The organism is Kitasatospora sp. CB02891 (assembly GCF_002803145.1).
GTDB lineage: Bacteria > Actinomycetota > Actinomycetes > Streptomycetales > Streptomycetaceae > Kitasatospora > Kitasatospora griseola.
This window is the reverse complement of sequence record NZ_NNBO01000008.1, coordinates 112,398-337,623: the sequence shown is the minus strand read 5'-3', so window position 1 is coordinate 337,623 and position 225,226 is coordinate 112,398. Positions and strand designations below refer to the sequence as shown.

At 72.7% G+C, this 225,226-nt stretch carries 225 protein-coding genes, 1 tRNA gene and 1 riboswitch (2 of these 227 only partly in view); of the genes, 118 read left to right on the top strand and 108 right to left on the bottom strand.

The genetic code is table 11. The annotated features are described in order from the left end of the window. On the bottom strand, positions 1-259 hold the beginning of the coding sequence (locus CG736_RS20385) for a bifunctional lytic transglycosylase/C40 family peptidase (RefSeq protein WP_100587605.1). Its footprint begins 794 nt before the window's first position; the window shows 259 of its 1,053 coding nt (coding positions 1-259); the start codon lies at positions 257-259; the stop codon falls past the left edge of the window. Between the two features lie 248 nt (positions 260-507). Here CG736_RS20385 and CG736_RS20380 point away from each other — a divergent pair, with 248 nt between their 5' ends. The 6 genes from CG736_RS20380 (at position 508) to CG736_RS20355 (ending at position 8,019) form a co-directional block, all read left to right on the top strand. After that, entirely contained in the window at positions 508-855 is a 348-nt protein-coding gene (locus CG736_RS20380; RefSeq protein WP_043915564.1) for a hypothetical protein, read from the top strand. A 181-nt stretch (positions 856-1,036) separates the two neighbouring features. Next, positions 1,037-1,792 (top strand): hypothetical protein, encoded by a 756-nt coding sequence (locus tag CG736_RS20375; RefSeq protein WP_157815662.1) that lies wholly within the window; start codon positions 1,037-1,039, stop codon positions 1,790-1,792. Beyond that, a complete protein-coding gene (locus tag CG736_RS20370; RefSeq protein ID WP_232734083.1) occupies positions 1,782-3,050 on the top strand; it encodes a hypothetical protein in 1,269 nt (422 codons plus the stop codon). The genes CG736_RS20375 and CG736_RS20370 overlap by 11 nt, the downstream gene beginning before the upstream one ends. 7 nt (positions 3,051-3,057) lie before the next feature. After that, positions 3,058-4,644: an SCO6880 family protein gene (locus tag CG736_RS20365; protein ID WP_100587603.1), complete on the top strand. Its 1,587-nt coding sequence runs from the start codon at positions 3,058-3,060 to the stop codon at positions 4,642-4,644. A gap of 19 nt (positions 4,645-4,663) precedes the next feature. Continuing rightward, a complete protein-coding gene (locus CG736_RS20360; protein WP_100587602.1) occupies positions 4,664-6,010 on the top strand; it encodes an ATP-binding protein in 1,347 nt (448 codons plus the stop codon). A gap of 200 nt (positions 6,011-6,210) precedes the next feature. Beyond that, on the top strand, positions 6,211-8,019 hold the full coding sequence (locus CG736_RS20355; RefSeq protein ID WP_100587601.1) for a bifunctional UDP-sugar hydrolase/5'-nucleotidase: 1,809 nt from the start codon (positions 6,211-6,213) through the stop codon (positions 8,017-8,019). A gap of 54 nt (positions 8,020-8,073) precedes the next feature. Here the strand turns inward: CG736_RS20355 and CG736_RS20350 are convergent, their stop codons facing one another. The 5 genes from CG736_RS20350 to CG736_RS20330 form a co-directional block, all read right to left on the bottom strand. Further along, positions 8,074-9,474, bottom strand: coding sequence for a cell wall metabolism sensor histidine kinase WalK (locus CG736_RS20350; RefSeq protein ID WP_100587600.1), 1,401 nt, complete (start codon positions 9,472-9,474; stop codon positions 8,074-8,076). Positions 9,475-9,533: 59 nt separating this feature from the next. Further along, complete coding sequence (locus CG736_RS20345; protein ID WP_100587599.1) at positions 9,534-10,310, bottom strand: response regulator transcription factor; 777 nt, start codon at positions 10,308-10,310, stop codon at positions 9,534-9,536. A 73-nt stretch (positions 10,311-10,383) separates the two neighbouring features. Further along, complete coding sequence (locus CG736_RS20340) at positions 10,384-11,463, bottom strand: S1C family serine protease (protein ID WP_100587598.1); 1,080 nt, start codon at positions 11,461-11,463, stop codon at positions 10,384-10,386. An 89-nt stretch (positions 11,464-11,552) separates the two neighbouring features. Continuing rightward, positions 11,553-12,605 carry a LacI family DNA-binding transcriptional regulator gene (locus CG736_RS20335; RefSeq protein WP_100587597.1) on the bottom strand — a complete coding sequence of 351 codons (1,053 nt, stop codon included), beginning with the start codon at positions 12,603-12,605 and terminating at the stop codon, positions 11,553-11,555. Between the two features lie 136 nt (positions 12,606-12,741). Further along, the gene (locus tag CG736_RS20330; protein WP_100587596.1) at positions 12,742-13,473 is read right to left on the bottom strand and encodes a response regulator transcription factor; all 732 of its coding nucleotides are present in this window, start codon (positions 13,471-13,473) and stop codon (positions 12,742-12,744) included. Between the two features lie 587 nt (positions 13,474-14,060). Between CG736_RS20330 and CG736_RS20325 the strand changes: the two genes are divergently transcribed. From CG736_RS20325 to CG736_RS38980, 5 genes are all read left to right on the top strand, one after another. Then, complete coding sequence (locus CG736_RS20325) at positions 14,061-14,318, top strand: MoaD/ThiS family protein (protein WP_369880225.1); 258 nt, start codon at positions 14,061-14,063, stop codon at positions 14,316-14,318. Positions 14,319-14,442: 124 nt separating this feature from the next. After that, a complete protein-coding gene (locus CG736_RS20320; protein WP_052509739.1) occupies positions 14,443-15,102 on the top strand; it encodes a DUF2993 domain-containing protein in 660 nt (219 codons plus the stop codon). A 508-nt stretch (positions 15,103-15,610) separates the two neighbouring features. Beyond that, the gene (locus CG736_RS20315; RefSeq protein ID WP_100587594.1) at positions 15,611-16,444 is read left to right on the top strand and encodes a sulfurtransferase; all 834 of its coding nucleotides are present in this window, start codon (positions 15,611-15,613) and stop codon (positions 16,442-16,444) included. A gap of 40 nt (positions 16,445-16,484) precedes the next feature. Then, positions 16,485-16,775 carry a DUF1416 domain-containing protein gene (locus CG736_RS20310; protein ID WP_035864892.1) on the top strand — a complete coding sequence of 97 codons (291 nt, stop codon included), beginning with the start codon at positions 16,485-16,487 and terminating at the stop codon, positions 16,773-16,775. 74 nt (positions 16,776-16,849) lie between these two features. After that, positions 16,850-17,245: a DUF3099 domain-containing protein gene (locus tag CG736_RS38980; RefSeq protein ID WP_100587593.1), complete on the top strand. Its 396-nt coding sequence runs from the start codon at positions 16,850-16,852 to the stop codon at positions 17,243-17,245. Positions 17,246-17,249: 4 nt separating this feature from the next. On the opposite strand, the gene CG736_RS20300 is transcribed toward CG736_RS38980, so the two are convergent. Continuing rightward, positions 17,250-17,612 carry a DsrE family protein gene (locus tag CG736_RS20300; protein WP_100587592.1) on the bottom strand — a complete coding sequence of 121 codons (363 nt, stop codon included), beginning with the start codon at positions 17,610-17,612 and terminating at the stop codon, positions 17,250-17,252. Positions 17,613-17,866: 254 nt separating this feature from the next. On the opposite strand from CG736_RS20300, the gene CG736_RS20295 reads away from it, so the two are divergent. The 3 genes from CG736_RS20295 to CG736_RS20285 all read left to right on the top strand — a co-directional run bounded on the left by CG736_RS20295 (position 17,867) and on the right by CG736_RS20285 (position 19,984). After that, on the top strand, positions 17,867-18,451 hold the full coding sequence (locus CG736_RS20295) for an FABP family protein (RefSeq protein ID WP_043915577.1): 585 nt from the start codon (positions 17,867-17,869) through the stop codon (positions 18,449-18,451). Positions 18,452-18,536: 85 nt separating this feature from the next. Beyond that, positions 18,537-18,983 (top strand): Fur family transcriptional regulator, encoded by a 447-nt coding sequence (locus CG736_RS20290; protein ID WP_043915578.1) that lies wholly within the window; start codon positions 18,537-18,539, stop codon positions 18,981-18,983. A gap of 44 nt (positions 18,984-19,027) precedes the next feature. Further along, complete coding sequence (locus CG736_RS20285; RefSeq protein WP_100587591.1) at positions 19,028-19,984, top strand: folate-binding protein YgfZ; 957 nt, start codon at positions 19,028-19,030, stop codon at positions 19,982-19,984. 7 nt (positions 19,985-19,991) lie between these two features. Here the strand turns inward: CG736_RS20285 and dtd are convergent, their stop codons facing one another. Beyond that, a complete protein-coding gene (gene dtd, locus CG736_RS20280; RefSeq protein ID WP_100587650.1) occupies positions 19,992-20,423 on the bottom strand; it encodes a D-aminoacyl-tRNA deacylase in 432 nt (143 codons plus the stop codon). Positions 20,424-20,770: 347 nt separating this feature from the next. Between dtd and CG736_RS20275 the strand changes: the two genes are divergently transcribed. From CG736_RS20275 to CG736_RS20265, 3 genes are all read left to right on the top strand, one after another. Further along, positions 20,771-21,289, top strand: coding sequence for an ABC transporter substrate-binding protein (locus CG736_RS20275; RefSeq protein ID WP_100587590.1), 519 nt, complete (start codon positions 20,771-20,773; stop codon positions 21,287-21,289). Between the two features lie 52 nt (positions 21,290-21,341). Then, entirely contained in the window at positions 21,342-22,292 is a 951-nt protein-coding gene (locus CG736_RS20270) for an asparaginase (protein WP_232734082.1), read from the top strand. Between the two features lie 98 nt (positions 22,293-22,390). After that, positions 22,391-22,606: a dodecin gene (locus tag CG736_RS20265; RefSeq protein ID WP_043915581.1), complete on the top strand. Its 216-nt coding sequence runs from the start codon at positions 22,391-22,393 to the stop codon at positions 22,604-22,606. 89 nt (positions 22,607-22,695) lie between these two features. On the opposite strand, the gene CG736_RS20260 is transcribed toward CG736_RS20265, so the two are convergent. After that, positions 22,696-23,187 carry an inorganic diphosphatase gene (locus CG736_RS20260; protein WP_100587648.1) on the bottom strand — a complete coding sequence of 164 codons (492 nt, stop codon included), beginning with the start codon at positions 23,185-23,187 and terminating at the stop codon, positions 22,696-22,698. A gap of 77 nt (positions 23,188-23,264) precedes the next feature. On the opposite strand from CG736_RS20260, the gene dacB reads away from it, so the two are divergent. The 6 genes from dacB to folE all read left to right on the top strand — a co-directional run bounded on the left by dacB (position 23,265) and on the right by folE (position 30,992). Further along, on the top strand, positions 23,265-24,773 hold the full coding sequence (gene dacB / locus CG736_RS20255; protein ID WP_157815661.1) for a D-alanyl-D-alanine carboxypeptidase/D-alanyl-D-alanine-endopeptidase: 1,509 nt from the start codon (positions 23,265-23,267) through the stop codon (positions 24,771-24,773). 114 nt (positions 24,774-24,887) lie between these two features. Continuing rightward, positions 24,888-26,015 carry a zinc-dependent metalloprotease gene (locus CG736_RS20250; protein WP_198520559.1) on the top strand — a complete coding sequence of 376 codons (1,128 nt, stop codon included), beginning with the start codon at positions 24,888-24,890 and terminating at the stop codon, positions 26,013-26,015. Positions 26,016-26,248: 233 nt separating this feature from the next. Continuing rightward, positions 26,249-27,391, top strand: a complete 1,143-nt coding sequence (gene tilS, locus CG736_RS20245) for a tRNA lysidine(34) synthetase TilS (RefSeq protein ID WP_043915584.1) — start codon at positions 26,249-26,251, stop codon at positions 27,389-27,391. Positions 27,392-27,454: 63 nt separating this feature from the next. Then, positions 27,455-28,009 carry a hypoxanthine phosphoribosyltransferase gene (hpt, locus tag CG736_RS20240; protein WP_043915585.1) on the top strand — a complete coding sequence of 185 codons (555 nt, stop codon included), beginning with the start codon at positions 27,455-27,457 and terminating at the stop codon, positions 28,007-28,009. A 221-nt stretch (positions 28,010-28,230) separates the two neighbouring features. Next, complete coding sequence (ftsH, locus tag CG736_RS20235; RefSeq protein ID WP_100587587.1) at positions 28,231-30,273, top strand: ATP-dependent zinc metalloprotease FtsH; 2,043 nt, start codon at positions 28,231-28,233, stop codon at positions 30,271-30,273. Between the two features lie 113 nt (positions 30,274-30,386). Then, complete coding sequence (gene folE, locus CG736_RS20230; RefSeq protein WP_043915587.1) at positions 30,387-30,992, top strand: GTP cyclohydrolase I FolE; 606 nt, start codon at positions 30,387-30,389, stop codon at positions 30,990-30,992. Positions 30,993-31,015: 23 nt separating this feature from the next. Here folE and CG736_RS20225 read toward each other — a convergent pair whose 3' ends face one another. Continuing rightward, positions 31,016-32,200, bottom strand: a complete 1,185-nt coding sequence (locus CG736_RS20225) for an alpha/beta hydrolase family protein (RefSeq protein WP_100587586.1) — start codon at positions 32,198-32,200, stop codon at positions 31,016-31,018. Positions 32,201-32,592: 392 nt separating this feature from the next. Here CG736_RS20225 and CG736_RS20220 point away from each other — a divergent pair, with 392 nt between their 5' ends. The 7 genes from CG736_RS20220 to CG736_RS20190 all read left to right on the top strand — a co-directional run bounded on the left by CG736_RS20220 (position 32,593) and on the right by CG736_RS20190 (position 38,986). Beyond that, positions 32,593-34,425 (top strand): phosphatidylglycerol lysyltransferase domain-containing protein, encoded by a 1,833-nt coding sequence (locus CG736_RS20220; RefSeq protein ID WP_232734081.1) that lies wholly within the window; start codon positions 32,593-32,595, stop codon positions 34,423-34,425. Between the two features lie 244 nt (positions 34,426-34,669). Further along, complete coding sequence (folP, locus tag CG736_RS20215; RefSeq protein ID WP_198520554.1) at positions 34,670-35,536, top strand: dihydropteroate synthase; 867 nt, start codon at positions 34,670-34,672, stop codon at positions 35,534-35,536. Positions 35,537-35,538: 2 nt separating this feature from the next. Further along, complete coding sequence (locus CG736_RS20210) at positions 35,539-36,036, top strand: nuclear transport factor 2 family protein (protein WP_232734080.1); 498 nt, start codon at positions 35,539-35,541, stop codon at positions 36,034-36,036. A 164-nt stretch (positions 36,037-36,200) separates the two neighbouring features. Then, positions 36,201-36,560, top strand: a complete 360-nt coding sequence (gene folB / locus CG736_RS20205; RefSeq protein WP_043916702.1) for a dihydroneopterin aldolase — start codon at positions 36,201-36,203, stop codon at positions 36,558-36,560. A gap of 35 nt (positions 36,561-36,595) precedes the next feature. Further along, on the top strand, positions 36,596-37,195 hold the full coding sequence (folK, locus tag CG736_RS20200) for a 2-amino-4-hydroxy-6-hydroxymethyldihydropteridine diphosphokinase (protein ID WP_100587583.1): 600 nt from the start codon (positions 36,596-36,598) through the stop codon (positions 37,193-37,195). 138 nt (positions 37,196-37,333) lie between these two features. Next, positions 37,334-37,831, top strand: a complete 498-nt coding sequence (locus CG736_RS20195) for a DUF3180 domain-containing protein (RefSeq protein ID WP_100587582.1) — start codon at positions 37,334-37,336, stop codon at positions 37,829-37,831. 126 nt (positions 37,832-37,957) lie between these two features. Further along, positions 37,958-38,986 carry a hypothetical protein gene (locus CG736_RS20190; protein WP_157815660.1) on the top strand — a complete coding sequence of 343 codons (1,029 nt, stop codon included), beginning with the start codon at positions 37,958-37,960 and terminating at the stop codon, positions 38,984-38,986. A 61-nt stretch (positions 38,987-39,047) separates the two neighbouring features. Here the strand turns inward: CG736_RS20190 and CG736_RS20185 are convergent, their stop codons facing one another. Further along, positions 39,048-39,623, bottom strand: a complete 576-nt coding sequence (locus tag CG736_RS20185) for a TerD family protein (RefSeq protein WP_100587580.1) — start codon at positions 39,621-39,623, stop codon at positions 39,048-39,050. Positions 39,624-39,737: 114 nt separating this feature from the next. Beyond that, positions 39,738-40,229, bottom strand: coding sequence for a hypothetical protein (locus tag CG736_RS20180; protein ID WP_100587646.1), 492 nt, complete (start codon positions 40,227-40,229; stop codon positions 39,738-39,740). Between the two features lie 63 nt (positions 40,230-40,292). Here CG736_RS20180 and arfB point away from each other — a divergent pair, with 63 nt between their 5' ends. Then, positions 40,293-40,721, top strand: a complete 429-nt coding sequence (gene arfB, locus CG736_RS20175; protein ID WP_043916704.1) for an alternative ribosome rescue aminoacyl-tRNA hydrolase ArfB — start codon at positions 40,293-40,295, stop codon at positions 40,719-40,721. A 7-nt stretch (positions 40,722-40,728) separates the two neighbouring features. Here the strand turns inward: arfB and CG736_RS20170 are convergent, their stop codons facing one another. Beyond that, positions 40,729-41,283 (bottom strand): flavin reductase family protein, encoded by a 555-nt coding sequence (locus CG736_RS20170; RefSeq protein WP_100587645.1) that lies wholly within the window; start codon positions 41,281-41,283, stop codon positions 40,729-40,731. A 295-nt stretch (positions 41,284-41,578) separates the two neighbouring features. Here CG736_RS20170 and CG736_RS20165 point away from each other — a divergent pair, with 295 nt between their 5' ends. Continuing rightward, a complete protein-coding gene (locus CG736_RS20165; RefSeq protein WP_100587579.1) occupies positions 41,579-43,366 on the top strand; it encodes a diguanylate cyclase in 1,788 nt (595 codons plus the stop codon). 75 nt (positions 43,367-43,441) lie between these two features. Then, positions 43,442-44,386 carry a hypothetical protein gene (locus CG736_RS20160; protein WP_100587578.1) on the top strand — a complete coding sequence of 315 codons (945 nt, stop codon included), beginning with the start codon at positions 43,442-43,444 and terminating at the stop codon, positions 44,384-44,386. A gap of 52 nt (positions 44,387-44,438) precedes the next feature. On the opposite strand, the gene CG736_RS20155 is transcribed toward CG736_RS20160, so the two are convergent. From CG736_RS20155 to CG736_RS20140, 4 genes are all read right to left on the bottom strand, one after another. Continuing rightward, positions 44,439-45,308 (bottom strand): class II fructose-bisphosphate aldolase, encoded by an 870-nt coding sequence (locus CG736_RS20155; RefSeq protein WP_100587577.1) that lies wholly within the window; start codon positions 45,306-45,308, stop codon positions 44,439-44,441. Positions 45,309-45,394: 86 nt separating this feature from the next. Next, positions 45,395-46,573, bottom strand: a complete 1,179-nt coding sequence (gene nagA / locus CG736_RS20150) for an N-acetylglucosamine-6-phosphate deacetylase (RefSeq protein ID WP_100587576.1) — start codon at positions 46,571-46,573, stop codon at positions 45,395-45,397. Then, positions 46,570-47,502: an ROK family protein gene (locus CG736_RS20145; RefSeq protein ID WP_100587575.1), complete on the bottom strand. Its 933-nt coding sequence runs from the start codon at positions 47,500-47,502 to the stop codon at positions 46,570-46,572. The genes nagA and CG736_RS20145 overlap by 4 nt, the downstream gene beginning before the upstream one ends. 126 nt (positions 47,503-47,628) lie before the next feature. Then, positions 47,629-48,552 carry an SIS domain-containing protein gene (locus tag CG736_RS20140; protein WP_100587574.1) on the bottom strand — a complete coding sequence of 308 codons (924 nt, stop codon included), beginning with the start codon at positions 48,550-48,552 and terminating at the stop codon, positions 47,629-47,631. Between the two features lie 176 nt (positions 48,553-48,728). Here CG736_RS20140 and CG736_RS20135 point away from each other — a divergent pair, with 176 nt between their 5' ends. The 4 genes from CG736_RS20135 to otsB all read left to right on the top strand — a co-directional run bounded on the left by CG736_RS20135 (position 48,729) and on the right by otsB (position 52,079). Further along, positions 48,729-49,517 (top strand): DeoR/GlpR family DNA-binding transcription regulator, encoded by a 789-nt coding sequence (locus CG736_RS20135; RefSeq protein ID WP_100587573.1) that lies wholly within the window; start codon positions 48,729-48,731, stop codon positions 49,515-49,517. A 148-nt stretch (positions 49,518-49,665) separates the two neighbouring features. Beyond that, positions 49,666-50,928, top strand: a complete 1,263-nt coding sequence (locus CG736_RS20130; protein WP_232734079.1) for an extracellular solute-binding protein — start codon at positions 49,666-49,668, stop codon at positions 50,926-50,928. Positions 50,929-50,953: 25 nt separating this feature from the next. Beyond that, positions 50,954-51,184 (top strand): DUF3263 domain-containing protein, encoded by a 231-nt coding sequence (locus tag CG736_RS20125; RefSeq protein WP_100587572.1) that lies wholly within the window; start codon positions 50,954-50,956, stop codon positions 51,182-51,184. A 46-nt stretch (positions 51,185-51,230) separates the two neighbouring features. Then, a complete protein-coding gene (otsB, locus tag CG736_RS20120; protein WP_100587571.1) occupies positions 51,231-52,079 on the top strand; it encodes a trehalose-phosphatase in 849 nt (282 codons plus the stop codon). Positions 52,080-52,158: 79 nt separating this feature from the next. On the opposite strand, the gene CG736_RS20115 is transcribed toward otsB, so the two are convergent. Both CG736_RS20115 and CG736_RS20110 read right to left on the bottom strand, forming a co-directional pair. Beyond that, positions 52,159-53,625 carry a trehalose-6-phosphate synthase gene (locus tag CG736_RS20115; RefSeq protein ID WP_100587570.1) on the bottom strand — a complete coding sequence of 489 codons (1,467 nt, stop codon included), beginning with the start codon at positions 53,623-53,625 and terminating at the stop codon, positions 52,159-52,161. 101 nt (positions 53,626-53,726) lie between these two features. Continuing rightward, positions 53,727-54,725, bottom strand: a complete 999-nt coding sequence (locus CG736_RS20110; RefSeq protein ID WP_100587569.1) for a glucosyl-3-phosphoglycerate synthase — start codon at positions 54,723-54,725, stop codon at positions 53,727-53,729. Positions 54,726-54,864: 139 nt separating this feature from the next. Further along, positions 54,865-54,993: riboswitch (SAM riboswitch) on the top strand. 17 nt (positions 54,994-55,010) lie between these two features. Here CG736_RS20110 and thrC point away from each other — a divergent pair. The 5 genes from thrC (at position 55,011) to CG736_RS20085 (ending at position 59,784) form a co-directional block, all read left to right on the top strand. Then, positions 55,011-56,291, top strand: coding sequence for a threonine synthase (gene thrC, locus CG736_RS20105; RefSeq protein WP_100587568.1), 1,281 nt, complete (start codon positions 55,011-55,013; stop codon positions 56,289-56,291). A gap of 32 nt (positions 56,292-56,323) precedes the next feature. Next, entirely contained in the window at positions 56,324-56,602 is a 279-nt protein-coding gene (locus CG736_RS20100; protein ID WP_043915607.1) for a MoaD/ThiS family protein, read from the top strand. 561 nt (positions 56,603-57,163) lie between these two features. Further along, positions 57,164-57,370, top strand: a complete 207-nt coding sequence (locus CG736_RS20095; RefSeq protein ID WP_014137493.1) for a cold-shock protein — start codon at positions 57,164-57,166, stop codon at positions 57,368-57,370. A 320-nt stretch (positions 57,371-57,690) separates the two neighbouring features. Then, positions 57,691-59,313: a chaperonin GroEL gene (groL, locus tag CG736_RS20090; RefSeq protein WP_043915608.1), complete on the top strand. Its 1,623-nt coding sequence runs from the start codon at positions 57,691-57,693 to the stop codon at positions 59,311-59,313. Between the two features lie 111 nt (positions 59,314-59,424). Continuing rightward, a complete protein-coding gene (locus CG736_RS20085; RefSeq protein ID WP_100587567.1) occupies positions 59,425-59,784 on the top strand; it encodes a hypothetical protein in 360 nt (119 codons plus the stop codon). Between the two features lie 22 nt (positions 59,785-59,806). On the opposite strand, the gene CG736_RS20080 is transcribed toward CG736_RS20085, so the two are convergent. Further along, a complete protein-coding gene (locus tag CG736_RS20080; protein ID WP_100587643.1) occupies positions 59,807-60,436 on the bottom strand; it encodes a hypothetical protein in 630 nt (209 codons plus the stop codon). 138 nt (positions 60,437-60,574) lie between these two features. Here CG736_RS20080 and CG736_RS20075 point away from each other — a divergent pair, with 138 nt between their 5' ends. The 5 genes from CG736_RS20075 (at position 60,575) to CG736_RS20055 (ending at position 66,114) form a co-directional block, all read left to right on the top strand. Beyond that, positions 60,575-61,291 (top strand): ABC transporter ATP-binding protein, encoded by a 717-nt coding sequence (locus tag CG736_RS20075; protein WP_043915610.1) that lies wholly within the window; start codon positions 60,575-60,577, stop codon positions 61,289-61,291. Continuing rightward, a complete protein-coding gene (locus tag CG736_RS20070; RefSeq protein ID WP_100587566.1) occupies positions 61,288-63,987 on the top strand; it encodes an FtsX-like permease family protein in 2,700 nt (899 codons plus the stop codon). Before CG736_RS20075 ends, CG736_RS20070 begins: the two co-directional genes overlap by 4 nt. 25 nt (positions 63,988-64,012) lie before the next feature. Then, the gene (locus CG736_RS20065) at positions 64,013-64,357 is read left to right on the top strand and encodes a PadR family transcriptional regulator (RefSeq protein ID WP_100587565.1); all 345 of its coding nucleotides are present in this window, start codon (positions 64,013-64,015) and stop codon (positions 64,355-64,357) included. Continuing rightward, positions 64,354-65,313, top strand: a complete 960-nt coding sequence (locus CG736_RS20060) for a hypothetical protein (protein WP_100587564.1) — start codon at positions 64,354-64,356, stop codon at positions 65,311-65,313. Before CG736_RS20065 ends, CG736_RS20060 begins: the two co-directional genes overlap by 4 nt. Before the next feature lie 114 nt (positions 65,314-65,427). Beyond that, positions 65,428-66,114, top strand: a complete 687-nt coding sequence (locus tag CG736_RS20055; RefSeq protein WP_100587563.1) for a copper homeostasis protein CutC — start codon at positions 65,428-65,430, stop codon at positions 66,112-66,114. Between the two features lie 18 nt (positions 66,115-66,132). On the opposite strand, the gene CG736_RS20050 is transcribed toward CG736_RS20055, so the two are convergent. Further along, positions 66,133-68,202, bottom strand: coding sequence for an AAA family ATPase (locus tag CG736_RS20050; RefSeq protein ID WP_100587562.1), 2,070 nt, complete (start codon positions 68,200-68,202; stop codon positions 66,133-66,135). Positions 68,203-68,513: 311 nt separating this feature from the next. On the opposite strand from CG736_RS20050, the gene CG736_RS36350 reads away from it, so the two are divergent. Further along, positions 68,514-68,660, top strand: a complete 147-nt coding sequence (locus tag CG736_RS36350) for a hypothetical protein (protein WP_157815659.1) — start codon at positions 68,514-68,516, stop codon at positions 68,658-68,660. A gap of 6 nt (positions 68,661-68,666) precedes the next feature. Here the strand turns inward: CG736_RS36350 and CG736_RS20045 are convergent, their stop codons facing one another. The 3 genes from CG736_RS20045 to CG736_RS20035 all read right to left on the bottom strand — a co-directional run bounded on the left by CG736_RS20045 (position 68,667) and on the right by CG736_RS20035 (position 73,258). After that, positions 68,667-70,298 carry a DNA repair helicase XPB gene (locus CG736_RS20045; protein WP_100587561.1) on the bottom strand — a complete coding sequence of 544 codons (1,632 nt, stop codon included), beginning with the start codon at positions 70,296-70,298 and terminating at the stop codon, positions 68,667-68,669. Between the two features lie 67 nt (positions 70,299-70,365). Beyond that, a complete protein-coding gene (locus CG736_RS20040) occupies positions 70,366-71,541 on the bottom strand; it encodes an acyltransferase (RefSeq protein WP_157815658.1) in 1,176 nt (391 codons plus the stop codon). Positions 71,542-71,656: 115 nt separating this feature from the next. After that, a complete protein-coding gene (locus tag CG736_RS20035) occupies positions 71,657-73,258 on the bottom strand; it encodes a DUF2079 domain-containing protein (RefSeq protein ID WP_232734078.1) in 1,602 nt (533 codons plus the stop codon). A gap of 178 nt (positions 73,259-73,436) precedes the next feature. Between CG736_RS20035 and CG736_RS20030 the strand changes: the two genes are divergently transcribed. Further along, a complete protein-coding gene (locus tag CG736_RS20030) occupies positions 73,437-73,709 on the top strand; it encodes a hypothetical protein (protein WP_157815657.1) in 273 nt (90 codons plus the stop codon). A 176-nt stretch (positions 73,710-73,885) separates the two neighbouring features. On the opposite strand, the gene CG736_RS20025 is transcribed toward CG736_RS20030, so the two are convergent. Next, positions 73,886-76,375 (bottom strand): helicase C-terminal domain-containing protein, encoded by a 2,490-nt coding sequence (locus CG736_RS20025; RefSeq protein WP_100587557.1) that lies wholly within the window; start codon positions 76,373-76,375, stop codon positions 73,886-73,888. 173 nt (positions 76,376-76,548) lie between these two features. Between CG736_RS20025 and CG736_RS36345 the strand changes: the two genes are divergently transcribed. Further along, positions 76,549-77,379: a hypothetical protein gene (locus CG736_RS36345; protein ID WP_157815656.1), complete on the top strand. Its 831-nt coding sequence runs from the start codon at positions 76,549-76,551 to the stop codon at positions 77,377-77,379. 41 nt (positions 77,380-77,420) lie between these two features. On the opposite strand, the gene CG736_RS20015 is transcribed toward CG736_RS36345, so the two are convergent. Continuing rightward, entirely contained in the window at positions 77,421-78,434 is a 1,014-nt protein-coding gene (locus tag CG736_RS20015) for an ABC transporter substrate-binding protein (protein WP_100587556.1), read from the bottom strand. A 109-nt stretch (positions 78,435-78,543) separates the two neighbouring features. Between CG736_RS20015 and CG736_RS20010 the strand changes: the two genes are divergently transcribed. Beyond that, positions 78,544-79,149: an HAD family hydrolase gene (locus CG736_RS20010; protein ID WP_100587555.1), complete on the top strand. Its 606-nt coding sequence runs from the start codon at positions 78,544-78,546 to the stop codon at positions 79,147-79,149. A gap of 7 nt (positions 79,150-79,156) precedes the next feature. On the opposite strand, the gene CG736_RS20005 is transcribed toward CG736_RS20010, so the two are convergent. Then, complete coding sequence (locus tag CG736_RS20005; RefSeq protein WP_100587554.1) at positions 79,157-79,411, bottom strand: hypothetical protein; 255 nt, start codon at positions 79,409-79,411, stop codon at positions 79,157-79,159. Between the two features lie 169 nt (positions 79,412-79,580). On the opposite strand from CG736_RS20005, the gene CG736_RS20000 reads away from it, so the two are divergent. Continuing rightward, positions 79,581-80,714 (top strand): alpha/beta hydrolase family protein, encoded by a 1,134-nt coding sequence (locus tag CG736_RS20000; RefSeq protein ID WP_100587553.1) that lies wholly within the window; start codon positions 79,581-79,583, stop codon positions 80,712-80,714. 328 nt (positions 80,715-81,042) lie between these two features. Continuing rightward, on the top strand, positions 81,043-81,426 hold the full coding sequence (locus CG736_RS38645; RefSeq protein ID WP_043915622.1) for a cold-shock protein: 384 nt from the start codon (positions 81,043-81,045) through the stop codon (positions 81,424-81,426). 7 nt (positions 81,427-81,433) lie between these two features. Here the strand turns inward: CG736_RS38645 and CG736_RS19990 are convergent, their stop codons facing one another. The 4 genes from CG736_RS19990 to CG736_RS19975 all read right to left on the bottom strand — a co-directional run bounded on the left by CG736_RS19990 (position 81,434) and on the right by CG736_RS19975 (position 84,898). Continuing rightward, positions 81,434-82,285 (bottom strand): 1,4-dihydroxy-6-naphthoate synthase, encoded by an 852-nt coding sequence (locus CG736_RS19990; RefSeq protein WP_100587552.1) that lies wholly within the window; start codon positions 82,283-82,285, stop codon positions 81,434-81,436. Between the two features lie 3 nt (positions 82,286-82,288). Then, a complete protein-coding gene (locus CG736_RS19985) occupies positions 82,289-82,966 on the bottom strand; it encodes a futalosine hydrolase (RefSeq protein WP_100587551.1) in 678 nt (225 codons plus the stop codon). Between the two features lie 11 nt (positions 82,967-82,977). Continuing rightward, a complete protein-coding gene (locus CG736_RS19980) occupies positions 82,978-83,496 on the bottom strand; it encodes a DUF2771 family protein (RefSeq protein ID WP_052509746.1) in 519 nt (172 codons plus the stop codon). Between the two features lie 61 nt (positions 83,497-83,557). After that, entirely contained in the window at positions 83,558-84,898 is a 1,341-nt protein-coding gene (locus tag CG736_RS19975; protein WP_100587642.1) for an MFS transporter, read from the bottom strand. Between the two features lie 495 nt (positions 84,899-85,393). On the opposite strand from CG736_RS19975, the gene CG736_RS19970 reads away from it, so the two are divergent. After that, positions 85,394-86,275: a DUF3027 domain-containing protein gene (locus CG736_RS19970; protein ID WP_100587550.1), complete on the top strand. Its 882-nt coding sequence runs from the start codon at positions 85,394-85,396 to the stop codon at positions 86,273-86,275. Between the two features lie 245 nt (positions 86,276-86,520). After that, positions 86,521-89,838, top strand: a complete 3,318-nt coding sequence (locus tag CG736_RS19965) for a sacsin N-terminal ATP-binding-like domain-containing protein (protein ID WP_100587549.1) — start codon at positions 86,521-86,523, stop codon at positions 89,836-89,838. A 19-nt stretch (positions 89,839-89,857) separates the two neighbouring features. Here the strand turns inward: CG736_RS19965 and CG736_RS19960 are convergent, their stop codons facing one another. Further along, a complete protein-coding gene (locus CG736_RS19960) occupies positions 89,858-92,278 on the bottom strand; it encodes an HAD-IC family P-type ATPase (RefSeq protein ID WP_100587548.1) in 2,421 nt (806 codons plus the stop codon). Between the two features lie 95 nt (positions 92,279-92,373). Beyond that, on the bottom strand, positions 92,374-92,649 hold the full coding sequence (locus CG736_RS19955; protein ID WP_043915628.1) for a DUF2530 domain-containing protein: 276 nt from the start codon (positions 92,647-92,649) through the stop codon (positions 92,374-92,376). A 193-nt stretch (positions 92,650-92,842) separates the two neighbouring features. Here CG736_RS19955 and CG736_RS19950 point away from each other — a divergent pair, with 193 nt between their 5' ends. Further along, a complete protein-coding gene (locus CG736_RS19950) occupies positions 92,843-94,303 on the top strand; it encodes an NCS2 family permease (RefSeq protein WP_100587547.1) in 1,461 nt (486 codons plus the stop codon). A 72-nt stretch (positions 94,304-94,375) separates the two neighbouring features. Here CG736_RS19950 and CG736_RS36340 read toward each other — a convergent pair whose 3' ends face one another. The 3 genes from CG736_RS36340 to CG736_RS19940 all read right to left on the bottom strand — a co-directional run bounded on the left by CG736_RS36340 (position 94,376) and on the right by CG736_RS19940 (position 97,789). Continuing rightward, positions 94,376-94,531 carry a hypothetical protein gene (locus tag CG736_RS36340; protein WP_157815655.1) on the bottom strand — a complete coding sequence of 52 codons (156 nt, stop codon included), beginning with the start codon at positions 94,529-94,531 and terminating at the stop codon, positions 94,376-94,378. A 26-nt stretch (positions 94,532-94,557) separates the two neighbouring features. Continuing rightward, positions 94,558-95,868 carry a hypothetical protein gene (locus tag CG736_RS19945; RefSeq protein ID WP_100587546.1) on the bottom strand — a complete coding sequence of 437 codons (1,311 nt, stop codon included), beginning with the start codon at positions 95,866-95,868 and terminating at the stop codon, positions 94,558-94,560. Positions 95,869-96,145: 277 nt separating this feature from the next. Next, on the bottom strand, positions 96,146-97,789 hold the full coding sequence (locus tag CG736_RS19940; RefSeq protein WP_100587545.1) for a helix-turn-helix domain-containing protein: 1,644 nt from the start codon (positions 97,787-97,789) through the stop codon (positions 96,146-96,148). Positions 97,790-98,021: 232 nt separating this feature from the next. Between CG736_RS19940 and aspS the strand changes: the two genes are divergently transcribed. After that, the gene (gene aspS / locus CG736_RS19935) at positions 98,022-99,338 is read left to right on the top strand and encodes an aspartate--tRNA(Asn) ligase (protein ID WP_100587544.1); all 1,317 of its coding nucleotides are present in this window, start codon (positions 98,022-98,024) and stop codon (positions 99,336-99,338) included. A 61-nt stretch (positions 99,339-99,399) separates the two neighbouring features. On the opposite strand, the gene CG736_RS19930 is transcribed toward aspS, so the two are convergent. Then, positions 99,400-99,876, bottom strand: a complete 477-nt coding sequence (locus CG736_RS19930; RefSeq protein WP_100587543.1) for a hypothetical protein — start codon at positions 99,874-99,876, stop codon at positions 99,400-99,402. A 184-nt stretch (positions 99,877-100,060) separates the two neighbouring features. Here CG736_RS19930 and CG736_RS19925 point away from each other — a divergent pair, with 184 nt between their 5' ends. The 3 genes from CG736_RS19925 to CG736_RS19915 all read left to right on the top strand — a co-directional run bounded on the left by CG736_RS19925 (position 100,061) and on the right by CG736_RS19915 (position 102,806). Further along, positions 100,061-100,606 (top strand): DUF1707 and FHA domain-containing protein, encoded by a 546-nt coding sequence (locus tag CG736_RS19925; RefSeq protein WP_100587542.1) that lies wholly within the window; start codon positions 100,061-100,063, stop codon positions 100,604-100,606. Between the two features lie 83 nt (positions 100,607-100,689). After that, a complete protein-coding gene (locus CG736_RS19920; RefSeq protein ID WP_100587541.1) occupies positions 100,690-101,124 on the top strand; it encodes a MarR family winged helix-turn-helix transcriptional regulator in 435 nt (144 codons plus the stop codon). Between the two features lie 119 nt (positions 101,125-101,243). Beyond that, a complete protein-coding gene (locus CG736_RS19915) occupies positions 101,244-102,806 on the top strand; it encodes an MFS transporter (protein WP_100587540.1) in 1,563 nt (520 codons plus the stop codon). Here the strand turns inward: CG736_RS19915 and CG736_RS19910 are convergent. Further along, complete coding sequence (locus CG736_RS19910; protein ID WP_083462620.1) at positions 102,803-103,333, bottom strand: GNAT family N-acetyltransferase; 531 nt, start codon at positions 103,331-103,333, stop codon at positions 102,803-102,805. The two genes, CG736_RS19915 and CG736_RS19910, sit on opposite strands and share 4 nt — an antisense overlap. 52 nt (positions 103,334-103,385) lie before the next feature. Between CG736_RS19910 and thpR the strand changes: the two genes are divergently transcribed. Further along, complete coding sequence (thpR, locus tag CG736_RS19905) at positions 103,386-103,946, top strand: RNA 2',3'-cyclic phosphodiesterase (RefSeq protein WP_157815654.1); 561 nt, start codon at positions 103,386-103,388, stop codon at positions 103,944-103,946. Between the two features lie 107 nt (positions 103,947-104,053). Here the strand turns inward: thpR and CG736_RS19900 are convergent, their stop codons facing one another. Further along, positions 104,054-105,823 carry a beta-galactosidase family protein gene (locus CG736_RS19900; protein ID WP_100587539.1) on the bottom strand — a complete coding sequence of 590 codons (1,770 nt, stop codon included), beginning with the start codon at positions 105,821-105,823 and terminating at the stop codon, positions 104,054-104,056. Positions 105,824-105,918: 95 nt separating this feature from the next. Between CG736_RS19900 and CG736_RS19895 the strand changes: the two genes are divergently transcribed. Next, positions 105,919-106,764 (top strand): AraC family transcriptional regulator, encoded by an 846-nt coding sequence (locus tag CG736_RS19895; protein ID WP_100587538.1) that lies wholly within the window; start codon positions 105,919-105,921, stop codon positions 106,762-106,764. A 226-nt stretch (positions 106,765-106,990) separates the two neighbouring features. Further along, positions 106,991-107,983 carry an aldo/keto reductase gene (locus CG736_RS19890; protein ID WP_100587537.1) on the top strand — a complete coding sequence of 331 codons (993 nt, stop codon included), beginning with the start codon at positions 106,991-106,993 and terminating at the stop codon, positions 107,981-107,983. A gap of 8 nt (positions 107,984-107,991) precedes the next feature. Here the strand turns inward: CG736_RS19890 and CG736_RS19885 are convergent, their stop codons facing one another. After that, a complete protein-coding gene (locus tag CG736_RS19885) occupies positions 107,992-108,429 on the bottom strand; it encodes a MarR family winged helix-turn-helix transcriptional regulator (RefSeq protein WP_100587536.1) in 438 nt (145 codons plus the stop codon). Positions 108,430-108,595: 166 nt separating this feature from the next. Here CG736_RS19885 and CG736_RS19880 point away from each other — a divergent pair, with 166 nt between their 5' ends. Beyond that, the gene (locus CG736_RS19880; protein ID WP_100587535.1) at positions 108,596-109,693 is read left to right on the top strand and encodes an NAD(P)/FAD-dependent oxidoreductase; all 1,098 of its coding nucleotides are present in this window, start codon (positions 108,596-108,598) and stop codon (positions 109,691-109,693) included. A gap of 49 nt (positions 109,694-109,742) precedes the next feature. Here the strand turns inward: CG736_RS19880 and serC are convergent, their stop codons facing one another. Together serC and CG736_RS19870 are read right to left on the bottom strand one after the other, a co-directional pair. Then, positions 109,743-110,867, bottom strand: coding sequence for a phosphoserine transaminase (serC, locus tag CG736_RS19875; protein ID WP_100587534.1), 1,125 nt, complete (start codon positions 110,865-110,867; stop codon positions 109,743-109,745). Positions 110,868-111,048: 181 nt separating this feature from the next. Then, entirely contained in the window at positions 111,049-112,149 is a 1,101-nt protein-coding gene (locus tag CG736_RS19870) for a citrate synthase 2 (RefSeq protein WP_100587533.1), read from the bottom strand. A 403-nt stretch (positions 112,150-112,552) separates the two neighbouring features. Between CG736_RS19870 and pdxH the strand changes: the two genes are divergently transcribed. The 6 genes from pdxH (at position 112,553) to fxsT (ending at position 122,362) form a co-directional block, all read left to right on the top strand. After that, positions 112,553-113,176 (top strand): pyridoxamine 5'-phosphate oxidase, encoded by a 624-nt coding sequence (pdxH, locus tag CG736_RS19865; protein WP_100587640.1) that lies wholly within the window; start codon positions 112,553-112,555, stop codon positions 113,174-113,176. Positions 113,177-113,361: 185 nt separating this feature from the next. Continuing rightward, positions 113,362-113,532: a hypothetical protein gene (locus CG736_RS36335; RefSeq protein ID WP_157815653.1), complete on the top strand. Its 171-nt coding sequence runs from the start codon at positions 113,362-113,364 to the stop codon at positions 113,530-113,532. A 44-nt stretch (positions 113,533-113,576) separates the two neighbouring features. Next, on the top strand, positions 113,577-115,976 hold the full coding sequence (locus tag CG736_RS19860; protein ID WP_255419017.1) for an FxsB family cyclophane-forming radical SAM/SPASM peptide maturase: 2,400 nt from the start codon (positions 113,577-113,579) through the stop codon (positions 115,974-115,976). Between the two features lie 123 nt (positions 115,977-116,099). Continuing rightward, positions 116,100-116,891 (top strand): aminoglycoside N(3)-acetyltransferase, encoded by a 792-nt coding sequence (locus CG736_RS19855; RefSeq protein WP_100587532.1) that lies wholly within the window; start codon positions 116,100-116,102, stop codon positions 116,889-116,891. Between the two features lie 101 nt (positions 116,892-116,992). Further along, positions 116,993-118,243, top strand: a complete 1,251-nt coding sequence (locus CG736_RS19850) for a TIR-like protein FxsC (protein ID WP_157815652.1) — start codon at positions 116,993-116,995, stop codon at positions 118,241-118,243. 117 nt (positions 118,244-118,360) lie between these two features. After that, positions 118,361-122,362 carry an FxSxx-COOH system tetratricopeptide repeat protein gene (fxsT, locus tag CG736_RS19845; RefSeq protein ID WP_100587530.1) on the top strand — a complete coding sequence of 1,334 codons (4,002 nt, stop codon included), beginning with the start codon at positions 118,361-118,363 and terminating at the stop codon, positions 122,360-122,362. Between the two features lie 145 nt (positions 122,363-122,507). Here fxsT and CG736_RS19840 read toward each other — a convergent pair whose 3' ends face one another. The 3 genes from CG736_RS19840 to CG736_RS19830 form a co-directional block, all read right to left on the bottom strand. Further along, entirely contained in the window at positions 122,508-123,377 is an 870-nt protein-coding gene (locus CG736_RS19840) for an alpha/beta fold hydrolase (RefSeq protein WP_232734077.1), read from the bottom strand. Between the two features lie 14 nt (positions 123,378-123,391). Next, positions 123,392-124,354: a DUF4231 domain-containing protein gene (locus tag CG736_RS19835; RefSeq protein ID WP_100587529.1), complete on the bottom strand. Its 963-nt coding sequence runs from the start codon at positions 124,352-124,354 to the stop codon at positions 123,392-123,394. Between the two features lie 130 nt (positions 124,355-124,484). Further along, complete coding sequence (locus tag CG736_RS19830; protein ID WP_100587528.1) at positions 124,485-125,234, bottom strand: sugar isomerase domain-containing protein; 750 nt, start codon at positions 125,232-125,234, stop codon at positions 124,485-124,487. A gap of 216 nt (positions 125,235-125,450) precedes the next feature. Here CG736_RS19830 and CG736_RS19825 point away from each other — a divergent pair, with 216 nt between their 5' ends. Continuing rightward, entirely contained in the window at positions 125,451-126,140 is a 690-nt protein-coding gene (locus tag CG736_RS19825; protein ID WP_100587527.1) for a metal-dependent transcriptional regulator, read from the top strand. Between the two features lie 413 nt (positions 126,141-126,553). Here CG736_RS19825 and CG736_RS19820 read toward each other — a convergent pair whose 3' ends face one another. Further along, a complete protein-coding gene (locus tag CG736_RS19820) occupies positions 126,554-127,258 on the bottom strand; it encodes a bifunctional DNA primase/polymerase (protein ID WP_100587526.1) in 705 nt (234 codons plus the stop codon). Between the two features lie 255 nt (positions 127,259-127,513). Between CG736_RS19820 and CG736_RS19815 the strand changes: the two genes are divergently transcribed. Both CG736_RS19815 and CG736_RS19810 read left to right on the top strand, forming a co-directional pair. Continuing rightward, entirely contained in the window at positions 127,514-128,890 is a 1,377-nt protein-coding gene (locus CG736_RS19815) for a transcriptional regulator (RefSeq protein ID WP_043915647.1), read from the top strand. 204 nt (positions 128,891-129,094) lie between these two features. Further along, on the top strand, positions 129,095-130,234 hold the full coding sequence (locus tag CG736_RS19810) for a hypothetical protein (protein WP_100587525.1): 1,140 nt from the start codon (positions 129,095-129,097) through the stop codon (positions 130,232-130,234). Positions 130,235-130,395: 161 nt separating this feature from the next. Here the strand turns inward: CG736_RS19810 and CG736_RS19805 are convergent, their stop codons facing one another. Then, a complete protein-coding gene (locus tag CG736_RS19805) occupies positions 130,396-131,667 on the bottom strand; it encodes an ABC transporter substrate-binding protein (RefSeq protein ID WP_100587524.1) in 1,272 nt (423 codons plus the stop codon). A 281-nt stretch (positions 131,668-131,948) separates the two neighbouring features. Here CG736_RS19805 and CG736_RS19800 point away from each other — a divergent pair, with 281 nt between their 5' ends. The 7 genes from CG736_RS19800 to CG736_RS19770 all read left to right on the top strand — a co-directional run bounded on the left by CG736_RS19800 (position 131,949) and on the right by CG736_RS19770 (position 138,840). After that, the gene (locus CG736_RS19800; protein ID WP_232734076.1) at positions 131,949-132,392 is read left to right on the top strand and encodes a hypothetical protein; all 444 of its coding nucleotides are present in this window, start codon (positions 131,949-131,951) and stop codon (positions 132,390-132,392) included. A 113-nt stretch (positions 132,393-132,505) separates the two neighbouring features. Continuing rightward, positions 132,506-133,369: a formyltetrahydrofolate deformylase gene (gene purU, locus CG736_RS19795; RefSeq protein ID WP_100587522.1), complete on the top strand. Its 864-nt coding sequence runs from the start codon at positions 132,506-132,508 to the stop codon at positions 133,367-133,369. 364 nt (positions 133,370-133,733) lie between these two features. Then, the gene (locus CG736_RS19790) at positions 133,734-134,186 is read left to right on the top strand and encodes an ATP-binding protein (protein WP_043915651.1); all 453 of its coding nucleotides are present in this window, start codon (positions 133,734-133,736) and stop codon (positions 134,184-134,186) included. A gap of 380 nt (positions 134,187-134,566) precedes the next feature. After that, a complete protein-coding gene (locus tag CG736_RS19785) occupies positions 134,567-135,835 on the top strand; it encodes an MFS transporter (RefSeq protein ID WP_232734075.1) in 1,269 nt (422 codons plus the stop codon). Between the two features lie 75 nt (positions 135,836-135,910). Then, on the top strand, positions 135,911-137,227 hold the full coding sequence (locus CG736_RS19780) for an MFS transporter (protein ID WP_100587521.1): 1,317 nt from the start codon (positions 135,911-135,913) through the stop codon (positions 137,225-137,227). Between the two features lie 268 nt (positions 137,228-137,495). Continuing rightward, positions 137,496-137,825, top strand: a complete 330-nt coding sequence (locus CG736_RS19775) for a DUF4229 domain-containing protein (RefSeq protein ID WP_157815651.1) — start codon at positions 137,496-137,498, stop codon at positions 137,823-137,825. A gap of 4 nt (positions 137,826-137,829) precedes the next feature. After that, positions 137,830-138,840 (top strand): LacI family DNA-binding transcriptional regulator, encoded by a 1,011-nt coding sequence (locus CG736_RS19770; protein WP_100587519.1) that lies wholly within the window; start codon positions 137,830-137,832, stop codon positions 138,838-138,840. 6 nt (positions 138,841-138,846) lie between these two features. Here the strand turns inward: CG736_RS19770 and CG736_RS19765 are convergent, their stop codons facing one another. Both CG736_RS19765 and CG736_RS19760 read right to left on the bottom strand, forming a co-directional pair. After that, the gene (locus CG736_RS19765; protein ID WP_100587518.1) at positions 138,847-139,281 is read right to left on the bottom strand and encodes a GNAT family N-acetyltransferase; all 435 of its coding nucleotides are present in this window, start codon (positions 139,279-139,281) and stop codon (positions 138,847-138,849) included. A gap of 43 nt (positions 139,282-139,324) precedes the next feature. Beyond that, positions 139,325-140,548: an MFS transporter gene (locus CG736_RS19760; RefSeq protein WP_232734074.1), complete on the bottom strand. Its 1,224-nt coding sequence runs from the start codon at positions 140,546-140,548 to the stop codon at positions 139,325-139,327. Between the two features lie 402 nt (positions 140,549-140,950). Here CG736_RS19760 and CG736_RS19755 point away from each other — a divergent pair, with 402 nt between their 5' ends. Then, the gene (locus CG736_RS19755) at positions 140,951-142,267 is read left to right on the top strand and encodes a dicarboxylate/amino acid:cation symporter (RefSeq protein WP_043915658.1); all 1,317 of its coding nucleotides are present in this window, start codon (positions 140,951-140,953) and stop codon (positions 142,265-142,267) included. 122 nt (positions 142,268-142,389) lie between these two features. Next, on the top strand, positions 142,390-142,950 hold the full coding sequence (locus CG736_RS19750; RefSeq protein WP_100587516.1) for a Uma2 family endonuclease: 561 nt from the start codon (positions 142,390-142,392) through the stop codon (positions 142,948-142,950). A 13-nt stretch (positions 142,951-142,963) separates the two neighbouring features. On the opposite strand, the gene CG736_RS19745 is transcribed toward CG736_RS19750, so the two are convergent. The 3 genes from CG736_RS19745 to CG736_RS19735 form a co-directional block, all read right to left on the bottom strand. Beyond that, positions 142,964-143,515: a DUF1707 domain-containing protein gene (locus CG736_RS19745; protein ID WP_100587515.1), complete on the bottom strand. Its 552-nt coding sequence runs from the start codon at positions 143,513-143,515 to the stop codon at positions 142,964-142,966. After that, positions 143,512-144,543 carry a bile acid:sodium symporter family protein gene (locus tag CG736_RS19740; protein ID WP_100587514.1) on the bottom strand — a complete coding sequence of 344 codons (1,032 nt, stop codon included), beginning with the start codon at positions 144,541-144,543 and terminating at the stop codon, positions 143,512-143,514. The genes CG736_RS19745 and CG736_RS19740 overlap by 4 nt, the downstream gene beginning before the upstream one ends. A 221-nt stretch (positions 144,544-144,764) precedes the next feature. Beyond that, complete coding sequence (locus CG736_RS19735) at positions 144,765-144,968, bottom strand: cold-shock protein (RefSeq protein ID WP_043915662.1); 204 nt, start codon at positions 144,966-144,968, stop codon at positions 144,765-144,767. 376 nt (positions 144,969-145,344) lie between these two features. Between CG736_RS19735 and CG736_RS19730 the strand changes: the two genes are divergently transcribed. The 27 genes from CG736_RS19730 to rarD all read left to right on the top strand — a co-directional run bounded on the left by CG736_RS19730 (position 145,345) and on the right by rarD (position 176,301). Continuing rightward, the gene (locus CG736_RS19730; RefSeq protein ID WP_100587513.1) at positions 145,345-146,244 is read left to right on the top strand and encodes a menaquinone biosynthetic enzyme MqnA/MqnD family protein; all 900 of its coding nucleotides are present in this window, start codon (positions 145,345-145,347) and stop codon (positions 146,242-146,244) included. 103 nt (positions 146,245-146,347) lie between these two features. Further along, on the top strand, positions 146,348-147,934 hold the full coding sequence (locus CG736_RS19725; RefSeq protein WP_100587512.1) for a serine/threonine-protein kinase: 1,587 nt from the start codon (positions 146,348-146,350) through the stop codon (positions 147,932-147,934). A gap of 69 nt (positions 147,935-148,003) precedes the next feature. After that, the gene (gene mqnC, locus CG736_RS19720; protein ID WP_100587511.1) at positions 148,004-149,212 is read left to right on the top strand and encodes a cyclic dehypoxanthinyl futalosine synthase; all 1,209 of its coding nucleotides are present in this window, start codon (positions 148,004-148,006) and stop codon (positions 149,210-149,212) included. 7 nt (positions 149,213-149,219) lie between these two features. Then, complete coding sequence (locus tag CG736_RS19715) at positions 149,220-149,819, top strand: hypothetical protein (protein ID WP_100587510.1); 600 nt, start codon at positions 149,220-149,222, stop codon at positions 149,817-149,819. A 285-nt stretch (positions 149,820-150,104) separates the two neighbouring features. Beyond that, complete coding sequence (locus CG736_RS19710; RefSeq protein ID WP_100587509.1) at positions 150,105-150,665, top strand: hypothetical protein; 561 nt, start codon at positions 150,105-150,107, stop codon at positions 150,663-150,665. A 44-nt stretch (positions 150,666-150,709) separates the two neighbouring features. Further along, positions 150,710-151,405, top strand: a complete 696-nt coding sequence (locus CG736_RS19705; RefSeq protein WP_043915667.1) for a demethylmenaquinone methyltransferase — start codon at positions 150,710-150,712, stop codon at positions 151,403-151,405. 90 nt (positions 151,406-151,495) lie between these two features. Beyond that, positions 151,496-152,776 (top strand): geranylgeranyl reductase family protein, encoded by a 1,281-nt coding sequence (locus tag CG736_RS19700; RefSeq protein WP_100587508.1) that lies wholly within the window; start codon positions 151,496-151,498, stop codon positions 152,774-152,776. Between the two features lie 139 nt (positions 152,777-152,915). After that, complete coding sequence (locus tag CG736_RS19695) at positions 152,916-153,824, top strand: DMT family transporter (RefSeq protein ID WP_100587507.1); 909 nt, start codon at positions 152,916-152,918, stop codon at positions 153,822-153,824. Between the two features lie 414 nt (positions 153,825-154,238). After that, positions 154,239-154,598 (top strand): NADH-quinone oxidoreductase subunit A, encoded by a 360-nt coding sequence (locus CG736_RS19690; protein ID WP_014137597.1) that lies wholly within the window; start codon positions 154,239-154,241, stop codon positions 154,596-154,598. A 71-nt stretch (positions 154,599-154,669) separates the two neighbouring features. Continuing rightward, positions 154,670-155,224, top strand: coding sequence for an NADH-quinone oxidoreductase subunit B family protein (locus CG736_RS19685; protein WP_043915670.1), 555 nt, complete (start codon positions 154,670-154,672; stop codon positions 155,222-155,224). Beyond that, on the top strand, positions 155,221-155,946 hold the full coding sequence (locus CG736_RS19680) for an NADH-quinone oxidoreductase subunit C (protein WP_100587506.1): 726 nt from the start codon (positions 155,221-155,223) through the stop codon (positions 155,944-155,946). Before CG736_RS19685 ends, CG736_RS19680 begins: the two co-directional genes overlap by 4 nt. Next, a complete protein-coding gene (locus CG736_RS19675) occupies positions 155,946-157,274 on the top strand; it encodes an NADH-quinone oxidoreductase subunit D (RefSeq protein ID WP_100587505.1) in 1,329 nt (442 codons plus the stop codon). Before CG736_RS19680 ends, CG736_RS19675 begins: the two co-directional genes overlap by 1 nt. Continuing rightward, positions 157,271-158,011 (top strand): NADH-quinone oxidoreductase subunit NuoE, encoded by a 741-nt coding sequence (nuoE, locus tag CG736_RS19670; RefSeq protein WP_232734073.1) that lies wholly within the window; start codon positions 157,271-157,273, stop codon positions 158,009-158,011. The genes CG736_RS19675 and nuoE overlap by 4 nt, the downstream gene beginning before the upstream one ends. Next, positions 158,011-159,369, top strand: a complete 1,359-nt coding sequence (nuoF, locus tag CG736_RS19665) for an NADH-quinone oxidoreductase subunit NuoF (protein ID WP_100587504.1) — start codon at positions 158,011-158,013, stop codon at positions 159,367-159,369. Before nuoE ends, nuoF begins: the two co-directional genes overlap by 1 nt. Next, on the top strand, positions 159,366-161,813 hold the full coding sequence (locus tag CG736_RS19660; protein ID WP_100587503.1) for an NADH-quinone oxidoreductase subunit G: 2,448 nt from the start codon (positions 159,366-159,368) through the stop codon (positions 161,811-161,813). The genes nuoF and CG736_RS19660 overlap by 4 nt, the downstream gene beginning before the upstream one ends. Next, positions 161,813-163,171, top strand: a complete 1,359-nt coding sequence (gene nuoH / locus CG736_RS19655) for an NADH-quinone oxidoreductase subunit NuoH (RefSeq protein ID WP_369880224.1) — start codon at positions 161,813-161,815, stop codon at positions 163,169-163,171. Before CG736_RS19660 ends, nuoH begins: the two co-directional genes overlap by 1 nt. A gap of 8 nt (positions 163,172-163,179) precedes the next feature. Further along, a complete protein-coding gene (gene nuoI / locus CG736_RS19650; RefSeq protein WP_043915676.1) occupies positions 163,180-163,761 on the top strand; it encodes an NADH-quinone oxidoreductase subunit NuoI in 582 nt (193 codons plus the stop codon). Next, positions 163,758-164,609 (top strand): NADH-quinone oxidoreductase subunit J, encoded by an 852-nt coding sequence (locus CG736_RS19645; RefSeq protein ID WP_100587502.1) that lies wholly within the window; start codon positions 163,758-163,760, stop codon positions 164,607-164,609. Before nuoI ends, CG736_RS19645 begins: the two co-directional genes overlap by 4 nt. Beyond that, on the top strand, positions 164,606-164,905 hold the full coding sequence (nuoK, locus tag CG736_RS19640; protein WP_043915678.1) for an NADH-quinone oxidoreductase subunit NuoK: 300 nt from the start codon (positions 164,606-164,608) through the stop codon (positions 164,903-164,905). The genes CG736_RS19645 and nuoK overlap by 4 nt, the downstream gene beginning before the upstream one ends. 15 nt (positions 164,906-164,920) lie before the next feature. Then, a complete protein-coding gene (nuoL, locus tag CG736_RS19635; protein ID WP_100587501.1) occupies positions 164,921-166,816 on the top strand; it encodes an NADH-quinone oxidoreductase subunit L in 1,896 nt (631 codons plus the stop codon). Then, positions 166,816-168,429 (top strand): NADH-quinone oxidoreductase subunit M, encoded by a 1,614-nt coding sequence (locus CG736_RS19630; protein ID WP_100587500.1) that lies wholly within the window; start codon positions 166,816-166,818, stop codon positions 168,427-168,429. Before nuoL ends, CG736_RS19630 begins: the two co-directional genes overlap by 1 nt. After that, positions 168,426-170,063: an NADH-quinone oxidoreductase subunit NuoN gene (nuoN, locus tag CG736_RS19625; protein WP_100587499.1), complete on the top strand. Its 1,638-nt coding sequence runs from the start codon at positions 168,426-168,428 to the stop codon at positions 170,061-170,063. Before CG736_RS19630 ends, nuoN begins: the two co-directional genes overlap by 4 nt. Positions 170,064-170,235: 172 nt before the next feature. Then, on the top strand, positions 170,236-171,249 hold the full coding sequence (locus tag CG736_RS19620) for a polyprenyl synthetase family protein (protein ID WP_100587498.1): 1,014 nt from the start codon (positions 170,236-170,238) through the stop codon (positions 171,247-171,249). Between the two features lie 207 nt (positions 171,250-171,456). Continuing rightward, positions 171,457-172,116 carry a response regulator transcription factor gene (locus CG736_RS19615; RefSeq protein ID WP_100587634.1) on the top strand — a complete coding sequence of 220 codons (660 nt, stop codon included), beginning with the start codon at positions 171,457-171,459 and terminating at the stop codon, positions 172,114-172,116. 142 nt (positions 172,117-172,258) lie between these two features. Then, positions 172,259-174,226: a 2-oxoacid:acceptor oxidoreductase subunit alpha gene (locus tag CG736_RS19610; protein ID WP_100587497.1), complete on the top strand. Its 1,968-nt coding sequence runs from the start codon at positions 172,259-172,261 to the stop codon at positions 174,224-174,226. Continuing rightward, positions 174,223-175,260 (top strand): 2-oxoacid:ferredoxin oxidoreductase subunit beta, encoded by a 1,038-nt coding sequence (locus CG736_RS19605; protein ID WP_100587496.1) that lies wholly within the window; start codon positions 174,223-174,225, stop codon positions 175,258-175,260. The genes CG736_RS19610 and CG736_RS19605 overlap by 4 nt, the downstream gene beginning before the upstream one ends. A 105-nt stretch (positions 175,261-175,365) precedes the next feature. Further along, positions 175,366-176,301 (top strand): EamA family transporter RarD, encoded by a 936-nt coding sequence (rarD, locus tag CG736_RS19600; RefSeq protein ID WP_100587495.1) that lies wholly within the window; start codon positions 175,366-175,368, stop codon positions 176,299-176,301. Here the strand turns inward: rarD and CG736_RS19595 are convergent. Next, positions 176,298-177,542 (bottom strand): ABC transporter substrate-binding protein, encoded by a 1,245-nt coding sequence (locus tag CG736_RS19595; RefSeq protein ID WP_157815650.1) that lies wholly within the window; start codon positions 177,540-177,542, stop codon positions 176,298-176,300. The genes rarD and CG736_RS19595 overlap by 4 nt on opposite strands. Before the next feature lie 164 nt (positions 177,543-177,706). Next, positions 177,707-178,894, bottom strand: coding sequence for a DUF2092 domain-containing protein (locus CG736_RS19590; RefSeq protein ID WP_100587493.1), 1,188 nt, complete (start codon positions 178,892-178,894; stop codon positions 177,707-177,709). Positions 178,895-179,077: 183 nt separating this feature from the next. On the opposite strand from CG736_RS19590, the gene CG736_RS19585 reads away from it, so the two are divergent. Together CG736_RS19585 and CG736_RS19580 are read left to right on the top strand one after the other, a co-directional pair. Further along, positions 179,078-181,666, top strand: coding sequence for a bifunctional FO biosynthesis protein CofGH (locus CG736_RS19585; RefSeq protein ID WP_100587492.1), 2,589 nt, complete (start codon positions 179,078-179,080; stop codon positions 181,664-181,666). 117 nt (positions 181,667-181,783) lie between these two features. Then, positions 181,784-182,884, top strand: coding sequence for an ADP-ribosylglycohydrolase family protein (locus CG736_RS19580; protein ID WP_100587491.1), 1,101 nt, complete (start codon positions 181,784-181,786; stop codon positions 182,882-182,884). An 82-nt stretch (positions 182,885-182,966) separates the two neighbouring features. On the opposite strand, the gene CG736_RS19575 is transcribed toward CG736_RS19580, so the two are convergent. The 3 genes from CG736_RS19575 to CG736_RS19565 form a co-directional block, all read right to left on the bottom strand. After that, positions 182,967-183,173, bottom strand: coding sequence for a DUF397 domain-containing protein (locus tag CG736_RS19575; RefSeq protein ID WP_043915690.1), 207 nt, complete (start codon positions 183,171-183,173; stop codon positions 182,967-182,969). Next, positions 183,170-184,027 (bottom strand): helix-turn-helix transcriptional regulator, encoded by an 858-nt coding sequence (locus CG736_RS19570; protein WP_100587490.1) that lies wholly within the window; start codon positions 184,025-184,027, stop codon positions 183,170-183,172. Before CG736_RS19570 ends, CG736_RS19575 begins: the two co-directional genes overlap by 4 nt. A 322-nt stretch (positions 184,028-184,349) precedes the next feature. Beyond that, positions 184,350-185,072, bottom strand: a complete 723-nt coding sequence (locus tag CG736_RS19565) for a GPP34 family phosphoprotein (RefSeq protein WP_100587489.1) — start codon at positions 185,070-185,072, stop codon at positions 184,350-184,352. Positions 185,073-185,374: 302 nt separating this feature from the next. On the opposite strand from CG736_RS19565, the gene CG736_RS19560 reads away from it, so the two are divergent. Continuing rightward, complete coding sequence (locus tag CG736_RS19560) at positions 185,375-187,729, top strand: D-alanyl-D-alanine carboxypeptidase family protein (RefSeq protein ID WP_100587488.1); 2,355 nt, start codon at positions 185,375-185,377, stop codon at positions 187,727-187,729. Positions 187,730-187,811: 82 nt separating this feature from the next. Here the strand turns inward: CG736_RS19560 and CG736_RS19555 are convergent, their stop codons facing one another. After that, positions 187,812-188,573, bottom strand: a complete 762-nt coding sequence (locus CG736_RS19555) for a polyprenol monophosphomannose synthase (RefSeq protein WP_100587487.1) — start codon at positions 188,571-188,573, stop codon at positions 187,812-187,814. 156 nt (positions 188,574-188,729) lie between these two features. On the opposite strand from CG736_RS19555, the gene CG736_RS19550 reads away from it, so the two are divergent. Both CG736_RS19550 and CG736_RS19545 read left to right on the top strand, forming a co-directional pair. Next, positions 188,730-188,802 (top strand) — tRNA-Arg (locus tag CG736_RS19550). A 711-nt stretch (positions 188,803-189,513) separates the two neighbouring features. Further along, entirely contained in the window at positions 189,514-189,756 is a 243-nt protein-coding gene (locus CG736_RS19545) for a helix-turn-helix transcriptional regulator (RefSeq protein WP_232734072.1), read from the top strand. Here the strand turns inward: CG736_RS19545 and CG736_RS19540 are convergent, their stop codons facing one another. Together CG736_RS19540 and CG736_RS36330 are read right to left on the bottom strand one after the other, a co-directional pair. Next, positions 189,757-189,975 (bottom strand): hypothetical protein, encoded by a 219-nt coding sequence (locus tag CG736_RS19540; RefSeq protein WP_100587485.1) that lies wholly within the window; start codon positions 189,973-189,975, stop codon positions 189,757-189,759. Beyond that, positions 189,972-190,154 (bottom strand): hypothetical protein, encoded by a 183-nt coding sequence (locus CG736_RS36330; protein ID WP_157815649.1) that lies wholly within the window; start codon positions 190,152-190,154, stop codon positions 189,972-189,974. Before CG736_RS36330 ends, CG736_RS19540 begins: the two co-directional genes overlap by 4 nt. A 203-nt stretch (positions 190,155-190,357) precedes the next feature. Between CG736_RS36330 and CG736_RS19530 the strand changes: the two genes are divergently transcribed. Continuing rightward, on the top strand, positions 190,358-191,611 hold the full coding sequence (locus CG736_RS19530) for a transcriptional regulator (protein ID WP_100587483.1): 1,254 nt from the start codon (positions 190,358-190,360) through the stop codon (positions 191,609-191,611). On the opposite strand, the gene CG736_RS19525 is transcribed toward CG736_RS19530, so the two are convergent. Beyond that, a complete protein-coding gene (locus CG736_RS19525) occupies positions 191,592-192,251 on the bottom strand; it encodes an HAD family hydrolase (protein ID WP_100587633.1) in 660 nt (219 codons plus the stop codon). The genes CG736_RS19530 and CG736_RS19525 overlap by 20 nt on opposite strands. A gap of 159 nt (positions 192,252-192,410) precedes the next feature. On the opposite strand from CG736_RS19525, the gene CG736_RS19520 reads away from it, so the two are divergent. Beyond that, the gene (locus CG736_RS19520; protein WP_100587482.1) at positions 192,411-192,689 is read left to right on the top strand and encodes a hypothetical protein; all 279 of its coding nucleotides are present in this window, start codon (positions 192,411-192,413) and stop codon (positions 192,687-192,689) included. Between the two features lie 69 nt (positions 192,690-192,758). Here the strand turns inward: CG736_RS19520 and CG736_RS36325 are convergent, their stop codons facing one another. The 29 genes from CG736_RS36325 to CG736_RS19380 form a co-directional block, all read right to left on the bottom strand. After that, on the bottom strand, positions 192,759-192,944 hold the full coding sequence (locus CG736_RS36325) for a hypothetical protein (protein ID WP_157815648.1): 186 nt from the start codon (positions 192,942-192,944) through the stop codon (positions 192,759-192,761). Between the two features lie 167 nt (positions 192,945-193,111). Continuing rightward, on the bottom strand, positions 193,112-193,375 hold the full coding sequence (locus CG736_RS19515) for a hypothetical protein (RefSeq protein WP_100587481.1): 264 nt from the start codon (positions 193,373-193,375) through the stop codon (positions 193,112-193,114). Then, positions 193,372-193,740: a hypothetical protein gene (locus tag CG736_RS19510; RefSeq protein ID WP_100587480.1), complete on the bottom strand. Its 369-nt coding sequence runs from the start codon at positions 193,738-193,740 to the stop codon at positions 193,372-193,374. Before CG736_RS19510 ends, CG736_RS19515 begins: the two co-directional genes overlap by 4 nt. A gap of 28 nt (positions 193,741-193,768) precedes the next feature. Next, positions 193,769-194,107 (bottom strand): hypothetical protein, encoded by a 339-nt coding sequence (locus tag CG736_RS19505; protein ID WP_100587479.1) that lies wholly within the window; start codon positions 194,105-194,107, stop codon positions 193,769-193,771. A gap of 1 nt (position 194,108) precedes the next feature. Continuing rightward, positions 194,109-194,705, bottom strand: coding sequence for a CHAP domain-containing protein (locus CG736_RS19500; RefSeq protein ID WP_100587478.1), 597 nt, complete (start codon positions 194,703-194,705; stop codon positions 194,109-194,111). Positions 194,706-194,770: 65 nt separating this feature from the next. After that, positions 194,771-195,151: a hypothetical protein gene (locus CG736_RS19495; RefSeq protein WP_100587477.1), complete on the bottom strand. Its 381-nt coding sequence runs from the start codon at positions 195,149-195,151 to the stop codon at positions 194,771-194,773. A gap of 15 nt (positions 195,152-195,166) precedes the next feature. Continuing rightward, the gene (locus tag CG736_RS19490) at positions 195,167-195,628 is read right to left on the bottom strand and encodes a hypothetical protein (RefSeq protein ID WP_100587476.1); all 462 of its coding nucleotides are present in this window, start codon (positions 195,626-195,628) and stop codon (positions 195,167-195,169) included. Beyond that, complete coding sequence (locus CG736_RS19485; protein WP_100587475.1) at positions 195,625-196,707, bottom strand: hypothetical protein; 1,083 nt, start codon at positions 196,705-196,707, stop codon at positions 195,625-195,627. Before CG736_RS19485 ends, CG736_RS19490 begins: the two co-directional genes overlap by 4 nt. Next, positions 196,704-197,759, bottom strand: coding sequence for a hypothetical protein (locus CG736_RS19480; RefSeq protein ID WP_100587474.1), 1,056 nt, complete (start codon positions 197,757-197,759; stop codon positions 196,704-196,706). Before CG736_RS19480 ends, CG736_RS19485 begins: the two co-directional genes overlap by 4 nt. Positions 197,760-197,768: 9 nt before the next feature. Beyond that, positions 197,769-198,638, bottom strand: a complete 870-nt coding sequence (locus CG736_RS19475; RefSeq protein ID WP_100587473.1) for a phage tail domain-containing protein — start codon at positions 198,636-198,638, stop codon at positions 197,769-197,771. 16 nt (positions 198,639-198,654) lie between these two features. Next, entirely contained in the window at positions 198,655-202,020 is a 3,366-nt protein-coding gene (locus tag CG736_RS19470) for a phage tail tape measure protein (protein ID WP_100587472.1), read from the bottom strand. Beyond that, positions 201,990-202,301, bottom strand: coding sequence for a hypothetical protein (locus tag CG736_RS19465; protein WP_100587471.1), 312 nt, complete (start codon positions 202,299-202,301; stop codon positions 201,990-201,992). The genes CG736_RS19470 and CG736_RS19465 overlap by 31 nt, the downstream gene beginning before the upstream one ends. A 32-nt stretch (positions 202,302-202,333) precedes the next feature. Then, the gene (locus CG736_RS19460; RefSeq protein ID WP_100587470.1) at positions 202,334-202,876 is read right to left on the bottom strand and encodes a hypothetical protein; all 543 of its coding nucleotides are present in this window, start codon (positions 202,874-202,876) and stop codon (positions 202,334-202,336) included. After that, entirely contained in the window at positions 202,876-203,364 is a 489-nt protein-coding gene (locus CG736_RS19455; RefSeq protein ID WP_100587469.1) for a hypothetical protein, read from the bottom strand. The genes CG736_RS19460 and CG736_RS19455 overlap by 1 nt, the downstream gene beginning before the upstream one ends. Before the next feature lie 70 nt (positions 203,365-203,434). Then, positions 203,435-203,764, bottom strand: a complete 330-nt coding sequence (locus CG736_RS19450) for a hypothetical protein (RefSeq protein ID WP_232734071.1) — start codon at positions 203,762-203,764, stop codon at positions 203,435-203,437. Between the two features lie 25 nt (positions 203,765-203,789). Beyond that, positions 203,790-204,206, bottom strand: a complete 417-nt coding sequence (locus tag CG736_RS19445) for a hypothetical protein (RefSeq protein WP_100587468.1) — start codon at positions 204,204-204,206, stop codon at positions 203,790-203,792. Then, on the bottom strand, positions 204,203-204,586 hold the full coding sequence (locus CG736_RS19440; protein ID WP_100587467.1) for a hypothetical protein: 384 nt from the start codon (positions 204,584-204,586) through the stop codon (positions 204,203-204,205). The genes CG736_RS19445 and CG736_RS19440 overlap by 4 nt, the downstream gene beginning before the upstream one ends. Beyond that, positions 204,583-204,984 (bottom strand): DUF6093 family protein, encoded by a 402-nt coding sequence (locus tag CG736_RS19435; RefSeq protein ID WP_100587466.1) that lies wholly within the window; start codon positions 204,982-204,984, stop codon positions 204,583-204,585. The genes CG736_RS19440 and CG736_RS19435 overlap by 4 nt, the downstream gene beginning before the upstream one ends. Then, a complete protein-coding gene (locus CG736_RS19430) occupies positions 204,984-205,544 on the bottom strand; it encodes a hypothetical protein (RefSeq protein ID WP_100587465.1) in 561 nt (186 codons plus the stop codon). The genes CG736_RS19435 and CG736_RS19430 overlap by 1 nt, the downstream gene beginning before the upstream one ends. A gap of 15 nt (positions 205,545-205,559) precedes the next feature. Beyond that, a complete protein-coding gene (locus tag CG736_RS19425; RefSeq protein ID WP_100587464.1) occupies positions 205,560-205,856 on the bottom strand; it encodes a hypothetical protein in 297 nt (98 codons plus the stop codon). Continuing rightward, complete coding sequence (locus tag CG736_RS19420) at positions 205,856-206,221, bottom strand: hypothetical protein (RefSeq protein WP_100587463.1); 366 nt, start codon at positions 206,219-206,221, stop codon at positions 205,856-205,858. Before CG736_RS19420 ends, CG736_RS19425 begins: the two co-directional genes overlap by 1 nt. Positions 206,222-206,236: 15 nt before the next feature. Next, positions 206,237-207,100: a P22 phage major capsid protein family protein gene (locus tag CG736_RS19415; RefSeq protein ID WP_100587462.1), complete on the bottom strand. Its 864-nt coding sequence runs from the start codon at positions 207,098-207,100 to the stop codon at positions 206,237-206,239. A gap of 18 nt (positions 207,101-207,118) precedes the next feature. Continuing rightward, positions 207,119-207,877: a hypothetical protein gene (locus CG736_RS19410; RefSeq protein ID WP_100587461.1), complete on the bottom strand. Its 759-nt coding sequence runs from the start codon at positions 207,875-207,877 to the stop codon at positions 207,119-207,121. 50 nt (positions 207,878-207,927) lie between these two features. Beyond that, positions 207,928-208,923, bottom strand: a complete 996-nt coding sequence (locus CG736_RS19405; RefSeq protein ID WP_100587460.1) for a hypothetical protein — start codon at positions 208,921-208,923, stop codon at positions 207,928-207,930. Between the two features lie 3 nt (positions 208,924-208,926). Then, complete coding sequence (locus CG736_RS19400) at positions 208,927-210,399, bottom strand: phage portal protein (protein WP_100587459.1); 1,473 nt, start codon at positions 210,397-210,399, stop codon at positions 208,927-208,929. 13 nt (positions 210,400-210,412) lie between these two features. Continuing rightward, a complete protein-coding gene (locus CG736_RS19395; RefSeq protein ID WP_100587458.1) occupies positions 210,413-212,026 on the bottom strand; it encodes a terminase in 1,614 nt (537 codons plus the stop codon). After that, a complete protein-coding gene (locus CG736_RS19390; protein ID WP_157815647.1) occupies positions 212,007-212,465 on the bottom strand; it encodes a hypothetical protein in 459 nt (152 codons plus the stop codon). The genes CG736_RS19395 and CG736_RS19390 overlap by 20 nt, the downstream gene beginning before the upstream one ends. Before the next feature lie 176 nt (positions 212,466-212,641). Then, positions 212,642-212,890 (bottom strand): hypothetical protein, encoded by a 249-nt coding sequence (locus CG736_RS19385; protein ID WP_100587456.1) that lies wholly within the window; start codon positions 212,888-212,890, stop codon positions 212,642-212,644. Further along, positions 212,887-213,240, bottom strand: coding sequence for a holin (locus CG736_RS19380; protein ID WP_100587455.1), 354 nt, complete (start codon positions 213,238-213,240; stop codon positions 212,887-212,889). The genes CG736_RS19385 and CG736_RS19380 overlap by 4 nt, the downstream gene beginning before the upstream one ends. Positions 213,241-213,285: 45 nt before the next feature. Between CG736_RS19380 and CG736_RS19375 the strand changes: the two genes are divergently transcribed. Both CG736_RS19375 and CG736_RS19370 read left to right on the top strand, forming a co-directional pair. Beyond that, positions 213,286-213,675 (top strand): DUF2511 domain-containing protein, encoded by a 390-nt coding sequence (locus tag CG736_RS19375; RefSeq protein WP_100587454.1) that lies wholly within the window; start codon positions 213,286-213,288, stop codon positions 213,673-213,675. 40 nt (positions 213,676-213,715) lie between these two features. Then, positions 213,716-214,285, top strand: coding sequence for a hypothetical protein (locus CG736_RS19370; RefSeq protein ID WP_100587453.1), 570 nt, complete (start codon positions 213,716-213,718; stop codon positions 214,283-214,285). A gap of 43 nt (positions 214,286-214,328) precedes the next feature. Here the strand turns inward: CG736_RS19370 and CG736_RS19365 are convergent, their stop codons facing one another. From CG736_RS19365 to CG736_RS19285, 18 genes are all read right to left on the bottom strand, one after another. Next, the gene (locus tag CG736_RS19365; RefSeq protein ID WP_100587452.1) at positions 214,329-214,565 is read right to left on the bottom strand and encodes a MerR family transcriptional regulator; all 237 of its coding nucleotides are present in this window, start codon (positions 214,563-214,565) and stop codon (positions 214,329-214,331) included. Positions 214,566-214,692: 127 nt separating this feature from the next. Then, entirely contained in the window at positions 214,693-214,926 is a 234-nt protein-coding gene (locus CG736_RS19360; protein WP_100587451.1) for a hypothetical protein, read from the bottom strand. Positions 214,927-215,290: 364 nt separating this feature from the next. Next, on the bottom strand, positions 215,291-215,896 hold the full coding sequence (locus tag CG736_RS19350; RefSeq protein ID WP_100587449.1) for a hypothetical protein: 606 nt from the start codon (positions 215,894-215,896) through the stop codon (positions 215,291-215,293). A 22-nt stretch (positions 215,897-215,918) separates the two neighbouring features. Next, positions 215,919-216,074, bottom strand: a complete 156-nt coding sequence (locus tag CG736_RS37135; RefSeq protein WP_198520552.1) for a hypothetical protein — start codon at positions 216,072-216,074, stop codon at positions 215,919-215,921. A gap of 91 nt (positions 216,075-216,165) precedes the next feature. Next, on the bottom strand, positions 216,166-216,432 hold the full coding sequence (locus CG736_RS19345; protein ID WP_100587448.1) for a hypothetical protein: 267 nt from the start codon (positions 216,430-216,432) through the stop codon (positions 216,166-216,168). Beyond that, entirely contained in the window at positions 216,432-216,896 is a 465-nt protein-coding gene (locus CG736_RS37130) for a hypothetical protein (protein ID WP_198520551.1), read from the bottom strand. The genes CG736_RS19345 and CG736_RS37130 overlap by 1 nt, the downstream gene beginning before the upstream one ends. A gap of 42 nt (positions 216,897-216,938) precedes the next feature. After that, positions 216,939-217,598, bottom strand: coding sequence for an NUDIX hydrolase (locus CG736_RS38975; RefSeq protein ID WP_100587447.1), 660 nt, complete (start codon positions 217,596-217,598; stop codon positions 216,939-216,941). 100 nt (positions 217,599-217,698) lie between these two features. Then, positions 217,699-217,908, bottom strand: coding sequence for a hypothetical protein (locus tag CG736_RS19330; RefSeq protein WP_100587446.1), 210 nt, complete (start codon positions 217,906-217,908; stop codon positions 217,699-217,701). Between the two features lie 39 nt (positions 217,909-217,947). Further along, positions 217,948-218,256 (bottom strand): hypothetical protein, encoded by a 309-nt coding sequence (locus CG736_RS19325; RefSeq protein WP_100587445.1) that lies wholly within the window; start codon positions 218,254-218,256, stop codon positions 217,948-217,950. A gap of 43 nt (positions 218,257-218,299) precedes the next feature. Further along, complete coding sequence (locus CG736_RS19320; RefSeq protein WP_157815646.1) at positions 218,300-218,899, bottom strand: hypothetical protein; 600 nt, start codon at positions 218,897-218,899, stop codon at positions 218,300-218,302. After that, the gene (locus tag CG736_RS19315) at positions 218,896-219,411 is read right to left on the bottom strand and encodes a Holliday junction endonuclease (RefSeq protein WP_232734070.1); all 516 of its coding nucleotides are present in this window, start codon (positions 219,409-219,411) and stop codon (positions 218,896-218,898) included. Before CG736_RS19315 ends, CG736_RS19320 begins: the two co-directional genes overlap by 4 nt. Then, a complete protein-coding gene (locus CG736_RS19310; protein ID WP_100587443.1) occupies positions 219,408-219,758 on the bottom strand; it encodes a hypothetical protein in 351 nt (116 codons plus the stop codon). The genes CG736_RS19315 and CG736_RS19310 overlap by 4 nt, the downstream gene beginning before the upstream one ends. A gap of 260 nt (positions 219,759-220,018) precedes the next feature. After that, a complete protein-coding gene (locus CG736_RS19305; protein ID WP_157815645.1) occupies positions 220,019-222,586 on the bottom strand; it encodes a phage/plasmid primase, P4 family in 2,568 nt (855 codons plus the stop codon). Positions 222,587-222,736: 150 nt separating this feature from the next. Next, positions 222,737-223,390 (bottom strand): hypothetical protein, encoded by a 654-nt coding sequence (locus CG736_RS19300; protein WP_100587441.1) that lies wholly within the window; start codon positions 223,388-223,390, stop codon positions 222,737-222,739. Positions 223,391-223,539: 149 nt separating this feature from the next. Continuing rightward, positions 223,540-224,325: a hypothetical protein gene (locus tag CG736_RS19295; RefSeq protein WP_100587440.1), complete on the bottom strand. Its 786-nt coding sequence runs from the start codon at positions 224,323-224,325 to the stop codon at positions 223,540-223,542. After that, the gene (locus CG736_RS19290) at positions 224,322-224,660 is read right to left on the bottom strand and encodes a hypothetical protein (protein WP_100587439.1); all 339 of its coding nucleotides are present in this window, start codon (positions 224,658-224,660) and stop codon (positions 224,322-224,324) included. The genes CG736_RS19295 and CG736_RS19290 overlap by 4 nt, the downstream gene beginning before the upstream one ends. After that, complete coding sequence (locus CG736_RS36320; RefSeq protein ID WP_157815644.1) at positions 224,660-224,821, bottom strand: hypothetical protein; 162 nt, start codon at positions 224,819-224,821, stop codon at positions 224,660-224,662. Before CG736_RS36320 ends, CG736_RS19290 begins: the two co-directional genes overlap by 1 nt. Continuing rightward, positions 224,818-225,226: the 3' portion of a hypothetical protein gene (locus CG736_RS19285; protein WP_157815643.1), read on the bottom strand. 56 nt of this gene lie beyond the right edge of the window; 409 of the gene's 465 nt are visible here — the last part of the coding sequence; the start codon falls outside the window, past its right edge; the stop codon is at positions 224,818-224,820. The genes CG736_RS36320 and CG736_RS19285 overlap by 4 nt, the downstream gene beginning before the upstream one ends.

Sequence of the window (225,226 nt, the reverse complement as noted above, 5' to 3'; positions counted from 1 at the left end):
TCTTCGCGTTCGGGTCGAAGCCGCTCTCCTGGTACAGCTGCGCGGCCAGCAGCGGCGCGGAGATCTCCGGGCAGAGCGCGCCCCACTTCTGGATCTGCGGTCGGTACTGCGCCGGCACCGTTCCACTGGACAGCGACAGTTGGCCGGAACGCTCCGGTACCCCACTGGCCGCGTACGTCCCCAGCGTCACCACTCCGACGAACCCGATGGCCACCACCGCGACGGCGGCACCAGCGAGTCGAGCCTTCCCGAGCGCCATCCCGCACCATCCCGACGGATCGTCAGCTGCCCTGCCCTGTTGCGTTATTGCCCGGTGCAATCATCACAGATACCAGGGGCGGGCAGTATCCTCGAACTACCGGACATCCTGGCGGAGGCGTCCGGCCGCCACGAGCAATCCGCGAGAAGCAGCCAAGTCGACGTCAGATCTGGCCAAGAATAGGACCTGCCCCTTCGCTCGACCGTGGTCCGGGGCCTTGAATTTTCCTGATCGGGCGGTGAGATGGGATGAACCTGAACGTGGACAGCAGTGCGATCCGGTACCTGGCGGAGGACCCGCCGAAGAAGGCCAACATCGACACCATCATCGGCGGCATCGCCCCCGACTGGGGCCCGTTCGCCTCGCTCGGCTCCTCGGCCCGCGTGATGGTCCAGGTCGTCATGGCCGTCGCCATCCTGCTCTGCCTGGGCATCGCCATCTGGGGCGCTGCCAAGCAGCGGATCGGCGCCACCGCGATGCGTGACACGTTCAGCGCCGAACAGGGCAAGGGGCTGATCATCGCCGGCCTGACCGGCGTGTTCATCATCGGTTCGCTCGGCACGCTGTTCACCATTGTCTACGGCATGGCCATCTGACGATCGGACAACTTCCGTCCCATCCGCGCTGGTCCACGGTCCGCGCGCCGACACCGAGAACACCCGTCACGCCGCCGCACCCCCCACGCGGAGGCGCCGCACCAGGAGGGCCCCCGTGCCGTTGTCCGACGACCAGCCGCACACCCGTACGCGGCTACCGGTCGCCGAACAGACCGCCCCCGTGACTGGCCGTCAGGCCCGTCCCCTGCGCACCCTCCTGGCCATCCTCGGCGTCGTCACCCTGCTGGTCGTCGCCGTCGCCATCGCCAACCGCGACAAGGCCGTCCCCGGCCGCAACCCCGCCGCGAGCTCCGGCGACCGCGCCCGCAACGGGACCGCCCCCGCCGCCGACCGCACCGCCGCCACCGGCCAACAGCCCGTCACCACCACCGCCAACGGCATCGCCACCGGCTACCCCCACACCGATCAGGGGGCGCAGTCCGCCGCCGCCAACTACGCGGTCGCGCTGGGCTCCACCGACATGTTCCGCCCCGACACCCGCCACACCGTCCTCGCCACCCTCGCCGACCCCACCGTCCTCCCCACCCTCCAGTCCCGACTGGACCAGGCGTTCTCGCCGGAGACGGTGACCCGGTTCGGCCTGGACGCGCAGGGCCGCGCCCCGAAGGGGCAGCTCTTCGTCAGCCGGATCGTCCCGGTCGGCACCCGCACCACCAACAGCGCCGACACCGCCACCAAGGTCGACGTCTGGTGCACCGGCCTCTACGGCCTGGCCGGCGAGGACTCCACCCTCCCGGTCAGCCAGGACTGGTACACCCTGACCATCACCATGCGCTGGACCGGCAGCGACTGGAAGCTCACCGACTACTCCCGCGCCGCGGGCCCCGCCCCCCTGCCGGGCGACAACCAGGCGGCCACCGCGAAAGAGATCGCCGATGCCGTCCAGCAGTTCGGAGGGTTCCGCTATGCCCGCTGACGCGTCCAGACTGCGTTTCCTGGGCCGGGCCGGGGTGCTCGGCGCCGCCCTGAGCAGTCTTCAACTCACGGCGCTGGTGGTCGCGCAGCGGGTCGCTGCCGATCCGTCGCCCTCCCCGTCGTCCACCTGCCAGGCCCAGAACGTGCCGCTGCCCGGCGCCGGGAGCCAGTGCGCTCCCCCCGGGGCGCAGGTGGTCGGAGGGGACACGGTCACCTCGGTGACGGACCCGCTGGGCTCGTTGGCGAAGGGGTGTGCGCAGGCGGCGGCCTGGGTGGTGCGGCAGTTGGCGGGGGCGATCGACGGGACGACGAAGGTCGATTTCACCAATGCGGCGTTCCTGCAGCAGTACGCGGTGGTGTTCGCGGTGTCGACGGTGGTCACGCTGGTGCTGTGGCTGCTGGCGGTGACGAAGCGGGCGGTGCGCGGGGCCCCGTTGGGGCAGGCGTTCGGTGAGGCGGTCGGGTTCCTGTGGTTGACGGTGATCGCCTCGGCGTTCACGCCGTTGATCCTGTTCACGGTGGTGACCGTCACCGACGGGATGACGGATGCGATCGCGGCGGGGACGAAGTCCGACACGGGGACGTACCTGGGCGGGTTCGCGGACACCTTGGACAAGGGCAGCATGGGCGGTGGCCCGCTGATCCTGATCATCGTGTCGCTGGTGGCGGTGCTGGCCGCGGCGGTGCTGTGGATCGAGCTGGTGATCCGGGCGGCGATGCTGTACGTGGGCGCGCTGCTGGGGACGGCGGTGTACGCGGGGCTGGTGGACAAGCAGCTGTGGAAGCACGTGCGCCGGTGGGCCGCGATGATGCTGGCGATCGATCTGGCGAAGCCGATCATCGTGATCATCCTGGGGCTGGCGGGTGCGGTGGCGACCGGCACGGGCGCGGACGACGACTTCGCGCGGGTGCTGAGCGGGCTGGCGATCCTGTTCCTGTCGATTTTCGCGAGTGCCGCGGTGTACCGGTTCGTGCCGGGCTTCGGTGACGAGATGCTGTCGATGCGGCGGGCCCGGGCGAGTGCGGTGCAGGCGGGCAGTGCGATGATCAACGGCCCGGCGAACTTTGTGAAGCAGGGCATTTCGACCCACGGCTCGCGTGGCGGCCCGCAGGCCGGGGGCGGCTCCCCGGGCGCCGGTGGCGGTGGCGGGGTGGCCCCGGGCATCGCCGCGCACGCGTCCCGGCCCGCCGGCCCGGGTCGGCAGGCGGGTCCGCCCGCGCAGTCCCAGGCCCCGGTCAACAACCCGAAGGGAGGGTGACGGGTAGATGAGCAGCGACCAGTTCGGCCAGTACGGCGCCCAGTACGCCCAGCCGTACGCCCAGCCGCGCCGCAGCTACCTGATCGGCAAGGCGCGCCCGAACGCGCCGATCGGGCGCAACCGGGAGACCGGTGAGATCGTGCTGATCATCGCCGGCGCGGGCCTGGGCATGCTGTGGGGTCTGGGGGTGCCGATCCTGCCGCTGCGGCTGGCCGGCCTGGTGGGTTTCCCGCTGCTGGCGATCATGGCGGTGTACGTGCCGTACCGGCGGCGGACGTTCTACAAGTGGGTGGAGATCAACCGGACGTACCGGCGGACGGTGCGCAGCGGCCGGGCGGTGTGGAAGCCGGACGTGCACGAGGCCGGGACGCGGTTGGACGGGCGCGAGGTGGAGGTCGGTCCGCCGCCGGGGGTGGGGCGGCTGCGCTGGCTGACCGCGCCGTTCGGGCCGGACGAGGTCGCGGTGCTGATGCACCTGGAGCGGCGCACGGTGACGGCGGCGATCGAGATCGAGGGCCCGGGCGTGGGCCTGCGCGACTCGGAGGACCAGGAGGCGCTGGTCGACCGGTTCGGCACGCTGCTGAAGCACGTGGCCAACGGCGACGGCTTCGTGACGCGGCTGCAGATCCTGGCCCGGACGCTGCCGGCCGACCCGGACGCGCACGCCAAGGACGTGGAGCGGCGCGGCGACCACTCGGCGCCGCGCTGGCTGCAGGAGAGCTACGACCAGCTGCAGTCGATGGTGTCGACCTCCTCGGAGCAGCACCGGGCGTACCTGGTGGCGTGCATGCAGTACACCCGGGAGCTGGCGTCCGAGGCGCATGCGATGGGGCGGACGGCGTACGGCCGGGACGAGGCCGAGCGGGACCGCGGGGACGACGGTCTGGCGACCGTGATGGCGCGTGAACTGACGGACATCTGCGCCCGGTTGGCGGAGGCGGACATCCGGGTGCGGCAGCCGCTGGGGCAGGCCCGGCTGGCGTCGCTGATCCACTCGATGTACGACCCGGACCACCCGATCGACCACATCCAGGCGATGAGCCGGCGCAACGCCTGGCCGGCCGAGCTGGACGCCACGCACCCGCAGTACCTGATGGCGAAGACCCGGGAGTCGGCGACCCGGGAGCCGTGGTGCCACGCCACCGCGTGGATCAAGGAGTGGCCGCTGACCCCGGTCGGGGTGAACTTCCTGGCGCCGCTGCTGGTGCACACCCCGGACGTGATCCGGACGGTCGCGGTCACCATGGACCTGGAGCCGACCGACGTGGCGATCGAGCGGATGCTCACCGAGAAGACCAACGACGAGGCGGAGGCCAGCCGGGCGGCGAAGATGAACCGCACGGTGGACCCGCGCGACCTGGCGCACACCGGCCGGGTGGACCAGCGCGGCGACGACCTGGCGTCCGGTGCGGCCGGGGTGAACCTGGTGGGCTACCTGACGGTGTCCTCGCGCAGCCCGGAGGCGCTGGCCCGGGACAAGCGGACCATCCGCGCCTCGGCGGGCAAGAGCTACCTGAAGCTGGAGTGGTGCGACCGCGAGCACCACCGGGCGTTCGCCAACACCCTGCCGTTCGCCACCGGCATCCGCCGCTGAACCATCGGAGGCCCCTCAGATGCTCGGAAACCTCACCGACGGCTTCGCCAGCGCCCTGTTCGGCCGGGTGGAGACCACCCGGCTGCCGGTGCGCACCTCCAGCGGCCAGGCGCAGGCGGTGTACCTGCCGACGGCGGCGCCCGGCCTGGGCGACTCCGGGGTGATCATCGGCCGCGAGGTGTACAGCGGCAAGGGCTACGTCTACGACCCGTTCCAGTTGTACGGCCAGCAGCTGCCGGCCCCGCACTGGCTGGTGCTGGGGGAGTCCGGCAACGGCAAGTCGGCGCTGGAGAAGACGTATGTGCTGCGGCAGTTGAGGTTCCGCGACCGCCAGGTGGTGGTGCTGGACGCGCAGGGCGAGGACGGCGTCGGCGAGTGGAACCTGATCGCCAACGCGCTGGGGATAAAGTCCGTCCGGCTGGACCCGCTGGCGGCCCGGGACGGCGGGGTGAAGCTGAACCCGCTGGACCCGGCGATCACCACCACCGGCCAGCTGTCGCTGCTGCGCACCATCATCGAGGTGGCGATGGCCCGCCCGCTGGAGGAGCGGGCCGGCTTCGCGCTGAAGGCGGCGCACGCGTACGTGCACGCCACGGTGAAGGACCGTCAGCCGGTGCTGAACGACATCATCGACACGCTGCGCAACCCCGACCTGTCGGCGGTGGAGTCGCTGGGCGTGGAGGTCGGCGAGGTGCAGTCCTGGGGCCTGGACGTGGCACTGGTGCTGGACCGGCTGGTCGACGGCGACCTGCGCGGCATGTTCGACGGCCCGACCTCGGCGGGCATCGACCTGGACGCGCCGCTGATCGTCTTCGACCTGTCGCACATCGACCGGAACTCGATCGCGATGCCGATCCTGATGGCGATCGTCGGGGTGTGGCTGGAGCACACCTGGCTGCGGCCGGACCGGGTGAAGCGGATCTTCCTGGTCGAGGAGGCCTGGCACATCATCAACAGCCCGTTCGTGGCGCAGCTGTTCCAGCGACTGCTGAAGTTCGGACGCCGGCTGGGCCTGTCCTTCGTGGCCGTGGTGCACCACCTGTCGGACGTGGTGGACGGGGCGGCGGCGAAGGAGGCGTCGGCGATCCTGAAGATGGCCTCCACCCGCACCATCTACATGCAGAAGGCGGAGGAGGCCAGGGCCACCGGCCGGGTGCTGGGTCTGCCGCGCTGGGCGGTGGAGATCATTCCGACGCTGTCGCCGGGCATCGCGGTGTGGGACGTCAACGGCAACGTGCAGGTGGTCAAGCACATCATCACCGAGGCCGAGCGCCCGCTGGTGTACACCGACCGGGCGATGACCGAGGACGCGGTGGCCGAGCGCGAGCGCGCCGAGCAGCAGCTGGCCGCCCAGCCCAGGATCTGACCGCCGCGGCCGGCCGGCCGGCGGGCCGGGCGACGGGTCGGACGACGGGCTGACCGAGGATCAGCCGAGAAGTCGTCAGTCCTCGGATACCAGCTCGTTACCCCAGGGTTCCTGACAGCTACGCGCGTGGACTCTAGGCTGCTCCCCGATACAACGCCAGGCCGCCGTCCGTCGCGGCCCCGACGGTGCAGGGGACCTTCATGCCCATTTCCGGTTCGACCGGCCGCCGCAGGACCGCGCTCGCGGTCGCCGCGGCCGCCGCCCTCATCGGCTCGATGGCCCTGCCGGCCACCGCCGAGGCCCACGGGCACGGCCAGGACAAGCCCAAGTACGAGGACCTGCAGCTCCTCGCCATCAACGACCTGCACGGCAACCTGGAGCCCCCGGCGGGTTCGTCCGGCACCGTCAACGAGATCGACGCGACCACCGGCAAGACCGTCGCCACCCCCGCGGGCGGTGTCGAGTACCTGGCCACCGCGCTGCGCAACGCCCGCGCGGGCCACCCGAACAGCGTGACCGTCGCGGCTGGCGACATCATCGGCGCCAGCCCGCTGATCTCCGGCCTGTTCCACGACGAGCCGACCGTCGAGGCGATGAACCAGATCGGCCTCGACGTCACCTCGGTGGGCAACCACGAGTTCGACGAGGGCTCGGCCGAGCTGAAGCGCATGCAGAACGGCGGCTGCCACCCGACCGACGGCTGCTACGAGGAGGGTCGCACCTTCGAGGGCGCCGAGTTCCCGTACCTGGCGGCCAACGTCACCAACGAGAAGACCGGCAAGCAGCTGCTCAAGCCGTACTGGGTGAAGAACGTCCGCGGCGTCAAGGTCGGCTTCATCGGCGTGACCCTGGAGGGCACCCCGAACATCGTCACCGCCGCCGGCGTGCAGGGCCTCAAGTTCGGCAACGAGGTCGAGACGATCAACAAGTACACCGCGGAGCTGAAGCGCCAGGGCGTCAACTCGGTGGTCGCGCTGATCCACGAGGGCGGCCTGCCGGCCAGCAACGTCTACAACTACGACTGCGGCGCGGGCGGCTCCGGCATCTCCGGCCCGATCGTGGACATCGCCAAGCGCCTCGACCCGGCGGTCGGCGCGATCGTCACCGGCCACACCCACAACTCGTACGCCTGCATGATCCCGGACCCGAACGGCGTGCCCCGCTCGGTCACCAGCGCCGCCTCGTTCGGCCGCCTGTACACCGAGATCGACCTCAAGCTGGACAAGCGGACCGGCTCGATCGTCCGCCCGTCGGTCACCGCGGCCAACCACGTCGTGCGCCGTGACCTGCCCAAGGCGCCGGACATGACCACGCTGATCGGCAAGTACAGCAAGCTGGCCGCCCCGATCGCCAACCGCGCCGTCGGCTACATCAGCGCCGACATCAACGGCCGCGGCTCCAGCGACCTGGAGAAGCCGCTCGGCGACCTGATCGCCGACGCGCAGCTGGCCGGTCTCGCGCCCGCCGACAAGGGCGGCGCGCAGGTGGCCTTCATGAACCCCGGCGGCATCCGCTCGGACCTGGTCTACAAGGCGTCCGGCAGTGAGGGCGACGGCGTGGTGACCTACGGCGAGGCGTTCACCGTCCAGCCGTTCACCAACATGATGCAGGTCAAGACCCTCACCGGCGCCCAGCTGGTCCAGGTCCTGCAGCAGCAGGTCTCCGGCTCCAACGCGGCCGCCCCGAAGATCCTGCAGATCTCCGGCAACCTCGCCTACACGCTGGACCTGAACAAGGCCGGCGCGGACCGCGTGATCGTCGACTCGGTCCGCCTGAACGGCGCCCCCGTCGACCCGAACGCCAAGTACCGGGTCGCCGCCAACGAGTTCCTGGCCGGCGGCGGCGACGGCTTCCCGGCCTTCGCGGCCGGCACCGACAAGCTCGTCGGCGCCTCCGACCTGGACCTCTTCAACGCGTACCTGACGGGCCACAGCACCGCCACCGCCCCGATCGTCCCGCCGGCCCAGAACCGGATCAAGGTCATCGGCGTCGGCCAGTCCATCGGCTGACGAAGCACTGCAAGCAGAGGGCGGGACACTTCGGTGTCCCGCCCTCCGGCGTGCTCAGCGCGGGTCGTCCGGCTGCCCGGGCAGCACCATGACCGCCTGCGTCCCCGGGCCGCCGTCCGTCGCGGGCCCCAGCGAGACCTGTCCGCCGGCGTCCCGCACGCTCTGCGCCACGATCGACAGCCCCAGCCCGGAGCCCGGCAGTTGACGGGAGGACGGGGAGCGCCAGAACCGGTCGAAGACGAACGGGAGTTCGTCGGTCGGGATGCCGGGACCGTGGTCGCGGACCGTCAACCGGCCGGCCCGCAGCCGCACCTCGACCGTCCCGGACGGCGGTGAGTACTTCACCGCGTTGTCCAGCAGGTTGATCACCGCCCGCTCCAGCGCGGCCGGATCGCCGTGCACGTACCAGGGGTTCACCTCGGTGACGAAGGTCAGCGCCGGGCCGCGCAGCCGCCCGCGCTCCAGCGCCCGCGCCACCGTCTCGTGGAACGGCACCACGGTGCGCACCGCCTCCGGGTTCGGGGTGTCCGGGCGGGAGAGTTGCAGCAGGTCGCCGATCAGTACGGTCAGCTCCTGCATCTGCGCCTTCATGTTGCCCAGCATCCGCGCCCGGGTCTCCGGCGGCAGCGCCCGGCCCTGCTGGTCGGACCGGATCAGCAGGTCCACGTTGGTGCGCAGCGAGGTGAGCGGGGTGCGGAGCTCGTGCCCGGCGTCGGCGATCAGCCGGGTCTGCCGCTCCCGGGAGTTGGCGAGCGCGGTGGACATCGAGTTGAACGAGGTGGAGAGCCGGGTGATCTCGTCGCTGCCGTTGACGGGGATGGTTGCGCCGACCTCCTCGGTGCGCGCGATGTGCTCGACGGCGTCGGTGAGCTGGTCGACGGGCTTGAGCGCGGACCGGGCGACGACCCGGCCGGCGATGCCGGCGCCGACGACGCCGAGGCCGGCGACGCCGGTCATCAGCAACGCGAGTGAGCTGAGCGACTTCTGCACCCCGTGGGTGGGCAGCGCGGTGAGGAGAACGGCCTGCTGCGGCATCCCGTTCACCTTCACGGTGATGTTGGTGCGCCGCACCTGTGCGGAGTCGTCGCCGCCGAGGTAGTTCCCGGCGCGGTAGGTCTCCCGCTTGCCGTGGGGCAGCAGGACGTTGTCGCCCGGCACGACCTGGATGGCCCGGGTGGCGTCGCCGAGGAGGCACACCGTGCCGTCGGTCAGTACGAACTGGTAGTCGTACATCTGCGGGCCGAGCCGATTGCCGCCCCCGACGGGGACGTTGGCCAGGGCCTCGGCCGGGGTCGTGCCGCAGTGCAGTTCGGTCTGGTCGGGCGGCGCCAGCGGCGCGCGGGGGGCGGCGGAGAGGCTGTCGTTCAGCTCCTGGTACAGGCGTTCACGGACCAGCAGCCAACTGGCCATGCTCACCACCGTGATCGCCACCGCCACCGCGGCGGCCGTGAGCATGGCCAGTCGGCTCCGCAGCGATCTGCCGCGGAACCACCCCGTGAGCCGGCCGGCGAACTTCACGCCGCGGCGCCGTTGGCGACGGTGCGCAGCGCGTAGCCGACGCCGCGGACGGTCTGGATGATGCGGGGCATGCCGGCCTGCTCGGTCTTGCGGCGCAGGTACATGACGTAGACGTCGAGGGAGTTGGAGGAGGGCTCGAAGTCGAAGCCCCAGACGGCCTTGAGGATCTGTTCGCGGGTCAGCACCTGGCGCGGGTGGGAGAGGAACATCTCCAGCAGCATGAACTCGGTGCGGGTGAGTTCGATGGTGGTGCCGGCCCGGGTGACTTCCCGGGTCGCGGTGTTCATCCGCAGGTCGGCGAAGGCGAGCACCTCGCCGCCGTCCTCGTCGGCGGCGGTGCGGGCGGCGGCCTCCGCGGCGAGCGCGTTGCGGCGGAGCAGGGCGCGGACCCGGGCGAGGAGTTCGTCGAGCTCGAAGGGCTTGGCGAGGTAGTCGTCGGCGCCGACGTCGAGTCCGGTGACGCGGTCGCCGACGGCGTCCCGCGCGGTGAGCATCAGGACGGGCACGGTGTCGCCGCGCGAGCGCATCCGGCGGACGGCGGTGAGGCCGTCCATCCGCGGCATCATGATGTCGAGCAGCACCAGGTCGGGGCGGTCGCGTTCGACGGAGGCGAGGGCCTCGTAGCCGTCGGTGGCGGTGGTGACCTGGTAGCCCTCGAAGGCGAGGCTGGATTCCAGCGCGTCGCGCAGGGCGGGTTCGTCGTCGACCACGAGGACGCGGGCGCCGCCGCCCGGGGCCTCGGCAGGGGTGCGGTCGTCGGCGGGGGGAGTCATCGGCGCTGGGCCCTTTCTGATTCCGGTGCGGTCGTGGCCATTGTCCGTCGCCGGGGGACGGAACCGGCGGGTGTCACAGGTTCTTGCCGGCCTGCATCTGCGGCAGCACCTGCTTGACGCTGTTGATCGGGATGGCGAAGCCGAGGCCGACGCTGCCCGCCTCGGTGCCGCCGGTGGAGCCGGAGCCGCTCGCGGAGTACATCGCCGAGTTGAGGCCGATGACCTGGCCGGAGGCGTTGATCAGCGGGCCGCCGGAGTTGCCGGGGTTGAGCGCGGCGTCGGTCTGCAGCGCCCGGTAGGTGGCGGTGTCGGAGCCGGAGGCGCTGGTGGAGCCGCGCAGGCCGGGCAGGTTGGGGAAGCCGAAGCCGCCGTTGCCGCTGGTGGTGCCCTCGTCGACCTGGACGGAGACGGAGCGGTTCTTGGCGGAGATGATGCCGGAGGTGACGGTGCCGGTGAGGCCCTCGGGGTTGCCGATGGCGACCACCGGGTCGCCGACGGCCGTCGCGTCGGAGTCGCCGAGCACGGCGGTGGTCAGGCCGCTGACGCCGGAGGCGGTGATGACGGCGGTGTCCAGGGACTTGTCGGTGCCGGTGACGGTCGCGGGGGCGGTCCGGCCGTCGTGGAAGGTGACGGTGGCCCGGCCGCCGTTCACCGCGCCGGAGACGACGTGGTAGTTGGTGAGGATCTGTCCGTCGGCGGTGAGGATCACGCCGGTGCCGGTCGCGGTGCCGTTGCCGGTCTGCACGGTGATCTGCACGACGGCGGGGGAGAGCGCGGCGGCGATCGCCGAGACGTTGGCGCTGCCGTTGGCGTTGGCCGCGACCGGGCGGACCAGGGTGCTGCTCGCGGTGGTGGAGCCGTCCCGGTCCTTCACCAGGACGCCGCCGGTGACGCCGCCGAGCAGGGCCGCCATCGCGGCGACGGCGGTGGCCAGGGCGAGGCGGCTCTTCAGCAGTCCGCGGCGGGCGCGGTGGCCGCCGCGGCCGCCGGGCGGCGGCAGCTCGGGGCCGGCGGTGAAGGCGGTGGGCGGCAGGGCCGGGTACCCGGGGTGCTCGGGGTACGGCTGCTGCGGCGCGGCGGGCGGCGTCGGCGGGAGCCAGCCCGCGCCGCCGTCCTGGGGGTGGGGCTCGTGGGTGCTGCGGTGCTCGCTCATGGGAATGACGTTCCGCCCGCTTCATGAACGTTCGATGAGAGGGCGGTACGAGTTCCCCGAGAAGCGCGTCAGCTTCTCATAAAGCCTGGTCAGGCCGGAGATCGGTCCGAGTCGCCGGAGCAGCCGCAGGAACGCCGCACGACCAGCCGGGACGGGAACTTGCGGACCCGTTCGGTGTCGCTGCCGGGCACCATCAGCGAGTCGTCGAGGACCAGGTCGACGGCGGCCCGGGCCATCGCGTCCCGGTCGGAGGCGACGGTGGTGAGCGGCGGGTCGGCGAACCCGGCCTCGGGGATGTCGTCGAAGCCGGCCACCGCGAGGTCCTCGCCGACCTTCAGGCCGAGTTCGCGGGCGGCCCGCAGCACGCCGATGGCCTGGTCGTCGGTGGAGCAGAAGATCGCGGGCGGCCGCCGGTCGGAGGAGAGCAGGTCCAGCGCGACCTGGTAGGCGCCGTAGCGGTGGAACGGGGCGTCGATCAGGTGCGGCTCGGTGGGCAGGCCGTGCGCGGCCATGGCGAGCTCCCAGCCGGCCACGTGGTCGATGACCGGGTCGCCGGGGGCGGGCGACTCGACCGGTCCGCCGAAGCACGCCACGTACGGGTGACCGTGCACTTCGAGAAGGTGACGGACGACCAGTTCGGAGCCGCCGACGTCGTCGGTGACCACGGCGACGTCGTCGATCGCCTCGGGGCGGCGGTGCAGCAGCACCACCTTGGCGCCCTCCATGGCGGCGAACTCCTCGGCGGCGCGCTGCGAGGGGCCCTGGCTGACCAGGATCAGGCCGGAGACCCGCATGCCGAGGAAGGCCCGGACGTAGTGCACCTCGCGGTCGTCGACGTAGTCGGAGTTGCCGATCAGCACGAGCTTGCCGCGCTCGGAGGCGGCGCGTTCCACGGCGTGCGCCATCTCCGCGAAGAAGGGCTGCCGGGCGTCGGGGACGACCATGCCGATCAGGTTGGTGCGCCGGGAGGCCATCGCCTGGGCGACGGAGTTCGGGCGGTAGCCGAGCTGCTCGATCGCGGCCAGCACCTTTTCCCGGGTGGCCGGGGCGACCGGCCGGGGACCGTTGTTGATCACATAGCTGACGACCGCGGTCGAGGTCCCAGCCAGTCGGGCTACATCGTCGCGCGTCACCTTGGCCACGGGGGGAGTCTACGCGGGTGGCTCGGCGCTTCGAGCCCGGGTCGCACCTGGTGGGACGGGGTGCTTTCGGGACCGAACCGGACCGATCCGGGCAAGCCGGGCGAGGGGTGGCGCCGCCCGGCCGTCCGACGGCCGGTCAGCGTTCGCGGTGTGCCGCGGCTCTGTTCGGCTCGGCCCGTTCGCCGCTGCGCTCGGCCCGGTCCGGGACCACGAAGCGGTAGCCGACGTTGCGCACGGTGCCGATCAACTGCTCGTTCTCGACCCCGAGTTTGGCCCGCAGCCGGCGCACGTGGACGTCCACGGTGCGGGTGCCGCCGAAGTAGTCGTAGCCCCACACCTCCTGGAGCAGCTGGGCTCGGGTGAACACCCGGCCGGGGTGCTGGGCCAGGTACTTCAGCAGCTCGAACTCCTTGAAGGTGAGGTCGAGGACGCGGCCCTTGAGCTTCGCGGAGTAGGTGGCCTCGTCGACCGACAGGTCGCCGTTGCGGATCTCCATCGGGGAGTCGTCGACGGCGACCTGGAGCCGGCCGAGGGCGAGCCGCAGCCGGGCCTCGACCTCGGCCGGCCCGGCGGTGTCCAGCAGCACGTCGTCGATGCCCCACTCGGCGGTGACGGCGGCCAGGCCGCCCTCGGTGACCACCAGGATCAGCGGGCTGCCGATGCCGGTGGACCGCAGCAGCTGGCACAGGCTGCGGATCTGCGGCAGGTCGCGGCGCCCGTCGACCAGGATCACGTCGGCGCTCGGGGTGTCGACCAGGGCGGACCCCTCGGCGGGGGCCACCCGGACGCTGTGCAGCAGCAGGCCGAGGGCGGGCAGCACCTCGGCGGAGGGTTGCAGGGCGTTGGTCAGCAGGAGCAGTGAACTCATACCCGGCCAGTCCCCTTTCCGGGTCGTCGCGGTCGCGGCCGCCGGGGGGACGACGGACGCGGTACAGGGTGGGGGAGCGCCGACAGCCCGGAGGGGACGGCGGCGGACGGGGCGGCGGCCGTCCGGGGGTCCCGCAACCCCCGGAGTCCCACTGGTGCCTCGTCCATCGGCGTACCCTCCGCTCTGTCCGCCGACGGCCGGCACGTCGTCGTGCGGTCGGCGGCGGGGCCGGTCCGGCGGCCGGTGCGGGTGGGGCACCGTTCGCAAGAACGTCCTACTGGCGTCCTGAAAGCACAAAAGGATCCGGGGGCGACTCTGCCCGGATCCCTTACGGAATCGAGAATAGCCGACCGCCCGCGCAGTCGGGAGAGGCGCGAGCGGCGCACGGGTCCGCGACCGGCCCCGGGAGGGGTGAGGTACGACACCTTGCGCCCCCGTGATGACCTGGGAGGTTTGCCCGGCGGCGGGGGCCGCGGGCGATGATGGGCCCGCACCGGTCCGGCCGCCGTACCGGGCGAGGACCATCGAGAGGGGTTGCCGTGACCGCTGCCGCCGAAGCCCGTCGCACGCCGGATTCACCTGTGCGGGTGAGCGGAACGGTCCGCTACTGGGCCGCCGCCAAGTCCGCGGCGGGCCGGGCCGAGGAGCCGTACCTGGCCGCCACGCTGGCCGAGGCGCTGGCCGCGGTGCGCGCCGCGCACGCCGGGCGGCCGGAGCTGCTGCGGGTGCTGACCGTCTGCTCGTTCCTGGTGGACGGCGACCCGGTGGGCGGCCGGGAGCACGCCGAGGTGCCGCTGACCGAGGGCGGCACGGTGGAGGTGCTGCCGCCGTTCGCCGGAGGCTGAGCGCGGGTTTGCCCGAGTGCCGCACCGGAACCCGGGCGTCCGTGCGATCGTCCTGTCTTCGGGACCGGTCCGTCGACGAAACGGCCCGGCCGGACCGTTTCAGGGGGAAGCGATGCATGGCGCGGTGAAACTGCTGATCGGCCTCGGAGTGGTGGGCGGCCTGTTGGTCGCCGCCGACCGGGTGGCCGTCGGGGTGGCGGAGGACCAGGCCGCGGACGCGGCGGTCTCCTCCGGCTGGCTGACCAGCAAGCCGACCGTCGAGATCGGCGACGTCCCCTTCCTGACCAGCGCGGTGGCCGGCGAGCTCGACCAGGTCGACCTCTCCTCGGACGGGATGACCGTCACCGACGGCAAGGAGAAGGTGACGGTGCGCTCGTTCCGGGCCAGCCTGTCCCAGGTGAAGTTCACCGACTCGTACCGGGGCGTGACGGTCGGCCGCGGCGACGGCCAGGGCGTGGTCGACTACAAGGACCTCGCCAAGTTCATGCGCGGCGGCGGCCTGCTCAACCTGGAGTACGCCGGCCCCGGCGAAGTGAAGGCCGCGATGCCCGCCGGCGGGATCACCGGAAAGCTGCACAGCGAGGGCAACGACGTGGTCGTCGACAACCTCCAACTGACCGGCACCGCCTCGGCGTTGAAGGGTCTGGCAGGCGACCTGCTGAAGCCCCAGCGGTTCCACCTGACCGGTCTGCCCAAGGGCCTGTCGCTGGCCGAGGCCGCCCCTGAGCAGGGCGGAGTGCGGCTGCGCTTCACGGTCGCCCCCGGCACCACGCTGGGGCATTAGCGCCTGTCCGGTGGGCGAGACACGCTGTCCAGCACCGCCGGGAAAATCTTTCGGCAGCACGGGTCCGCCCGGCCCCCGCGCGGGGTCCGGGCCTGGTGGCGCGCGGTGGAAAGCCGGTAAATCTCAGGATTCGGTCGATCAGGTCTCACCATTCGACACGATGATGACAGCGCCCCTTCGGAGTCCCTAGCATCGTCGTCATGAAGCGACAGGCGGACCTCACGAAGCGGCGGGCGGTAGACCACTGCCGCGTGTCGAGCTGCCTCTGTCGAATGCGCTGACCGGGCGGTCCTGGCCCCAGTCACGGCACGCCCGGCCCCGTTCCGGCGCCGCCAACCGGTAGCAGTTGCGCACCGGTGCGTCGGGAACGACGAGCACCTCTCACGATCCACCCGCCCGGCTCTGCCGCACCTTACGTCGTCCCAATATGCGGACAGTTGTACGGACAACGCGGCCCGGGTGTTTTTCCAGCAGCCTTCCGCCAACCGCCCTCGGATGGAGAACAGCAATGAGCCGCAGCGACGTCCTGGTCGACGCCGACTGGGTCCAGGCACGCCTGGACGACCCGAAGGTCGTCATCGTCGAGGTCGACGAAGACACCGCCGCCTACGACAAGAACCACATCCGCAACGCGGTCCGGATCGACTGGAAGAAGGACCTCCAGGACCCGGTCCGCCGCGACTTCATCGACCAGGCGGGCTTCGAGGCGCTGCTGTCCGCCAAGGGCATCGCCAACGACGACACCGTGGTGCTGTACGGCGGCAACAACAACTGGTTCGCCTCCTACGCCTACTGGTACTTCAAGCTGTACGGCCACGGCGACGTCCGCCTGCTGGACGGCGGCCGCAAGAAGTGGGAGCTGGACTCCCGCGAGCTGGTCGTCGAGCAGCCCGAGCGGGCCGCCACCCAGTACACCGCGCAGCCGGCCGACTCCTCGATCCGCGCCTTCCGCGACGACGTGATCGACGCGATCGGCACCCTGAACCTGGTCGACGTCCGCTCGCCCGACGAGTTCTCCGGCAAGCTGCTCGCCCCGGCCCACCTCCCGCAGGAGCAGTCGCAGCGCCCCGGCCACGTGCCGAGCGCCAAGAACGTCCCGTGGGCGAAGAACGCCAACGACGACGGCACCTTCAAGAGCGACGACGAGCTGAAGGCGCTCTACGAGGCCGAGGGCGTCGACCTGGCCACCGACACCATCGCCTACTGCCGCATCGGCGAGCGCTCCGCGCTCACCTGGTTCGTCCTGCACGAGCTGCTCGACCAGCAGAACGTCAAGAACTACGACGGCTCGTGGACCGAGTACGGCAGCCTGGTCGGCGTGCCGATCGAGCTCGGCAACTGAGCCCCGGCTCGCGCGAAGCAAAGAAGAGGGAGACACAGACATGTGCGGTGCGAAGGCCGGCGGCCCGGACCTGGCAGGAGTTGACGTGGCGAACGAGACGATCATCCAGGGTTCGGTGACCCGCAACGAGGAGCCGGTCAACGGCTACGTGCGGCTGCTGGACGAGAACGGCGAGTTCACCGCCGAGGTCCCGACCTCGGCGACCGGGCAGTTCCGGTTCTTCGCCCGCCCGGGCAAGTGGACCCTGCGGGCCCTGGTGCCCGGCGCCACCGTGGACCGCCAGGTGGTCGCCACCCAGGGTGAGTTCACCGAGGTCGCGATCGCGGTCTGACGACCGCGGACAGGATCGAACCGAGGGCCCCGGCCGTCTTCTGACGGCCGGGGCCCTCGGCCTACCCTGGAAGCGTGCAGGCACACCGGCGGCACGTGCGCTACTTCGTGATGATGGGCGTCTGTCTGGGACTGTTCGTCCTCGCCTGGGGCGTGGTGCGGTTCTTCTCGGTCGGCGCCGCCATCGGCATGTGCGTGGTCGCCATGGCGATCCCGCCGCTGGCCGCCGTCCTCGCCAACCGGCGCGACAAGGACGACGACTGGTGGAACGACCCGCGCTGGGACGACCCCCGCTGGGAGCAGCGCGGCCACGACCCGGACCGGCCGGACCGCGAGCCGCCCACGGACCCGTGGGGCGGCCAGCGCTTCGGCGATCCGGGCTTCGACGACCCGCGCTGGGACGACCCGCACTGGGAGCAGCCCGGCCACGACCCGGACCGGCCGGACCGGGAGCCCCCCGAGGAGCGGTAGTGCGTCAGTAGACGAGCGCCTGCGCGCCGTCCGCCATCACCTCGGCCAGGAACACCTGCGCGCCGGCGATCCGCACGCCCTCGATCACGTCCGCCTGGGCGATGCCCCGGCGCGCCGCGCACTGGGTGCACAGCGTGACGGTGCCGGCGGCGAGGATCGCCTCCAGCAGGTCCGGCAGCGGCGCGGCGTGCGGCAGTTCGAACTCGGCGGCCTTCCCCGGCAGCGCGAACCACGAGGACTCGCCGGTGAGCCAGAGCGAGACCGGGACGCCGCTGGCGACCGCGACGGAGGCGACCGTGAAGGCCTGCGAGCAGCGCTCCGGCGCGTCCGCACCGGCGGTGACCTTGATGACCAGCTTCTTCGACATGCCCCAGAGACTACGGCCGCAAGGGCCGCCCGATAGACTCCCGGCCGTAGTGGAAAGCCCCGTTCCTCCGTCGAACCCGCCCCTGGGAGCACACCGTGTCCGGTCTTGAGATCTTCTTCGAAAGCCTGCTGGTTCTGGTGGCCGTGCTGATCACCTGGTTCGCCATCTTCTCCGTGATGAAGCTCTACCAGGGCCAGCGCTGAGCGCTGCCGTACGGTTGAGCCGGTAACCGTCCGACGACAGCAGCCAGGACCATGATCGAGATTCCTTCCGACCTCCACCGGGACGTCGTCCCGCTCGCCTTCCTCCTCGGTACCTGGGAGGGCGCGGGCGTGCACGACTTCCCCGGCAGCGAGAAGTGCAACTTCGGCCAGGAGATCGTCTTCCGCCACGACGGACGACCCTTCCTGGAGTTCCGCTCCCGTACCTGGGTGCTGGACGAGCAGGGCGAGAAGGTTCGCCCGCTGGAGATGGAGCACGCCTTCTGGCGGGTGACCAGCAACCAGCACGGCACCAGCGGCGAGCGCGAGATCGAGGTCTCCTCGGTGCGCGACGACGGCACTGTGGAGATCTGGTACGGCAAGCTGCACGACGGCAAGCCGCAGATCGACCTGGCCACCGACGCGGTCGCCCGGATCGAGGGCGCGGCCCCGTACAGCGGCGGCAAGCGCCTGTTCGGCCTGGTGAAGGACGAGCTGCTGTGGGTCGGCGAGAAGGCCGCCCCCGAGGTGCCGCTGCGGCCGTACATGTCGGCGCAGCTGAAGAAGGTGCTCAACCCGGCGCAGCTGATCAAGGACGTCAACGACCTCCCGGACGACGGGATCGCGTTCTTCCGCTGATCGGACGAGCGTTGCCGAGTGGGGGACCGACCGGGCGGTCGGTCCCTACACTGGTCGGCACGACCTCTCGACGGGCAGGGACATCGTGGCGAACACCGACACCACCGACTGGAAGGCCGACCTGCGCGAGCGCGGCTACCGGTTGACCCCGCAGCGCCAGCTGGTGCTGGAGGCCGTCGACGTGCTCGACCACGCCACCCCCGACGAGATCCTGGTACAGGTCCGCCGCACCGCCAGCGGCGTCAACATCTCCACCGTGTACCGGACGCTGGAGCTCCTGGAGGAGCTCGGCCTGGTCTCGCACGCCCACCTCGGGCACGGTGCGCCGACCTACCACCTGGCGGGCCGGCACACCCACCTGCACCTGGTCTGCCGGGACTGCGACCAGGTCACCGAGACCGACACCGCGATCGCCGCGCCGCTGATCGACAGCCTGCGCACCGAGCACGGCTTCGACACCGACCTGAAGCACTTCGCCATCTTCGGCCGCTGCGCGGACTGCACCGCCAAGGCGGCGGACGGCCGGTCGTAGGCCGCGGCCCCTGGACCGGTGCCGCCGGTCGTAAGCTGGCCGGTATGAAGAGCCCGCTGCTTGCGCTGCCCGGCGCCGTCGCCGCCGAAGGTCCCGACGAGGGGGTCGCCGCCCACTACGGCGACCTGTTCCGCGAGCAGCGCGAACTCGCCGCCGGTCGCGGTTTCACCGATCTGTCGCACCGCGGCGTGATCACCGTGACCGGCCCGGACCGGCTGAGCTGGCTGCACCTGCTGCTCACCCAGCACGTCAGCGACCTGCCGCCGCAGCAGGCCACCGAGGCGCTGGTGCTCTCCCCGCACGGGCACGTCGAGCACGCGCTCTACCTGGTCGACGACGGCGCCACCACCTGGATCCACGTCGAGCCCGGTACGGCGCCCGCGCTGGTGAAGTACCTGGAGTCGATGAAGTTCTGGAACCGGGCCGAGGTCGCCGACGCCACCGCCGACTGGGCCGTGGTGTTCCTGCCGGCCGGCTCCACCACCCCCGCCGACCGGGCCGCCGCGGTGCGGGAGCTCCCGTGGGGCCGTGACCTGTTCCTGCCGCGCGCCGAACTCGCCGAGGCCGCCGCCGAGTTCGGCCCGGCCGCGGGCGTCTGGGCGTACGAGGCGCTGCGGATCGAGGGGCACCGGCCGCGGCTCGGCTTCGAGACCGACCACCGCACCATTCCGCACGAGGTGGACTGGCTGGGCAGTGCGGTGCACCTGAACAAGGGCTGCTACCGCGGCCAGGAGACCGTCGCCCGGGTGCACAACCTGGGGCGCCCGCCGCGCCGGCTGGTCTTCCTGCACCTGGACGGCACCGAGGAGAAGCTGCCCGCGCACGGCGCCGAGGTCCGGGTCGACGGCCAGGAGCGGCCGGTCGGCTTCGTCACCTCCGCCGCCCGCCACCACGAGCTCGGCCCGGTCGCGCTGGCCCTGGTCAAGCGCAACACCCCGGTCGACGCGGTGCTGCTGGCCGACGGCGTGCCCGGCAGCCAGGACGTGATCGTCCCCGCCTGAGCGGCTCTCAGACCTCCAGCAGGACGGTGAACGGCCCGTCGTTCACCAGCGACACCTTCATGTCGGCGCCGAACCGCCCGGTCTCCACCTTCGCGCCCAGCGCGCGGAGTTCGGCCACCACCGCGTCCACCAGCGGTTCGGCGACCGGGCCGGGGGCGGCGGCGTTCCAGGTGGGGCGGCGGCCCTTGCGGGCGTCGCCGTAGAGGGTGAACTGGCTGATCACCAGCAGCGGGGCGCCGAGCTCCGAGCAGGACTGCTCGGGGCTGCCGGGGAACAGCCGCAGCGTCCACAGCTTGCGGGCCAGTTGGGCGGCCTGCGCCGGGGTGTCCTCGTGGGTGGCGCCGACCAGGACGCACAGGCCGGGCCCCTCGATCGCGCCGACCGTCCCGCCGTCCACCGTCACGGCCGCCTCGGCGACCCGTTGCACCACTGCTCGCATGCCGCCCATTGTGCCCGCACGTCCGCGCCGGGGGCGCACACCTCCGGGTTGCGCGCGGGGGTCGCACATGATGCGCCCCGATCGGTGCAGGTGAACCCGTGGCGGGGATTCTTCGTACTAGCCAGGGGTGTTCGCCAGGGGGCCGTTCGGGTACTCGGGCGTGCGGGGCCGGGGCCCGGGGTGGCACGCTGTCCGACGGCCCGGGGCCATCCGGGCCCCGAGGGGGCGTCCGCCGTCCCGGCGAACCGCGTCACCCGCACGAGTGGCATCGCCCGCCGGGGGGAACCCCGGGAGACGGGCGGCCGTGCCATCGGCGGGCCCAGGTACTACGGCAGGTGGTCGGATTGATGGACGTGAGCGCGGTCGACGAACTGGCCGGCCTGGCCCTGGAAGACCTGCGGGTGCTCCGCCGGGACGCCCTGGAGCAGGAGGCCGACCTGTCGTACCTGCGCCGCCTGCTGCACGGCCGGATGGACATCCTGCGGGCCGAACTGGAGCGCCGGGAGGTCCCGCTGGCCGGCGCCAGCGAGGCGCAGTGCGCGCTGCTCGACCGGCTGCCCGCCATCCTGGCGGACGCCCCGTCCGCCACCCGCCGCCCGGCCCGGCACCTGACCCTCGGCCCGCCGCGCGGCGAGCGCTACCGGCTGGAGGCGGACGCCCTGATGGGCGACGTGCAGCTGGCCGACCTCGGCGCTCACGCCACCGCCGACCTGCTGGCCGCCGTCGAACGGCTGGCCGAGCACGAGCGCGAGGTGTCCGGGCGCCGCCAGACGCTCCAGCGCACCGCGGACGACTGCGGCGCGGAGATCACCCGCAGGTACCGTGAAGGGGAGGCCCGGGTCGAGGACCTGCTCGGCGGGAGCTGAGCGGGCGGACGCGGGCCGCATCCACCCTCACCGCATTCCTGGAGACCCGCCCGTGTCGCAGTCAGCCCTGCCCGCCCTCGCCGAGGTCATACGCTCCGGCTTCGTCGAGGGCCGCCACCGCGGTTCGCTGGTCCTGCTCGACGCCGACGGCACCGTCGCGTACGCGCTGGGAACCCCCGAACAGCCGGTCTACCCGCGCTCCGCCGCCAAGCCGTTCCAGGCGCTCGCCACCCTGCGGGCCGGCCTGGCGCTGCGCGGCGAACAGCTCGCGCTGGCCGCCTCCAGCCACTCCGCGGAGCCCTTCCACCGGGCCGCGGTCCGCCGGATGCTGGCCGACGCCGGCCTCACCGAGGCCGCCCTGCGCACCCCCGCCGAGCTGCCGCTGGACCAGGTCGAGGCCGAGGAGCTGCTGCGCTCCGGCGGGGAGCCGGCGCCGATCCTGATGGACTGCTCCGGCAAGCACGCCGGCTGGCTGGCCGCCTGCGCCGCCAACGGCTGGGACCTGGAGGGCTACCTCGACCCCGAGCACCCGATCCAGCGACTGGCCCGCACCGCCCTGGAGGAGGCCGTCGGCGAGTCGGCCGCGCACACCGGCACCGACGGCTGCGGCGCCCCGCTGCTGGCCGTCCCGCTGACCGGCCTGGCCCGCGCCTACCGGGCCCTGGTGCTGGCCGAGCCGGGCACCGAGCAGCGCCGGGTCGCCGACGCCATGCGCGCCCACCCCGAGTACGTGGCCGGCACCCGCCGGGCCGACACCTGGCTGATGCGGGCGGTGCCCGGCGCGCTGTCCAAGATGGGCGCGGAGGCCGTCCAGGTCGTGGCGCTGGCCGACGGCCGGGCCCTGGCGTTCAAGATCGAGGACGGCGCGGAGCGCGCCCGGGGCCCGGTGCTGGCCGCCGCGCTGCGCCGGCTGGGCGTCCAGGACCCGGTGCTGGAGCGGATCGCGGCCTCCCCGCTGCACGGCGGCGGTCAGGTGGTCGGCGAGGTCCGCGCGGCGTTCTGACGCCCCGTCGGGCGAAGCCGGGATGCCCGGCCCGGCGCCCTGGTGCACGGTGGACGACGGGGGAGCGTCCGCCACCGCCGCACCAGGGAGTACTAGCCATGTCCGACCACACCTACCGGGTCACCGAGATCGTCGGCTCCTCGCACGAGGGCGTGGACGCCGCCATCCGCAACGGCATCGCCCGCGCCGACCGGACCCTGCGCCACCTCGACTGGTTCGAGGTGGTCCAGGTCCGCGGGCACATCGAGAACGGGACGGTGAAGCACTTCCAGGTCGGCCTGAAGGTCGGGTTCCGGCTCGACGACGGCGACTGACCGGCCGGCGCGGAACGTGCGAGGGGCGGGAGTCCGAACCGGACTCCCGCCCCTCGCACGGGTGCTGCCGCCCCGGAGGGCGGGACGGCTCAGTGGCCGCCCTGCTCCTGCAGGCGCTTGATCGAGGCCTCGACCTCGGCCTCGGCCTCGGCCCGGCCGACCCAGTCGGCGCCCTGGACGGACTTGCCGGGCTCCAGGTCCTTGTAGACCTCGAAGAAGTGCTGGATCTCCAGGCGGTCGAACTCCGACACGTCCTGGATGTCCTGCAGGTGCGACCAGCGCGGGTCGGTCGCCGGGACGCACAGCAGCTTGTCGTCGCCGCCGGCCTCGTCGGTCATCTGGAACATGCCGATGGCACGGCACTTGATCAGGCAGCCGGGGAAGGTCGGCTCGTCCAGGATGACCAGCGCGTCCAGCGGGTCGCCGTCGTCCGCGAGGGTGCCCTCGACGTAGCCGTAGTCGGCCGGGTAGCGGGTCGAGGTGAAGAGCATGCGGTCCAGGCGGAGGCGACCGGTCTCATGGTCGACCTCGTACTTGTTGCGCGAGCCCTTCGGGATCTCGATCAGGACGTCGAACTCCAACGGTTCCTCCAAGGGTTGGGACTGACAGAATCCAAGTGTCTCCTACGGCAGGGAGTGCTCGGGAAAGGGGCCGGTCGGTGAGATCAGGGGCAGGGACGGGACGCGGGCGCAGAACGGCGCTCGTCGGGGTTCTGGGGGCGGCGCTGGCCGCGGGGGTGCTGACCGTCGCCGATCCGGCGCTGGCCCAGCCCTCGCCGGGCGCGGGCCGCCCGGACGGGCACAGCAGCAAGCGCGCCGACGACGGGCACCACCAGGGCGGCGGCGGGAACGGCAACGGCCAGCAGGAGCGGCGCGGCAACCGGCACCGGGCGGTGCCGGTCAAGGGGCCGGTGCTGTCCGCGGGGGACGCCAAGGACAGCCACGCGCCGACCGGCACCGGGCTGCGCAGCGCGCTCGGCGCCACCCTGCAGGACAAGTCGCTCGGGACGCTGAACTACGCGGTCGCCGACGCCGCCACCGGAGAGTTCCTGGTCGGCGCGAACGAGAACACCCCGGCGACGCCCGCCTCCACCACCAAGCTGGCCACCGCGGTCGCCGCGCTGTCCCTGCTGCCGGCCGGCCACCGGATCGCCACCACCGTGGTGCAGGGCGCCACCCCCGGCGAGATCACCCTGGTCGGCGGCGGCGACCCCACGGTGACCGCGCTGCCCGTCGACCAGATCCGGATCGGCGGCGCCCCCGTGGACGTGGACAGCGCGCCCGCCTCGATGGCCGACCTGGCCCGCCGCACCGCCGCCGCGCTGAAGGCCGCCGGCACCACGGGCGTCAAGCTGTCCTACGACACCTCGCTGTACAGCGGCCCGCTGCTGCACAAGGAGCACGACGGGACGAACATCGGCGCGGTCACCCCGCTGATGGTCGACGAGGGCCGGATCGACCCGCGCTCGCCCGACGAGGCCCCGGCCCGGGTGTTCGACCCGCCCGGGCAGGCCGCCGAGTCCTTCGCCGGCTTCCTGAAGGCCGAAGGCATCACCGTCCAGAACAAGGCCGCCCAGGCCACCGCCCCCGCCGGGGCGAAGGAGCTGGCCCGGGTGGAGTCGCCGGAGATCGGACGGCTGGTGGAGCGGATGCTCACCACCTCCGACAACCAGCTCGCCGAGGCGGTCGCCCGGCAGGTCGCGCTCGCCGCCAAGCAGCCCGCGAGCTTCGAGGGCGGGGCGGCCGCCGTCACCGCCGAGCTGTCCAAGGTCGGCGTGCCGATGAACGGCGTGGTGCTCACCGACGGCAGCGGCCTGGCGTCGGCCAACCTGATCCCGCCGCTCACCCTGGTGAAGCTGCTCGGCCAGGCGGCCTCCCCGCAGCACCCGGAGCTGCGCCCGGTGATCACCGGCCTGCCGATCGCCGGCTTCACCGGCACCCTGGTCAGCCGGTTCGGCGCGAAGTCCGGGGCCGGCGACGCGGCCGGCATCGTGCGCGCCAAGACCGGCTCGCTGTCGAACGTCAACACGCTGGCCGGCACCGTCGTCGACAGCGACGGGCGGGTGCTGGTGTTCGCCCTGATGACCCGGACCACCAGTCCCGACCCGTTCCCGACCCGCGCCGCGATCGACCGGATCGTCGCGAAGATCGCCGCCTGCGGCTGCTGACGCCCCGTCGGTCCGCCGACCCCGGGTCGGCGGACCGGCCGCCGCCGTTGTCTCCCCCGGGCGGGGGCGAGCACGTACGGTGAGGGCATGACGAGCGCGAACAGCGGTGCGGAGATGGTCGACTGGGATCTCGCGGTGGCGACCGCGGTGCGCCTGGCCCGGCCCGGGCCCCGGGTCGGCCGGGAGGAGGCCCGCACGGTGGTCTCCGAACTGCGCCGGCACGCCGTCGAGGCCGAGCGGCACGTACGCGAGTTCACCCGGATGGGGACGGGTGAGGACACACCCGGGACCCCCGTCCTGGTGGTCGACCGGCCCGGCTGGGTGCGGGCCAACGTGGCGGGCTTCCGCACCGTGGTCCGCCCGCTGACCGACCGGCTGGCGGCCCGCCGCCCGGACGGCACGGGCGTGGCGGCGGCCGGCTCGGTGGGCGCCAAGGCCACCGGCGTGGAGGTCGGCGCGGTGCTGGCGTTCCTGTCGGGGAAGGTGCTCGGCCAGTACGAGACCTTCGCCCCGGCCCAGCTGCCCACCGCCCCGGACAGCCCCGAGGGCCTGTTCGACCAGCCGCGCCGGGGCCTGGCGACGCCGCCCGGGCGGCTGCTGCTGGTGGCGCCGAACATCGTCCAGGTGGAGCGCGAACTCGACGTCGCCCCGCACGACTTCCGGCTCTGGGTGTGCCTGCACGAGGAGACCCACCGCACCCAGTTCACCGCGGTGCCCTGGCTGCGCGACCACATCCAGTCCGAGGTGCAGGAGTTCCTGGCGCAGACCGACGTCGACCCCTCGGCGCTGCTGGACCGGCTGCGCGAGGCGCTCGGCGGCCTGCCGGGCTTCGGCGGCCGCGGCAACGGCTCCACCGCGGCCGGCCTCGCCGACCTGGTGCAGACGCCCGCGCAGCGGGAGATCCTGGCCCGGCTGACCGCCGTGATGTCGCTGCTGGAGGGCCACGCCGACGTGGTGATGGACGGCGTCGGCCCGGCGGTGGTGCCCTCGGTGGCGGAGATCCGGGAGAAGTTTCAGCGCCGCCGCGACCGCGGCAGCGGCCGGCTCGACCTGGTGCTGCGCCGGCTGCTCGGCATGGACGCCAAGCTGCGCCAGTACCAGGACGGCGCGGTGTTCGTGCGCGGCGTGGTGGAGCGGGTCGGGATGGACGGCTTCAACCGGGTGTGGACCTCGCCGAACACGCTGCCCACCAAGGACGAGATCCACGACCCCGCGTCCTGGGTGGCCCGGGTGGTCGGCTGAGCCCGCCGCCCGGGCGGGCGTCGGGTGCGGCCCGCGGTGGACGGTCAACCGGGCGAGTCGTTCACCTGGCGGCAGCCGTAACGTTTCTCCATTCACCCGTACGTGGGACCGTGGATCCGCCGTTGGCGCGGGGGGCGTGGGCGGTGGCCGGATTCTGCGACCATCTGTGAGCGCCTGGTGACCGAGAGCTGACAGGCGGCCGACGTACCTCCCTCCGCCAAGGAGTGCCAACCATGGGTCCACACCCCGCTGTCGCGGCGATACGCCTCGCCGTCCGCCGTACCCTCGCCGAGCTCGCCGCCGAGGCGGGCGTCACCCCGAGTGAGCCGGTGCGCGCCCGCACCGCCCCGCCGGCCCAGGCCGCGCCGCTGCCCGCGCTGGCCACCACCGCGACGGTGCCCGGCACGCTGATCGGCAACGCCCGCCGCCACCCCTCCGGGCTGCCCCGCACCCCGGCCGCGCCCGGCTCCCCGCTGGTGCTGGTCGCGGTCTCCGGCGGCGCGGACTCGATGGCCCTGGCCACCGCCACCGCCTTCGAGGCCCCCAAGCTCGGTCTGCGGGTCGGCGCCGTCACCGTCGACCACGGCCTGCAGGACGGCTCCGCCGAGCGCGCCGAACAGGTCGCCGTCCGGCTGCGCGAGCTCGGCCTGGACCCGGTGGAGGCGGTCGCGGTGCACGTCGGCCGCGAGGGCGGCCCGGAGAACGCCGCCCGGGAGGCCCGCTACGCCGCGCTGGACTCGGCCGCCGAACGCCACGACGCGCTCGCCGTGCTGCTCGGCCACACCCGCGACGACCAGGCGGAGACGGTGCTGCTCGGCCTGGCCCGCGGCTCCGGCGCCCGTTCGCTGGCCGGCATGCCCGCGCAGAAGGGCCGCTACCGCCGCCCGCTGCTGGAGCTCGACCGGGCCGCCACCCGGCAGGCCTGCACCGCGCAGTCCATCCCGGTCTGGGACGACCCGCACAACGCCGACCCGGCCTACACCCGCTCCCGGGTCCGCCACGAGGTGCTGCCGGTGCTGGAGAAGCACCTCGGCGGCGGCGTGGTGGAGGCGCTGGCCCGCACCGCCCGGCTGTTCCGCGACGACGCCGACGCACTGGACCAGTGGGCCGCCCTCGCCGAGCGCGACCTGCACGGCCCGGACGGGGCGCTCGACGTCGGCAAGCTCTCCGAACTGCCGCCCGCGGTGCGCCGCCGGGTGCTGCGCCGGGCCGCGCTGCGCGCGGGCTCCCCGGCCGGCGACCTGTTCGCCCGCCACCTGGAAACCGTGGATCTGCTGGTCACCGGCTGGCGCGGCCAGGGCCCCCTGCACCTACCCGGGGGCGTCGAAGCCGTGCGTCGGTGTGGCACGCTGGTGTTTCGGCGACAGGGCGACTGAGCTGACACGAGTCGTACCGCCGCTGCCGAACCCAGACCCCGAACGTTTGAGGACGTATCCCCGGTGGACCAGAACGACATGGGCGCAGACCTCGCGAAGGTGCTCATCAGCAAGGACGAGATCGACGCCAAGCTGGTGGAGCTGGCCGCGCGGATCGACCAGGACTACGCCGGGAAGGACCTCCTGCTGGTCGGTGTCCTCAAGGGCGCCGTGATGGTGATGGCCGACCTGGCCCGGACCCTGCACAGCCAGGTGACCATGGACTGGATGGCGGTCTCCTCGTACGGCATGGGCACCAAGTCCTCGGGCGTGGTGCGCATCCTGAAGGACCTGGACACCGACATCGCCGGCCGTGACGTGCTGATCGTCGAGGACATCATCGACTCCGGTCTGACGCTGTCCTGGCTGCTCGGCAACCTCGGTTCGCGCGGCCCGGCCTCGCTGAAGGTGTGCACCCTGCTGCGCAAGCCGGACGCCGCCAAGGTGGAGATCGACGTCGAGTACGTCGGTTTCGACATCCCCAACGAGTTCGTGGTCGGTTACGGCCTGGACTACGCGGAGAAGCTGCGCAACCTGCCGTTCATCGGCACCCTGGCCCCGCACGTCTACGGGGGCTGAACCGTTCGGGCGACGGGTGGGAACAGTGCCCTGTTCCCACCCGTTGTGCGGGGGTAGGAAAATAGGCTGCACCGTGGTGTGATCCCGTCGTGAGCGGGGGCCGCTGCGGTACGGTCCAATCAAACGCTCGTCTTACGAGCACATATCGGATGCGCCGCGGCCCACGGCCGACCAGCGCCCGTTGAATGGCAGGAGGGACGGGGCGGTGACGCCCCGCATGGATGGACGTCAAGCGATACTTCCGTGCGCCGATCATGTGGGTCGTGCTGGCCGCCCTCGCCGTGTTCGCGCTGATGGAGCTCGTCTCGGACTCGAGCGGCTACAAGACGGCGGACACCGGTCAGGTCATCAGCGCGATCGACAACAACCAGGTGAAGTCGGCGCAGCTCACCACCGGTGACTCGAACCTCATCAAGATCCAGCTGCAGGACGGCCAGAAGCTGAAGCCGGGCGCCAACGGCAAGGCGCCGTCCGGCACCCGCTTCCAGGCCTCCTACACCGGCGACCAGCAGGCCGCCGATCTGGCCAAGAACCTTCAGACCAAGTACGCCGGCGGGCAGATCCCGGACGGTTACACCGTCAGCCCCGAGAAGCAGTCGACCTTCGTCAGCCTGCTCTTCTCGATGCTGCCGATCGTGATCATCGTCGTGGTCTTCCTGTTCCTGATGAATCAGATGCAGGGCGGCGGCTCCCGGGTCATGCAGTTCGGCAAGTCCAAGGCCAAGCTGCTCACCAAGGACACCCCGAAGACCACCTTCGCGGACGTCGCGGGCGCCGACGAGGCCGTCGAGGAACTCCACGAGATCAAGGAGTTCCTGCAGGAGCCGGCCAAGTTCCAGGCGGTCGGCGCGAAGATCCCCAAGGGCGTGCTGCTGTACGGCCCGCCCGGAACCGGCAAGACCCTGCTGGCCCGCGCCGTCGCGGGCGAGGCGGGCGTCCCGTTCTACTCGATCTCCGGCTCGGACTTCGTCGAGATGTTCGTCGGCGTCGGCGCCAGCCGGGTCCGCGACCTGTTCGAGCAGGCCAAGGCCAACGCCCCGGCGATCATCTTCGTCGACGAGATCGACGCCGTCGGCCGGCACCGCGGTGCGGGCCTCGGCGGCGGCCACGACGAGCGCGAGCAGACCCTCAACCAGCTGCTGGTCGAGATGGACGGCTTCGACGTCAAGGGCGGCGTCATCCTGATCGCCGCCACCAACCGCCCCGACATCCTGGACCCGGCGCTGCTGCGCCCCGGCCGCTTCGACCGGCAGATCGCCGTCGACCGCCCGGACCTCCAGGGCCGACTGGACATCCTCAAGGTGCACCAGAAGGGCAAGCCGATCGCGCCGGACGTCGACCTCTCGGCCGTCGCCAAGCGCACCCCCGGCTTCACCGGCGCCGACCTGTCGAACGTGCTGAACGAGGCCGCGCTGCTCACCGCGCGTTCCGACAAGAAGCTGATCGACAACCTGATGCTGGACGAGGCGATCGACCGCGTCGTGGCCGGTCCGCAGAAGCGCTCGCGGATCATGTCCGACAAGGAGAAGAAGATCACCGCGTACCACGAGGGCGGACACGCCCTGGTCGCGGCGGCCTGCAACTACTCCGACCCGGTGCACAAGATCACCATCCTGTCCCGGGGCCGCGCGCTCGGCTACACCATGGTGCTGCCGGACGAGGACAAGTACTCGACCACCCGCAACGAGATGCTCGACCAGCTCGCCTACATGCTGGGCGGCCGGGCGGCGGAGGAACTGGTCTTCCACGACCCGACCACCGGCGCCTCGAACGACATCGAGAAGGCCACCGCCACCGCGCGGGCCATGGTCACCCAGTACGGCATGAGCGAGCGCCTGGGCGCGATCAAGTTCGGCTCCTCCGACTCCGAGCCCTTCCTGGGCCGCGAGATGGCCCACCAGCGCGACTACTCCGAGGAGGTCGCCGGGCTGGTGGACGAGGAGGTCAAGAACCTGATCGAGACCGCGCACAACGAGGCCTGGGAGATCCTGGTCGAGAACCGCGACGTGCTCGACAACCTGGTCCTCGAACTGCTGGAGAAGGAGACGCTGAACAAGGAGCAGATCGCCGAGGTCTTCGCTCCGGTCATCAAGCGTCCCCCGCGTCCGGCGTGGACCGGCTCGGCCCGCCGCACCCCGTCCACCCGGCCGCCGGTGCAGTCGCCGAAGGAGCTGGCGCTGACCAACGGCGCCGTCTCCGGCACCGACAGCCCGGTCGACACCGTGAAGCTCCCGCCGGCCGACGGCGGCCAGGTCGAGAGCTGACCTGACGAGCACCTGTTCGGAATGGATGCCGCGTTTCCGGGGTTTGTACCCTGGAGGCGCGGCATTCGTGCTGCACGGACACTGTTTCCCCTTTGACGAGCAGCGAGGCACGCATGATCGATCCGGTGACGCTCGACGGTGAGTTCCCCGTCGGCGAGTTCGACCAGAAGCGGGCCGAGAACGCCGTCCGCGAACTGCTCATCGCCGTCGGCGAGGACCCGGACCGCGAGGGCCTGCTGGAGACCCCGGCCCGGGTCGCGCGCGCCTACCGGGAGATATTCGCGGGCCTGTGGCAGCAGCCGGAGGACGTGCTGACCACCACCTTCGACCTCGGCCACGACGAGATGGTGCTGGTCAAGGACATCGAGGTGTTCTCCACCTGCGAGCACCACCTGGTCCCGTTCCGCGGCGTCGCGCACGTCGGCTACATCCCCGCGACGACCGGCAAGATCACCGGCCTGTCCAAGCTGGCCCGGCTGGTCGACGTGTTCGCCCGCCGCCCGCAGGTGCAGGAGCGGCTCACCAGCCAGGTCGCGGACGCGCTGATGCGGATCCTGGAGCCGCGCGGCGCCATCGTGGTGATCGAGTGCGAGCACATGTGCATGTCGATGCGCGGCATCCGCAAGCCCGGCGCCACCACCGTCACCTCGGCGGTCCGCGGCCAGCTGCGCGACCCCGCCACCCGGGCCGAGGCGATGAGCCTCATCATCGGGCGCTGACCGCCCCGGGGGTTGCGCCTCCGTCAGGGCCGCGGTTCGCGGTCCTGCGGGGGCGCGAGGTGGTCGCTGAGCCACTCCAGGGTGGCCGGCAGTTCGCGGCGCCAGGTCTCGAAGGAGTGGCCGCCGTCCGGCAGCAGCAGTGAGTCCACCAGGAACTCGGGGTGGTCGTCGGAGGCCTGCTTGGCGGTGCCGAGGAACTTCTCGGTCGCCGGGTAGTCGTCCTCGGCGTGGGTGGAGACCACCAGCAGGGCCGCGGACGGCGCCGGCAGGTTCTTCAGCCGCCAGTTCAGGTCGGACCGGTGGGCGGCTTCCGCGTCGCCGCCGAACAGGTCGCCGTCGGTCCAGCGGTCGTTCGGCACGGTGTAGTCGGGGTGCATCCCGGCCGCGTTCCGGTACGCCTCGGGGTGGCGCATCGCCAGGCGCAGCGCGCAGGACCCGCCGGTGGAGTAGCCGAACACGCCCCAGGACTCCGCGGTCCGGCCGACCCGGTACGCGGAGCGCAGCGCGGTCGGCACGTCCTTGACGAACCAGGTCTCGGTCTTCGGCCCGCCCGCGACGTCCACGCACTCGGTGTCGCGCGGCGGGGCGACGGTGGGGCGGGCCATCACGATCACGGTGGGGGCCATCTGACCGGTGCGCTGCAGTTCGGCGGCGGTCTGCGGCAGCTCCAGCTCCTCGACCAGGTTCAGCGTCGGACCGGGGTAGCCGGCCAGCGCGACCAGCACCGGGAAGTGCTGGCGGTTGTAGCGGGGATTGAAGTACTCGGGTGGCAGGTAGACGAACATCTGATCGGACAGGCCCGACTCGGGGCCGGTCACCCTCACCGAGTCGACCCGGCCGACCTGTTCGGGCGGGCCGGGCGGCAGCACGTCCTTGACCGTCTCCAGCCCGCCGTCGGTGGTCGGCTGCACCAGCTTGTCGCTCTCCGGGGCGGCGCCGGGCGTGCGCCCGGAGGTGAGCGCCAGCGGGGCGGCCTTGCCGGGGCGCAGCAGGTCGTCCCAGGAGGTGTAGAAGCCGTAGGCGTTGTTCACCGACAGCAACAGCACCGACAGCGCCGCCACCTGAGTGACCGTCAGCAGCCCGAGTCGCCCCAGCACCGGCAGTGGCCGCTGCCGCGACAGCCGCGGCCACAGCCAGAGGGTGGCGACCAGGGCCGCCGCCCCCACGACGATCAGCAGGTACACCAGTGTTCCGCTGGTCAGCTCCATGCGTTCCGGCCCTCCTCGACTCCCGCTCGTTCAACCTTGTCTGACGGACCGTCGGGTGTCAGTGGGGGTAGTCTGACCGAGCGTCGGAAACCAGTACGAACGGACGACTGCGCGAACGGGAACCGTCGCCCTAGAATGCGGCGTCCACGGGTAGGAATCGCGCCGAACCGCCGAGCCGGCGGCCACAGGTGCGGCATCGGTGGTACCCGCGGTGTCCCCCGGTCCGATGAGTGCAGCCGTTCGAGTTGCGCCTCGGGCGGGCCCCTTTCATCCGTCCGGTGGACCCCTCTTGACGTGCGGATTGCCAGAAAAAGGAACAGTCATGAAGGTTCATCACAACCCGGCTCCCGGGGTGCGCGAGCAGCACCCGGGTGCCTCTAGGCTGGGTTCCCATGAGCGCTCCCGTGTCCGCTGAGACGACGTCCGACCAGCCCCGCCGGCGGGGCTTGCAGGCGCTCCGGTCCCAGGCATCCGCCGTGCCGCGGCAGTGGCTGCCGGGCGTGGTCGGGTACGCCTGCCTGGCGATCGGGCTGATCGACATCACCTCGGCGGTCTTCCCCCGCTTCCGGGCCACCCGGATGCACACCTGGGCCGGCCAGCTGCCCGGCGGCACCACCACGCTCGCCGCCGCCGGCACCCTGATGGTCGGCATGCTGCTGGTGCTGCTCGCGCACGCGCTGCGCCGCCGCAAGCGGCGCGCCTGGCGCGCCGTGTGCGTGCTGCTGCCGGTCGGCGCCGCGCTCCACATGCTGCGCTGGCACCAGTTCGTGCAGGCCGCGATCTCGCTGGCGCTGTTCGCGGTGATGCTGATCCACCAGCGCGAGTTCTACGCCAAGGCCGACCCGCGCACCCGCTGGCGCGCGATGCTCAACTTCGTCGTGCTCGCCGTCGTCTCGGTGCTGATCGGCCTGGCCGTCGTCTCCGTCCGGTGGAAGTACGAGGTCGGCGACCCGTCGCTGTACCAGCGGCTGGAGCACGTCGGCTACGGCCTGTTCGGCTTCGAGGGCCCGATCCACTACACCAGCGACCGGATCAGCGACCTGGTCGGCTACTCGCTCGGCGCGCTCGGCCTGGTCACCGCGCTCACCACCGCCTACCTGGCGCTGCGCCCCGAGAAGCCCGAGCCCGAGCTCACCCCCGAGGACGAGCTCAAGGTCCGCGAACTGCTCGCCCGGCACGGCAAGCGCGACTCGCTCGGCTACTTCGCGCTGCGCCGCGACAAGAGCGTGCTGTTCTCGCCCACCGGCAAGGCCGCGATCTCCTACCGGGTGGTCTCCGGCGTGATGCTCGCCTCCGGCGACCCGGTCGGCGACGTCGAGGCCTGGCCCGGCGCGATCAAGGTCTTCATGACCACCGCCCGCGAACACGCCTGGGCGCCCGCCGTCATGGGCTGCTCCGAGGTCGGCGGCGAGGTCTGGACCCGCGAGGCCCACCTGGACGCGCTCGAACTCGGCGACGAGGCCATCGTCGACACCTCCACCTTCTCGCTCTCCGGCCGCGCCATGCGCAACGTCCGCCAGATGGTCAAGCGGATCGAGCGCAACGGCTACTCCTGCAAGGTCCGCCGGGTCGGCGACCTCACCCTGGAGGAGAAGCGCCAGATCGCCGACGCCGCGGCCCGCTGGCGCGGCACCGACACCGAACGCGGCTTCTCGATGGCCCTCGGCCGCTTCGGCGACGTCGGCGACGACGAGTGCGTGGTCGTCACGGCGCACAAGGCCCCCAAGGAGGGCGAGAGCGGCGACGACCTCAAGGCGGTGCTGCACTTCGTCCCCTGGGGCGACGACGGCATCTCGCTGGAACTGATGCGCCGCGACCGGGAGGCCGACCCCGGCCTCAACGAACTGCTGATCGTCGCCGCCCTCCAGGAGGTCGGCGCGATGGGCATCCGGCGGGTCTCGCTCAACTTCGCGATGTTCCGCTCGGCGCTCGCCCGCGGCGAGCGGATCGGCGCCGGACCGGTGCTGCGGGCCTGGCGCGGACTGCTGGTCTTCCTGTCCCGCTGGTTCCAGATCGAGTCGCTGTACAAGTTCAACGCGAAGTTCCAGCCCACCTGGGAGCCGCGCTTCCTGGTCTACCAGCACACCCGCGACCTCCCGCGGATCGGCTTCGCCGCGATGCAGGCCGAGGCGTTCATCACCCTGGGCATGCCGCGCTTCGGCCGCAAGCGCCAGCGCCAGGGGCTCATGCCGGAGGCTCCGGCGCAGCTCAGCAGGGCCGCGTAGCGGAGGAGAGGGCGAGAAGACAGGGGCGCGGGGAGACTCGCGCGAGCGGTTGGGTGCGAGATCAGGGGCGCGGGGAACTGCGCGAGCAAGGAGTGCACGTCCGCAAGGTCGCGATCAAGGGCGAGTCATCGTCCTGCGTCGCGATCTTGCGGGCGGGCGCCTTCCGCTTCGCGCAGTTCCCCGCGCCCCTGGTCGTGCTCTCGCTGGTGGTGCTCTCCCCGGGTGCCCCCCCTCAGCGTCGATAATGGGTCGTATGAGCGAAAACCTCCCTGGCCTGCCCGTCCTCGACCGTTGTGCGGTGATGGGGGTGGTGAACGTCACGCCGGACTCGTTCTCGGACGGTGGGATGTGGCTGGATCCGGCGAAGGCGATCGCGCACGGGCTGGAGCTGGTGGCGCAGGGGGCGGACCTGGTCGACGTGGGCGGGGAGTCGACGCGGCCGGGGGCGTTGCGGGTGACGGAGGAGGAGGAGCTGCGCCGAGTGGTGCCGGTGGTGACGGAGCTGGCCCGGGCGGGGGTGGTGGTCTCGGTGGACACCATGCGGGCGGCCGTGGCCCGGGCCGCCGTGCAGGCCGGCGCGAAGATCGTCAACGACGTGTCCGGAGGACTCGCGGACGCGGGGATGGCGAAGGTGGTCGCCGACACCGGCGCGCCGTTCGTGGTGATGCACTGGCGCGGGCAGTCGGCGGACATGTACGCGCAGGCGGTGTACGACGACGTGGTCGCGGACGTGGTGCGGGAGCTGTCCGACCGGGTGGAGGACCTGCTCGCGGCGGGGGTGAAGGAGGATCAGCTGATCCTGGACCCGGGCCTGGGCTTCGCAAAGACCAGCGCGCACAACTGGGCGCTGCTGGGCCGGCTGGACGCGCTGACGGCGCTCGGGCGGCCGGTGCTGGTCGCGGCTTCGCGCAAGCGCTTCCTGGGTACGCTGCTGGCCAACCCGGAAACCGGGGAGCTGCGCCCGGCGCGGCAGCGGGACGACGCCACGGCGGCGGTCTCGGTGCTGTCGGCGAAGGCGGGCGCCTGGGCGGTCCGGGTCCATGACGTGTCGGGCACGGCTGACGCCGTACGAGTCGTCGCGGCCTGGGAGCAGGCGGAGCAGAGGGGGTAGGCGTGGCGGAGGCAGTGAGCGGCAACGACCGGGCGGCGGCACTGGAGCCGGACGAGGAGGCCGTGCTGGCGGCCAATCAGGCCCTGTACGAGGCTCTGGAGCGCGGAGACCTGGACGCCGTCGAGTCGATCTGGCTGGGGCCGGGCGAGGCGGACGACAAGGGCGGGGTGTTCTGCGTGCACCCGGGCTGGCCGGCGCTGGTGGGCCGGGCCCAGGTGACCCGCTCGTACATGTTGATCATGGCGAACACCGAGTACATCCAGTTCTTCCTGACGGATGTGGAGGTGGACGTGCAGGGCGATGTGGCGCTGGTCACCTGCACGGAGAACATTCTGTCCGGCGGGGAGCCCGAGGAGGAGGGCGAGCTGGGGCCGCTGGTCGGCGGGAAGGTCGTCTCGACGAACCTGTTCCGGCGCACCGCGGACGGCTGGAAGCTGTGGTCGCACCACGGTTCGCCGGTGCTCACCAGTGGCGACGACGAGGACGACGAGGAGGACTGAGCGGCGTCCGTCAAGGGCCGCGGTGGCCGGTCCGATCGGGTGGGCGGCCGGGGAGGCGGTCCGGGGCGGTCGGCACTCGAAGGTAGATTCGAGGGGCGGCGGGCGACGGTGCCCGCCGGTCCCCGCCCCGGCGGGGCCGTCAGCTGGGAGCAGTGATTCTTGTGCTGGACCGCGTCACCCTGCGTGGGCTACGTGCCCGCGGCCATCACGGCGTCTTCGAGCGGGAGCGGATCGAGGGGCAGACCTTCGTCGTCGATCTCACGCTGTTCCTGGACACCCGTCCGGCCGCCGCGAGTGACGACCTGACCCGCACCGCGCACTACGGCGTGATCGCGGAGGAGGTCACCGCGGTGATCGCGGGCGACCCGGTCGACCTGATCGAGACGCTGGCCCAGCGGATCGCCGACCAGTGCCTGCGGCACGAGGTGGTCGAGGAGGTCGAGGTCGTCGTGCACAAGCCCGACGCCCCGATCACCGTCCCGTTCGACGACGTCACCATCACGATCCGCCGGGGCCGCGCCTGATGGCGCCCGGTGGAGCCCGAGTGGAGGGAACTCCCATGGCCACCACAGACCCGACCGCCACGCGGACCACGTTCGACCTGCAGGGCAAGGTGGACCGCGTGGAATCCACCCTGCACGAGTCGCGGACCGCCGCGGTCGCGCTCGGCAGCAACCTGGGCAACCGCCTGGAGACCCTGCAGGGCGCGGTCGACGCGCTGGAGGACACCCCCGGCGTGCGGGTGACCTCGCTGTCCGCGGTGTACGAGACGGACGCCGTCGGCGGGCCCGGCGACCAGCCCAACTACCTCAACGCCGTCGCGGTGCTGCGCACCTCGCTGCCGCCGCGGGACCTGCTGGAGCGGGCCAACGCGGTGGAGGACGCGTTCGGGCGGGTGCGCACCGTCCGCTGGGGCGCCCGCACGCTGGACGTCGACATCCTCACCTACGAGGGCGTGCGCAGCGACGACCCGCAGCTGACGCTGCCGCACCCGCGGGCCCACGAGCGGGCGTTCGTGCTGGCGCCCTGGCAGGACGCCGACCCGCAGGCCGAGGTGCCCGGGCACGGGCCGGTCGCGGAGCTGCTGGCGGGCCTCGGCGGGGTCGAGGGCCAGGGCGTGCGGCTGCGTGCGGACCTGCAGCTGCGACTGCCGGAGTGAGTGCTCCGGGAACTTCCGGCAGGGGGTGGGCGTAGCTCCCTGCGGGTGCGGCCCGGCCGGTACGGTGGGCTGGTCGCCCGCCGAACCCCCGGGCCGTGCAGGGCCGGGGTCGAACCACTGGGAAGGAAGCCCGTCCGCGTGAAGCCGCTCCGTCTCCGCCTGCTGCTCGGCATCGCCGCCGTCACGGGGCTGCTCTCCTGGGGCGGCGCCCGGCTGTGGGACTCGCTGGGCACGCTGCCCGGGGTGCCCTCGTACGCGCCGTTCGTGCTGGCGGCGATCGCCGTGGTGCTGCTGGCCGTGGCGATCTCGCTGCGGTCCCGGCTGAAGGCGATCCGGGAGCGGCGGCCGGACGCGAAGCGGGTCGATCCGCTGCACGCGGCGCGGGCGCTGGTGCTGGGGCAGGCCAGTGCGCTGGTGTCGGCGGTGGTGACCGGGGTGTACGCGGGCGTCGGGGTGTTCCTGCTCGGCTCGCTGGAGGTCCCGGCCCGCCGGGCGCAGGCCGGGACGGCGCTGTTCGCCGTGCTGGCCGGCGCGGCGGTGATCGCGGTGGCGCTGTGGCTGCAGCACATCTGCAAGCTCCCCGAGGACCACGACGACCCGGAGCACCCGCGCGGAACGGCCGCTTCGTCGCGCTGAACGCCCCTGCCGGATCCGCTCGCGCTGCGTGACGGTTCGGGTGCGGCCCGTGTTTCTGTCGGCGTGTCAAGGGCGGAATGGGGTGCGAGGCTGACAGGGCCTCGATTCGCACGCTAGTTTCTAGCCATGCCTCGCGGACGCCACCGTCATTCCTCCGTCCTGGGCCGGTCGCTGCCACCGGTCGCCTCCGGTGTGCTCGTGCTCGCGGCGGTGGCCGCGCTGGTGGCCAGTCCGGATCAGATCGTGGCCCGCTCGGTCGGGGTCGCCGCGATGGTCGCGGTGGTCGGCCTGGCGCTGGTGCTGCGGCAGCGCGACCGGGCCGCCCGGGCCGCCGCCGAGGTCGCCATGGAGCGCCGGCTGCGCGCCGAGGAGCGCTACGAGGAGCAGATCGCCGAGGCCGAGTACGCGGCCGAGGTCGCCGAGGAGCGGGCCACCCGCTTCGGGCGGCGGCTGACCGCGGAGAAGTCCCGGCTGGCGAAGGCGGAGACGGAAATCGCCCGGCTGCTGCGCGAGCGCGCCGTGATGGTCGCCGAGCAGGCGCTGAAGGAGGCCGAGGCGGCCCGCCTGGCGGTGGAGGCGACCCGGCCGGCGCACCCGGTCACCCCGGCCGCGTACGTCCGCGCACAGGCCGCGGTGCGGCACCTGGAGCGGCAGGCGGCGGCCGCCGAGGCGCGCCGCGCGGTCGACGAGCGGGCCCAGGTCGAGCTGCGGCCGAAGATGCCGGAGCCGGTGCCGGCCACCGGCTCGGCGGCGCTGCGCCCGGTCGGCCCGGCGCTGCCCGGTCCGCGCCCGCAGGACGGCGAGCAGGCGGCCCAGGCGGCCCCGCAGCGGCCGCGGGCGACGGCGTTCAGCTTCTTCGGCCGGCCGGGCAGTGCCCGGGCCGCGCTGCGGGCGGCCGCGCCGGCCCCGGCGGTCGGCGACCTGGCGGACGTGGTGGGCGACGAGGCGGTGGCCGACAACGAGCGCTACACCGTGGTGGGCGGCGCGCCGGTGGACGCCGTGCAGCCCGCGCACCGCGCGGTGGAGCAGGCGCCGAGCCACCAGCACGCGGAGTCCGACACCGAGCCCGCCGAGCCCGCCGACGTGGTCGACCTGACCCCGCACGACGAGACCGAGCTGCTGGAGCTGCCCGAGCTGCGGGCCGGCCGGCCCTGACGACGTGGGAAGGGCCCCCGCTCCTGGTGGAGCGGGGGCCCTTCCCGTGCCCGGCGGACGGTCAGACGTTGACGCCGAAGTCCTGGGCGATGCCGGCCAGGCCGGAGGCGTATCCCTGGCCGATGGCGCGGAACTTCCACTCGGCGCCGTTGCGGTACAGCTCGCCGAAGATCATCGCCGTCTCGGTGGCGGCGTCCTCGGACAGGTCGTAGCGGGCGATCTCGGCGCCGCCGGCCTGGTTGAGCACCCGGATGTAGGCGTTGCGGACCTGGCCGAAGCTCTGGCCGCGGTTGTTGCCGTCGTAGATCGAGACCGGGAAGGTCACCCGGGTGACGTCTGCGGGCAGGGCGGCCAGGTTGACGTTGATCGACTCGTCGTCGCCGGCGCCCTCGCCGGTGCGGTTGTCGCCGGTGTGGACGACGGTGCTGTCCGGGGTGCTGGTGTTGTTGAAGAAGACGAAGTGGCGGTCGGAGTAGACCCGGCCGTCGCCGTTCAGCACGATCGCGCTGGCGTCCAGGTCGAACTCGGTGCCGGTGGTGGTGCGCACGTCCCAGCCGAGGCCGACGGTGACCGCGGTCAGGCCGGGGGCCTCCTTGGTCAGCGAGACGTTGCCACCCTTGGAGAGGCTCACGGGCATGTCTGTGGTGTCCCTTCGGTCGGTTTTGAGCGGAGAACGCCGGACGGGCGGCCGTTGGTTCCAGCACTTGGTGGACGGACGGATTTCTCCCCCGATCGGCCGCCCGACGCCGGGTCAGATTCTCGGGTACCGGCCCTGCACGGTCCAGATGTTCGGATTGTCGGCCAGGTCCTCGTGCAGCTCGGTCAGGTCGGCCAGCACGTCCTGCAGGAAGTCCCGGGCCTCCCGGCGCAGCTCGACGTGCCGGACGACCAGCGGCTCGTCGTCCGGCCGCCAGGTGGCGGTGATCTCCACCCAGCCGAACCGGCGGGCGAAGCGCAGCAGTTCGGTGTTCTGGGTGAAGTCGAGGTCCTCGGTGCGGACCCTGGCCTCGCGGCTGCCGCGCGGGTCCTCGTCGAGGCGTTCGACGATGTCGCACAGCGCCCAGGCGAAGTCCAGCACCGGCACCCAGCCCCAGCGGGTCTCCACGCCGGCGCCGTCGTCGGTCTCCAGGTAGACGTCCCCCGCGAACAGGTCGTGCCGCAGGGCGCGGACGGGCGCGCTGCGGTAGTCGGTCTGCGGGGGGTCGGGGAAGCGGTTGGACAGGGAGTAGCCGAGCTCGATCACGCCCGCCATTGTGCCGGGTTAACCAGGTGACGGGGGCCGCGCCCGGACGGGATGATGGGCGGCATGACTGAGCCCGTGCGCGTACGGGGTTCGGTGGTCGTCCCCGACGCCGAGCTCGTCTGGCGCTTCTCCCGTTCCTCCGGCCCCGGCGGCCAGCACGTCAACACCTCGGACAGCAAGGTCGAGCTCCGCTGGGACCTGGCGGCCTCCGACGTGCTGCCCCCGGTGTGGAAGGAGCGCGCCCTGGAGCGGCTGGCCTCCCGGCTGGTCGACGGGGTGCTGGTCGTGCGCGCCTCCGAGCACCGCTCGCAGTGGCGCAACCGCGAGGTCGCGGCGGCCCGGCTGGCCTCGCTGCTCGGCGAGGCCACCGCGCCGCCGCCGAAGACCCGGCGGGCCACCAAGCCCAGCCGCGGCATGGTCGAGCGCCGGCTGGAGAACAAGCGGCACCGCGCCTCGCTGAAGCAGGGGCGCGGGCGGATCAAGCCGGAGTGACGGGCCCTCAGCCCAGCTGGCGGTAGCCGGCCCGGAAGTACACCAGCGGCCGGGCGGCCGGGGCGGGCGTCCGGGCGGCCAGGACGCGGCCGAGCACCAGGGTGTGGTCGCCGGCCGGGATGCGCTGCTCGGTGCGGCACTCGACGGTGGCGAGCGCGCCGTCGATCAGCGGGGCGCCGGAGTGCGGGCCGCGCTGCCAGGCGGCGTCGGCGAACAGCAGGCGGTCGCTGAGCCGGCCCTTCATGGCGAACCGGGACGCCAGCGTGCGGTGCTCCTCGCCGAGCAGCGACACCGCCCAGGTGTCGGCCCGGGTGAGCAGGTCGTCCATCCGGGAGTCCTCGCGCACCGAGATCAGCACCAGCGGCGGCTCCAGCGACACCGACAGGAACGAGGTGGCGGTCATGCCGGCGTCCTCGTCCTCCTCGGCGTCGTGCACGGTCACCAGCGAGACGCCCGCCGCCAGTTGGCCGAGGGCGGCGCGGAACTCCTCGGGAGTGGCGCCGGCCTCCGCCAGGGGCGTGGGGGCGTTGGGTGTGGTGGGGGATTGCGGGGAGCTGTACACGTACCGCACGGTAGTCGTCGGTCGGGCGTGCCGGTATCGGGCCCTGGTCGTAGGTCCGGTAGGTCGCTGGGCCGAGCGCACGGGCGGCGCGCCGTCGGATGTCGCCTGGCGGGTGTCCTGGCGTTCCCTGCCGTTTCCGAATACGATCATCACTTAGTCATTATGTGATTTGAGTCACACTCTCAACCTATTGCTGACCGAGCGTGCCTATCGGAGTGCTCGCTGTGATTCAGTTCTTCTGGCAATCGGACGACAACCTTTCAAGAACTATCCGAAGCAGCCGGGGAGCCCCCGCATGGAAGCCGAGTCGGAGCCCTACGTCCGCCTCGCGACCCTCCGCACCTTGCACCGGGTCGTGGCGGACCTCAACGCTGCCCGGAGCCTGGCGGGAACCCTGCAGGCGGTCGTCGAGGGAGCGGTCCACGGGCTCGGATTCGACGCCGCCGCGGTCAGCCTGGTCCGACCCGACGGCGACCTGGTGATCGCCGCCGTCTGGGAGATCGAGGAGACCGCCTTCGGCGGCCCGTCCGTGCTGCTCGGCCAGGTCGGCTCCCGCGAGTCCTGGGACCGGATGCTCCAGGTCGCCGACCACTGGGGCACCCTGCGCTTCCTCCCGCACGACCGCGGCTGGGCCATCGGCACCGACATCCCCACCTGGACCGGCGACGGCCCGCTGCCCGTCTACGACAACGACTGGCACCCCGCCGACGTCCTGCTCGCCCCCATGTACAGCGCCGGCGGCGACCTGCTCGGCATCCTCTCGGTGGACCGCCCACGGAGCGGCAAACGCCCGGGCGCGTGGACCCGCGAAGCCCTGGAGATGTTCTCCCTGCAGGCCTCCATAGCCATCGGCAACGCCCGGCTGCGGGCCGAGATGCAGCGCGCCCTGGCCCGCCTGGAGAAGGAGCAGCAGGCCCTGCGGGCCAGCGAGGAGTCCTTCCGGCAGGCCTTCGAGTACGCCCCCAGCGGGATGGCCATCACCGAACTGCACGGCGACGGCACCGGCCAGCTCACCCGCGTCAACGACGCCCTGTGCCGGCTGCTCGGCCGCCCCCGGGCCACCCTGCGCCAGCAGCGCTTCGTCGACCTGGTCCACCCCGAGGACCTGGAGCTGCTGCTGCGCACCAGCGCCGAGGGCGGCCGGGCCGAGCTGAGGCTGTCCCGCCGCGACGGCGGCTACCAGTGGGTGTGCCTGCGCAACTCCGTGGTCGCCGACGCCACCGAGGGCCCGAGCTTCCTGCTCACCCACGTCGAGGACATCGAGGACCGCAAGCGGCACGAGCTCCAGCTCGCCCACCGGGCCAGCCACGACGCCCTCACCGGCCTGCCCAACGGCGCCGAGCTGCGGGCCCGCCTCGCCCGCCGGCTCTGTTCCCGCCCCTCGCTGCCCGCCGCCGGCCTCCCCGGCCAGGCACTGCCGCCCGGCGCCGCCCCGCCGCCCCACGCCGTCCAGGACGGCTCGTCGGCGGCCGAGGGCCCCGTCACCCTCGCGCACGGCTACGCGCCCCCCGACAGCGCCCTGGAACGCGACCGGGAGGCCTTCGCGGCCGGCGAGGTGCTCCGCCACGACGGCGCCGCCGCCCACCACGTGCACGCCGTCGTCCCCGTCGACCCGCCCCCCGGCGAGCTCTGGCACGGCCACCGCCGCCCCGGCCCGGACAAGGGCCTCGCCGTCCTCTACTGCGACCTCGACGGCTTCAAGCTGGTCAACGACCGCTACGGCCACAACGCCGGCGACGCGGTGCTGATCGAGATCGCCCGCCGGCTCCAGCAGGTCGTCCGGGAGGGCGACACGGTGGCTCGGATGAGCGGCGACGAGTTCGTGGTGCTGGCCGACGGCATCGGCCGCGAGGAGGCCAAGGAACTCGCCGGGCGGCTGCGCAGCGCCATCCTGCCGCCGATGCGGATCGACAACCGGGCCGTCCGGGTCGGCGTCAGCCTGGGCATCGGCTGGGCCGGCTGCGGCATGAGCATCGACGAGGTGCTGCACTCCGCCGACGAGCGGATGTACGACGAGAAGCGCACCCGCGGCGGCGCGGCCCGGGGCGCGCGCGGCGAGCGCTCGCACCGCCGGGCGGGCTGAACCGCTTACGCCGTGTTCGAGTACGACAGGTAGGGTGCCCTGGGTACGAGAGCATCCAGTCCTGGGGAGTTGACCGTGACGACGGCCGGCAGCAACGGCGGCGCGCCCGACGGCGCGGACGAGGACGACCCGTTCGCGTACCTCTACCGTCCCGCCGAGGGCGAGCAGCCCGCGCCCGAGCGGCCCCGCACCGGCTACAGCCGCCCGATGGAGGTCGGCCGCGCCACCTACGGCGAGCGGCCCGTGCACCCGCAGGCCCCGCCGCCCGGCGGCCCCGGCCACCCGCCGGCCGCGCCCGGGCAGGAGACCACCGCGCTGCCGCAGCAGTCGCGCTACGCCGAGCGCTCCCGGCCCCGTCCCGGCGAGGACCGGCCGGCCGGCCGCGGCAAGGCCGCCGTGATCGGCGCCGTCGCGGTGGTCGCCGCGATCGCCGTCGGCGCGGGCGTGGCGCTGTCCACCGGCGACCCGGACGGCGGCAAGAACAACCAGGCCGCGACCAACACGCACAGCCCGACCGCCCCCGCCGACCCCGGCACGGCGGCCCCCTCCAGCGCGGCGCCCAGCCCGAGCACGCTCTCCGGCGGCACGGACGTCGCCGACGCCGCCGGCCTGAAGCTCGGCGGCGGCAGCGTGGCCGCGAGCCAGGTGCCGGGCGCGAAGGGGGCCGGCGGCAAGTACGTCGACGGCCTCGGCACGGTCGGCGCGTCGGTCTCCTGGGACGTCGACATGCCGGCGGCCGGCTCGTTCCAGATCTGGCTGCGCTTCAACAACAGCGGCCCGAACGCCACCGCGACGGTCTCGGTGGACGGCAAGCCCACCTACACCCCCATAAAGCTGAACAACTACAGCCCCGGCCTGGCGCCGGAGAGCTCCTGGTACTCGTCCTGGGTCAGCGGAACGGTCGCCCAGCCCGGCCACCACACCATCTCGGTGGCCTGCCAGGCCGACAACCAGTGCGGCTTCCTGCTCGACCAGATCGCCGTCACCCCGAACGGCACCTCCAAGGTCCAGGGCTGGTGATCCGGCCCGGGCCTCCGCGGAGGCCCGGGCCGCTGGGGCACTGCGGGTGCCGTCAGGCCGAGGCGTCGGTGCGGCCGGTGACCACCCGGGCCAGCTGTTCGACGGTGCGGGCCATCGCGTCGCGGCCCGCGGCGAGGTACTTGCGCGGGTCGGTGGCGGCGGGGTGGGCGGCCAGGTGGTCGCGGACGGCGGCGGTGCAGGACAGGTTGAGCGCCGTGCCGATGTTGATCTTCACCATGCCGGCCGCGACCGCCGCGGCGAGCTGCTCGTCCGGGACGCCGGAGCTGCCGTGCAGGACCAGCGGGACGGGGACGGCGGCGGCCAGTTCGCCGATCAGGGCGAGGTCGAGGGCGGCGGTGCGCGAGGTCATCGCGTGCGAGGAGCCGACGGCGACGGCCAGGGCGTCGACGCCGGTGTCGGCGACGTAGCGGGCGGCCTCCGCCGGGTCGGTGCGGGCGCCGGGGGCGTGCGCGGACAGCGGCGGCTCGCCGTCCTTGCCGCCGACCCGGCCGAGTTCGGCCTCCAGGTGCAGGCCGTGGCGGTGCGCCCAGGCGGCGGCCTCGGCGGTGGCCTTGACGTTCTCGTCGTGCGGCAGCGCGGAGGCGTCGAACATCGCGGAGGAGAACCCGGCGGCGGGGGCCGCGCGCAGCAGGTCGAAGTCCTCGCAGTGGTCGAGGTGGAGCGAGACGGGCACGCGGGCGGCGGCGGCGATCTCCGCGCAGGCCCGGGCGATCGGCAGCAGGCGGCCGCCGCGGTAGGCGATCGCGTTCTGGCTGAGCTGGAGCACGACGGGGGTCCCCGCGGCTTCGGCGCCGGCGGCGATGGCCTCGGCGTGCTCCAGGGTGATCACGTTGAAGGCGGGCAGTCCGCGCCGGTCGGCGGCGGCGGAGGCGAGCAGGTCGTGGGTAGGGGCGAGCGGCAAGGGGGTCTCCCGGGTGGGGTGAGCAACGAGGCGCAGGTTCCGCTGCTCACCCCCCGTGCAGACCCGCCCCTGCGGGCGGTGCCGGGTCAGGCCGGGTCGCCGGTCCTGGTGAAGCGGTCCGCGCCGACGATCCACTCGCCGCGGCGCATCACCGCGGCGAGCTCGTAGGTGTCGGAGTCGAGGACGACCAGGTCGGCGTTCTTGCCTGCCTCCAGGGAGCCGAGGGTGTCGGCCAGGCCCATCAGCCGGGCCGGGACGGTGGACAGCGAGGTGACGGCCTGGTTCAGCGACAGGCCGAGCACGGTGACGGCGCGCCGGAACGCGACGTCCAGGGTGAGGGTGGAGCCGGCGATGGAGCCGCCCTCGACGAGCCGGGCGACGCCGTTCTCGACCCGGACCTGGAGCGGGCCGAGCGGGTACATGCCGTCGCCCATGCCGGCCGCGCCCATCGCGTCGGTGATCAGCGCGACGCGCCCGGCGCCGGCCGTGCCGTAGGCGAGTTCGAGCACCGACGGGTGCAGGTGGATGCCGTCGTTGATCAGCTCGACGGTGACCCGCTCGTCCTCCAGCAGCGCGACGATCGGGCCGGGCGTGCGGTGCTGGATGCCCGGCATCGCGTTGAACAGGTGGGTGGCGACGGTGGCTCCGGCGTCGATCGCCTCCAGGGTGACCGCGTAGTCGGAGTCGGTGTGGCCGACGGCGGCGATGATGCCCTGGTCGGCGAGCATCCGGACGGACTCCAGGCCGCCGGGCAGCTCGGGGGCGAGGGTGAACATCTTCGCGTGGCCGCGGGCGGCGTCGGCGAGCTTGCGCACCAGCGCCGGGTCGGGGTCGCGCAGCAGGTCGGGGCGGTGGGCGCCGCACCGGTTGTGCGAGATGAACGGGCCCTCGAAGTGGATGCCGGCCAGGACGCCGTCCTCGACGAGTTCGGAGAGCACGGCCGCCTGGCGGCAGACCTCGTCGATCTCGCCGGTGACGGTGGAGGCCATCGTCGTGGTGGTGCCGTGTTCCAGGTGCGTGCGGGCGGCGGTGAGCGCCTCCTCGGCGATGCCGGAGGCGTACGAGGCGCCGCCGCCGCCGTGCACGTGCAGGTCGACGAAGCCGGGGACGACGGTGTACCCGGTCAGGTCGAGGTCGCCGGGCGCGGCCGGGCCGGCGCCGAGGTCCGTGATGCGGGCCCCTTCGACCGTGAGCCGGCCGTCCTCGATCACCCCGTCGGGCAGGACCAGTCGGGCTCCGGCCAGTGCAGTTCGGTCCGCGGTCACGCGGTCACCTCCATGGAGAGCAGATCCCAGGCGAGCAAGCCGGCGCCCAGGGACGCTGCGGTGTCTTTGAGCATGGCCGGAACGACCTTCGGGGGCATCTGGAAGGTCAGGCGCTCGGTCACCGCGGCGCGCAACGGCGTGAAGAGGGTGTCACCGGCCTCGGCCAGCCCACCGCCGACGATCACCGTCGACGGGTCGAGCAGACTCTGGGCCAGCACGATGCCGTCGGCGAGCGCGTCCACCGCGTTCTGCCAGACCGCGAGCGCCGCCGGGTCGCCGGACTCGACGGCCAGCGCGCAGGCGGCGGCGTCGGCGTCCGGGTCGCCGGTGGCCTCGGCCCAGGCCCGGGACACCGCGGAGGCGGAGGCCAGGGTCTCCAGGCAGCCGCGGGCGCCGCAGCCGCACTGCGGGCCGCCGGGACGGACCACCACGTGTCCGATCTCGCCGCCGTAGCCGTGGGCGCCGGCCTCGATGCCGCCGTGGATCCCGATCGCGCCGGCGATGCCGGTGCCGAGCGCGATGAACAGGAAGCGGTCGACTCCGCGGCCGGCCCCGATCCGGCCCTCGGCGAGCCCGCCGGAGCGGACGTCGTGGCCGAGGGCGACGGGGATGTTGCCGAGGCGCTCGCCGAGCAGCTTGCGCATCGGCAGGTCCCGCCAGCCGAGGTTGGCGGAGAAGACCGCGATCCCGTTCCTCTCGTCGATCGTTCCCGGCACGGCGACGCCTGCCGCGAGGGGGGCGGCACCGAATCGGGTGCGGCCCTCCTGCGCCAGGTCGGCGGCGAAGTCGAGGATGGTGGCGACGACGGCGTCGGTGCCGTGCTCCCGCCCGGTCGGTCGGCGTGCTTCGTACAGCACGGAGCCGTCCTGGGCGACCAGCGCGGCTTTCATGCCGGTGCCGCCTACATCGAGTGCGATGACGTGCTTCACGGGGGACAGTTTCCCTTGGCCAGGTCGAAGAGGTCTAGTCCAGTTGCTCGATTGGTCTGGTCCTGAGAGGTGAGGTTTGTCGCTCTTTGCAGTCTCCTGGGGGTTTTTCCGGTTCGTGGCGGGTGATCAGGCCAGGATGATCGAGCGGGTCAGGTTGCGCGGCTCGTCCGGGTTCAGGCCGCGGTGCGCGGCCAGCGCGACCGCCAGCCGGTGCACCCGGACCAGGTCCGCCAGCGGGTCCAGGCCGCCCTCGCCGGAGTCGGCCACCAGCCGGCCGCCGACCGCCGCCACGTCGTCCGCCAGGCCGACCGGCAGCGCGCCGAACGCCCAGGCGGCGCGGCCCGGGGCGGTGATCGAGATCGGGCCGTGCCGGTACTCCATCGCCGGGTACGCCTCGGTCCAGGCCAGCGCCGCCTCGCGCATCTTCAGCCCGGCCTCCTGGGCCAGGCCGTTGGTCCAGCCCGTGCCGAGGAAGGAGATCTGCTCCAGCTCGACCAGCTCCTGCGGCACCTGCCAGGCGACGGCGCGCTCGGCGTCCGCGGCGGCCTCGGCGACGGTGGCGACGCCCGCCGGGCGGGCCTCCTCCAGCTCCAGGTGGGCGCGGAGCAGGGCCAGCACGGTGGTGGCGAAGCGGGTCTGCACCACCGAGCGCTCGTCGGCGAAGCCCAGGTCGATCAGGTGGCCGGCGTCCTCGGCCACCGGCTGCTCGGGGCAGGCGGTGATCGCGGTGCTCGGCAGGTCGGTGTCGGCGAGCAGCCGCAGCACCTCGGTGGTGGTGCCGGAGCGGGTGATCGCCAGCACCCGGTCGTAGCGGCGCCCGTGCGGGAACTCGGAGGCGGCGAAGGCGTCGGTCTCGCCGTGGCCGCCGGACTCGCGCAGCGCGGCGTAGGCCTGCGCCATGAACCACGAGGTGCCGCAGCCGACCACGGCCACGCGCTCGCCGCGCTGCGGCAGGCCGGCCGGGCCGCTCGCCGCCAGCGCCGCGGCGGTGCGCCAGTTCTCGGGCTGGGTGGCGATCTCCTCGCCGGTCAGGGACGGGTGCTGCGACATGGGGGGCGGCTCCTTCGGCGGTCTCCGGACGGCGGCAATCCAGCGTATGCGCAAATCTGATTGTTTTATAGCTGTTTCGCGCAGCATTGCGCAATGCATTGGCGTCGACCGGGTTGTGCGAAGCTGTCCCGACCGGCCGCGGGGCGCGCGGTGGCGAGCGCGGAAGGAGCGGAACGGTGTCCAGGTACGAGCGGTGGAATGCGCTACTGGAACTGCTGGCCGAGCACGGCAAGTTGGACGTCGAGGAGGCGGCCGGCGCGCTGGACGTCTCGGCGGCCACCATCCGACGCGACCTCGACCAGCTGGCCCGCCAGCAGATGGTCACCCGCACCCGGGGCGGCGCGGTGGCGCACAGCGTCTCCTACGACCTGCCGCTGCGCTACAAGACCGCCCGCAACGCCGACGCCAAGCAGCGCATCGGCGCCCTGGTGGCCGGCCTGATCTCCCCCGGCGAGGTGGTCGGCCTGAACGGCGGCACCACCACCACCGAGGTGGCCCGCGCCCTCGCGGTCCGCCCCGACCTGGCCGAGCACCCCGAGCACGGGCCGAGCCTCACCGTGGTCACCAACGCCCTCAACATCGCCAACGAGCTGACGGTCCGCCCGCAGGTGAAGATCGTGGTCACCGGAGGCGTCGCCCGCCCGCAGTCCTACGAGCTGATCGGCCCGCTGGCCGCCCAGGTGCTCGGCGAACTCACCCTCGACACCACGGTGCTCGGCGTGGACGCGATCGACGCCGAACAGGGCGCCACCGCCCACCACGAGGGCGAGGCGGCGGTCAACCGGCTGCTCGCCGAGCGGGCCCGCCGGGTGGTGGTGGCCGCCGACTCCTCCAAGCTGGGACACCGCGCCTTCGCCCGGATCTGCGGCCTGGAGCGGGTGGACACCCTGGTCACCGACAACCAGGTCGCCGACCGGGTGGCGGCCGCTTTCGGCGACGCGGGGGTCACCGTTCTCACAGCGTGAACGTCCCATTACCGGACACTTTCTGACGGGCAGTCACGCTGAGCGCAACGGGATCTGACACTTCGATAACTCCGCCCCTGCCGGTATGGACCACCGGCCAAAACGCCTGTCAGGGTCACGCTGTAACCCATTTGAAGGCGGTCCATTCGTGAAGCGATCAGCGCTGCTCCCCCTGCCCATCGTCGGGTCCCTGCTGCTCACCGGCTGCGGTGCCCTGGACATGTCGGGGGGTGTCACGCTCAACCTGGTCGCAGCCGACTACGGCGACAACGAGACCAACTCCAGCTCGATCTACTGGAACAACCTGGCCCGCCGCTTCGAGGCCAACAACCCCGACATCAAGGTCCATGTCGACGTGGTCAGTTGGACCGACATCGACAAGCACCTCGCCGACCTGATCGCCAAGGGCAGGACCCCCGACATCGCGCAGACCGGCGGCTACGCCGACCAGGTCGCCGCCGACCGCCTCTACCCGGCCGGCGACGTGCTCTCCAACAGCACCCAGGTCAACCTGCTCGACTCCTTCGCCAAGGCCGGCCAGGTGCTCGGCAGCCAGTACGGCATCCCGTTCATCTCCTCCAGCCGGGTCTTCTTCTACAACAAGGAGATCTTCGCCAAGGCCGGCATCACCGCCCCGCCCACCACCTGGGACGAACTGCGCCGCGACGCCGAGCTGATCAAGTCCAAGGTCCCCGGCGTCATCCCGTACGCGCTGCCGCTCGGCCCCGAGGAGGCCCAGGGCGAGGCGATGATCTGGACCATGAGCGGCGGCGGCGGACTCTCCGACAACGCCGGCAACTACACCATCGACAGCCAGGCCAACCGCGCCACCTTCACCTGGCTGCGCAGCAACCTGGTCGACAAGCGCCTCACCTACGACGACCCGTCCAAGGTCGACCGCAAGACCGCGTTCAACGACTTCGCCTCCGGCAAGGTCGCCATGCTCAACGGCCACCCCGGGCTGGTCAGCAAGGCCGTCGCGGGGAACATCCAGTACGGCACCGCCGCGATCCCCCGCAAGGACGCGGGCATCAAGCCCTCGACCCTCGGCGTCGCCGACTGGGTGATGGCGTTCAAGGCGCCCGGGCACAAGGCGGAGGTCAAGAAGTTCCTCAACTTCGTGTACGCGAAGGAGAACACCCTCAAGTTCGACGAGCAGTACAACATGCTGCCCGTCACCCAGGACACCCTTGAGGACATGTCCGCCAACCCCGCCCACAAGGACCTCACCGAGTTCCTCAACGCCCTGCCCAACGCCAACTTCTACCCGCTCGGCGACCCCTCCTGGGACAAGGTCTCCAGCATGCTCAAGCAGCGCATAGGCGAGGCCGTGCGGCCCGGCTCGACGGACGTGCTCGGCGACCTCCAGGCCGCCGCCTCGGCGGAGGCCTCCCGGGCCCGCAAGGGCTGACAGCCCCAGTCCGTAGCCTGGAAGCATGGCCGAACTGACCGACCGCGACCGGGCGGTACTCGAACTGGAATCCCGCGGGTGGCGGACCGCCGGCGCCAAGGAGCAGGCGATCCGGCAGGAGCTCGGCATCTCCGCCACCCGCTACTACCAGCTGCTGGGCGCCCTGCTCGACCGGCCGGAGGCACTCGCCCACGCCCCCGTCCTGGTCAACCGGCTGCGCCGGGTCCGGCAGAATCGGCGCGACGCCCGGCAGTGAACCGATCGGCGCCCGCCGGCGGCCGCCGCCGGGTAGCGTCGACGCCATGGGAATTGCTGAGCAGATCACGTCCCAGGCAGGACGGGCCGGACTGGCGGGCCTGCTCGCCGACCCGCGCTCCGCGGTCGTGGGACTCGACTTCGACGGCACGCTCGCCCCGATCGTCGCCGACCCCGCACAGGCCCGCGCCCACCCCGGCGTCGTCCCCGCCCTGACCGCACTCGCCCCGCTGGTCGGCTCGGTCGTCATCGTCACCGGCCGACCCGCCGCGACCGCCGCCGCCCACGGCGGCTTCGCCGCCACCCCCGGCCTGGAGCACCTCACTGTCCTCGGCCACTACGGCGCCGAACGCTGGGACGCGAGGACGGGCGCCGTCACCGCCGCGCCGCCACCCCCGGGAGTGGCCGCCGTACGGGCCGAACTGCCCCTGCTGCTAGACGACTTGAAGGCCCCGGCCGGCATCTTCGTGGAGGACAAGGAACGGGCGCTGGCCGTGCACACCCGGCGCACCGACGACCCCGACGGCACGCTGGCGCGGCTGCGCGCCCCGCTCACCGAGCTGGCCGGCCGGCACGGCCTGGTGGTCGAACCCGGCCGGATGGTCCTCGAACTGCGCCCGCCGGGGGTCGACAAGGGCGTCGCCCTCCGCAAGTTCCTGGCGGAACGGGACGCCGGGCCGGTGCTGTTCGCCGGCGACGACCTCGGCGACCTCGCCGCCTACGAGGAGGTCTCCCAGCGGCGCAAGCACGGCCACCCCGGCCTCCTCGTCTGCAGCGGCCCCGTCACCGGCGAGGCCCCCGTCCGCGAACTCGCCGACCGCGCAGACCTGGTGGTGGCGGGGCCGGCGGGGGTGGTGGACCTGCTGAACGAGTTGGCGTCGCGGTTGAGGGCGTGACGGCAGTCGCGCGCGAGACGCCGGGAGAGCACCACCAGGGGTACCCCCGGCGCCCCTGGTCGCTCTCCCCGGTTGTGCTCTAGAGCGCGTTCAGTTGGTCGAGGAACCACTGCTGCGGCGGCAGCGCCGTCGCCGCGGCGGCCAGTCGCCCGGTGCGGTCGGCGCGGTCGGCCGGGGGCATGGCGAGGGCCCGGGCCAGGGCGTCCGCGGTGGCGATGACGTCGAAGGGGTTGACGGTGATCGCGTCGTCGGCGAGTTCCTCGTGGGCGCCGGCCTCGCGGGAGAGCACCAGGGCGCAGCCGTGGTCGGAGACGACGGGGACTTCCTTGGCGACCAGGTTCATGCCGTCGCGGACGGGGTTGACCAGGGCGACGTCGGCGAGCCGGTACGCGGCGAGGGAGCGCGGGAAGTCGTCGTCGACGTGCAGGATGAGCGGCTGCCAGTCGGCGGTGGCGAATTCGGCGTTGATCTCGGCGGCGAGCCGTTGCACCTCGGCGGTGTACTCCCGGTATTCGGCGAGGTCGGTGCGCGAGGGGTAGGCGAAGGCGATGTGGACGACCCGGTCGAGCCATTCGGGGCGGGTGCGCAGCAGGTGCCGGTAGGCGAGCAGGCCGCGGACGATGTTCTTGCTGAGCTCGGTGCGGTCGACCCGGACGACGGTGCGCCGGTCGCCGACGGCTTCGCGGAGGGCGGCGAGGCGTTCGTCGACGTCGGGCCGGTGGGCGCGCTCGCGCAGGAACGCGGCGTCGGCGCCGAGGCCGTGGACGCCGAGCCGGGTGGTGCGGCCTGCGTGGCTTACGGTGAGGGCGTCGCGGTCGACGCTCGCGCCGAGGACGCGCTCGCAGCAGTCGGCGAAGGCGAGGGCCCAGCGGCGGGTGAGGAAGGCGGCGCGGTCGGCGCCGAGGATGCCTTCGAGGACTTCGGCGGCGACGTCGTCGGGCAGCAGCCGGTAGTACTCGGGCGGGGCCCAGGGGGTGTGCGAGAAGTGGCCGATGCGCAGGTCGGGGCGGAGGGCGCGGAGCAGCGCGGGGGCCAGCGAGAGGTGGTAGTCCTGCACCAGGACGGCGGCGCCGGGGGCGGCTTCGGCGGCGAGGGCTTCGGCGAACGCGGTGTTGTAGGCCCGGTAGGCGGCCCATTCGGTGCGGAAGTCGGCGTCGAAGGCGGGCTTGGTGGGGATGTCGTACAGCAGGTGGTGGACGAACCACAGGGTGGAGTTGGCGACGCCGTTGTAGGCGCGGGCGAAGGTCTCCGGGTCGATGTCGAGCATGCGGACGGCCTGTCCGCCGACGTCGTGGCCGGCCCGGTCGAGGCGGCCTTCGGGGGCCTGCCGGGCGGCGGTGCGGTCGGCGTCGGAGAGGGCGGCGCAGACCCAGACGGCGTTCGGGTCATCGATCGCGGAGAGCCCGGAGACCAGGCCGCCGCCGCCTCTGCGGAGGCTCAGCGTGCCGTCGTCCTCCGTGCGGAAGGACACCGGGCCGCGGTTGGAGGCCACCAGGATCGGGGCGGCTCCGGACTGCGTGGGGCGTTCGGACGCGTGATCGGCCATACAGCCAACCTTGCCGTGTGATCAGCCGACCAAACCACCCGGCGCGGCCCGGGCCGGGTGAACAGTGCGGGGCGGCAGGCGGGCAACGCGCGGGCCGGCGGTCAGCGGTCGCGGTACTCGGGGACGGTGATCATCGGGGGGCGTTCGGTGGCGGGCACCGGGTGGGTGCGGGGGGTGAAGCCGGCGGTGGTGCGGGTGTACTGGGTGAGCAGCGGCCGGACCAGGTCGGCGTCGGCCTTGAGCCGGTGGGTGCGGTCGAGGCGTTCCAGGGCGGTGCGGTAGATGGTGGCGGCCATCCGGCCGAGGGCCTGGCCGTCCTGGTGGCGGTGGTGCCGGACGCCGACGTCGACCTGGGCCAGCGCGTCCAGCCCGACCAGTTCCAACGCGTCGACCAGCAGGCCGAGTTCGACGCCGTAGCCGGTCGGGAAGGGCAGTCGCTCCAGCAGGCCGCGGCGGGCCGCGTACTCGCCGCCGAGCGGCTGGACGAAGCCGGCCAGCTGCGGCCAGTGCAGGTTGAGCAGCGGGCGGGCGACCAGTTCGGTGACCCGGCCGCCGCCGGCCGGGACGACGGCCCCGTCGGCCTCGAACGGGCGGTCGTACATCGCCTTGACCAGGTGCACGGCGGGGTCGGTGAGCAGCGGGCCGACGATGCCGGAGACGAACGCCGGGTCGAATTCGCGCAGGTCGGCGTCGATGTAGCAGACGATCGCGCCGCTGCTGGCGAGCAGCGAGCGCCACAGCACCTCGCCCTTGCCGGGGGCGGCGGGCAGCCGGGGCAGGATGGCGTCCCGGTGGACCACCCGGGCGCCGGCGGCGGCCGCCGCGGCGGCGGTGCCGTCGACCGAGCCGGAGTCGACCACCAGCAGTTCGTCGACCAGCGGGACGCGTTCCATCAGTTCGGTGCGGATCAGGGTGACGATCTCGCCGACGGTCGGCTCCTCGTCCAGGGCGGGCAGCACCACGCTGACGGTGCCGGCCGGCCCGGCGGCGCGCTTGGCGGCGAGCAGCCGGTCGAGCGGTCGGTCGGCGGCCGCCCAGGACCGGCGGCGCAGCCAGTCGGCCACTTCCGGCAGGACCCCGGGCTCGGGCTGCTCGGGCAAGATCTCGCTCCCTGTCTCGGTCCGTCTCGGTTTTCGGACGGTGGGGTTGGACGGCACGGGCCTTCGGTTACAGTCTTCGTACTGCGCCCGGACCTTCGCACGTCGGGGTCGTTCGCAGCGTACGACCACAACTTCACATTGCTCATCCAGAGGGACTGAGGGAACGGCCCGTTGAAGTCCCGGCAACCCTCCCGCGCGGCCTTGCAGGCCCGGCGGGACAGGTGCCAATTCCGGCCCGGGCGCGACCGCGTCCCGGGGAAGATGAGGAGAAAGGGCCTCGCCACCATGGCTGTTGACACCCCCGCACCTGCCGCCGTCGACCTCGGTCCGGCCACCGCGCTGTCCTGTCGCGAGTGCGGCACCCGCTTCCCGCTCGGCCCGAGCTTCGCCTGCCTGGAGTGCTTCGGCCCGCTGGAGATCGCCTACGACTACGCCGGCTACGACGCCGAGGAGCTGCGCAAGCGGATCGAGGCCGGGCCGGCGTCCGTCTGGCGCTACGCCCCGCTGCTGCCCGTCCCCGCCGACGTCGCGGACAAGCCGAACCTGAACCCGGGCTGGACCCCGCTGGTGAAGGCCGACAACCTGGGCCGCGAGCTGGGCTTCACCGCGCAGCTGCACATCAAGGACGACTCCGGCAACCCCACCCACTCGTTCAAGGACCGGGTGGTGGCCTGCGCGATCGAGGCCGCCCGCGCCTTCGACTTCACCACGCTGTCCTGCTCGTCCACCGGCAACCTGGCGGGCGCGGTGGGCGCCGCCGCGGCCCGGGCCGGCTTCAAGTCCTGCGTGTTCATCCCGCACGACCTGGAGCAGGGCAAGGTCGTGATGGCCGGGGTGTACGGCGGCGAGCTGGTCGGCATCGACGGCAACTACGACGACGTGAACCGGTTCTGCTCGGAGCTGATCGGCGACCCGGCCGGCGAGGGCTGGGGCTTCGTCAACGTCAACCTGCGTCCGTACTACGGCGAGGGCTCCAAGACCCTGGCGTTCGAGATCTGCGAGCAGCTCGGCTGGCGGCTGCCCGAGCAGATCGTCATCCCGATCGCCTCCGGCTCCCAGCTCACCAAGATCGACAAGGGCCTGCAGGAGCTGATCAAGCTCGGCCTGGTCGAGGACCGCCCGTACAAGATCTTCGGCGCCCAGGCCGAGGGCTGCTCCCCGGTCTCCGCCGCCTTCAAGGCCGGCCGCGACGTGATCAAGCCGGTCAAGCCGGACACCATCGCCAAGTCGCTGGCGATCGGCAACCCGGCCGACGGCCCCTACGTGCTCGACATCGCCCGCCGCACCGGCGGCGCCGTCGAGGACGTCACCGACGCCCAGGTGGTCGAGGCGATCAAGCTGCTGGCCCGCACCGAGGGCATCTTCGCCGAGACGGCCGGCGGCGTCACCGTCGGCGTGCTGAAGAAGCTGGTCGAGACCGGGCAGCTCGACCCGAGCAAGGAGACCGTCGCGATCAACACCGGCGACGGCCTGAAGACCCTCGACGCGGTCGCCGACTCCGGCATGACCGCCGTGATCCGCCCGACGCTGGAGTCCTTCCGCGCCGCCGGTCTCGTCTCCGCCTGATCCGTCCCCCACGTCTTCCTAGGAGTGCCCCCATGAGCGCCACCGTCCGCATCCCCACCATCCTCCGCACCTACACCGGCGGCGCCGCCGAGGTGACCGCCGAGGGCGCCACCCTGGCCGCCGTCGTCGCGGACCTGGAGGCCAACCACGCCGGCATCGCCGCCCGCCTGCTGGACGACACCGGCAAGCTGCGCCGCTTCGTGAACGTGTACGTCAACGACGACGACGTGCGCTTCGCCGACGGCCTGGAGACCGAGATCAAGGACGGCGCCTCGGTGTCGATCATTCCGGCGGTGGCCGGCGGCTGCTGACGCCGCCCCGGGTATTCGCCCTGCCGCCGTCAGGCCTCGGAATTCGATTTCCGAGCTGCCTGGCGGCGGCTCGGCACATCGGCCGAAGACGTTCGGGCAGCCGTGTTTACGGCCCGGTGGGTCGCTGGAATTCGGGGACCGGCGAAGGAGTAGAGTGCCGGGAGAGCCGTTCCCCGTCACGGCCCGTTCCAATCCTCGTTTTTCCCCGTTCGGCACCTCGCGCCGGCCCCGTCCCGTCCCGCGCTCTGAGACATGCGCCGGACCGTTCGCCGCTCGACCTGTCAGGCCGCCGTCATAATTCTTTCGGCGATTTGCGGTGACACGTCCGTTATGTCCGGTGGCTATTGTCGCGCCGTACACCTTTCGCCCCGTCATATCCCCTGCGGCGTACGCGATTTCCGTGAAATTAGGGCCTGTTGCAGAGGGCGCATATCCGGATACATTCAGCCGCGACAGAGGCTGCGCCGTGCGGGGGGGAGTCCCCACAGGCCGGTCTTCCAGACCTCCGGGTCCGCGTCCGCGGATCTCTGAAGGGCCAGCACAGCACAAGGGGAGTTCGGAATGGCTCAGGGCACCGTCAAGTGGTTCAACGCCGAGAAGGGCTACGGCTTCATCGCGGTCGACGGTGGAGCGGACGTGTTCGTCCACTACAGCGCGATCCAGATGGACGGCTACCGCACCCTGGAAGAGGGCCAGCGGGTCGAGTTCGAGATCTCGCAGGGTCAGAAGGGTCCGCAGGCCGACATGGTCCGCGCCGCCGGCGCCTGACGGCTCGGCAGACCGCACCCACGACAGTACGACCGGCAGGTCCGGCCCCGGCGCGACGCGTCCCGGGCCGGGCCTGTCGGCGTTCTCCGGCCCGGCCTGCGGGTTTCCCGGGAGGGCGGTCGGAGCACGCCGAATGGGCTTGCACTCGACACCCCCGAGTGCTAATCATTGGCGTTAGCACTCACAGCGTGAGAGTGACAACGGACCGGGCCGGTGAGGCCCCGGAAGCGGCGGGGACAGGACCCGCACCCTCCTGGGCCGTCCGTCGCGGGCACCCCCTTGGTCCGAGCAGTCGACCGTGTCCCGGAGGACCACTTCTAATGGCCAAGATCATTGCCTTTGACGAGGAAGCCCGCCGCGGCCTTGAGCGTGGCATGAACCAGCTTGCCGACGCCGTGAAGGTCACGCTCGGCCCCAAGGGTCGCAACGTCGTTCTGGAGAAGAAGTGGGGCGCCCCCACCATCACCAACGACGGTGTCTCCATCGCCAAGGAGATCGAGCTCGAGGACCCGTACGAGAAGATCGGCGCCGAGCTCGTCAAGGAGGTCGCCAAGAAGACCGACGACGTCGCGGGTGACGGCACCACCACCGCCACCGTGCTGGCCCAGGCGCTCGTCCGCGAGGGTCTGCGCAACGTCGCCGCCGGCGCCAACCCGATGGCCCTGAAGCGCGGCATCGAGAAGGCCGTCGTCGCCGTCTCCGACCAGCTGCTGGCCCAGGCCAAGGACGTGGAGACCAAGGAGCAGATCGCCTCCACCGCCTCCATCTCCGCTGCCGACACCCAGATCGGCGAGCTCATCGCCGAGGCCATGGACAAGGTCGGCAAGGAAGGCGTCATCACCGTCGAGGAGAGCAACACCTTCGGCCTGGAGCTCGAGCTCACCGAGGGCATGCGCTTCGACAAGGGCTACATCTCCGCCTACTTCGCCACCGACCTGGAGCGCATGGAGGCGAGCTTCGAGGACCCGTACATCCTCATCGCCAACTCCAAGATCTCCTCGGTCAAGGACCTCCTCCCGCTGCTGGAGAAGGTCATGCAGAGCGGCAAGCCGCTCGTCATCATCGCCGAGGACGTCGAGGGCGAGGCCCTCTCGACCCTGGTCGTGAACAAGATCCGCGGCACCTTCAAGTCCGTCGCCGTCAAGGCCCCGGGCTTCGGCGACCGCCGCAAGGCCATGCTGGGCGACATCGCCATCCTGACCGGCGGCACCGTGATCTCCGAGGAGGTCGGCCTCAAGCTCGAGAACGCCGGCGTCGACCTGCTGGGCACCGCCCGCAAGGTCGTCATCACCAAGGACGAGACCACCATCGTCGACGGCGGCGGCGACAGCGACCAGGTCGCCGGTCGGGTCAACCAGATCCGCGCCGAGATCGAGAACTCCGACTCGGACTACGACCGCGAGAAGCTCCAGGAGCGCCTCGCCAAGCTGGCCGGCGGCGTGGCCGTCATCAAGGCCGGCGCGGCCACCGAGGTCGAGCTCAAGGAGCGCAAGCACCGCATCGAGGACGCGGTGCGCAACGCCAAGGCCGCCGTCGAGGAGGGCATCGTCGCCGGTGGTGGCGTCGCCCTGCTGCAGGCCGGTGTCGCGTTCGAGAAGCTGGAGCTGGACGGCGACGAGGCCACCGGCGCCAACATCGTCCGCGTGGCCCTGGAGGCCCCGATCAAGCAGATCGCCACCAACGCCGGTCTTGAGGGCGGCGTCGTGGTCGAGAAGGTCCGCAACCTGCCCGCCGGCCACGGCCTGAACGCCGCGACCAACGAGTACGTCGACCTGATCGCCTCCGGCATCATCGACCCCGCCAAGGTCACCCGCTCCGCCCTGCAGAACGCCGCCTCCATCGCGGCGCTGTTCCTCACCACCGAGGCCGTCATCGCCGACAAGCCGGAGAAGGCCGCCGCGGCCGCCGGCGGCGGCATGCCGGGCGGTGACATGGACTTCTGATCCGACCCCTCCGGTTGGTTCAGCCAGTCTCACGCCGTGAGGGCGGTCTCCTTCGGGAGGCCGCCCTCACGGCGTTTCCGGCTCCCGGCGGTGCTTTGGGACAATGGGCGGATGGCCGCTCCCGAGATCGAATCCGCCCTGCACAGTGCCCGCGCGCTGATCCTCGCCGACCTCACCGCACGGGACGTCGCCGACGCCGCGATCGTCTCGCTGGTCGAGGACGCCGTCACCCACCGCCGCTGGTGGCTCGAACAGTGGCCCGACGGCCGCGAGTTCGTCCTCGGCCTGATCGCCCAGGACGTCCAGGACGCGCTGCTGGAGTCGTACGGGCGGTGGCCGCTCTGTTCCGCGTGCGCGGCGGAGGACGACGACCCGCACGCGCTGAGCGTCGAACCGGAACTGGGGGCGGACCCGCACTGGGTGTGCGGCAAGAAGGGCGTCGTCGTCGCGGCGGTCGGCGAGCTCGCCTGAGGACCGGCCGGGGAGAGCACCGCTATGGCGCCAGCGCCCTGAGTTCCGCCTGCATGTTCGCCCGGGCCTGGGTGTCGTAGCGTTCGTGGGCCTCGGCGGTGCGGTAGAGGGCGGGGAGGGCGAGGAGGTGGTGGAGGATCTCGGTGCGGCCCTCGCGGAAGGCGTCCGGGGGGACGAAGGCGTATTCGTCGCGGATGGCGGCGGTGTAGGCCGCGTAGTGGTCGGGGGGTGAGCCGAGGACGGCGAGGTCGGCGTCGCAGAGGACTTCGCCGTTGTGGTCGCCGGGCGCCGGGTGGTGGGTGACGGTGAGTCGGATCAGGCGGGCGACCTCGTGGACCAGGGGTTCGGGCAGGCCCGCCTCGCGGAGGGCGCGGCAGGCGAGGGCGGCGCTGCGCTCCTCGTTCTCGGAGCGGTCGGGCCGGTAGACGGCGTCGTGGAACCAGGCGGCCAGTCGGACGGCGTCCGGGTCCTCGGCGTGGCCGGCGAGTTCGTCGATCCGGTCGAGGACGGCCCGCAGGTGGTCGGTGGTGTGGTAGCGGCGCTGCGGTTCGGCCCAGCGGGCGAGCAGGTCGCGGGCGTACGGCTCCGGGTCGACGGTGGCGCCGCAGCGGGTGAGCAGGGCGTGCCAGCGCTCGGACAGCGATGCGGTCATGACGGTCATTCTGCTCCCTGGCGGATGTGATCCACACTATATGTAGTTCACCGACTTATGACGCAGACTTGAGTAGTCGTCGTGCGGAGGCTATACATACTCGGTATGCAAGACGTTCCGCTGTTCCGAGGGGGAGCCATGACCGGATCGAGTGCGCAGGCCGTGCTGCGCCTGGAGGGAGTCGGCCGGGTGCACGGCCGGGGCGAGGCCGAGGTGCACGCCCTTCACCCGATCGACCTGGAGGTGCGGGCCGGGGAGTTCCTGGCCGTGATGGGGCCGTCCGGCTCGGGGAAGTCCACGCTGCTCGCGCTGGCCGGGGGCCTGGACCGCCCGTCGGTCGGCCGGGTGCTGGTCGAGGGCGCCCCGCTGGAGGGCCTGAGCCGGGCGCGGCTGGCCGATGTGCGGCGCCGGTCGGTCGGCTACGTGTTCCAGTCGTACAACCTGATCCCGTCCCTGACGGCGGCGGAGAACATCGCGCTGCCGCGGGAGTTGGACGGCGTGCCGGCCCGCAAGGCCCGCGCGGAGGCGCTCGTCGCGCTGGAGGAGATGGGCATCGCCCACCTCGCCGACCGCTTCCCGGAGGACATGTCCGGCGGCCAGCAGCAGCGGGTCGCCATCGGCCGGGCGCTGGCGGGCGAGCGCCGGCTGGTGCTCGCCGACGAGCCGACCGGCGCGCTCGACTCTGCGACCGGCGAAGCCGTGCTGCAGGTACTGCGTGCGCGCTGCGACGCCGGGGCCGCCGCCATGATGGTCACGCACGACGCCACCCATGCGGCCTGGGCGGACCGGGTGGTGTTCCTCCGGGACGGCCGGATCGTCCGCGAGGCGGCGCAGCGCACCGGGGCCGGCCGATGAGCGCCTGGCGGGCGGTGCTGCGGATGGCGCGCCGCGACGCCCTGCGGGCCAAGGGCCGCAGCGCCCTGGTGGTCGCGATGATCGCGTTGCCGGTGCTGGGCGCGACCGGCGTGGACGTGGTGCACCGCAGCGGTCAACTCACCGCCGTCGAACGCGCGGACCGGCTGATGGGCCGCGCCGACGCGCTGGTCGGCGCCTACGATCCGGGCCGGAGCGTCGAGCAGTCGGTGTTCCCGGCCGACGGCGTCCGCACCCTGCCGCAGCGCCCGGGCTCCGAGACGCCCGAGCAGAAGCGCGCCGCCACCACCGAACCGGCCGCGCTGCTCGGTGAGTTGCTCCCGAAAGGCAGCACTCTGACGCCCGCCCGCACCGGCCCGGTCGCGGCCGTGCAGACCCGCGACGGCCTGGCCCCCGTCGACACCTTCGAGGCCGACCTGGCCGGCGACCTCTGGCAGGGCCGGCTGAACCTGGTCTCCGGCCGGGCCCCCGCCGCCGCCCACGAGGCCGCCGCCACCCGGGCGTTCCTGGCCGACACCGGCCTGCGGATCGGCGACCGGGTCACCGTCCGCGGCCTGGAGTCGACCCCGTTCACACTGACCGGCGCCGTGGAGAGTCCCGGCGAGCTGAACAAGTCCGAACTGATCGCCCGACCCGGCGAGTTGTACCAGCAGCTGGACGCCGCCCAGGTGGTCGCCGGGCTCGCCCCGCAGAGCCCGGGCGCCGAGCAGGCCGCCGCGAAGAAGGCCGCCTGGCTGGTCCGACTGCCCGCGGGGGCGAGCCTCGGCTGGGACCAGGTCCGCGAACTCAACCGCTACGGCTACACGCTGGCGAGCCGCCAGGTCGCCGCCCACCCGCCCGCCGACGCGCTGGCCCGGCAGGAGGAGGTCGGCGCCGAGGACGCCCGCGAACGCCGCATGATGACGGTCGCCACCACCGCCGCGATGGCCCTGCTGGAGGTCGCGCTGCTGGCCGGCCCCGCCTTCGCGGTCGGCGCCCGGCGGGCCCGCCGCCAGCTCGCCCTGCTCGGCGCGGCCGGCGGCCGCCCCGGACACGTCCGGGCCGTGGTGCTCGGCGGCGGCCTGGTGCTCGGCGCGGCCGGCGCGGTGCTCGGCGCCGTGGTCGGCGCCGCCCTGGTCGCCGTGCTGCGCACCCGGATCGAGGAGTGGGGCGGCAGCCGGTTCGGCCAGCTCGCCCTGCGCCCGTCCGACCTCGCGGCGATCGCCGCCGTCGGCATGCTCACCGCCCTGCTGGCGGCGCTGCTGCCCGCCCTGCAGGCCGGCCGCCGCGAGGTGCTCGACGGCCTGACGGACCGTGACCCGGTGCGCCGCTCCGCCCGCTGGACGCCGCTGCTCGGCCTGGCCGCCGTGCTGGTCGGCGCCGCGCTCGCGCTGTACGGCGCGGTGGTCGCCCCGACCGGCGGGATGCCGGTGCTCGCCGGACTGTCGACCCGCACCCTGTCGGTGCTGACCGGCGCGACGCTCGCCGAACTCGGCCTGCTGCTGTTCACCCCGCTGCTGCTCGCCCTGCTCGGCCGACTCGCCCGCCTGCTGCCGGTCGGCCCGCGGCTCGCGCTGCGCGACGCCGCCCGGCACCGCTCCCGCACCGGCCCCGCGGTCGCCGCCGTGCTCGCCGCCGTCGCCGGCGCCGTCGCGGTCGGCGTGCACACCGCCGGCGCCGAGGCCCAGGACCGCGCCTCCTACCGGCTGGAACAGCCCGTCGGCGCCGTCCGGATCACCCTGCACGGCGACGCCGACGTCATGCCCCAGCTGCGCACCGCCGTGGTCCAGGACCTGCCGGACCTCGGCGAGCGGGCCGACCTGTACGAGGCGCAGTACGTCTTCTGCGAGGGCTGCTCCAGCGTGGTGTCCGCGGAGGGCGGGCCGCGCTACGGCCAGACCGTGACCGGGCCGGCCGTGGTCGGCGACACCCAGGTGCTGCACAACCTGCTGGCGCTGCGCGACCGCACCGCCGAGGAGGCGCTGCTCGCCGGGAAGGCCGTGGTCACCGACCCGTCCTACCTGCACGACGGCAAGGCGGTGCTGCGGATGCAGGGCAACGGCATGGAGGTCAGGAAGGTCACGGTCGACGCCGTCCTGGTCGACCGGCCCGTCGGGCAGCGCTACGCGCCGGTGGTGGTCGCCCCCGCGACGATCCGCGGCCTCGGCCTGCAGGTCGTGCCGGCCGGGGCGGTCTGGCTGCCCACCGCGCCGGTCGCCGACCGGGCCGAGCAGCGGGCCGCGGCCACCGTCGCCCGGCTCGCCCCGCACTCGGAGTTCGGGGTGGAGCGCGGGTACCGGCCGCAGGACAGCGTGGTGCAGGTCGCGCTCAGCGGCTTCGCCGCCCTGGTGGTGCTCGGCGCGGCCGTGGTCTCCACCGCGCTGGCCGCCGCCGACGCCCGCCGCGAACGCGTCCTGCTGTCCGCGATCGGCGCCCGGCCGCGCACCCGGCGCACCGTCGCCGGCCTGCAGGCCGGACTGATCGCCCTGCTCGGCGGTCTGCTCGGCACCGTCAGCGGCTTCGTCCCCGCGTACGCCCTGCTGCGCTCCCGGGTGGCCGGGATGACAGGCGCGCCCGCCGTGCTGAATCCTGCCGACATCCCGTGGGCCACCATCGCCCTGCTCGCCCTGGCGCTGCCGGTGGTGGCGGGCCTGCTCGGCGCGCTGCGCCGGGACGACCCCGCGGGATGGCGCGGATAAGCAGGTCGGCGATATATGTAGTCGTATGACTGAACGCGCCATGCAGGAACCCACCCTGCTGCTGCTCACCGCCCTCGCGGACGCCCCCCGGCACGGATACGCGCTGATCCAGGAGGTCGACGCGATCTCCGGGGGGCGGGTGAAGCTCCGCACCGGAACCCTGTACGGCGCACTCGACCGGCTGCTCCAGCAGGGCCTGATCGAGGTCGCCGCCGAGGAGATCGTCGACGGCCGGGCCCGCCGCACCTACGCCCTCACCGGCGCCGGCCGGGACGTCCTGGCCACCGAGGCCGAACGGCTGCGCGCCGTCGCCGCCGAGGCGCAGCGCCGCCTCGGCGGCGCCGTCCGTCCCCGGGGGGCCACCGCATGAACGTCGCCCTGCGCACCGCCCTCGCGCTCTACCCGGCCCGCTACCGCCGCGACCGGGGCGCCGAACTGGCCGAGGTGTTCGCCGACACCACCGCCGGCTCCGGCCGCCTCGCCACCGCCCGCGAAGCCCTCGACCTCGCCGCGTACGGCCTGCGGCTGCGCACCGGCCTGACCGACATCGCGCTCCCCGGCCGACTGCTGGCCGCCGCCGCCCCGCTGCTGACCGGCGCCCTGCTCGGCCTCGCCGTCCTGCCCGGCGTCGGCGACTGGCGGGAGTACACGCTCACTCGCGCCGCCCGCTCCGGGACCGACCTGCCCTGGCCCCGACTGGTCGAGAACATCGCCGTCCTGGGCCTCGCTGTCATCCCGCTGCTGCTGGTCGCCGCCGCCGCGCTCGGCGCCTGGCGGGCCGTCCGACTCCTGGGCACCGTGGTGGCGCTGCTCGGCGCCGTCCGGATCGGGCACGCCGCGCTGAGCCTGCCGCCCAGCGGGGTGTGGAGCGGCTGGTTCTTCGCCTACGAGACCACCGCCCTGGTGCCCTACCTGCTGGGCGGTCTGATGCTGGCCGTCGCCCCGGCCCGCCCGGCCGATGCGCACGGCCGGACCGACCGGCTGCTGATCCTGGCCGGCGCGGCCGCCGGCTTCGCGGTGACCCGCGCCCAGGGCGGCTACGACACCCGCAACCTGATGGACGGCTGGTGGCCGGTCGCGCTGCTGCTGATCCCGCTGCTGCTGGTGCTGTTCGCCGCCCGCGACCGGCTGCTGCCCGCCGCGCTCGGCCTCGCCCTGCTGCCGCTGACCGCCGGCTTCAGCCTGTTCTCGCTCTGGGAGCAACTCGGCGGCGTGTGGCGGGCCGCCCCCTGGGCGCTCGGCACCGCGACGGTGCTGCTGCTGGGGTACCGGCTGCTCGGATCCGCCCGTCCGACGCGGCGTCAGGCGGCGTCCCTGATGGGCTGAACGGGGGCTTGACCGGGCGAACGGGACACCAGCGGGGCGCGAACGGAGGAGGACGCGGGGCCGAACGGTCGAGGGGGGTCGCTCGCGGCGGGTCGATGTGGCAGGCTATCGGATATGTCTAGACCAATGTTCGAAGTGATCGCGCTGACCCCCCAGGACGCCAGGGCCGCCGAGTCGGGCGGCGCGGACCGCCTCGAACTGGTCACCGACATGGCCGCCGACGGGCTCACCCCCACCGTCCGGGACTTCGCCGCGATCCGCACCGCCGTCGACCTGCCGCTGCGCGTCATGCTCCGCATCCGCGACGGCTTCACCCCCGGCGACCTCGACCTGCTGCTGGCCCGGACCGCCGCGCTGCGCGCCGAGGGCGCCGAGGAATTCGTCTTCGGCTTCCTCACCCCCGACGGCGCCGTCGACCTCGACGCGACCCGCGCCGTCGCCGACGCCGTCACCGGCTGCCACTGGACCTTCCACCGGGCCATCGACCACAGCGCCGACCGCTCCGACGTCCGCGCCGCCGTCGCCGACCTGCCGGGGCTCGACACCTTCCTCACCTCCGGCGCCGCGGCCGGCGTGGACGCCGGCCGGGAAGTCCTCCTCGGTGAACTCGCCAAGTCCGGCGAACCCGGCTACCGCCAGCAGATCCTGGTCGGCGGCGGCCTCCGCGCCGAACACGTCCCCGAGCTCCGGGCCGCGGGCTTCGACGCCTTCCACATCGGCGGAGCGGTTCGCCTGGGCGGCTGGGCCGGGGCGGTGGACGCGGCGATGGTCGAGGAGTGGCGCACCCTGATCGGAACGTGAGCCATCGGGGGCGGACCCTTACCCCAACTCTTCCGGCAGCGGCTCCGTGTGGAGCACCGTCAGCCCCGAGACCGCGCGGGTCAGGGAGACGTAGAGGCGGCGCAGGCCGGTGCGGTGGTCGGGTTCGCCGGTGATGATGGCGGCGGGTTCGTCGAGGACGACGTAGTCGTATTCGAGGCCCTTGGCGAGGGTGGCGGGGACCAGGGTCAGCCGGGCGTCGGCCGTGGTCTCGGTGCCGGGGGCGAGGTGGGGGAGCCCGGCGGCTTCGAGCATCTCGGCGAGGACGGGGATGCGGGCGTCCGCCGCGATCAGGCCGACGGAGCCTTCGTGGCGGAGGGCGTCGTGGCAGGCGGCGAGGACGGCGCCGTCCCGCCCGGAGGGCACCTGGCGGACGGTCAGCGAGCCGGGCGCGTCACGGACGGACGTCGCGGGGGCCAGGCCGGGGGCGATCGCCGGGAGGAGGCGGGAGGCGTAGGCGATGACCTCGCCGGGGACGCGGAAGCCCTGGGTGAGCTCCTCGATGTGGGCGCCGTCCTTGCCGAGGTGGTGCAGGGCCTCCTGCCAGCTGCCGGTGGCCCACGGGGTGGTGCCCTGCGCCAGGTCGCCGAGGACGGTCGCGGAGCCGGTGGTGCAGCGGCGGCCGATGGCGCGGTACTGCATGGGGGAGAGGTCCTGGGCCTCGTCGACGACCACGTGGCCGAGCGAGGCGGTGCGGTGGACCAGGTCGGTGGTCTCGTCGATCAGGACGGCGTCGGCGGCGGACCACGGCGCGGTGCGGGCGGAGCGCGGCGGCTTGGACCACAGGACGAGGGCCTGCTCGTCGGCGTCGAGGAGGCCGTCCGCGGCGGCGGCCAGGAACTCGGCGTCGGACAGCAGGCGGTGGACCAGTTTGACCGGGTCGACGGCCGGCCAGCAGGCCTTGACGGCGGCCTTCACGGCGGCGTTGCGGGCCACCGCGTCCTGGACGCGGTCGTCGGGGGCCTCGCCGCCCTGTTCCATCTTGACCAGCACGGCGTGCGCGATCCGCTGCGGGAGGGCCTCGGCGGCAGCCCCGTAGCGGATGTCGCGGTCCATCAACTCGCGGACGATCTCTTCGAGTTCGTAGGCGGGCACCCGCCAGCGGCGGGAGCCGCGGACCACCACGCAGGGTTCGGTGGGCAGGGTGATCCCGGACCGCACCGCGTTGCGCAGGACCTGGGCCATCCGGGCGTCGCCCTTGATCCGGGCGGTGTCGGCGGCGTCGGCGCCGCGGACCTCGACGTGCCCGACGAGCTCCTGCACGGTGGCCTGCGCGACGTCCAACTCGCCGAGGGCGGGCAGGACCTGCTCGATGTACTGGAGGAAGGACCGGTTCGGGCCGACCACCAGGGTGCCGGTGCGGGCGAGCCGCTCGCGGTGCGCGTACAGCAGGTAGGCGACACGGTGCAGGCCGACGGCGGTCTTCCCGGTGCCGGGGGCGCCCTGGACGCAGACGGTGCCGGTGATGTCGGCGCGGACGATCTCGTCCTGCTCGGGCTGGATGGTGGCGACGATGTCGCGCATCGGGCCGACGCGGGGCTTCTCGATCTCGGCGGCGAGGAGTGCGGAGCGCGTGTCGCCCTCGTCCGGGTCGGACAGGTTCTCGTCCTCGTAGGCCGTCAACTCGCCGCCGGTGTAGCCGAATCGACGGCGCTTGGCGACGTCCATCGGGTCCTTGCGGCTGGCCCGGTAGAACGGCTGGGAGACCGGGGCGCGCCAGTCGATCACCATCGGGTCGCCGTCGGCGTCGTGGACGTGCCGGCGGCCGATGTAGAACTGCTCGCCGCCGCTGCCCTCGGAGTCGGCCTCGCTGATCGTGTGCAGGTAGTCCAGACGGCCGAAGAACAGCGGGGTGTGCGCGAGGTCGGCGAGTGCCTTGATGCGTTCGTCGACCTGCTTCTGCAGCACCAGCGCGGACACCCAGGTGCCGGTGACGTCGCGCAGGTCGAGTGCCTCGACGTCCTCGCGCATCGCCTTCAGGGCGGCGCGGGAGGCGGCCAGGTGGGAGCGTTCGCGGCCCAGCGGGTCGGTGTCGGCGGCGAACGCGTCGGTGGAGGTGGGGGAGTGCACGGCGGACCTTCCCGGCCGCCCGGCATCCTCGGGCGGCGGACTCGTCTTGGCTCACGGTGAAGGACACCGGCCGGTTTCCGAGCGGCCGGCACCTCCCACGGCTGCCGAGGCGGCACCACGGTTCGGGAGGGGCAGACGGACGATCCTAGACCCGCCGCCGCCCGGGTGCGAATCCTTTTCCCGGGGGCGCCCCTGGGGGATCACCCCCGGACGGGCGTAGGGGTCGCTACACCTGGAGGACGACCGGCGGCCCGACAGGTACGGCCTTCCGGTTGATGCCCGGGGCCGGCCCGCGAACCTACCGTGGAGACATGACGAACACACGCATGAACCCGCAGCTGGGCGGCGCCCCGGAGCGCCGCCGCAACCCGGTCGCCGCCGCCGTCCGAAACGTCGGCATCGTGCTCGACACCGCCGCGCGCGTGCTCTTCCTCGGGCGCGACGGCGTCAAGCTGTAGCCGCTCCTACAGGTCGTCGGCGTCGACGATCCGGTACGCGTAGCCCTGCTCGGCCAGGAACCGCTGGCGGTGCGCCGCGAAGTCCTGGTCGACGGTGTCCCGGGCGACCACCGAGTAGAAGTGCGCCGCGTGCCCGTCCGCCTTCGGACGCAGCACCCGGCCCAGCCGCTGCGCCTCCTCCTGGCGGGAGCCGAACGTGCCCGACACCTGGATGGCCACGGTGGCCTCCGGCAGGTCGATCGAGAAGTTCGCGACCTTGGAGACCACCAGCACGCCGATCTCCTTCGACCGGAACGCCTCGAACAGCTTCTCGCGCTGCGCGTTCGAGGTCTCGCCCTTGATCACCGGGGCGTTCAGCGCCTCGCCCAACTCGTCCAGCTGGTCGATGTACTGACCGATGACCAGGGTCTGGTCGCCCTGGTGCTTCTCGACCAGCCGCTCCACCACCCGGCGCTTGGTCGCCGTGGTCGAACAGAACCGGTACTTCTCCTCCGGCTCGGCGGTCGCGTACATCAGCCGCTCCGAGTCGGAGAGCGTCACCCGCACCTCGCAGCAGTCGGCGGGCGCGATGTAGCCCTGCGCCTCGATCTCCTTCCACGGGGCGTCGAACCGCTTCGGGCCGATCAGCGAGAACACGTCGCCCTCCCGGCCGTCCTCGCGCACCAGCGTCGCGGTCAGGCCGAGCCGGCGGCGGGCCTGCAGGTCGGCGGTGAACTTGAACACCGGCGCGGGCAGCAGGTGCACCTCGTCGTAGACCACCAGGCCCCAGTTGCGGGCGTCGAACAGCTCCAGGTGCGGGTAGACGCCCTTCCGCTTGGTGGTCATCACCTGGTACGTGGCGATGGTGACCGGGCGGATCTCCTTGCGGGTGCCGCTGTACTCGCCGATCTCGTCCTCGGTCAGCGAGGTCCGCTTGACCAGCTCGTGCTTCCACTGCCGGGCCGAGACGGTGTTGGTCACCAGGATCAGCGTGGTCGACTTGGCCTCCGCCATCGCCGCCGCGCCCACCAGCGTCTTGCCGGCGCCGCACGGCAGCACCACGACCCCGGAGCCGCCGTGCCAGAAGCCGTCCACGGCGTGCCGCTGGTACGGGCGCAGCTCCCAGCCGTCCTCCTCCAGGTGGATCGGGTGCGCCTCGCCGTCCACGTACCCCGCGTGGTCCTCGGCCGGCCAGCCCAGCTTCAGCAGCACCTGCTTGATCTGGCCGCGCTCCGACGGGTGCACCACCACCGTGTCCGGGTCCACCCGGGCCCCGACCAGCGGCGCGATCTTCTTCGACCGCAGCACCTCCTCCAGCACCGGCCGGTCCGTGGTGGACAGCACCAGCCCGTGCACCGGGTGCTTCTGCAGCTGCAGCCGCCCGTACCGGGCCATGGTGTCCGCCACGTCGACCAGCAGCGCGTGCGGCACCGGGTAGCGCGAGTACGTCACCAGCGCGTCCACCACCTGCTCGGCGTCGTGCCCCGCCGCCCGTGCGTTCCACAGGCCGAGCGGCGTCACCCGGTAGGTGTGGATGTGCTCCGGCGCGCGCTCCAACTCGGCGAACGGCGCGATCACCCGCCGGCACTCCGCCGCCTGCGGATGGTCGATCTCCAACAGCAGCGTCTTGTCGCTCTGCACGATCAGCGGTCCGTTCACGCCTGTGCATCCCCTTCCGCGCGGGCCAAACCTCCAGTGTGCCGCATCGGCGGGCGGTCGTGCCGTGCTACCGCGCCCCGGGGTCGCGTCCGGACCAGGGGCGCAGCAGCAGCCGGCGGCCGGGGACCTCGACGAGGGTGTGCAGGAGCCAGGCCACCGCCAGCGAGACCGCGAAGGCGGTGCAGGACACCAGCAGGCCGGTCGGCCACGGTTCCTTGGGGTGCGGGCGGAACAGGCTCTCGCCGGTCCGGATGACCAGGATGTGCACCATGTAGAAGGCGAAGGAGAGTTCGCCCAGCCGCACGGCGAGGCGCCCGCGCCAGGGCGAGGGCTCGCCGCGCAGGTCGGCCGTCGCGGCGGCGGGGATCAGCAGGGCGAATCCGATCACCGTGCAGGCGGCGTAGCGGTAGAGGTAGTCCGCCTGCGAGGCCATGAAGTAGCCGCCCACGGTCAGGGCGAGCGAGACGGTGAGCCCGGGGCCCTGCCACCGGTCGGCCCGGACGAGTTCGGCCAGCGCGATGCCGAGCAGGAACTCGGGCAGCCGGGCGAGCGGGAAGTAGTAGACCGCCCAACCGGCGTCCACCGGGTGCAGCCAGCCGTCGACCAGCATCGGCATGGTGATCACCAGGGCCGTCGAGACGGCCGCGAGGACCGCGCTGCCGCGCCAGCCCGTGGCCCGCAGCGGGCGGACGATCAGCGGGAACAGCAGGTAGAAGAACGCCTCGCAGGCGAGCGACCAGCTGACCGGGTTGGCGCTCTGGTAGAAGCTCACGTCCTGCGGCCAGGACTGCACCAGGAACAGGTTCGCGAACAGCTGCCGGGTCTCCGGCACCGTCCCGGCGGCCAGGAAGTACGCCATCGCCAGCGCGAGCAGCGCCGTGGCGAGGTGCAGCGGGTAGACCCGCGCCAAGCGGCGCCGCCAGAACCGGACGACCCCGCCGCTGCCCGGCGGCGTCGACCAGGCGAGCACGAACCCGGAGAGCACGAAGAAGAACGACACCCCGGTGTTCCCGGCCCCGAAGGCGAAGCCCAGCGTGCCGCCGATCCGGCCGCCGAAGTACTCAACGATCCACACGTGGAACAGGAAGACCATCAGCGCGGCCGTCCACCGCAGACCGGTCAGCGAGGGCAGCGGGACCGGCCCGCCGCCCGGCCCGGGGCCCGGTGCGGCCGCGCCCCGGCGCGGCAGCGGAATGCCGTGGGTTCCGGTGGCCGGGCCGGATACGGGATCTGTCGTCGACACGCTGCAAAGTAGCACGCGCGCCCGGCCGGATTCCGCCCCCCTTCCGCATCCCGGACACGACCCGAAATGCGAAGGCGCGCCGCACAGTTGAGCAGCCGTCGGGCCGGCCGGGCGGTCAGCCGAGGAAGAAGTTGTGGCCGACGTCCGGCGGGATGATCTCCTGGTACGGGGTGGAGCCGGGCCCGGGCAGGTGGGCGCCGGGGACGGGGTCGGTGCCGGTGTGCCGGAGCAGCGTGACGCCGTCCTGGTCGAAGAGCTCCTGGTAGCCGTGGGCCAGCAGGAAGGCGCGGTACTCGGCCTGCTCCGGGTCGCGCTGGAACGGGAAGGCGCGCTGCGTGTAGCGCAGGATCACGTACTCCTGGCCGCGCGGGGTGCCGTCGGCCAGCATCACGTGGGTGCGGTTGGTCAGGCGCGGCGCGACCTGGTTGTCGGCCTCCACGGTGGCGCCGTCCGGGATCAGCTTCGCCGCGCGGGCCAGCGCCGCCGTCGACGGCTTGGGCTGCCACTCGTACGGGACCGCCAGGTGGTAGACGCCGAGCGCGGCGGACGCGGCGAGCGAGAGGACGGCGGCGGTTGCGCCCAGCCGGCGGACCTGCCGGAAGTGGCCGCGGGCCCACAGGACGCCCAGGGTCTCGATCGCGGCGGTCACCAGGATCGGCCACAGGAACGCGTCGTAGTGCCGGGCGATCGACCAGTGGTTCGGGTTGTCGGACAGGATCCGCTCCGCCAGCAGCGGCAGCGCGACCAGCGAGGTCGCCGAGCGCAGCGGCAGCGCCGCCGTGGTGAGCAGCAGCCAGCCGAGCAGCATCGGCTTCAGCGGGCTGGAGAACGCCGACTCCACCAGCAGCCACGGATCGCCGAGCACGTGCCGCAGCGCCTGGCCGCCGTCCGCGCCGAGCTGGCTGTAGTTCCAGTAGTAGCCGGGCACGCCGCCCATCGCCGGAATCAACCAGCCGATCTCCACCGCGCTCGCCAGCGGCCCGCCCACCAGCAGCGCCCAGCCGAGCACCTTCGCCCACCGGTCCGTGCCGCCGCGCTCGCGCCACAGCAGCACCGCGCCGAACATGCCGACCGCGAGCCCCAGGTCCTCCTTGGTCGCGCACAGCAGCAGCGCCGCCAGTGCCGCCCCCGCCCAGCGCCGCGCCCCCGCCCGCTCGAACAGCAGCAGGAACAGCGGAACGGCGAACCCCACCTCGTGGAACCCGCTGCGCGAGGAGATCAGCAGCGGCCAGCCCAGGCCGTACACCAGCGCCGCGCCGTCCAGCACCCGGGTGCGGACCCGCGCGTCGGCGCCGGCGAACGCCCGGCTCGCGATCCGGCGCACCAGCGGGACGCCCGCCGCGAACAGCGCCGCCTGCCCGACCAGCAGCATCCGCGGGTCGTCCCACACCCAGTACAGCGGGGCGAGCAGCGCCAGCACCGGCGAGAAGTGGTCGCCCAGCAGCGAGAAGCCCGGCGGGAACTCGTGGTGGACGCTCTTCAGCGTCGACACCGGCAGCCCGAAGTGCGCGTAGCCGCGCACGCCCTGGTCGAAGATGCCCAGGTCGAAGCCGCCCAGCTGGAGCGAGGTCCACTGCTGGACGCCGAGCGCCAGGCAGACCGCGAAGCTCAGCACGGTGAACAGGACGGTACGGCGGCGGCGGGTCAGCCGGAACCCGGACGTGCGGTCCGTCGCCGAATGGGCGACCGGGGGCTGCAGAGCGGGGGAAGTGGTCACGGCTCCGGTCCTGTCGCGGGCCGGTGAAGGCCCGATTCCGCGCGGGTGGACCCTGCCACCCCGGCCGTTCGGCAGTCTAACCGCCGCCCGCGGGGTGCTCCTGCGGATCATCCGACCGGAACCCGGCGTCCCGCGGCAGTGACCGTCGGGCGGCCGGCTCGTTGGGCAGGCCATGACCATGCGCAACCGATTCCTGGCCGGCCTCGCGCTCTCCGGCGCGGCCCTCGCCACCACCCTCGGCGCGGCGCCGGCCCACGCCGCCGACGAGACCCCGGCCCTCGACCAGGTGGCGGACGTCGGCCAGCCCGGCGGCCTGCTCGGCACCCTCGTCTTCACCGGCACCGGCCTGCTGACGGGCGTCGAGCCGAAGATGCCGGACCCGCACGCGATCATGGAACAGGCGAAGAAGCAGAAGGCCGAGGAGGACGCGAAGCAGCACGCCGGCAAGTAGGCGGCCGTGTCCCGGAACGCCTCCGGCCCGCCAGGGCCGGGGGAGAACTGCGCGAAGCGGAAGGCGTCCAGCCGCAGGATCGCGGCGCGGGACAGCGGCCTGCCCGTGGTCGCGACCGTGCGGACGGACGTGCGCTCGTTGCTCGCGCAGCCCCCGTGCCCCCGGTCGTGCGGCTCCTAGTCGTCGACCTCGGCCACACCGGTGATGCGGTGCAGCGCGAACGTCCGGACTTCGTCGGAGAGGTGGTCGTAGGCCGTGACGAACCCGCCCTCGACCTTGACCGGGTCGATGACGCGCTGCGAGGAGAGCCCCTCCGCGTTGATGTAGCCGATCCACATGCGCTCGCCGAGCAGGACGGCGGTCTGCAGGGAGGCGAGGGTGTCGGCGGCGGCGGTGCGCGGGACGGCCGCGCCCGCGGGGCCGGCGACGGTGTCCTTGCGCGGGGCGGTCGCGGCCCGGTCGCCGGCCCGGACGGCGCGGACCGCCGCGGCCAGCAGGACGTCGTCGGGGCGGGCCGGACCGTCGGGCACGGGAACGGGCGCGGTGCGCGGCGGAGTGCGGCGGGCGTCGGGGCGGGTGATCACCACGTCGCCCTCGGCGGACTCCGCGGCGGGCGCGTACCCCATCGTGCGCAGCACGGCGAGCAGTGTGTCCGGCGGGGCCTGCGCGGCCAGCACGGTCGGGGCGAGCAGCCGCAGCCGCAGCTCCGCGGCGCGCCGGTCGGCGAGCACCTCGCCGAGCAGCCGGGGGTCGTCGCAGCGCAGGTAGGACGAGGCCGCGCCGACCCGCAGGACGCCGTGCCGGCGGGCGACGTCGTCGATCAGGTAGGCCAGCGGCTGCGGGACGGGCGTACGGGAGTGCTGCGCCAGGAAGCCCTGCAGGTCGGCGGCGGTGCGCCCGGCGTCGAGGGCGCGGCGGACGGACTCCGGGGTGAAGCGGTAGACGGTCGCGCCGCCCTTGGACTCGATGTCGGCGCAGAGCGCGAGCGCCTGGGCGAGCGGGGTGAGCAGCGGGCCGGGGGCGATCGCCGTCAGGTCGGGCTGCAGGATGACGTGGTCGAGGGGTTCGGGCAGCAGCGGGGCGAGCACCGGCGTCGGGTCGGCGCCGGCGAGCAGCGCGCGGGCGGGGGCGGCGAGCGCGCCGCGGCCGGTGACGCCGAGCAGCTCGGCCTCGTGCAGCGTCCAGCCGGTGAGCGTCTCGCGCAGGTCGTGGCCGTCCGGGCCGACGGGGCCGCCGCGCAGCGGGCGGTGCCAGCGCAGGACGGGCAGCAGCGCGTCGGCGCCGGCGGCGGCGCCCGGGGGCAGCTCGGCGAGCCGGGTGAGGGTGGCGCGGCGGACGGACGGGGCCAGCGTGCGGTCGAGCTCGGGGCCGAGCGCGGCGCGCGGCCGGCCCTTGCCGTCGGGGGTGCCGGTCAGCCGGCCGACCCGGGTGGCGGCGAGCCAGGCGCGGGCCAGCAGCGTCCAGCGGTCGGCGGTGTCCTGCTGCCGCCACTGGTCGTACGCGGGCGTCGGGGCCCACACCTCGTCGATCTCGCCGTCGGGGGCCAACAGGCCCGAGGTCCAGGCGAGTTCGAGCCAGAACGCGGCGTCCGACTCGGAGCTCTCCAGCAGCTGGGCGGCACGCTTGAGGTCGCGGACGCCCAGCCCGCCGGCCCGCAGCGTGGGCGGCGGGGTGAGGCCCCAGGCTTCGAGCAGCTCCTCCAGCATCCGGACGGCGGCGGCGGCCTGCCCGGCGGCGGTGCGGTCGACCGTCGCGGGGTCGCGCTCGACGACGGGCGCGACGGCGGGCGGGGCGGGTTCGACGGCGCGATGCGTACGGCCGCCGCGCAGGTGCAGGGCGAGTTCGCGCGGCAGCACCACCGAGGTGGGGCTGGACGGCAGCAGCAGACCGCGGGCCAGCAGCCACTCGACGGGGCTGTGCGCCTCCGCGGCGGTGACCTGCCGGGCGGCGTCCGGGACGGTGCCGGTCGGCGGCCCCCAGACCAGGCGCTCCAGCAGTCCGACGGCGGCGGGCGGAGCCTGGCCGAGCAGTGCGGCCAGGCGCTTGCGGTCGCCCAGCAGCGCGGTGAGCGCGGCGACGGCGGTGACCGGGTCGGGAGTGGCCGGCAGCCCGGCGCCGGCCAGCAGGTGCTGGAGGCGGGCCGGCGACATCCCGACGGTGGCCTCGGCGAGCGTCGGACCGAGACCGGTGCGGCCCGGGTTGGCGGCGCTCGGGGCGAGCGCCTCACGGACGGCGAGGACCAGGCGCAACGACGAGTCCGGCCCCCAGACCAGGGCCTGTTCGCGCAGCCGGGCCAGCGCGCCCGGCAGCGCGGCCGTGACGGCGGCACGGTCCACCGGGTCCGCGCCGGAGTGCGGCTTGACCCGGGCCGGCCCGGCCAGCAGGTTGCGCACCGCGGTGTCGGACGCGCCCTCGGGGGCGGCGGCCAACGCCTCCGCCGTCTGCAGGGTGAAGCGGTCGAGCCGCTCCAGCGCCCGCAGCACGGACGCCCGGCTGGACAGCCGGGCGGACAGCTGGGTGAGGTCGGTCGGCACCGGGTTGAGCAGATCGGGACGGGCCCGGAGCAGCGCGGCGACAGCGTCGTCCTCCCGGCCGCGGAGTTCCTCGGCCAGCGTGCGGGGGGCGCCTGCGCGGGTGGCGCGCGGTGCGCTCTGCGGTGCGCTCATCCGGTCCAGCCTAGTCAACGCCCCCGTCCGAGGCCCAGAACGGGGGAAGAACTCCCGGCGAAACTGCCCGAGGGGGCATCGACGACCACCGGCCGGGGCTCGCTTCGAGCGGGTGCGGATGGGTACCGTCTCGGTGCGGCGGGACGTACGACGTGAGGGCGGGTGGCGGGGCGATGGCGGGCGGCTCGTGGTGGCGCGAGGGCGGGTCGGCGGACGGCTCGGACAGCGGGGAGAGCGTGTACGTGCCCGCTCCGCCGCCGGAACAGCCGGCCGTCCCACCGGAGCCGAGCGTGCCGCCGGCCCGGCAGCCCGTCGACTTCGGCAAACCGGCGGTCCCCCCGGTCGGGTTCGACCTGCCGCCCGGGCCGTCCCCCGCCGAGGTGGACCGGGCCGCACAGTGGGCCGAGGGGCGCGGCCGCGCCGACGTCACCTCGGTGTTCCCCGGCTGGACGGAGGTCTACTTCGACCTGCCGGCGGAAGAACCGGAACCGGAGCCGAAGGCCGCACCCGAACCGGACCCGGAGCCCGAGCCCGAACCGGAACCCCCGGCCCCGGAGCCGCGCCCGGGCCTCGCGGCGCGAGCGCTGCGCGCCCTGTTCGGCCGACCGCAGCCGACCCCCGAACCCGCCCCGGAGGCCCCGGCCGCCGCCGGCGGGGCCCGGCGGCCCGCGCCGCTGCTGCTGCTCGGCGCGGTGGTGCTGATCGGCGGCGCGGCGACCGGCTCCCTGCTGGCGATGCTGCTCGGCTGGGGCCTGGCCTACCTGTCGAGCGGACTGTCCGACCTGCTGAAGAAGTTCGCCGTCCTGGGCATCCCGCTGATCACCGTCGCCGGACTGACGGTGTGGAACTGGGGCCGCGAGAAGGGCCGCTGGGGCACCGCCCTGAGCCCCGGCACCGACGCCGGCCACGCCACCTGGGCGGCCGCCCCGGGCGTCCTGCGAGTGGCGGCCGTACTGACGGCACTGTTCCTGCTGGCGATGACGCTGCGCCGCCGCAAGGCCTAGCGGCCGGCGCGAGAGACCGACGGGCGGGCGCTCGCTGCCGCCTAGGCCGCGCCGAGGAGGTGGAGGAGGTCGGCGATCAGGAAGTGGGCGCCGGTGTAGCCGATGCCCTGGAACCAGAGTTGGTCGTTCACGGGGAAGGCTCGGTGGGCGCGGACGGCTCCGAGGGCGGCCCAGGCGGGGGAGGCGAGGGCGGCGTTGAGGCCGTTGGCGTCGGAGTCGCCGTAGCCGGAGTAGAGGAGCAGGTCGCCGTCGGCGTGGGCGAGTTGGTCGGGGGCGGCCTCGACGGTGAACTGGTCGGTGTTCTGCGGGTCGGGCCGGGGCAGGCCGAGGTCGGTGAGGACGCTGCCGGGGAAGTTCTGGCGGGCGTACAGGCGGACGGTGGGGGAGCCCTCGACGAACCGGACCAGGCTGATGTGCTGCCCGGCGAGGCCGGCGGAGTCGAGTGCCCGGGTGGCCTGGCCGAGGTGGCGGGCGTAGGCGGCGACCACGGCGGCGGCCTGTTCGTGGCGGTCCAGGGCGGCGGCGTGCAGTTGGAAGTTCTCCTTCCAGGGCGCGCCGGTGGTCTGGGTGAGCACGGTGGGGGCGAGGCCGCGCAGGACGTCCAGGTGGGCGGCGTCGCGGGTGCGGTTGGAGAGGATCAGCTGCGGGTGCAGGCGGGTGATCGCGGCCGGGTTCGGCGGGGCGGCGATGTCGCCGACGACGGAGATCCGGGCCCGCCAGGAGTCCGGCCAGTAGTCGGGCAGGCCGGGGTCGAGCGGGGCCTTGGCGGCGCCGACCGGCGGGATGCCGAGGGTGATCGCGGAGTCGAGCTCGGCGGTGTCCAGGGCGATCACCCGGGTCGCCCCGCCGGGGACGGCCACCGGCCCGTCCGCGCCGTTGACGGTGACGCTCGGCGTCGGGCTGGGGGTGGGGGAGGGCGGCGGCGCCCCGGAGGCGGTCTGCGGCAGGGACGGCCCGGCGGGCAGCTCGGCGGGCAGTTCGGGCGGGCCGCAGCCGGTGAGCAGGACGGCGCCCAGCCCGGCGAGGGCGGCACGGCGGGAGAGCGGGGGCGGCACCTGGGACCTCCGGCTCCGGTGGCACGGTCGGACTCCAGCAGTATGTCCGCAATGTGGTCGTCCGTCCGGCTTTTCCGGCGGGAAACCGGGGCTGGTTAGGCTGGGTGGCATGGCTCTGACCGTCGGCTTCGACCTCGACATGACCCTCCTCGACACCCGTCCGGGCATCAAGGACACCTACGACGTGCTCTCCGCGGAGACCGGCACCTTCATCGACTCGGAGCTGGCGGTGAGCCGGCTCGGGCCGCCGCTCACGCAGGAGCTGGGGTACTGGTTCCCGCCGGAGCGGCTGGACGCGGTGGTCGCCCGCTACCGGGAGCTGTACGTGGAGCACGCGGTGCCGGGGTCGCTGGAGCTGCCCGGCGCGCTGGCGGCGGTCGCGGCGGTGCGGGCGGTCGGCGGCCGGGTGCTGGTGATCACCGGCAAGTGGGAGCCGAACGCGCGCCGGCACCTGGACGGCATCGGGCTGGAGGTCGACGTGCTGCTCGGCGACCTGTGGGCGGAGGGCAAGGGCGAGGCGCTGCGCGCGCACGGCGCGGACGTGTACGTCGGCGACCACCTGGGCGACATCCGGGGCGCCCGGGCCGCCGACGCCGTCGCGGTGGGCGTGGCCACCGGCCCGTACAGCGCCGCCGAACTGGCCGCGGCGGGCGCGGACGTGGTGCTGCGCGACCTCACCGAGTTCCCCGACTGGCTCTCCGCCCACCTGGGCTGACGGCGCGTCAGGCGTTCGCGGCGGCCTCCCGGGCGGCGCGCCGGCGGCGGGACTCGGTGCGCGCGGTGGTGAACAGTCCGGTCAGCGCGACCAGCAGGCCCAGCGGCATCAGCATGGACAGCCCCCACGCGATGGACGGCAGCCGCGGCAGGTCGAGGAAGAGCGGCACCATCGTCGCGATGGTGGCGAGGGTGCCGAGGACGAACACCACACCGCCGACGCGGACCAGGGTCTCACCGGCATCGCGGGACTGACGGGTCACTTCTGCACTCCTTCACGCGGACTTTGTGCCAGTTTCCCACGTACGCCCCCGCCGATCGGCGGGGGCGCGGCCGCACGCGTTCCACCTGAACGCTCAGAATTCCCAGGAACCTCTCAGGCATGCTGATTCTTTCGGGGGAAATCAGCGGGGAGCGAGGGCGCGCGGCGGTATGGGTCTGACCAGTCACAAGGTACTGGCGCTGTCGGCGCTGTTCTCCGTGCTGATGGTGGCGGGCACGGTCTGGGTGTGGCCCCGGCTGGCCCGGCGCAGCTGGCGGGCGGTGCTGGGGCGGCTGGTCACCATCGTCGGCACCCAGCTCGCCGTGATGTGCACCCTGGGCCTGGTGGCCAACAACTACTTCGCCTTCTACAGCAGCTGGGCCGACCTGCTGGGCACCAACGACGACGGTCCGGTGACCATCCAGAACCAGCTGCTCGGCCGCACCAAGGGCGTGGAGCGGATCAGCTCGGAGAACGTCCGCGACACCGGCGCGCTGGGCCGCGACCCGGCGCAGGTCGGCCGGTTGGAGAAGGTCCGGCTGCCCGGCGCGGCCACCGGCCTGTCCACCGAGGGCTACGTGTACCTGCCGCCGCAGTACTTCCAGGCGGCCTTCCAGGACAAGCGCTTCCCGGCGGCGATCGCCATCACCGGCTTCCCCGGCGACGCCAAGAACCTGATCACCAAGCTGAACTACCCGGCGGTGCAGCTGAAACTCACCGTCGAGAACAAGACCAAGCCGACGGTGCTGGTGCTGATGCGCCCGTCCCCGGCGATGCCCCGCGACACCGAGTGCGAGGACGTGCCGGGCGGCCCGCAGTCCGACCGCTACTTCAGCGAGGACGTGCCGTCCGCGCTGCGCTCCTCGTACCGGATCGCGCAGGGCCCGGGCAGCCTCGGCGTGATCGGCAACTCCACCGGCGGGTACTGCGCGCTGAAGCTGGCGATGCGCCACCCGGACGTGTTCTCCGCCGCGGTGTCGCTGTCCGGCTACTACCGGGCGGCCGAGGACCCGACCACCGGCGACCTGTTCGGCGGGGACGCGGAGCGCCGCGAGCAGGCCGACCTGAGCTGGCGCCTGGCGCACCTGCCGGCCCCGGGCACCGCGCTGCTGGTGGGCGGCAGCCGCGAGGGCGACGGCGACTACTTCACCGAGACCGAGCGGTTCCGGGCCGCCGCCAAGGGCACCGCGACCACCGTCTCCGCGATCACCCTGGACACCGGCGGGCACAACTTCAACACCTGGTCGCGGATGCTCCCGGCCTCGCTGGGCTGGCTCGGCGGGCACCTCGCCGACCCCTCCTGACCGGCCCGGCGTCACAGCGCGCAACTCGGTGCGCGCGAAGAGTTTCGACCCGCGTGGACCCCGGGTATGCAGCCATCGCGCGGGCGGACCAGCGGCTGGTCCACGAGATGCCCGCCCGGAGCCGATGAGGGGGTGTGGGCCGATGGAGGGCGCGACAGGCGCGAGGCACGGCCACGCCCCGGCCCGGAATCCCGTCGCCGCTGAGGCGCACGCTGAGGGATCATTGCCGCACTGAGTGGCACCGACCGCCCGTTCCGGCGGCCGAGCCGCGCACATCCATCCGCGACCCGACGGGGTCGCTCGCACCCGACACCGAGGACTTTTCGAGATGCCCACCGGCCAGGTCAAGTGGTTCAACGAGACGAAGGGCTACGGCTTCCTGTCGCGCGACGACGGCGGCGAGGTCTTCGTCCACACCAAGGCGCTGCCCGGGGGCGTCACCACCCTGAGGCCGGGGCAGCGCGTCGAGTTCGGCATCGCCGCGGGCCACCGCGGCGACCAGGCGATGAATGTGACGCTGCTGGACGCACTGCCGTCGGTGGCCGCGAACCAGCGCAAGAGCGCCGACGACATGGCCCCGATCGTGCAGGACCTGATCACCAAGCTGGACAGCGTCCTGCCGGGCCTGCAGCGCGGCCGCTACCCCAGCAAGCCCGAGGGCCAGAAGATCGCCATGGTGCTGCGCGCGATCGCCGACCAGTTCGACGTGTGACCCCGGCTCAGGGGAACGCCAGCGCGCCCGGGTCGACAGCGGGGACGAGTCCCTGCTCGGCGGCCCGGGTGAGCAGCCCGCGCACCGCCGCGTAGCCGTCCTCGCCGAGGTCGGCGGTGAACTCGTTGACGTACAGCCCGATGTGCTGCTCGGCGACGGCCGGGTCCATCTCCTGGGCGTGCGCCAGCACGTACTCCCGGGAGGCCGCCGGGTCCGCCCAGGCCTGCCGCACCGAGGAGCGCACCGTCCCGGCGAGCTCGCGCAGCCGCTCGGCGCCCAGCGAGCGCCGGGCCACGATCGCGCCCAGCGGGATCGGCAGCCCCGTCGCCGCCTCCCACGCCTCGCCCATGTCGGCCAGGCAGTGCAGCCCGTACTGCTGGTACGTGAACCGGGCCTCGTGGATCACCAGTCCGGCGTCCACCCGGCCGTCCCGCACCGCCGGCATGATCTCGTGGAACGGCAGCACCACGATCTCGCCGAACCCGCCCGGCACCGCCTCCGCCGCCCACAGCCGGAACAGCAGGTACGCGGTGGACCGCTCGCTCGGCACCGCCACCCGACGCCCCGCCAGCCCGGCCGCCCCGACGGGCCCCGCGGTCAGCACCAGCGGCCCGCAGCCCCGGCCGAGCGCCCCGCCGCACGGCAGCAGCGCGTACTCGTCCAGCACCCACGGCAGCTGGCCGTAGGAGATCTTCAGGACGTCCAGTTCGCCGCGCTCGGCCAGCCCGTTGGTGACGTCGATGTCCGCGAACCGGACCTCGGGCGCGTCCGCGCCCGCCACCAGGCCGTGCGCCCAGGCGTGGAAGACGAAGGTGTCGTTCGGGCAGGGCGAGTAGGCGACACTCAGCGGCTCGGCCATCGGTCAGACCTCCTGGAGCAGACGGGACACCGGCAGCGCCGCGAAGGCCCGCTCCAGGGCCGCCAGCGCCTCGCCGATCCGCCACGCCGCGCGGTCGCGCGGCCCGACGGCGTTGGACACGGCCCGCAGCTCCCCCGCCGCGAGCCCGAAACGGGCGGCCGCCTCGGCCACCCCGAACCCCTCCATGGCCTCGGCCAGCGCCCGCGGGTGACGCGACCTCAGCTGCTCGGCGCGCGCCGCCGAACCCGTCACCGTGGACACCGTCAGCACCTCGCCGACCGCCCCGCCGGTGGCGGCCGCGACCAGCTCCACCACGCCGTCCGGCGCCGCGTGCCGCACCGTGCCGAAGCCCAGCTCGGCGACGTCGGCGAAACCGTCCGGGGTCTCGGCGCCCAGATCGGCCGCCACCAGGGCGTCCGCCACCACCAGCGACCCGATCGGCGCGGCGGGCGCGAAACCGCCCGCGATGCCCGCCGACAGCACCAGCCGGAACCGGCCGCGGGCCAGCGCCACCGCCGTGCCGGCCGCCGCCGCGGCCGGGCCGACGCCCGCCGCCAGCACCTCGACCGGCGCGTTCCCGCCCAGCCCCCGGCGGACCGCCTCGGCCTCCGCGGGCACCGCGACGACGACGAGCAGTCCGGCGGCGGGGCCGGACTGCTCGGGAAGGCGCTCAGCGGTCATCGACCGGTGCGTCAGCTCTTCTGGTTGTTCATGTTGAAGAACCACACCGCGTAGTACTCGTTGGTGTCCTTGTCGACCGCGGCGACCGTCACCATGGTCCGCTCGTCGCTGCTCATCAGGCCGGCGGCCGCCTGCGAGAGCGAGTAGGTGGTGCCGCTGGCGCCGGCGATGATCGGCGTGCGGTTCTGGCCCTGGCCGGTGAACGCGTACCAGCCCTTGTCCGCCAGGTCCTTCGGCACACCCACGCCGACCCGGTCGCTGGCCCGCACGTCCAGGTTGGCGAGCTTCTTGTCCTCGGAGTCCTTCGCCGCCTGCTGCGCGCACTTGGCGAGATCGGCCTCGGCGATCGCCTTGCCGCCGTTGTAGCAGGTCGGCTCGGCGCGGACCGACGAGGTGCCGACGACCAGCGTGGCCTCGTTCGTGGGGGGCTTGCCGTTGTCCACGGCCTGGAAGACGCCGAAACCGACAAGACCGGCGCCGACGACGGCGGCGGCGGCGAGTCCGGCGGTGACGCTGGTGCTGAGGCTCATGCGCAAGAGGCTACTCGCCTTCCGTGATCACATGACAACGGGGTGCCCGAGTCGCGCGAGGTTACGCCACGCGCGGACGCGCCGCCGAGCGGTGCGGCCCGACCCGCAGCAGCGACCGGAACGTCCACAGCAGCATCGCCGCCGTCACCCCCGCGGCCAGCCACAGCCCCAGCACCGCGTTCAGCGGCAGCGAGATGCCCACCACGCCGCCCACCACCCAGCTCAGCTGCAGCGCCGTCTCCGAGCGGGCGAACGCCGAGGTGCGCACCGCCTCCGGCACGTCCCGCTGGATCAGCGCGTCCAGCGCCAGCTTCGCCAACGACGCCGCCATGCCCGCCGTCGCCGCCACCACCGTCACCGTCACCACGCCGTACCAGAGCGCCGCCGCGCTCGCCGCCAGCGTCGCCAGCAGCAGCATCACCGTCACCGTCAGCTCGGAGCCGCGGGTGCGCAGCCACGAACCCAGCACCGAGCCCAGCGCGTTGCCCAGGCCCGCCGCCGCCGCGACGATGCCCAGCGCCACCGTCTCCGGCAGGCCGTTCGGCGGGTTCTTGCGGATCAGGAACGCCAGGAACATCACCAGGAACCCGACCAGCCACCGCAGCCCCGCCACCCCGCGCAGCGCCATGATCACCGACGGCCCGACCGCCCGCAGCACCCCCTTCGGGCGCGGCTCGGACGGCTCCGCGTGCAGCTCCGCCCGCTGCTCGCCCTTCGCCGAGTCCACCTGCGGCGGCAGGTGAAAGGCCATCAGCGTGCCGATCACGAACACCGCGAACGCCCCGCGCAGCGGCCACCCCGGACCGATCAGGTGCAGCAGCCCGCCCACCCCGCCCGCCACCAGCGTCGCCACCAGGCCCGCCAGCGTCACCCGCGAATTCGCCTTCACCAACGACAACTGGGCCGGCAGCAGCCGCGGCACCACCACGCTGCGCACCACCCCGTACGCCTTCGACGCCACCAGCACCCCCAGCGCCGCCGGGTACAACGCCAGCCCGCCGCCCGGCACCAGACCCGCCATCACCCACGCCAGCACCGCCCGGGCCAGCATCGCCATCGCCACCGCGGAACGCCGGCCGTTCGGCAGCCGGTCCAGCAGCGGGCCGATCACCGGCGCCAGCAGCGCGAACGGCGCCATCGTGATCACCAGGTAGAGCGCCACCCGGCCGCGGGCCTCGCCGGTCGGCACCGAGAAGAAGATGGTCGACGCCAGCGCCACCGTGATCAGCATGTCGCCGAACGAATTCAGCGCGTGCAGCTCGATCAACTTCGCCAGGCCCGACTCGCCCGCGCCCTCCGCGGACGTCGCGCGCCGGATCCGCCGCCCCGTGCCGTGCACCACCCGCCCGGTGCGCGCCCCCGCCGCCGACGCGCCCCGCGCCCACACCCCGCGCGTCCTCACCGTCGGCGGCTCCGAACCGTCCTGATCGGCCGTCGGGCGCGGCTCGTCCGCCTCCGGCTCGCCGGGGGCTGCGAGATGCTGCCGCGGCTCGTCCGACGGCTCCGGCCGACTCTCGTCCTGCCCGGGGCGCAGTCCGTGCTGCGGCGGGTTCTCCTCCGCCACAAGCCCATCCTGCCCGACAAACGCACGCCGTACGAGTGATTGCCCGCGGCACGGCGCGCCCGCGCCCACGGCCCCGGACTGTGCTCCACCGCCGACCGGCGGGTAGCCTGCACTACGCGCCTGCCCGGCCAGCGCAGGGGGTGGCGGACCGGGGCGGCGCGGCCCGGCCACGGAGCGGTCCCCGGTCGAGCAGAATGGATCGGTCCCGCGTCCGCGGGGGTTGCTCTGGAGACGTGGCAGCGGCAACCGGTGCGAGCCCGCCCAGCGGGGGCCGTCTCGGGACAGACCGCAGAATGACAGGACTGGGAGAGAACCGACGCCGTGAGTGCTGCGATGCGAAGCCGTACCCCTGACCGGCTCTGTGCCGAGGCCGTCGATCTCGCCCGCCAGGCAGTTGTGGAGAGCGTCGGAGAGTCCGTCGTCGGCTCCCACGTGAAGGCGAACGCGGATGCCGAGCGCCTGGTCACCCACACCTTCGAGTGCCTCGACCCGGCCTACCGGGGCTGGCACTGGGCGGTGACCGTGGCCCGCGCCCCGCGCGCCAAGAACGTCACCCTCGACGAACTGGCGCTGCTGCCGGGCGCCGACGCCGTCCTCGCCCCCCAGTGGGTGCCGTGGAGCGAGCGACTGCTGCCCGGCGACCTCGGCCCCGGCGACCTGCTCCCCACCGGCGCGGACGACCAGCGCCTGGAGCCCGGCTGGACCGGCGAGGACGAGCCCGCCCCCAACTCGGCGCTGGTCGAAGCCGCCGAGGAGGAGCTGGTGATCGCCGAGAGCGCCATCCAGTCGCCGCCGGCTCGCGCCGAGATCGGCGCCGTGGCCGACGAGCTGGGCCTGGGCCGCCCCCGGGTGCTCTCCCGGAAGGGCCTGCACCAGGCCGCCGAACGCTGGGAGACCGCGTACGGGGCGCAGACGCCCATGGCGCAGTCCGCCCCCGCCTCCTGCAACACCTGCGGCTTCCTGATCCCGATCGGCGGTTCGCTCGGACAGGCCTTCGGCGTCTGCGGCAACGAATTCGGCCCGGCCGACGGCCAGGTCGTCTCGCTCGCCTACGGCTGCGGCGCCCATTCCGAGGCCGCGGTCCTCCCGGCCCCGCCGGTCCCCTCCGAGCTCATCCTCGACGAGACCGTGGTCGAGCCGCTGCACATCCACCCGGACCGCACCTCGGGCTCCGTCGAACCGGACGCGCCCGCGGAGGAGCTCGGGCACTCGTAAGGCCCGCAACCGGGGGCGAACCGCGCGACAGGCGCACAGCTGTCCGCGAGGTCGCGATCAACGGCAAGTCATTGCCCGTGTCGCGATCTCGCGGCGGGTGCCTTCCGCTTCGCGTGGTTCTCCCCCGGCCCCGGCGGGCCGGGAGGCGCCCCCACGCGCCCCTGATCGTGCGCCCGCCGGTTGTGTCCCCCGGCCCTGGCAGAATGCCGACTCGTACGCAGACCACGCGAAGGGCGGCTCGGCACGTGGAGTCTCGGATCATCGGCAGCGCGGCGTCCCCCGAGGGCCCGGACGTCTTCGACACGGCCCGGCTGCGGCACACCGTGCTGGCGGCGTGGACGGCTGCACCGGCGAGATTCCGGGAGGACGCGAACGCCGAGGAGGAGCTCGCGCTCGGCGGGTACCGGGACCGGCTGATCGTCGAGTTGGCGCAGAACGCCGCGGATGCGGCGGCCCGCGCGGGAGTCGCCGGCCGGCTCCGGCTGACCCTGCGGGACGGGGTGCTGGCAGCGGCCAACACCGGTGCGCCGCTGGACGCCGAGGCGGTGGAGTCGCTGTCCACGCTGCGGGCGTCCGCCAAGCGGGAGGACGAGCGGCCGGTGGTGGGCCGGTTCGGCGTGGGGTTCTCCGCGGTGCTGGCCGTCAGCGACGAGCCCGCGGTGCTGAGCCACTCCGGCGGGGTGCGCTGGTCGCTGGCCGAGGCGCGCGCGCTGGTCGAGGAACGACCGGAGCTGGCCGAGGAGTTGACGCGCCGTGAGGGGCACGTCCCGCTGCTCCGGCTGCCGTTCGCGACGGAGGGGCGGGCCCCGGAGGGCTACCACACGGTGGTGGTGCTGCCGCTGCGCGACAGCGCCGCCGAGGACCTGACGGCCCGGCTGCTGGCGGCGATCGACGACGCGCTGCTGCTGACCCTGCCGGGCCTGGCCGAGGTGGTCGTGGAGACCGCCGACGGGGTGCGCACGCTCACCCGCAGCGCGCAGCCGCCGCGGCCGGAACAGCTGCCGACCGTCACCGTCACCGACGGGGAGCGCAGCACCGTCTGGCAGACCGTCGGCGCGTCCGGCACGGCGTCGGCGGAGCTGCTGGCCGACCGCACCACCGAGGAACGGGCCCGGCCGCAGTGGACGCTGACCTGGGCGGTGCCGGTGGACGGGAAGGGGCGCCCGCAGCGGCCCGGGACCGCCGCCGTGGTGCACGCGCCGACGCCGAGCGAGGAGCCGCTCGGGGTGCCGGCGCTGCTGATCGCCTCGTTCCCGCTGGACCCGACCCGCCGGCACGTCGCGCCCGGCCCGCTGACCGACTTCCTGGTGGAACGCGCCGCCGAGGCGTACGTCGAGCTGCTGCGCTCCCGCGGCGCGGACGTCCACTCGCTGGACCTGGTGCCGGCCCCGCTGGGTGGGGGCGCGCTCGACAACGCGCTGCGCACCGCGATCCTGGACCGCCTGCCCGGGACGCCGTTCCTGCCGCACCCGCGCGGCACCGAGGAGGGCACCCCGGCGCTGCGCCCGCAGGACGCGGTGCTGCTGGAGGGCGCCGACGACTCGGTGGTGGAGGCGCTCGCCCCGATCTTCCCCGGCCTGCTGCCGGCCGGCCTGGAGCGCCGCACCGAGCTGCGCACGCTGCGGGTGCGCCGGGTCCCGCTGGCCGAGGTGGTCGACCAGCTGGGCGGTCTGGAGCGCGACCCCGCGTGGTGGCGGAGCCTGTACGCGGCGCTGGCCGGCGCCGACCCGGAGGCGCTCGGCGCGCTGCCCGTCCCGCTGGCCGACGGCCGTACGGTGACCGGCCCGCGCCGGGTCCTGCTGCCGTCCGACGCCGCCGACTGGGCCGGCTTCGAGGGCTACCCCGAGTCGCTGGCCGAGGCCCTCGACCTGCTGGACCTGCGCCTGGCCCACCCCGAGGCCGCGCACCCGCTGCTGGCCAAGCTGGGCGCCGCCACCGCCACTCCCGCGGGTCTGCTGGAGACCCCCGAGCTGCGGGCCGCCGTCGCTCGTTCGCTGGAGCTCGGCGAGGACGACTACGACGCCGCGGTGGACCTCGCGGACGCCGTGCTGGCGCTGGTGAAGGCCGCCGCGCCGGCCCCCGGCGAGCACCCGTGGCTGGCCCGGCTGGCGCTCCCCGACGACGAGGGCGAACTCGCCCGCGCGGGCGAACTGCTGCTCCCCGACAGCCCGTTGGCGAACCTGGCCGGCGAGGACGACGCCGCGTTCGTGGACGAGGACCTGCTGGAGCGCTGGGGCCCCGAGGTGCTGGCCGCGGCCGGCGTGCTCACCACGTTCACCCTGGTGCGCGCCGAGGACGTCGTCCTCGACCCCGACGACCTGGAGCGGCTCGACCCGACCGCCCCCGCCGACCGCGCCGCCGGCGGCGCCCCGACCGGCCTGATCGACGAGGCCCCCGACGGCCTCGCCGACTGGTGCGAGGACGCCCTGGAGTCCCTGCACGCCGACGACGCGGCCGAGTTGGGCGTCCCGCCGGTGGCCGCCGAACTGCTCGCCGTCCGCGACCTCGACCTGGTCGCCGACGACGCCTGGCCGCAGGCGCTCGCGCTGCTCGCCCGCCCCCCGTACCGGGACGCGGTGGTGACGCCCGTCCGCACCCTGCTGCCCGACGGCACCTACACCGACCTGCCGCCGTACACCGCCTGGTGGCTGCGCGACCACCCGGTGCTGGACGGCCGGGAGCCCGCCGGCCTGCGCGCGGCCGGCGCCGACCCGCTGCTGCGCGGCCTGTACGACGAGGCCCGGACGGACCTGGACCCGCAGTTCCTGCACGCCCTCGGGGTGCGCACCACGCTGGCCGCGCTGCTCGCCGAGCCGCACGGCCCGGAGGAGCTGATCGACCGCCTCACCGACCCGCTGTCCGACGTCACCCACCGTCAACTGCACGGCATCTACAGCGCGTTGGCGGCCCTCCCGGCCGAGCGGGTGGAGGCCCTGGACGTGGTGCGGGCGCTGGCCCCGCTGGACGACGGCACCGGCCGCCGGGACGACCGCACCGTGATCGTCGACGCCGCCGCCGCGGTCGTCGCCGACGCCCCCGACCTGGTCGAGCTGCTGCACGACCACCCGGTGCTGCCGGTCCACCCCGCGCTCGCCCCCGCCCTGGCCGAACGCCTGCACGTCTCGCTCGCCAGCGAGGTGGCCGGCGGCCGGGTGCTCTCCGAGGGCGCCCTGCACCGCACCCCCGCAGTGGTCCGCGAGCTGCTCCCCGGCTGCCCCGCCGTGTACGAGGAGCACGAGGAACTGCTGGTGGTCGGCCCCGACGGCGAGGACGCCCGGGTGGACTGGCGCTGGGACACCGCCGCCACCGCGCCGGAGCTGCCCTACGACCCGGAGGACGTCGAGGAGTGGGACGAGGGTGGGGGCGCCTCCCAGCCCGCCGGGGCTGGGGGAGAGTTCGAGGTCCCGCCGGTGCCCGGTCTGCTGCACGCCGCCACGCCCGAGGGCCTGGCCGCGGGCCTGGCCTGGTCCGTCCAGCAGTGGCACCGCCGGTTCGAGGTCCTCGCCGCGCTCACCGAACCCGACCGGGCCTACGAGCTGCTGGCGGCGCGCGACTACGAGTGACGCCCCGGGAGGGGGAGGCCTACGCCGCCGCGTCGGCCTCCTTCTTCTCGACGAACACCCGCGAGGTGACCTCCAGCAGGCACCCGGCGACCACGGCGATCGCCACGCCGATCAGCGGGTCGCGCCAGCCGACCAGCTGGAGCTGGAAGAAGTCGGACAGCCACGGCACCACCAGCACCAGCGAGAACGCGCCGGCCATGGTGCCGATCAGCAGCAGCCGCCACCAGGTGTAGGGGCGGGCGACGATCGCCAGCACCCAGATCGCGGTGATGAACAGCGTCAGGGTGGCGACCGAGGTGTCCGCCTTCAGCGCCGTGTCGTGGTCGGCGCGGGCCAGCGCGTACGCCACGAAGGTGGCGGTGCCGCAGATGATGCCGCCGGGGACGGCCAGCCGCAGCACCCGCCGCACGAAGCCGGTGCGGGCCCGCTCGTTGTTCGGCGCCAGCGCCAGGAAGAACGCCGGGATGCCGATGGTCAGCGAGGACAGCACCGTCGAGTGCCGCGGCAGGAACGGGTACGGGACCTGGGTGAACACCACCAGCAGCGCCAGCAGCACCGAGTACACGGTCTTCACCAGGAACAGCCCGGCCACCCGCTCGATGTTGCCGATCACCCGGCGGCCCTCGGCGACCACCGACGGCAGGGTGGCGAACCGGTCGTCCAGCAGCACGATCTGCGCGACCGCCCGGGTCGCGTCCGAGCCGGTGCCCATCGCCACGCCGATGTCCGCGTCCTTCAGCGCCAGCACGTCGTTCACGCCGTCGCCGGTCATCGCCACCGTGTGGCCCTTCGACTGCAGCGCGCCGACCAGCGCCCGCTTCTGTTGCGGGGTGACCCGGCCGAACACGGCGGTGCGGTCGGCGACCTCGGCCAGCTGCTCGGGGTCGGTGGGCAGCGTCCGGGCGTCGGTGGCGGTCTCCGCGCCCGGCAGGCCCAGGTGCGCGGCGACCGCGCCGACCGACACCGCGCTGTCGCCGGAGATCACCTTCGCCCGGACGTCCTGCGAGCGGAAGTAGCGCAGGGTGTCCGCGGCGTCCTCGCGCACCCGCTGCTGGAGCACCAGCAGGGCCAGCGGCTCCAGCTGCGCGGCCGGGTCGGGGTCGTCCAGCGGCAGCGGGCTGCGGCCCAGCAGCAGCACCCGCAGGCCCTTCGCGCCGAGCTCGTCGACCTCGGCCAGCGCCGGGTGCCCGGCCGGCAGCAGGATGTCGGGGGCGCCCAGCAGCCAGCTGCCCTCGGCGCCGTCGGGCTCCAGCAGCTGCACGCCGCTCCACTTGCGGGCCGAGGAGAACGGGATCGCCTCCAGCACCCGCCAGCGGCCCTCCTCCGGCGGCCCGTACGCGTCGATGACGGCCTGCATGCTCGGGTTCGGGCGGGTGTCGGCCGCGCCGATCGCGCCCAGCGCCTCGGCGACCCGGGTCTTGGACGCGTCGCCGATCGGGCGCAGGTCGATCAGGTCCATGCCGCCCTCGGTGAGGGTGCCGGTCTTGTCCAGGCAGACCGTGTCGACCCGGGCCAGGCCCTCGATCGCGGGCAGCTCCTGGACCAGGCACTGCTTGCGGCCCAGCCGGATCACGCCGATCGCGAAGGCCACCGAGGTCAGCAGCACCAGGCCCTCCGGGACCATCGGCACGATGCCGGCCACCATCCGCCGGACGGCCTCCTGCCAGTCGTTGCGCTGCACCGCGAGCTGGCTGACGATCAGGCCCAGCGCGGTCGGGATCAGCAGGTAGGTGATGATCCGCAGGATCTGGTCGATGCCGGTGCGCAGCTCCGACTTGACCAGGGTGAACCGGCTGGCCTCCTCGGCGAGCTTGGCGGCGTACGCCTCCCGGCCGACCTTGGTCGCGGTGAACGCGCCCGCGCCGGCCACCACGAACGAGCCCGACATCACGTGGTCGCCCGGGCGCTTGTGCACCGCGTCCGGCTCGCCGGTCAGCAGCGACTCGTCGATCTCCAGGCCGTCCGCCTCGGTGACCGTGCCGTCCACCACGACCTTGTCGCCGATGCCGAGCAGCACCGTGTCGTCCAGCACGATCTCGCCGGTGGCGACCTGGACGGCCGCGCCGTCTCGCCGCACCTGCGGGCGGGCCTCGCCGATCAGCGCCAGGCTGTCCAGGGTCTTCTTGGCGCGCAGCTCCTGGATGATGCCGATCGCCGTGTTGGCGACGATGACCAGGCCGAACAGGCCGTCCTGGATCGGTCCGACCACCAGGATGATGCCGAACATCACGCCGATGATCGCGTTGAACCGGGTGAACACGTTGGCGCGGACGATCTCCCGCACCGAGCGGCTGGAACGCACCGGCACGTCGTTGACCTGCCCGCGGGCGATCCGCTCCGCCACCTCGGCCCCGGTCAGGCCGGGGTGGTAGGCCCCGCCCGCGCCGGAGGGGTGCGAGCCGGGGCTCGCGGGAGCAGTGCCTTCCGCTGGGTGCGTCATGGCACCGACTCTAGGTGGGCGATTTGGGCAGTGCGCCCCGCCTCGGCCGTTTCGTGCCGGACGAGTGGCAGCTCACACCGTCCCCGGGCCGCTGCCTACTGCGTGGCGTCGGTGGTCTGCGCCGCCTCGGCGGCGCGGGCGCGGCGGATCGCGTCCCGGCGGGCCCGGCAGTACTTCAGGCCGATCAGGCCGAGCAGGCCGCCGGACAGGCAGACCCACGGCCAGTTGCCGTGGCCGTGGTCGGACAGCCAGCCCTGGAACGGCAGCAGCACCACGAAAGCGACGAACCACAGCACCGTGCCGGTGCCGACGATGGCGACGTCGTTCGCCTCTAGCGGCGGGGGGGCGGAGCGCAGCGCGGTCTTGGGCATGCGCCTAGGGTACGGGGCGGGTCCGGGCGGGTGGCGGGGGTCCGGTCGGACCGGGACCGGCAGCGGCTCTTTCGTATTCGATCGACATCGATCGTAAGGGCCTCGCTCTACGCGCGAAGATGGCGCGTCCACGACGGGGATCGCCATACTGAAACTCCCCCCACCCTTGCCTCACCCGATCGAGGACGCCCGAATGTCTCAGGCCCAGTCGACCACCGCGTCGCCCGAGCCCTCCCAGAACGCGCCGAAGCCCTCGTCCGGCGCGCTGGACCGCTACTTCAGAATCTCCGAGCGCGGCTCCACGCTGCCCCGTGAGATCCGCGGTGGTGTCGCCACGTTCTTCACCATGGCGTACATCCTGGTGCTCAACCCGATCATCCTGGCCTCGGCCACGGACATGAACGGCGCCCACCTCAGCAGCGCCCAGCTGGTCACCGCCACCGCGCTCACCGCCGGTCTGACCACCCTGCTGATGGGCGTCATCGGCAACGTTCCGATCGGTCTCGCCGCGGGCCTGGGCGTCAACACCATCGTGGCGCTCCAGCTCGCCCCCAAGATGACCTGGCCCGACGCCATGGGCATGGTGGTGCTGGCCGGCTTCGCGATCATGCTGCTGGTCGCCACCGGTCTGCGCGAGCGCGTCATGAACGCCGTTCCGCTCGGGCTGCGCAAGGCCATCGCCATCGGCATCGGCCTGTTCATCGCCCTGGTCGGCCTGGTCGACTCCGGCTTCGTCTCCCGCATCCCGGACGCCGCCCACACCACCGTCCCGCTCCAGCTCGGCGTCGGCGGCCACCTGCACGGCTGGCCCGTCCTGATCTTCATCGTCGGCCTGCTGCTCACCATGGCGCTGGTCGTGCGCAAGGTGCCCGGCGCGATCCTCATCTCGATCGCCGTGATGACCGCCGCCGCCGTGATCATCCAGCAGTTCGCGGACCTGGCCCCCGAGCACTGGGGCCTCACCGTCCCGGCCTGGCCCGGCAACCCCGTCGCCACCCCCGACTTCGGCCTGGTCGGCCAGGTCAGCCTGTTCGGCGGCTTCTCCAAGGTCGGCGTGCTGACCGGCGTCCTGTTCGTCTTCACCGTGCTGATGAGCTGCTTCTTCGACGCGATGGGCACCATCCTCGGCGTCGCCGACGAGGCCCACCTGCTCGACGAGAAGGGCGACCTGCCCGGCATCAACAAGGTCCTGATGATCGACGGCATCGCCACCGCGGCCGGCGGCGCGACCTCCTCCTCCGCGAACACCTGCTTCGTCGAGTCCACCGCCGGCGTCGGCGAGGGCGCCCGCACCGGCTTCGCCTCCGTCGTCACCGGCGCGCTCTTCATGGTCGCCCTCTTCCTCACCCCCCTCGCGACCATGGTCCCGGCCCAGGCCGCCACGCCCGCGCTGGTCACCGTCGGTTTCCTGATCCTGGCGAACTCCATCAAGGACATCGACTGGTCCGACTACACCATCGCGATGCCGGCCTTCCTCACCATCGCGATGATGCCGTTCACCTACTCCATCACCAACGGCATCGGCTTCGGCTTCATCGCCTTCTGCCTCCTCCGCGTGGTGGCCGGCCGGGCCCGCACCGTCCCGATCCCGATGTACTGCGTCGCCGCGGTCTTCGCCTTCTACTACCTGATGCCGGCCCTCGGCCTGCTCTGACCTCCAGGTCGCCCGACGGCCCTCCCCCGCGACTGCGGGGGAGGGCCGTTTGCTGTGTCTCCCCGGGGCGGGTCAGCGTGGGGCGAGGCGGCGGGCGAGGAGGGCGGCGGTGGTGAGGAGGGGGAGGGGGTCGAGGTCGCCGGTGAGGCGGAGGGTGACGGTGAGGACGAGGACGACGACGATCAGGATGGTGCGGTCGGCGGGCGGGGCGGGGCGGGTGCGGGGCATGGGCGGCTCTCCTTTCGGGCGGTGGGTCAGCCGAGGGTGCGGGTGACCAGGTCGTCGACGGTCTGGGCGGGGCGGAGGGTCTCGAACCGGACGGCGCCGGTGGAGTCGGTGCGGGCGCCGTGGACGGGGGGTTCGGGGAGGGAGTTGTAGCTGAAGTGGTGGCTGGCGTAATACGCGCCGGTGTCGAGGAGGCAGACCAGGTCGCCGGGCTCCAGCAGGGGCAGCGGGCGGGCGCGGGCGACCAGGTCGCCGGCGAAGCAGCAGGGGCCGGCCACGTCCTGCGGGACGAGCGGGCCCTGCTTGGCGGCGCCGGACGGGGAGTGGGCGGTGATCCGGAGCGGCCAGCTGTCGGGCATGAAGACGGTGCGGGTGGCGACCTGGGCGCCGGCGTGGCCGACGGCGATGGCCCGGCCGCCGGCCGTCTTGGTGTACTCGATCCGGGAGGCGAGGAAGCCGGCCTTGGCCAGCACGGACCGGCCGAACTCGGTGACCAGCCGGTAGTCGCCGCCGAACAGCGCGGGGGCGTGGTGCCGGAGCTGCTCGACGTAGGCGTCCCAGCCGGGCGTGATCCGGTCGTCGGCGAAGTTGACCGGCAGGCCGCCGCCGAGGTCGATGCCGGTGACCTGGCGTCGGCCCAGTTCCCGGTTGACGCGTTCGGCGAAGTCGACGGTCGCGCCGACGCCGGCCGCCATCCGGGACAGGTCCACGCCCTGGGAGCCGATGTGGCAGTGCAGCCAGGTCAGCCAGGGGCGGGCGCGGAAGGCGTCGACCAGCCGGTCGGCGTTGCCGGGGTCGGCCAGCGGGATGCCGAACTTGGAGGTGGCGGTGGCGGTGCTCATCGCCGCGATGCTGCCGCCGCCGACCTGCGGGTTGATCCGGACGCCGATCCGGGACGTGGTGGGGCGGCCGGCCAGCAGCTCGTCGACGCGGGCGAGTTCCTGCCAGTTGTCGAGGTTGACGGCGACGCCGAGGTCCAGCGCGAGGGCCAGTTCGCGGCGGGTCTTGGCGGGGGAGTCGAGCACGATCCGGTCGGGTGCGAAGCCGGCCGCCAGGGCCTGCGCGAACTCGCCGGGGCTGGCGACCTCGCAGCCCATGCCGAGGCCGCGCAGCCGGCGCAGCACCGGTCCGAGCGGGTTGGCCTTGGCGGCGAACGCGTGCAGCACGTCGAGCCGGGCGGGGAACGCGGCGTGCAGCGCGGCCACGGTCTCGGTGACGGCGTCCAGGTCGAGGAAGGCGGCCAGCGGGGTGTCCTCCGGGTCGAGCAGGCCGTCGCGGACGGCGGCGCGGAGGATGAGTTCGCGGCGCTCGGCGCCGATCAGGGGCTGGTGGTCGGTCATGGGGCACGCTCCGCGCGAGGTCGGCAGGAAGGGGACCGGGCCCGATGGCGTTCCGGGCCGTGGTTCCAGCGTGCGGTTCGGGGTGCCGCCGTGTCTGTGCCCGCCGCGCCGGGTTTCGGCGGGTGCGACGGGGCGCGCGCACCGTGGGCCGCGCCCGTTCGGGTGGGGCCGGCGCGGGGCGACGGTCCGGGCGGGGCGGGGGTGTGCGGGCGGACGGGCGGTGGGCGGGCGGGGGCGAGTCGGTGTCCGGGCACGGATTCGGCGGCCCGAAACGGTGTCAGGGCGCGGTGGTCCGGCCGGACTCGTGGTCCAGCAGCCGCAGTTGGAGGTGGGCGAGCAGGCGGGCGTCCGGGTCGGCGACCTCCAGGCGGGCGATCTTCAGCACCTTCTTGTGGAAGCGGTCGGAGAAGGTGGTCCGGGCCACGCCCAACGAGTCGGCGGCGCGGCCGAGTTCGCCGGAGTTCTCCAGGTAGGCGCGCAGGGCGTCCACCAGGCTGCGGTCGCCCTTCTGCCCGGCGTCCTCGACCAGCCGGAACACCGAGGTCCGGACCGGCAGCGGCAGGTCGCGCAGGGTCTCCAGGACGTGCCACAGGGCCACCGCGTCGGCGACCTCGTCGACGGTGGCGCTGCCGAGTGCGGCGCGCCCGAACAGCAGGCCGCTGAGGGCGAGTTCGGCGGACTCGCGGGAGCGGGAGGCGTGGTCGAGGCGGTCCTGGACGGGGCCGAGGCCGACGAGGACGCGGCTCCCCAGATGGGCGGTCAGGTCGGCGGCCAGGCGGCGGCCGTAGTCGGCGACCTGGAGTCCGGCGGTGGGCGGGTCGGCGGCGAGGCCGGCCAGCAGGATCAGCACGCCGCGCTCGCAGGGGAGCAGCAGGGAGCTGCGGCCGGGTCCGGCGGGGTGCCAGCCGGCGTGCCGGGCCAGCCGGACCCGCAGGTCGTCGTCGAGGGGGCCGTCGACGCCGACGGCGAGGACGGCGCAGCGGCTGTCGGCGGGCAGGCCGCTGTGCCGGGCGAGCAGGGCGCCGGAGCCGCGGCCGTCGAGGACCGCGCGGGTGGCCTCGGTGAGCAGTTCGCTGTGGCCGTGGTGCCGGGAGTGGTGGTGCAGCAGATGGGCGGCGGCCAGCCGGGCGGCGACCTGCAGGGCGTCGACGGCGCTGTCCTGGAGGGTGCGCCCGTTCAGCGCGGCGACCCAGATCGAGCCGAGGCGTTCGTCGCCGACCTGGACCGCCACCGCCATCCGCTCCGGGATCCGGTCGGTGGCGCGGCGGTGCAACACCTTCTTGCTGGACCAGAGTTCCTTGAAGAAGCCGTCCTCGGTCATCGCCCGGCGCCGTTCCTCGGGGACCTGCCCGGTGGAGATGGTGTGGATCCGGATCGGGTCGAGTTCGGCGCTCTCCGCGTAGTGCGCGAGGACCCGGGAGTCGGGGTCCTCGATGGTCACCGCGCCCTGCACCTGGGCGGCGATCAGCCGGGCCAGCTTGCCGAGGTCGCCGAGCGGCACATTGGCGCTGTCCGGGACGGGGCCGATCGCTGCGGCGGTCCCCAGGGTGTTGATCAGTCGCGGCCAGGTCATCCAGGTGGCGCGGAACAGCAGCGCCGTCCCGGCCTGTTCGGCGAGCGCCGCCAGCTGCTGCTTGCGGTCGGGGCTGCGGTTCTCGCGCAGCACCACGCCCGCGGCCTCGGCCGCCCCGGCGGTGCGCAGCAGGTTCTCGGCCTCGGCGCTGTCCGAGTCGAGGCCGGCGGCGACCACCAGGTCGCCCCGGCCGATCGGCCGGTCGAGCGGATCGTGCACCACCAGCTGCCGGACGGGCGTCTGCGCCCGGGGCAGCGCCGCCACTTCGATCTGGTGGCCGACCAGGTCGATCAGCCCTTCCAGGGTCTGCGGCCGCACCGTCGGCCGGTCCCATGCGTCCTCGCCCATCGGGCGACCTCCCCAGCTGCACGCGTATCGCCGGTCGGCCGTCAACTCCCCCTTGCCGCAGCCGAGTCGGGCCATCCTACGGCCGGGCGGGGCCCGGGCGGAGGCCCCGGACGGGAAAAACCGGAGGTGTGGCGGGTGGACGGGCGGCTACCGTGGGCGCGTCCTCGGGCGGCTGTTTACCGCTCTTCTTGTGGCGCGAACAACGCGTCCGCAACCCAGGGAGTTGCTGATCATGGTACGAACCCTCGTCGGTGCGTTGGGGTCCGCGGTGGACTCGACGGTGACGGTCAAGGGGTGGGTGCACACGCTGCGGCTGCAGAGCAGAGTGCAGTTCGTGGTGGTGCGGGACCACACCGGGATGGTGCAGGTGACCCACCGCCGTGGGGGCGACGGGGACGGGCTGGACGAGCTGCTGCGCGGGCTGACCCCGGAGTCGGCCGTGGAGATCACCGGGAAGGTGGTCGCCAACCCGATCGTCAAGCTCGGCGGCCTGGAGATCGTGCCGGAGCGGATCGAGGTGGTCTCGGCCGCCGAACCCGGCCTGCCGATCGACGCCGGGACCGGGCCGGAACAGCGGCTGAACTGGCGCTTCCTGGACCTGCGGAGCCCGGAGCGGCGGCTGGTGTTCGAGGTGCAGACCACCGTCGAGCAGGCGATGCGCGAGGTCGCGGCCGAGGAGGGCTGCACCGAGCTGCACACGCCGAAGCTGATGGGCACGCCCTCCGAGTCCGGCGCCGAGGTGTTCCGGGTCGGGTACTTCGACCGGACGGCGTACCTCGCCCAATCGCCGCAGTTCTACAAGCAGATGGCGATCGCCGCCGGCATCGACCGGGTCTTCGAGATCGGCCCGGTGTTCCGCGCCGAGCCCTCCTTCACCTCCCGGCACGCCACCGAATTCACCGGCGTGGACGTCGAGTTGGCGTGGATCGACTCCGTCGAGGACGTGATGTCCTTCCTGGAGCGGATGCTGCACCGGGTGCTGGAGCGGGTCGCCGAACGGCACGGCGAGCAGATCGAGCAGTACGGCAGCACCCGCGTCGTGGTGCCCGAACTCCCCTTCCCCCGGCTGACCATGGCGCAGGCGACGGCGAAGCTGCGGGCCGCCGGCTGGGACCGGGAGGGTGTCCGGGAGGACCTGGACCCGGAGGGCGAGCGGCTGCTCTGCGCGCTGGTCGCCGAGGAGTACGGGCACGAGTTCGTGTTCGTCACCCGGTTCCCGGCCTCGGTACGGCCGTTCTACCACCGCCGGCCCGCCGACGACCCGGGCGTCACCGACTCCTTCGACCTGCTGTGGAAGGGCGTGGAGATCACCACCGGCGCGCAGCGCGAGCACCGGCACGGCCAACTCGTCGCGCAGGCCCGGGAGAAGGGCATGGACGCGAGCCCGGAGGGCTCGCTCGGCCGCTACCTGGACTGCTTCCGCTACGGCATGCCCCCGCACGGCGGCTTCGGGCTGGGCCTCGGCCGGGTGCTGATGCTGGCACTCGGGCTGCCGTCGATCCGGGACGCGGTCTTCCTGTTCCGCGGCCCGAACCGCCTGGAGCCGTAACGCCGTTCGGCGTTCGGCGTTCGGCGCTCGGCCCGAACCCGCCCGGAACCCCCGGGCGGGTTCAGCGCCCGGCACGGGCCGCGCCGGACGGCCACACCACCCGCACCGGCACCCCCGCGGCCCGGGCGGCGGCGACCATGTCGGCCGTCCCGCCCGGGCCGTTGCCCGGCCCGCCGTCCCAGACCGCGACCAACTCGTCTGCCAGCGCGAGCAGTTCGACGTTGGCGGCGACGTAGGCGGCGTCGTCGAGCACGGCCGCGGGCAGCACCAGCACCCGGTCGGCGGCGGCCCGCAGCCGGCCGAAGTCGGACCCGGCCCCCGGGCCGGGGTAGGACGGGCCCGGCAGCACGGCGACCAGGCGGGCGCCGCGGGCCAGGACGGCGTCCGCGAACAGCGTGTCGGCGCCCGGCGCGAGGCACGACACGCCCGTCAACTCCCCGGTCGGGTACGGCGCGAGGAGGGCGTCGAGGGCGGCGCGCACCGCGCGGGCGGTGGCCGGGGTGAGGTCCATGTGCCCGGTCACGGCGATCACGGGCATGGCGGTGCTCCCTCGTGCGGTGGATCGTGCTGCGCCGGATCCTGCCAGGAGGGGCCTTGCCGGGTGGGCGAGTTGACTGTCAATTCGCCGAAAGAGGCCCGGTGGGGGCGCAGTTGAGGACTGTGACGATCGGGGGCGCACCACCTGCTGGACAGTCGCGCCCCGCCCGGCCGACAATCGCGCCATGAGCGCTCAGGAGTTCGGCACCGGACTGGCCCGCCCCTCGCAGGGCGAGCGGGACAGCGCGCTGGAAGTCCTGCGGGACGGCGTCGGCAGCGGCCGGCTCTCCCACGACACCTTCATCCGCCGGATGGAACTGGTGCTCACCGCCCGCAGCCGCGCCGAACTCGCCGAGGTCGTCGCCGACCTGCGCACCTACGGCCCGGTCTCCCGACTGCTGCTGCGCAGCGTCGCCAAGGTCTCCGCGCTGAACGTCCGGCTGCGGCAGACCTGGCAGGCCGAGCAGCTCACCCGCCTGCAGCTGCCCGCCCCGGCCGTCGGCCGGCTGCTGATCGGCCGGATGATCGGCTCCGGCCTGCGCCTCGGCGACGCGACCGTCTCCCGCCGGCACGCCGAACTGCGCTTCGAGGGCGGCGACTGGGTGCTCTACGACCTCGGCTCCAGCAACGGCACCTACGTCAACGACCGCCGCCTGGCCGGCAGCACCGTCGTCCGTCCCGGCGACCGCCTGCGCTTCGGCCGGCTGGCCTTCCAACTCAGCGCGGACTGACCGCCGGGACGGCCCCGACCGCCCCGGACGGGCGTGATCGAAATCAATTTTCTTTAGCTTTGGTAATGACGTAGGCTAAGGACATGCCCGAGATGTCCGAGGACGACCTGGTGGCGGTCAGCCAGCTGCGGTCGTCCGCGATGCGCCTGGCCCGACGGTTGCGACACCAGAGGGTCGAGGAGTCGCTGAGCCCCACCGAGATGGGAGTGCTCGGCACGCTTGCCCGTTGCGGCAAGGCGACGCCCGGCGAGCTGGCGCGCAAGGAGCACGTCCAGCCGCCCTCCATGACCAGGATCATCGCGATGCTGGAGGAGAAGGGCCTGGTACGGCGCGAGCCGCACCCGGAGGACCGCCGACAGGTGGTGGTCAGCAGCACCGAACAGGCCGAGCAGATCCTCAACGAGTCCCGCCGGCGGCGCAACGCCTGGCTGGCGGAGCTCGCCGAGGGCCTCGACGAGGACGAGTGGGAGCGGCTGAAGGCCGCCGCGCCCGTGCTCTACAAACTGGCCCACCTGTAGGCCGACCGGCCACCGTCTCAGGGCGAACGAAGGAGAACCGCATCACCGCAGCACCCACCAGCGCCACACACCGCGCCGCGACCGTCGAAACGGTCGCGGCGCGTCGAGGGGAGACCACTGTGACACCGCCGGCCGCCCGCGCCGCCGCGATCCGCACCGCGACCATCCGCACCGACTTCCGCACCGACCCCCGACGCATCACCGCCCGTCCCACCGGGCAGCGCACCGACGAGCCGTTCGCCGACGAGACGGCCGCCGCCGAACCCGCGCCCACCGGCGCACCCGCCGCGCAGAGCCAGGCGCCCGCCCCCGCGGGCCTGCCGGGCAGCGGCGACGACGACCCCGAGGAACGCACCGCGGCGGAGACCCCCGCCGCTTCGCCGGGCCGGTTCACCCGCCCGGGAGGGATGTTCTCGTCCCTGCGCATCCGCAACTACCGGTACTACTTCGCCGGTCAGGTCGTCTCGAACACCGGCACCTGGATGCAGCGCATCGCCCAGGACTGGCTGGTCCTCAGCCTCACCGGCAGCCCCTTCGCGGTCGGCATCACCACCGCCATGCAGTTCCTGCCCATGCTGCTGCTCGGCCTGTGGGGCGGCGTCCTCGCCGACCGGCTGCCCAAGCGCCGGCTGCTGATCGCCACCCAGGGCGCGATGGGCCTGCTCGCCGCCGGCCTCGCCCTGCTCACCATCACCGGCGCCGTCACGGCCGGCGTGGTCTACCTGTTCGCGCTGCTGCTCGGCCTGGTCACGGTCGTCGACAACCCGACCCGGCAGGCCTTCGTCAGCGAGATGGTCCCCGCCAAGGACCTCGCCAACGCGGTCAGCCTGAACGCCGCCAACTTCCAGACCGCCCGACTGGTCGGCCCCGCCGTGGCCGGCGCGCTGATCGCCGCGGTCGGCAGCGGCTGGGCGTTCGGGCTCAACGCACTGTCCTTCGCCGCGGTCATCGGCGGCCTGCTCGCCATGCGCAGCAGCGAACTGCGCCCCGTCGAGCGGATCGCCCGCGAACGCGGACAGCTCCGCGAGGGCCTGCGCTACGTCCGGGAACGGCCCGAACTGCTCTGGCCGATGGTGCTGGCCGGCTTCATCGGCACCTTCGGGTTCAACTTCCCGACCCTGCTTGCCGGCTTCGCGCACGACACCTTCCACGTCGGCGCGGGCGCGTACGGCCTGCTCAACACCGCCATGGCGGTCGGCTCGCTCACCGGCGCGCTGCTCGCCGCCCGGCGCGGCGCACCCCGGCTGCGCCGCCTGGTCCTCGCGGCGCTGGCCTTCGGCGCGCTGGAGATCATGGCCGCGTTCGCACCCGGCTACTGGACGTTCGCGCTGCTGCTCACCCTGATCGGCGTCTTCGGCCTGACCTTCAACACCTCGGTCAACTCGGCGCTCCAGCTCGGCACCGACCCCGAGATGCGCGGCCGCGTCATGGGCCTGCTGGTCCTGGTCTTCACCGGCGGCACCCCGATCGGCGCCCCGCTGGTCGGCTGGATCACCGCCCAGTACGGCCCCCGTCTCGGCCTGCTCGCCTGCGGCCTGGTCTCCGCCGCGGCCGCCGGCGTGGTCGCCCTGGTCCTCGGCCGGATCGGCGGCCTGCGCCTCCGGCTCGACCTGCACCCGGTGCGGGCCCGCGGCCGGGTGTTCTCGGTGGTGCAGAAGGACGACCTGGCGACCGCCTGCTAGTCCCGCGGGACGCGCTGCTCCAGCACCTGGCCCGGCCACGGGCCGGCCGGCTGGTCGACGGTGAACGTGGCGGACCGGGTGAACCCCAGCCGCTCGTACTGCTCGACCAGCCGGCCGTCGCCGCCCGCGTAGCAGTCCACCCGCAGCAGCTCGATGCCGCGGGCCCGGGCCTCCCGCAGGGCGTCCGCGATCAGCGCCGAACCGATGCCGGACCCGCTGTGCGCCCGGTCGGTGACCAGCCAGCGCACGTACAACTCCCGCTCCGGCGCCGGCGGGGCGTACGACGGAGCCTCCTCCGACAGCACGCACACCCCCAGCGCGTCGCCCCCGCCGGCGGCCCGCTCGGCGACCCGGACCAACTGCTCACGACACGCCTGCTCGGCCCGCGCCACCGACTCCGGACGCTGCGACCACGGCACCGACCCCCACTGGCCGGTGCGGCCCTGCGCGGTCAGCCAGGCGACCGCGCCGTCGATGAGTGCGAGCAGGGCGGGGGCGGAGTCGGGACCTCCGGTGCGGATACGCATGGCCCCTGTTCTATCCGGTGGCGGCCGTCGGACGGTAGGGCAGGATGACGGAATGAGGCTCTTCGTCGCCGTGAACCCGCCCACCCGCGCCATCGAGGAACTCGCCGCCGCGACGGCTTCGCTGCGAGAACTCCCCGGAGCGGACCGCCTGCGCTGGAGCGAGACGGCCGGGTGGCACCTCACCCTGGCTTTCCTGGGCGACGTCCCCGCGGACGAAGTCCCGCAGCTCTCCGAGAAGTTGGCGACCGTCGCGGTCGGCCACCCGAGACTCCGCCTGCGGCTGGCCGGCGGCGGGACGTTCGGGGACCGGGTGCTCTGGTGCGGCGTTCAGGGCGGGACGGCTGCCCTGCGACGACTCGCGGACGCGGTCCGCGACGCGCTGGACGTCACGGACGACCACCCGTTCCACCCGCACCTGACGCTGGCCCGCAGTCGTTTCAGGGCGGGCGGGATGCGGGCGATGGCAGACGCGATGAGAGGTTTTCGAGGGACGGAGTGGGAGGCCGGGTCGGTCTACTTGATGCGCAGCGAGACAGGGTTCGGCCCGGCGAGGTACACAGTCGTGGAGAGGGTGCGAACCCAGGGGCGCGGGGAACTGCGCGACGAGCGCTAGCCGGTCCGTGAGGTCGCGAGCGGGTGCAAGTCACTGTCCTGCGTCGCGATCTTGCGGTTGGGTCCTTCCGCTGCGCGCAGTTCCCCGCGCCCCTGGTCGCTGGTTCGCTACCCCAGTTCGGGAGCCTCGCGAAGCTGAATGCGCTTGGGCGCCGCCTGCCCCAGCTCCAGCAGGGTGAGCGTGTTGGCGCCCTCGTGGAGGAGCGGCTGCGGGCAGTAGAGGGTGACCTGGGGGCCCCGGCGGTCGTAGCGGCCGAGCAGGAAGTCGTTGACCCACAGGTAGCCGTGGTCGCCGTCGGGGACGGCGAGGAAGGTGTCGCCGGTGGCGTCCAGGTGGAGGGTGCCGCGGGCGAGGAGCTCGGGGCCGGGGTCGCCCGCCGCGTAGGCGGTGGTGGGGGGCAGCGGGTCGAGGGCGAGCGGCTGCGCGTGCCAGCCGTGCAGGTACTGGCGTTCGTGGCGGACGCCGGTGATGCCCTTGGTCTCGCCGACCAGCGGGCCGTAGTTGACCCGGCCGAGCGATTCGACGAGCAGGGTGACCCGGTCGCCGCCGGTCGCGGTGACGCTCTCCGCGGCGACGCCGCGTTCGAGCGAGGCGGCGTGCTTGCCGGCCACCTTGAGGGCGGCCCGGTCGCGCAGGCCTTCGACGGTGAGCGGCTGGGCGTTGCTGATGGCGGGCACGGTCGTGGTGTAGCGGACCAGGCCCTGCTCCAGCCCGAGTTCCTCGAACAGCGGCGGCACGGGGGAGGCGACGGCGTCCCCGAACGGCAGCTCGGCGATCTCGGTGAGCGCGACGTCACGTCCGCCCAGGACGGGAGCCGCAGCGGGCAGCTCGGCGACCCGGTCGTCCAAGTAGTGCACCAGCGAGGGGTTCTCGGCCGCGAATTCGGCGATGACCTGCCGGAACGCGTCGAACTTGGCGCTGGGCAGGCCGCGTTCGTCGAGGGCGGCGTCGTAGTCGTAGGAGGTGGTGGTCGGCTGGTACGGGGAGTGCGTCCAGTCGGTGGAGTTGAACGGCGCGTCCTCGTGGTTGGCGCCGGCGGTGGTGCCGAAGTTGGTGCCGCCGTGGGCCATGTACAGGTTGACGGAGCCGCCGGCGGCGAGGATGCGGCGGAGGGAGTCGGCGGCGTCGGCGGTGTCCCGGGTGTGGTGGGGCTTGGCCCAGTGGTCGAACCAGCCGTTCCAGAACTCCATGCAGAACGGCGGGTCCTGGGGACGGTGGCGGCGCAGCGTCTCGAACGCGGCCTCCGGGTCGGAGCCGAAGTTGACGGTGGCCAGGACGCCGGGGACGGTGCCGCCGCCGAGCATGTGGTCCTCGGGGCCGTCGGAGGTGAACAGCGGGACGGTGACGCCGCGCTCGCGCAGGCCGCGGGCCAGGTGGTCGAGGTAGACCGGGTCGCTGCCGAAGGAGCCGTACTCGTTCTCGACCTGGACCATCAGCACGGTGCCGCCGGGCCGTCCCCACTGGCGGTCGACGACCTGCGGCAGCAGGACGTCGAAGAAGGCGTCGACGGCGGCCAGGTACTCGGGGTCGCTGGTGCGGGCCCGGCGGCCGACCTTGGCGGTCAGCCAGCCGGGCAGGCCGCCGTTGTCCCACTCGGCGCAGATGTACGGGCCGGGCCGGACGATCGTCCACAGGCCCTGGCGGTGCGCCTCGTCGAGGAACGCGCCCAGTTCGTCGAGGCGCTCGAAGCGGCCGGGGGAGGGCTCGTGCAGGTTCCACGGCACGTACGTCTCGACGGTGTTCAGCCCCATCGCGCGCAGCGCGGCGAGGCGGGCGGGCCACTGCTCGGGGCGGGTGCGGAAGTAGTGCATCGCGCCGGAGAGGATGCGCAGCGGGCGGCCGTCGAGGCGGAAGCCGGTCGAGTCGTAGGTGAGCATGCCCCCCAGCCTGCAAGAAGGCACCGGCCCGGACCATGGACAAAGCGGGACGGCGTGTTGGACTTGTCCGGGAAGGAATCCGAGGACGGAGGACGATGGAGCGCTGGTGGCACTACCTGACGCCCGGGCCGGCGCAGCTGCGCACCGGCCTGGCGTGCCTGGGGGTGGGCCTGCAGCGCGGACGGCTGCCGGTGGTCGGGCCGCGGGTGCTGGACCACTGGGTGGCGGTGGTGGTCGGCTCGGGGCGCGGCTGGTACGCGCCGCCGGGCGGCCGGCGGCTGCCGGTGGCGGCGCCCGCGGTGCTGTGGCTGCGGCCGGGAGTGCCGCACCACTACGGGCCGGACGGGGACGGCTGGGCGGAGTCCTTCGTGGACTTCACCGGCGCGGGCACCGCCGGGTACGCCGAGCTGGGGCTGCTGCCGGAGGCCGAGGTGGTGCCGCTGGACTCCGCGGAGGCCGCGCAGCGGGTGATCGCCCGGATCGCCGCGGTCTGCCGCCGGGGCGGGCCGACGGCGGGGGCGGAGGCGTCCGCGGCGGTCCACGAGCTGCTGGTGGAGCTGCACCGGCACCGGGCCGACCTGGGCCCGGAGGGCGCACCGGTGATGGAGGTGCTGCGCCGGGACGCCTGCCTGCCGATGTCGGTGGCCGAGCACGCCCGGCGGGTCGGCATGGGCGTGGAGGAACTGCGTCGCGCGGTGCGCGCCCAGGGCGCGACCAGCCCGAAGGAGTACCTGCTCACCGTCCGCCTGAACGAGGCCAAGCACCTGCTGGCGGCCAGCGAACTGCCGGTCTCCGCGGTGGCCCGCCGGGTCGGCTACCAGGACCCGGCGTACTTCACCCGCCTGTTCACCCGCCGGGTCGGCGTCGCCCCGACGGTCTTCCGGCAGCGCGAGTACCGGGGCGATGCCCTGCCCGCCGGGGAGGGGCCGGGGCAGGGGTAGGCCGGGCGACCGACTAGTCTCGAAGCGTGGACCCGAAGACCCGTATGCGGATCGTGACCGGCGCGTTCGTCCTGCTGCTCGCCGTGGTGATCATCAGCGCCCTCGTGCAGAAGTAGGCCCCGCCCGGTTCGGGCGACGGGGCCGGTTCACGGGCGGCCGATCCGTAGGGTGGGGCGCGACGCGGGCCCGACCGTGGGGCCCGCCGCGACGCAGGGGGCGGATTTCCATGGAGTACACCCGGCTCGGCCGCAGTGGGCTGAGGGTGTCCCGGCTGGTGCTCGGCACGATGAACTTCGGCACCGAGACCTCCGAGCAGGACAGCCACGCGATCATGGCGCGGGCGCACGAGCACGGCATCAACTTCTTCGACACCGCGAACGTCTACGGCACCCGGCCGGGGGAGACCTCGACCGAGGAGATCATCGGCCGCTGGTTCGCCGGCTCGCCGGAGCGCCGCGAGCGGACGGTGCTGGCCACCAAGGTCTACATCCCGACCGGCAGCCGCCCGAACGAGGGCGGGCTGAGCGCGCTGCACATCCGGCGGGCCTGCGAGGACTCGCTGCGCCGGCTCGGCACCGACCACATCGACCTGTACCAGATGCACCACATCGACCGGCACACGCCGTGGGAGGAGGTCTGGGAGGCGTTCGGCGTCCTGCGGCAGCAGGGCAAGGTGCTGTACTTCGGCTCGTCGAACTTCGCCGGCTGGCACCTCGCGCAGGCCCAGGAGGCGGCCCGCGAGCGGCACTTCCTCGGGCTGGTCGCCGAGCAGTCCCGGTACAACCTGATGACCCGCTGGGCGGAGCTGGAGGTGCTGCCCGCCGCCCGGCACTACGGCATCGGCGTGATCCCGTGGGGCCCGCTGAACAGCGGACTGCTCGGCGGGGTGCTGCGCAAGCGGCGCGAGGGGACGGCGGCGCGCGGCGGCAGCGGGCACTCGGCGGCGGCACTGGCCGAGCACGGCGCGACCATCGAGGCGTACGAGAAGCTGTGCGCCGCGGCCGGGGCCGACCCGGCGCACGTGGGCCTGGCCTGGCTGCTCGCCCAGGAGGGCGTCACCGGCCCGATCATCGGACCGCGCACGGCGGCCCAGCTGGACGGCTCCCTGCCCGCCCTCGACCTGGAGCTGGACGCGGCACTGCTGGCCGAGCTGGACCGGCTGTTCCCGCCGCCCGGCCCGAACGGCGGCGGCCCCGCGCCGGAGGCCTACGCCTGGTAGGCGACGCGTCAGGCCCGGTCGGGTTCGACGAAGACCACCGGGGCCTCGTTGTCCAGCACCACCCGGCCGAGCAGCGCGGCCAGCGTCTCGCGCTGCTCGGCGGTCAGCCCGGCGGGCAGGTCGTCGATCCGGCGGCAGGCGTCGGCGTAGAAGCGTTCGGCGAGTTCGCTGCCCTCGTCGGTGAGCGCGACCCGGACGGCGCGGCTGTCGCGCGGGTCGTCCTCGCGGCGGACCAGGCCGTGCTGCGCGGTGCGGTCGACCAGTCCGGTGAGCGAGGACTTGGCCAGGCCGAGGACGCCGGAGAGCTCGCCCATCCCGTACGGACGGGCCATCAGGACGCACAGCAGCTGCCCCTGCTGCGGGGTGAGGCCGTGTTCGCGGCCGGCCTGGGCATAGGCGGCGTCCACCAGGAAGGAGGACCGCACCAGGGCGGCGACCAGGCTCATCGGGCCGGCTTCGGGTTTCGCCATTCGGGGAGGGTACCACGGGAAGGCGGATAGTTCGCGGCGCGAAGTTTCCTTTTGAATCGGCTAGTAATTCGCACCACGAACAACTATGTTCGTGGTGCGAACGGAAGTCCGTTCGCCCGGACAACCGAAGGGGTGGGCAGTCATGAGTCGTACCGTCGTCGTGATCGGTGGGGGCTACGGAGGCGCCTCGGTCGCCAAGGCGCTGGAGGCGGAGGCCGAGGTGGTGCTGGTCGACCCGCGGGACGCGTTCGTCAACGTGGCCGGGTCGCTGCGGGCGCTGGCCCGGCCGGACTGGGCGGGGAACATGTTCTTCCCGTACGAGACGCTGCTGACCGAGGCCCGGGTGGTCCGCGACCGGGCCGTCTCGGTCGACCCGCACGGGGTGACGCTGGCCTCCGGCGAGCACCTGCCGGCCGACTACCTGGTGCTGGCCACCGGCTCCCGGCACAGCCACCCGGCGCACCCGGCCTCCGACACGGTGGCCGGCGCGATCGCGGACTTCCGGGCCTCGCACCGGGAGCTGGCCACCGCGGAGCGGGTGCTGATCCTCGGCGCCGGGCCGGTCGGCCTGGAGCTGGCCGGGGAGATCAAGGAGGTCTGGCCGGACAAGCGGGTGGTGCTGGTCGACCCGGGCGAGACCCTGCTGCCGGGCTTCCTGCCCGAGGTGGCCGAGGAGCTGCACCGGCAACTGGACGCGCTCGGCGTCGAGCTCCGGCTCGGCACCGCGCTGGTCGACCCGCCGGCCGGCGAGCCCGGCCGGGCCGGGGAGTTCACCGTCACCACCGCCGCGGGCGAGCAGCTGACCGCGGACGTCTGGTACCGGGCGTACGGCGCCGCCGTCGACGGCGACCACCTGGCCGACGGCAAGCTGACGGTGCGCACCGCGCGCGGCAGGGTCGCGGTCACCGAGCGGCTCAACGTCGAGGGCTACCGGCACGTGTACGCGATCGGCGACCTGGCCGACCTGCCGGAGGCCGACATGGCGGGCTTCGCGATGCAGCACGCCGAGGTGGTGGCGAAGAACATCTCCGCCCAGCTGCGCGGCGAGCAGCCGGTCGAGGTCTACCGCCCGCTCGGCCACCCGATGATCCTGCTGCCGCTGGGCACCCGCGGCGGCGTCGGCCAACTGCCCTCGCCGGACGGCCCGTTCGCCGCGCCCACCGCGATGGTCTCCGAGTTCAAGGGCGGCGACCTGTTCACCGGCCGTTTCCTCGACCGGTTCGGCCCGAACGCGGCATGAGCGAAGGCCCCGGTCCGCGGACCGGGGCCTTCGAAGGGCGACGGGTGCGTCAGCCGTTCAGGTGCTCGACCACGTAGTCGATCGCGCCGGTGAGCTTCTCGACGTCCGCCGGGTCGATCGCCGGGAACATCGCGATGCGCAGCTGGTTGCGGCCGAGCTTGCGGTACGGCTCGGTGTCCACGATGCCGTTGGCACGCAGTGCCTTGGCGACCGCGGCGGCGTCCACCGACTCGTCGAAGTCGATGGTGCCGACGACCTGCGAGCGCTCCTCGGCCTTGGCGACGAAGGGCTGCGCGTACGAGGACTTCTCGGCCCACGCGTACAGGATCGAGGAGGACTCGGCGGTGCGGGACACCGCCCAGTCCAGGCCGCCCTGGCCGTTCATCCACTCCAGCTGGTCGGCCAGCAGGAAGAGGGTGGAGATGGCCGGGGTGTTGTACGTCTGGTCCTTCGAGGAGTTGTCGATCGCGGTCGGCAGGTCGAAGAACGGCGGGATGTACCGGCCGGAGCCGGCGATCTCCGCGGCGCGCTCCAGCGCGGCCGGGGAGAAGGTGGCCAGCCACAGGCCGCCCTCGGAGGCGAAGGACTTCTGCGGGGCGAAGTAGTAGACGTCCGTCTCGCGGATGTCGACGGGCAGGCCGCCGGCGCCGGAGGTGGCGTCGACCAGCACCAGCGAGCCGGCGTCCGCGCCCTCGGGGCGGCGGATCGGCATCGCCACACCGGTGGAGGTCTCGTTGTGGGTGAGCGCGTAGACGTCCACCCCCGCCTCGGCGACCGGCAGCGGGTGGGTGCCCGGCTCGGTCTTGATGACGGTCGGTTCGGCCAGCCACGGGGCGGCCTTCACGGAGGAGGCGAACTTGGAGGAGAACTCGCCGAAGTTCAGGTGCTGCGACTTCTCGCGCACCAGTCCGAACGCGGCGATGTCCCAGAACGCGGTGGAGCCGCCGTTGCCGAGCACCACCTGGTAGCCCTCGGGCAGCGAGAACAGCTCGGCGACGCCCTCGCGGACGCGCTTGACGATGTTCTTGACCGGGGCCTGACGGTGGGAGGTGCCCAGCAGGGAGGATCCGGTGGCGGCGAGGGCACTCAGGGCCTCGGGGCGCACCTTGGAGGGGCCGCAGCCGAAGCGGCCGTCGTTGGGCAGATTGTCGGCGGGGATCTGAATCTGAGCCACGCCCGCAGCCTATCGCTCCGAATTGCCCGGCTGTAAGCCCGTCCGGCCGCTGAGACGTGATCTTCCCGGCACCGGACAGCACTCACCGGGGCGCGCGCTTCCCCAGGTCAGGGGCGGTGCGCGCGCCCGGTGGCGGCGTCAAGGATGCTGACGGTTCGTCAGTTGTTCATCCGATCGGGTGTCAGTGGCCGATCTGGTCCCAGCCCTCGATCTCCTGCGGCTTGCGGGCGCCGGGGCCGATGTAGCGGGCGGCCGGACGGACCAGTCGGCCGGTGCGCTTCTGCTCCAGGATGTGCGCCGACCAGCCGGCGGTGCGGGCGCAGGTGAACATCGAGGTGAACATGTGCGCGGGGACCTCGGCGAAGTCCAGCATGATGGCGGCCCAGAACTCGACGTTGGTGGCCAGCACGCGGTCGGGGCGGCGGTTGTGCAGCTCCTCCAGCGCGGCCTTCTCCAGCGCCTCGGCGATCTCGAAGCGCGGCGCGCCGAGCTCCTTGGCGGTGCGGCGCAGCACTCGGGCGCGCGGGTCCTCGGCGCGGTAGACGCGGTGGCCGAAGCCCATCAGGCGCTCGCCCTTGTCGAGGGCCTTCTTCACGTAGCCGGCCGCGTCGCCGGTGCGCTCGATCTCCTCGATCATGCCGAGCACTCGGGACGGGGCGCCGCCGTGCAGCGGGCCGGACATCGCGCCGACCGCGCCGGACAGCGCGGCGGCGACGTCGGCGCCGGTGGAGGCGATCACCCGGGCGGTGAAGGTGGAGGCGTTCATGCCGTGCTCGGCGGCGGACGTCCAGTAGGCGTCGACGGCCTTGACGTGCTTCGGGTCCGGCTCGCCGCGCCAGCGGATCATGAACCGCTCGACGATGGTCCCGGCCTTGTCGATCTCACGCTGCGGGACCATCGGCAGGCCCTGGCCGCGGGCGGACTGGGCGACGTAGGACAGCGCCATCACGGCGGCCCGGGCGAGGTCGTCGCGGGCCTGCTCGGCGGAGATGTCCAGCAGCGGCTTGAGGCCCCACACCGGGGCGAGCATGGCGAGCGCGGACTGCACGTCGACCCGGATGTCGCCGGAGTGGACCGGGATCGGGAACGGCTCGGCGGCGGGCAGGCCGGGAGCGAACCGGCCGTCGACCAGCAGACCCCAGACGTGGCCGAAGGAGACCTGACCGACCAGGTCCTCGATGTCCACCCCGCGGTAGCGCAGCGCGCCGCCCTCGCGGTCGGGTTCGGCGATCTCGCTCTCGAAGGCGACGACACCCTCAAGGCCGGGTACGAAGTCCGACATGTAGAACGGCTCCTTCAGTGATCCGACGCGGCGTGCGGCCGTGGTGGGACGGCACGCCGGTGACCGATGGTGGTTGGCACTCGGTGTCAGAGTGGCAGGCACGGAGTGCATTGCGCCATACACCACGACGGTGATGTTTCCCCCACGGGCCGCTCGAACCCCTGTCGGCTCCGGCATCGTCGGCGGATCTTCCGGGGCGCTCCGGTGGAAACCGGACGATTCCCCGGGCAGCGGGTCGGGTTGCGGTGGCGGGCCACCTTATCGCCGGGTGTTTGCGCGGACGTAGCGGCGCTCGGCGCTTGTCGTACGGGATGATGTTGGCGTGCCTACCGCGGAACGCCACAGTCACCCCAGCGCCCTGTCCACGCCGGCCGAGGAGCGGCCGGTGCCGGACCTGACCGTGATGCGCCGGCATTACCAGCACGAGGGCCTGGCCGAGGACCAGTTGGCCGAGGACCCGTTCCGGCAGTTCGCCCGGTGGTTCCACGAGGCCGTCGAGGCGGGCGTGGTCGAGCCCAACGCGATGGTGGTCTCCACCGCCGACGCCGAGGGCCTGCCGTCCTCGCGCACCGTGCTGCTCAAGGGCTACGACCCGCGGGGCTTCGTGTTCTTCACCAACTACGGCTCCCGCAAGGGCGCCGACCTGGCCGCCAACCCGAACGCCTCGCTGCTGTTCCCGTGGATCGGCCTGGCCCGCCAGGTGGTGATCGGCGGCCGGGTGGAGAAGGTCGGCCGGGACGAGACCGCCGCCTACTTCCGCACCCGCCCGCACGGCTCCCAGCTCGGCGCGTGGGCCAGCGAGCAGTCCAGCCCGGTGGCCGACCGCGCGGTGCTGGAGCAGCGCTACGCGGACCTGGCCGCCCGGTACCCGGAGGGCGAAGGGGTGCCGGTGCCGCCGTTCTGGGGCGGCTACCGGGTCGTCCCGCGCACCGTCGAGTTCTGGCAGGGCCGGGAGAACCGGCTGCACGACCGGCTGCGCTTCGTCGCCGAGGGCGACGGGTGGCGGGTGGAGCGGCTCTGCCCCTGACGGAATGTCAAGTCCGTTGCCCCGTGCGTCAACCGGCTGGAGCAACCTGCCCCTCCGACGGGCTAAAAAGTTGGTGGTTTGGACCACTGAAACCTGGGTACCGGCGCTAAGGTCAGGTCGGGTGAAATTCTCGGCACAGGACGCCGAGGCCTGTCTCGCGCCGACAGGCGCAGAAACGAGTCATCATGGTCGCCGCCACCAAGCCCGCCGACAGCGCGCGCGTCGAGGAGTCCGCTCCTTCTCTGGCAGCTCTGGCCTCCCTCGGTACCGAAGAGCTCGTCGCCGAGCTCTCGCGAGCCCTCCCGGGCGGTGAGTCCGGCCTGGTGGCCGTCGCCGCCTTCAACTCCTCCATCTGACCGGACGACCGAGCGCATTCGACGCGACGTCACCTCCGATTCCCGTGCCGCGCCCGCTGGTGCCGTTCTCGCAGTTCGTGATCAAGATGCACGCCCGGTGCGATCTTGCCTGCGACCACTGCTACGTGTACGAACACGCCGACACCAGTTGGCGCGGCAAGGCCCGTGCCAGTGGCGAGGCGGTGCTCGCCCGCACCGCCGAACGGATCGCCGAACACGCCCTCGCCCACCGGCTCCCCGCCGTCCACGTGGTGCTGCACGGCGGCGAACCGCTGCTCGCCGGGCCCGCCCTGCTCGGCCGCGCCGCCGAACTGCTGCGCGCCGCCCTGCCCGCCGACTGCGCCCTCGACCTGCGCATCCACACCAACGGCGTGCTGCTCTCCCCCCGCTTCCTCGACCTGTTCGCCGCCCACGGCATCAAGGTCGGCATCTCGCTGGACGGCGACAAGGCCGCCAACGACCGGCACCGCCGGTTCGCCGACGGCCGCAGCAGCCACGCCAAGGTGCTCGCCGCCGTCGAGCTGCTGCGCCGACCCGCCTACCGGCACCTGTACGCCGGGCTGCTGTGCACCATCGACGTGGAGAACGACCCCGTCGCGGTGCTGGACGCGCTGGTCGCCCTGGAGCCGCCCCGGGTGGACTTCCTGCTCCCGCACGCCACCTGGGAGCAGCCGCCGAAGCGGCCCGGAGGCCTCGGCGAAACCCCGTACGCCGACTGGCTGCTGGCGGTCCACCGGCGTTGGGAGGAACTCGGCCGGCCGGTCCCGGTGCGGACCTTCGACTCGGTGTACCGCACGCTGCGCGGCCGCTCCAGCCTCACCGAGTCGCTCGGCCTCGACCCCGCCGACCTGGTGGTGGTGGAGACCGACGGCTCCTTCGAGCAGGCCGACAGCCTGAAGACCGCCTACGACGGGGCCCCGGAGACCGGGTTCACGGTGTTCGAGCACACCCTCGACCAGGTCGCCGAGCACCCCGGCATGGTCGAGCGACAGTCCGGGCTGGCCGGGCTCGCCGAGCAGTGCCGCGGCTGCCCCGTGGTCCGCTCGTGCGGCGGCGGCCTGTACGCCCACCGCTACCGGGGCGACGGCTCCGGCTTCCGCAATCCCTCCGTCTACTGCGGTGACCTGATGCGACTGATCACCACCATCCGCGACCGGATGGCCCCCGCCCCCGTCGTCCCCGCCCAGGACGCGCCCGGCGCCGCGCTGACCGACCGTCAGCTCGACGAGCTCGCCGCCGGGTACGGCGGCGCCGACACCGTCCGCACCCTGGCTCGGGCCCAACTCGGCCTCACCCGACGGCTGGTGGCGGCCGTGGGGGCCGCCTCCCCGGCCTGGGGGCTGGTCACTTCGCTGGACGCCGACGACGCCCCCGCGCTGGAGGCGGTGCTCGCCCACCCGTACACCCGGGCCTGGGCGGTGCGCTGCCTGCAGGGCGAGGGCGGCGGGGACCTCGGCGGGATGGCCGAGGTGGCCGCCGCCGCCGCGGTGCGCGCCCGGCGGGCCTTCGAGCTGCCGGTGCCGGTGCGCGGCGGCGCCGTCCACCTGCCCACCCTCGGGCGGGTGTCGGTCGGCGGCGCGGGCGAGACCGTGCTGACCGGCGACGCCGACGGCTTCACCGTCGGCGGCCGCCGGATCGGCCCGGACACCCCCGCCGACGCGCACTGGCAGCCGGTGCGGCGCACCGCCCTGGCCGGCGGCTGGACGCCCGCCCTGGAGGACACCGACCCGCAGCGCGACAGCCACCAGTGGCCGGTCGAGGAGCGGCTCGCGGACGCCGAGTACCTGGCCTGGGCCGGGGCGCTGCGCGAGGCCTGGGAGCTGATCGGCCGCGACCTGCCCGGCTACGCGCCCGGCATCCGGGCCGGCCTGTCCACCCTCACCCCGCTGCGGCGCGGCCCGGCCGGCCGCGACGTGTCCGCCGCCGCCCGGCAGGCCTTCGGCGCGGTCGGCATCGCCCGGCCCGCCACCGCGCCCACCCTCGCGCTGCTGATCGCGCACGAGTTCCAGCACGTCAAGCTGGGCGCGGTGCTGGACTTCCACGACCTGTACGACCGCGCCGACCCGCGCCTGTTCCACGCCCCGTGGCGGCCCGACCCGCGCCCGCTGGAGGGCCTGTTCCAGGGCACCTACGCGCACCTCGCGGTGACCGAGTTCTGGGCCACCCGGGTCCGTGCGTACGACGGGCTGCGCAACGGCCCCGCCCAGCACGCCCGGGTCCAGTTGGCGACCTGGCGGGCCCACACCGTCGCCTCGATCGCCACCCTCGCCGACTCCGGCGCCCTCACCCCCCTCGGCGCCCGCTTCACCGACGGGATGCGCACCGCCGTCGAGCCCTGGCTCACCGTCCCGGTCGGCGCGGCCGCCGAGACCGCGGCCCGCGAGTCCGCCGCCGAGAACCTCGCCGAGTGGCAGGCCCGCGCGGCCGCCATCGGCGGCAACTGACCGGCAGGTGGCCCGAATTCGCCTCTGACGCCGGGAGACCGGCGGGGCGGCGGGTAGGGATCCGGTGTATTCGGCCGCCCGGTCGGGGGTCGGCGGCTCCGACCCGTGGCTGTGGGAGGCCTCATGTACTCCGTTGCGGAGCTCGTCACGCACCTCGACAAGATCGGCGTCCGACCCGGGGAGACGCTGCTGGTCCAGGCCTCGCTGCGGGCGATCGGCCCGGTCGCGGAGGGCGCATCCGGGGTGGTACGGGCGCTCCGGGAGGCGCTCGGGGCGGACGGCACGCTGGTCGTGTACACCGCTACACCCGAGAATTCCCGCACCTCCTCCTACTACCGGGCCGCGATCGCCGGCCTCACCCCCGCCGAGCTGCGGAAATACCACGCCGCCATGCCCGCCTGGGACGCCGCCGCCACCCCCGCCTCGCCCACCATGGGGCACCTCGCCGAGGAGGTCCGGCTGCTGCCCGGGGCGCTGCGCAGCCGGCACCCGCAGACCTCCTTCACCGCGATCGGCCCGCAGGCCCGGGAGATGACGGAGCACCACCCGCTGCGCAGTCACCTCGGCGAGGAGTCGCCCGCCGGGCGGCTCTACCGGAGCGGTGCGCGGTGCCTGATGATCGGCGTCCCGGTGTGGTGCTGCACCCCGCTCCACCTGCTCGAGTACTGGCAGCCGGACCGGCAGGCGCAGCAGTACCGGTGCGTGGTGCGCACCCCGGGCGGCGCGCGGCGCTGGCGGAGCTTCACCGGCCTCCGGCTGCAGGACGAGCACTTCCCGGCGATGGGCGAGGTGCTGGCCGGCGGGCTCGGCGACGCGCTGGAGTCCGGGCCGCTCGGCGACGCGCACTGCTACCTGATGCAGATCCGCGAAGCGGTCGATCTGGCGGACAAGTGGTTCAGGAGCGGGCAGAGTTGACGGAGCATCGGATCAAGGCCCTATTCCATTCCGGCGGCAGCCGTTCCTACACTTGAGTCCCTTTCGGGAACAGGTGACAGGCGGGCTCGGGGGAGGCGCGTGTGAACAGCCCAGCGGTCCGGGGGAAGGAAGCGCCGAGGCCGTACTTCTTCCTCAGCTACGCCCACACCCCGAGAGTGAACTCCCGGGGCGCGGCGGACCCGAACCTCTGGGTGGCGAAGCTCTACCAGGACCTGTGCGAGGCGATACTCCAGATCACCGACCTGCCCGCCGGGCATCCGATCGGGTTCATGGACCGCTCCATGCACCAGGGCCAGAAGTGGGCCGAGCGGCTGTCGAGGGAGCTCGCGAGCTGTCGGGTGTTCGTTCCGCTGTACTCGCCGCGGTACTTCAAGTCGGAGGCGTGCGGCCGGGAGTGGCACCTGTTCACCCGGCGCTCGGTCTACCAGCGGCGTCCCACGGCCGAGCGGATGACCGGCATAGTGCCGGCGCTGTGGGTGCCGATGGACCACTACCCGCTGCCCCGGGTGGCCGGTGAACTGCAGTTCAACCACGACAGTTTCGGCGACGACTACGCGGCCGAGGGCCTGTACGCGCTGATGAAGATCACCACGTTCAGCTCGCAGTACCACACGGCGGTGTGGCGGCTCGCCCAGCGGATCGTCGACGTCGCCGAGCAGACCGTCATCCCGGCCGGGCAGGTCTTCGACTTCGAGTCCCAGCCGTCCGCGTTCGACCCGCCGGACGTCGCCGACAAGGTGCGGATCTCGGTGTTCTCCTACAGCCAGCCGGAACTGCCGCCGCAGCGCAGCGGCGCCTGGTACGGCGAACAGCGCACCGACTGGCAGCCGTTCCGGCCGGACTCCAGCCGGCCGCTCGCCCAGGACGCCGCCGACGTCGCCCGGAACATGGGATTCCAGCCCACCGTACGGGAGTTCGAGGAGGAGGCGGAGCACCTGCTGACCGGCGAACGCCCGTCCGCGCCGTGCGTACTGCTGGTCGACCGGTGGGCGTTCCTGGACGCGCGGCGGGTCGAGGCGGTGCGCCGGCTCGACCGGCGCAACCTCGGCTCGGTGGCCATCATCGAACCCTGGAACCGCGAGGACCAGCAGAGCCGCGACCACGAACGGATGCTCAACGAACTCGGCGACAGCGTGCTCGCCGTCAGCCGCGGCGCCCTGCAGAAACCCAGCCTGCGCGACGACGCCGCGGCCGGCGCCCCCGGCAGCCTGGAGGAGTTCCGCGGTGAGATGGAACGCGCCGTCATGCGGGCCTGCACGGCCCACGAACAGCACCACCGCGACCGCCCCGACGACGGGCCCACGGACCGCAGACCCAGCATCGGACCCTAGGCCCGCGCCCGGAGCCGGGAGCGGGCGGACAGCAGGACGCCGGACGGTCGGAACTCCGTCCGGCGGCACGGCGTGCGGGAACACGACGGGCACCAAGGGCCCGGGGGAGGGAACGTCATGACCGAGAGGCCGGCGAAGGGCCCGCAGATCCAGGCGCGCCGTCGCGACACCACCGTGGAGAACCGCCACGGACGGATCGTCACCTTCTACTCGTACAAGGGCGGCACCGGCCGCACCATGGCGCTGGCCAACACCGCCTGGATCATGGCCGCCAACGGCTACCGGGTGCTGGTCGTCGACTGGGACCTGGAGGCCCCCGGCCTGAGCCAGTTCTTCCGGCCGTTCCTCAACCCCGAGATCGTCGGCGCGACCACCGGCATCATGGACCTGTTCGCCGACTACCTCGAAGAGGCCCGCCGCCCGGTCGACCGCGACCCCGACTGGATCGAGGACTTCGCCCGGATCCACCCGCACGCGCTCTCCCTCGCCTGGCCGCACTTCCCCGGCGGCGGCCGCATCGACCTCGTCCCCGCCGGCCAGCAGAACCGCGACTACTCCGTCGCCCGCCTCGACTGGGACCTGCTCTACGAGCGCTACCAGGGCCGCCGCTTCATCCAGTCGCTGCGCGCCGACATGAAGCGCCGCTACGACTACGTGCTGATCGACAGCCGCACCGGACTCACCGACACCGCCGACATCTGCACCGTCGAGATGCCCGACGACCTGGTGGTCTGCTTCACCCTCAGCGACCAGTCCATCGACGGCGCCTCCCGGATCGCCCGGGTCATCGAGGACCGCTACGGCGACCGCGACATCCGCATCCTGCCCGTCCCGATGCGCATCGACGAGGGCGAGAAGGAGAAGGCCGACGCCGGCCGGGCGCTCGCCCGGATCAAGTTCGGCGGCCTGCCCGCCGGCTTCGGCGAACCCGACCTGGCCCGCTACTGGGCCGGTGTGGAGATCCCCTACCGGCCGTTCTACGCGTACGAGGAGATCCTCGCCCCGTTCGGCGACCAGCCCGGCCTGCCCGGCTCCATGCTGGCCGCCAACGAACGCCTCACCCGGGAGATCACCCAGGGCCGGGTCGCCGGACTCCCGCCGATGCCCGAGGACCTGAGACTGCGTCACCTCGACGGCTTCGCCCGCCGCCGTCCCACCGCCCCCGCCGACCTGTACCTCAGCTACGTGCCCGAGGACCGCGCCTGGGCGGACTGGATCTCCGCGCTGCTCGCCGACGCCGGCTACCGCGTCGTGCCGCGCGACCTCGGCGCCGGCGCCAACCCGCGCGAGGCCACCGGCCGCGGCATCGACTCCGCGTACCGGACCGTCGCCCTGCTGTCCGCCGCCTACCTGCAGTCCCCGCAGGCCCAGGCGCTGTGGGACCGCACCGTGCTCGCCGACCCGGCCGGCGCCCGCCGCCAGCTCATCCCCGTCCGGGTCTCCGACGTGCGCCTCAACGCGCCCTACAACAGCCGCAACCCGGTCGACCTGATCGGCCGCGACGAACAGGCCGCCGCCACCGTCCTGCTGCGCGCCCTCGGCCGCACCGAGACCGAGCTGCCCGACCGCACCCCCGGCGCGCCGCGCTTCCCCGGCACCAAGCCCACCTACTGGGAAGTCCCGCAGCGCAACCACTCGTTCACCGGCCGGGTCAAGGTCCTCGACGACCTGCGCGCCCAACTCGCCGGCGGCACCACCGCCGTGCTGCCGCCGCCGCAGACCCTGTACGGCCTCGGCGGCGTCGGCAAGACCCAGGTCGCGCTGGAGTACGCGCACCGCTACATGTCGCACTACGACCTGGTGTGGTGGATCGACGCGGAGCAGAGCGAGAACGTCGCGGTCGGCCTCGCCGAACTCGCCGGACGGCTCGGCCTGCGGGTCGGCGAGAACGTCAACGAGGCCGCCCAGTCCGCCCGCGACGCGCTCCGCCAGGGCCTGCCCACGCCCAACTGGCTGCTGATCTTCGACAACGCCGACGAGCCCGGCGAGATCCGCCGGTTCTTCCCCGACGGCCCCGGCCACATCCTGGTCACCTCCCGCAACCAGGGCTGGTCCGGGCAGGCCGGCGTGCTCAACGTCGACGTCTTCGACCGCACCGAGTCCGTCGACCACCTCACCCGCCGGGTCCGCGGCCTGGTCCGCGCCGACGCCGACCGGGTCGCCGAGGCCGTCGGCGACCTGCCGCTCGCCGTCGAGGTCGCCGCCGCCTGGCTGGAGACCACCCGCACCCCCGTCGACACCTACGTCAGCCAGCTCAAGGCCGAGGCCACCAAGGTGCTCGCCGCCGGCGAGACCCCCGTCGACTACCCCACCCCCGTCGGCCTCACCTGGAACGTCTCCATCACCCGGCTCCGCGAACAGTCCCCCGCCGCCGTCCGGCTGCTGGAACTCTGCGCGTTCTTCGCCCCCGAGCCGATCTCGCTCAAGCAGTTCTTCTTCTCCGAGCAGATGCGCCTCGCGCTCTACCCCTACGACGAGGAACTCACCGACACCTTCCTGCTCGGCAAGGTGCTGCGCGCCGTCAGCCGCTACGCCCTCGCCAAGACCGACGCCGGCTCCGACTCCTTCCAGGTCCACCGGCTGGTCCAGGCCGTCGTCCGCAGCGGCATGAGCGACAGCGAGCGGAACACCGCCATGCACCAGGTGCACCGCATCCTGGTCAACGCCCGCCCGTCCCGCGGCGACACCGACGACCCCGCCAACTGGCCGACCCTGGAAGCCATCTGGCCGCACCTCACGCCCTCCCGGGCCCAGGACTGCGACGAGAAGGACGTCCGCGAGATGCTCATCGACCGCGTCCGCTACCTGTGGAAGCGCGTCGACCTCGACCAGGCCCTGCAACTCGGCCGCCAGCTCGACGCCAGCTGGACCGGCCGGGCCGAAGCCGAGACCGACCCCGGCGAGCAGCGCCTGTGGCGGCGCCAGATCTACAGCCTGCGCTTCCAGGTCGCCAACGTGCTGCGCTCCCAGGGCTTCTACAACGACTCCCTGGCGCTCAACCAGGAGACCCTGGACGGCCAGCGCGAACTCCTCGGCGACCACCACCCGTACGCCCTGATGACCGCCAACTCGATGGCCGCCGACCTGCGCTACCTCAACCGCTTCCAGGAAGCCCTGACCCTCGACCAGGACACCTTCAACCAGTTCATCGAACTCTTCGGCGAGGACGACCCGCGCACCCTCTCGGTCGCCAACAACCTCGCCATCGACCACCGCCTGGTCGGCAACAGCGTCGCCGCCCGCGACCTCGACCAGGACACCGTCGAACGCCGCTCCGCCGTCCTCGGCGCCCGCCACCCCTACACCCTCAGCTCCAAGTCCAACCTGGCCCGCGACCTGCGCGAGATGGGCGACTACAAGGGCTCCGCGGAACTGCTCCGCGAAGTCACCGAGACCTTCGCCGCGGTCGACGCCTCCGGCCTGCCCGAGGAACTGCGCAACGCGAAGTCGCTCGCCGTCTCGCTGCGCCGCGCCGGACAGTACGCCGAGGCCCGCGAACTCACCGAACGCACCTACGAACGCTACGTCGACCTGTACGGCCCCGAGTTCCCCGACGCACTGGCCTGCCGGCTCAACCTCGCCGCGGACTTCAGCGCCGCCGGCGACAAGGAGACCGCCCGCGACATCGCCACCGACGCCTACGAGGGCCACCGGCGACTGCTCGGCGACGAACACCCCTTCACCTTCGCCTGCGAGAACAACCTCGGCATCTACCTGCGCGGCTCCGGCGACACCGACGGCGCCGTCCAGCACGGCCGCTCGGCCGTCGACGGACTCACCCGGGTCCTCGGCGCCGACCACCCCTTCACCCTCAACGCCGTCATCAACCTCGCCAACGCGCTCGCCGAGAACCGGCAGCTCGACGAGGCCGAGACGCTCGGCCGCAGCGCGTACGACGGCCTCGCCGCGAGGTACGGGGCCACCCACCCCGACACCCTGGTCTGCCAGGCCAACCTCGCCGTCACCCTCCGCGCGGCCGGCCGCCGCAGCGAGGCGGAGAGCCTGCGGATGCAGGCGGTGGCCGCACTCGTCGAACTCTTCGGCGAGGAACACCCGTCGGTCGTCGCGGCCCGCAGCTGGCAGCGCAGCAACCGGGATCTGGAGCCGCAGCCGCTCTAGGCTGCGCGAGCAGCGGGCGAACGCCCGCAAGGCCGCGACCACGGGCGATGACTTGCCCGTGGTCGAGGCCTTGTCGGCGGGTGCCTTCCGCTGTGCGCAGTTCTCCCCCGGCTCCAGTGGACCGGGCCCCCGGGGTTCGCGCCTGCTACGCGTTCGCGGCCCAGCGGATCGCGTCCGTCATCTCCTTCAGGGACCCGAAGTGCGCGGCGCCGGGCTCCAGGTAGAGCTGGGCGGCGGGGATGTGGTCGGCGAGCCAGGCGGAGTGGCCGACGGGGGAGAACTTGTCGTCCGCGCCGTGCCAGATGCGCACCGGGATGCGGATGGCGTCGACGGCGAAGCCCCAGTCGGCGATGAAGGCGAGGACGTCGTCGATCCAGCCGTCGGCGCCGTAGCGGAAGGCCTGGCGGTAGGTGGACTGGAGCATCCGGCGGATGCCGATGTCGGCGACCACGGTGCGGTCCGGCGGGGTGAGTTCGGGGACCAGGTTGCGGATGAGCTGGGCGGGGTCGCGGCGGATCACCTGGGAGCGGACCTGGAACGGGCCGGCGATCCGGGGTTGGCCCAACTCGGCCTGGCGGAAGGCGCGTTCGTTGGAGGGGGTCATGCCGGCGAACCAGTCCAGGCCGTCCGCGTCGCGCGGGGCGAGGCAGACCTGGGTGGCGGCCCGGACCACCCGGTCGGGGAGCAGCGCGGCGCAGGCGAGCGCGTGCGGGCCGCCGCCGGAGCGGCCGACCACGGCGAAGCGGTCGAGGCCGAAGGCGTCGGCGATGGCAGCGACGTCGTCGGCGGCGTTGCGGACCCGGCGGCCGGGCAGCCGGGTGGAGTCGCCGTAGCCGGGGCGGTCGAAGGAGATCAGCCGGACCCGCATCCGGGCCAGGACGGCGCTGCGCGGGGCGGGGCCGACCCGGCTGCCGGGGGTGCCGTGGAGCAGGAACACCGGCCTGCCGGAGGGGTCTCCGGACGTCTCCACCGCGAGGACGCCCCCGTCCGGTGTGTCGATCCTTCGGGTGGCCACGCGGCGCCTCCAGGTCAGCTGGGAATGTCCAGGCTGCGCACCTCGCGGCGCGCCTGCCAGGTGGTGTGCTCCCGGGAGATGGCGTCCTCGGCGTCCCGGGCGAGTCGCGCCCAGTTCTCCTCGGCGTCCGGGGCGGACAGGTCGACGGCCGCCAACTGGGCTTCGACCTTGGAGAGTTCGGCGGCAGCGAGGGTGTAGGCAGCGGCTTGCGGGCGGTACTGGCGGAGCTGGGCCCAGGCCGAGATGGAGGCGGCGACGGCGGAGATCGCGCCGAGCGCGTCGAAGCTGAACTGGCCGAGTGCGCGCAGTACGGCGAGCAGCAGGCCGGCGGCGGGCAGCACGATGGCGAGCCGGCCGACCCGGCGGGTGGCGTTGCGGCACTGGATGGCCTTGGCCTGGTACCACTCGCGCTGGCTGTGCACCCGCTCGCGCAGGTAGGTCTCGCGGCGGACCGGCAGCGGCTGGTCGCGCAGCCGTTCCATGGTCTCGGTGATCTGCGGGTGCCGGGCCGGGGCGCGCCAGGTGCGGAGCTCCTCGGCCACTCCCGGGGTGACCCGGTCGGTGTCGAACTCGCCGAGGATGTTGGCGAGTTGGATGTCGTACAGGCGTTCGGCATCGGGGAGTTTGCGCGGCGGCGGCTGGTAGGAGTCGGCGCGCACCGCGTACTTCCACACCAGGGTCTTGACGGACTCGGCGACCGCCCGGCCGTCGTACCAGAGCCGCTGCGGGTTCTGCCAGGCGACGGTGACGGCGATGAACAGCGCGCCGAGGTAGGCGGCGGCGGCGAGCCAGGCCCACAGCGGGCCGTCGGCGGAGCCCGCGAAGGCCGCGCCGACCAGCAGCAGCAGCTCCCACCGGGACAGCGCCACCGCCCGGGCCTGGCCCTGCAGGGACGCGCCGTCGGCGGCCCAGAACAGCCGCGGCAGCAGGTCCTGCTCCCGTACGAAACCGATCGAACGCCCCGCTCCAGTTGCCATTCCCGCCCCCGCAGCGCCGTCTCACCGGTCTCGGGAGTCCTTCCCAGTGCCGGTCGAACTTACGCGACCGGCACCGGAGTTGGCCGAATGGGCGGGGTTGCGCCGGGGGCGCGGAGCGGTCGCCGGGCGGTCACCAGGCGTAGAAGATGCGGTCCGCGTTGTCGGCGATGACCTTGTTGTTCCACTCGGTGCCGCCGTCCACGTTGCCGGAGCGGAACAGCGGCGGGGTGATGCCGCGGTCGGCGAGCTTGGCGGTGGCGGACGCCATCACGGACTGCATCAGCGCGCTGGTCACGATGGTGGAGACCGGTCCGAACGGGGCGCCCGCGCCGGGGTGGTCCAGCTCGCCGTCGCCGGGGGCGATCTTGCTGTCCAGGACGACGTCGCAGTTGTCCTTGAGGTAGGTGCCGGACGGGTGGTTGGAGCTCACCGCGGCCGGATACGCCAGCGAGGTCACGCCGATCACCTTCAGGCCGCGGTCGCGGGCGTGCCGGGCGAGTTCGACCGGCATCACCTGGCGGCCGGACAGCGAGATCAGGAACAGCAGGTCGCCGCTGCGCGCGGGCGTCAGGTCGAGGGTGGTGGTGGCCAGCCCCGAGACCCGCTCCAGCGCACTGCCCAGGTGTGCGGGCATCACGTTCACGCCGGTCATTCCGGGGACGTTGAGCAGGTTCATCACCACCAGGCCGCCGGCCCGGTAGACCACGTCCTGGGCGGCCAGCGAGGAGTGCCCGGCGCCGAACGCGAAGATCCGCCGACCGTGCTCGACCGCGTCGGCCAGCAGCTCGGCCGCGGCGTCGATGTTCCCGACCTCCTCGGCGCGGATCCGCTCCAGGTGGGCCACAGCTGCGTCCAGGTACCGGCCGACCAGTTCGGTCATCTCGTGCTCCGTCCGAGCGGGGCGGTCCGGTGGCCCGGGCCGCGGTGGGGGAAAGCTACGGCGTGCACGGTGGACCCTGCCGCGCCCGGCTGTCAACCGTCGCGCGGGGCGTCCGACGGCCCGCGGCGGCCCGGGCACAACGACGCAGCGCACCTGGTTGTCATCTCCGTACGTCAGAATTGGCGGTGAGGACACCGAAGAACGGAGCCAGGGGCGATGTCAGGGCTTATCGACACCACTGAGATGTACCTCCGCACCATCCTGGAGCTGGAGGAAGAAGGCATCACCCCGATGCGCGCCCGGATCGCCGAGCGGCTGGAGCAGTCCGGCCCGACGGTGAGCCAGACGGTGGGCCGGATGGAGCGCGACGGCCTGCTCCAGGTCGCCGAGGACCGGCACCTCGAACTCACCGAGGACGGCCGCCGGCTGGCCGTGCGGGTGATGCGCAAGCACCGCATCGCCGAGTGCCTGCTGGTGGACGTGATCGGCCTGGAGTGGGAGCAGGTCCACGAGGAGGCCTGCCGCTGGGAGCACGTGATGAGCGAGACGGTCGAGCGCAAGGTGCTCGCCATGCTCGGCCACCCCACCCAGTCCCCGTACGGCAACCCGATCCCGGGCCTGGACGAGCTCGGCGACACCAAGGCCGAGGGAGAGGGCTACGACGCCGGGCTGGTGACGCTGGAGTCGGTGGCCCGCAAGGACGGCGCGGACGTGGTGGTGCGCCGGATCGGCGAGCCGATCCAGACCGACGGCGAGCTGATGCGCACCCTGCGCCGCGCGGGCGTCCGCCCCGGCGCGACGGTGCGGGTCGCCCCGGCGGCCGGCGGCGTGCTGGTCGGCACCGGCGACGGCGCGGCCGAGCTCGGCAAGGAGATCGCCGCGCACGTGTTCGTCGCCCAGGCGTAGCCGGCCCGACTGCCCGGGGGAGTGCGGAACGGGGAGTGCGGAACGGGGGGTGCGGGACGGGAGCGCGGAACGCGCCTCGGGGCCCGGTGTCCCCGCACCGGGCCCCGCGCGTTCCCCCCGACTCCCCTCCGTTCCCTCCCCGATCCCCCGCCGTCCCTCCCCGACCCCCCGTGCCGCCGCGTTCGGCTTCCCCGACCGAACGCCCTCCCGGCAGCCCCCCACGCTCTCGGCCCGACCGCTCCTTCCGCTTCACCGACCCGCTCCACCGACCCTGTGCCGACGCTGAGGATGATCCCCTCGGCAACCGCGGCCAACCCTTGAGCGCCGTCACCCGATCGATGGGCTTGTCCTGCTGACCTGCGGGTATGACCACTCGTTTCCGGAAGATCACGCTCCGGACAGTCGGCGGGGCCTCACACGGCGGCGGTCTCCCGCTGGACGAGGCGCGGGGCCGACGGGTCGCGCCGACAGGCGTACGCCAGCGGGCTCACCAGCTCCACCGCGTCCGGCAGCCACCGGTTCAGCAGCGTCGGCGGCCGGGCCCACAGCGCGGTGGCGTGCCCGCCGAACCGGGACGGCGGCGCCACCAGCCAGTCGCCCTCGCCGCGCGCCACCAGGTCCAGCCCGTCCGAGGTGCAGCCGATCTGCCGCAGCAGCTCGGGCAGCTTGGCGACCGCGCCCGGCAGCACCAGGAAGTGCAGCCGCCGCCCGCTGCGCCCCCGGGCGGCCGGCGCGGCCACCACCGGGCCGAGCGGCAGCCCCATCCGCTCCATCCGGGCCAGCGCCAGGCAGCCCGCCACCTCCGGCACGTCCAGCACGTCGAACGCCCGCCCGGTGGGCAGCAGGATCGAGGCCTCCGGGCGCTCCGTCCACCACCCGCGCACCACCGCGGACCCCACGCTGGACAGCAGCCCCCAGTCCGCGCCCACCGGGTGTGCGCCGGGGAGCGCGCAGCCCGGATCGCCGCAGGAGCAGCGGACGGCCGCGCCGTCGCCGTCGAGCAGCCACGTTCCTGGGACCACCTCCCAATGGCGTTCCTCGGCACAGCGGACGGCCTCGGCCAGCAGGGACGTCGGATCGGGTTGGGGGTCTTGGGGGGCGTTGTCCACGTGGAGCACAACTACCGTCCGTGAGTGGGGGTTACGGGCCGCCGCCGAACGATTCGAACGGGGCGCACGTTGTCACCCGGGACGGTGATCCTGGTCGGAACCCCCCGTCGCAGCAGGGGCGGTAACGGGCGCAGAGGGGGCGCACAGGGGCATTCATCAGGGCGCGTGGGGAGTGGGTACGTCACCGTGGGTATTCCGCATGGTGTTGCACAGTCGTCGCCCTCCGGTCGGGTCCGGACGGCGTTGGGGAGGCGGAAAAATCCCATGGCCGCGAGACCACTCGTCGCACGAGAGCCGAACGAACGTCTGCAGCAGCTGATCCAGGAGGCGGGCTGCTCCAATGCGGGCCTGGCCCGCCGGGTCAACCTCTGCGGAGCCGAGCACGGGCTCGACCTGCGATACGACAAGACGTCCGTCGCCCGCTGGCTGCGCGGGCAACAACCCCGCGGGCAGGCGCCCGCCGTCATCGCCGAGGCCCTCGGCCGCAAACTCGGCCGCGGCGTCACCGTGGACGAGATCGGCATGGCCGACGGCAAGAGCCTCAGCTCCGCCGTCGGACTCCAGTTCGCGCCCAGCCTGGGCACCGCGCTGGAGCAGATCTGCGAACTGTGGCGCAGCGACGTCGGCAAGCGCGACTTCCTGGCCGGCACCACCGTCGCCGCCTCCGCCCTGGTCGAACCCAGCCGGGACTGGCTGATCACCCCGCCCGACCCGGTGGTCGCCCGCACCGGCGGCACCCGGGTCGGCCTCGCCGACGTCGCGGCGATCCGGGCCACCACCCAGATGCTGGTCGACCTCGACCACCGGTTCGGCAGCGGCCACGTCCGCCCCGTCGTGGTGCACTACCTGAACAGCGTGGTCTCCGGCTTCCTCGGCGGCTCCTACCGCGACGAGACGGGCCGTCAACTCTTCGGCGCCGTCGCCCGGCTGACCGAACTCGCCGGCTACATGGCGGTCGACACCGGCCAACCCGGCCTGGCCCAGCGCTACTACATCCAGGCGCTGCGCCTCGCCCAGGCCGCCGACGACCGCGGCTACGGCGGCTACGTGCTGGCCGCCTCGATGAGCCACCTCGCCGCGACCCTCGGCAACCCCCGGGAGATCGCCCAGCTCGCCCGCGCCGCCCAGGAGGGCGCCCGCACGGTGGCCACCCCCACCGCGATGGCGATGTTCTACGCCGCCGAGGCCCGCGGACACGCCCTGCTCGGCGACGCGTACGCCTGCGAGGCGGTCGCCGCGAAGGCGCTCGCCGCGATGGAGCGCCGCAACCCCGTCGACGACCCGGACTGGATCGTGCACTTCGACGAGGCCTACCTGGCCGACGAGTTGGCGCACTGTCACCGGGACCTCCAGCAGGGCGAGCGGGCCGAGCACTACGCCCGCACCGCGCTCGAACTGCACCCCGCGCACCGGGTCCGCCGGCGCGCCGTCGACCTGGTGCTGCTCGCCACCGCCCAACTCCAGCAGCGCGACCTCGAACGCGCCTGCGAGACCGGCACCGAGGCGGTCCGGCTGCTCAGCGGGCTGCGCTCGAACCGGGGCGTGGAGTACCTGGACGACTTCCGCACCAGGCTGGAGCCGTACCGGGGCCACCGGGCGGTCCGCGAGTTCCACGCCCGGATGGACGGGGAGGCCGCGTAGCGGGCGGGTACGGGCGGTGCTGGTCGGCACGATCGGGGCGGGGCGGACGTTCGTGAAGCAATAGCACAGAACAACGGCCCGCGTAGTCACCTGTGCCGGTGAACCGGTAGCGTGGCCTCGCAGTTGTGGTCCGTCGTCAGCAACCCCGACGGGGCAACCGAAAGGCCCGGGATCCCGGTGCCGTGCACAGGTGAGGTAATCGCGTTGAGCCAGCGCCGCTCGTATCCGAACTCCGGCGACTTCAATCTGGACGACCTGTTCCGGCCGGAGCCCGCCACGGACGGCCAGGGCACCCCGGTGCAGGCCGCGCAGCCCCCGTACGCCCAGCCGCAGCCGCAGCCCCCCGTTCCGCAGCAGCAGTCCGCCCCGCCGCTGGGGCAGAGCGGCAGCCCCGAGTACTGGGGCGCGGCGCCGGGGGCGCCGGCGGCTCCGGTCCCGCAGGAGGACGCCGGAGCCACCCAGTACCTGCCGCCCTACCCGGCCGGCGACCCGTCCGTGGCCGCCGCGCCGACGCAGCTCGGATTCCCGCAACAGGGCTACGCCGCACAGACGTTCGGCGGACAGCAGCAGTACCCGACGCCCGCCCCGGCGCAGCAGCCGAGCTACGGCGGCGCGTACGGCGCGGTCCCGCCCCAGCAACAGCAGCAGTACCCGAGCCCGAGCGCACCGGAGCCCGGGTACGGCGGGCCCGCGAGCGGCGGCGACCGCCGCAAGCCCAACACCAAGGTGCTGATCGGCGCGGGCGTGGCCGGTGTCGCGGTGATCGCGGTGGTCATCGGCGTGCTCGCCAGTGGCGGTGGCGACGACAAGACCAAGGACCAGTCCAAGGCCAGGACCACGACCAGCCAGCAGCCGTCCGCACCGGCCGGCGGCGGGGACGGCGCGGTCAGCCCCGCGATGAAGGCGCAGGCGCAGGCGATGTCCGACCTGCTCGGCACCGCGAGTGCGAGCCGCAGCTCGGTCGTCAACGCCGTCACCGCCGTCGGCAAGTGCCAGACCCTGCCGGACGCGCAGGCCGCGCTGACCGCGGCGGCCTCGCAGCGGCAGGACCTGCTGAAGAAGCTCGGCGACCTGAAGGTCGATCAGCTCGCCGACGGCGCCAAGCTGGTGGAGCAGCTGCAGAAGGCCTGGCAGGCGTCCTCCACCGCCGACTCCGAGTACGCCCTGTGGGCCGGGGACATGGTCGCGGGGTGCGACGCGGGCAAGGCGAAGGACAACGACCACTACCGCAACGGCAACACCGCGAGCGGCTCCGCCACGACGGCCAAGGAGCAGGCCGCGGGGCTGTGGGGCGCGATCGCGTCGAAGACGGGGCTCCCGAACAAGGGCGCGAGCGAGCTGTAGCGGGGCGCGCGGGGAGTCGGGCGACCGGCGCAAGGCCCGTCCGTGAGGTCGCGATCAGGTGCAGGTCGTCGTCCTGCGCCGCGATCCCACGGACGGGCCTTGCGCTTCGCGCCGTTCCGCCCACCTCGCTTCGCCGGGGGACCCCCAGCGCCCCAGGGTGTCTACCCCGCGAGGATCGTGCGGACGTCTGTGAAGCCCTGGTGCTGTTCCGTCAGGCGGCCGTTGCGGACCTGCTGGAAGGTGACGGAGGTGTTCACCAGACGGGGGGAGTCGGCGGTGGGGAGCATGTTGGTGACGCCCCAGCCGAGGGGCGGGGTGGTGCCGGCGGTGTCGATGGGGTCGCCGCTGTCGAGGACGGTCTGCAGGGCCTTCGCGGTGAGCGGGCGGGACGGGTCGACGCGGCCGGCGGCCTGGCGCAGCACGGTGTAGGCGACCCAGGTGGTCTGGACGCCGGGGTCGGAGACGTCGATGGTGGTGCCGTTGCCGTAGGTGCGGACGGTGGCGCGCAGGTTGTCCCAGACGGGGGAGCTCTCGGCGGGGAACCAGCCGGTGGCGTACGCGCCGCGCAGCGGGCCGTTGTCGCCGCCGGTGGAGTCGACCACGGACTGCTGGAAGGAGCCGATGACCGAGGCGAGTTGGGTGTTCCTGGGGTTGGCGCGGCGGTAGGGGTCGAGCAGGTTGCCGGTGGGTTCGGCACCGAGGGCGGAGAGCACGCAGTTGCCGGGGCGGTCGTCGCCGATGGCCCGTCGGGTGTAGGGGGAGTAGTCGTTGGACTTCTCGGGGGCCTTGATGTCGGTGACCTTGATGCCGGTCTGCTTGACGGCGGTGTTGAGGTAGCTGACCAGGGCGTCGCCGGCCCGGCTGTCGGGGCGGATCAGGGCGATCTGCTTGCAGCCGGCTTCGATCAGCTGGCGTCCGCTGCCCGCGACGAGGGCGGGGGTGCCGCCGTTGACGGGGTAGGAGAGCGGGCTGCTGAACTCGGGCGTGGAGAGGCCGTAGCCGCCGATGAACGGGATGCCGGCCGCTTCCAGGACGGGGATGAAGTTGCTGCCGTACTGGCTGGCGGAGCCGACCACGGCGACGGCGTGGGCGTTGACGGCCTGGTCGGCGCAGGCGGTGGCGCCGTCGGTGGTGTCGTGCTCGTTGCAGGTGAGGATGTGGACCTTGCGGCCGCCCAGGCCGTCGTGCGCGTTCAGGTCGCGGCCGATGGCTTCGGCGAGGGCGGTCATGCCCGGCCGGTCGGCGGCGCCGGTGCCGGCGGGGGCGAAGGTCATCACGGTGACGTCGCGGGCGGTGGAGTCGGCGGCGGCCGGGCCGCCGCAGGCGGTGGCGGAGAGCAGGGCGGGCAGCACCAGGCCGGCGGCGAGGGCGGCGGTGGTGGTGCGACGGCCGCTGACGGCGGGTGACGGGTGGGGGGTTCCGGTCCGCGTCATGGTGCGCTGTTCCTCCCTGGACACTGCGGGGACTGACCCGTGCTCCGTTGCGCAGGTTCGGCGGGTCAAGGGTGGTCGCGGCCGCACACGGCGAGAGGGACGCGATGTGAACGGACCGCCAACGGGGAAGGAACTCCGGGCGCGTGGATGTGATGACGCGTGTGGAACGGGGTCGGTGGAGGAACGTACGATCGACTCCCGTGTCCGACAGCGTGGATTCTCCGTACCGTTCTGCCCGAAACTCTTCTCGTCCGGGCGGCCGCTCCAGCACGATGGGCGTCATGCCCCTGACTGACCTGCCCTGGTGGCGCTGGCGCGCCCGGATCCGTTCGGCGTTGCACATGCTTTCCGACCCCGGCTTCCAGCGGACGGCCTGGTTGGACGGGCACGGGCAGGGCGGCTACGGGGATCTCTCCGACGCGGTGTACCGGCTGGTCGAGGACAGCTGGCTGGACCGCTGGTCGGCGGAGAAGTACGTGGGCTCGGTGTTCCGGGACTCCGCGGAGGCGGTCGCGGTGGACGCCGCGGTGCTGCGGGTGCTGCGGATCGTGCACCAGGTCGGCGAGGACGCCCCGGCGGCCGTCTACCTCGGGCACCGGGAGTGGCCGGAGGCGGTGCAGGCGGCGCGCGAGGCGCACCACCGGCTGGCCGCCAACGACGGCACGGATCCGGACCTGCCGCCGTCCACGCTGGCCGAGTTGCGGCAACTGACCGCGCACGGCTGAGCGCCGGGGCGGACGCGTGGTCTCGGGTGGCGGGCGGTGACCGCGCGGCCGGGGGATTTGTGCCAGGCTGGGCGGTCCGTCCGCACCAGAGCCGAGAAACGGGACCCCGAGACATGGCCGAGACTGCCCACTCCCAGTACGTTCTGACGCTGTCCTGCCCGGACAAGCAGGGCATCGTGCACGCGGTCTCCAGCTACCTGTTCATGACCGGCTGCAACATCATCGACAGCCAGCAGTACGGCGACGCCGGCACCGGGCTGTTCTTCATGCGGGTGCACTTCTCGGCCGAGGAGCCGGTGTCGGCGGAGAAGCTGCGGGCGTCGTTCGCCGCGGTCGGCGCCTCGTTCCGGATGGACTGGCAGATCCACGAGGCCGCGGAGCGGATGCGGGTGCTGCTGATGGTCTCCAAGTTCGGGCACTGCCTGAACGACCTGCTGTTCCGGACCCGGATCGGGGCGCTGCCGGTGGAGATCGTCGGAGTGGTCTCCAACCACCCGGACTTCCGGGAGCTGACCGAGTCCTACGGCGTCCCGTTCCACTGCCTGCCGGTCGCCAAGGACACCAGGACACAGGCCGAGCAGCAGCTGCTGGAGCTGGTCGACCGGGAGCGGGTCGAGCTGGTGGTGCTGGCCCGCTACATGCAGGTGCTGTCGGACGCCCTGTGCAAGGAGCTGCCCGGCCGGGTGATCAACATCCACCACTCGTTCCTGCCGAGCTTCAAGGGCGCCCGGCCGTACCACCAGGCGCACGCCCGGGGGGTGAAGTTGATCGGCGCGACCGCGCACTACGTCACCGCCGACCTGGACGAGGGCCCGATCATCGAGCAGGAGGTCGCCCGGGTCACCCACGACGTGACGCCGGAGCAGCTGGTGGCGCTCGGCCGGGACGTCGAGTGCCAGGCGCTGGCCCGTGCGGTGAAGTGGCACAGCGAGCGGCGGGTGCTGCTGAACGGCACCCGGACCGTGGTGTTCGCCTGACGGGTGCACACCGGCCGTCCGGCGGCGCTGTTCGAGGGCCGCTGGACATATGTAGGAAGGGTGGTTCCGCTCGTGGCGGCCCGGTGGTGACGGGGCGTGGGGAGTACGGTCGGGAGTACCCGCGGCAGCGGTGCCGCCGACCGGTCGTGCGAACCCCGGCAGGGTGAGCGGGACAGTATGCACCGAGACATCCCCCGAACGCTGGAATATGCCCGAAGCTCTTGCTGCGACCTGGTCCCGGAATCATTCTGGGGCGTATTCGTGTCGATGCCATGGGCAGTGCGGATCGGCGGCCTCCCCGAGGCGCGGCCGACCGGACCGGCGGGATCAAGCGGGCCGAATACCGAGTGCGGGTGGTGGAACGGTGCAGGTACTTCAGGTACAGCTGGCGGTCCAGGCGGATCCGGCCGAGGTCTCACGGGCCCGGCGCTGGGTGCGGGCCCGACTGCAGGCGGGCGGGCTCGATCCGGACTCGGCGGTCGCCGAGACGCTGGTCCTGGTGGTCTCCGAGTTGGTCACCAACGCGGTGGTGCACACCGGCTGTCCGGCGGTGCTGCGGCTGCTGATGCCGGCCGGCCCGGACGCCCCGCCCGGGCTCCGGGTGGAGGTCGCGGACGCCAGCTGCGCCGCCCCCGCCCCGCGGCACGCCGGGGCCGACGCGGAGGCCACCAACGGGCGCGGCCTGGAGCTGGTGGAGCTGCTGTGCGAGCGCTGGGGCTGGTACCCGGACGGCTCCGGCAAGCGGGTGTGGTGCGAGATCGGCCCGGCCGTGGCGGTGTGCGAACGGGCGGCGCAGCCGGTCGCCTCGGCGCGCTGAACGCGGGTCGGCAGGTCCGGGCGTGCCACGCGTGCGCTGTTCGCGCTCCGGGTGATCCATCTGAATTTCCGACAACCCATTGACGTGACGTATCCGACTGATCACTCTTGGGTGCGGCGTTTCGTTGCGAGGGGACGCCGAGGGAGTCCGGGCGGTGCCGACACTCAGGGGGTCGTTGGCCGCTCCGCCCGGAACCTCGGCGAGATCGGAACGCCGGGCGTCACGGCTTCAGGGCCCGGACGCCGACCCGGACGGCGGCCCGCCGTGCCGTGCTCGGGGCGCGCACGGCGGGCCGCCGTCCGATCAGTTGCCGGTCGGACGCCGCATCGTGACCCAAAATCACTGGAAACCAGTGGTGGTCTGGACCAAAACTGTCGAACGTGACCGCACCAGAACTCCACACCGCCCCCACCCCGCGCGTCAGCATCCCCGCCGGTCCCGCCATCTGGTCGGGCAACTTCCGGCTCTACTTCACCGCCCGCTCGGCCGGCCTGCTGAGCGACGCGATGCTCCCCGTGGCCGTCACCACCGGACTGCTCACCTCCGGGCACTCGGCCTCCACGGTCGGCTACGCGATGGCCTTCCTGCTCGCCCCGTTCGCCGGCCTGGTGCTGGTCGGCGGCGTCCTCGCGGACCGGTTCACCGCCCGCCGGCTGATGATCTTCGCCGACCTGCTCAACCTCACCACCCGGGTCCTGCTCGCGGTGCTGTTCTTCCGCGGCATCGACCAGCTCTGGCAGCTGTACCTGCTGCTCGCGCTGGCCGGCACCGCCGCCGCCATGTTCCAGCCCGGCGCCGCCTCCACCGTCCCGCTGGTGGCCCGCGACGTGCAGGGCGCCAACGGCATCCTGCGGATATCCGAGGCGCTCACCACCCTGGCCGGGCCGCCGCTGGCGGGCCTGCTGGCCGCCGCCTCCACCGGCTGGGTGATGGTCATCGCCGGCGTGATGTACGCGATCAGCGCCAGCACGCTGCTGGCGCTGCGGCTGGGCCCGGTCCCCGCGCCGCCGCCCGGCGACAGCCTGTGGAAGAACCTGGTCGAGGGCTGGCACGAGTTCCGCGCCCGCAGCTGGATGTGGGGCGTCATCGTGATCTGGATGATCTTCACGGTGCTCTCCTGGGGCCCGCTCACCCCGCTGCTGGGCTCGCTGGTGGTGCCCGCCCACGGCGCCACCGTGTTCGGCGTCCTGAACGGCATGTTCGGCGCCGGCACCGTGATCGGCGGCCTGATCGCGATCCGCCTCAAGCCCGTCCGCCCGCTCGCCGCCGGCGCGTTCGCCGTCCTGGTCTTCCCCCTCCAGCAGTTCGCGCTCGCCTTCGACCTGCCCTGGCCGGTCCTCGGCGCGGCCATGCTGGTCTCCGGAATCGGCATCAGCTTCTGGGGCGTCATGTGGGCCACCAGCGTGCAGACCCAGGTCCCCGGCGAGGTCCTCAACCGCATCCACGCGTACGAAGTGGCCGGATCCGTCTGCATGTTCCCGCTCGGCTCCGCGCTGGCCGGCCCCGCCATGGAGACCTTCGGCGCCCAGCACGTCCTGGTGGTCGGCGGCGTCGTCACCGTGCTGACCGCCGCCGCCCTGCTGCTCAGCCCGCCCATCCGCGGCCTGCGCCGGGTCCCCGACGCCGGACCGGTCGCCGGCGGGCACTGAAGTCGTCCGGATCTTGCGGGCGGATGGCAGCAAATCCCGTCGTGCCGGCGGGGCCGGGAACCGCAGACTCGACGGGTGAACGAACTCACCACCACGCCCGTCGCCGACCCGGCCCCGCCCCGTCCCGCCCCGCGCCTGCACTACGGCTGGATCGTCGCCGCCGTCTCGCTGGTCGTCCTGGTCGGCTCTGCCGGCTTCCGCTCCGCGCCCGGCCTGATGATGGACGCCCTGCACAACGAGTTCGGCTGGTCGCACGCCACCATCTCCAGCGCCGTCTCCGTCAACCTCACCCTCTACGGCCTCACCGCCCCGTTCGCCGCCGCCCTGATGGACCGCTTCGGCGTCCGCCCGGTGGTGGTCTGCGCGCTGCTCACCATCTCCGTCGGCGCCGGGCTCACCGTCCTGATGACCGCCCCCTGGCAGCTGATCCTCTGCTGGGGCGTCCTGGTCGGACTCGGCAGCGGCTCGATGGCCGGCGCGTTCGCCACCACCATCTCCGGACGCTGGTTCCAGGCCCGGCAGGGACTGGTCACCGGCGTGCTCACCGCCGCCGGCGCCGCCGGGAACCTGATCTTCATGCCGCTGCTCGCCGCCCTGGTCGAGAACCACGGCTGGCGCACCGCGGTGGTGGTGATCTCGCTCGCCGCCACCGCCGTCGCCGTCCCCGTGCTGATCCTGATGCGCGAACGCCCCGCCGACCTCGGCCTGCTGCCGTACGGGGCCACCGAGGCGCCCGCGCCACCGGTGGTCGACGGCTCGGCGATCGCCCGCTCGCTGCGGGTGCTGCGCGACGCCGCCCGCAGCCGGGCGTTCTGGCTGCTCGCCGCGTCCTTCGCGATCTGCGGCGCGACCACCGCCGGCCTGGTCGGCACCCACTTCATCCCCGCCGCCCACGACCACGGCATGCCCGTCACCACCGGGGCCTCGCTGCTCGCCCTGATCGGGGTCTTCGACGTGGTCGGCACGATCGCCAGCGGGTGGTTCACCGACCGGTTCGACTCCACCCGGCTGCTCATCGCCTACTACGGTCTGCGCGGGCTCTCGTTGGCGATGCTGCCCTCGCTGTTCGGGGAGAGCCTGCGGCCGCCGATCCTCGCCTTCGTGATCTTCTACGGCCTGGACTGGGTCGCGACCGTGCCGCCGACCGTCGCACTGTGCCGACGGCACTTCGGGGCGGACGCGCCGATCGTCTTCGGGTGGGTGCTGGCCGCCCACCAGGTGGGCGCGGCGATCGTGGCGGGGTTGGCGGGAGTGGCCCGGGACAGCTTCGGGAACTACGACGCGACCTGGTACGCGGCGGGGGCGTTGTGCGTGGTGGCGGTGGGGTGCTGCCTCGCGCTGGCGGCGGGCGCGCATTCAGGGGCTCGGGGAACGGCGAGGCCGAGTTGCTGACGGTCGAGGACAGCGGTTGGTCATGGCTGCGGCGGGTCTCGAGGCGGGGACCAGAAACGGCGGAACGCAAAGTGCCCTGATGATCCTCCGCAGACTTGGCCTCGCCGTTCTCCCCCAGCCCTGGCGGGCTGGGAGGTGCCCCCACGAGCTCCTGAGTGCGCACCCTCCGAGCCCCTGAAGCCCGGACGGTGTGAGGTCGTGCTTCACTGGGAGGGCCATTACCCCCTCGTGCCCCGTGGCGCGACCCGGCAGTGAAGGACGATCCCCGGTGAGCAGCAAGATCAACGCGACGCTCCGCTACACCTCGCTGCGGGCGAGCATCTTCCTGGCCTGCCTGCTGGTCGCGCTGCTGCTGGCCCATTTCGGGGTGATCCCGGTGGTCGGTGACCTGGGGCTGATCCTGGTGTTCGCGCTGGCGATGGTGGCGTCCGCGGCGATCAGCTACGTGGTGCTGAGCAAGCAGCGCGACGAGATGTCGGCGCAGATCGCGGACCGGATCGAGAACCGCAAGGTCCGTACCGCCGTTCGGGACGCCGCCGAGGACGAGGCGGACGACGCGGCCCGGGCCGCCGCCGCCCGGCAGGCGCAGGCCGGCTGACGGCGTGTCGGACTCCGGGTCCGGCGAGGGGGCGCGACGGCGGCCGACCGGGCGGGACGTGGCCCGGCTGGCGGGAGTGTCGCAGGCGACCGTCTCGCTGGTGTTCTCCGGCAGCGCCGGGCACCGGGTCTCGGACGCCACCCGGCAGCGGATCCACGACGCCGCCCGGGAGCTGGGCTACCGCCCGCAGGCGGCCGGCCGGCAGCTGCGGCTGGGCCGCAGCGGCATGGTGCTGCTGGCGGTGCCGAACCTGCTCGGCCCGTTCTTCGGCCGGGTGCTGACGGGCGTGCACGAGGAGGCGGCCCGGCACGGTCTCTCGGTGGTGGTCTCCAGCGGCTGGGACGCGGCGACGCTCGCCGAAGCCGCGGCCGCGGGCCGTTTCGACGGTCTGCTGATCTGCTCCCCGGACGACAAGCAGCTCGGCGGCCTGCCCGCCGACACCGCGGCGGTGTTCCTGGACGCCGATCCGGCGGCCAACCCCGGCCGGCCCACCGTCGAGCTGGACCTGACCGCGGGCATGCGGGCCGCCGTCGACCACCTGGCGGAGCTCGGCCACCGGCGGATCGGCTACCTGCGCTCGGTGCACTCCGCGCACACCTTCCGGGTCCGGCAGGCGGCGTTCGCGGCGGCGTCCGCGGAGCTGGTCGTGCAGGAGCGGGCGGTCAGCCTGAACGAGGGCAACCGGGAGGCGGCGCGGGTGGCCCGGGAGCTGCTGGCCGGGCCGGACCGGCCGCGTGCGGTGGTGTGCGACGACGACGTGGTGGCGTCCGGGCTGTACCAGGCGGCGGACGAGTCGGGGCTGCGGATTCCCGGCGACCTGTCGGTGGTCGGCATGGACAACATCCCGGTGGCGGAGCTGCTCAGCCCGCCGCTGACCACCGTCGACCTGCCCGGCGAGCAGCTCGGCCGCACCGGCCTGGCCACTCTGGTGGCCCTGCTGGGCGGTGAACTGCCGCCGCCGACCGCCCCGTTGGCGACCTCGCTGGTGGTGCGGCGGTCCACCGCGCCGGCCTGAGCGCGGCTACTGCTCGCCGAGCACCATCCACTTCTCCGGCAGCGCGAGCGGGTTGAACCCGACCTTGGCGTACACCTCGTGCGCGTCCCGGGTGGCCAGCAGCAGGCGGCGCAGCCCCAGTTCGGCCAGGTGGTCGCGGACGGCGGCGGTCAGTGCGGTGCCCAGGCCCCGGCCGCGGGCCGGCGGGGCGATGTACACGTCGCACAGCCAGGCGAACGTGGCGTGGTCGGTGACCACCCGGGCGTAGCCCACCTGGCGGCCGGAAGTCTGCTCGTACAGGCCGAAGTTGAGGGAGTGGTCGATCGCCCGGTCCTGCTTCTCGCGGGGCCGGCCGAGCGCCCAGTAGGCGTCCTCGGAGAGCCAGCGGTGCACCGACTCCCGGTCGAGGAGCGCCGGATCGGTGGAGACCGTGTAGCCCGCGGGCAGCTGGATGCTCGTCATGCGGCGCATCCAAGCAGGCCGCGGGCCGTCCCGGCGAGCGGTTTCAGGCGGCCAGCACGACCCGGGCGGGGCGCAGCCGGGAGCGGGTGGCGAGCAGCAGCAGGCCGCCGAGGGCGATGCCGGCGACGGAGCACAGCGCGACGGCCTGCAGCGAGGTGTCGACCAGCAGGCCGGAGGTCGCGGAGCCGGCCGCGTTCCCGGTGGCGAACAGGGTGACCAGCCAGGCGAATGCCTCGGTGACGGTGCCGGCCGGGGCGAGTTCGGCGACCAGCACGAACGCGGCGGCCAGCAGCGGGGCCAGGCCCAGGCCGGAGACGAAGGCGAGCGCGGCCATCGGCAGCGGGCCGGGCAGGAGCAGCAGCGGCAGCGAGCCGGCCGCCATGACGACGGCGAGCACCCAGGTGCGGGTGGCGGTGTCGGCCTTCCAGGAGGCCGCGCCGTAGGCGAGCGCGCCGAGCAGGCCGGCCAGGGCGGCCAGCGCCAGCAGGGTGCCGCCGCCGCCGGGCAGGCCGCCCGGGTGGCGCTCGGCGTAGGCGATGAACAGCACGGCCTGTGCGCCGACCGTCCAGCCCGCGCCGCTCAGGCCGACCAGCAGCAGGACCAGTCCGGGGGAGCGCAGCGGACCGAGCAGTCCGGCGGACTCGGCGCGCGGCGGGGCCTGCCACTGGCGGGCGGGGGCGGTGGTGGCGACCACCAGCGAGCCGACCAGGCCGAGCGCGGCGGCTGTCCACAGGGCTGTGGACGGCGAGAACGCGGCGGCGATGCCGGCGACGGCGAGCGGCCCGGCGACGTACAGCACCTGCTGGGAGGCGGAGTCGAAGGCGTAGGCGGTGTCGAGCTGCTCCTCCTCGACCACGTCCGGCCACAGCGAGCGCAGGCAGGGTTCCAGCGGCGGCATGCACAGGCCGGCGATCGCCGCGCCGAGCGGGGCGGCGACGGGGGAGCCCGGGGCGAGCGCGAGCAGCGCGTAGCCGCCGCCGGCCAGGGTGGCGGAGGCGAGCAGGACGCGGGGCTGGCCGGTGAGGTCGACGATCCGGCCGAGGGCGGGGCCGCCGATCGCGGCGGCGATCGCGTACGCGGCGGTGGCCAGGCCGATCCGGCTGTACGGGGTGCCGGCCTCGCGCAGGGCGAGGGCGATCACCAGCGCGGTCATGCCGGCGGGCAGTCGTCCGATCAGGGTGCCGACCAGCAGCCGGGTGACGTGCGGGGCGCGGAGCAGCGCGGCGTAGCCCATGGGGTCCTTCCGGGGGGTCTCGACGAGGCTCAAGTTATACGTATAACCGGACGGGCGTCAAAGCCGACCTCAAAGCGGCCCTGTGTGGGCCGTTCGAGCTGATGCTCCGTCAGATAAGGGTCGTTCGGGAACGACCTCAAACAAGTACTTTGAAGATCTCAAAGGTTTACTGCTAATCTACCGACCATGACCACCGCAGACGCCGCGCACCAGGCAGGGACGAGCACTCCGCTCATGTCCCGCTGCCCGCGTCTGCCCGGTGCCCTGGACGGCCCGTGCCGCTGTCGCTCCGGCGGCTGTATGCGGGCGACACGCCGCTCCTGACGCCCTGACAGCTCCGCTGTCGGCCCCCGGGTCTCCCCACCCGGCCCCGCGTCCGGCGTGCCGCCGCCTCCGCACCCACCCCACCCCTGCCTCTCCCGGAGTCGCACACCCATGTCCACCGCGCCCGAAACCGCGCCCACGCTGCTGGGACGCATCCGACGCACCCCGTTCTGGGTCCAGATCGTCGGCGGCCTCGTCCTCGGCCTGCTGCTCGGCTGGATCGCCCGGTCCGGCGACGTGTCCTGGCTGAAGACCACCCTCGACACCGTCGGCAAGACCTTCGTCCAGCTGCTCAAGCTGGCGGTCCCGCCGCTGGTCTTCACCGCGATCATCGTCTCGGTCGCCAACCTGCGGAACGTCACCAACGCCGCCCGGCTGGCCGCCCGCACGCTGTTCTGGTTCCTCGCCACCTCGCTGATCGCGGTCGCCGTCGGCCTCGGCCTCGGCCTGCTCACCGACCCCGGCAAGGGCGCGAACATCTCCACCGCCGGCGTGAAGGGCGTGGAGAAGGGCGGCAGCTGGATCGACTTCCTGACCGGCATCATCCCGACCAACATCGCCGACGCCTTCCTGAAGGTGAACGTCCTCCAGATCGTCTTCCTCGGCGTGGTCGTCGGCGCGGCCATCCTGAAGCTCGGCGACAAGGCCGCCCCGGTCCGCAAGCTCTCCGAGAGCGTGCTCGAACTCGTCCAGACCGCCCTGTGGTGGGTCATCCGGCTCGCCCCGCTCGGCACCATCGGCCTGATCGGCAAGGCCGTCGCGCTGTACGGCTGGGACCTGCTCAAGCCCTTCACCACCCTGACCATCGACGTGTACGTCGGCTGCGCGATCGTCATGTTCGGCGTCTACTCGCTGCTGCTGCGCTTCGTCGGCGGCCTCAACCCGCTGAACTTCTTCAAGGGCGCCTGGCCCGCGATCCAGCTGGCCTTCGTCTCCCGCTCCTCGGTCGGCACCCTGCCGGTCACCCGCCGCGTCACCGAGCGCCTCGGCGTCCCGTCCGAGTACGCGTCGTTCGCCGCCCCGTTCGGCGCGACCACCAAGATGGACGGCTGCGCCGCGATCTACCCGTCGCTCGCCGCGATCTTCGTCGCCCAGGTGTACGGCATCGACCTCGGCATCAAGGACTACCTGCTGATCGCCTTCGTCTCGGTGATCGGCTCCGCGGCCACCGCCGGCCTCACCGGCGCGATCGTGATGCTGACCCTGACCCTCTCCACCCTGGGCCTCCCGCTGGAGGGCGTCGGCCTGCTGCTGGCCATCGACCCGATCCTCGACATGATGCGCACCGCCACCAACGTGGCCGGTCAGGTCGTCGTCCCGATCCTGGTCTCGGCCCGCGAGAAGACCCTCGACCTCGCCGCCTACAACCGTCCGACCGGTGACCTGCTCGCCGAGGACCGCCCGGCCGCCGTGCCGGCCGCCGCCTGACGGTCGCTCACGTCGATGGCCCGCACCCTCGCCGGGGGGTGCGGGCCGTCGCTCGTTGGAGTGAGACTGCTTGGGGCGCGCCGGGCCGGTCAGTAGCGTGGGGCCGACGCAAGGAGGGGGCGATGAGTGCTCTGCCCGGCGAACTGCCGTACGACTCCGTCGATCCGGAACAAGCCCTGAAGTACGCGATCCAGCACCACGCCGGTGAACGCGTCCAGATCATCGACGGGGTCATTGAGCCGCTGGTGCCGAGGTGGGGGCACGAGACATTGGTGGACGGGGTCCGCGAACAGATACGGGACAAGGCCCGCGAGTTGAGCTGCATCATGGGCTCCGGCGATTTGGATCTCCCCGGGTCGAGCAATTGGTACATTCCGGACATTGCGATCGTGCCCCGCGCGCTGTCCAAGGACGGCGACACACTTCTCCCGGACCAGACCCTGCTGGTGGTCGAGGTGACGTCCGACTCCGACGGCGACACCGACCGGGTGGTGAAGCCGCGCAGGTACGCCGAATACGGGGCCCCGCTCTACCTGCTGATCGACCGCCGGGACCGGGCCTGCACGCTGTTCGCGGAGCCGGGGCCGCTCGGGTACACCCGGGTGGTCGGGCCGCTGCCGTTCGGGGAGCCGATCGAACTGCCGGAGCCGTTCGGAGTGCGGCTCGACACCTCGGAGTTCTGAAGCCGCCCGCCGGTCAGCGCCGGCGGGCGTGACGGATGCGGACGCGGCCGAAGCCCGAGGTGCCGGTGATGCGGATGTGCGGGCCGCCGGGGGTGGCGTGGCGCGGGGGGCGGTAGCGGACCGCCTTCCAGCCGCCCTGGACGCCGTCCACGTCGACGGTGGCGTTGTGCGGGACGGTGATGGTGGCGCGGCCGAAGCCCAGGCCGAGTTCGATGTCGACCACCGGGTGCTCGATCACCGCGTGCGACAGGTCGAGCCGGATCTTGCCGAACGCGGAGGCGACCTTCAGGGTGCGGGGCACCCGCCAGGCGCCGCGGCGGACGATCCGGCCGCCGCCGGCAGCGAGGGTGGCGGTGTCGGCGTCGCCGCGCGGGTCGGCGGGCAGGTCCGCGGTGACCAGGTCGAGTTCGGCGCGGGTGGTGGCGGTGAGCGCCTGCTGCAGGCGCTGCTCCATCTCCTCGTGGGTGATCCGCTCCTCGGCGTAGGCCTGCTGGAGGCGTTCGGCGGCGGCGTCGCGTTCGGCCGCGCCGACCCGGGTCTGCGGGGTGTCCGGCAGTGAAGTCACCCGTGCAGCGTAGCTGTTGACGATGCGTCAGGGGCATGGCGGGCCCAGCGCCGGGCGAGCACCGTGCAGACCATCAGCTGGATCTGGTGGAACAGCATCAGCGGCAGCACCGTCAGCCCGACCGCGCCGGCCGGGAACAGGATGGTGGCCAGCGGCAGGCCGTTGGCCAGGGACTTCTTGGAGCCGCAGAACTGGATGGTGATCCGGTCCGGGCGGGCGAAGCCGAGCCGGCGGGAGGCGACGTGGGTGAAGCCGAGGACGGCGGCCAGCAGCGCCGTCGACAGCGCCACCAGCGCCAGCAGTTGGCCCGTCGTGACCCGGCCCCAGCTGCCCTCGCGGACGCCCTCGCCGAACGCGCTGTAGACGATCAGCAGGATCGAGCCGCGGTCCACCAGCTGCGTCACCAGCCGGTGCCGGGCGATCCACGGACCGACCCAGCGGCGCAGCAGCTGCCCGGCGGCGAACGGCACCAGCAGCTGCAGCACCACGTCCAGCACCTGGCCGCCGTCGATGGCGACCCCGGAGGCGCCGGAGAGCAGCCAGGCGGCGAGCAGCGGGGTCAGCACGATGCCCAGCAGGCTGGAGAAGGTCGCGGCGCAGATCGCGGCGGCGACGTTGCCGCCGGCGATCGAGGTGAACGCGATCGAGGACTGCACGGTGGACGGCAGCAGGGTGAGGAACAGCACGCCGGTGAACAGCTCCGGCGGCAGCACCGCGTCGGGCAGCAGCCGGGTGGCCTCGCCGAGCAGCGGGAACAGCACGAAGGTGCAGCCGAGGATCAGCAGGTGCAGCCGCCAGTGCCGGGCCCCGGCCAGCGCCTCCTGCGGGGAGAGCCGGGCGCCGTACAGGAAGAACAGCAGGCCGACGGCGAGGTGCACGCCGCCGGTGACGGCGCTCGCGGCGGCGCCCCGGGCGGGCAGCACGGTGGCCAGCAGGACGGTGCCGAGCAGGAGCAGGAGGTAGCCGTCGATGCCGATCCGGTGCAGCGTGCGGTCGAGGGCGCGGTGGGCGGATCGGACGCGGAGCATTTCTCGATGATCCCCCGGACGGGCGGCGGCGCGGGGAGCGGGGTCGGACCCGGCCGAGGTGGGGGGTCGGCGCATTCCCGGAATTCCGTCCGGAATGCGGACGGAAACGGCGGGTCGGGAAATGCGGGAAAAGGCAGGGGGCCCGCCGAACGGCGGGCCCCCTTGGAACTGCTACTCATACGGACCCGAGGGGCCGTGAGCGATCAGAGAAGTGAGAGATGTCAGATTGCGACGACGTTCTCGGCCTGCGGGCCCTTCGGGCCCTGGGTGACGTCGAAGCTGACCGCCTGGTTCTCCTCCAGCGAGCGGAAGCCGGTCGCGTTGATGGCGGAGTAGTGGACGAAGACGTCGGGGCCGCCGCCCTCCTGGGCGATGAAGCCGAAGCCCTTCTCGGCGTTGAACCACTTGACGGTTCCGGTCGCCATACCGTTCTCCTTGCAAGGGACGTAGTGGACACCACACCTTGTGGCGCCCGGGTCCGCTGCGCTGATCGCCCTGCCTCCGGACGAGTCCGGAGTTTTTCGCACAGTGCTCAATCAATGCTCAATTGATGCCTGATACTGCTGAAAAATTACAAAAAGCCTGCGGTTACACGCTCCGCAGGCTCCAAGTACTGCAAGGGGAATCAAACTGCAACTGGTGTGAACGGTAGCACGCGGTGGCGGCCCCGACCAGGGGCCGACGGAGGTGTCGGAGAGCGTGTCGGAGGGCCCCCGAACGGTGTGTCGGGCACCGGGTGCGGACCCCTCGGAGCAGCAGGCATACCCTGCCGGGAGAGCACCAACGGCAAGGGAGCACACGGTGAGCAGTCGGGCAGCCGAACAGCCGGCGGCGGCGGTCAGGCCGCGGGTCGGACACATTCAGTTCCTCAACTGTCTTCCCCTCTACTGGGGGCTGGCGCGCACGGGGAACCTGCTCGATCTCGACCTCACCAAGGACACCCCGGAGAAGCTGAGCGACCGGCTGGTGGCCGGCGACCTCGACATCGGCCCGATCACCTGTGTGGAGTACCTGCGCAACGCCGACCGGCTGATGGTCCTCCCCGACATCGCGGTGGGCAGCGACGGCCCGGTGATGTCCTGCGTGATCGTCAGCAAGCTCCCGCTGGCCGAACTGGACGGCCGCCGGGTCGCGCTCGGCTCGACCAGCCGCACCTCCGTCCGGCTGGCCCGGCTGCTGCTGGAGGAGCGCGAAGGGGTGCGCCCCGAGTACTTCAGCTGCCCGCCCGACCTGGACGCGATGCTCGCCGAGGCCGACGCCGCCGTGCTGATCGGCGACCCCGCGCTGCGCGCCTCGCTGGAGCAGGCCCCCCGGCAGGGGCTGGCCGTGCACGACCTCGGCGCGATGTGGAAGGAGTGGACCGGCCTGCCCTTCGTCTTCGCGGTCTGGGCCGCCCGCCGCGAGTACGTCGAGCAGCACCCGGAGCTGACCGCCGCCGTGCACCGGGCGTTCCTGGAGTCCCGCGACCTCTCGCTGGCCGAGGCCGCCATGGTGGCCGAACAGGCCGCCCGCTGGGAGGCGTTCGACGCGCCGCTGCTGGAGCGGTACTTCAGTGAGGCGCTGGACTTCTCGCTGGGCGAGCGCCAGCTGGCGGGCCTGGCCGAGTTCGCCCGCCGGGTCGCGCACGACAGCGGCTTCGCACCGGACGTGACGATCCGGCTGCTGGAACCGGCCGCGGCGGAACCGGTCGCGGCGGTCTGAGGACGGCTGTGTCGGACCGGTGACCGCCCTGGGATGATCGGACCGGTCCAGAAGGGCCCGTCGCCGCCGAGGAGCGACGGCCCGCGCCGGAGGGGGAACGGTCATGGAGCGGCTGACGGCTGACGACCCGTCGACGATCGGCGAGCACCGGCTGCTGCGGCGGCTCGGGGCCGGCGGCATGGGGCGGGTGTACCTGGGGCGGACGGCGGGCGGGCGGACCGTCGCGGTCAAGGTGGTCCGCCCCGAGCTCGCCGACGACCCGGAGTTCCGGGCCCGGTTCCGCCAGGAGGTGTCCGCCGCCCGCCGGGTCGGCGGCCGGTGGACCGCGCCCGTCCTGGACGCCGACACCGAGGGCCCCCGCCCCTGGGTCGCCACCGGCTACATCGCCGGCCCCTCGCTCGGCGCCGCCGTGCACACCGGCGGCCCGCTGCCGGTGCCTTCCGCGCACGCCCTCGGCGCCTGGCTGGCCGAAGCCCTGGAACAGGTGCACGCGCTGGGCCTGGTGCACCGGGACGTCAAGCCGTCCAACGTGCTGCTCACCCTGGACGGCCCCCGGCTGATCGACTTCGGGGTGGCCCGGGCGCTGGACGCCGCCGCCTCGGTCACCCACACCGGGTACGTGGTCGGCTCGCCCGGGTTCATGTCGCCCGAGCAGGCCGCCGGTTCGCCGGTCGGACCGGCCGGCGACGTCTTCTCGTTGGGCGCCCTGCTGGCCTTCGCCGCCACCGGCGCCGCCCCGTTCGGCGAGGGCGTCAGCGCCGCCGTCCTGCTCTACCGGGTGCTCCACGAGGAGCCGGAACTGCGCGGCCTGGACGGCGAGTTGCGCGAGGCGGTGGCGGCCTGCCTGGCCAAGGACCCGGCCCACCGGCCCACCCCCGCCGAACTGCGGGCCCGGCTCGCCCCCGGCGCCGCCGCCGTCGGCCCCGAGACCTGGCTGCCCGGCCCGCTGGCCGCCGCCGTCGGCCGCGCCGCCGTCGAACTGCTCGACCTGGAGGCCGACAGCGCGCCCGGCCCCGCGATGCCCGCCGTCGCGGACCGGGTGCCCACCGCACTGGACGGGGGGCCGGTCGACGCGGTGACCGCACGTCGGGGACGCGGACGGCGGCGCCGGGCGTGGACCGCGGCGGCGGTCGGGGCGGTGCTGCTGGGCGCGCTGTACGGCGGACTGGCCGCGACCGGGACGCTGCCCTGGCAGCCCGAACCGGGCGCCACGCACCCTGCCGCCCAGGACCCGGCCGTCGGCGGCCCGCCCGCGAGTCCGTCCGGGAGCCCGTCGGCGGGTCCGTCCGGGAGCCGGTCGGGGAGTCCGGCCGCGACGGGTGAGGGGAAGGCGCTACCCGGCGGGTTCCTCGGCACCTGGAAGGGCACCATCACCACCAAGGTGGTCCCGCTCCCGTCCACCTTCACGGCCACCTTCACCGCCGGGAAGGTCGGCGAGGACGTCGGACGGACCAGCAACGCCTCGTCGTTCAGCAGCACCGTCTGCCGCGGCGTGCTCACCCTGGTGTCGGTCGACGCCAAGGCGATCACCCTCCGGGAACGGCTGGACGGCCCGCAGTCCGGCTGCGGCCTGGAGTCGGAGACGCAGACGTACACCCTGCTGGACGGCGGCGGCCTGCACGTCTCGGTCACCGGGGCACAGCTCGGCACCGACCCGGAAGGGGACCTGGCGAAGCAGCAGCAGGGCTGAGCAGGGGCGGAAAAGCGCTGGCGTAGGCTGGGCGGGACGCCCCTCCGACGATGAAAGCAGGCCCGCCAGGTGTCCGAGCAGAACCTTTCCGCCGCCCAGCTGCAGGCCGTTCTGGACCGCGCGGCCGAGGGCGGCCGGATCACCGCCGAAGAGGCGCTGGAGCTGTACCGTTCGGCCCCGCTGCACGCGCTCGGCGCGGCCGCCGACGCGGTGCGCCGGCGGCGGTACGCGGGCGTGGAGCACATCGCCACTTACATCATCGAACGGAACATCAACTACACCAACGTCTGTGTGACGGCGTGCAAGTTCTGCGCGTTCTACGTCCCGCCGAAGAGCGACAAGGGCTGGTCGCGGGACCTCGACGAGATCCTGCGCCGCTGCGCGGAGACCGTCGAGCTGGGCGGCACCCAGATCATGTTCCAGGGCGGGCACCACCCCGACTACGGGGTCGAGTACTACGAGCGGAACTTCTCCGCGATCAAGGAGCGCTTCCCGGAGCTGGTGATCCACTCGCTGGGCGCCTCCGAGGTCGAGCACATGGCGAAGATCTCCGGCGTCTCCATCGAGGACGCGATCACCCGGATCCACGCGGCCGGCCTGGACTCGTTCGCGGGCGCCGGCGCCGAGCTGCTGCCGGAGCGGCCGCGCAAGGCGATCGCCCCGCTGAAGGAGTCCGGCGAGCGCTGGCTGGAGATCATGGAGACCGCGCACCGCCTCGGCGTGGAGTCCACCTCCACCATGCTGATGGGCACCGGCGAGACCAACGCCGAGCGGATCGAGCACCTGCGGATGATCCGCGACGTGCAGGACCGCACCGGCGGCTTCCGGGCCTTCATCCCCTACACCTACCAGCCGCAGAACAACCACCTGAAGGGCTCGACCCAAACCACGGTGTTCGAGTACCTGCGGATGATCGCCATCGCCCGCCTGTTCCTCGACAACGTCGCGCACATCCAGGGCTCCTGGCTGACCACCGGCAAGGAGGCCGGCCAGCTGTCGCTGCACTACGGCGCGGACGACCTCGGCTCGGTGATGCTGGAGGAGAACGTGGTCTCCGCGGCCGGCGCCAAGCACCGCTCCAACCTGCACGAGCTGATCCACCTGATCCGGACCGCGGGCCGCGTTCCGGCGCAGCGCTCCACCACCTACCAGCACCTGCGCGTCCTGGACGACCCGGCCAACGACCCGGTCGACCCGCGGGTCGCCTCGCACATCGCCTCCACCGCGATCGAGGGCGGCACCGCGCACCCCGAGCTGACCATCCTGTCCACGAACTGAGCCCTCCGTGCTGACCCTGCACCGGGCCCGTCTGGTGCTGGCCGACCCCACCGCCCCGCCCCTCGTGGACGGGGCGGTGCTGGTCGCCGACGCGAAGGTGGCGGAGATCGGGCCCTTCTCCGAGCTGGCCGGGAGCCCGGCACGAGTCCGCGAGTGGGACGGCGTGCTGGTGCCCGGGCTCGTCAACCGGCACGGGCGGTGGCTGCTGGAGGGCGCCTACCACCCGGACCCGCGCGAGGAGTCGGGGGACCGGCCGCTGGCGCCGCCCGACGAGTTGACCGACGAACGGTGGGGCGGCAGCGCCCGCCGGGGGCTCCAACGCATGCTCGCCTTCGGCGCGACAGCCGTGACGGGTCCGTTCGACCGGCCGTCGGTCCGTACGGCGGCGACGCGCTCCGGCCTGCACGTGCTGCCGGGCGACGGGACGCCGGGGGCGCTCGACCCGCTGGACGGCCAACCGCTCGGCACCGCCGTGCACCGGACGTTGACGGTCGGCGGGGCGGCGGACTTCGCGGTGTTCGACGCGCGGACCCTTGAGGACGTGGAACGAGGGGCGAACTGCTTGGCGACGGTCCTCGGCGGACGCCTGCTCCATCGCAGGCGGTGAAGAACCAGGGGCTCGTGGGGGCGCCTCCCGGCCCGTCAGGGCCGGGGGAGAACGGCGAGGTCAGTTGTTGCCGGCGAGTGGTCACGGCTGCGGCGGGTGAAGGACCGGGGCCCGAAACGGCGGAACGCCTTGCGCCCTGTTGATCGCTCGCAGACCTGGCCCCGCCGTCCCCCGGGCCCCGGGTGGGGCTCTCGTTCGTGTGCAAGTTCTGACTCCCCGTGACCTGACGCCCCACCAGCGGATACGATCCCGGTTCAGTACTCCGCCGAGCCAGGAACAGGACGCATGCGACCCGCCACCTCCGATCGTCCGCGGACCAGGCCCGGTCGGGGGTGGTACGTGGGGGCGGTGCTGAGCGCGGTGGTGGCCGTCACGATGTGTCTGTTGGGGTGGCGGCAGGCCGATCAGGCGGACCGGATCAACGCGCATCCGGTGCGGATCGAGGGCACGGTGACCCAACTGCCGGGTGGCAGCGGGACGTACAGCCAAGTCGCGTACGTCGCGGACGGGCGGCGGCTGACGGCGGCGGACCTGTGGCTGCCGGAGGAGGCGAAGCTCGGCGACCCGATCTGCCTGGAGCACGCGGCGGACGACGCGCGCGCGGTGCGGGTGTGCGGGAAGCGGTATCCGCAGCCGGTGGGGGTCGGGTTGGCGCAGACCACGGTTCCGTTGACGGCGCTGCTGTGCCTGGTGTGCCTGTACCGGATCCGGCAGCTCAAGCGGGCGGACGGGCGGGCCGCGGCGGGCGGGTTCACGGTGGCGTTCGCAGCCGAGGGGATGCCCGCGCTGACCCAGGGCAAGCGGTCGCGTCGACGCCGCAAGGGGGGCCGCCGCGCGTTGCGGTGAGCCCTGGTGACGGTTGCCGGTGGGGCTGGGTTAAGAATGGGGGCGTGACCCGAGCCCATCTGGACAAGCAGCCGCACGATGTCGCCGCCATGTTCGACGACGTCGCGGCCAAGTACGACCGCACCAACGACGTGCTCTCGCTGGGCCAGGCCCGGTTGTGGCGCCGCGCGGTGGCCGATGCGGTGGGGGCCGTCGCGGGCCAGCGCATCCTGGACCTCGGCGCGGGCACCGGCACGTCCTCGCTGCCGTTCCTGGAGGCCGGCGCGGACGTGGTTCCGTGCGACTTCTCGATCGGGATGCTGACCGAGGGCAAGAGCCGTCACCCCGAACTGGCGCTGACCGCGGGCGACGCGACCCGGCTGCCGTTCGCGGACGAGTCGTTCGACGCGGTGACGATCTCCTTCGCGCTGCGCAACGTGCAGGACCACCAGGCCGCGATGCGCGAGATGCTGCGGGTCACCAAGCCCGGCGGCAAGGTGGTGATCTGCGAGTTCTCCACGCCGACCTGGACGCCGTTCCGTACGGTGTACACCGAGTACCTGATGCGGGCGCTGCCGCCGGTGGCCACCAAGGTGTCGTCGAACCCGGAGGCGTACGTCTACCTCGCGGAGTCGATCCGGTCCTGGCCCGACCAGCCCGCGCTGGCCGCGGAGTTGCAGCAGGCCGGCTGGACGAAGGTGGCGTGGCGCAACCTGACCGGCGGGATCGTGGCTCTCCACCGCGGCTTCAAGGCCCCGTAGACTGCGAGGGTTCGGCGCTCCGCACCGTTTCCGTTGCCGGAGGGTCCGGACCCGACCACCCGTGACCCGACGCGCTCAGGAGAGAGCCGAATGACCGAGACCGCCGTGGAGTCCACCGCCGACGTCATCGTGGTCGGCGCCGGTCCGGCCGGTTCCACCACCGCGTACTGGCTGGCCCAGGCGGGCCTGGACGTGCTGCTGCTGGAGAAGACCGAGTTCCCGCGCGAGAAGGTGTGCGGCGACGGTCTGACGCCGCGCGCCGTCAAGCAGTTGGTGGACATGGGCATCGACGTGTCCACCGAGAACGGCTGGCTGCCCAACAAGGGTCTGCGGATCATCGGCGGCGGCGTCCGGCTGGAGCTGGACTGGCCGGAGCTGGCCTCGTTCCCGGACTACGGGCTGGTGCGCAAGCGCGCGGACTTCGACGAGCTGCTGGCCCGTCAGGCGCAGAAGGCCGGCGCCCGGCTGTACGAGAACTGCAACGTCAGCGGCCCGATCCAGGACCGCACCGGCCGGATCACCGGCGTGACCGCCAAGCTCGGCCCGGAGAAGCGCGAAGTCGCCTTCCACGCACCGCTGGTGGTCGCCGCGGACGGCAACTCGACCCGGCTGTCGCTGGCCATGGGCCTGCACCGGATCGAGTCCCGGCCGATGGGCGTCGCCTACCGGACGTACTTCACGTCGCCGCGGCACGACGACGACTACCTGGAGTCCTGGCTGGAGCTGTGGGACACCCGCGGTGGCCAGAAGAAGCTGCTGCCCGGCTACGGCTGGATCTTCGGCATGGGCGACGGCACCTCCAACGTCGGCCTCGGCATCCTCAACTCCTCGCCCGCGTTCGGCGACCTGAACTGGCGCGAGGTGCTGAAGAGCTGGTGCGCCGGCATGCCCGAGGAGTGGGGCTACACGCCGGAGAACATGACCGAGCCGATCCGCGGCGCCGCGCTGCCGATGGCCTTCAACCGGCAGCCGCACTACACCCGGGGCCTGCTGCTGGTCGGCGACGCCGGCGGCATGGTCAACCCGTTCAACGGCGAGGGCATCGCCTATGCGATGGAATCCGGCCAACTCGCGGCCGGCGTCATCGTCCAGGCGATGGCCCGGATCACTCCGGAGGGCCGGGAGCGGGCGCTGGCCCGCTACCCGCAGATCCTCAAGGACACCTACGGCGGCTACTACACGCTCGGCCGGGCGTTCGTGAAGATGATCGGCAACGACCGGGTGATGCGGATCGCCGCCGAGCGCGGCCTCACCCACCCGGTGCTGATGAAGTTCGTCCTCAAGCTGCTGGCCAACCTCACCGACCCGACCGGCGGCGACGCCGCGGACCGGATCATCAACGGCCTCGCGAAGGTGGCTCCCCGGGCCTGATCCGGGCGGCGGCCGAACAGCGGCGGCGGGCAGGCGGAAATCGCTTGCCCGCCGCCGTTCGCGTGCGGGAGGGTGTGCGGCGTTCTTCGACCCGTTCGACGGTGCACGGGCTCTCCACCGCGTCACCGGGAGTCCCGCCATGGCCGTCGCATCCGTTGCTGCCCGCCCCCGCCTCGTGCGTGATCTGCCGCTGCTGGCGGTGGCGGTGGTGTGGGGGTCGAGCTTCCTGGTGGTGAAGCGGGTCGCGGAGCCGGACACGGTGGTGGCCGTCCTGGCCCTGCGGTTCGCTCTGGTGCTGCCGGTGCTCGGAGTGGCGGCGTGGGGCCGGCTGCGCGCCCTCACGGCGCGCCAGTGGGGCGGCGGGGCGCTGCTGGGGCTGGTGCTGGGTGCGGTCTTCCTGCTGGAGACGTACGGGGCGGTGCACACCTCGGCGACCAACGCGGGGCTGGTGATCAGCCTGACGATGGTGTTCACGCCGCTCGCGGAGGCGGCGTTGCGGCGCAGCGCGCCGTCGGGGGCGTTCCTGGCGGCGGCGGGCCTGTCGGTGCTGGGGGTGGCGCTGCTGACCGGGAACGGCGGGCTGCGGGCGCCGTCGGCAGGGGACCTGCTGGTGCTGGGCGCGGCGGGCGCGCGGACGGTGAACGTGCTGGCGACGGCTCGGCTGCGGTCGGTGCGCGGGGTGGACCCGCTGGCCCTGACGTGGGTCCAACTGGCGTTTGCCACCGCGGTGTTCGTGGTGGCGTCGCCGTTCGCCGGGCCGGCTCCGTGGTCGGTGGCGGCGTCCTTCGACGGGCAGCGCTGGGGCCTGCTGCTGTACCTGTCGCTGCTGTGCACGCTGTTCGCGTTCTTCGTGCAGCTGTGGGCGGTGCGGGCCACGTCGCCGTCCCGGGTGAGCCTGCTGCTGGGCACCGAGCCGCTGTGGGCGGCGGTGTTCGGGGTCGCGCTGGCGGGTGACCGGCTCGGGCCGCTCGCGGTGCTGGGGGCGCTGGCGGTGCTGGCCGGGACGGAGTGGGGGCGGCGTCGGGCGGCCGTTCCCGAGAGCTTGTGAACGAAGGGTCAAGCGGGTGCCGACCGGGGTCCACCTGCCGAGTGAGTGCCCCTATCACGTAAACCGGATCACTCCGAAATTTGCTTGATCCGCCGCAGAATTGATATGGGCCGTGGTCAAACGGCAGCCGCTTCGCGGTGAGTTGCGACTGTATGTGGCCAACTGCCTGCTCTGGGTCGAACAGTGGTGCCCCGTCCTGCTCCGTCCGGGTTCGTCGGGTGGCGAAGGTCACAAAGATCGTCGGGAACTGCGTGTCGCAGATCACAAGCAGACAGGCATAGGATGCGCTCCAACCTGGCTTTGTGAACTGCCTCACATGGAGCCGGATCTCACGAAGTGGATCATCGGTTCACCGCTGGTGACCTGGTGGTTCCGATCTGCAGTCAAGGACGACTGGACGGAGGGAGCGGGGCTATGAATGCCTACGCGCCGATCCTCGTACTCGGTGCCATCGCCGCGGCCTTCGCGGTCGGCTCCGTCGTGATGGCCTCGCTCACCGGCCCGAAGCGCTACAACCGGGCCAAGTTGGAGGCGTACGAGTGCGGCATCGAACCGACCCCGCAGCCCGTGGGCGGCGGTCGGTTCCCGATCAAGTACTACCTGACGGCGATGCTCTTCATCGTCTTCGACATCGAGATCGTCTTCCTCTACCCGTGGGCGGTCAGCTTCGACGCCCTGGGGATCTTCGGGCTGGTCGAGATGCTCCTGTTCATCGCCACCGTGTTCGTCGCCTACGCCTACGTCTGGCGCCGCGGCGGCCTGGAGTGGGACTGACCACGCCCCGCCGCCGTCGTTTGTGAACGGGCGGACAAGCCACCGGACTCGAAGGCATTGAGAGGGAACTGATGGGTATCGAGGAGAAGCTGCCGAGCGGCTTTCTGCTCACCAGCGTGGAGGCCGCCGCCGGCTGGGTGCGGAAGGCTTCGGTCTTCCCGGCCACCTTCGGGCTCGCCTGCTGCGCGATCGAGATGATGACCACCGGCGCGGGCCGCTACGACCTGGCCCGGTTCGGCATGGAGGTGTTCCGCGGTTCGCCGCGGCAGGCCGACCTGATGATCGTGGCCGGCCGGGTCAGCCAGAAGATGGCCCCGGTGCTGCGCCAGGTGTACGACCAGATGCCGAACCCCAAGTGGGTCATCTCGATGGGCGTGTGCGCCTCCTCCGGCGGCATGTTCAACAACTACGCGATCGTCCAGGGCGTCGACCACATCGTCCCCGTGGACATCTACCTGCCGGGCTGCCCGCCCCGCCCGGAGATGCTGATGGACGCGATCCTGAAGCTGCACGACAAGATCCAGCACGAGAAGCTCGGCGTGAACCGCCGCCGGGCCGAGGAGGAGGCCGAGCGCCTCGCGCTGCAGGCCACCCCGACCAGCGAGATGCGGGGGCTGCTGCGATGAGCGAGCAGGACAAGGCCGAGAACGAGAAGCCCGAAGTCCCGGCGACCAGGCGGGAGATCCCGGTCGAGGTGGTCGGCACCCGGCGGGGCATGTTCGGTGCGCAGGGCACCGGCGACACCTCCGGCTTCGGCGGGCTGAACGCCCCGATCGTGCTGCCCGGCCCGAGCGAGCGCCCGTACGGGGGCTACTTCGACGAGGTGGCCGACGAGTTCGAGGGCGCGCTGGAGGAGCAGGGCCTCGACGTCGACGACGTGATCGAGAAGACCGTCGTCGACCGCGGCGAACTGACCTTCCACGTCGCCCGCGAGCACCTGCTGAAGGCGGTGCGGATCCTGCGCGACGACCCGGCGCTGCGGTTCGAACTGTGCCTGGGCGTCAGCGGCGTGCACTACCCGAGCGAGGCGGGCCGGGAACTGCACGCGGTCTACCACCTGCGGTCGATCACCCACGGCCGGCTGATCCGGATCGAGGTGACCGCGCCCGACGCGGACCCGCGGATCCCGTCCGTGGTGGACGTCTACCCGACCAACGACTGGCACGAGCGGGAGACCTACGACTTCTTCGGACTGGTCTTCGAGGGCCATCCGGCGCTCACCCGGATCATGATGCCGGACGACTGGCTGGGGCACCCGCAGCGCAAGGACTACCCGCTCGGCGGCATCCCCGTCGAGTACAAGGGCGCCCAGATCCCGGCTCCCGACCAGCGGAGGTCGTACACCTGATGAGCAGCACACAATACGAAGCGGGCTCCAGGGAGACCACCGAGGGACGGGTGTTCACCGTCACCGGTGGCGACTGGGGCGAGGTCGCCGAGGCCGTCGCGGGCGCCGACGACGAGCGGATCATCGTCAACATGGGCCCGCAGCACCCGTCCACCCACGGCGTGCTGCGGCTGATCCTGGAGATCGACGGCGAGACGGTCACCGAGGCCCGCTGCGGCATCGGCTACCTGCACACCGGCATCGAGAAGAACATGGAGTTCCGCAACTGGGTGCAGGGCACCACGTTCGTGACGCGGATGGACTACCTCACTCCGCTGTTCAACGAGACCGCCTACTGCCTGGCCGTGGAGAAGCTCCTCGGGATCACCGCCGACGTCCCCGAACGGGCGTCCGTGATCCGGGTGCTGATGATGGAGCTGAATCGGATCTCCTCGCACCTGGTGGCCCTCGCCACCGGCGGTATGGAGATCGGCTCCACCACCCTGATGATCTACGGCCTGCGCGACCGCGAGGTCATCCTGGACATCTTCGAGCTGGTCACCGGCCTGCGGATGAACCACGCCTACATCCGCCCCGGCGGCCTGGCCCAGGACCTGCCGCCCGGCGCCGTCGACAAGATCCGCGAGAGCGTCAAACTGCTCCGCTCCCGGGCCCACGAGTACGACAAACTCGCCGCCGACAACCCGGTGTTCAAGGCCCGCCTGGTCGACGTCGGCTTCCTCGACCTGCCCGGCTGCCTGGCGCTCGGCGCCACCGGCCCGATCCTGCGCTCCACCGGGCTGCCGCACGACCTGCGCAAGACCGACCCGTACTGCGGGTACGAGAACTACGAGTTCGACGTCGCGACGGCCGACAGCTGCGACTCCTACGGGCGGTTCGTGATCCGCCTGGAGGAGATGAAGCAGTCGCTGCGGATCGTCGAGCAGTGCCTGGACCGGCTCAGGCCCGGACCGGTGATGGTCGGCGACAAGAAGATCGCCTGGCCCGCCCAACTCGCCGTCGGCCCCGACGGCATGGGCAACTCGCTGGACCACATCCGGAAGATCATGGGCACCTCGATGGAGGCCCTGATCCACCACTTCAAGCTGGTCACCGAGGGCTTCAAGGTGCCGGTCGGCCAGGCGTACGCGGCCGTCGAGTCGGCCAAGGGCGAGCTCGGCGTGCACGTGGTCAGCGACGGCGGCACCCGGCCCTACCGGGTGCACTTCCGCGACCCGTCGTTCACCAACCTGCAGACGGTGGCGGCGATGTGCGAGGGCGGCCAGGTGGCCGACGTGATCGTGGCAGTGGCCGGGATCGACCCGGTGATGGGAGGCGTGGACCGGTGAGCAGCACAGAACTCGGCCTGCCGGCGCTGCCGGCCAAGCCCTACCCGCCGGAGGTCGCGCAGCGACTGGCCGCCGACGCCGCCGAACTGATCGCCCGCTACCCGCACTCCCGCTCCGCGCTGCTGCCGCTGCTGCACCTGGTGCAGGCCGAGGAGGGCTACGTCTCCTCCACCGGAATCCGGTTCTGCGCCGAGCAGTTGGACCTCACCACCGCAGAGGTCACCGCGGTCGCCACCTTCTACACCATGTACCGCCGCCGCCCGGCCGGCGAGCACCACGTCGGGGTCTGCACCAACACGCTGTGCGCGGTGCTCGGCGGCGACCAGATCTTCGACGAGCTGAAGCAGCACCTGGAGATCGAGAACAACCGGACCACCGAGGACGGCGCCATCTCGATCGAGCGGATCGAGTGCAACGCGGCCTGCGACTACGCGCCCGTGGTGATGGTGAACTGGGAGTTCTTCGACAACCAGACGCCGCAATCCGCACGGGAGTTGGTGGACCGGCTACGGGCCGGCGAAGAGGTCCGGCCGACCCGCGGCGCGAAGCTCTGCTCGTTCAAGGAGACCTCCCGGATCCTGGCCGGCTTCGCCGACCCGCGCGAGGGCGCGGTCGACGAGTCCGGGGCCGGCGGCGCGCCCTCGCTGGCCGGCCTGCGGCTGGCCAAGGGCGAGGCGCTGCCCGGCACCCCGGGCGCCAAGGTGGTCTCCCCCCGGCACGAAGGGACGGAAGCGTGATGACCTCCGCCGAGCCGGCCGAGAAGCTGCTCTCCCCGGTCCTCTCCGCGTCCTGGGACGACCACCGCCCCTGGACCCTCGACACCTACCGCCGGCACGGCGGCTACGACGGCCTGCGGGCCGCCCTGGCGATGGCCCCGGACGAGGTGATCGCCCTGGTCAAGGACTCCGGTCTGCGCGGCCGCGGCGGCGCGGGCTTCCCCACCGGCATGAAGTGGCAGTTCATCCCGCAGAACGACGGCAAGCCGCACTACCTGGTGGTCAACGCCGACGAGTCCGAGCCGGGCACCTGCAAGGACATCCCGCTGCTGTTCGCCAACCCGCACTCGCTGATCGAGGGCATGGCGATCGCCTCCTACGCGATCCGCTGCAACCACGCCTTCATCTACCTGCGCGGCGAGGTCGTCCCGGTGCTGCGCCGCCTCCAGGCGGCGGTCGCCGAGGCGTACGAGGCCGGGTTCCTCGGCAAGGACGCCCTCGGCGAGGGCATCGACCTGGACATCACCGTGCACGCGGGCGCCGGCGCGTACATCTGCGGCGAGGAGACCGCGCTGCTGGACTCGCTGGAGGGCCGCCGCGGCCAGCCCCGGCTGCGCCCGCCGTTCCCGGCGATCGCCGGCCTGTACGCCTGCCCGACGGTGGTCAACAACGTCGAGTCGATCGCCTCGGTGCCGCCGATCCTGGCCCGCGGCAAGGACTGGTTCAAGTCGCTGGGCACCGAGAAGTCGCCCGGCTTCACGCTGTACTCGCTGTCCGGGCACGTCACCAACCCCGGCCAGTACGAGGCCCCGCTGGGCATCACGCTCCGCCAGCTGCTGGAGATCACCGGCGGCGTCCGGTCCGGGCACCGCCTCAAGTTCTGGACGCCGGGCGGCTCGTCCACCCCGATGTTCACCGACCAGCACCTCGACGTCCCGCTCGACTACGAGGGCGTCGGCGCGGCCGGCTCGATGCTCGGCACCAAGGCGCTGCAGGTGTTCGACGAGACCACCTGCGTGGTGCGGGCCGTCACCCGGTGGACCGAGTTCTACGCCCACGAGTCCTGCGGCAAGTGCACCCCCTGCCGGGAGGGCACCTACTGGCTGGTCCAGCTGCTGAAGCGGATCGAGGCCGGCCAGGGCGTGCCCGGCGACCTGGAGAAGCTGCTGGACATCGCCGACAACATCAACGGCAAGTCCTTCTGCGCACTGGGCGACGGCGCCGCCAGCCCGATCGTCTCCTCGCTGGAGCACTTCCGCGCCGAGTACGAGCAGCACATCAACGAACACCGCTGCCCGTTCGACCCGGCGGCCTCCACCGTCTGGGCCGACCGGGCCTCCGTCCACGAGTCCGCCACCGAGAGGGAGGTGCACGCGTGACGGTCACGGAGCCTTCCTCCACCCAGACCGAGCTGGTCACGCTCACCATCGACGGCGTCGAAGTCAGCGTCCCCAAGGGCACGTTGGTGATCCGCGCCGCCGAGCAGATCGGCACCCAGATCCCGCGCTTCTGCGACCACCCGCTGCTCGACCCCGCCGGGGCGTGCCGCCAGTGCATCGTGGAGGTCGAGGGACAGCGCAAGCCGGTCGCCTCCTGCACCATCCCGGTCGCCGAGGGCATGGTGGTGCGCACCCAGCTGTCCTCGCCGGTCGCCGAGAAGGCGCAGCACGGCGTGATGGAGCTGCTGCTGATCAACCACCCGCTGGACTGCCCGGTCTGCGACAAGGGCGGCGAATGCCCGCTGCAGAACCAGGCGATGACCAACGGCGCCGCGGAGTCCCGGTTCGAGGGCGTGAAGCGGACGTACGAGAAGCCGATCCCGCTCTCCACCCAGGTGCTGCTGGACCGCGAGCGGTGCGTGCTGTGCGCGCGCTGCACCCGGTTCTCGCAGCAGATCGCCGGCGACCCGTTCATCGACCTGGTCGAGCGCGGCGCGCTCCAGCAGGTCGGCACCGGCGACGACCAGCCGCTGGACTCGTACTTCTCCGGCAACACCATCCAGATCTGCCCGGTCGGCGCGCTCACCTCCGCCGCCTACCGGTTCCGCTCCCGCCCGTTCGACCTGGTGTCCTCGCCGTCCGTGTGCGAGCACTGCTCGGCGGGCTGCGGGCAGCGCACCGACCACCGGCGCGGCAAGGTGATGCGGCGGCTGGCCGGCAACGAGCCGGAGGTCAACGAGGAGTGGAACTGCGACAAGGGCCGGTTCGCGTTCCGGTACGCGCAGCAGCGTGACCGCTTCACCTCGCCGATGGTCCGGCAGGACGGCGAACTCGTCGCCGTGTCCTGGCCGGAGGCGCTCGCCCGGGTCGCCGAGGGGCTGCGCGGCAAGCGGGCCGCGGCGCTGGTCGGCGGCCGGGCCACCGTCGAGGACGCCTACGGCTGGGGCAAGTTCGCGCGCCTCGCGCTCGGCACCAACGACGTCGACTTCCGCTCCCGCCCGCACAGCGGCGAGGAGGCCGAGTTCCTGGCCGCCGCCGTCGCCGGGCAGGGCGTGGACCTGGACGGCGGCGGCGTGACGTACCGCGAGCTGGAGGCCGCACCGGCCGTGCTGCTGGCCGGACTGGAGGCCGAGGAGGAGGCGCCGATCGTCTTCCTGCGGCTGCGCAAGGCCAACCGGGCGAGCGGACTGCGGGTGTTCTCGATCGCCTCGCACGCCACCCGGGGCCTCGCCAAGCTGCACGGCGCGCTGCTGCCCGCCGCCCCCGGCACCGAGGCCGAGTGGCTCGGCGCGCTCGCGGGCGACGAGGTGCTCGCCGACGACGCGGGCCGTTGCGCGGACGCGCTGCGCTCCCCGGGCGCGGTGATCCTGGTCGGCGAACGGCTCGCCCAGACCGCCGGCGGCCTGACCGCCGCGCTGGGCCTGGCGCAGACCACCGGGGCGAAGCTCGCCTGGGTGCCGCGCCGGGCCGGTGAGCGCGGCGCGGTCGAGGCCGGCGCGCTGCCCGGGCTGCTGCCCGGCGGCCGGGCCGTCGAGGTGCCCGCCGCGCGCGCCGAGGCCGCCGCGCACTGGGGCGTCGACGAGCTGCCCGCGGCCCCCGGTCGCGACACCGGCCGGATCCTGGCCGCCGCCGTCGCGGGCGAACTGGACGCGCTGGTGGTCGGCGGCGTCGGCCTGGACGACCTGCCGGACCCGGCGCTCGCCGAACAGGCCCTGGAGAGCGCCGAGTTCGTGCTCTCGCTGGAGCTTCGCCCGTCCGCGGTGACGGCGCGCGCCGACGTGGTGCTGCCGGTCGCCGCCGTCGCCGAGAAGGCCGGCACCTTCCTGGACTGGGAGGGCCGGGTCCGGATGTTCGAACCGGCCATCAAGCCCGACCAGCTGATGGGCCGCCACCTGCACTCGGACGTCCGGGTGCTGTCCATGGTCGCGGACGCGCTGGAGAAGCCGATCGGCCTGCCCGACGTCCGGGCGGCCCGGCTGGAGCTGGACCGTTTCGCCCCGTGGCAGGGCGACCGCCCGGCCGCGCCCGGCGCGCACCCCGGCACGCTGCCCCGCCCGGTGACCGGGCAGGCCGTGCTGGCCGGGCACCGGATGCTGCTCGACAACGGCTCGCTGCAGGACGGCGACCAGCACCTGGCCGGCACCCGGCACCCGGTGGTGGCCCGGCTGTCCGCCGCCACCGCCGCCGAGATCGGCGCCACCGGCGCGCTGCTGCGGATCTCCGGCCCGGCCGGGTCGCTGACCCTGCCGCTGGAGGTCACTGAGGCGATGCCGGACCGCACGGTCTGGCTGCCGCTCAACTCGACGCCCGGCGGCGGCGCGCACCGCACGCTCGGCACCACGCTCGGCCACCTGGTCACCATCGCCCCGGCGGAGGAATCGTGATGCTGGACTTTGCTTCGCAGCAGCCCACGATGGTCGCTGCCGCGTACGACACCCTCGGTTTCTTCGGCCGCGACCCGTGGTGGCTGGTGCTGCTGAAGGCGGTGTTCTGCTTCGCGTTCCTGGTGCTGACGGTGCTGATCGCGATCGTCTGGGAGCGCAAGGTCGTCGCTTGGATGCAGCTGCGGATCGGCCCCAACCGGCACGGTCCGTGGGGTCTGCTGCAGTCGCTGGCCGACGGCGTGAAGCTGGCGCTGAAGGAAGACCTGGTGGTCAAGGGCGCCGACAAGGCGGTCTACATCCTGGCGCCGATCGTCGCGGCGATCCCCGCGTTCATGGCGTTCGCGGTGATCCCGTTCGGCCCGGCCGGCAACGAGGTGTCGATCTTCGGCACCCGCACCCCGCTGCAGCTCACCGACCTGCCGATCGCGCTGCTGTACATCCTGGCCACCGCCTCGGTGGGCATCTACGGCATCGTGCTGGCCGGCTGGTCGTCCGGCTCGACGTACCCGCTGCTCGGCGGCATCCGCTCGTCCGCCCAGATGATCAGCTACGAGATCGCGATGGGCCTGTCGTTCGCGGCGGTGTTCATCTACTCGGGTTCGATGTCGACCTCGGAGATCGTCGCCTCGCAGCAGCCGACCTGGTTCGCGGTGCTGCTGCCGGTGTCGTTCATCGTCTACATCATCGCCATGGTCGGCGAGACCAACCGCGCCCCGTTCGACCTCCCGGAGGCCGAGGGCGAGCTGGTCGGCGGCTTCAACACCGAGTACTCCTCGCTGAAGTTCGCGATGTTCATGCTGGCCGAGTACGTCAACATGGTCACCGTCTCGGCGGTCGCCTCGACGCTGTTCCTCGGCGGCTGGCGGGCCCCGTGGCCGATCTCCACCTTCTGGGCGGGGGCCAACCACGGCTGGTGGCCGATGCTGTGGATCGTGCTGAAGATCCAGCTGCTGCTGTTCTTCTTCATCTGGCTGCGCGGCACGCTGCCCCGGCTGCGCTACGACCAGTTCATGAAGCTCGGCTGGAAGGTGCTCATCCCGGTCTCCCTGGTGTGGCTGGTGATGGTGTCGGCGGTGCGGGCGCTGCGCAACGAGGGCTACGACTTCACCAAGGTGCTGCTGTACGTGGGCGCCCCGCTGGCGGCGGTCCTGGTGATCGCGCTGGTGGCCGACCTGGTGCGGAAGAAGCCCGAGGAGCCGCCCGCCGCCGCCCCGCCCGCGGCCTTCGACCCGATGGCCGGCGGCTACCCGGTGCCGCCGCTGCCCGGTCAGGAACTGCCGCCCGTCCCGCGCCGCCGTCGCCGGACCCCGCAACTCCAGGACGCCCTCAACGGGGCCGACCATTCCGAAGGGAGCTGAGCCCAGCCATGTCTGACGAATCCTCGGAGAAGTCGGTCCTCGGGCCGGCCGCCGGCTTCGGCGTGACCTTCAAGGCCATGTTCAAGAAGCGGCTCACCGAGCAGTACCCGGAGTGCAAGAAGCCCACCGCTCCGCGCTTCCACGGCCGCCACCAGCTGAACCGGCACCCGGACGGCCTGGAGAAGTGCATCGGCTGCGAGCTGTGCGCCTGGGCCTGCCCCGCCGACGCGATCTACGTCGAGGGCGCCGACAACCGCGACGACGAGCGCTACTCGCCCGGCGAGCGCTACGGCGCGGTCTACCAGATCAACTACGCCCGCTGCATCCTGTGCGGGCTGTGCATCGAGGCCTGCCCGACCCGGGCGCTCACCATGACCAACGAGTACGAGCTGGCCGACTCCAGCCGGCAGGACCTGATCTTCACCAAGGAGCAGCTGCTGGTCGGGCTGACCGAGGGCATGGTCGACTCGCCGCACTCGATCTTCCCGGGCGCCGACGAGGGCGCGTACTACCGGGGCGAGATCACCGGCGCCGCGCCGGGCACCGTGCAGCAGGAGAAGCACGCGCGCGACAAGGAGGCGCAGTCATGACCTCCACCGGCGAGGCCGTGCAGTTCTGGGTGCTGGCCGTGATCGCGGTCGGCGGGGCGCTCGGCATGCTGCTGATGAAGAAGGCGGTGCACTCGGCGCTCTGCCTGGCCGCGACCATGCTGTCGCTGGCGGTCTGCTACCTGGCGCAGGGCGCGGTGTTCCTGGGCGTGGTGCAGATCGTGGTCTACACCGGCGCGATCATGATGCTGTTCCTGTTCGTGGTGATGCTGGTCGGCGTCTCCTCGGAGGACTCGCTGAAGGAGCAGCTGAAGGGCCAGCGGGTCGCCGCCGTGCTCTGCGGCGTCGGCTTCGGCGTGCTGCTGATCGCCGGCCTGGCGAACGCGAAGCTGTCGCACTTCACCGGCCTGTCCGAGGCGAACGCCGAGGGCAACGTGCAGGGCCTGGCCAAGCTGATCTTCACCAAGTACGTGTGGGCGTTCGAGGTGACCGGCGCGCTGCTGATCACCGCGGCGATCGGCGCCATGGTGCTGACCCACCGCGAGAAGATCCGCGAGCGGATGACCCAGCGTCAACTGGCCGCACAGCGCGTCAAGGACAACATCCAGGTGCCGCCGCTGCCCGCCCCCGGCGTGTACGCCCGGCACAACGCGGTGGACATCCCGGCGCTGCTGCCCGACGGCACCGTCGCCGAGGACTCGGTGATGGGCACCCTGCGCGAGCGCGGCCAGATCCGCGACGTCAGCCAGGAGATGCTGCAGCGGATGGCCGAACTGGAGGAGACCACCGCCGACTGGCTCGGCCGGCCGTCCTCCGCCCGCCCGCAGGTGGCCGGGCCCCGCCAGGCACTGGAGACCGTGCCGACCCCGACCAAGGAGGAGGCGGAGTGAACCCGGTCAACTACCTGTACCTGGCCGCGCTGCTGTTCACCATCGGCGCCTCGGGCGTGCTGATCCGCCGCAACGCGATCGTGCTGTTCATGTGCGTGGAGCTGATGCTGAACGCCTCGAACCTGGCGCTGGTCACGTTCTCCCGGCTGCACGGCAACCTGGACGGTCAGATCCTCGCGTTCTTCACGATGGTGGTCGCGGCGGCCGAGGTCGTGGTCGGCCTCGCCATCATCGTCTCCATCTTCCGGACCAGGCACTCCGCTTCGGTCGACGACAGCAACCTGATGAAGCTGTAGGCGGAGGGCCCTTCAGTGAACTCTCTCATTCCGCTGCTGGTCGCGGCGCCGCTGGCCGGCGCTGCCCTGCTGCTGCTCGGCGGACGGGCCCTGGACCGGTTCGGGCACTGGATCGCGACCGCACTCGCGGCGCTGTCCTTCGCCTTCGGCCTCGCCCTGTTCGCGGACATGCTCGGCCGTGACGCCGAGCACCGCGCCGTCGTCGAGCGGCTGTACACCTGGATCCCGGTGGACGGCTTCCAGGCCGACATCTCCTTCCAGCTCGACCAACTGTCCATCGTCTTCGTGCTGTTGATCACCGGCGTCGGCTCGTTGATCCACCTCTACTCGGTGGGCTACATGGCGCACGACGAGCGCCGCCGCCGGTTCTTCGGCTACCTGAACCTGTTCCTGGCCGCCATGCTGATCCTGGTGCTGGCCGACAACTACCTGCTGCTGTACGTCGGTTGGGAGGGCGTCGGCCTGGCGTCCTACCTGCTGATCGGGTTCTGGCAGCACAAGCCGAGCGCCGCGACGGCCGCCAAGAAGGCGTTCATCGTCAACCGGGTCGGCGACATGGGCCTGTCCATCGCGATCATGCTGATGTTCGCCGAGTTCGGCTCGTTCGCCTTCGGCCCGGTGTTCGGCGCGGCCGGCGACGCGAGCCAGGGCAAGCTCACCGCGATCGCCCTGATGCTGCTGCTCGCCGCCTGCGGCAAGTCCGCGCAGGTCCCGCTGCAGTCCTGGCTGGGCGACGCGATGGAGGGCCCGACCCCGGTCTCCGCGCTGATCCACGCCGCCACCATGGTCACCGCCGGCGTCTACCTGATCACCCGCTCCGCGGCGATCTTCAACCTGGCCCCCGACGCGCAGACCGCCGTCGTGGTGGTCGGCGCGGTGACGCTGGTGTTCGGTGCGATCGTCGGTTGCGCCAAGGACGACATCAAGAAGGCGCTGGCCGGCTCGACCATGTCGCAGATCGGCTACATGATCATGGCGGCCGGCCTCGGCCCGATCGGCTACGCCTTCGCGATCATGCACCTGGTCACCCACGGCTTCTTCAAGGCCGGGCTGTTCCTCGGCGCCGGGTCGGTCATGCACGGCATGAACGACGAGGTGAACATGCGGCACTACGGCGGGCTGCGCAAGTACATGCCGGTCACCTTCTGGACCTTCCTGCTCGGCACCGGCGCGCTCATCGGCTTCCCGCTGCTGTCCGGCTTCTGGTCGAAGGACAAGATCATCGACGCGGCGTTCGCCAAGGGCGGCGCCGAGGGCTGGATCCTCGGCCTGTGCGCGCTGACCGGCGCCGTGATCACCGCGTTCTACATGACCCGGGTGGTGCTGCTCACCTTCTTCGGCGAGAAGCGCTGGCAGCCCGACGGGGACGGCAACCTGCCGCACCCGCACGAGTCCCCGAAGACCATGACCGTCCCGATGATCGTGCTGGCCTTCGGCTCGGTGTTCGCCGGCGGCCTGTTCACCCTCGGCAGCTCCTTCCTGAAGTTCCTGGAGCCGGTCACCGGCCACCAGGAGGGCCACCCGCCGTTCAACTCGTACGTGGTCAGCGTCATCGCCACCGTCTGCATGCTGGCCGGCGTCGGCCTGGCCTACGTCATGTACGGCCGCGGCCCCGTCCCGGTGAAGGCGCCGGTCGGCTCGCTGCTCACCCGGGCCGCCCGCCGCGACCTGCTGCAGGACGACTTCAACCACGCCGTCCTGGTCCGGCCCGGCTCGGCGCTCGCCGCCACCCTGGTCTGGTTCGACAGCAAGGGCCTGGACGGTTTCGTCAACGGCCTGGCCGCCGCCATCGGCGGCCTGTCCGGCCGGCTGCGCCGGATCCAGACCGGATACGTCCGGACGTACGCGCTCTCCATGTTCGGCGGCACGCTGGTGCTGGTCGCCTCCACTCTCCTGATGAGGTCGGTCTGATGAGCTACCTCCTCTCCGCCACCTGTGCCGTCCCGGCCGCCGGAGCAGTGCTCACCGCTGCCCTCCCGGCCGGCACCGGCGAGGCCCGGCGGCGCACCACCAAGGCCGTCGCGCTCGCGGTCTCGGCGGCCACCCTGGGCCTGGCGATCGCGGTCGCCGCCGCCTTCGATCCCGACGGCCCCCGCTACCAGTTGACCGAGTCCTACAGCTGGATCCGGTCCTTCGGGATCAGCTTCTCGCTCGGCGCGGACGGCATCGGCACCGTGCTGGCGCTGCTCACCGCCGTGCTGGTGCCGCTGGTGATGCTGGCCGGCTGGCACGACGCCGACCCGGCCGCCCCCGAGGGCTCCTTCGAGTCCAAGCGCCGCACCCAGGGCTTCTTCGCCCTGATCCTCGCCGTCGAGGCGATGGTGCTGGTGTCCTTCCTGGCCACCGACGTGTTCGTGTTCTACGTGTTCTTCGAAGCCATGCTGATCCCGATGTACTTCCTGATCGGCGGCTTCGGCGACCGGGCCGGCGGACCCGACTCGGCCCGCCAACGCTCGTACGCGGCGGTCAAGTTCCTGCTGTACAACCTGCTCGGCGGACTGGTCATGCTGGCCGCCGTGATCGGCCTGTACGTGGTGGCCGGCGACCAGGGTCAGGCGACGTTCAGCCTGCCCGCGCTGACCGACGCGATCTCCTCCGGCAAGCTGGTGATCGACCCGACCGCGCAGCGCGCGCTGTTCCTCGGCTTCTTCTTCGCCTTCGCGGTGAAGGCCCCGCTGTGGCCGCTGCACACCTGGCTGCCGAACGCGATGGGCGAGTCCACCGCCGGAACCGCCGTCCTGATCACGGCGGTCGTCGACAAGGTCGGCACCTTCGCGATGCTCCGGTTCTGCCTCGGCCTGTTCCCGGACGCCTCCAAGACCTTCGCCCCGGCGATCCTGGTGCTGTCGCTGATCGGCATCGTCTACGGCGCGCTGGTCGCCATCGGCCAGAAGGACATCAAGCGGCTGGTCGCCTACGCGTCCATCTCGCACTTCGGGTTCATCATCATGGGCATCTTCGCGATGACCAGCCAGGGCCAGTCCGGCGCCACCCTCTACATGGTCAACCACGGCATCTCCACCGCCGCGTGGATGCTGGTGGCGGGCTTCCTGATCTCCCGCCGCGGCTCGCGGCTGATCGCCGACTACGGCGGCGTGCAGAAGGTCGCCCCCGTCCTGGCGGGCACCTTCCTGATCGGCGGCCTGGCCACCCTGTCGCTGCCTGGCCTGGCCCCGTTCGTCAGCGAATTCCTGGTCCTGGTCGGCACGTTCACCCGCTACCCGGTGATCGGCATCATCGCCACCTTCGGCATCGTGCTGGCCGCGCTGTACGCGCTGATGCTGTACCAGCGCACCATGACCGGCCCGGTGAAGGAGTCCGTCACGGGCATGCCCGACCTGAAGGCCCGTGAACTCGCCGTCGTCGCGCCGCTGGTGGCCCTCACCCTGCTGCTCGGCGTCTACCCGCAGTCGCTCACCCGGATCGTGAACCCCGCCGTGAACGACACCCTCAGCCAGGTCCACCGCATCGATCCCGCGCCCGCCCACCCGGTCGCCGCCACCAACGGAGGTGAGCAGAAGTGATCTCCACCCACGTGCTGGCCGCCGCCGGCGGCAACAGTCCGAGCATCCCCGCCCCGCACATCGAGTACGGCCAGCTCTCGCCGATGCTCGTGGTGTTCGGCGCCGCACTGGTCGGCATCCTGGCCGAGGCGTTCCTGCCGCGGCGGCTGCGCGCCGCCACCCAGCTCGGCATCTCGTTGGTCGGCCTGGTCGGCGGCTTCGTCGCCGTGGTGGTGCTCGCCGCCCAGGGCCACGCCTCCACCAGGGCGGGCCTGTTGGCGATGGGCTCGGTCGCCATCGACGGGCCCGCGCTGTTCCTGCAGGGCGTCATCCTGCTGACCACCGTCCTCGCCGTCCTCACCTACGCCGAGGGCCGGCTGGAGCCGCGCATCAACGGCCACCGGATCGACGCGTTCGCCGCGCAGGCCGCCGCCGTCCCCGGCGGCGAACAGGAGCGCGAAGCCACCCGCGAGGGCCTGCGGACCACCGAGATCTACCCGCTCACCCTGTTCGCGGTCGGCGGCATGCTGCTCTTCCCCGCCTCCAACGACCTGCTCACCATGTTCGTGGCGCTCGAAGTGCTGTCGCTGCCGCTGTACTTGATGTGCGCGATCGCCCGGCGCCGCCGCCTGCTCTCGCAGGAGGCCGCCGTCAAGTACTTCCTGCTCGGCGCGTTCGCCTCCGCGTTCTTCCTGTTCGGCACCGCGCTGGTCTACGGCTACGCGGGCACCCTCCGGCTCGGCGAGATCGCCGACGTGGTCGCCGGCACCGCCCCCGTCACCCCGGCGCTCGCCGTCACCACCCAGAACGACGCGCTGCTGCTGATCGGCCTGGCCATGCTCGCCGTCGGCCTGCTGTTCAAGGTCGGCGCGGTGCCGTTCCACTCCTGGACGCCGGACGTCTACCAGGGCGCGCCCACCCCCGTCAGCGGGTTCATGGCGGCCGCCACCAAGACCGCCGCGTTCGGCGCGCTGCTGCGGCTGTTCTACGTCGCCTTCCCCGGCATCCGCTGGGACTGGCGGCCCGTCATGTGGGGCGTCGCGATCCTCACCATGGTGGTCGGCTCGATCCTCGCCGTCACCCAGCAGGACGTGAAGCGCCTCCTCGCCTACTCCTCGGTCGCGCACGCCGGCTTCATCCTGACCGGCCTGATCGCCACCGACCGGCGCGGCGTCGCCGCCGTCCTCTTCTACCTGCTCGCCTACTCCTTCGTCACCCTCGGCGCGTTCGCCGTCGTCACCCTGGTCCGCGACTCCAAGGGCGAGGCCACCCACCTGTCCAACTGGGCCGGCCTGGGCCGCCGCTCCCCGCTCCTCGCCGCGGTGTTCGCCCTGTTCCTGCTGGCCTTCGCGGGCATCCCGCTCACCTCCGGCTTCACCGGAAAGTTCGCCGTCTTCCAGGCCGCGGCCGGCGGCGGCGCCACCCCGCTGGTCATCGTCGGTGTGCTGTCCTCCGCGATCGCCGCCTTCTTCTACATCCGCGTCATCGTCCTGATGTTCTTCTCCGACCCCCAGCCCTCCGGCCCCGCGGTCGCCGTCCCCAGCGCCCTCACCGCCACCACCATCGCCTTCGGCGTCCTGGTCACCCTGGGCCTGGGTCTGCTCCCGCAGTACTTCCTCGACCTGGCCACCAAGGCCTCGGTCTTCATCCGTTGATCGTTCCCCGGTGCGGGAGGCAGGTCCGGCCCGGGCCCACCTCCCGCCACCAGGGGAGGAAGGACCATGCCCGTGCAGTGATCCACTCCGGACCGGATACGCTGCCTTGTATGTGCATCGGCGGCGCTGAGGGACCGGCCCGCTGGATCGACCAGGGACAGGAGTGGTCAGCGTGACCGTCGTGGGGCCCTTCGGGCTGAGCGTGCAGGACCGCGATCTGACCCGCGACGTCCAGGCCGGGATGGAGGCCGTGGAGGCCGCCCTGATCGAGGCCGTCAAGTGCGACGTGCCCTTCATCACGGTGACCGCCAGCCACCTCATCGAGGCCGGGGGGAAGCGGTTCAGGCCGCTGCTGGTGATGCTCGCCGCCCAGTTCGGCGACCCCGGCGCGCCCGGCGTGGTGCCGTCCGCAGTGGTGGTCGAACTGACACACCTCGCGACGCTGTACCACGACGACGTGATGGACGAGGCCCCCGTGCGGCGCGGCGCCCCCAGCGCCAACAGCCGCTGGGACAACTCGGTCGCCATCCTCACCGGCGACTTCCTGTTCTCCCGCGCCTCCCAGGTGCTCTCCGACCTCGGCCCCGAGGCCGTCCGGGTCCAGGCCGACGCCTTCGAACGGCTGGTCACCGGCCAGATCCTGGAGACCATGGGGCCCCGCCCCGAGGACGACCCGCTGCGCCACTACCTGGACGTGCTGTCCGGCAAGACCGGCTCGCTGATCGCCGTCTCCTGCCGCTTCGGCGCCATGATGGCCGGCGCCGAGCCCTGGATCGTCGACCTGCTCACCCAGTACGGCGAGCGCATCGGCACCGCGTTCCAGCTCGCCGACGACGTCCTCGACATCGCCAGCGACGGCCACGAGTCCGGCAAGACCCCCGGCACCGACCTGCGCGAGGGCGTCCCCACGCTGCCCGTCCTGCTGCTGCGTCAGATGCCGGTCGACCCGGCCGACCCCGAGGACGCGCGGCTGCGCGAGCTCCTCGACACCGACCTGGCGTCCGACGACGACGCCCACGCCGAGGCCCTGCGCCTGCTGCGCCGGCACCCGGCGCTGGAGCGGGCGCGCCGCGAGACGCTGCGCTACGCCGAGGAAGCGCGTGCGCTGCTCGACCCGCTGCCGGCCGGGCCGGCGAAGGCGGCGCTGCAGGAGCTGTGCGACACGGTGGCCATCCGCACCATGTGAGGTGCGAGGAGCAGGGAGAGCACCACCAGGGGCGCGGGGAACTGCGCGGAGCGGAAGGCGCCCCACCGCAAGATCGCGACGTAGGACAGTGACCTGCACGAGTTCGCGACCTTGCGGACTGGTGCACGGCTTGTCGCGCAGTTCCCCGCGCCCCTGTTTTCGCGCCCGTCCGCTCGCGCAGCGCGTCGCGCTAGGGTTCGTCCCATGTTGCGTGTGGTGATCGCCGAGGATTCCGTGCTGCTCCGGGAGGGGCTGACGCGGTTGCTGACGGACCGGGGGATGGAGGTCGTGGCGGGGGTCGGTGACGGGGACGCGCTGCTGCGGGCGGTGGACGGGCTGCAGGAGAGCGGCGCGTTGCCGGACGTGGTGGTGGCGGACGTGCGGATGCCGCCGACGCACACCGACGAGGGGGTGCGGGCGTGCGTGGAGTTGCGCAAGCGGTATCCGCAGCTGGGTGTGCTGGTGCTGTCGCAGCACGTGGAGGAGCAGTACGCGGGTGAGCTGCTGGCGGGTTCGACCCGCGGCGTGGGCTACCTGCTGAAGGACCGGGTCGCGGAGGTGCGGGAGTTCGCCGACGCGGTGACCCGGGTCGCGCAGGGCGGGACGGCGCTGGATCCGGAGGTGGTGCAGCAGCTGCTGAGCCGCAGCCGGCAGGTGGACACGCTGGCGAATCTGACGCCCCGTGAGCGCGAGGTGCTGGGGCTGATGGCGGAGGGCCGGACCAACGCCGCGATAGCCAAGCAACTGGTGGTGTCCGACGGTGCGGTCGAGAAGCATGTGTCGAACATCTTCCAGAAATTGGGTTTGGGACAGAGCCAGCAGGATCACCGGCGGGTTCTCGCGGTGCTGGCGTATTTGGAGTCGTGACCGGCCAGGACCCGCGATTTTCGGTCTTCGCGAGTTGCCTATCAGCGGTGCGTCAGCTGTTTAGGATTTCCTTGGTGCGCCAGGCGGACGGGGCACACGGCTCACGCCCGCTGCTGGCTCCCCTTCGAGGAGGTCCGCGGCAGTGACCAGTCAGGTCGATCAGTCAGAGGCAGTGGACGGCCCGGGCGGCGAGCGCCGGACGGGCCCGGCCTCGCCCCGTTCGGGCCCGCAGGACGGGTCCGGGCGGGCGCCCAAGCCGATCCGACGGCTGGACCGGGTGATCATCCGGTTCGCCGGGGACTCCGGCGACGGCATGCAGCTCACCGGCGACCGCTTCACCTCGGAGACGGCGGCGTTCGGCAACGACCTGTCGACCCTGCCGAACTTCCCGGCGGAGATCCGGGCCCCCGCAGGCACCCTGCCGGGTGTCTCCAGCTTCCAGCTGCACTTCGCCGACCACGACATCCTGACGCCCGGCGACGCCCCCGACGTGCTGGTGGCGATGAACCCGGCGGCGCTGAAGGCGAACCTGCCGGACCTGCCGGCCGGCGCCGAGATCATCGTCAACACCGACGAGTTCACCAAGCGCGCGCTGGCGAAGGTCGGGTACGACAAGGACCCGCTGGCCGACGGTTCGCTGGAGGCGTTCCGGCTGCACCCGGTGCCGCTGACCACGCTGACGCTGGAGGCGCTGAAGGACAGCGGGCTGGCCCGCAAGGACGCGGAGCGGGCGAAGAACATGTTCGCCCTCGGCCTGCTGTCGTGGATGTACCACCGGCCCACCCACGGCACCGAACTGTTCCTCCGTCAGAAGTTCGCGAAGAAGCCGCAGATCGCCGAGGCGAACGTGGCGGCGTTCCGGGCGGGCTGGAACTTCGGCGAGACCACCGAGGACTTCGCGGTCTCCTACGAGGTCCCGCCGGCCAAGCTGCCGGCCGGCACGTACCGCAACATCTCCGGGAACCTGGCGCTGTCGTACGGCCTGGTCGCGGCGGGGGAGCGGTCCGGGCTGCCGGTGTTCCTCGGCTCGTACCCGATCACCCCGGCCTCGGACATCCTGCACGAGCTGTCGAAGCACAAGAACTTCGGCGTGCGGACGTTCCAGGCCGAGGACGAGATCGCCGGCATCGGCGCGGCGCTCGGCGCGGCGTTCGGCGGCGCGCTGGGCGTGACCACCACGTCCGGTCCGGGGGTGGCGCTGAAGTCGGAGACCATCGGTCTGGCGGTGTCGCTGGAACTGCCGCTGCTGGTGGTCGACATCCAGCGCGGCGGCCCGTCCACCGGCCTGCCGACCAAGACCGAGCAGGCCGACCTGCTGCAGGCCATGTTCGGCCGCAACGGCGAGGCCCCGGTGCCGATCGTGGCCCCCGCGACGCCCGCCGAGTGCTTCGACGCCGCGCTCGACGCCGCCCGGATCGCGCTCACCTACCGCACCCCGGTCTTCCTGCTCTCCGACGGCTACCTGGCCAACGGCTCCGAGCCGTGGAAGATCCCGGACGTCGGGGAACTGCCGGACCTGCGCGTGGAGTTCGCCACCGAGCCGAACGGCGCCGACGGCACCTTCCGCCCCTACCAGCGCGACCCGCACACCCTCGCCCGCCCGTGGGCGGTGCCCGGCACCCCCGGTCTGGAGCACCGGATCGGCGGCATCGAGAAGCAGGACGGCACCGGCAACATCTCCTACGACCCCGCGAACCACGACTTCATGGTCCGCACCCGGCAGGCCAAGATCGACGGCATCGAGGTGCCGGACGTCGAGGTCGACGACCCGAGCGGCGAGGCCCGCGTCCTGGTGCTCGGCTGGGGCTCCACCTACGGCCCGATCACCGCCGCGGTGCGCCGGGTACGGGCGGACGGCGGCCAGGTCGCCCAGGCCCACCTGCGCCACCTCAACCCCTTCCCGGCCAACCTCGGCACGGTGCTGCGCCGCTACGAGCGGGTGATCGTCCCCGAGATGAACCTCGGACAGCTCGCCCTGCTGCTGCGCGCGAAGTACCTCGTCGACGCCCAGTCCTACAACCAGGTGCGCGGCCTGCCGTTCAAGGCCGCCCAACTCGCCGACGTGCTGCACGCGGCGATCGGCACGCTCGACGCGGAGGCGACCCGATGACCGACTTCCCCGCGCTGCGGCTCGTCCCCAAGGCCGACGGCCCGCAGTCCGCGAAGGACTTCAAGACCGACCAGGAAGTGCGCTGGTGTCCCGGCTGCGGGGACTACGCGATCCTGGCCGCCGTCCAGTCCTTCATGCCGGAGCTCGGCATCCGCCGGGAGAACACCGTCTTCGTCTCCGGCATCGGCTGCTCCTCGCGCTTCCCGTACTACATGAACACCTACGGGATGCACTCGATCCACGGCCGCGCCCCGGCGATCGCCACCGGCCTGGCCGCGTCCCGCCCCGACCTGTCGGTCTGGGTGGTGACGGGCGACGGCGACGCGCTGTCGATCGGCGGCAACCACCTGATCCACGCGCTGCGCCGGAACGTCAATCTGAAGATCCTGCTGTTCAACAACCGGATCTACGGACTGACGAAGGGTCAGTACTCGCCGACCAGCGAGGTCGGGAAGATCACCAAGTCCACGCCGATGGGCTCGCTGGACGCGCCCTTCAACCCGCTCTCGCTGGCGATCGGCGCGGAGGCGAGCTTCGTGGCGCGGACCATCGACTCCGACCGGCAGCACCTGCAGTCGGTGCTGCGGGCCGCGGCGCAGCACGAGGGCACCGCGCTGGTGGAGATCTACCAGAACTGCAACATCTTCAACGACGGCGCGTTCGAGGTCCTCAAGGAGCCCGGCACCCGGGACGAGGCGCTCATCCGGCTGGAGCACGGGCAGCCGATCCTGGCCGGCGCGGACCGGCACGTGGTGCGGGGGGCGGACGGCGAGCTGCGGATCGTTCCGCGGAGCGAGGGCACGGCGCTCGTCCACGACGCCCACGCGAGCAGTCCGACGGCGGCGTTCGCGCTGACCCGGCTGGCCGATGCGGACCTGCTGCACCACACGCCGATCGGGGTGCTGCGGGACGTGCGGCGGGAGGTCTACGACGTGCAGATGGCGGACCAGCTGGCCCTTGCCGAGGAGCAGAAGGGGCGGGGCGAGCTGGCCGGCCTGCTGGCGGGATCCAGCACCTGGACGGTGACCGACTAGGGGCCCGCCCCTTGTCAGGAGCCAAAGTCAATTTTGGGGATGACACCTTCACCCGCGTACCGCTACCTTTCGTAGGACGTTTCGTGCGCGGGTGAAGGGCAGGCCATGGCGGAGAGTTCGCGGGAGGCCAGGGTCGGATTGTGGAACGGCTTCGCGGCGTACGGGATGTGGGGGCTGTTCCCGCTGTTCTGGCCGCTGTTGGAGCCGGCCGGGGCGGTGGACATCCTGGCGAACCGGATGGTGTGGTCGCTGGTGGCGGTCGCGGCGCTGCTGCTGGTACGCCGCCGCTGGGGCTGGATACGCCCGCTGCTGCGGCAGCCGCGCAGGCTGGCGCTGCTCGCGGTGGCGGCGGCCACGGTCTCGGTGAACTGGGGCGTGTACATCTGGGGCGTGAACTCCGGGCACGTGGTGGAGACGAGCCTCGGGTACTTCATCAATCCGCTGGTGACGATCGCGTTCGGCGTGCTGGTGCTGCGCGAGCGGCTGCGGACCGCGCAGTGGGCGGCGGTCGGCGTCGGCGTGGCCGCGGTCGCGGTGCTGACGGTGGCGTACGGGCGGCTGCCGTGGATCGCGTTGACGCTCGCGTTCTCGTTCGCGACGTACGGGCTGATGAAGAAGAAGGTCGCACTGGGCGGGCCGGAGAGCCTGGCGGTGGAGAGCGCGGTGATGTTCCCGTTCGCGCTCGGGTTCCTGGTGTACCTGGGGGTGCGCGGCGAGGGCAGTCTCGGGCACTACGGCTGGGGGCACACCGCGCTGCTGGTGGCCAGCGGCGTGGTCACGGCGGTGCCGCTGATGTGCTTCGGGGCGGCGGCGCTGCGGGTGCCGCTGACCACGCTGGGGCTGTTGCAGTACCTGGCGCCGGTGTTCCAGTTCCTGATCGGGGTGACGGTCTTCCACGAGTCGATGGCACCGGCCCGCTGGGCGGGTTTCGGGCTGGTGTGGGTGGCGCTGGTGGTGCTGAGCGTGGACGCGCTGCGCCGGGTGCGGGCCGAGCGGCGGCAGGTGCCGGCGCCGGTGCCCGCGGAGGCGGTCGTCGGCTAGCCGGCCGCCAGGTCCCGGGCCAGCCGGGTGCTGTCGCGGTGGGCGGTGAACGCGGTGGCGGCGGCGAGCGCGGCGGTTCGGCGGCGGGGGGTGAGCAGGCCGCCGTGGGCGAGCGAGTCCAGGGGGCGGCCGTGCTGCCACTCGTCCAGTGACCAGCGGGCGTAGGGGCCGAACAGGGCGCGGGTGGGTTCGGGCAGGTCGGTGCGGGCCGGGACGGCGGCGCGGGCGCCGTTGAGGGCGATCTGGCCGTCGAGGCTCGCGCAGACGTCGAGCCAGGCGAGGGCGGCGTCGCGGTGGTGGGCGCCGCGGGGGAGCACGAAGACGTCGGCGCGGGACTGGAACAGGGCCGCGGTGCCGGGGGCGGCGGCCCACCGGTAGTCGGCGCCGGCCCGCAGGGCGAGGTTCTCGCGCAGCCAGCCGTCGGCCCAGTCGCCGGTGAGCAGGTAGCCGGCCTGGCCGGTGCCGAGCAGCCGGGCGGCGTCCGTCCAGTCGGCGTCGGGGGTGACGGGGGCGGCGTGGGCGAGCAGGGCGTCCAGGACGCGCAGCGCGGCGGTGGTGGCGGGGGTGCGCCACGGACCGTCGGGCTGCCAGAGCGCGGTGAAGGCGTCGGGGCCGTGGGCGGCCAGCAGGGCGGTCTCGGCCAACTGGAGCACTTCGGCGGGGCCGCCGACGGCGAGTGCGGGGCGGCCGGTGGCGGTGACGCGCTGGAGCTGGGCGATGAGCAGGCCCGGGTCCGCCGGGGCGGGGTCGGCGGCGGCGTCGGCCAGCACCCGGGGGTTCGACCAGAGCAGGTTGGTGCGGCGCACGCCCGCGGGGACGCCGTGCAGCGCGCGGCCGGCCCGCAGCCGCGGTCGCAGTCCGGCGGGCAGCCCCGCGGTCCAGCGGCGACGCCGGGCGAGGCCGTCGAGCGGCTCCAAGTGCGGGGCCAGTTCGGCGAGTTCGGCGCCGCCGGCGCAGCGGAGGCTGTCCGGCGGGCGGTCGGTGGCGAGCCGGGTGAGCGGGTCGGCGTCGGTGGAGCCGTCGCCGGTGACGAAGGTGACGTCCGGGGCGTGGCCCTTGAGCGCGGCGAGCAGCGCCTGCAGGCCGTTCCGGTCGGGGCCGGAGGTCCAGTCGCAGGTCACTTCGAGCAGCCCGGCGGGGTGGTTGCCGGAGCTGGCCTCGGCGGGCCCGCAGCGGGCGAGGGCGGTGGCGCAGGCGACCGCGATCCCGCCCAGCAGGACTGAACGGCGGCGGATCGGCACGGTACTCCCAGCGGGCGGACGGGCGGGCGAACAACGGACGAACGGTCCGCGGCGGCCCACCATCCCAGCGGTTCGGCCGAGCCCGCGTCAAGAGTCGTGCCGGGCCCGAACGACGACGCGGGGCCCCGGGAGACGTTCCCCGGGGCCCCGCGCACCGATCGTGGTTACTTCCCGGCGGCCGCGACCTGCTCCAGCGTCTCCGGGGTGACGGCGCCCACGTAGACCTTGCCGCCGTCGGTGATCAGCGCGTTGACGACGCGGGTGGACACCAGGGTGCCGCCCTTGACCTGGCGGCCGGTGAACTTGGCGATGCCCTTCGCGGCTTCCGCGCCCGTCTCGGCGTGGGCGACGGCCGTCCAGCCCTCGCCGATGACGCCGCCCTCGGCCCCGTCCGCGCCGCCGCCGGTCGGCAGCGAGGGCAGGCCCGGGATCGACGGCATCGGGTTCTCGGCGAGCTCGCCCCCGGGCCGCTCGACCACCTTGGCGCCCTTGGGGACGCTGAACTGGAAGGTCTTGGCGTCCGGCTTGGCGTAGGAGAGCGTGCCGAAGCGCACGTCGAACGCGGTCGCGCCGTCCACCGTGCGCAGCTGCACGGCCAGCGGCAGGCCCTTCTCGGCGTCGATCGAGACCCGGATCTCCGCGACGGTCGAGCCGGCCTGCTTGGGCTTGATGCTGAGCTTGTACGCGGCGTGCCCGGCGACCCGCTCGGTGCCGTCGACCGTCACCGAGGTGGTGCCGGCGGAGTGCTCCAGCAGCTGCTTGGCGATGTCCTGCGGGGTGACGGACCCGATCCCCGCCTTCCCGTCCGGCCGGTGGCCGTCGGCGCCCGCGCCGGTCAGGTGCAGGGCCTGCTGGGAGCTGCGGTCGTACGCCCACACCTGGTCGCCGTTGTGGACCAGCTCGTAGCCGGACTTCTGGCTGGACAGGGTGAGCCGCTGGCGGTCCGGGCCGTCGGCGGCGATGGTCAGGGTGTGCGAGCCGCCGAGCAGTTCGACGGCCTTCAGCTGCGGGTCGGCGCTGCCGGTGTGCGCGCCGGCGCTGCGGGCGAGGTCGCCGATCGCGCCGGAGCCGGTGGCGGCGTCGGTCAGCGCCGTGGGCAGGCCCAGGTCGGCGTTGACCCGGACGGTGCCGGTGAAGGTGTCGGTGTTCGCCGACAGCGCCTTGGCGACCAGGTCCTGGGCGCTGATGGCGGGCAGCTTCGGGGCCTCGTCGCTGGCCAGTGCGGGCACCAGGCCGATGCCGGTGGCGACGGCGGCGGCGATCGCCACCGGCACGCCATAACGGACGGCGGCGCGCCGCCGTCCGGCCCGAGTCGCCGTCAAGTCCTGTACTGCGGTGGATTCCTGGTCCACTGCGGCCCCCTTCCGAGCTTGTCTGCTGTCAGTGTCCATTGAAGCCCCGCGGCCCCGGACGGCGCGTCGCCCCGCGGCAGCAGATCGCGCTACGTCTCCCGTCGTATCCGGCGCATTGCGACCCTGAGAAGCCGTCAGGGTTCTGTACTCCCGCAGGCGTACGGCTCGCGTAGGGTCGGGCGCATGAGCCTCCAGCCTCCGGCGCCCGCAGCCTCGTACCCCACCCCGACCGCGATGCGGCGCGCGCTGCGCCGGGCCCGGGACGGGGTGGCGCTGGACGCGGCGGAGGCGGCGGTGCTGCTCCGGGCGCGCGGCGCGGACCTGGAGCAGCTGTGCGAGGTCGCCGGGCGGATCCGGGACGCCGGGCTGGAGCAGGCCGGCCGCCCGGGCGTCGTCACGTACTCGCGCAAGGTGTTCATTCCGCTGACCAGGCTGTGCCGGGACCGCTGCCACTACTGCACCTTCGTCACCGTGCCCGGCAAGCTCCGCAAGGACGGCCACGGCCTGTACCTGTCCCCGGACGAGGTGCTGGAGATCGCCCGCCGGGGTGCCGAACTGGGCTGCAAGGAAGCGCTGTTCACGCTCGGCGACCGACCCGAGGACCGCTGGCCGGAGGCCCGCGAGTGGCTGGACGCGCACGGCTACGACGACACCCTGGCGTACGTCCGGGCGATGGCGGTGCGGGTGCTGGAGGAGACCGGGCTGCTGCCGCACCTGAACCCCGGCGTGCTGTCCTGGACGGACTTCCAGCGCCTCAAGCCGGTCGCCCCGTCGATGGGCATGATGCTGGAGACCACCGCCACCCGCCTGTGGTCGGAGCCAGGCGGCCCGCACCACGGCTCCCCGGACAAGGAGCCGGCGGTGCGGCTGCGGGTGCTGGAGGACGCCGGGCGCAGCGCCGTGCCGTTCACCACCGGGGTGCTGATCGGCATCGGCGAGACCCACCAGGAGCGGGCCGAGTCGCTGCTGGCGATCCGCAAGGTGGCCCGCGCCTACCAGGGCGTGCAGGAAGTGATCGTGCAGAACTTCCGGGCCAAGCCGGACACCGCGATGCGGGCCATGCCGGACGCCGAACTGTCCGAGCTGGCGGCCGCGGTGGCGGTGGCCCGGCTGGTGCTCGGCCCGGCCGCCCGGATCCAGGCCCCGCCGAACCTGGTGGACGCCGAGTTCGCGCTGCTGATCCGCGCCGGCATCGACGACTGGGGCGGCATCTCGCCGCTGACGCCGGACCACGTCAACCCGGAACGCCCCTGGCCGCACATCGAAGAGTTGGCCGAACGGACCGCCGAGGCCGGGTTCGCCCTGCGCGAGCGGTTGACGATCTATCCCGAGTACCTGAAGCGCGGCGAACCGTGGCTCGACCCGCGCCTGCTGCCGCACGTGCGGGCGCTCGCCGACCCGGCCACCGGCCTGGCCGTCGAGGGCCGCCGCCCGGCCGGCCTGCCCTGGCAGGAGCCCGACGAGCCGATGACCGGCGGCGGCCGCACCGACCTGTTCCGCACCGTCGACACCGAGGGCCGCACCGGCGACCGCCGCTCCGACTTCGACGAGGTGTACGGCGACTGGGAGTCGCTGCGCGAGCAGGCCGCCGTCCCCGCCCCGCGCCGCCTGCCCGCCGACCTGCGGGCCGCGCTGTCCACCGCCGCCGACGACCCGACGAAGCTGACGGACGACCAGGCCCTCGCCCTGTTCCAGGCGGACGGCGACGCGCTGGACGCGCTCACCCGGATCGCCGACGAGCTGCGCCGCGACACCGTCGGCGAGGAGGTGACGTACTGCGTCACCCGGAACATCAACTTCACCAACGTCTGCTACACCGGCTGCCGGTTCTGCGCGTTCGCGCAGCGCCGCACCGACGCCGACGCGTACACCCTGTCGCTGGACCAGGTCGCCGAGCGGGCCGAGCAGGCCTGGGAGGTCGGCGCGACCGAGGTGTGCATGCAGGGCGGCATCCACCCGGACCTGCCGGGCACCGCCTACTTCGACATCGCCCGGGCCGTGAAGCAGCGGGTGCCGGGCATCCACGTGCACGCGTTCTCGCCGATGGAGGTGGTCAACGGCGCCACCCGCACCGGGCTGTCGATCCGCGACTGGCTGGCCCGGGCCAAGGAGTCCGGCCTGGACTCGATCCCCGGCACCGCCGCGGAGATCCTCGACGACGAGGTGCGCTGGATCCTCACCAAGGGCAAGCTGCCCGCCGCGACCTGGGTGGAGGTGGTCACCGCCGCGCACGAACTGGGCCTGCGCTCCTCGTCCACCATGATGTACGGGCACGTCGACACCCCCCGGCACTGGCTGGGCCACCTGCGGCTGCTGGCCGAGATCCAGCAGCGCACCGGCGGGTTCACCGAGTTCGTCACCCTGCCGTTCGTGCACACCAACGCCCCCGTGTACCTGGCGGGCATCGCCCGGCCCGGCCCGACCGCGCGCGACAACCGGGCGGTCACGGCGATGGCCCGGCTGCTGCTGCACCCGCACATCCCCAACATCCAGACCAGCTGGGTGAAGCTCGGCGCGGAGGGCGCCGCCGAGATGCTCCGCAGCGGGGCCAACGACCTGGGCGGCACCCTGATGGAGGAGACCATCTCCCGGATGGCGGGCTCCGGTTGGGGCTCCTACAAGTCGGTCCGCGACCTGGAGGCGATCGCCGCACTGGCCGGCCGCCCCGCCCGCCAGCGCACCACCGACTACGGCGAGGTCCCCGCCGAACGCCGCGCGTCGGCCCTCGCCTCCGACGGACACCTGCCCCGGCTGCTGCCCGTACTCGAGTAGCGGGCCCGCCCGGCGGCGGGCGGATGGATGTTCGGTGGAGCCCGGCGGTTTCGAGCGGGCCTTCGAATACAGTGCGTCTGCTGTCCGACGCCGCCGACCGAAAGGCCCCCATCCGTGATGCCCCTGTGGTCACGCGCCCAGCAGCAGGACTTCCGCAGCCGGGTGCGGGGCTGTCTGCTCGGCGGTGCGATCGGCGACGCCCTCGGCGCCGGCATCGAGTTCGAACAGCTGGAGCAGATCCGCACCGCCCACGGCGAGACCGGCGTCACCGGCTACGTCCCCGCCTACGGGCGGCGCGGCGCCGTCACCGACGACACCCAGATGAGCCTGTTCACCGTCGACGGCCTGATCCGCGCCCACATCGGCCGCGACAGCGGCGCCTGGCACCCGCCGTCCGACGTGCACCGCGCCTACCTGCGCTGGTACGCCACCCAGCAGGACTGGGGCCCCGACGAGCGCCGCAAGGACCTCGGCTGGCTCGGCCGCGAGGAGTGGCTGTACGAACGCCGCGCCCCCGGCAACGCCTGCCTGTCCGGCCTGGCCGGCGCCGCGGACGGGCCGCTGCCCACCCTCGACGACCCGCGCAACCCGAACTCCAAGGGCTGCGGCACCGTGATGCGCGCCGCCCCGTTCGGACTGCTCACCGCCTGGGACCCCGCCCTGGTGTTCCAACTCGCAGTCGAATGCTCGGTGCTGACCCACGGCCACCCCACCGGCTACCTGTCCGCCGGGGCCTTCGCGGTGATCGTCCACGCGGTGGCCCGCGGCGGCACCCTGGAGGAGGGCGTCCACCTCGCCCTGGCGCTGCTGTCCGAGCGCCCCGGCCACGAGGAGACCACCGCCGCGCTGCGCGCCGCCCTGGACGCCGTCCGGGCCGGCGTGCCGTCCGCCGAACGCGTCGAGGAGCTCGGCGAGGGCTGGACCGCCGAGGAGTCGCTCGCCATTGGCCTGTACTGCGCGCTGGTCGCCGAGGACGTCCGCAGCGGCCTGCTGCTGGCCGTCAACCACTCCGGCGACAGCGACTCCACCGGCTCCATCTGCGGCAACCTGCTGGGCGCCCTGCACGGCGAGACCGCGCTCCCGCCCGAGCTGCTCGCCGAACTCGAAGGCCGCGGCACGATCCTGGAGCTCGCCGACGACCTGGTGCTGGAACTGCTGCACGGCCCCGCCCTGCACGGCACCGACGGCTGGGACACCCGCTACCCCACCGGCGGCTGACGCACCCCGTACGACGGTGCCCGCCGCGGGGGAGGCGACGGGCACCGGAGCGGTACGAGGGTGCCGTGGATCAGGTCCCGGGTCAGATCTCGCCGAAGACGCCCGCGCCGGCGGCCGCCGCGAAAGCCGCCCAGCTCGCGTTGGAGAAGCGCAGCTGCGGGCCCTGCGGGTCCTTGGAGTCCCGGACCGCGATCGAGGCAGAAGACGGGACGGCGATCTCGACGCACGCGCCGTTGCCGCCGCTGTAGCTGCTCTTGCGCCAGGTCAGGGTCTCGATGGCCTTGCTCATTTCATGAACTCCTCTGCCAATTGGGTGATCATCGACCGGCTCTCCGTGACACTCAGCGCCGCGGCTCGCAGATGGTCGTACAGATTGGTATAGCGGCGTACGTCGGCTTCCTTCTCCAGGTAGAGATCGCTCGTCACTCCTTCGAAGTAGACGACCGTGGAATCCGCTGACTCGGGGAACTCCATCAGGGAGAATGTCCCGGTCATGCCGGGATGGGCACCGTGGCTGAACGGTATGACCTGCAGATTGATGTTCGGCCGCTCACCGAGCTCGACCAACTGGTACAGCTGTGCCGCCATCACCTGCGGCCCGCCGACCTGCCGGCGCAGCACCGCCTCGTCGACCACCACCCACAGGCTGCCGATCTGGTCCTCGCCGTGTATCCGGTGCTGGCGCTTGAGCCGCACCTCCACCCGGCGGCGGATGGCCGCCGGATCGGTGTCCGGCTGGGTGCCGGTGACCACCGCCTCCGCGTACTCCGGGGTCTGCAGCAGCCCCGGCACGAACGAGGACTCGTAGGCCCGGATCGACGAGGCCTCCGCCTCCAGTCCGATGTACACGCTGTACGGGATGTCCCCGAACTCGTGCCACCAGCCGCGCTGGCGCGACTCCTTGGCCATCTCCATCAGCCCGTTGCGGACCCGCTCGTCCTCGACCTGGTAGACGTCGCACAGGTCGCGCACATCGCGCTGGCTGATCGAGCGGCGGCCGTTCTCCAGTCGGCTGATCTTCGACTGGGACACCATCAGACGGCCGGCCACCTCCTCCGCGGTCATGCCGCGGAGCTCGCGCAGCCTCCGGAGCTCGGCGCCGAGCCTGCGGCGGCGGACCGTCGGATTCACGCTGGCGGACACATGGACCTCCGGCCCTACTTCTGGCAACAGTGCGGTAATTGGTACCAACCCCCTGACGCTGAGCAGCATGCCACCTCAACTGCCGTCCACGCCCGGGAATCGCGGCAGCGCGTTAGAACAGATCGTCGGAAAATCACCCAATGGGGACGGTGGCTCTTGCGGACCACCAGCCCCACACGCTAAAGGGCATCCCGTGCGCCCCACGGCAGCTGACGGACCGTCGGATCCGGGGCTCCAACGGTGAAGGGCGGCCGCCCGGTGCCATCGCACCGGGCCGACCGCCCTCGAACCGCATCGCACACCAGCTAGCAGCGCAGGCCGCTCATCGCGCGCCCACCCGACTGGCCACACCCCGCCCCGCGGGCGCGGGCCGACCGGCCGGACCCCGCGAACCCGCGGGCGCCGACCTGCCCTGCTGGGTCGGCAGACCGTTCTGCACGTCCATCACCGCGTGGGCCACCATCCCGCCCAGCGGGTCGTACCTGATCAGGTCCCGCAGCCGGGAACGTGAGGACCGTCCCTCGTTGCCCGGGTACAGGTGCTTGCCCAGGCCCACCGCGTGCGCCAGCGCCGCCAGTGCCGCCGTCCGCGGGTCCGGCGGCACGCCGGTGCGGATCGCGGTGTCCAGCCGCTGCTTGATCGCCGCGTTGGTGCAGTCGTCCGACGCCTGGTAACGGGTCGTCGGCAGCACGCCGCAGACCTGACCCGGCACCGCCGTCACCATGCCGCACCGCTCCAGGTGCGCCAGGTACGTCTGCCTCAGGCCTAGGCGCGGCCCACCGATCCAGTGCGCGGCGCGCACCGGACTGCCGCGCCTGCGCAACAGCTCCAACGCATGGTCCAACGTCGGATCACCGGTCGGCCGTGGCACCACCACGGCGATCCGGTCCCCGTCCGGGACTATCCTTCCGGCCAGGGACAGCTCGACGAGCTGCGCCCCGGCAAGTCCGAGGTCGAGGGTCTGCGGCTGCGCGGTGGTACCCGTGGCCGGGTCCAGTGCGAGCAGCAACAGCTCCTCGGGAATAGTTCTGCGGCTCCTGCCCATCCAAGCCTCCCCGCGTGGATGAATGACAGGGTGACGCCTCTCACACAGGCTTGTCGAGTACGCCTCCGAATCGTGACCTTGAGCAGGCAGGCTGGAACCGCCGTCCGACGCCCCCGCGTCTGACCCGGCAACGGCCCGCGCAGGCAGGAAAAGCCGCCGGTGGGGCGGGGTGCGGCGGGCCATCACGGCCACGGTGCCGGAGACTGTACAGGTACCCGGGCGGGTCGAGAACCCGCCCGAAAAAAACCAGCTTGTGTGATCGGACCGGCAACCGCCGGGGCGGACGAGGAGGAGTGGGTTACGTGGGCGAGTCCCCGCAGAGCGAGCCGCGCGACGGCAGGACGCGGCCGGCCGAGGCCGAGGAGCGAGCTCCTCGCGAGGGCGGCTCCACCGTGCACCTCCGCGCCCGCGACACCGACGAACCCGCGACCTCGCCCGAATCCGACCTCGACCTCCCGGAGGCCGGCGCCGCGCTCACTGCCGCCAAGCCGAAGGAAGTAGAGAAGGAGAAGGAAGAGGAGGGGGCGGAGGCGGCCGAGGCCGAGCCCGAGGGCGAGGCGGAGTCCGTTCCGGCCGCGCCGGAGCCGACGATGACGCTGCGCGTCGAGAAGTCGGAGAAGTCGGAGAAGTCGGAAGAGCCCGAGGCCGAGAAGCTGGAGAAGCCGGAGAAGTCGGCGAAGTCGGAAGAGCCCGAGGCCGAGAAGCTGGAGAAGGCGGAAGAGGCCGAGAAGGCCGAGAAGGCCGAGAAGCCGGAGAAGCCGGAGAAGCCGGAGAAGCCGGAGAAGCCGGAGAAGCCGGAGAAGGCCGAGAAGCCGGAGAAGGCCGAGAAGGCGGAAGAGGCCGAGAAGGCCGAGAAGGCGGAAGAGTCCGAGGAGCCGGTTCCCGCCGCGTCCGAGCTCACGATGACCTTGCGCATCGAGAGGGTCGAGGAGGCGGAGGAGAAGTCGGTTCCGGCCGCGCCCGAGCCCACGATGACGCTGCGCATCGGGAAGGCGGAGACGCCGGAGGCCGAGGAGGCGTCCGCTCCGGCCGTGTCCGAGCCCACGATGACGCTGCGCATGGAGAAGGTCGAGGAGGCGGAGGAGGAGTCGGTTCCGGCCGCGCCCGAGCCGACCATGACGCTGCGCATCGGGAAGGCGGAGACGCCGGAGGCGCCGGAGAAGTCCGACGAGGCCGACGAGGCGTCGGCCGGGCCCGAACAGACCGTCATGCTGCGGCTGCCCAAGGACGAGCCCGCGCCCGAGCCCGCTCCGAAGCCTTCTCCCGCTCCGAAGCCTTCTCCCGCCCCGAAGCCCGCCCCCGCGCCGAAGGCTGCCCCCGCGGCCGCCGCCCCCGTCGCGGCTCCGGTGGTCACCGCGCCCGCACCCGAGCCGGTCGGGCCGGAGAGCACCGTCGAGGCGCTGGAGGTGCTGAAGGCGCTGAGCGCCCGGCCGATGACCCCGTTCCGGCGGGCGATGAAGCGGGTGGTGATCTGGGGCGTCTTCCTGGTCGTGGTGTTCGGCGTGCTGGCGGCGGTGCAGCTGCTGCGTCCGCTGCCCGCGCCGAAGGCGAAGCTCGGGCTGGCCGACTCGTTCACGTTCCAGGGCGAGCAGTTGAGCATTCCGTGGCCGGCCAAGGGGCAGGCCGCGGCCGAGGTGGTCGGGGTGGGTGATCTGGGCGCGTCCGGCGAGCAGACGCCGGTGCCGATCGCGTCCGTCACCAAGGTGATGAACGCGTACCTGATCCTGCAGGCGCACCCGCTGAAGAAGGGCCAGAGCGGCCCGATGCTCACGGTCGACAAGCAGGCCGCGCAGGAGTCGTCGAACGCCGACGAGTCGAAGGTCACCCTGACGGAGGGTCAGCAGATCAGCCAGTACGAGGCGCTGGAGATGCTGATGCTGCCGTCGGCGAACAACGTGGCCCGCCTGCTGGCGCGTTGGGACTCCGGCAGCGAGGAGGCGTTCATCAAGAAGATGAACGACACCGCCAAGCAGTTCGGCATGACCAACACCACCTACGCCGACCCGGCCGGGTACAACAACGACACCAAGTCGACGGCCAAGGACCAGCTGAAGCTGGCCGAGCAGGTGATGAAGGACGAGATCTTCCGGCAGGTCATCGCCGAGCCCGACACCAAGTTCAACGGCCAGCGGGTCTACAACACCAACAAGGTGCTCGGGAAGAACGGCATGATCGGCGGCAAGACCGGGTCGTCCACTCCCGCGCAGTCCTGCTTCATGTGGGCGGCGGTCAAGGAGATCGGCGGCGTGAAGCGGACCCTGCTCGGCGTCACCCTGGGCCAGCCGGCCACCAAGGAGGAGCCGAGCCTGGTGAACGCGGCCCAGCCGGTCAGCCAGAAGATCAACGTGGCCGCGCAGTCCGCGCTGACCGGGCAGACCCTGGCCAAGCAGGGCGACGTGGTCGGCTTCGTCGACGACGGCGTGGGCGGCAAGGTCCCGGTGGTGGCCGCCAAGGACCTCACGGTGGCGGGCTGGTCCGGCATCACCGCGCACCTGACCCTCACCCCGATCGGCACGATCGCCCACACCCTGCCGGCCGGCACCCAGGTCGGCACGCTGTCGGCGGGCGACGGCGACGACCGGATCGAGGTCCCGGTGACCCTCCGGTCGGACCTCGCCCCGCCGTCCATCAGCTCCCGGCTGCTGCGCCTCGGCTGAGCCCGCACGGACTGTTCGGAGGCCTCCGCGGGCCGGTCGCACCTGGTGCAGCCGGCCCGCGGAGGCTTTTTCGCGGCCGGGCTCAGCGCTTGCCGGTGAGTCGGGACACCCGGTCGGTGACGCCCCAGGCGGTGACCCGCCAGAGGGCCTCCGCGACGATGTTGCGGCTCATCTTGGAGGCGCCGTGCTCGCGCTCGACGAAGGTGATCGGGACTTCGGCCACCTTGAAGCCGGCCTTGACGGCCCGCCAGGCCAGGTCGACCTGGAAGCAGTAGCCCTGCGAGGCGACCTGGTCCATGCCGAGGCCCAGCAGGGTCTCCTTCCGGAACGCCCGGTAGCCGCCGGTGACGTCGCGGATCGGCACGTTCAGCATCAGCCGGGAGTAGGTCGAGCCGCCCTTGGAGAGCAGCAGCCGCGACTTCGGCCAGTTCACCACCGCGCCGCCCGGCACCCAGCGCGAGCCCAGCACCAGGTCCGCGCTGTGCAGCGCGGTGAGCAGCCGCGGCAGTTCCTCCGGCTGGTGCGAGCCGTCCGCGTCCATCTCCACCAGCACGTCGTACCCGTTCTCGATGCCCCACCGGAATCCGGCCAGGTAGGCCGCGCCGAGGCCCTCCTTGCCCTTCCGGTGCAGCACCTTCACCTGCTCGTCGTCCGCGGCCAGCCCGTCCGCCAACTTGCCCGTCCCGTCCGGGCTGTTGTCGTCGGCGACCAGCACGTGGGCCTCCGGGACGGCGGCCCGGACCCGGGAGACGATCCGTTCGACGTTCTCCGCCTCGTTGTAGGTCGGGATGATCACCAGGATCCTGCCGAGGCCGCCGAACGGAGTCTGGGGGGAGGAAGTCACGGGACCGGTGCCTTTCGGAGGGGTCGGATCTGCCACAAGAACGAGCAAATCCACCGTAAGGCCACGCCCCGCCCCCGTGCCCCGTCCGCTGCGGCGGCCACCCGGTGGGCCCGATCCGCTAGGCTGTGAGCGGTCGTCGGGTGTCCGGGCGGCCGGGCCTCAGTAGCTCAGGGGATAGAGCACGGCTCTCCTAAAGCCGGTGTCGCAGGTTCGATTCCTGTCTGGGGCACAGAGGTGACCTGCGGAGATGGCATCATCTCCGCAGGTCAGAGCGCAGGTGAGACTCAGGCGCGGCGCGCAAGCGCACTTTGAGTACAGCGCCAGACAGTCTCAGTACAGTCTCGACGCACGGGTCGACCACCTAAATTTCTCCCAAGCGATCATGCCATCTCTGCAGGTCACTGCACGCTGACAGCTCGAAGCGCCCCCAGCCGAACCGGTCGGCTGGGGGCGCTTCTGCAGCTCCAGGCGGGGAGGGGGGTCAGTCGTCCTGCCCTGGAGCCGGCGCCCAGCTGCCCTCCCGGACGGCCGGCCGCTTGTCGGTCAGTACGATGCGGCGGGCGCACTTGCGCGCCCGGCACCAACTGACTCGACTCCCGCCACTCAGCGCGCGATGCGACCGTGCGCTGCCTGGTGGGCGATCAGGAGGCCCGGTCGACTCGTCGGCCGGGCCTTCGTTGTTGTGAGCTCTGAGCGTCACGGCCCGTGCTCGGATTGGAAGTTGATGGGTGAGGTGTCAACGATTCCGTATGTGTGCGCCCCGCACAAGGTCCAGGAAGAATGGGGGAATGGGGAAGGCTATCGAACAAGCGTCTGATTGCACAGCTTCAGCGGTTCGTCACTCAGCGTGCCGCCGTGCGCGGGATGCTACCCGGATGGAGCTGCTGATGCACCTAATCAGGTGCGGACATTCTGCCCAGGTCGGGACAGACTCAGGTAGGTGCCATTCAAGATCCACTTGCCTCCACACCTGCTGATGGACCGGCAGGTGATCGGCAGCCGCATCAAAGCCTTACGTGAGGCCCGTGGCTGGACGCAGGAGAACCTCGCTGAGCACTCCGGCCTGCACCGCAACACGATCATCCGCATGGAGACCAGTGCACAGGCTCCATCGCTCGATGCCTACCTCGTCGTCGCCGACGCCCTCGATGTCCCGATCTGGCGGCTCTTTCAGGATGAGTAGCTACACCTGGGGCGGCGTCAGATTGTTGATCTGGTTCAGCTGGCCAGCCGACCGTTCAGCGTGATCCCGGCGCACGTGCATCTCCGCGGTGCCCATCTCCATCCGCCACGACCCGTCCGGCCGGCGCACGCCCCAGATCGGCGTGTTGTCCTGGAGCGTGCGGAGCGTGTCGACGTAGTAGTAGCCGGTGGCGTGCTCGGCGTGCTCGCTGTCGCTCATGCGGACCGCCGGGTGGCGGCATCGAGGTGGTCGGCCCAGCAGTCGGATGCGGTCGGCGTGACGTCACGGCCGGCCCCGAGGATGCAGCGGCTGCAGGACCCACAGCGGATGTACTGTTCGCCGGTGGTCGAGCTGGCGGGCCGCGAATCGTCGGGCAACGCGCGCCTGGTCTTGGTCATGGGTGCTGTCCTCTGATCGCCGGGGGTGCACCGCAACGGGTGCGGGATCAGAGTCGGCCATCCAGCGCGACATATGAATGCCTCAATGACGACTTTTCAGTGCCTCTTTGAGGACTTTTTGCGGCGCTCGATCGAGTGACAGTCGCTCAAATGACCGGCCCCGAAGTACGGTTGAGGCCCAACACAGTCACCAGGAGGGCCGGGTGGCACGCACCACCGACGGCAACACCGCCCTGCGGGCAGCCATGCTTGCCGCGGGCATCGGCAGCAACCGTGCACTGCGCGAGGCGCTCGAACGCACCGGCCGCAGCCTCGGCATCCCGCAGTACAGCGTCAGCCTGCGGCAGGTCGCTCGATGGCTCGGCCCCAACCCTCCATGGCCCCGCGACGAACACCAGCGCGTGATGGTGGAGCTGCTGCGGATGCCCCTCTCGCAACTCGGGTTCGGCGGTCAGCAGCCGCCCCCCGCAGCGGCCCCGGTGATCCCGCCTGCACCCCGCCCTGCAGTGCCGCACCCGGCCCAGACCGACGGCGTGCAGCCGGAGACGATCGGCGCCGCCTACGCGGCGATCACCGCCGCGCACCGGCAGATGTACTGGACGGTTGCGCCCGCCACCCTGCACCGGTCCGTGGCCGAACACTCTGTACTGGGCGAGGCCCTGCTCGGCGAGACGTCCGGCGTCGCCCGGCGTGTGCTTGCCGCGGCGCTTGCCGAGAGCCTGCTGCTGCTCGGCCGGATCGAGTTTTTCGACCTCCGGCAGCCCGCCGCATCCGACGCGACACTCGTCCGCGCGCTGCACGCGGCCGGCGCCGCCGACGACCAGCTGCTCGGCGCCGCGATCCTGGGGCACGCTGCGTTCGTTCCCGGGTGGGCCGGCCAGCGGGAGGAGATGGCCGAGCGGATGCGCGGCGCCCGCGCGTACGCGCGCCGCGGCAACGCGTCCGCCGAGATCCACGCATGGCTCGACGCAGTCGAAGCCGAATGCCTCACCAAGTGCGGCGACCACCGTGAGGCGCTGCGAGTGCTCCACCACGCCAGCGACCTGCTCGGCCGCGCTGGAGGTGTCACCGTTCTGCCGGAGTGGTTCGGCTGGTTCAGTACGGTGCGCCTGGCCGCGTTCCTCGGCCACACCCAGCTCATCGCCGGGCACCTGCCGCAGGCTCGAACGACGCTGACCGAGGTTCTGGCCGGCCTCGGCGAGGAGGACGGCAAACAACGAGTGGTCGTGCTGGCCGACCTTGCTGCCGTTGAGGCCCGTGCCGGTCGACCGGCCGAGGCATGCCAGCACCTGGAGGTGGCGCTCGACCAGCTGCGGGTCACCTGGTACGCCACCGGTATGGAGCGGGTCCGTGAGGCGCGCCGGCTGCTGATTGAGTGGCAGGACACGGCGGCCGTCCAAGCAGTGGACGACCGCCTCTACTCCTGGTCAGCGACGCTCAGTTCCCTGCAGCGTTGAACGTAGCGATCAGCGCCGGAAGTTCGAGTAGCGAGTCGATCCGAAACGTCGACTTCTCGGCGGCCGGATCGTGCTGCTGGATCCATCCCCACGGGCCGCGCCGGATCAGCGCGGTGTGCATCCCGGCCGCAAGGGCGGGCAGCACATCGTTGTCGAGGCGATCGCCGACGTACAGGATCTCGCCCGGGGCGGCCGGGACCACCTCGGCAACCCGGTCGAAGAACGCCGCATCCGGCTTGCTCGCGCCCCAGTCGTCTGAAGTGCCGATCAGGTCGACGTCGGCGGTGAACAGCTCGCGGAGGATCCCTCCGGCGCGGATGGTCTGGTTGCCAGCGATGGTCAGGTGCAGGCCGTTCGCGCGGAGCTCGGCGAACGCCGTGCGCACGTCGGGGTACAGGTCCTCCTCGCCGAAGGTCTCTGGCTGCCCGGCCGCGGCCCGTCGCTCCCGCTCGACGTGCAGGTCGAAGCCGGGTTTGAAGACCTGGAACGTTTCCCGGTAGTCCTTACCCTGCGCGATCACCGCGCCGAACTGGGCGACGAACGTGTGCCGGGGGACACCCAGCAGGTCCGCCCAGGTGCCGTACTCGCGGGTCTCGTCCACCAGGCACTCGCCGACATCAAACACCACTGCTGTGATCATGCGGGCAGCGTAGCCGGGCCCCAGCAGGTCAGGCATTGATCGAGGGAACCTACTACGCCCGGGCGCCGGCCGACTGGCGGAGACCGCGGACATCACCCTGCCGAGTGATCGGCGGGTCGCGAAGTACGGCTGGTGGTCCGTCACCCCTACCGTGCCACCATGCCCACCCTCGCCACACTCGCCGCCCGCGCCCGGACCCTCCTGAGCACTGTCACGCTCGCCTCGCAGGGCGCCGTCTCCAGCATGATCACTCTCATCGAGGCAGACGCGCTCCGCCGGGCCGCCAGTCTGGTGCGCGCCGAGCGGCGGCCGACGGGGATGACCCGCGACCAGGCTCAGGGCTGGCGGCAGGCCCGGGACCAGATCGCCGGCGCGCTGCAGGCGGAATCGGCCCGGCTGGCTGCCTCGCAGGTCGCGGCCGGGGACCAACACCACTGAGCCCGGACACCACGAACCCGCCCGCCCAGAACCGGCTGGGCGGAGTGGCTGCCGCTGCCGACCGGCGTGTCAGGTCGCTGGCAGCATGGTGCGCTCCAGAGCAGCCATCAGATCTTCGGCCGCGGCCAGCAGTTGCTCTGCCTGCTCAGGGGCGTCGACCGCCAGCTGGCCGGCGCTGAACCCGAGCATGGCGACAGTGCGCTGGATGGCGCCCCGGAGGTCGATGATGTGCACATCACGAGGGTCGGTTTCCATGACGCCACATCATGGCGAACGCCCGGTGCCGCCACGCCGGAAACAGCAAATCCGCCCCGCCCAGCCGAAGCCGAGCGGGGCGGTGGTGTTCCCGAAGCCAGGGAAGTTCCTGGTCAGAGGAGGTGTGAGATCGGGCGTTATTTCATAACCGCGAATTTCACACTTGGTCAGCGGCCCATGATCTGCGCGATGCCAGCACCGGACCCGGCGCCGAGGACTACGGCGGCACCCATCGCCATCCAGACCCGGGCCTCCAGCGCCCGCAAGCGCTTCTCGTGATCGCTGGTCTCCTTTTGATGGCCACGCTGGTCCTCCAGGAACCGGTCGATCTTCTCGTCCATCCTGATCTGCCGGTCAGCGATCCTCCGAACCTCCGCGTACATCTGGCCGGGCGAGATGACCACGCCCGGGTCGGACGGCGGGGAGGTCACTCGCGCACCGCCGGGATCGGCGGCAGCTGGCGGGCGGCCGGCACCGGTGCGGTCACCTGCGTGCGCGTCCACATCGCCACCGCCGCTGCGACCGCGCTGAGCGCCACCGCCTGCTGATCGGCCGTCCAGTGCAGGCCGTATCCGACGGCGAGGGCGAGCGCGGCCTGGACGAGTCCGAGCACCGCCGCACCGCGGCCGTCCCCGACGATGAGCGCGACGACCAGGCCGACGAGCGCGGCGGCTGCGGCGTTGATGAGGGCCTGCTGGTCGGTGCTCACGTGCAGGCCGAACGCCGAGCCGAGCTTGACGAGGACGGCGACGAGGGTGAGCCACAGCGCGGGCTCGCGTCCGAGGATTCTCGGCATGGGGGTGTCTCCAGAGGTTGAAAGGCCGTCAGGCCTTGAGGGTGATTTCGATCTGCCACGCGGCGTTGCAGGTGCCCTTGTCGGCCGGGCCGAGCGGCACGCGCTCAAGGTCGACCTTCTGGTCGCCGGCCTGCAGCGGGATCAACACGCGGCCGTCGAGCCGCTTGGCCACGACGAAGCTCTCGCGGTAGTCGCCGAGCTGTGCGTTGAAGACCGCGGCACGAACCTTCGCATCCCCGTAGCCCGTGCACACCGACAGGTAGCCGGTGCCCCAGCCGATCGCTCCGCCGTCCGGAGGCGGGAGCGGGATCGTGATCGAGTTATCTCGGCCGAAGCCCTTCGGGATCTGTCCGTTCAGCAGCGCCATGTCAGCGCACCTCCTCGTCGAGGCGGCGCCGGTCGCTCGGCCGGGCCGCGGGGTTGGGTGCCGGCACGACCGCCGGCGGGGAGACGGCCGCTGTGCGCGTGCCGCCGAGGGCCGGGTCCGCGGACACCGTGCCCTCCGGGTAGGCCGGGACGCCGTACCCGTACGGGGACCCGGGTCCGCGGCGGGGCCTGACCCTGCGGTAGACGCCGTCCCCCTCCGGGCTACCGCCGGCATTGGAGTTGCCCTCCACGGTGGTGATCGTGTCGGCGTCGAACGCCACGACCACGCCGGTGTGGGTGCCGCCGCCCGGGCCGAGGTAGAACGGGCCACCGAGCACCGGGTACGGCGTCCACCGGTCCCGGTCCTGCCACCAGGCGACGGCCTCCAGGCACGACGCGGTCATCGGCCACAGCCGGTCCATGCCGAGCTGATGCGCGGCCCAGGCCTCGAACGTGGCGCACCACGGCTGCCCGTCCGACCACTCCAGACCAGGTGTCTCCTGGCTGTACCGCTGGATGTTGTTCCACGTGCCGTCCGGATCGCGCCCCTCGTGCTGGCCGACCTGGCCCAGCAGCAGCGCGGCGAACTCGTCTCTCACGAACGCCTCCAGGGCATGCTGAGGGCCCCGGCGCCGGGCGGCGACGGGGTGGTGGTGAGGGTGTGTCAGGTCAGGGGGACGTCGGCCGCGGTCGACGTGACGCCGAAGTCGGCGTAGTGGCGGAGCACGACCTGGTGGCCGGCGGCGGCGAGCGGCCGGGCCCAGTCGGCGCCGCTGCGGAGGCCGCCGGTGTACTGGCCGGTGTCGTACGGCCAGCCGGGGACGTCCTCCTCGGACGTGATCGCGTAGACGACCCACTGGCCGGGGTCGGAGGTCTGCCGGGCGACGGCCATGAGCCACAGCTCGCCGTAGACGGTGGGCTGTCCGGTGACGGCCGGGCCCGGGCGGCCGGCCCGGCCGCAGCGGTACTCGTAGGCCGCAACGTCGTCCAGCAGCGGGGGCAGCAGGGCGGGGTCGGGCTGGAACAGGGTGTTCGCGACGTGCACGACGGTCCTTCCAAGTCAGGGGATGTTGCGGATCAGGCGGGTCTGCGCGGCCACGATCCCGGTGCCCGAGGTGCGCTGGGCCTCGACCGTGAGGTCGTAGCGGCCGGCCGCGGCGACCTGGGCTGGCAACGGGGCGGTCCAGTCGAACTGGGCGCCTGCGGCGACGGTCGGGCCCCACTGGGTGCCCGCGACGATGACGCGCACTGACCCGGTGGAGCCACTGGTGGCCGCGGTGTCCAGGACGAGGCGCAGGGCGCTGCCGTGGCGGATGCTCGAGCAGCGGGCGATGGCGGTGTAGCCGCCGGCGGTGGTCTGTGGCCAGCGGGAGGTGTCGGCGTCCAGAGGCGGCAGTACGGCGTCGGCGGCCGACATGTCCGGCTGCTGGGCGCGCAGTTCGTCGATCTGCCGCTGCAGGGCGGTGAGCTGGCCGACGATGTCGCCGAGACTGCGCGGGAGCTGGTCGTTTCGGGTGGTCACGTGTCCTCCAGCAGGATCGGCGACACCCGGTCCGCTGCGGCGTCCAGGCTCCACGCGTACGCGCGGGCGACGGCCTGGGCCCCGGCCGGGTGCCGGGGCGAGCGGTCGATGCTGATCGCGATGGTGTCGCCGAGCGACCAGTCGGTGCCGAGGCGTGGCGCACGGGAGGCGACCGCGTTGACAGTCCAGGCTCGTGAGCCGGTGCCCATCAGGGTGATGGCCTCGGTGGCGTGCCGGTCGAGCTGGGCGGTGTCGGTGATTCCGGCGGACGGTGTCCAGCGCCGCTCCCACAGGCACCAGCCGGCTGCGATCAGGCTGTCGGCGGTGTGCACCGTGCTGGTGGTGCGGACGCCGTCGACCAGCTCGCCACGGGCTACGGTTCGGGTGGCGCCGCGCCCGCGGTCGTAGGACTCGGTGAGCCTGTAGTCGCCGATGCAGCCCGGGAAATCGAACACCGCCCCGGGCACGGCGAGTTGGATGCCGATGGCCGGGCGGATCCGGACGACCAACTTGACACGGGTCTGGGCGGCGTCTGCCCAGACGACGTCCACGGTCCACTCCGGCGCGCCGGCCATGTCGGCGATCTCCTGCAGCCCCGACATGACCGTTTTGTCGTCGAGGTCGCGCATGGAGTAGTCGATGAGCAGGCCGGATGGTGCGGTGTCGAACTCGATCGGCGGCCCGAGGCTCGCTGCCGGGGCGGCGAGGGCGGCCATGACGGTGGTCGCGTCGGTGGCGGTGGCGGTGTAGTCGCCCGGGTAGCGGCGGTCGAGGTACGACTCGGCCGTAGCCGCGCCGAGCGTCAGCGTCTGGGAGCTGCCGCCGTCGCGTTCGGCAGTGATCCCGGCCCAGACGATCGCCCCGGTCGTCTCGTCCACGGCGACCTGCAGCGTGCGCCCCTGGTCCGTGGCGGCCTCCCAGTGCGGCGGCGCACCGGCGAGGTCGAGCTCCATTGGCACGCTGGTGGCCGCGCCGATCCGGCGGGTGAGCGCCTGGGTCGGGCGCAGGGCCCGCAGCTCTTCGGCGATCGCGCCGGTGCGCAGGTCGCAGCCGAACCACGCGAGGGTGTAGGCGCTCACGCCGCCTCGTAGGTGATCTCGATGTTGAGCTGGTGGCCGGATGCCCAGGTCTGGGGGACGGCGGCGGCCCAGCGTGCGTTGGCGCTGCCGGCGGCGGTCATCGGGGACAGGGCCCGCACCACGGAGGTGTTGGACTCGACCTGTGAGGTGCCCGGCCAGTAGGCGCTGCCGGGGACGATGCCGAGGGCCGCCCCGAGCCATTGTCTGGCGGCCGTGCCGATGTTCGCGGCAGCGAACGGCAGGCTGAAAGCCCACTCGCCGTTGCCGTAAGTCGTGGCGGAGCCCGCGAGCAAGCTGATCAGCACGGTGACGCTCTTGCCGATCACGGTGTAGCGGCCCGTCAGCGAACCGCCGGCGCCGACGACGGGGTTGGTGACCGATGCGGTCCAGGTCGGGGTGTACGCCGTCCAGTCGCCGGGGGCGACCCACGCCGTCCCGGACCAGGTTTCCAGCATGGCCCGGGCGGTGTTGTACCGGACCTGTCCGACGTAGGTGCCGGCGGCGGCGATGTCGGCGGCCGAGCTGACGGGGAGTACGCCGCCGGGAGCGACGGTGACCTGCCGGACCGCGCTGGAGACGGTGGCAGCGCCGGTGCCGCCGGAGCCGGTCGGCGGCACCGTGATGGTCGCCAGGCGAATGTAGATCTCGGTGGCGCCGGGATTGGGCGCGGCCGGCGTGCCGGAGGGCGTGCCCGGCAGGTAGACGGCGTCCGCTTTGCGGAGGCCGGAGGCGTCGACCGCGGTGTCCCACACCCGTAGGTACACGAGGTCGATCCTCGAGAACGAGGCGTCAGCGGCGACCAGGGTGCCGGGGCTGGTCGCGGCGAGCTGGGCCCGGTACAGGCCCTGCCCGGAGCGGTACAGCGTGGCCGTGCCCGCGCTGACGTTGACGGTGGTGCCGGCGAGGGTGACGGCCATGCCGGGATCGCCGGGGCGGAGGCCGGGGCGGGCGCCGCGGGCGGTGCCGTCGGCCATCACGAGCGACAGGTCCATGAGCCTGAGCTCGGTCTCGTCGTAGCTGAGGGTGGGGAGCCACAGCGGGTCGGTGGGCATGGGAGCTCCTCACATCCAGGCAGACCGGCACGAGGCGGTCAGCAGTGCGGCAGGGTCGGTGGAGGCGGCGGTCCATTGGACGGTGACGGTCTGTCCGGGGCCGATCTCCGGCCACATCCCGGACAAGTACCGCCGCCGGGACGCGACGCCGTTGAGGATCGCGGTGTGCGCGTCGGTGTCGATGACCAGCTGGTCGCCCGCACCGAGCGTGTCGGAGTAGGCGAGCTGGCGGACCGTCGAGTCCGGGTACTGTACGAGGATCGCAGGCGCCGTCACCGGGCCGGTGATCGTGAAGACCGGGCGGGTGCCGATGGTCCCGCCGTTGGTCAGGGTGAGCTGCCCGGAGCTGCCGCCGGCGGGAATGGTCAGCGGCAGCGTGATGGGCAGCGTGATCCCAGCCCCGGCGGCCGGCAGGCCGGTGCTCGCGGTCTGCAGCATGGTGCTGTACCGGCGGGGGTCCGCGGCCGTCAGCATCACGCTGTACGAGGCGATCCGGTCCGTGTCCAGGCGCCACAGCACCTCGCCGGAGCGCCGCACCGTTGCCTGTTTCGGCGAGGTCTCCCCGACGACGAGCACGGTGTCGGTGAGCGCGGCGGCCGCGGCCAGCTGGTCGTAGGCGGCGTCCAGGGTCGCCAGGTCGGGTGCGGTGACTGTGCCGGCCACGGTGATGGGCCGGGCCGCCAGGTAGGTGGGCCCAGCCCATGAGCCATGGTCGGCTGTCCGGTCCGAGTACTGCGCGCGCACCGGCGCCCCGTCCCACCCCCGCAGTCCGTCCTTGCTGACCGTCCACGCGACCCCCGCGGCATCGACCTGGCCGAGCACCAGCGTCCCGAGGGTGACGGTCCGTCCGCCGAGGATCTGCCCGGGGGTGTAGCCCATGCCCCGTCACCTCCTGTCAGCCGTAGAAGTCGAGCAGTCGTAGCAGGCCGGCGGCCTGCTCGGCCTCGGTCATCCGGGCGCCGTGCAGGGTCACGTTGGTGGTGCGGGAATGGTCGTAGCTGCCCCCGCCCCCACCGGTACTGACGAGGGCGCGGGCCGGGATCAGCTGCGGCGCGGGCGCGTTGTAGCGGCCCCAGGCGTTCAGGGCGTCGATCGCAGGTGCCCCGCCGAGCCGGCGGACGGTCTCCGGGACCAGCACGCCCTCGCCCGGCGAGAGCATCGCCGGCACGGTGTCCTGGCGCGGCGCGTACCCGGGCACCGTGTAGCCCGAAGCGGCATGCACGACACCGCCGTTGGCGAATCCCGGCCCGCGGCCGCCGTGCAGGTACTCGCCGTTGAGGGTCACCGTGCCGTTGACCAGCACCTTGACCGACTTGTCGCTGATCCCGTTGATCGCGGCTTGGATCTTATTGATGCCGCCGAACGCGTCGTCGGTCGGGACGGTGATCTTCACCTTGCCGTCGGGCAGGTGCTCGACCCGGTAGCCGATCGCCTGCAGGTCCTGGATCGCGGCGTCGCTGGGGGCCTTGACGGTGATCGTCTTGCCCGGCGGGATGTCCGACAGCCTCGCCTTGATGTCGGTGAGGTCCTTGATGGTCTGCACCGCGCCCGGGTCGGTGACCTCGGTCTGCTTGGTCATCGGCAGCTGGGCGTACGCGGAGGTGAGCGACTTGATCTGGTCGGTGGTGAAGCCGGCGGCCCTCATCGTCTCCTTGAGCCCCGCGACGTCGTCCTGGTAGGCGGCCTGTGCCAGCTCCATGCTGTTGGTCTGCTTCATCACCGCTTCGGCGTGGTCGCTGGCCGCCGATGCCGCGCCGAGCACCGCCGTTTTGACGGCACGGCCCTTCTCCGTGGTGATGTCCAAGCTCCGGCCGTTCTCCGCGACCGCGTCCCGCAGGTCCTGGAGACTCTTCTGGTACTTAATCGCGCTGCTGGCAGCGTCGATGTTGATGCCGTTCAGCCGCATCAGGCTGTCGTGGAGCTGATCGCTCGCGGACTTGGCGTTCTCGAGATCATCGGCGGTCTTGAGCGCACTTTTGCCGAGCGCCCCGGTGGAATCGGCGGCCGCTCCCGTCGCCTCCGCCTCGCGCTTGGCTGCCGCGACCGATTCATTGACCTGCGGGTTCAGCTGCGACAGCGCGTCCTGGACGGCCTTGATCTGCTTGACCCGCTCGCGATCGTCCTGACCGCCGCCCTCCGTGTTCGCCTGCCGGTTGGCGTCGATCGAGTCGTACAAGGACGACAGCTGCCGCTGGACCCGGGTCGCCGCCGCGCCGCCGTTGAGGATCGCCTCCGTCAGATCCTGGGTGGAGATCGACAGCGCCCGAGCGCTCTTCAGCGCGCCGCGGGTCTCCAACTCGTGCGCCAACCACGCCCGTGTGTTCGTGCCGATCGCGGCGTTGTCGGCCTTGATCGCGGCGGTCAGGTCCTCGGTGCGGGCCTTGGTCTCGTTCTGAGCCTGCCCGAAGATGCCCAGGGCCACGGTTGCGACGGCCAGCACGGCGCCGATGCCGCCGGCGGCGCGCAGCGTCATCGTCATCGCCGATGCGAGCCTGGGCATCGTGGTGGCGAGCGCGGCGATCGACGCCCGGAAGGCCATGACGCGCGGCAGACCCAGCATCAACCCGCCGACGACCAGGGCGATCGCGCCGGCCACCAGGGCCAGCCCGGTCGCGGTGGTCTGCAGCCAGCCCGGCAGTGCAGAGTAGGCGTCGACCACGTCGGTGATCCACTTGACCATCTCGCGCAGAACCTGGTTGGCGTCGCTGCCGCCCTCGATCAGCGCGACCTCGAGACTGCCAGTCAGCCTCTCCAGATCACCGGCGAGGTTGTTGGTCTGCACGGAGGCCATCCGCTGGGCGGCGCCCTGGTCGTTGACGGCGTCCCGGTACCGCATGATGCCCGTCGCGCCCTGCTCGTACAGGATCGTCGCCGCCCGCACCGCGTCGGACCCGAAAATCGTGGCCATCGCCAAGTTCCTGGCCTCAGGGGTGAGTTGGGAGAAGGCGCGCTTCATCCGGGCGGCCAGCTCCTCCAGGCCGACGAAGCGTCCCGACGTGTCGAAGGCGCTGAAGCCGAGCTGCTGCATCATGTCGGCGGCCTCGCCCGACTGCGGGGTCAGTCGCTGGAGCATGGTCTTCAGCGAGGTGCCTGCGTCCGATCCGATGAGCGCATGATCAGCAAAAGCGGATAGGACGCCGACGGTGTCCTCGAGGTCCAGTCCGGTCTGGTGCGCGAGCAGACCTCCCATCCGCAGGGACTCGCCCAGGCCGTGCACGTCTGCCGCCGATTTGTTCGCACCACTGGCCAAGACGTCCGCGATGTGGCCGACCTGGTAGCCCTTCAGCCCGAACGTATTCATGGCTTGGGCGGCCACCACCGCCGACTCGGACAGAGAGAGCTGACCGGCCGCCGCGAGCGCCAGCGAGCCCTGGAGAGCGCCGCCGGTGATGTCCGCGACGGACACGCCCGCGCGGGCCAACTCCGCCTCGGCGTCCGCTGCTTGGGACGCGCTGAAGCTGGTCGCCCGGCCGGCCTCGATCGCGGCGCTGCGGAGCTCGCCCATCTGCTGGGTGTTGGCGTCCGCCACGGCGTACACGCCGCTCATCGACTTCTCGAAACGGGCGGCCGCGACGCTCGCCGCGGCGAAAGCGCCGACCAGCAGCAGGCCTGCGGTGCGGACCCCGGTGAACGCCCGCTCGCCGGACTCGCCGGCCGCCGCCATCGCCCGGACGCCGCTCGCCGCGGAGCTCTGCACCGACGTGCCCCAGGCCCGTGCGGCGGCCGCCATCCGGCCGTACGCGCCGACCGTGACCGCGGAGGTCTCCTCAGCCCGCGCCGCAGCACGCACCTCCTGCTGGACCACCGCCTCGGCCACGGCCAGCCGGGTCGCCAGGGACGTGCGGATGCCCTGCGCGCTGGCGACCGACGCCTCGGTCATGCGCGTGTCGGCCGCAACCACCGCGCTGGCGGCAGCAGTTGCCGACGTGGAGATCTGCCCGAGCGACTGGGTGGTCGCCCGGGACGCGGCCTGGAACGGGCCCGGCAGCTCCCGCGCCGCCAGCTCCATTCGGCCCAGGCCGACGGTCGTGCGAGACGTCGACTCCTGCACGGTCTGCCCGAACGTCCCGACGCTGCGAGACGCCCGCTGCATGCTCGACTGGATGCCGGTCGCGGCCCGGCCGAACGCCTGCTGCGACTGGGCGCCGGCCGCAGCAGCAGAGGCGGCCACCTGCTCGGTCGCCTGCTCCGCCTGCACCGCGCCCCGGCGGTAGCCGGAGGTGTCCAGGTTCAGCCGGACTGCGACGGTACGGTCTGCCACGGCAACGCCTCCCGCCTGCTGACGTGCGCGTATGCGCCGTGGACGTCTTTGCTGCCGTGCTGGAAGTCGGCCATCTCACGGCCCGCGGCTGCACAGGCGTGGCAGCGGATCACGTCCGCGCGCCACATCTCCTCGAGGGCCGGATCGGTGGAGTCGGCGACGGATTGCCCGCAGCCCCTGCAGGCCTCGCCCTCGACCTGCAGCAGGGCCAGCGCCCACGCCCGATCGTCGTCGAGCCACAGCGGATCGCCCGATGCCGGAATCGGCCGGCCGAGGAACACGGACCGAGGCACGCCCCAGGCCCGCGCGGCCTCTACCTCTCGCCGGTGAGGGAGCCGGCTGTCGCGGAGGCGAGAAGCGAAAAAGGGACGCGCTGGGCGGCCTCCGTGTTCAGCGACCACGTCGCGTTCAGCAGGGCGTCCTGCTGGCCGGAGGTCAGTCGCTCAGCCAGCCGCCCGTACTGCTCGACCGACATCACGGGGTCAACCAGGCACGCGGCGATCGCAGCCGGGCCGAGCGTGACCTCATCGAAAGCGTGGGCGCTGGTGCGGCCGGGATGAGCGGCCACCAGGTCCGACCATGTGGCCGGAGCGAGCGCCCGCAGACGGAAGACGACCAGGTGCTCGGCCATCTCCTCGCGCACCGCCTCCATGCGCTGGGCGATGTCCGCCCGGTTGGTGCCGGCCAGGGACTGGCCCACCGTCGCGGCAGCGTCCGCGAGTTGACGCTCCAGCACCTCGTACTCGCCCTGCAGATGGCCGGCCAGGCACAGCGGAACGCTCGTCTCCCGGCGCGTCGCCATGCCGATGACGGCCTCCGCGTCCAGCGGTCCGCGCTGCTTCTTCGCGGCGGCCATCAGGCGATCACCGCGTTCGGGGCGGGCTCGGTCGTCACCGCGAGCGGCAGGGACCACTTCATGACCTCGTTCTTCGCGGACTTGGCGTTGATGCGCTCTCCGCACGCGACGGGGTAGACCTCGACCTGCTGGCCGCTGGCCCAGGCCGTGGTGTACGGCACGTTGCGGCGGACCACGACGTAGCCGTGCACTCCGCGCACCAGGGTGGTGTAGGGGCGGTCCTCGGCCGGGGTCGTGCCCCTTTTGAACGTCAGGTCCGGGTTGTCGTAGGAGACGCGGCCGAGCTCGGAGGTGTCGAAGGTGGACGCCAGGGCGCCGGTGTCGACCAGGGCCGTTTTGGGCTCGATGTTGAGGCCGTCGGGGGTCATCCGCGGCGTGAGGTCGATGGACGTGCCGGCGGTCAGCTCGGGCAGCGCGGGGGCGGTGATGTTGGCGATGGTGGCGACCCAGGAGACCCGCGTGTAGCCATCGGCGATCGTGTCGGACATGACTCTTCTCCTCGGAGCATGCGAAACGCCCCCGCCGGTCGGCCGGGGCGTCAGGTGGTCGGAGCGTGGATCAGATGCGGAACGCGGCCGCCGTGACCGTGGCCGTCGCCGACCAGGAGACCGCGGCGAGACCATCGGCGGCGCCCGCGAACAGCTCGCCGGCGAGCGGGCCGATCATGCGCTCGCCCGATGCCGGGACCGAGACGGTGACCGGCGCGACGGACTGCCCGCGCACGGCGCCGGTCGTCGCCAGGGTCACCGTGACGGCGCTCGCGCTGCCGTTCTTGACGTGCAGGAAGTTCCGGTCGCCGCACTCGGCCCGGTCGCCGCCGGCGGACGCTGCCGAGTAGACGGGGGCGAGGCCGGCCAGCGTCGGAACCTGCGTGGTGAAGGTGGCCATCAGGCCCTCCAGTTCGTTCGGGAGTTCATGCGGGGATGGAGTGGATGCCGTACTGCACAGCGAGGTACCAGACGGGCGGGACCAGGTCGTCGTCGCGTTGCAGCGGCGGCCCGCCGAGGCGTTCCGGGCGCCAGCACGCGCGGCCGGCCACGACCAGCGGGCCGTCCCAGGCCTGCGCGACCCGGTCGGCCGTACCGATCGCGCCATCGGGCGTGCTGCCGACGCACGTCGCCTGCACCATCCCGGACAACTCGGTGCGGTCGTCCGCGAGCGACGCCGCATCCACGTTGCCCGGATCCGGGTACAGCACGACGTAGGTGTCCGGCAGCGGCGCCGGACCAGCCGGGGCGCCGCCGACGTACACCGTGAGCGGGGTATCGGGCAGGGCCCTGATCGCGGCGGCCAGGGCCTGGACGTGCGGGAGGAGTTGAGGGGCCGTCACAGCAGCTCCTCTCCAAGCGCCTCGACCGCGGCGGTGAACCGGGGCATCTCGGCGGCCAGGGCGCGGCCGCCGTCGTTGTGCGGGGCGTTCTTGACGCTGCCGAACTCCAGCAGGTTGCCGAGCGGGCCCTGTGCTTTGCTCTTGTCGGGGCCGATCTCCGCCGACACTCCGATGCCCGGCACGGCGGTGAGGTCGTAGCCGATGGACATCGGGTACAGCCGCGCGTGTCGCCCCGCGGTGGCCGCCGCGTTCGCCCGCCAGTCGTTCTTGATGTTCAACGCGCCCTTGGACACGACCTGTTGGGCCCGCCGGTCGACATCGGCCGCCGACCGCGCCAGGTCGGCAGTCAGAGCCTCCAGGCCGGTCACGTCCGCGCTCACGACCGGTCCTCCGCCGCGAGCCGCCAGGCCGTCGCCGTCGCCGACTCCGCTACTGACGTCACCCACAGGGTCAGCCCGGCCAGCCGCGGATCCGGCGAGGCGTCGACCACCACCTGCACGCCCGGCACGACCGTGCCCAGCGCGGCCACCGACCAGGGCAGCGCCACCTCGTAGCGGCGCTGCACCACCAGCCGCTGGCCGGTCTGCGCGGTTTCGCTGACTGCGGCGGCGGGTTTCACCCGGGCCCGGCCCGAGTACAGCACCCGGCTGTCCGGCCGCACCGTGGCGCCGGTTGCCGAGTCGTACACGGGCGAGCCCGGTGCGAGGACCTGCACGGTGTCGACCATCAATTCCTCATGGGCCGCCCGGCCGGCGGCGAGGAGTGGGGCGAGGTCCATCACTGGCTCCTCGTCATCCAGGCCTCGGGGGTGCCGAGGGCATCCTCGAGGGCATCGCGTTCGCCCGGGAGCAGGTCGCCGGCGGCGGCGATCGCCTCGGTGGCGTAGGTCTCGCTGTAGTCGTCGATCTGGCGGGACCGCAGCAGCCCCTCTGCACCAGCGGGCGTCGCGGCGAGGCGGGCGGCCACCGCGCAGGTGAGTTCCACGATCCCGTCCGGGACGACCGGGTAGCCGCGGGTGAAGACGACGTCGACCTGCGCGGTGCCGTACGGCACCGTCAGGGTGCTGCCGTCCCAGCACCACCACTCGAGGGCGGTGGTGGTGCCGTCGCACGCGACGCCGAGTACCGAGGACACCGCGGTGACCGGCGGGCCCGGCAGAGTGACCGTGCCGTCGGTCACCTCCAGTCGCACCGTGCTGGTGCTACTGGTGATCGGCTGCCCGGCGGCTCGGCGGATCCGGGCGGACGCCCGGTTGAGGAGGCCATCCGCCGTCGTAGGCGGCAGCGTGTACCCGTACGCGGTGGCGTCGGCCTGGGTGGCGAGCGGGGGCAGGCTCACGGTCGCCTCCCCTCGCTATTCGACGGCGCCGGTGCCGTACTTCTCGATCAGGTCGCCCTTGGTCATCGCCTCGGCTTCGTCGGGGTCGGCGCCCTGGGCGGTCGCCCAGTCGATCCAGGCGGCCTTCGGTGCGCCCTGGGCGGGCGGCTTGTCGGGCAGGTCGGGCGCCGGGTCGCCGGCCAAGGGACGGCCGTCGGCGTCGACCCGCTGGAGTTGGCCGGTAGCGAGGCGGTTGGCGATCGCCTCGTGCAGCGGCAGGTCCATCGCGATGACCGTGCCGCCTTCCCCTCGGACGTGGATGGTGTCGGTCATCAGGTGTTCCTCGGGACGCGGAAGGCGGTGGCGGTCATCGCGACGGACGTCTCGATGACGAGGGAGCTGTCGCCCTGGAGGAAGCGGCCGGACTCGAACGGGCCGATCCACTGGGTGGCGGAGTTGGCGACGGTCACGGTCAGATCGCCGAGCCCGGCGGCCAGGGCGGGCGGGTAGGTCCCGGCCTTGAGGGTGGCGGTGCCGGAGCCGCCGGAGGCGTTGGAGAGCCGCAGCAGGGTCAGCTCGGGCAGTGCCTTGGCGATCTGGCCGCCGTTGCCGGCGCCGGAAGTGAGTGCAGTGCCCGCCGGGTCGGCGAGGCTGCTGTTCGGGACGAGGTTGCTGTAGGGCAGTGCGGTGCGTGCCATGGGTCAGGTCTCCGATCAGGCGGCCGGGTCGATGTAGGCGCAGGCGAGCATGTCGGGACGGACGAGCTTGGCGCCGTAGACGCTCAGGCCCTTGACCGCGTCCGAGAAGCTGGACTCGGGCCGGTAGGCCTCGGTCTTGGCGATCTGGTCGGCGAAGGTGATCGCGGCGCCGACGCCGGCCTGGATGACCTGGGTGTCGCCGGAAGGCACCGGGGTGTTGTTGGACTCGAAGATGTCGAAGCCGGCGGCGCGGCCGACGAGGCCGTTGCGCAGGGCATCGGGGGTGCCGGCCTCGTTCGCCTTGATGAAGCGCGGGTCGAGGAGCAGGGACGCCATGAACTCCGGGCTGGCGACCACGTAGCGGCCCTGGGTCGGGACGTTGGCCTTGGCCAGCTTGGTCCGCAGCGGAACCAGGACCTTGTCGTAGGCGTCGGTCGGCGTGGTGTAGATGTTGATCGGGGCGCCGGTGGAACCGATCACGTTCGCGGCCTGGATGCCGGTGTAGAACGAGGCGACGTACTGGTCCTGGACGTCGGCCATCTTGTACGCGGCCCGGGACATGGCCTCGGTCATGACGTCGCCCTTGGCCTGCCGCTTGTCGACGTCATCGACCTTGAACGCCCAGTACTTCTGCTGGTCGACCACCAGACTCCGCTGGGCGTCGGTCAGTTCCTCGGGGGTGATGACCGTGTTGTTCGGCACGTAGGTGCCGACCGTCGGGTCGGAGATCGAGGTGATGCGGACGGTGTCGCCCGCCTGGGCGATGTCGCCCTCGTAGTCCCGGTTGATGACCTGGGGGCCGCCGTAGACGAGGGCCTTGCGTGCGGCGACGAGGAGCTTGGCGCTCCAGATCTCCGGCTTGAATCGGGTGATGGCCACTGGGGCGGGTCCTCTCGGTTAGGAGCCCATGTAGTCGCGCAGCTGACCCTTGCGGTGAGCCTCGTCGATCTGCTCGGGCGTCATCTTCTTGATGTCGGCCTCGGTGAGTTGCCGAGGGCCGACAGCCGCCTTGCGCGCACCGCCGTCACCGGTTCCCTCGAACCGCGGCTTGGCGGTCGTTGCGGCTGCCAGATAGGGCTTGGACTGCAGGAGGTCGTCGAGCGCTTCGGTGATCGCGTCCTCGTCGACCTGGCCGTCGTTGTCGACCTCGAAGCGGGTGAGGTCGAGGAAGCGCAGGGCATCCTTGGGGTCGGCGAGCTTGCCGGCTGCGGCGGCCCGGATCTCGGAGCGGACGATGCGGTCGTTGGCGCGGGCGGTCGCGGCCGTGTCGGCTTCCCGGCGGATCTGCTCCGGCGTGGGACCGCCGTCACCCTGCTGGCTCGCCTCGATCTGCCTGCGCAGCTCGTCGCGTTCGGCTTCGGCCTTGCGGCGCCGCTCGGCCTCGGCCTTGCGGCGCTCCTTCTCGGCGGTCAGGGCCTTGGTGCCGGCTTCGCCGAGCGGTTCGTCGGCGGGTTCCCGGCCGATGTCGCCGTCCGGCTCGGTGTCGCCCCCGCCGTCCGAGGTTCCGTCGGCGTCGTCCATCTCGCCCTCGTCGTCGGGGGCACCGCCGAGGACCGGCCAGATCGGCTGCGGGCCCGTCTCGCCCGGGCGGGCATTGCGCCAGCCGACGGCAGACAGGCCCGTGAGGGGGTGGCGGGGCAGCGTGCTGTCGTGCATTGCGGGGCTCCTCTTGCAGGAGTCGGGGCCGCCGTTGCGGCGGCCGGTGATCAGACGATGTAGCCGTGCTGGAACAGCAACCGGATCGTTTCGTCGCGGGTGCTGGCCAGCCGGTAGATCGCTTCCGGGGTCAGCCGGCGTACCTGCCGTCCGCCGGCTCCGGTCTCGCGGAGGCGGCGTCCTGCCAGGCTGCGGCGCGAAGTGCCGAACGTGGTCGTGGTGACGGTGCCGGTGCGGTCGATGCGCCCCCGGTGAGTGACACCGTTCGCCACCCAGGACCCGGCGGTGGAGATGCCGCGGCGGGCGTTGACGACCTGGGAGATGTCCGCGCCGTCACGGATCGCACGCGCGCCGTGGACGGTGAAGGCCTTGTCCTGCTGAGCGGGCGTCAGCGAGTCGAAGTACGTCCTCGGGTTCACCGCCGCTGGCGGGCCCTTGGAACGGGAGGCGACCGGGACGTGCGTGCAGTGGCAGTGCGGGTGCCTCTGGAAGCCGGTGTTGTAGGCGTACCGGGTTCCCGCCAGCAGCGCGCACCGCCCGCACGCGCCGCCGGAGATCGTGCGGACGTAGCCGGTCAGGGCCCGGTTCGCCGTGATGCCGACGCCGTCAGCGGCCCTGCCGGCGTCGGCGACCTGGGTGTCCACCAGCATGCGCAGACTGCGTTCGCCGAGGCCGAGGGCCTCTGGGAGGGAGGAGCCGGAGGCGATGGCCTGCTTGGTGTCGATCACCGGCAGGTAGAGCAGGCCGGCCAGGTCGCGGCCGTCCGAGGCGTAGCCGGCGAACGCCGCGGCGGAGACGGTCCCGGTCGGTTCGGGCCGGACGTCCTGCAGCACGGTGGCGCGGTCGGTGTAGGCCTGGGCGGTGGCCGCGGCCGCCGTCTGCCCGGCGGTGACCACGGCGAGCAGGCGCGGTGCCGACTGGGCCCAGGACTCGGTGAGGTCCCGGCTGTCGAGCCGACGCCACTCCCGTACCGCCCCCAGGACCGCGGCGGCGGCTGTGCGGCGGCGGGCGACGAGGTGGCGCTCGGCGAGTTCGGCAAGGTCCACGGCTCACCCTGTCGGCGCCGGGACGGGGGGCAACGGTGCGGCCTGGGCCTGCTGGGCGCTGTTCATCAACGCCGCCACTGGGTCCGTCGCAGCCTCCTGCTCACGCATCGCCAGCAGGTCGGCAACCTCGGTCGGTGTCAGCCCGTAGCGCAGCGCCAGGTACTCGAAGGGGAAACCGATCTGCTTCAGCTTCAGCAGGCTGTCGGTGAGTTGGGACATCGATCGGGACTCGGCGTCCGCCCACATCACCGTTCCGCCGGCCACCGCCCGGGCCAGGTCGTCCTCGCCGCGGGCCAGCGCGATCAGCTGGAACAGCTCGCGGATCGCCTGCCCGTACCAGAGCTGCTTCTGCTGCACCTTCTTGACCTGGCCGGTCTCGGCGGCGATCAACGCGTCGCCGGACAAGTTGGCCATCTTGCCGACGAGGTAGTGCTGAGGGGTTCGGGTCTGCGCTGCAATGTGCCCGACCGCGACCTCGATCACCTTGGTGTAGGCCTCGAGGTTCGCGGCCGGCCACGACCCGATCGACGCCTCGGAGGAGCTGAGCCACAGGACGCGGTCCACGGCGAACTTCTCCAGCGGTACCGGCTTCGACCCGATGACCTGTCCGTTGCTGTCCAGGATCGGCGTCTTGGGCGGCTCGGCGCCGAGCACTACGCGCTGCGGGAAGCTGGCGAAGTCGGAGGCGGTGAACAGCTGTGACCAGAGCAGGTTGACCGCGTCCTGCATGGCGATCACGCCGGACACGTCCGAGATCGGGTCGTCCGCGAGCAGGGGCCGGTTCGGCAGCTCCACCATCGGGACCATGCCCATCGGGTTCGGCTGCGGGTTCGGCTCCGGGCTATCGCTCCTGCCCGGCTCTCGAAGGTCCCACTGCCGGTCCAGCTCCTCGGCCTCGGCGAACATCGGCGACTTGCGAGGCTCGGCGCCGATCGGACGCTGCAGCTTCCACACCTCATCCTTGAGGTACAGGGTGGCGTACTCGACGTTGCCGTCCTGCCAGGTCTTCAGCGCGGCCTTTCGGCACCGCCGACTGCCCGGCTTGTACAGCACGATGGCCTGCCGGGCGTCCTCGAAGGTGACCCGTGGGGTCTCAGGGTCGTCCTCGTCGCCCCAGACGAGCGCGAAGGACCGGGCGCCCAGGCCGGCACCGAGGAAACCGAGCTGGCTGTCTGCGTCGAGCCCGTTGCGCTGCCACACGCCCCACAGGTCCCGGTCGGCCTTCAACGCGCCCGCGGCCTTCACCCCGGTCACCTCGAGGCGCTCCACCGGCGCTTCGGCGACCGGAGCTACCCAGTTGTCCGAGAACCCGCGGTACTGCTTCTCGAAGTACTGCCGGTACTGCTCGCTGGCGAACCTGAGCGGGACCTGGCCCTTGAAGTACTCCGTCGCCTGGCGCACGGCGCCCGAGCGGATCTGCAGCTCGGACATCAGAACGTCGGTCAGCTGTCCAGCCTGCTGCAGCGTCAGCCCCATGCGGCACCCCCTCTCATGCGGTCCACACCCACGACTCGCCCCCCCGATCCAGACCGGCGGCGATGGCGTCGCGCCGGGCCTCCCACGACAGGCACCCGGCCATCGCGCCGTCGATCTTCCTGGGCGAGTCGTGCCGATCCTTCTGGATCGTCCACATCGGCTTCCCGTCGTCGTCGCGCACCCGGGCGTCCCGCTTCACCGCGTTGGCGATGTGACGGCCCAGCAGCGGATCGCCGTCGTGCGACAGCGATCCGTCGGTCATCGCCGTGCGGTAGGCGCGCAGGGCGAACGCCATCTGCCGCGGGCGGTGCGTCCACCAGGAGACGACGACCTTCTCTCCCCACCGGCCGGCCCAGCTGGCGACCCGGTCCTCCCAGTACGGCGGGTCCGCGTAGACCCGGACCACCCGCCACCGGTCGAAGGCACCCTCGAGGGCGGCATCGACCTCGGCGTCGGGGACCTCCCAGTGCTCGGCCTCGTCGTCGCGGACCGGGGCCTCCCACGCGCCGAGCACCCACTGGTGGCCGGTGCGCAGGTGGGTGCCGACCAGCACGGTGGAGTCCCGCCACTTCGCGCCGTCGAAGCCCACTGCAATGGCGTCGCCCGCCGGCACGATAAAGCCCGAGTTGGCGAGCTCCGCCCACCGGCCGGCGTCGAAGGCCCGCGCCGAGGCCGTGCCCGGCTGGTTGAGGAAGTAGCGTCGGGCGTCCGCCGGGTCGGTGTCCGGCTCGCGCATGTCCGCGGCGATGCGCTCCAGGTCCATCCAGGAGGCGGCGTCACCGTAGACGTACTCGAGCGCGGGCAGCAGCTGCGCGTCGTCCATGAGGTCTTCGACGTGCGGGCCCTGGCGGTGGTCGAACAGCAGGCCGCCGTCGCGCATCCGGCCGGCCTTGACCGCCTCGTAGTACTGGTGAGTGGCCTCGGCGACGGACTTCTCGCCGACCGCGTACATGGTCGAGGTCTCCAGCGACCACGGCTCGGCCGCCTTGCGCTTCACCAGGTTGCGCCGCACCGTCTTGTGCATCGCCCGGGTCTCGGGGAGCACGTACAGGTGCGTCTCGTCGAAGACCCCGAACGTCTCCTTGCCGCCGTCCTTCGACGCGCTGGAAGCGGTCGACGGGACGATCTCGCCGCCGCCCTCGATGAAGATCCGGCTGGACGTCTGGGCGTTGCGCCCGAGGTCGATGCCGGGGAACTCCGGGCCGAAGCTGTCGACCAGGTGCTCCAGCATCGCCGTGACGTTGTCGTAGGTGTTGCCGGCCTGGCCCTCCTCGGTGGCCATGCACCGGATGAACGGGTACACCTGCTCGCGGCCGACCGGCTCGCCGTCCGCGTCCCAGCCGTCAAACCGGCACGGGCCGAGTGCCTCGAAGCACACAAGCGCCCCGGCGAGCTCCGACTTCGCACGGCCCTTCGGCCGGGACAGGAATGCCCTGTTCACGCGCCGACGGCCCGTCAGCGGGTCGAGCCGGTAGGCCTTGACGATGAACGCGGCCATCTCGTCGTCGATGACGAGGGGCTGGCCCTGGACGTCGCCCGGACCGTGGCACAGGTAGTGCTCGATCCACTCGATCGCGGTGAAGCCGAGCGAGACGAACCGCTCCGGGTCAGCCTTCCGCCTGGCCATCGACCACCCGCAGGACCCGACCGCGACGGCTGGCAGCGGCCTTGCCGAACGAGGGGGTACGGCGCCCGGCCGGGGCATCGTCCGCTTCCGCGACCGACCAGCGCAGACGCATCCGGTCCGCAGCCGTCCCGCCGAGCGCCGCCTCGTTGAGCCGGATCTCCGACAGGAGCTCCTTCTTCGGCTCCGTCCAGTACTGCTCCACCAACTGGGCGACCATGTGCAGCCGCTGCCAGTCGGTGGCCAGGAACATCGCGGCCTGCGGTGACGACCGCCAGGTCTCGTACCAGGCCAGGGTGCGGCTGTCGTAGTCGTGGCCACCGGGCAGCACAGGCGTCGGGCCATCGGGCCCGGCGGCGGGAAGGACTGCCCCCGCGGTCGGATCGGCGTTGCGACGCCGTCGCTGCGACGGGTCCTTGGGGATGGGGCCGGTACCGCCCATGGGTCACCTCCGTGTGCCGTTGCGGCACGTCGGTGCCGGGCCGTTGCGGCTCGGCAGGTGGCTACGTTCTGTTACTTCCTGGGGGGCGACAGAGTCCCCAGACCCGTACACACCGCGAACTACCTCCCCGGCGGTCCCCGCCAAGGTGATCAAGGGGGTCACCCCCCAGGGGTCTGTCACTCGGCGTGACTACCGAGGGTGCTTGATCCGTTGTCGACCAGCTCGGCGACGCGAAGCATGCCGATGCGCTCGATCCAGCCGAGGCCGTCGGAGTAGGTCAGGCTGAGCCGGGTCTCGCCGTCCTCCTGGAGGACCTTCAGCAGCACCACGGCGCCCGCTACGAGCTCGCCCTCGTTGAGCGTGGCGGTGACGTTGAGCGCGTCAAGGACGTGGCCGATCGCCTGCTCGGTTCCCTCGTCGCTCACCGGTTCCACCCTCCAGGCTGGTGCTGTGCGGTCTCCCGAGAGTGGCACGGCTGGCACAGGCCTCGGCCGCGCTTCGGCTCGTCGGGGTCGAGCCCGGCGTCGACCAGCTCGCGGCGGGACAGCGGGTGGTGGTCGGCGTGCAGCGAGGGCGCGGTGCAGCACAGCACGCATACGGGATCGCGGGCGAGAACGGCGCGGCGGAACGCCTCGTGCCCGCGGCCGTAGCCGCGCTGGCGGGCGGTGCCGCGGCGTGCGTCGGCTTCGCGGCGGTGGTCGTCGCAGCGGCCGGCCGCGGTGTACTCGGGACAGCCGGGTACGGAGCACACGGTGAGTGCTCGACGTCTGGCCATGGCGGGTGCCTCCGTCCTACGCTGCGGGCGCTGAAGGGGGGCCTAATGGCCGAGAAGCAGATGCCCGTCCCACGGGTGTACGTGATCGCGTTCGGCGCGGTGGGTGCTGCGGTGTTGCTGGGCTGGGTCGTGGCGGCGTCGCGTGATCAGCCGGAGGCGTGGACACCACCGGTGGCGCCGCAACGCATGGTGTCCCGAGCGGACGTGACGCCGTGGCCGTTCACGGTAGACAGCGGGACGCTGCGGTGTTGGACGCACTCTGGCGTGACGTTCCAGCCCAGCGGGTCGACTACCGAGTACGGGCTGAACGGATCGGCGCGGACGATGGGGTACTCGGGGCCGGAGGCGATCTGGGCTGTGGATCCGGCGCTGCCCGGGTCGGGGCTGCGGCTGGACCTGGGAGGTGCGATCGCGATCGGCAACGCGCTCTGCTGAGTGGTGAGCGGCCCGACTTGGGGGATGCCACAATTTCGGCATGGATGAGGGGGTTGCTGCCGTTGTTGGCGCGGCGATTGGGATTGTTGGCGCAAGTCTGGGCGCGGTTGGCGGGTGGTTGGGCGGAAGGGCGCAGTCCCGCGGGCAGGTCGACGCGATGAAGCTCCAACTGCAGGCGTCGCAGGATGACGCGCTCTGGACAGGGCGGCGGCAGGCACTGGCCCGCCTGCTTGCCTCACATGAGGAGCTACGGAGCCTGCTTGCCAGCATGGCCGTTGCCATTGCGTCTGGGAGGGATGGCGAGCAGCTGGTCGGAGCGACTCGCGCCGAGCTGGATCAGAGGTACGTGACCTTGGTCTATCAGGGGGTTGCGGCAGGTGCTGAAGCACGGCTGTGGGTGCCGGACGCAAGGCTGCAGATCGCCGCAAAGGCTTCGGACGATCGAGGGGAGGCAGTTGAGGCGATGAATCGATGGCGGAACGCTGTGGACCATGGGTCGCCAGAAGCAAGCCGCTTCTACGACGAAGTCACACGGGCGATGCTGAACTACCGTGCCACTCTCCAGAATTTCGCCGAACAGGCGCGTCTGTACCTTGAGCACCGCGGGTAGCTGAGCGCGGCCCGCCGTGGGGGGAGGCCGGCGGGCCGCTGGTCTATGCGGCGCGGGCGGCGAACACGCGCTCGGCGCGTTCGGCGACCTGGCCGGCGGCGGCGCAGATGTCGGCGAGGAGGTAGACGCGGCGGCCGTGGTCGTCGGTCATCCGGGGGGTGATGATTCCGCGCCGCTGCCAGCTGTAGATGGTCTGGACGCGGCGGCCGGTGATGCGGGCGGCCTGGCGGACGGTCACGCAGTCGAGGCCCTCGGGGTCGGTGTACAGCTCGTCGTCCACGGCGGCACCTCCCCGGGGATGGCGAGAGCCCCGCGGCTGCTGCTCTGCCGCGGGGCTCTCGGGTGTCTGTGGGCGCACGTGTGGCGCTGTCGCCATTATGCGCACCTGGCCGATCTTGCGCAAGCGGCTACATGGGGGCGGTGCCGGTCGGCGGCAGGACGTCCTGTTCGAAGGTGATCTGCTGCTGGATCTCGTCGGCCAGACGCTGCTGGCACTTGTCGAGGGCGAGGCGGAACTCGGGGTCGTACAGGTAGAGCGGGTCGATCTTGTCGGTGCGCTCGTAGTGCCGTCCGCCGAGTTGGGCTCGGGTGATGACGATGTGGGCGTCCGGGTTGTCGTCCGGGCCGGTCGGGTCGGTCATGGTGTCATCCTCCCGCGCCGGCGGTGGCGATGGTCTCGAATTCGCGGAAGCGTCGGTTGGCGGTGGACTGACTCACCCCGCAGGCGGCCGCAGCCTGGCGGGTTGAGTCACCGCTTCGCCAGCAGCGGTGAAGCTGCACCAGAACGGCGTCCGGGAGGCTCTGTTGAGCCTGACTCGGGGGTGAGTCAGCGAGCTCGGGGCCGCCCTGCGGGGGCATGACGGTGTGCCAGACGTAGGGGCCGGCGAGGGCGCGGGCGATGGCGGAGCGGGTGTCGTCGGGGGACATCGTGGGCGGGTGCATCGTGGGTGCCTCGGAGTCGGACGGGGTGACTCACAGCGGTGAGTCACCCCGCGGGCGGGTAAGTCAGGCGGCGGTGTGCAGGGCGGCGGTGTACTCCTCGGCGCGGCGGTCGTACTCGTCGGGGCGGAGGATCGTGCCGCAGCCGGGGGTGGCGCACTCGGTGTCGTGGCCGTCCTCGGTGACGAGGGACTGGAGGCGGCAGCGGGGGCAGGGCAGCTGCATGAGGCGCCGCCGGGGCCGGAGAAGCGCAAGCGGGGTGCACCGGCGGTGGAGGGCGGCGATCTCGGTGGCGTACTCGGCCGCCCAGGGCTGTTCGGCTGCCCAGGGCAGGAGTGCGGCGAGGTAGGTGAGCTGGGTGCCGAGGGTGCCGTCGGCGGGCTGCTGGCCGCTCTCCTCGATGTGGATGCGGGTCCAGGCGGTGATGGTGCCGGCGGCGGGGGTGAGACCGTCCTGGTCGCCGTACGGGTCGCGCACGGTGCCGTCGGCGGCGGGGCCGAGGAGGCTGAGGACGTCGAGTCGGGCCGGGGTGGGGGCGGTGCGGGTGGCGCCGGTGACGTAGCCGGTGCGGGCGGTGCTGCCGGGCAGGACGGCGAGGTGGGCGTACGCCAGGAGCTCGGGCATCTCGCGGAGTTGGCGGGCGAGGCGGGCGGTGGCGGCGGGGGTGAGCACGGCGGTCTCCTCGTGGCGCTGGTCAGCGGGTGCGGGTCTTGCGGGCCTGTCGGGTGAGTGCCCGTCGGGTCTCGCGATTGGGTCGGGGCTCGGGCTGACCGTCCTCGACCAGCTGCTCCAGCGGTCGGACGGTGGTCTCCCAGGTGCGGCCGGGGCGCGGGGTGTGCTCGCGGGTCACGTCTGGTCTCCGTTCTCGGTGCTGGCGGCGAGTGCCGTGGCGAGGGTGATGACGGCGGTGGCGAGGGCGAGTGCGGCGTACAGGGCGGTCCTCACTCGGCGGCCTCGAACTCGTCCAGCCTGAGGGCGACGGGGAAGCCGTCCGGGTCGCCGTCGAGGACGACCCCGAAGCCGCCGGCCACGGTGGGCGGGCCGCTCTCGATGGTGCCGAGGGTGCCAGCGGGGGCGGTCCAGGCGCTGGGCCAGGTGACGGTGACCGGCACGGTGGTGCGGACGCGGTCGCCGAGCTTGATCGAGGTTGTCGGGGTGAGGTCGATCAACGGCTCGAACTCGGCTTCGGGCTGGAGGGGTTGGGTCATCAGAAGCTGTCCTCGTCGTGGTCGTGCAGGGCTTCGATCGCGTCGATGATGGCCTGGTGGACATCGGCGAGGGCGTCGTTGTAGCCCGCGACCGCGCCCCGGTATTCGGGGTCGTCATCGCCTCCGACCTCGTTGGCGGTCATGGTGGGGATCGCCGCGACGGCGCGCAGCGCGGCGATCAGCTCGCCGACCGGCATGAGCTCGATGACGGTGGCTCCGTCGTGGCCGTGGATCTCCTTGACGTGGCCGATGTGGTCCCAGACGACGGTGGAGCCGCGTTCGCCGCGCCAGCGGACGACCGCCTTGCCCTTTCCAGCGGCGGGGAACAGGGCGCCGTCGGCGACGATGCCGGTGCCGGAGACGCCGGTGATGTCGTGGTGGCGGCGGAGGACGAACGGCTGGACGGTCTCGGCGGCGATGAGGTTGGCGAGGTAGGTGGCGATGCGGTTGGGCTGTTCGGTCATCGTGTGCTCCTGGTGGTGGGGTGGCCGCCGCACGGGGCGGGTTCAGGTGGTAGGCAGCTCGTGAACGGACCTGTAGGCCTTCGCCCAACGGCCGGACGCGCCCTTGACGCGGAGCTGCCAGACGCGGGTGTCGTGGATGCCTGTCTCCGCGTCCCAGCGGTAGGTCTGCGGGGTGCTGAGGTGCTCGCTGTGGGCGGCCTCGGCATGGGCCTGCGCCGCGGCGAGGGTGGTACGGGCGGCGACGGGATACTCGCCGACGAGGACGGCGTAGATGGCCGGGACGATGCCGAGCGCGTCGGCGAGGATCTGCGCGTGGTCGAACGCCAGGTGCTCGGGCAGGGCGTCGACCGGGGCCCAGAACGCCTCGGCGGCGTCGTCCCCAGCGACGGCCTCGGTGTCCGGCGGAACCTCGACCAGGTAGGCGGCGGAGACGGTCCAGCCGCGCGGGTCACGGCCGGGGGTGTCGTAGATGCCGATCAGGGTGAGCTTGGCCGGGTCGATGTGGACGCCGGTCTCCTCGCGCGTCTCGCGGGCGGCGGCGCGGCGGGAGGTCTCGCCCTCGTCGACGTAGCCGCCGGGGAGTGCCGGGCGCCCCTTGAACGGTTCGCCGCCGCGCTCGATCAGCAGTACCTCCAGGACGCCGTTGCGGCGGCGGATGCACACGATGTCGACGGTGTAGCCGGGGGTGGGCCAGGTGGCCATGGTGGGTGGCTCCTTCGGGTTGGGCCGGCCGCCTGGTGTGGGCGGCCGGCGGGCGGGGTCAGCGGTTGTAGGCGATGGAGCGCAGGATCTGGGCCGCGTCTCAGCCCTCCTGGCCGGTACGGGTGATGGCGTTGAGGATCTGCTCGCGGCTGGCGGCGATCAGCCGGCCGTCGTTCGCGGCCGGCAGCGCGGCGACCCGGGCGGCGGCCTCGGCCAGCACCTGGTCGCGGTAGGCGTCGAGGAGGTTGTCCTGGGTGCCCTTGTGTGGCTTGAGCATCCAGGCTCGGGCGGCGGCGCGGGCATCGGTCATGTGGGTCTCCGTGGTCGGGTCTGGTGTGGTGGCGGGCCGTCAGGCGGCGGTGGCGAGGGCCTGGCGGCCGAGGTCGGTGAGGGTTGTGGGGTGGTCTCGCCCGATCCGTCGCCTGATCAGCCCGTCGAGTTCGAGGTCGACGAGGTCGGTCAGCGTGATGCGGGCGATGGGGTGGCCGGCCGGGTCGTGCAGGTGGGGGTCGTCCCAGATGGTGGGGCGGTAGATGTGGACGGTTCCGGTGGCGAGGTGGGTGAGGTATTCGTGGCGGGTCAGGGTGGGCGTGTGCTGGCGGCCCCTGGCCGGGGTGAGGTCGAAGGCGAGCTGGCCGGGGATCGGGGTGATCGGCATGGCGCGGCTCCACGGGGGTCTGTGGCGGGCGGGTGGCGGGCCGTCAGCGGGCGTCGTGGGCCGCGCTGGTGGCCCGCGGGAGGTGCATGTCCGGCCAGGTGTTGCTGCCGGACTCGTGCGGTCCGTTGTGGTCGCGGGGCTGCTGGCACCAGTTGTGCGGGATGACGGGGTGGGGTGCGCTGCAGGGGAGCGGGCCCTGCGCGGCTTCGTGGTCGGCGACCAGCTGCTCCAGTTCGCGGATGCGGGCGATCAGCGCGGGCAGGGTTTCGCGGGCGCGCACGGCCAGGTGCTCCGGCGTGAACACCGACTCCCCGTGCTCCAGCGCGGCCTTGCAGGGCCATGCCGTGGTCCAGCCGTCGCCCCAGCAGACCGCGCACACCCACGAGTGCGGGACGGCCAGCCCCTCCCAGGCGGGGATGTGGAAGCGGGCGGGCAGGTTGGCCTTCTCCTCGTCGGTCATGTCGGCGAGTTCTTCGGGGTCGGGTGCGTCGGGGGCGGGGAGGAGGACGGCTCGGCGGGCGCACTGGGTGTGTTCGACGGGGCGGCCGTCAAGGACGGCGCGGCGGCAGGTGCCGCAGGTCGCGGGGTCGAGGGTGGGGTGGTGGAGGGCCTGGATGGCGGCGAGGTCGAGGGGCTGAGTCATCGGGCCGGCCACTTCGCCTTGTCGAGGCGGGCGATCTGTGCGGCCGGCAGGGACACGAGCGGCTCGCCGAGGTGCTGCAGGCCGGCCGCGCGCAGCCACCAGGCGTCGCACTGGTTGTCGTCGGCGAACTCGATCCCGTACCGCTTGAAGGCGGCCAGCGCCATTGCGGTCTTGTCGGCGTTGCCGGCGCCGGTGGCGTACGCCTTGAGGGTCGCGGGGGAGATCAGGGCGTACGGCACGCTGGCGATGTTCAGCGTCTCACGCACCACGCCGTGCACCATGCCGGTGATGCCCGCGGACCGGGCGCCGACCGGTAGGTCCTCGATCACGGCGAGGTCGATCGGGCCGCCGACGGTGATCGCGACGCGGATCGACTCAGAGATCTGGACGAGCCGGGCGTCGCCGTCGGCGACCTTGGTGGCGATGGTGTGGCAGTTGCCGTTCGGCATGGCCACGCCGGTGGCGGTGAGGGAGAGGTCGAGTCCAAGGACTCGAACCGGGCTTCGGGTCACAGCAGGGCCTCCTGTACGGGCTCGGCCGGGCGGCCGGGGCAGTGGTGGTCGGTGACGACGTAGTGGGTGCACTTGCCGCCCTTGATGTGCCAGGGGGTGCGGTCGAGCAGGCGGGGCGGCAGGTGCGGGCGGATCGACAGGCAGTAGGTGAGCCGGCCGTCCAGGCGGGCGAGGAGTTCTCGGAGCGGGTCGAGCGGTGCCGGGTCGGCGCGGGCCTGATGGGCGGCGGTTCGGCCGACGAGGGCCCGGATCACCTGCTGCCCGCAGGACTTGCAGCGAGCGAGCTTCGTGCGGTCCGAAGCCGGGTTGCGGTCGGCGACCCAGGCGGGGCGCTTCTCCGGGGTCACGAAGGGCTCCGAAGGACCTGCGAAGGACCTTGCGAAGGACTTGGCGAAGGACTTGACCTGCACTTCGAAGGACCCGAAGGACTTGAAGGCACCTTGGTGTTGCTTAGGTGATGTGCGAGGTGGGAGCGGTTTGCACATCTCTTATGCGCGTAACCCTTGTTGAAGTCCTTCGAGTCCTTCGAAGTGCAGGTCAGGTCCTTCGTAAGGTCCTTCGGGAAGTCCTTCGCAGGTCCTTCGGAGTCCTTCGCAGTACGCATGACTCACCCCCTCCGGCCCGGGTTGACGGCGTTGAGGCGAAGGCCGGTGGTGACGGCCCGACGGGTCTTCGGGTCCTTGCCGGAGCTCAGGCCGCGCTCCTGGAGTGCGAGCGAGAAAGACATCAGCGACATGGGGCGCAGGCCCGAAGTCTCGGACCAGCCCTTGTAGTTGGCGTACAGCAGTCGCGTTTCGGTGACGACGTCGGGAACCTCGGTGGTCTCCTCGTCGAGCCAGGCCACCAGCGGATTCGAGGAGGCCAGGTGCTCGCGGGTCTTCGCCTTGACCGACTCGGGGACGTCGAGGCCGCGCTTCTGCCACTCCAGGCACCCGCGGATCGCCCAGTTGAGGACGCCTGCGATCTCGCTGGCGATGATCTTCTTGTCGAGGTCGGGGATGCGACGGTCCTTCGGCACCACCACGTCCCAGCCGATGTCCTGCAGGCGGCGGGCGATGCCGTGGCCGCCGCCGACGTGCGGCAGGTAGTTGGTCGCCAGGTGGATCTTGCCGACGGGCTCGAACTCGAAGTACTCGGCGCGCATGTAGCGAGCGGTCTGCACGTCCTGACCGGTCAGCGTCTTCACCAGCTCGTCGTCGAGCCGCTTGCCGGCACTGGTCTCACTGGTGGACAGGAGCCGCTTGCCCATCATGCGGGCGATGTCGTTGGGGATGCCCTCGCCCTGTTTGGCCAGCAGGGTGGAGCGCGGCACGGACTGCGCGTAGTCGCCCAGCAGGGCCGCCAGCACCCGGATGAAGACGCCCTTGCCGTTCTCGCCGTCGCCGTGGTGGATGAACATCACCTGCTCGGAGGTCGACCCGGTGATGGTGTATCCGACGACCCGGGCGAGGTAGGCCCGACGCTCCTCGTCGGGCATCGCCGACTCCAGGAACCGCGCCCACATCGGCGCGGTCGCGGCCGGGTCGTAGCGCACCGGCGACTGCTGCATGAGGTACAGCGAGCGGTCGTGGGCCTGCAGCTGGCCGGAGGCCAGGTCGACGATGCCGTTTCCGACGTTCAGCAACAGCGGGTGCTGGTCGAACGCGGCCATCTCGGTGTGGACGGCCGGCAGGGCCTGCAGCACCTCGCGGGCCGCGGCCAGCTTGGGCCGCATGCGCTGCTGCCGGGCGAAGACGAGGAAGTTCTCCCGCTCGCTGCGCTTGTCGGCCCTCGTCGGGCGCTCGATTCCCGTGAGGTCCGGCGGCTCGTCCGAGTACTGGTCGGCCTCCTCGACCATGTGGTCGACGGTGGAGACGACACGGGTCCACACACCGGTGAGCGCGCCGCGCAACGTCCACCGGCCGCCGCTGTACACCGCCCACTGCTCGGTGTCGGCGATCCAGCGGATCTCCTCGCCGTAGCGGTCGAAGACGCGAACGGCGTTGCCGATGTCGTCCCACTCGCGCCGCGGCATCGGCACCTGGAGCAACGGCTGCTGCTCAACGGGCGCGGACCAGGCGTCGGGGGCTGTCGCGAGTGCGGTCGCCCCAACGGTGCGCGGCCCCGCCTGTACGGGCCGCAGGTGCTGCGGACGCGAGCCGAATCCGCGGCCCCGCAGCACCTTTGCGGCCGCGGAGTGGTCGCCGCGGTGCTCCAGCAGGGCGTACGCGCCGAACTTGGTGAAGGGCCGCTCCGGGTCGAACTCGGTGGAGCTGGTGAAGACGTACAGACGGTCGCGGGCCGGGTCATGGCCAGTGGTGGCGGAGACGCCGAGGTTCTTGCCGGGCCGCCGCCAGTAGGTGGTGTGCCCACGGGTGAACAGCGCGGTCCAGCCGTGCGGGGTGAGGATGTCGGTCCACGGAGTGCGGGCCTCGAAGTCGTCGCCGGGCGAGACGCCGTTGTCGGCGGTGCGCGGCCCGGACGGGCGCTGGGCGGGTAGCGGTGCGGGCTCGGGAGCGGTCGGCATCTGGTCGAGCATGCGGGCGATTTCGAGCAGCGCGTCGCGGTGGCCGGCGTCGATTGCGGCGACGGTGGCGGGGCTGCCGGCGAGCAGCACGTACGGCTGGCCGGTGTCGTGAACGGGGCCGTGCGAAGGGGCCATGACGGACTGTCCGCCCTCGCCGCGGGTCTCGATCAGGTCCCGCTGGAAGACCTTCTCGGGCCTCCCGGCGAGGATCTGACGCTCCTTCTCGGTGAGCTCCTCGGGGCGGGCGGGGCGGGCGGCGAGCTTCGTGTTCCCGGGCACCTGGCCGTTCTGCACCCGCCAGACGACGTGGAATCCGCCGCTGGGCGACCGGTCGGTGTAGCCGCACTTCACCCGGTTCCAGACCTCGGCGAGCCCGGACGCCTCGACGATCTCGTTGAACTGGTCGGCGAGCCCTTCGGCGACGGCGCGGCCCTCGAACTCGAACATCTCCAGGCCGCCGCTGACGGCGCCCATGACGACGCCGAGGCCGGCGTGCCCGTTCGCGAACCAGTCGCGGATCTGCTGTTCGTCGGCGCGGACGGACTGTGCGCCCTTCCAGTCGCCCAGGGGTCGCTTGGTGCCGTCGAGCGCCACCCGGACGACGCTCGCGCCGGCGGCGTGCCAGGCGAGTGCCGCTGCCAGCATGTCCGGCGGGGGTGTGGTGCTCAAGGCTGGTCTCCTCGGTCGGGGGCGCGAAGTGCTGGTGCCCGCCCCGGCGTTGCACGTGGGGTGCCGGCTGCCCTGGAGGGTCCGGTCGGGCTGGTGGTGCCGCCCGCCGCAGCCGCGTGGGGGAGTTCGGCGGCGGCGGGCGGAGCAGGATCAGAACGGCGGGAGCTGTCCGGCGGGCTGGGCCGGGGCGGTGCTGTTCTGCTGGAGCTGCGCGAGGAGCGCGGCGGCAGCGGGGTTGGCCTGCGCGGCGGCGATCTGCTCCGCCGTCAGGCCCGGCACTGCGGGCGCGGCCGGGGCCGTGACGGCCGACGCGTACGCCTGCTGCGGTGCGGGCGCCAGGCCGTACGCGGCGGTCGGGTCGGGGCGCTGCAGTTCGGCAGCCGCCGCCCGCGTGTATTCGGCGCGGTACTGCTTCGGTGCGTTGAAGGCGTTGTTGGTCTTCTGGCCGTCGTGCGTGTAGGTGACGGCCAGGTAGCCGCCGACCTCCAGGCCGGGCGCGGCCACCTGCTTCACCGCGTCCTGGACGGCCTGCTTCATCTGGCCCTTGACGAAGATCCTGCGGCGGCCGTCGTCCTCCTGGATCGCCGGGTCGCGCAGAACGGTCTGGACGGTGACGACCAGCTGCATCATCGGGTTGCCGTCGGTCCAGAACTTCGGCTTGCCGTCCGCCGGGTCACGCTGCTGCTGCACCGTCGGCGGTTCGGTGATGAAGCCCTCGACCTTCGACCCGGGCGCCGGGAACTTCGCCGTGGGCGCGCCGCCCCCGCCCATGAGGAAGGCGTCGGCGGACTGCGGGGTGCTCATGCTGTTCTCCTTGCTGTTCGGCCGGCCGGTGGGCCGGCAGTTCGTGGTGGTGCAGGGGCACTCGTCCTCGCGGCAGCGGTAGATCCACCGCTCGCCCCGGCCTCCCTGCGGGAAGGCGGGATGGCCGCAGGCGCTGCACCGGAGGGGTGTCACGCGATCAGCCCCTCGTAGCCGGTGCGCTCTCGCTGCAGGCCCGGGCAGCCCTTCGACAGGTCGGTGCTGCCGGGCAGCAGCCACGGGCAGAACCTGCAGCTGGCGTCGTCGACGATCGGGATCTGCTGCCAGCTCTTGGGGTTGGACTCGACGTCGAGGTCGAGCACCTGCTGCCGGATCCGGTCGAGCCGGGCGAGGGCGTCGAGTGCGACCTGCCGGTCGTACGGCTCGGACCAGACGTGCACCTTGAGTTCGTGCCAGCGGGCGATGAAGACGACGACGACACGTGCCGCCGGGGTGCCCGCGTTCTCCTGACCCAGGCCGTACAAGTGCGCCTGGACGCGGTACTGCTTCCCGGGCCCGCCGCGGCGGTACTTGTCGTGACTGCTGGTGCCGACCAGCTTCCAGTCCAGGTTGGCCGCCAGCAGCACGTCGAACAGGTCGGCGCTGCCGGTGATCGGGGCGGCGGTGCCGTAGCCGTCGCGGACGGTGACGCGCTGCTCGATCTTGTACCGGCCCTCGGCGTTGCGCTGCTCGAACTTCTCGGCCATCCACATGTGGAAGCCGGTGCCGATGATCGCGGCGATCGGGTCGCGGGCGGTATTGGTCTCCGGCCAGTCGAGAACCTTGTATGCGATGGCCCGGTCGCACGGGTTGCCGATCTCCGACGGCCCGATCGCGGTCTGCTGGGATCTGTCGCTGCGGGCGTCGGCTTCGATGATGAACTGGCCGATGCGTTCGGCGAGCTGCTGCGAGAACTCGTCGTTTCCGGTGGCGATCACGCCGCGTCCTTCGTCCTGCCGGCCGCGATGAGCGTCAGCTGCTTGTCGTCGTACAGCGCGTGGTCGAGCTGGCTGCGCAGGCCGTCGCGGTCGCGCTGGAGCATCCGGACCTGCCCCTGGAGGCGGTCGATCTGCTCGGCCATCTCGCGGTGGCTGTCGGCGAGCTCGACGCAGTTGCTCTTCAGCTCGGCCTGCGCGGTCTCGGCGCGGGCGGCGAGCCTGCCGTTCGCGCCGGCCTGCTCCAGGACCGCGGCCTGGGCGTCGGCGAGCTGCTGCTGGAGCAGGCGGATGAGCCGGCGGGTCTTCTCCTGCTGAGCGGCGGTCACGATGCGCATCAGGACTCCTCGGTGTGCTGGCTGGGCTGGCGGGTCGGGGTGTTGCTGCGGACCTCGGCGTGGAGGCGTCGGGCGTCCCGGCGGCGCTGGAGGCGCGGCAGGGCGAGCAGGCCGGCCATCACCGCCAGGGCGGCGGCGAGGATCGCGAGGGAGGCGGTCACCCGTCCTCCTCGACGGACACGTACTCGTCGAGCACGAAGACCGGGACGGCCCGGTACTCCGTGGCCACCTCCCAGCGGCCGGGCCCGGGGAGGTGCATCCGCAGCGCGACCGGCTCGGTCTCGTCGTCCTCCTCCGGGTACCAGGTCGGCTGGGCGTCCGGGTTGGGCTGGGCGTCCTCGCAGTGGGCCCGCGCGTCCTCGGGGCGGCGGTACGTGCCGAGGGGGATGCCGTCGACCTCGGCCCGCCAGACGACGGGCAGGACGGACGCTGCGGCGAGCTGGTCAGCCAGCGCAGCGGCCAGCCAGTCGACCTCGGCCAGGAGTTGCTGGCGGGCGCGGTCGTGGCGGCGGCCAGCAGCAGCCAGGGCCTGCTCGATCGGCGTGATGAGCGGCCCGTTCTCGGTG

Bases quoted from the DNA above. Each gene is read 5' to 3' on its own strand.
- CG736_RS20380 (WP_043915564.1), top strand. From the start codon at position 508: ATGAACCTGAACGTGGACAGCAGTGCGATCCGGTACCTGGCGGAGGAC.
- CG736_RS20370 (WP_232734083.1), top strand. From the start codon at position 1,782: ATGCCCGCTGACGCGTCCAGACTGCGTTTCCTGGGCCGGGCCGGGGTG.
- CG736_RS20365 (WP_100587603.1), top strand. From the start codon at position 3,058: ATGAGCAGCGACCAGTTCGGCCAGTACGGCGCCCAGTACGCCCAGCCG.
- CG736_RS20360 (WP_100587602.1), top strand. From the start codon at position 4,664: ATGCTCGGAAACCTCACCGACGGCTTCGCCAGCGCCCTGTTCGGCCGG.
- CG736_RS20355 (WP_100587601.1), top strand. From the start codon at position 6,211: ATGCCCATTTCCGGTTCGACCGGCCGCCGCAGGACCGCGCTCGCGGTC.
- CG736_RS20350 (WP_100587600.1), bottom strand. From the start codon at position 9,474: ATGCTCACGGCCGCCGCGGTGGCGGTGGCGATCACGGTGGTGAGCATG.
- CG736_RS20345 (WP_100587599.1), bottom strand. From the start codon at position 10,310: ATGACTCCCCCCGCCGACGACCGCACCCCTGCCGAGGCCCCGGGCGGC.
- CG736_RS20340 (WP_100587598.1), bottom strand. From the start codon at position 11,463: ATGAGCGAGCACCGCAGCACCCACGAGCCCCACCCCCAGGACGGCGGC.
- CG736_RS20330 (WP_100587596.1), bottom strand. From the start codon at position 13,473: ATGAGTTCACTGCTCCTGCTGACCAACGCCCTGCAACCCTCCGCCGAG.
- CG736_RS20315 (WP_100587594.1), top strand. From the start codon at position 15,611: ATGAGCCGCAGCGACGTCCTGGTCGACGCCGACTGGGTCCAGGCACGC.
- CG736_RS20310 (WP_035864892.1), top strand. From the start codon at position 16,485: ATGTGCGGTGCGAAGGCCGGCGGCCCGGACCTGGCAGGAGTTGACGTG.
- CG736_RS20300 (WP_100587592.1), bottom strand. From the start codon at position 17,612: ATGTCGAAGAAGCTGGTCATCAAGGTCACCGCCGGTGCGGACGCGCCG.
- CG736_RS20295 (WP_043915577.1), top strand. From the start codon at position 17,867: ATGATCGAGATTCCTTCCGACCTCCACCGGGACGTCGTCCCGCTCGCC.
- CG736_RS20285 (WP_100587591.1), top strand. From the start codon at position 19,028: ATGAAGAGCCCGCTGCTTGCGCTGCCCGGCGCCGTCGCCGCCGAAGGT.
- dtd (WP_100587650.1), bottom strand. From the start codon at position 20,423: ATGCGAGCAGTGGTGCAACGGGTCGCCGAGGCGGCCGTGACGGTGGAC.
- CG736_RS20275 (WP_100587590.1), top strand. From the start codon at position 20,771: ATGGACGTGAGCGCGGTCGACGAACTGGCCGGCCTGGCCCTGGAAGAC.
- CG736_RS20265 (WP_043915581.1), top strand. From the start codon at position 22,391: ATGTCCGACCACACCTACCGGGTCACCGAGATCGTCGGCTCCTCGCAC.
- CG736_RS20250 (WP_198520559.1), top strand. From the start codon at position 24,888: ATGGTCGACTGGGATCTCGCGGTGGCGACCGCGGTGCGCCTGGCCCGG.
- tilS (WP_043915584.1), top strand. From the start codon at position 26,249: ATGGGTCCACACCCCGCTGTCGCGGCGATACGCCTCGCCGTCCGCCGT.
- ftsH (WP_100587587.1), top strand. From the start codon at position 28,231: ATGGACGTCAAGCGATACTTCCGTGCGCCGATCATGTGGGTCGTGCTG.
- folE (WP_043915587.1), top strand. From the start codon at position 30,387: ATGATCGATCCGGTGACGCTCGACGGTGAGTTCCCCGTCGGCGAGTTC.
- CG736_RS20225 (WP_100587586.1), bottom strand. From the start codon at position 32,200: ATGGAGCTGACCAGCGGAACACTGGTGTACCTGCTGATCGTCGTGGGG.
- CG736_RS20220 (WP_232734081.1), top strand. From the start codon at position 32,593: ATGAGCGCTCCCGTGTCCGCTGAGACGACGTCCGACCAGCCCCGCCGG.
- folP (WP_198520554.1), top strand. From the start codon at position 34,670: ATGGGTCGTATGAGCGAAAACCTCCCTGGCCTGCCCGTCCTCGACCGT.
- folK (WP_100587583.1), top strand. From the start codon at position 36,596: ATGGCCACCACAGACCCGACCGCCACGCGGACCACGTTCGACCTGCAG.
- CG736_RS20190 (WP_157815660.1), top strand. From the start codon at position 37,958: ATGCCTCGCGGACGCCACCGTCATTCCTCCGTCCTGGGCCGGTCGCTG.
- CG736_RS20185 (WP_100587580.1), bottom strand. From the start codon at position 39,623: ATGCCCGTGAGCCTCTCCAAGGGTGGCAACGTCTCGCTGACCAAGGAG.
- arfB (WP_043916704.1), top strand. From the start codon at position 40,293: ATGACTGAGCCCGTGCGCGTACGGGGTTCGGTGGTCGTCCCCGACGCC.
- CG736_RS20165 (WP_100587579.1), top strand. From the start codon at position 41,579: ATGGAAGCCGAGTCGGAGCCCTACGTCCGCCTCGCGACCCTCCGCACC.
- CG736_RS20140 (WP_100587574.1), bottom strand. From the start codon at position 48,552: ATGTCGCAGCACCCGTCCCTGACCGGCGAGGAGATCGCCACCCAGCCC.
- CG736_RS20125 (WP_100587572.1), top strand. From the start codon at position 50,954: ATGGCCGAACTGACCGACCGCGACCGGGCGGTACTCGAACTGGAATCC.
- otsB (WP_100587571.1), top strand. From the start codon at position 51,231: ATGGGAATTGCTGAGCAGATCACGTCCCAGGCAGGACGGGCCGGACTG.
- CG736_RS20115 (WP_100587570.1), bottom strand. From the start codon at position 53,625: ATGGCCGATCACGCGTCCGAACGCCCCACGCAGTCCGGAGCCGCCCCG.
- thrC (WP_100587568.1), top strand. From the start codon at position 55,011: ATGGCTGTTGACACCCCCGCACCTGCCGCCGTCGACCTCGGTCCGGCC.
- CG736_RS20100 (WP_043915607.1), top strand. From the start codon at position 56,324: ATGAGCGCCACCGTCCGCATCCCCACCATCCTCCGCACCTACACCGGC.
- CG736_RS20095 (WP_014137493.1), top strand. From the start codon at position 57,164: ATGGCTCAGGGCACCGTCAAGTGGTTCAACGCCGAGAAGGGCTACGGC.
- groL (WP_043915608.1), top strand. From the start codon at position 57,691: ATGGCCAAGATCATTGCCTTTGACGAGGAAGCCCGCCGCGGCCTTGAG.
- CG736_RS20085 (WP_100587567.1), top strand. From the start codon at position 59,425: ATGGCCGCTCCCGAGATCGAATCCGCCCTGCACAGTGCCCGCGCGCTG.
- CG736_RS20080 (WP_100587643.1), bottom strand. From the start codon at position 60,436: ATGACCGCATCGCTGTCCGAGCGCTGGCACGCCCTGCTCACCCGCTGC.
- CG736_RS20075 (WP_043915610.1), top strand. From the start codon at position 60,575: ATGACCGGATCGAGTGCGCAGGCCGTGCTGCGCCTGGAGGGAGTCGGC.
- CG736_RS20070 (WP_100587566.1), top strand. From the start codon at position 61,288: ATGAGCGCCTGGCGGGCGGTGCTGCGGATGGCGCGCCGCGACGCCCTG.
- CG736_RS20065 (WP_100587565.1), top strand. From the start codon at position 64,013: ATGACTGAACGCGCCATGCAGGAACCCACCCTGCTGCTGCTCACCGCC.
- CG736_RS20060 (WP_100587564.1), top strand. From the start codon at position 64,354: ATGAACGTCGCCCTGCGCACCGCCCTCGCGCTCTACCCGGCCCGCTAC.
- CG736_RS20055 (WP_100587563.1), top strand. From the start codon at position 65,428: ATGTCTAGACCAATGTTCGAAGTGATCGCGCTGACCCCCCAGGACGCC.
- CG736_RS36350 (WP_157815659.1), top strand. From the start codon at position 68,514: ATGACGAACACACGCATGAACCCGCAGCTGGGCGGCGCCCCGGAGCGC.
- CG736_RS20030 (WP_157815657.1), top strand. From the start codon at position 73,437: ATGCGCAACCGATTCCTGGCCGGCCTCGCGCTCTCCGGCGCGGCCCTC.
- CG736_RS20025 (WP_100587557.1), bottom strand. From the start codon at position 76,375: ATGAGCGCACCGCAGAGCGCACCGCGCGCCACCCGCGCAGGCGCCCCC.
- CG736_RS36345 (WP_157815656.1), top strand. From the start codon at position 76,549: ATGGCGGGCGGCTCGTGGTGGCGCGAGGGCGGGTCGGCGGACGGCTCG.
- CG736_RS20010 (WP_100587555.1), top strand. From the start codon at position 78,544: ATGGCTCTGACCGTCGGCTTCGACCTCGACATGACCCTCCTCGACACC.
- CG736_RS20000 (WP_100587553.1), top strand. From the start codon at position 79,581: ATGGGTCTGACCAGTCACAAGGTACTGGCGCTGTCGGCGCTGTTCTCC.
- CG736_RS38645 (WP_043915622.1), top strand. From the start codon at position 81,043: ATGCCCACCGGCCAGGTCAAGTGGTTCAACGAGACGAAGGGCTACGGC.
- CG736_RS19990 (WP_100587552.1), bottom strand. From the start codon at position 82,285: ATGGCCGAGCCGCTGAGTGTCGCCTACTCGCCCTGCCCGAACGACACC.
- CG736_RS19985 (WP_100587551.1), bottom strand. From the start codon at position 82,966: ATGACCGCTGAGCGCCTTCCCGAGCAGTCCGGCCCCGCCGCCGGACTG.
- CG736_RS19980 (WP_052509746.1), bottom strand. From the start codon at position 83,496: ATGAGCCTCAGCACCAGCGTCACCGCCGGACTCGCCGCCGCCGCCGTC.
- CG736_RS19970 (WP_100587550.1), top strand. From the start codon at position 85,394: ATGCGAAGCCGTACCCCTGACCGGCTCTGTGCCGAGGCCGTCGATCTC.
- CG736_RS19960 (WP_100587548.1), bottom strand. From the start codon at position 92,278: ATGACGCACCCAGCGGAAGGCACTGCTCCCGCGAGCCCCGGCTCGCAC.
- CG736_RS19955 (WP_043915628.1), bottom strand. From the start codon at position 92,649: ATGCCCAAGACCGCGCTGCGCTCCGCCCCCCCGCCGCTAGAGGCGAAC.
- CG736_RS19950 (WP_100587547.1), top strand. From the start codon at position 92,843: ATGTCTCAGGCCCAGTCGACCACCGCGTCGCCCGAGCCCTCCCAGAAC.
- CG736_RS36340 (WP_157815655.1), bottom strand. From the start codon at position 94,531: ATGCCCCGCACCCGCCCCGCCCCGCCCGCCGACCGCACCATCCTGATC.
- CG736_RS19945 (WP_100587546.1), bottom strand. From the start codon at position 95,868: ATGACCGACCACCAGCCCCTGATCGGCGCCGAGCGCCGCGAACTCATC.
- CG736_RS19940 (WP_100587545.1), bottom strand. From the start codon at position 97,789: ATGGGCGAGGACGCATGGGACCGGCCGACGGTGCGGCCGCAGACCCTG.
- aspS (WP_100587544.1), top strand. From the start codon at position 98,022: ATGGTACGAACCCTCGTCGGTGCGTTGGGGTCCGCGGTGGACTCGACG.
- CG736_RS19930 (WP_100587543.1), bottom strand. From the start codon at position 99,876: ATGCCCGTGATCGCCGTGACCGGGCACATGGACCTCACCCCGGCCACC.
- CG736_RS19925 (WP_100587542.1), top strand. From the start codon at position 100,061: ATGAGCGCTCAGGAGTTCGGCACCGGACTGGCCCGCCCCTCGCAGGGC.
- CG736_RS19920 (WP_100587541.1), top strand. From the start codon at position 100,690: ATGCCCGAGATGTCCGAGGACGACCTGGTGGCGGTCAGCCAGCTGCGG.
- CG736_RS19910 (WP_083462620.1), bottom strand. From the start codon at position 103,333: ATGCGTATCCGCACCGGAGGTCCCGACTCCGCCCCCGCCCTGCTCGCA.
- thpR (WP_157815654.1), top strand. From the start codon at position 103,386: ATGAGGCTCTTCGTCGCCGTGAACCCGCCCACCCGCGCCATCGAGGAA.
- CG736_RS19900 (WP_100587539.1), bottom strand. From the start codon at position 105,823: ATGCTCACCTACGACTCGACCGGCTTCCGCCTCGACGGCCGCCCGCTG.
- CG736_RS19895 (WP_100587538.1), top strand. From the start codon at position 105,919: ATGGAGCGCTGGTGGCACTACCTGACGCCCGGGCCGGCGCAGCTGCGC.
- CG736_RS19890 (WP_100587537.1), top strand. From the start codon at position 106,991: ATGGAGTACACCCGGCTCGGCCGCAGTGGGCTGAGGGTGTCCCGGCTG.
- CG736_RS19885 (WP_100587536.1), bottom strand. From the start codon at position 108,429: ATGAGCCTGGTCGCCGCCCTGGTGCGGTCCTCCTTCCTGGTGGACGCC.
- CG736_RS19880 (WP_100587535.1), top strand. From the start codon at position 108,596: ATGAGTCGTACCGTCGTCGTGATCGGTGGGGGCTACGGAGGCGCCTCG.
- CG736_RS19870 (WP_100587533.1), bottom strand. From the start codon at position 112,149: ATGTCGGACTTCGTACCCGGCCTTGAGGGTGTCGTCGCCTTCGAGAGC.
- pdxH (WP_100587640.1), top strand. From the start codon at position 112,553: ATGCGCCGGCATTACCAGCACGAGGGCCTGGCCGAGGACCAGTTGGCC.
- CG736_RS36335 (WP_157815653.1), top strand. From the start codon at position 113,362: ATGGTCGCCGCCACCAAGCCCGCCGACAGCGCGCGCGTCGAGGAGTCC.
- CG736_RS19855 (WP_100587532.1), top strand. From the start codon at position 116,100: ATGTACTCCGTTGCGGAGCTCGTCACGCACCTCGACAAGATCGGCGTC.
- fxsT (WP_100587530.1), top strand. From the start codon at position 118,361: ATGACCGAGAGGCCGGCGAAGGGCCCGCAGATCCAGGCGCGCCGTCGC.
- CG736_RS19835 (WP_100587529.1), bottom strand. From the start codon at position 124,354: ATGGCAACTGGAGCGGGGCGTTCGATCGGTTTCGTACGGGAGCAGGAC.
- CG736_RS19830 (WP_100587528.1), bottom strand. From the start codon at position 125,234: ATGACCGAACTGGTCGGCCGGTACCTGGACGCAGCTGTGGCCCACCTG.
- CG736_RS19825 (WP_100587527.1), top strand. From the start codon at position 125,451: ATGTCAGGGCTTATCGACACCACTGAGATGTACCTCCGCACCATCCTG.
- CG736_RS19815 (WP_043915647.1), top strand. From the start codon at position 127,514: ATGGCCGCGAGACCACTCGTCGCACGAGAGCCGAACGAACGTCTGCAG.
- CG736_RS19805 (WP_100587524.1), bottom strand. From the start codon at position 131,667: ATGACGCGGACCGGAACCCCCCACCCGTCACCCGCCGTCAGCGGCCGT.
- CG736_RS19800 (WP_232734076.1), top strand. From the start codon at position 131,949: ATGCCCCTGACTGACCTGCCCTGGTGGCGCTGGCGCGCCCGGATCCGT.
- purU (WP_100587522.1), top strand. From the start codon at position 132,506: ATGGCCGAGACTGCCCACTCCCAGTACGTTCTGACGCTGTCCTGCCCG.
- CG736_RS19765 (WP_100587518.1), bottom strand. From the start codon at position 139,281: ATGACGAGCATCCAGCTGCCCGCGGGCTACACGGTCTCCACCGATCCG.
- CG736_RS19755 (WP_043915658.1), top strand. From the start codon at position 140,951: ATGTCCACCGCGCCCGAAACCGCGCCCACGCTGCTGGGACGCATCCGA.
- CG736_RS19750 (WP_100587516.1), top strand. From the start codon at position 142,390: ATGAGTGCTCTGCCCGGCGAACTGCCGTACGACTCCGTCGATCCGGAA.
- CG736_RS19740 (WP_100587514.1), bottom strand. From the start codon at position 144,543: ATGCTCCGCGTCCGATCCGCCCACCGCGCCCTCGACCGCACGCTGCAC.
- CG736_RS19735 (WP_043915662.1), bottom strand. From the start codon at position 144,968: ATGGCGACCGGAACCGTCAAGTGGTTCAACGCCGAGAAGGGCTTCGGC.
- CG736_RS19725 (WP_100587512.1), top strand. From the start codon at position 146,348: ATGGAGCGGCTGACGGCTGACGACCCGTCGACGATCGGCGAGCACCGG.
- CG736_RS19710 (WP_100587509.1), top strand. From the start codon at position 150,105: ATGCGACCCGCCACCTCCGATCGTCCGCGGACCAGGCCCGGTCGGGGG.
- CG736_RS19700 (WP_100587508.1), top strand. From the start codon at position 151,496: ATGACCGAGACCGCCGTGGAGTCCACCGCCGACGTCATCGTGGTCGGC.
- CG736_RS19695 (WP_100587507.1), top strand. From the start codon at position 152,916: ATGGCCGTCGCATCCGTTGCTGCCCGCCCCCGCCTCGTGCGTGATCTG.
- CG736_RS19690 (WP_014137597.1), top strand. From the start codon at position 154,239: ATGAATGCCTACGCGCCGATCCTCGTACTCGGTGCCATCGCCGCGGCC.
- CG736_RS19685 (WP_043915670.1), top strand. From the start codon at position 154,670: ATGGGTATCGAGGAGAAGCTGCCGAGCGGCTTTCTGCTCACCAGCGTG.
- CG736_RS19680 (WP_100587506.1), top strand. From the start codon at position 155,221: ATGAGCGAGCAGGACAAGGCCGAGAACGAGAAGCCCGAAGTCCCGGCG.
- CG736_RS19675 (WP_100587505.1), top strand. From the start codon at position 155,946: ATGAGCAGCACACAATACGAAGCGGGCTCCAGGGAGACCACCGAGGGA.
- nuoF (WP_100587504.1), top strand. From the start codon at position 158,011: ATGACCTCCGCCGAGCCGGCCGAGAAGCTGCTCTCCCCGGTCCTCTCC.
- nuoH (WP_369880224.1), top strand. From the start codon at position 161,813: ATGCTGGACTTTGCTTCGCAGCAGCCCACGATGGTCGCTGCCGCGTAC.
- nuoI (WP_043915676.1), top strand. From the start codon at position 163,180: ATGTCTGACGAATCCTCGGAGAAGTCGGTCCTCGGGCCGGCCGCCGGC.
- CG736_RS19645 (WP_100587502.1), top strand. From the start codon at position 163,758: ATGACCTCCACCGGCGAGGCCGTGCAGTTCTGGGTGCTGGCCGTGATC.
- CG736_RS19630 (WP_100587500.1), top strand. From the start codon at position 166,816: ATGAGCTACCTCCTCTCCGCCACCTGTGCCGTCCCGGCCGCCGGAGCA.
- CG736_RS19605 (WP_100587496.1), top strand. From the start codon at position 174,223: ATGACCGACTTCCCCGCGCTGCGGCTCGTCCCCAAGGCCGACGGCCCG.
- rarD (WP_100587495.1), top strand. From the start codon at position 175,366: ATGGCGGAGAGTTCGCGGGAGGCCAGGGTCGGATTGTGGAACGGCTTC.
- CG736_RS19585 (WP_100587492.1), top strand. From the start codon at position 179,078: ATGAGCCTCCAGCCTCCGGCGCCCGCAGCCTCGTACCCCACCCCGACC.
- CG736_RS19580 (WP_100587491.1), top strand. From the start codon at position 181,784: ATGCCCCTGTGGTCACGCGCCCAGCAGCAGGACTTCCGCAGCCGGGTG.
- CG736_RS19575 (WP_043915690.1), bottom strand. From the start codon at position 183,173: ATGAGCAAGGCCATCGAGACCCTGACCTGGCGCAAGAGCAGCTACAGC.
- CG736_RS19565 (WP_100587489.1), bottom strand. From the start codon at position 185,072: ATGGGCAGGAGCCGCAGAACTATTCCCGAGGAGCTGTTGCTGCTCGCA.
- CG736_RS19540 (WP_100587485.1), bottom strand. From the start codon at position 189,975: ATGAGCGACAGCGAGCACGCCGAGCACGCCACCGGCTACTACTACGTC.
- CG736_RS36330 (WP_157815649.1), bottom strand. From the start codon at position 190,154: ATGACCAAGACCAGGCGCGCGTTGCCCGACGATTCGCGGCCCGCCAGC.
- CG736_RS19525 (WP_100587633.1), bottom strand. From the start codon at position 192,251: ATGATCACAGCAGTGGTGTTTGATGTCGGCGAGTGCCTGGTGGACGAG.
- CG736_RS19520 (WP_100587482.1), top strand. From the start codon at position 192,411: ATGCCCACCCTCGCCACACTCGCCGCCCGCGCCCGGACCCTCCTGAGC.
- CG736_RS36325 (WP_157815648.1), bottom strand. From the start codon at position 192,944: ATGGAAACCGACCCTCGTGATGTGCACATCATCGACCTCCGGGGCGCC.
- CG736_RS19510 (WP_100587480.1), bottom strand. From the start codon at position 193,740: ATGCCGAGAATCCTCGGACGCGAGCCCGCGCTGTGGCTCACCCTCGTC.
- CG736_RS19505 (WP_100587479.1), bottom strand. From the start codon at position 194,107: ATGGCGCTGCTGAACGGACAGATCCCGAAGGGCTTCGGCCGAGATAAC.
- CG736_RS19480 (WP_100587474.1), bottom strand. From the start codon at position 197,759: ATGCCCACCGACCCGCTGTGGCTCCCCACCCTCAGCTACGACGAGACC.
- CG736_RS19475 (WP_100587473.1), bottom strand. From the start codon at position 198,638: ATGGGCTACACCCCCGGGCAGATCCTCGGCGGACGGACCGTCACCCTC.
- CG736_RS19460 (WP_100587470.1), bottom strand. From the start codon at position 202,876: ATGGCCGCCGCGAAGAAGCAGCGCGGACCGCTGGACGCGGAGGCCGTC.
- CG736_RS19455 (WP_100587469.1), bottom strand. From the start codon at position 203,364: ATGTCCGACACGATCGCCGATGGCTACACGCGGGTCTCCTGGGTCGCC.
- CG736_RS19450 (WP_232734071.1), bottom strand. From the start codon at position 203,764: ATGGCCACCTTCACCACGCAGGTTCCGACGCTGGCCGGCCTCGCCCCC.
- CG736_RS19435 (WP_100587466.1), bottom strand. From the start codon at position 204,984: ATGGACCTCGCCCCACTCCTCGCCGCCGGCCGGGCGGCCCATGAGGAA.
- CG736_RS19425 (WP_100587464.1), bottom strand. From the start codon at position 205,856: ATGACCGACACCATCCACGTCCGAGGGGAAGGCGGCACGGTCATCGCG.
- CG736_RS19420 (WP_100587463.1), bottom strand. From the start codon at position 206,221: ATGGCACGCACCGCACTGCCCTACAGCAACCTCGTCCCGAACAGCAGC.
- CG736_RS19410 (WP_100587461.1), bottom strand. From the start codon at position 207,877: ATGCACGACAGCACGCTGCCCCGCCACCCCCTCACGGGCCTGTCTGCC.
- CG736_RS19400 (WP_100587459.1), bottom strand. From the start codon at position 210,399: ATGGGGCTGACGCTGCAGCAGGCTGGACAGCTGACCGACGTTCTGATG.
- CG736_RS19395 (WP_100587458.1), bottom strand. From the start codon at position 212,026: ATGGCCAGGCGGAAGGCTGACCCGGAGCGGTTCGTCTCGCTCGGCTTC.
- CG736_RS19390 (WP_157815647.1), bottom strand. From the start codon at position 212,465: ATGGGCGGTACCGGCCCCATCCCCAAGGACCCGTCGCAGCGACGGCGT.
- CG736_RS19380 (WP_100587455.1), bottom strand. From the start codon at position 213,240: ATGGCCAGACGTCGAGCACTCACCGTGTGCTCCGTACCCGGCTGTCCC.
- CG736_RS19375 (WP_100587454.1), top strand. From the start codon at position 213,286: ATGGCCGAGAAGCAGATGCCCGTCCCACGGGTGTACGTGATCGCGTTC.
- CG736_RS19370 (WP_100587453.1), top strand. From the start codon at position 213,716: ATGGATGAGGGGGTTGCTGCCGTTGTTGGCGCGGCGATTGGGATTGTT.
- CG736_RS19360 (WP_100587451.1), bottom strand. From the start codon at position 214,926: ATGACCGACCCGACCGGCCCGGACGACAACCCGGACGCCCACATCGTC.
- CG736_RS19345 (WP_100587448.1), bottom strand. From the start codon at position 216,432: ATGACCCAACCCCTCCAGCCCGAAGCCGAGTTCGAGCCGTTGATCGAC.
- CG736_RS37130 (WP_198520551.1), bottom strand. From the start codon at position 216,896: ATGACCGAACAGCCCAACCGCATCGCCACCTACCTCGCCAACCTCATC.
- CG736_RS38975 (WP_100587447.1), bottom strand. From the start codon at position 217,598: ATGGCCACCTGGCCCACCCCCGGCTACACCGTCGACATCGTGTGCATC.
- CG736_RS19330 (WP_100587446.1), bottom strand. From the start codon at position 217,908: ATGACCGATGCCCGCGCCGCCGCCCGAGCCTGGATGCTCAAGCCACAC.
- CG736_RS19325 (WP_100587445.1), bottom strand. From the start codon at position 218,256: ATGCCGATCACCCCGATCCCCGGCCAGCTCGCCTTCGACCTCACCCCG.
- CG736_RS19320 (WP_157815646.1), bottom strand. From the start codon at position 218,899: ATGACTCAGCCCCTCGACCTCGCCGCCATCCAGGCCCTCCACCACCCC.
- CG736_RS19300 (WP_100587441.1), bottom strand. From the start codon at position 223,390: ATGAGCACCCCGCAGTCCGCCGACGCCTTCCTCATGGGCGGGGGCGGC.
- CG736_RS19290 (WP_100587439.1), bottom strand. From the start codon at position 224,660: ATGCGCATCGTGACCGCCGCTCAGCAGGAGAAGACCCGCCGGCTCATC.